The sequence below is a fragment of the Actinophytocola gossypii genome (assembly GCF_025165815.1).
GTDB classification, from domain to species: domain Bacteria; phylum Actinomycetota; class Actinomycetes; order Mycobacteriales; family Pseudonocardiaceae; genus Actinophytocola; species Actinophytocola gossypii.
Window position 1 is genome coordinate 280,823 of record NZ_JAFFZE010000015.1, and the last position, 195,375, is coordinate 476,197.

Annotated in this window: 182 protein-coding genes, 3 tRNA genes and 3 pseudogenes (1 of these 188 running past the window's edge); 92 read left to right on the top strand and 96 right to left on the bottom strand. The window is 72.2% G+C overall.

Annotation, left to right across the window (positions count from 1 at the left end; translation table 11 throughout):
* The 13 genes from JT362_RS20225 to JT362_RS20285 all read right to left on the bottom strand — a co-directional run.
* Positions 1-405 carry the 5' portion of a hypothetical protein gene (locus tag JT362_RS20225; RefSeq protein ID WP_260192981.1) on the bottom strand. Its footprint begins 207 nt before the window's first position, so the window shows 405 of its 612 coding nt (coding positions 1-405); its start codon is at positions 403-405; its stop codon lies beyond the left edge, outside the window.
* A 7-nt stretch (positions 406-412) separates the two neighbouring features.
* Positions 413-2,398: an ABC1 kinase family protein gene (locus JT362_RS20230; RefSeq protein WP_260192982.1), complete on the bottom strand. Its 1,986-nt coding sequence runs from the start codon at positions 2,396-2,398 to the stop codon at positions 413-415.
* 156 nt (positions 2,399-2,554) lie between these two features.
* Positions 2,555-2,941 (bottom strand): hypothetical protein, encoded by a 387-nt coding sequence (locus tag JT362_RS20235; RefSeq protein WP_260192983.1) that lies wholly within the window; start codon positions 2,939-2,941, stop codon positions 2,555-2,557.
* A 143-nt stretch (positions 2,942-3,084) separates the two neighbouring features.
* Positions 3,085-5,349 (bottom strand): protein translocase subunit SecD, encoded by a 2,265-nt coding sequence (gene secD, locus JT362_RS20240; protein ID WP_260192984.1) that lies wholly within the window; start codon positions 5,347-5,349, stop codon positions 3,085-3,087.
* Positions 5,350-5,389: 40 nt separating this feature from the next.
* A complete protein-coding gene (locus tag JT362_RS20245; protein ID WP_260192985.1) occupies positions 5,390-5,710 on the bottom strand; it encodes a hypothetical protein in 321 nt (106 codons plus the stop codon).
* A gap of 118 nt (positions 5,711-5,828) precedes the next feature.
* Entirely contained in the window at positions 5,829-8,507 is a 2,679-nt protein-coding gene (locus JT362_RS20250) for an ABC transporter permease (RefSeq protein WP_260192987.1), read from the bottom strand.
* Positions 8,504-9,223 carry an ABC transporter ATP-binding protein gene (locus tag JT362_RS20255; protein ID WP_260192989.1) on the bottom strand — a complete coding sequence of 240 codons (720 nt, stop codon included), beginning with the start codon at positions 9,221-9,223 and terminating at the stop codon, positions 8,504-8,506. The genes JT362_RS20250 and JT362_RS20255 overlap by 4 nt, the downstream gene beginning before the upstream one ends.
* Positions 9,220-9,792, bottom strand: coding sequence for a PadR family transcriptional regulator (locus tag JT362_RS20260; protein WP_260192991.1), 573 nt, complete (start codon positions 9,790-9,792; stop codon positions 9,220-9,222). The genes JT362_RS20255 and JT362_RS20260 overlap by 4 nt, the downstream gene beginning before the upstream one ends.
* A 40-nt stretch (positions 9,793-9,832) precedes the next feature.
* On the bottom strand, positions 9,833-10,531 hold the full coding sequence (locus tag JT362_RS20265) for a carbon-nitrogen hydrolase family protein (protein ID WP_260192993.1): 699 nt from the start codon (positions 10,529-10,531) through the stop codon (positions 9,833-9,835).
* A gap of 52 nt (positions 10,532-10,583) precedes the next feature.
* Positions 10,584-11,603, bottom strand: coding sequence for an NrfD/PsrC family molybdoenzyme membrane anchor subunit (gene nrfD, locus JT362_RS20270; protein ID WP_260192996.1), 1,020 nt, complete (start codon positions 11,601-11,603; stop codon positions 10,584-10,586).
* Positions 11,600-12,469: a 4Fe-4S dicluster domain-containing protein gene (locus JT362_RS20275; RefSeq protein WP_260192997.1), complete on the bottom strand. Its 870-nt coding sequence runs from the start codon at positions 12,467-12,469 to the stop codon at positions 11,600-11,602. Before JT362_RS20275 ends, nrfD begins: the two co-directional genes overlap by 4 nt.
* Before the next feature lie 3 nt (positions 12,470-12,472).
* Complete coding sequence (gene fdh / locus JT362_RS20280) at positions 12,473-15,706, bottom strand: formate dehydrogenase (protein ID WP_260192998.1); 3,234 nt, start codon at positions 15,704-15,706, stop codon at positions 12,473-12,475.
* 59 nt (positions 15,707-15,765) lie between these two features.
* On the bottom strand, positions 15,766-15,996 hold the full coding sequence (locus tag JT362_RS20285) for a hypothetical protein (protein WP_260193000.1): 231 nt from the start codon (positions 15,994-15,996) through the stop codon (positions 15,766-15,768).
* Positions 15,997-16,121: 125 nt separating this feature from the next.
* Between JT362_RS20285 and JT362_RS20290 the strand changes: the two genes are divergently transcribed.
* On the top strand, positions 16,122-16,979 hold the full coding sequence (locus JT362_RS20290) for an SRPBCC family protein (RefSeq protein ID WP_260193002.1): 858 nt from the start codon (positions 16,122-16,124) through the stop codon (positions 16,977-16,979).
* Between the two features lie 25 nt (positions 16,980-17,004).
* On the opposite strand, the gene JT362_RS20295 is transcribed toward JT362_RS20290, so the two are convergent.
* Positions 17,005-17,271, bottom strand: a complete 267-nt coding sequence (locus tag JT362_RS20295) for a GlsB/YeaQ/YmgE family stress response membrane protein (protein ID WP_260193003.1) — start codon at positions 17,269-17,271, stop codon at positions 17,005-17,007.
* A 169-nt stretch (positions 17,272-17,440) separates the two neighbouring features.
* Between JT362_RS20295 and JT362_RS20300 the strand changes: the two genes are divergently transcribed.
* The 3 genes from JT362_RS20300 (at position 17,441) to gnd (ending at position 20,293) form a co-directional block, all read left to right on the top strand.
* Positions 17,441-18,157, top strand: coding sequence for a lytic polysaccharide monooxygenase (locus tag JT362_RS20300; protein WP_260193004.1), 717 nt, complete (start codon positions 17,441-17,443; stop codon positions 18,155-18,157).
* Positions 18,158-18,213: 56 nt separating this feature from the next.
* Positions 18,214-18,789: a DUF305 domain-containing protein gene (locus tag JT362_RS20305; RefSeq protein WP_260193005.1), complete on the top strand. Its 576-nt coding sequence runs from the start codon at positions 18,214-18,216 to the stop codon at positions 18,787-18,789.
* Positions 18,790-18,856: 67 nt separating this feature from the next.
* Positions 18,857-20,293, top strand: a complete 1,437-nt coding sequence (gnd, locus tag JT362_RS20310; protein ID WP_260193006.1) for an NADP-dependent phosphogluconate dehydrogenase — start codon at positions 18,857-18,859, stop codon at positions 20,291-20,293.
* 1 nt (position 20,294) lies between these two features.
* On the opposite strand, the gene JT362_RS20315 is transcribed toward gnd, so the two are convergent.
* From JT362_RS20315 to JT362_RS20350, 7 genes are all read right to left on the bottom strand, one after another.
* Positions 20,295-20,489, bottom strand: coding sequence for a DUF3072 domain-containing protein (locus tag JT362_RS20315; RefSeq protein ID WP_260193007.1), 195 nt, complete (start codon positions 20,487-20,489; stop codon positions 20,295-20,297).
* 57 nt (positions 20,490-20,546) lie between these two features.
* Positions 20,547-21,512, bottom strand: a complete 966-nt coding sequence (locus JT362_RS35435) for a quinone oxidoreductase family protein (protein ID WP_311202733.1) — start codon at positions 21,510-21,512, stop codon at positions 20,547-20,549.
* A complete protein-coding gene (locus tag JT362_RS20330) occupies positions 21,512-21,871 on the bottom strand; it encodes a hypothetical protein (protein ID WP_260193009.1) in 360 nt (119 codons plus the stop codon). Before JT362_RS20330 ends, JT362_RS35435 begins: the two co-directional genes overlap by 1 nt.
* 70 nt (positions 21,872-21,941) lie before the next feature.
* Entirely contained in the window at positions 21,942-22,808 is an 867-nt protein-coding gene (locus JT362_RS20335; RefSeq protein WP_260193010.1) for a DODA-type extradiol aromatic ring-opening family dioxygenase, read from the bottom strand.
* Entirely contained in the window at positions 22,801-23,598 is a 798-nt protein-coding gene (locus JT362_RS20340; RefSeq protein ID WP_260193012.1) for a citryl-CoA lyase, read from the bottom strand. Before JT362_RS20340 ends, JT362_RS20335 begins: the two co-directional genes overlap by 8 nt.
* Complete coding sequence (locus tag JT362_RS20345; protein ID WP_260193014.1) at positions 23,591-24,715, bottom strand: CaiB/BaiF CoA transferase family protein; 1,125 nt, start codon at positions 24,713-24,715, stop codon at positions 23,591-23,593. The genes JT362_RS20340 and JT362_RS20345 overlap by 8 nt, the downstream gene beginning before the upstream one ends.
* 84 nt (positions 24,716-24,799) lie before the next feature.
* Complete coding sequence (locus JT362_RS20350; protein ID WP_260193015.1) at positions 24,800-25,603, bottom strand: IclR family transcriptional regulator domain-containing protein; 804 nt, start codon at positions 25,601-25,603, stop codon at positions 24,800-24,802.
* Positions 25,604-25,696: 93 nt separating this feature from the next.
* Between JT362_RS20350 and JT362_RS20355 the strand changes: the two genes are divergently transcribed.
* Positions 25,697-27,139 (top strand): amidohydrolase family protein, encoded by a 1,443-nt coding sequence (locus JT362_RS20355; RefSeq protein WP_260193016.1) that lies wholly within the window; start codon positions 25,697-25,699, stop codon positions 27,137-27,139.
* On the opposite strand, the gene JT362_RS20360 is transcribed toward JT362_RS20355, so the two are convergent.
* Positions 27,124-28,110, bottom strand: coding sequence for an NAD-dependent epimerase/dehydratase family protein (locus JT362_RS20360; protein ID WP_260193018.1), 987 nt, complete (start codon positions 28,108-28,110; stop codon positions 27,124-27,126). The genes JT362_RS20355 and JT362_RS20360 overlap by 16 nt on opposite strands.
* 84 nt (positions 28,111-28,194) lie before the next feature.
* Here JT362_RS20360 and JT362_RS20365 point away from each other — a divergent pair, with 84 nt between their 5' ends.
* On the top strand, positions 28,195-29,175 hold the full coding sequence (locus JT362_RS20365; RefSeq protein WP_260193019.1) for a hypothetical protein: 981 nt from the start codon (positions 28,195-28,197) through the stop codon (positions 29,173-29,175).
* 88 nt (positions 29,176-29,263) lie between these two features.
* Here JT362_RS20365 and JT362_RS20370 read toward each other — a convergent pair whose 3' ends face one another.
* Entirely contained in the window at positions 29,264-30,286 is a 1,023-nt protein-coding gene (locus JT362_RS20370; RefSeq protein ID WP_260193021.1) for a zinc-dependent alcohol dehydrogenase family protein, read from the bottom strand.
* Positions 30,287-30,426: 140 nt separating this feature from the next.
* On the opposite strand from JT362_RS20370, the gene JT362_RS20375 reads away from it, so the two are divergent.
* From JT362_RS20375 to JT362_RS20400, 6 genes are all read left to right on the top strand, one after another.
* Entirely contained in the window at positions 30,427-31,338 is a 912-nt protein-coding gene (locus JT362_RS20375) for an ABC transporter ATP-binding protein (protein WP_260193023.1), read from the top strand.
* Positions 31,335-32,084, top strand: a complete 750-nt coding sequence (locus JT362_RS20380; protein WP_260193024.1) for an ABC transporter permease — start codon at positions 31,335-31,337, stop codon at positions 32,082-32,084. Before JT362_RS20375 ends, JT362_RS20380 begins: the two co-directional genes overlap by 4 nt.
* Positions 32,084-33,034, top strand: a complete 951-nt coding sequence (locus JT362_RS20385) for a hypothetical protein (RefSeq protein WP_260193025.1) — start codon at positions 32,084-32,086, stop codon at positions 33,032-33,034. The genes JT362_RS20380 and JT362_RS20385 overlap by 1 nt, the downstream gene beginning before the upstream one ends.
* Positions 33,031-33,717 carry a response regulator transcription factor gene (locus JT362_RS20390; RefSeq protein WP_260193028.1) on the top strand — a complete coding sequence of 229 codons (687 nt, stop codon included), beginning with the start codon at positions 33,031-33,033 and terminating at the stop codon, positions 33,715-33,717. The genes JT362_RS20385 and JT362_RS20390 overlap by 4 nt, the downstream gene beginning before the upstream one ends.
* Positions 33,714-35,153: a sensor histidine kinase gene (locus tag JT362_RS20395; protein ID WP_260193030.1), complete on the top strand. Its 1,440-nt coding sequence runs from the start codon at positions 33,714-33,716 to the stop codon at positions 35,151-35,153. The genes JT362_RS20390 and JT362_RS20395 overlap by 4 nt, the downstream gene beginning before the upstream one ends.
* A gap of 106 nt (positions 35,154-35,259) precedes the next feature.
* Positions 35,260-35,421, top strand: coding sequence for a hypothetical protein (locus JT362_RS20400; RefSeq protein WP_260193031.1), 162 nt, complete (start codon positions 35,260-35,262; stop codon positions 35,419-35,421).
* Between the two features lie 8 nt (positions 35,422-35,429).
* Here JT362_RS20400 and JT362_RS20405 read toward each other — a convergent pair whose 3' ends face one another.
* The 3 genes from JT362_RS20405 to JT362_RS20415 form a co-directional block, all read right to left on the bottom strand.
* On the bottom strand, positions 35,430-38,342 hold the full coding sequence (locus JT362_RS20405) for a LuxR family transcriptional regulator (protein WP_260193032.1): 2,913 nt from the start codon (positions 38,340-38,342) through the stop codon (positions 35,430-35,432).
* 99 nt (positions 38,343-38,441) lie between these two features.
* Complete coding sequence (locus tag JT362_RS20410; RefSeq protein ID WP_260193034.1) at positions 38,442-38,663, bottom strand: hypothetical protein; 222 nt, start codon at positions 38,661-38,663, stop codon at positions 38,442-38,444.
* Between the two features lie 14 nt (positions 38,664-38,677).
* Complete coding sequence (locus JT362_RS20415) at positions 38,678-41,686, bottom strand: type 2 lanthipeptide synthetase LanM family protein (RefSeq protein WP_260193036.1); 3,009 nt, start codon at positions 41,684-41,686, stop codon at positions 38,678-38,680.
* 214 nt (positions 41,687-41,900) lie between these two features.
* On the opposite strand from JT362_RS20415, the gene JT362_RS20420 reads away from it, so the two are divergent.
* Both JT362_RS20420 and JT362_RS20425 read left to right on the top strand, forming a co-directional pair.
* A complete protein-coding gene (locus JT362_RS20420; RefSeq protein ID WP_260193038.1) occupies positions 41,901-42,494 on the top strand; it encodes a helix-turn-helix transcriptional regulator in 594 nt (197 codons plus the stop codon).
* Between the two features lie 32 nt (positions 42,495-42,526).
* On the top strand, positions 42,527-43,090 hold the full coding sequence (locus JT362_RS20425; RefSeq protein WP_260193039.1) for a helix-turn-helix transcriptional regulator: 564 nt from the start codon (positions 42,527-42,529) through the stop codon (positions 43,088-43,090).
* On the opposite strand, the gene JT362_RS20430 is transcribed toward JT362_RS20425, so the two are convergent.
* Complete coding sequence (locus JT362_RS20430) at positions 43,083-43,763, bottom strand: TauD/TfdA family dioxygenase (RefSeq protein WP_260193041.1); 681 nt, start codon at positions 43,761-43,763, stop codon at positions 43,083-43,085. The genes JT362_RS20425 and JT362_RS20430 overlap by 8 nt on opposite strands.
* A 71-nt stretch (positions 43,764-43,834) precedes the next feature.
* Between JT362_RS20430 and JT362_RS20435 the strand changes: the two genes are divergently transcribed.
* Positions 43,835-44,239, top strand: a complete 405-nt coding sequence (locus JT362_RS20435; protein WP_260193043.1) for a VOC family protein — start codon at positions 43,835-43,837, stop codon at positions 44,237-44,239.
* A 20-nt stretch (positions 44,240-44,259) separates the two neighbouring features.
* Here the strand turns inward: JT362_RS20435 and JT362_RS20440 are convergent, their stop codons facing one another.
* On the bottom strand, positions 44,260-45,987 hold the full coding sequence (locus tag JT362_RS20440) for a BCCT family transporter (protein ID WP_260193045.1): 1,728 nt from the start codon (positions 45,985-45,987) through the stop codon (positions 44,260-44,262).
* 145 nt (positions 45,988-46,132) lie between these two features.
* Between JT362_RS20440 and JT362_RS20445 the strand changes: the two genes are divergently transcribed.
* A complete protein-coding gene (locus JT362_RS20445) occupies positions 46,133-48,598 on the top strand; it encodes an NACHT domain-containing protein (RefSeq protein ID WP_260193047.1) in 2,466 nt (821 codons plus the stop codon).
* Positions 48,487-49,206 (top strand): hypothetical protein, encoded by a 720-nt coding sequence (locus JT362_RS20450; RefSeq protein ID WP_260193049.1) that lies wholly within the window; start codon positions 48,487-48,489, stop codon positions 49,204-49,206. Before JT362_RS20445 ends, JT362_RS20450 begins: the two co-directional genes overlap by 112 nt.
* Here JT362_RS20450 and JT362_RS20455 read toward each other — a convergent pair.
* Both JT362_RS20455 and JT362_RS20460 read right to left on the bottom strand, forming a co-directional pair.
* The gene (locus JT362_RS20455) at positions 49,160-49,483 is read right to left on the bottom strand and encodes an SCO6045 C-terminal-like domain-containing protein (protein WP_260193051.1); all 324 of its coding nucleotides are present in this window, start codon (positions 49,481-49,483) and stop codon (positions 49,160-49,162) included. The two genes, JT362_RS20450 and JT362_RS20455, sit on opposite strands and share 47 nt — an antisense overlap.
* On the bottom strand, positions 49,480-50,250 hold the full coding sequence (locus JT362_RS20460) for an MbnB/TglH/ChrH family RiPP precursor modification enzyme (RefSeq protein ID WP_260193053.1): 771 nt from the start codon (positions 50,248-50,250) through the stop codon (positions 49,480-49,482). Before JT362_RS20460 ends, JT362_RS20455 begins: the two co-directional genes overlap by 4 nt.
* A 98-nt stretch (positions 50,251-50,348) precedes the next feature.
* Between JT362_RS20460 and JT362_RS20465 the strand changes: the two genes are divergently transcribed.
* The 8 genes from JT362_RS20465 to JT362_RS20500 all read left to right on the top strand — a co-directional run bounded on the left by JT362_RS20465 (position 50,349) and on the right by JT362_RS20500 (position 60,118).
* Positions 50,349-51,431: an FUSC family protein gene (locus JT362_RS20465; protein WP_260193055.1), complete on the top strand. Its 1,083-nt coding sequence runs from the start codon at positions 50,349-50,351 to the stop codon at positions 51,429-51,431.
* Positions 51,432-51,576: 145 nt separating this feature from the next.
* On the top strand, positions 51,577-53,484 hold the full coding sequence (locus JT362_RS20470) for a glycoside hydrolase 5 family protein (protein WP_260193056.1): 1,908 nt from the start codon (positions 51,577-51,579) through the stop codon (positions 53,482-53,484).
* Positions 53,485-53,508: 24 nt separating this feature from the next.
* Positions 53,509-55,239: an ABC transporter substrate-binding protein gene (locus JT362_RS20475; RefSeq protein ID WP_260193058.1), complete on the top strand. Its 1,731-nt coding sequence runs from the start codon at positions 53,509-53,511 to the stop codon at positions 55,237-55,239.
* A 4-nt stretch (positions 55,240-55,243) separates the two neighbouring features.
* Complete coding sequence (locus tag JT362_RS20480) at positions 55,244-56,236, top strand: ABC transporter permease (RefSeq protein ID WP_260193060.1); 993 nt, start codon at positions 55,244-55,246, stop codon at positions 56,234-56,236.
* Positions 56,233-57,123, top strand: coding sequence for an ABC transporter permease (locus JT362_RS20485; protein WP_260193061.1), 891 nt, complete (start codon positions 56,233-56,235; stop codon positions 57,121-57,123). The genes JT362_RS20480 and JT362_RS20485 overlap by 4 nt, the downstream gene beginning before the upstream one ends.
* The gene (locus JT362_RS20490; protein ID WP_260193062.1) at positions 57,123-58,070 is read left to right on the top strand and encodes an ABC transporter ATP-binding protein; all 948 of its coding nucleotides are present in this window, start codon (positions 57,123-57,125) and stop codon (positions 58,068-58,070) included. The genes JT362_RS20485 and JT362_RS20490 overlap by 1 nt, the downstream gene beginning before the upstream one ends.
* 120 nt (positions 58,071-58,190) lie before the next feature.
* Positions 58,191-59,102: an ABC transporter ATP-binding protein gene (locus tag JT362_RS20495; protein ID WP_260193063.1), complete on the top strand. Its 912-nt coding sequence runs from the start codon at positions 58,191-58,193 to the stop codon at positions 59,100-59,102.
* The gene (locus JT362_RS20500) at positions 59,093-60,118 is read left to right on the top strand and encodes a LacI family DNA-binding transcriptional regulator (protein WP_260193064.1); all 1,026 of its coding nucleotides are present in this window, start codon (positions 59,093-59,095) and stop codon (positions 60,116-60,118) included. The genes JT362_RS20495 and JT362_RS20500 overlap by 10 nt, the downstream gene beginning before the upstream one ends.
* Here the strand turns inward: JT362_RS20500 and JT362_RS20505 are convergent.
* Entirely contained in the window at positions 60,115-61,074 is a 960-nt protein-coding gene (locus JT362_RS20505) for an alpha/beta hydrolase (protein WP_260193066.1), read from the bottom strand. The genes JT362_RS20500 and JT362_RS20505 overlap by 4 nt on opposite strands.
* Positions 61,075-61,154: 80 nt before the next feature.
* Between JT362_RS20505 and JT362_RS20510 the strand changes: the two genes are divergently transcribed.
* Both JT362_RS20510 and mctP read left to right on the top strand, forming a co-directional pair.
* Positions 61,155-61,436, top strand: a complete 282-nt coding sequence (locus tag JT362_RS20510; RefSeq protein ID WP_260193068.1) for a DUF3311 domain-containing protein — start codon at positions 61,155-61,157, stop codon at positions 61,434-61,436.
* A complete protein-coding gene (gene mctP, locus JT362_RS20515) occupies positions 61,436-63,067 on the top strand; it encodes a monocarboxylate uptake permease MctP (protein WP_260193069.1) in 1,632 nt (543 codons plus the stop codon). Before JT362_RS20510 ends, mctP begins: the two co-directional genes overlap by 1 nt.
* Here the strand turns inward: mctP and JT362_RS20520 are convergent.
* From JT362_RS20520 to JT362_RS20575, 12 genes are all read right to left on the bottom strand, one after another.
* Positions 63,064-64,083: a MerR family transcriptional regulator gene (locus JT362_RS20520; RefSeq protein ID WP_260193071.1), complete on the bottom strand. Its 1,020-nt coding sequence runs from the start codon at positions 64,081-64,083 to the stop codon at positions 63,064-63,066. The genes mctP and JT362_RS20520 overlap by 4 nt on opposite strands.
* A 34-nt stretch (positions 64,084-64,117) precedes the next feature.
* A complete protein-coding gene (locus JT362_RS20525) occupies positions 64,118-65,254 on the bottom strand; it encodes an NAD(P)/FAD-dependent oxidoreductase (protein WP_260193242.1) in 1,137 nt (378 codons plus the stop codon).
* Between the two features lie 35 nt (positions 65,255-65,289).
* Positions 65,290-66,048, bottom strand: coding sequence for an MHYT domain-containing protein (locus JT362_RS20530; RefSeq protein WP_260193244.1), 759 nt, complete (start codon positions 66,046-66,048; stop codon positions 65,290-65,292).
* Between the two features lie 8 nt (positions 66,049-66,056).
* A complete protein-coding gene (locus JT362_RS20535) occupies positions 66,057-66,698 on the bottom strand; it encodes a GTP-binding protein (protein WP_260193073.1) in 642 nt (213 codons plus the stop codon).
* Complete coding sequence (locus JT362_RS20540; RefSeq protein ID WP_260193075.1) at positions 66,676-67,044, bottom strand: DUF742 domain-containing protein; 369 nt, start codon at positions 67,042-67,044, stop codon at positions 66,676-66,678. The genes JT362_RS20535 and JT362_RS20540 overlap by 23 nt, the downstream gene beginning before the upstream one ends.
* A complete protein-coding gene (locus JT362_RS20545) occupies positions 67,041-67,466 on the bottom strand; it encodes a roadblock/LC7 domain-containing protein (RefSeq protein ID WP_260193076.1) in 426 nt (141 codons plus the stop codon). The genes JT362_RS20540 and JT362_RS20545 overlap by 4 nt, the downstream gene beginning before the upstream one ends.
* Positions 67,463-69,829 (bottom strand): ATP-binding protein, encoded by a 2,367-nt coding sequence (locus tag JT362_RS20550; protein ID WP_260193077.1) that lies wholly within the window; start codon positions 69,827-69,829, stop codon positions 67,463-67,465. The genes JT362_RS20545 and JT362_RS20550 overlap by 4 nt, the downstream gene beginning before the upstream one ends.
* Before the next feature lie 276 nt (positions 69,830-70,105).
* A complete protein-coding gene (locus JT362_RS20555; RefSeq protein WP_260193078.1) occupies positions 70,106-70,939 on the bottom strand; it encodes a patatin-like phospholipase family protein in 834 nt (277 codons plus the stop codon).
* Between the two features lie 26 nt (positions 70,940-70,965).
* Positions 70,966-73,638: a fibronectin type III domain-containing protein gene (locus JT362_RS20560; RefSeq protein WP_260193080.1), complete on the bottom strand. Its 2,673-nt coding sequence runs from the start codon at positions 73,636-73,638 to the stop codon at positions 70,966-70,968.
* A 44-nt stretch (positions 73,639-73,682) separates the two neighbouring features.
* On the bottom strand, positions 73,683-74,174 hold the full coding sequence (locus JT362_RS20565) for a DUF742 domain-containing protein (RefSeq protein WP_260193081.1): 492 nt from the start codon (positions 74,172-74,174) through the stop codon (positions 73,683-73,685).
* A 14-nt stretch (positions 74,175-74,188) separates the two neighbouring features.
* A complete protein-coding gene (locus tag JT362_RS20570; protein WP_260193082.1) occupies positions 74,189-74,605 on the bottom strand; it encodes a roadblock/LC7 domain-containing protein in 417 nt (138 codons plus the stop codon).
* Positions 74,602-76,911: a sensor histidine kinase gene (locus JT362_RS20575; RefSeq protein ID WP_260193083.1), complete on the bottom strand. Its 2,310-nt coding sequence runs from the start codon at positions 76,909-76,911 to the stop codon at positions 74,602-74,604. The genes JT362_RS20570 and JT362_RS20575 overlap by 4 nt, the downstream gene beginning before the upstream one ends.
* Positions 76,912-77,157: 246 nt before the next feature.
* Between JT362_RS20575 and JT362_RS20580 the strand changes: the two genes are divergently transcribed.
* Positions 77,158-77,517: a DUF485 domain-containing protein gene (locus tag JT362_RS20580; protein ID WP_260193084.1), complete on the top strand. Its 360-nt coding sequence runs from the start codon at positions 77,158-77,160 to the stop codon at positions 77,515-77,517.
* Positions 77,514-79,082 (top strand): monocarboxylic acid transporter, encoded by a 1,569-nt coding sequence (locus JT362_RS20585; RefSeq protein ID WP_260193085.1) that lies wholly within the window; start codon positions 77,514-77,516, stop codon positions 79,080-79,082. Before JT362_RS20580 ends, JT362_RS20585 begins: the two co-directional genes overlap by 4 nt.
* Positions 79,083-79,104: 22 nt before the next feature.
* Here JT362_RS20585 and JT362_RS20590 read toward each other — a convergent pair whose 3' ends face one another.
* Positions 79,105-79,608 (bottom strand): hypothetical protein, encoded by a 504-nt coding sequence (locus JT362_RS20590; RefSeq protein WP_260193087.1) that lies wholly within the window; start codon positions 79,606-79,608, stop codon positions 79,105-79,107.
* Between the two features lie 58 nt (positions 79,609-79,666).
* On the opposite strand from JT362_RS20590, the gene cysD reads away from it, so the two are divergent.
* The 8 genes from cysD (at position 79,667) to JT362_RS20630 (ending at position 88,156) form a co-directional block, all read left to right on the top strand.
* Positions 79,667-80,707 carry a sulfate adenylyltransferase subunit CysD gene (gene cysD, locus JT362_RS20595; RefSeq protein WP_260193089.1) on the top strand — a complete coding sequence of 347 codons (1,041 nt, stop codon included), beginning with the start codon at positions 79,667-79,669 and terminating at the stop codon, positions 80,705-80,707.
* Positions 80,707-82,533, top strand: a complete 1,827-nt coding sequence (gene cysN / locus JT362_RS20600) for a sulfate adenylyltransferase subunit CysN (protein WP_260193090.1) — start codon at positions 80,707-80,709, stop codon at positions 82,531-82,533. The genes cysD and cysN overlap by 1 nt, the downstream gene beginning before the upstream one ends.
* Positions 82,534-82,652: 119 nt before the next feature.
* The gene (locus JT362_RS20605; RefSeq protein ID WP_260193091.1) at positions 82,653-83,453 is read left to right on the top strand and encodes an alpha/beta fold hydrolase; all 801 of its coding nucleotides are present in this window, start codon (positions 82,653-82,655) and stop codon (positions 83,451-83,453) included.
* Positions 83,454-83,465: 12 nt separating this feature from the next.
* Positions 83,466-84,716 carry an esterase/lipase family protein gene (locus tag JT362_RS20610; protein ID WP_260193092.1) on the top strand — a complete coding sequence of 417 codons (1,251 nt, stop codon included), beginning with the start codon at positions 83,466-83,468 and terminating at the stop codon, positions 84,714-84,716.
* An 11-nt stretch (positions 84,717-84,727) separates the two neighbouring features.
* Entirely contained in the window at positions 84,728-85,774 is a 1,047-nt protein-coding gene (locus JT362_RS20615; protein ID WP_260193093.1) for an alpha/beta hydrolase, read from the top strand.
* Positions 85,775-85,804: 30 nt separating this feature from the next.
* Positions 85,805-86,746 carry a PfkB family carbohydrate kinase gene (locus tag JT362_RS20620; RefSeq protein ID WP_260193095.1) on the top strand — a complete coding sequence of 314 codons (942 nt, stop codon included), beginning with the start codon at positions 85,805-85,807 and terminating at the stop codon, positions 86,744-86,746.
* Positions 86,743-87,522 carry a 5'/3'-nucleotidase SurE gene (gene surE, locus JT362_RS20625; RefSeq protein WP_260193096.1) on the top strand — a complete coding sequence of 260 codons (780 nt, stop codon included), beginning with the start codon at positions 86,743-86,745 and terminating at the stop codon, positions 87,520-87,522. The genes JT362_RS20620 and surE overlap by 4 nt, the downstream gene beginning before the upstream one ends.
* 256 nt (positions 87,523-87,778) lie before the next feature.
* On the top strand, positions 87,779-88,156 hold the full coding sequence (locus JT362_RS20630) for a histone-like nucleoid-structuring protein Lsr2 (RefSeq protein ID WP_260193097.1): 378 nt from the start codon (positions 87,779-87,781) through the stop codon (positions 88,154-88,156).
* A 38-nt stretch (positions 88,157-88,194) separates the two neighbouring features.
* On the opposite strand, the gene JT362_RS20635 is transcribed toward JT362_RS20630, so the two are convergent.
* Positions 88,195-89,829: an ABC-F family ATP-binding cassette domain-containing protein gene (locus JT362_RS20635; RefSeq protein ID WP_260193098.1), complete on the bottom strand. Its 1,635-nt coding sequence runs from the start codon at positions 89,827-89,829 to the stop codon at positions 88,195-88,197.
* Between the two features lie 92 nt (positions 89,830-89,921).
* Between JT362_RS20635 and JT362_RS20640 the strand changes: the two genes are divergently transcribed.
* Positions 89,922-90,938, top strand: coding sequence for a ferric reductase-like transmembrane domain-containing protein (locus JT362_RS20640; protein ID WP_260193100.1), 1,017 nt, complete (start codon positions 89,922-89,924; stop codon positions 90,936-90,938).
* Here JT362_RS20640 and JT362_RS20645 read toward each other — a convergent pair.
* A complete protein-coding gene (locus JT362_RS20645) occupies positions 90,932-91,684 on the bottom strand; it encodes a hypothetical protein (RefSeq protein WP_260193101.1) in 753 nt (250 codons plus the stop codon). The two genes, JT362_RS20640 and JT362_RS20645, sit on opposite strands and share 7 nt — an antisense overlap.
* 142 nt (positions 91,685-91,826) lie before the next feature.
* Here JT362_RS20645 and JT362_RS20650 point away from each other — a divergent pair, with 142 nt between their 5' ends.
* The gene (locus JT362_RS20650; RefSeq protein ID WP_260193102.1) at positions 91,827-93,350 is read left to right on the top strand and encodes an outer membrane protein assembly factor BamB family protein; all 1,524 of its coding nucleotides are present in this window, start codon (positions 91,827-91,829) and stop codon (positions 93,348-93,350) included.
* Here the strand turns inward: JT362_RS20650 and JT362_RS20655 are convergent.
* The 3 genes from JT362_RS20655 to JT362_RS20665 form a co-directional block, all read right to left on the bottom strand.
* Entirely contained in the window at positions 93,338-94,864 is a 1,527-nt protein-coding gene (locus JT362_RS20655; RefSeq protein ID WP_260193103.1) for an alkaline phosphatase D family protein, read from the bottom strand. The two genes, JT362_RS20650 and JT362_RS20655, sit on opposite strands and share 13 nt — an antisense overlap.
* A 92-nt stretch (positions 94,865-94,956) precedes the next feature.
* Positions 94,957-97,482, bottom strand: a complete 2,526-nt coding sequence (hrpB, locus tag JT362_RS20660) for an ATP-dependent helicase HrpB (RefSeq protein WP_260193104.1) — start codon at positions 97,480-97,482, stop codon at positions 94,957-94,959.
* A gap of 5 nt (positions 97,483-97,487) precedes the next feature.
* On the bottom strand, positions 97,488-98,663 hold the full coding sequence (locus JT362_RS20665; RefSeq protein WP_260193105.1) for a hypothetical protein: 1,176 nt from the start codon (positions 98,661-98,663) through the stop codon (positions 97,488-97,490).
* 131 nt (positions 98,664-98,794) lie between these two features.
* Between JT362_RS20665 and JT362_RS20670 the strand changes: the two genes are divergently transcribed.
* Complete coding sequence (locus JT362_RS20670) at positions 98,795-99,517, top strand: chitinase (RefSeq protein WP_260193106.1); 723 nt, start codon at positions 98,795-98,797, stop codon at positions 99,515-99,517.
* Between the two features lie 48 nt (positions 99,518-99,565).
* On the opposite strand, the gene htpG is transcribed toward JT362_RS20670, so the two are convergent.
* Complete coding sequence (gene htpG, locus JT362_RS20675) at positions 99,566-101,473, bottom strand: molecular chaperone HtpG (protein ID WP_260193107.1); 1,908 nt, start codon at positions 101,471-101,473, stop codon at positions 99,566-99,568.
* Positions 101,474-101,572: 99 nt separating this feature from the next.
* Here htpG and JT362_RS20680 point away from each other — a divergent pair, with 99 nt between their 5' ends.
* Positions 101,573-103,297, top strand: coding sequence for a carbohydrate-binding module family 20 domain-containing protein (locus JT362_RS20680; protein WP_260193108.1), 1,725 nt, complete (start codon positions 101,573-101,575; stop codon positions 103,295-103,297).
* A 3-nt stretch (positions 103,298-103,300) separates the two neighbouring features.
* Here JT362_RS20680 and JT362_RS20685 read toward each other — a convergent pair whose 3' ends face one another.
* The 9 genes from JT362_RS20685 to JT362_RS20725 form a co-directional block, all read right to left on the bottom strand.
* Complete coding sequence (locus JT362_RS20685; protein WP_260193110.1) at positions 103,301-104,326, bottom strand: LacI family DNA-binding transcriptional regulator; 1,026 nt, start codon at positions 104,324-104,326, stop codon at positions 103,301-103,303.
* A 36-nt stretch (positions 104,327-104,362) separates the two neighbouring features.
* Positions 104,363-104,818: a DivIVA domain-containing protein gene (locus JT362_RS20690; RefSeq protein WP_260193112.1), complete on the bottom strand. Its 456-nt coding sequence runs from the start codon at positions 104,816-104,818 to the stop codon at positions 104,363-104,365.
* 128 nt (positions 104,819-104,946) lie between these two features.
* Positions 104,947-106,713 (bottom strand): WXG100 family type VII secretion target, encoded by a 1,767-nt coding sequence (locus tag JT362_RS20695; protein WP_260193113.1) that lies wholly within the window; start codon positions 106,711-106,713, stop codon positions 104,947-104,949.
* Complete coding sequence (locus tag JT362_RS20700) at positions 106,710-107,021, bottom strand: hypothetical protein (RefSeq protein WP_260193114.1); 312 nt, start codon at positions 107,019-107,021, stop codon at positions 106,710-106,712. Before JT362_RS20700 ends, JT362_RS20695 begins: the two co-directional genes overlap by 4 nt.
* 15 nt (positions 107,022-107,036) lie before the next feature.
* Complete coding sequence (locus tag JT362_RS20705) at positions 107,037-107,624, bottom strand: YbaB/EbfC family nucleoid-associated protein (RefSeq protein ID WP_260193115.1); 588 nt, start codon at positions 107,622-107,624, stop codon at positions 107,037-107,039.
* Between the two features lie 10 nt (positions 107,625-107,634).
* Complete coding sequence (locus JT362_RS20710; protein ID WP_260193116.1) at positions 107,635-108,414, bottom strand: ESX secretion-associated protein EspG; 780 nt, start codon at positions 108,412-108,414, stop codon at positions 107,635-107,637.
* The gene (locus JT362_RS20715; protein ID WP_260193118.1) at positions 108,411-110,240 is read right to left on the bottom strand and encodes a hypothetical protein; all 1,830 of its coding nucleotides are present in this window, start codon (positions 110,238-110,240) and stop codon (positions 108,411-108,413) included. The genes JT362_RS20710 and JT362_RS20715 overlap by 4 nt, the downstream gene beginning before the upstream one ends.
* Positions 110,233-110,751 carry a hypothetical protein gene (locus tag JT362_RS20720; protein WP_260193119.1) on the bottom strand — a complete coding sequence of 173 codons (519 nt, stop codon included), beginning with the start codon at positions 110,749-110,751 and terminating at the stop codon, positions 110,233-110,235. Before JT362_RS20720 ends, JT362_RS20715 begins: the two co-directional genes overlap by 8 nt.
* Before the next feature lie 80 nt (positions 110,752-110,831).
* Positions 110,832-111,758 carry an aminoglycoside phosphotransferase family protein gene (locus JT362_RS20725; RefSeq protein ID WP_260193120.1) on the bottom strand — a complete coding sequence of 309 codons (927 nt, stop codon included), beginning with the start codon at positions 111,756-111,758 and terminating at the stop codon, positions 110,832-110,834.
* 13 nt (positions 111,759-111,771) lie between these two features.
* Between JT362_RS20725 and JT362_RS20730 the strand changes: the two genes are divergently transcribed.
* Positions 111,772-112,473, top strand: coding sequence for a TioE family transcriptional regulator (locus JT362_RS20730; protein ID WP_260193121.1), 702 nt, complete (start codon positions 111,772-111,774; stop codon positions 112,471-112,473).
* On the opposite strand, the gene JT362_RS20735 is transcribed toward JT362_RS20730, so the two are convergent.
* Positions 112,466-112,942, bottom strand: a complete 477-nt coding sequence (locus JT362_RS20735) for a hypothetical protein (RefSeq protein ID WP_260193123.1) — start codon at positions 112,940-112,942, stop codon at positions 112,466-112,468. The two genes, JT362_RS20730 and JT362_RS20735, sit on opposite strands and share 8 nt — an antisense overlap.
* 92 nt (positions 112,943-113,034) lie before the next feature.
* Between JT362_RS20735 and JT362_RS20740 the strand changes: the two genes are divergently transcribed.
* The 4 genes from JT362_RS20740 to JT362_RS20755 all read left to right on the top strand — a co-directional run bounded on the left by JT362_RS20740 (position 113,035) and on the right by JT362_RS20755 (position 115,697).
* A complete protein-coding gene (locus tag JT362_RS20740) occupies positions 113,035-113,484 on the top strand; it encodes a DUF4383 domain-containing protein (RefSeq protein ID WP_260193125.1) in 450 nt (149 codons plus the stop codon).
* A gap of 10 nt (positions 113,485-113,494) precedes the next feature.
* A complete protein-coding gene (locus JT362_RS20745) occupies positions 113,495-114,466 on the top strand; it encodes a DNA polymerase domain-containing protein (RefSeq protein WP_260193126.1) in 972 nt (323 codons plus the stop codon).
* Positions 114,467-114,535: 69 nt separating this feature from the next.
* Positions 114,536-114,724: a hypothetical protein gene (locus tag JT362_RS20750; protein ID WP_260193127.1), complete on the top strand. Its 189-nt coding sequence runs from the start codon at positions 114,536-114,538 to the stop codon at positions 114,722-114,724.
* Between the two features lie 25 nt (positions 114,725-114,749).
* The gene (locus tag JT362_RS20755) at positions 114,750-115,697 is read left to right on the top strand and encodes a sporulation protein (RefSeq protein WP_260193128.1); all 948 of its coding nucleotides are present in this window, start codon (positions 114,750-114,752) and stop codon (positions 115,695-115,697) included.
* Positions 115,698-115,711: 14 nt separating this feature from the next.
* On the opposite strand, the gene JT362_RS20760 is transcribed toward JT362_RS20755, so the two are convergent.
* Positions 115,712-118,456 (bottom strand): ATP-binding protein, encoded by a 2,745-nt coding sequence (locus JT362_RS20760; RefSeq protein ID WP_260193129.1) that lies wholly within the window; start codon positions 118,454-118,456, stop codon positions 115,712-115,714.
* A 103-nt stretch (positions 118,457-118,559) separates the two neighbouring features.
* On the opposite strand from JT362_RS20760, the gene JT362_RS20765 reads away from it, so the two are divergent.
* Entirely contained in the window at positions 118,560-122,900 is a 4,341-nt protein-coding gene (locus JT362_RS20765) for a S8 family serine peptidase (RefSeq protein WP_260193130.1), read from the top strand.
* Positions 122,897-125,641 (top strand): carboxypeptidase regulatory-like domain-containing protein, encoded by a 2,745-nt coding sequence (locus JT362_RS20770; RefSeq protein WP_260193131.1) that lies wholly within the window; start codon positions 122,897-122,899, stop codon positions 125,639-125,641. The genes JT362_RS20765 and JT362_RS20770 overlap by 4 nt, the downstream gene beginning before the upstream one ends.
* Here JT362_RS20770 and JT362_RS20775 read toward each other — a convergent pair.
* Positions 125,613-125,864: a hypothetical protein gene (locus JT362_RS20775; RefSeq protein ID WP_260193133.1), complete on the bottom strand. Its 252-nt coding sequence runs from the start codon at positions 125,862-125,864 to the stop codon at positions 125,613-125,615. The genes JT362_RS20770 and JT362_RS20775 overlap by 29 nt on opposite strands.
* 319 nt (positions 125,865-126,183) lie before the next feature.
* Here JT362_RS20775 and JT362_RS20780 point away from each other — a divergent pair, with 319 nt between their 5' ends.
* Positions 126,184-127,602, top strand: a complete 1,419-nt coding sequence (locus JT362_RS20780; RefSeq protein ID WP_260193134.1) for an alpha-L-fucosidase — start codon at positions 126,184-126,186, stop codon at positions 127,600-127,602.
* 4 nt (positions 127,603-127,606) lie between these two features.
* On the opposite strand, the gene JT362_RS20785 is transcribed toward JT362_RS20780, so the two are convergent.
* Positions 127,607-128,149, bottom strand: a complete 543-nt coding sequence (locus JT362_RS20785) for a DUF1360 domain-containing protein (RefSeq protein ID WP_260193135.1) — start codon at positions 128,147-128,149, stop codon at positions 127,607-127,609.
* Between the two features lie 63 nt (positions 128,150-128,212).
* On the opposite strand from JT362_RS20785, the gene JT362_RS20790 reads away from it, so the two are divergent.
* Positions 128,213-129,220, top strand: a complete 1,008-nt coding sequence (locus JT362_RS20790) for an SDR family oxidoreductase (protein WP_260193136.1) — start codon at positions 128,213-128,215, stop codon at positions 129,218-129,220.
* On the opposite strand, the gene JT362_RS20795 is transcribed toward JT362_RS20790, so the two are convergent.
* Positions 129,204-130,142, bottom strand: coding sequence for a cutinase family protein (locus tag JT362_RS20795; RefSeq protein ID WP_260193137.1), 939 nt, complete (start codon positions 130,140-130,142; stop codon positions 129,204-129,206). The genes JT362_RS20790 and JT362_RS20795 overlap by 17 nt on opposite strands.
* 118 nt (positions 130,143-130,260) lie before the next feature.
* A complete protein-coding gene (locus tag JT362_RS20800) occupies positions 130,261-131,214 on the bottom strand; it encodes a LuxR C-terminal-related transcriptional regulator (RefSeq protein ID WP_260193138.1) in 954 nt (317 codons plus the stop codon).
* Positions 131,215-131,272: 58 nt separating this feature from the next.
* Here JT362_RS20800 and lexA point away from each other — a divergent pair, with 58 nt between their 5' ends.
* Positions 131,273-131,926, top strand: coding sequence for a transcriptional repressor LexA (gene lexA, locus JT362_RS20805; protein WP_260193139.1), 654 nt, complete (start codon positions 131,273-131,275; stop codon positions 131,924-131,926).
* On the opposite strand, the gene JT362_RS20810 is transcribed toward lexA, so the two are convergent.
* The gene (locus JT362_RS20810; RefSeq protein WP_260193140.1) at positions 131,857-132,669 is read right to left on the bottom strand and encodes an AraC family transcriptional regulator; all 813 of its coding nucleotides are present in this window, start codon (positions 132,667-132,669) and stop codon (positions 131,857-131,859) included. The two genes, lexA and JT362_RS20810, sit on opposite strands and share 70 nt — an antisense overlap.
* Positions 132,670-132,722: 53 nt before the next feature.
* Between JT362_RS20810 and JT362_RS20815 the strand changes: the two genes are divergently transcribed.
* The 4 genes from JT362_RS20815 (at position 132,723) to JT362_RS20830 (ending at position 136,202) form a co-directional block, all read left to right on the top strand.
* Positions 132,723-133,856, top strand: a complete 1,134-nt coding sequence (locus tag JT362_RS20815) for an MFS transporter (protein WP_260193141.1) — start codon at positions 132,723-132,725, stop codon at positions 133,854-133,856.
* A 210-nt stretch (positions 133,857-134,066) separates the two neighbouring features.
* A complete protein-coding gene (locus JT362_RS20820; RefSeq protein WP_260193142.1) occupies positions 134,067-134,375 on the top strand; it encodes a hypothetical protein in 309 nt (102 codons plus the stop codon).
* Positions 134,372-135,631 (top strand): nucleotide sugar dehydrogenase, encoded by a 1,260-nt coding sequence (locus JT362_RS20825; RefSeq protein WP_260193143.1) that lies wholly within the window; start codon positions 134,372-134,374, stop codon positions 135,629-135,631. Before JT362_RS20820 ends, JT362_RS20825 begins: the two co-directional genes overlap by 4 nt.
* Before the next feature lie 49 nt (positions 135,632-135,680).
* The gene (locus tag JT362_RS20830; protein WP_260193144.1) at positions 135,681-136,202 is read left to right on the top strand and encodes an EF-hand domain-containing protein; all 522 of its coding nucleotides are present in this window, start codon (positions 135,681-135,683) and stop codon (positions 136,200-136,202) included.
* On the opposite strand, the gene JT362_RS20835 is transcribed toward JT362_RS20830, so the two are convergent.
* Genes JT362_RS20835 through JT362_RS20860 form a run of 6 tightly spaced genes read right to left on the bottom strand, consistent with a single transcriptional unit; the run spans position 136,169 to position 141,705 of the window.
* A complete protein-coding gene (locus JT362_RS20835) occupies positions 136,169-136,654 on the bottom strand; it encodes a DUF6917 domain-containing protein (RefSeq protein WP_260193145.1) in 486 nt (161 codons plus the stop codon). The two genes, JT362_RS20830 and JT362_RS20835, sit on opposite strands and share 34 nt — an antisense overlap.
* Complete coding sequence (locus JT362_RS20840) at positions 136,651-137,547, bottom strand: Gfo/Idh/MocA family protein (protein WP_260193146.1); 897 nt, start codon at positions 137,545-137,547, stop codon at positions 136,651-136,653. Before JT362_RS20840 ends, JT362_RS20835 begins: the two co-directional genes overlap by 4 nt.
* Positions 137,544-138,635, bottom strand: coding sequence for an Ldh family oxidoreductase (locus JT362_RS20845; protein WP_260193147.1), 1,092 nt, complete (start codon positions 138,633-138,635; stop codon positions 137,544-137,546). Before JT362_RS20845 ends, JT362_RS20840 begins: the two co-directional genes overlap by 4 nt.
* Entirely contained in the window at positions 138,616-139,893 is a 1,278-nt protein-coding gene (locus JT362_RS20850; protein ID WP_260193149.1) for a M20/M25/M40 family metallo-hydrolase, read from the bottom strand. The genes JT362_RS20845 and JT362_RS20850 overlap by 20 nt, the downstream gene beginning before the upstream one ends.
* Positions 139,890-140,741: a sugar phosphate isomerase/epimerase family protein gene (locus JT362_RS20855; RefSeq protein ID WP_260193150.1), complete on the bottom strand. Its 852-nt coding sequence runs from the start codon at positions 140,739-140,741 to the stop codon at positions 139,890-139,892. The genes JT362_RS20850 and JT362_RS20855 overlap by 4 nt, the downstream gene beginning before the upstream one ends.
* Positions 140,731-141,705, bottom strand: coding sequence for an oxidoreductase (locus JT362_RS20860; RefSeq protein WP_260193151.1), 975 nt, complete (start codon positions 141,703-141,705; stop codon positions 140,731-140,733). Before JT362_RS20860 ends, JT362_RS20855 begins: the two co-directional genes overlap by 11 nt.
* 251 nt (positions 141,706-141,956) lie before the next feature.
* On the opposite strand from JT362_RS20860, the gene JT362_RS20865 reads away from it, so the two are divergent.
* Genes JT362_RS20865 through JT362_RS20905 form a run of 9 tightly spaced genes read left to right on the top strand, consistent with a single transcriptional unit; the run spans position 141,957 to position 152,734 of the window.
* On the top strand, positions 141,957-143,162 hold the full coding sequence (locus tag JT362_RS20865; RefSeq protein WP_260193153.1) for a DegT/DnrJ/EryC1/StrS family aminotransferase: 1,206 nt from the start codon (positions 141,957-141,959) through the stop codon (positions 143,160-143,162).
* Positions 143,159-144,298: a DegT/DnrJ/EryC1/StrS family aminotransferase gene (locus tag JT362_RS20870; RefSeq protein WP_260193154.1), complete on the top strand. Its 1,140-nt coding sequence runs from the start codon at positions 143,159-143,161 to the stop codon at positions 144,296-144,298. Before JT362_RS20865 ends, JT362_RS20870 begins: the two co-directional genes overlap by 4 nt.
* A gap of 5 nt (positions 144,299-144,303) precedes the next feature.
* Complete coding sequence (locus tag JT362_RS20875; RefSeq protein WP_260193245.1) at positions 144,304-144,963, top strand: class I SAM-dependent methyltransferase; 660 nt, start codon at positions 144,304-144,306, stop codon at positions 144,961-144,963.
* Positions 144,960-145,916, top strand: coding sequence for a UbiA family prenyltransferase (locus JT362_RS20880; RefSeq protein WP_260193155.1), 957 nt, complete (start codon positions 144,960-144,962; stop codon positions 145,914-145,916). The genes JT362_RS20875 and JT362_RS20880 overlap by 4 nt, the downstream gene beginning before the upstream one ends.
* A complete protein-coding gene (locus JT362_RS20885) occupies positions 145,913-147,259 on the top strand; it encodes a protoporphyrinogen/coproporphyrinogen oxidase (RefSeq protein ID WP_260193156.1) in 1,347 nt (448 codons plus the stop codon). Before JT362_RS20880 ends, JT362_RS20885 begins: the two co-directional genes overlap by 4 nt.
* Positions 147,260-147,270: 11 nt before the next feature.
* A complete protein-coding gene (locus tag JT362_RS20890) occupies positions 147,271-148,827 on the top strand; it encodes a class I adenylate-forming enzyme family protein (RefSeq protein ID WP_260193246.1) in 1,557 nt (518 codons plus the stop codon).
* 12 nt (positions 148,828-148,839) lie between these two features.
* Positions 148,840-149,628: a class I SAM-dependent methyltransferase gene (locus tag JT362_RS20895; RefSeq protein WP_260193157.1), complete on the top strand. Its 789-nt coding sequence runs from the start codon at positions 148,840-148,842 to the stop codon at positions 149,626-149,628.
* Positions 149,625-151,214, top strand: a complete 1,590-nt coding sequence (locus JT362_RS20900) for a CoA transferase (protein WP_260193158.1) — start codon at positions 149,625-149,627, stop codon at positions 151,212-151,214. Before JT362_RS20895 ends, JT362_RS20900 begins: the two co-directional genes overlap by 4 nt.
* Entirely contained in the window at positions 151,211-152,734 is a 1,524-nt protein-coding gene (locus tag JT362_RS20905) for a class I adenylate-forming enzyme family protein (protein ID WP_260193159.1), read from the top strand. The genes JT362_RS20900 and JT362_RS20905 overlap by 4 nt, the downstream gene beginning before the upstream one ends.
* On the opposite strand, the gene JT362_RS20910 is transcribed toward JT362_RS20905, so the two are convergent.
* Entirely contained in the window at positions 152,703-153,275 is a 573-nt protein-coding gene (locus JT362_RS20910; RefSeq protein ID WP_260193160.1) for a TetR/AcrR family transcriptional regulator, read from the bottom strand. The two genes, JT362_RS20905 and JT362_RS20910, sit on opposite strands and share 32 nt — an antisense overlap.
* Before the next feature lie 36 nt (positions 153,276-153,311).
* On the opposite strand from JT362_RS20910, the gene JT362_RS20915 reads away from it, so the two are divergent.
* Positions 153,312-153,752: an SRPBCC family protein gene (locus tag JT362_RS20915; protein ID WP_260193161.1), complete on the top strand. Its 441-nt coding sequence runs from the start codon at positions 153,312-153,314 to the stop codon at positions 153,750-153,752.
* Positions 153,753-153,910: 158 nt separating this feature from the next.
* Positions 153,911-155,941: a sulfatase gene (locus JT362_RS20920; protein ID WP_260193163.1), complete on the top strand. Its 2,031-nt coding sequence runs from the start codon at positions 153,911-153,913 to the stop codon at positions 155,939-155,941.
* On the opposite strand, the gene JT362_RS20925 is transcribed toward JT362_RS20920, so the two are convergent.
* On the bottom strand, positions 155,890-156,879 hold the full coding sequence (locus tag JT362_RS20925) for a serine/threonine protein phosphatase (protein WP_260193164.1): 990 nt from the start codon (positions 156,877-156,879) through the stop codon (positions 155,890-155,892). The genes JT362_RS20920 and JT362_RS20925 overlap by 52 nt on opposite strands.
* Before the next feature lie 162 nt (positions 156,880-157,041).
* Here JT362_RS20925 and JT362_RS20930 point away from each other — a divergent pair, with 162 nt between their 5' ends.
* Positions 157,042-158,037 carry a permease gene (locus tag JT362_RS20930; RefSeq protein WP_260193165.1) on the top strand — a complete coding sequence of 332 codons (996 nt, stop codon included), beginning with the start codon at positions 157,042-157,044 and terminating at the stop codon, positions 158,035-158,037.
* On the top strand, positions 158,034-158,741 hold the full coding sequence (locus tag JT362_RS20935; protein ID WP_260193166.1) for a TIGR03943 family putative permease subunit: 708 nt from the start codon (positions 158,034-158,036) through the stop codon (positions 158,739-158,741). Before JT362_RS20930 ends, JT362_RS20935 begins: the two co-directional genes overlap by 4 nt.
* 107 nt (positions 158,742-158,848) lie before the next feature.
* On the opposite strand, the gene rpsR is transcribed toward JT362_RS20935, so the two are convergent.
* From rpsR to rpmB, 4 genes are read right to left on the bottom strand one after another with little or no spacing between them, the layout of a single operon-like run.
* Positions 158,849-159,097: a 30S ribosomal protein S18 gene (gene rpsR / locus JT362_RS20940; protein ID WP_375546535.1), complete on the bottom strand. Its 249-nt coding sequence runs from the start codon at positions 159,095-159,097 to the stop codon at positions 158,849-158,851.
* The gene (gene rpsN, locus JT362_RS20945; RefSeq protein ID WP_260193170.1) at positions 159,094-159,399 is read right to left on the bottom strand and encodes a 30S ribosomal protein S14; all 306 of its coding nucleotides are present in this window, start codon (positions 159,397-159,399) and stop codon (positions 159,094-159,096) included. Before rpsN ends, rpsR begins: the two co-directional genes overlap by 4 nt.
* Positions 159,399-159,563 (bottom strand): 50S ribosomal protein L33, encoded by a 165-nt coding sequence (rpmG, locus tag JT362_RS20950; protein WP_260193172.1) that lies wholly within the window; start codon positions 159,561-159,563, stop codon positions 159,399-159,401. Before rpmG ends, rpsN begins: the two co-directional genes overlap by 1 nt.
* On the bottom strand, positions 159,563-159,799 hold the full coding sequence (gene rpmB, locus JT362_RS20955; protein WP_260193174.1) for a 50S ribosomal protein L28: 237 nt from the start codon (positions 159,797-159,799) through the stop codon (positions 159,563-159,565). The genes rpmG and rpmB overlap by 1 nt, the downstream gene beginning before the upstream one ends.
* Positions 159,800-159,888: 89 nt before the next feature.
* Between rpmB and mrf the strand changes: the two genes are divergently transcribed.
* A complete protein-coding gene (gene mrf / locus JT362_RS20960) occupies positions 159,889-161,094 on the top strand; it encodes a ribosome hibernation factor-recruiting GTPase MRF (protein ID WP_260193176.1) in 1,206 nt (401 codons plus the stop codon).
* Between the two features lie 54 nt (positions 161,095-161,148).
* On the opposite strand, the gene JT362_RS20965 is transcribed toward mrf, so the two are convergent.
* The 5 genes from JT362_RS20965 to JT362_RS20985 are packed head-to-tail and all read right to left on the bottom strand — an operon-like array spanning position 161,149 to position 165,383.
* Entirely contained in the window at positions 161,149-162,039 is an 891-nt protein-coding gene (locus JT362_RS20965; RefSeq protein ID WP_260193179.1) for an anchored repeat-type ABC transporter permease subunit, read from the bottom strand.
* A complete protein-coding gene (locus JT362_RS20970) occupies positions 162,039-162,782 on the bottom strand; it encodes an anchored repeat-type ABC transporter ATP-binding subunit (RefSeq protein ID WP_260193180.1) in 744 nt (247 codons plus the stop codon). Before JT362_RS20970 ends, JT362_RS20965 begins: the two co-directional genes overlap by 1 nt.
* Positions 162,779-163,675 (bottom strand): TIGR03773 family transporter-associated surface protein, encoded by an 897-nt coding sequence (locus JT362_RS20975; protein WP_260193182.1) that lies wholly within the window; start codon positions 163,673-163,675, stop codon positions 162,779-162,781. Before JT362_RS20975 ends, JT362_RS20970 begins: the two co-directional genes overlap by 4 nt.
* A 14-nt stretch (positions 163,676-163,689) precedes the next feature.
* The gene (locus tag JT362_RS20980; RefSeq protein WP_260193184.1) at positions 163,690-165,237 is read right to left on the bottom strand and encodes an anchored repeat ABC transporter, substrate-binding protein; all 1,548 of its coding nucleotides are present in this window, start codon (positions 165,235-165,237) and stop codon (positions 163,690-163,692) included.
* Complete coding sequence (locus JT362_RS20985) at positions 165,234-165,383, bottom strand: hypothetical protein (RefSeq protein ID WP_260193185.1); 150 nt, start codon at positions 165,381-165,383, stop codon at positions 165,234-165,236. The genes JT362_RS20980 and JT362_RS20985 overlap by 4 nt, the downstream gene beginning before the upstream one ends.
* 198 nt (positions 165,384-165,581) lie before the next feature.
* On the opposite strand from JT362_RS20985, the gene JT362_RS20990 reads away from it, so the two are divergent.
* The 3 genes from JT362_RS20990 to JT362_RS21000 all read left to right on the top strand — a co-directional run bounded on the left by JT362_RS20990 (position 165,582) and on the right by JT362_RS21000 (position 169,013).
* Positions 165,582-167,033: a choice-of-anchor M domain-containing protein gene (locus JT362_RS20990; protein ID WP_260193186.1), complete on the top strand. Its 1,452-nt coding sequence runs from the start codon at positions 165,582-165,584 to the stop codon at positions 167,031-167,033.
* A 79-nt stretch (positions 167,034-167,112) separates the two neighbouring features.
* Positions 167,113-168,051, top strand: a complete 939-nt coding sequence (locus JT362_RS20995) for a WxL protein peptidoglycan domain-containing protein (protein ID WP_260193187.1) — start codon at positions 167,113-167,115, stop codon at positions 168,049-168,051.
* A gap of 71 nt (positions 168,052-168,122) precedes the next feature.
* Entirely contained in the window at positions 168,123-169,013 is an 891-nt protein-coding gene (locus tag JT362_RS21000) for a glycoside hydrolase family 16 protein (RefSeq protein WP_260193188.1), read from the top strand.
* On the opposite strand, the gene JT362_RS21005 is transcribed toward JT362_RS21000, so the two are convergent.
* On the bottom strand, positions 169,014-169,445 hold the full coding sequence (locus JT362_RS21005; protein ID WP_260193189.1) for a hypothetical protein: 432 nt from the start codon (positions 169,443-169,445) through the stop codon (positions 169,014-169,016).
* Positions 169,446-169,448: 3 nt separating this feature from the next.
* On the bottom strand, positions 169,449-170,417 hold the full coding sequence (locus JT362_RS21010; RefSeq protein WP_260193190.1) for an NAD(P)-dependent alcohol dehydrogenase: 969 nt from the start codon (positions 170,415-170,417) through the stop codon (positions 169,449-169,451).
* Between the two features lie 86 nt (positions 170,418-170,503).
* On the opposite strand from JT362_RS21010, the gene JT362_RS21015 reads away from it, so the two are divergent.
* Complete coding sequence (locus JT362_RS21015; RefSeq protein WP_260193191.1) at positions 170,504-170,626, top strand: multicopper oxidase domain-containing protein; 123 nt, start codon at positions 170,504-170,506, stop codon at positions 170,624-170,626.
* On the opposite strand, the gene JT362_RS21020 is transcribed toward JT362_RS21015, so the two are convergent.
* Positions 170,613-171,392, bottom strand: a complete 780-nt coding sequence (locus JT362_RS21020) for a maleylpyruvate isomerase family mycothiol-dependent enzyme (protein WP_260193192.1) — start codon at positions 171,390-171,392, stop codon at positions 170,613-170,615. The two genes, JT362_RS21015 and JT362_RS21020, sit on opposite strands and share 14 nt — an antisense overlap.
* Before the next feature lie 126 nt (positions 171,393-171,518).
* Between JT362_RS21020 and JT362_RS21025 the strand changes: the two genes are divergently transcribed.
* Together JT362_RS21025 and JT362_RS21030 are read left to right on the top strand one after the other, a co-directional pair.
* Positions 171,519-172,133, top strand: a complete 615-nt coding sequence (locus tag JT362_RS21025) for an RNA polymerase sigma factor (RefSeq protein ID WP_260193193.1) — start codon at positions 171,519-171,521, stop codon at positions 172,131-172,133.
* The gene (locus JT362_RS21030) at positions 172,126-173,199 is read left to right on the top strand and encodes a CU044_5270 family protein (RefSeq protein WP_260193194.1); all 1,074 of its coding nucleotides are present in this window, start codon (positions 172,126-172,128) and stop codon (positions 173,197-173,199) included. The genes JT362_RS21025 and JT362_RS21030 overlap by 8 nt, the downstream gene beginning before the upstream one ends.
* A 67-nt stretch (positions 173,200-173,266) precedes the next feature.
* Here JT362_RS21030 and JT362_RS21035 read toward each other — a convergent pair whose 3' ends face one another.
* The gene (locus JT362_RS21035) at positions 173,267-174,190 is read right to left on the bottom strand and encodes an NADP-dependent oxidoreductase (protein WP_260193195.1); all 924 of its coding nucleotides are present in this window, start codon (positions 174,188-174,190) and stop codon (positions 173,267-173,269) included.
* 108 nt (positions 174,191-174,298) lie between these two features.
* On the bottom strand, positions 174,299-174,670 hold the full coding sequence (locus JT362_RS21040; RefSeq protein ID WP_260193196.1) for a MerR family transcriptional regulator: 372 nt from the start codon (positions 174,668-174,670) through the stop codon (positions 174,299-174,301).
* A gap of 283 nt (positions 174,671-174,953) precedes the next feature.
* Here JT362_RS21040 and JT362_RS21045 point away from each other — a divergent pair, with 283 nt between their 5' ends.
* Positions 174,954-175,220: a hypothetical protein gene (locus tag JT362_RS21045; RefSeq protein WP_260193197.1), complete on the top strand. Its 267-nt coding sequence runs from the start codon at positions 174,954-174,956 to the stop codon at positions 175,218-175,220.
* 25 nt (positions 175,221-175,245) lie between these two features.
* Here the strand turns inward: JT362_RS21045 and JT362_RS21050 are convergent, their stop codons facing one another.
* The gene (locus tag JT362_RS21050; RefSeq protein WP_260193198.1) at positions 175,246-176,466 is read right to left on the bottom strand and encodes a cytochrome P450; all 1,221 of its coding nucleotides are present in this window, start codon (positions 176,464-176,466) and stop codon (positions 175,246-175,248) included.
* Between the two features lie 74 nt (positions 176,467-176,540).
* On the opposite strand from JT362_RS21050, the gene JT362_RS21055 reads away from it, so the two are divergent.
* Entirely contained in the window at positions 176,541-177,116 is a 576-nt protein-coding gene (locus JT362_RS21055) for a TetR family transcriptional regulator (protein WP_260193199.1), read from the top strand.
* Positions 177,117-177,513: 397 nt separating this feature from the next.
* Entirely contained in the window at positions 177,514-177,837 is a 324-nt protein-coding gene (locus JT362_RS21060; protein WP_260193200.1) for a hypothetical protein, read from the top strand.
* 30 nt (positions 177,838-177,867) lie between these two features.
* On the opposite strand, the gene JT362_RS21065 is transcribed toward JT362_RS21060, so the two are convergent.
* Positions 177,868-178,284, bottom strand: a complete 417-nt coding sequence (locus JT362_RS21065; RefSeq protein ID WP_311202734.1) for a cold shock domain-containing protein — start codon at positions 178,282-178,284, stop codon at positions 177,868-177,870.
* Between the two features lie 412 nt (positions 178,285-178,696).
* A pseudogene (locus JT362_RS21070) lies at positions 178,697-178,909 on the bottom strand (aromatic amino acid lyase); the annotation flags it as partial.
* A 149-nt stretch (positions 178,910-179,058) separates the two neighbouring features.
* On the opposite strand from JT362_RS21070, the gene JT362_RS21075 reads away from it, so the two are divergent.
* Genes JT362_RS21075 through JT362_RS21085 form a run of 3 tightly spaced genes read left to right on the top strand, consistent with a single transcriptional unit; the run spans position 179,059 to position 181,451 of the window.
* A complete protein-coding gene (locus JT362_RS21075; protein ID WP_260193202.1) occupies positions 179,059-179,517 on the top strand; it encodes a zinc-binding dehydrogenase in 459 nt (152 codons plus the stop codon).
* A gap of 34 nt (positions 179,518-179,551) precedes the next feature.
* Positions 179,552-180,031: an amidohydrolase family protein gene (locus JT362_RS21080; protein ID WP_260193204.1), complete on the top strand. Its 480-nt coding sequence runs from the start codon at positions 179,552-179,554 to the stop codon at positions 180,029-180,031.
* A 13-nt stretch (positions 180,032-180,044) separates the two neighbouring features.
* Complete coding sequence (locus JT362_RS21085) at positions 180,045-181,451, top strand: GntP family permease (protein WP_260193205.1); 1,407 nt, start codon at positions 180,045-180,047, stop codon at positions 181,449-181,451.
* 11 nt (positions 181,452-181,462) lie between these two features.
* Here the strand turns inward: JT362_RS21085 and JT362_RS21090 are convergent, their stop codons facing one another.
* Complete coding sequence (locus JT362_RS21090; RefSeq protein WP_260193206.1) at positions 181,463-182,161, bottom strand: FadR/GntR family transcriptional regulator; 699 nt, start codon at positions 182,159-182,161, stop codon at positions 181,463-181,465.
* A 33-nt stretch (positions 182,162-182,194) separates the two neighbouring features.
* Between JT362_RS21090 and JT362_RS21095 the strand changes: the two genes are divergently transcribed.
* From JT362_RS21095 to JT362_RS21115, 5 genes are all read left to right on the top strand, one after another.
* Positions 182,195-182,713: a gluconokinase gene (locus JT362_RS21095; protein WP_260193207.1), complete on the top strand. Its 519-nt coding sequence runs from the start codon at positions 182,195-182,197 to the stop codon at positions 182,711-182,713.
* Positions 182,714-183,000: 287 nt separating this feature from the next.
* Positions 183,001-183,426 (top strand): SsgA family sporulation/cell division regulator, encoded by a 426-nt coding sequence (locus JT362_RS21100; RefSeq protein WP_075123646.1) that lies wholly within the window; start codon positions 183,001-183,003, stop codon positions 183,424-183,426.
* A 106-nt stretch (positions 183,427-183,532) separates the two neighbouring features.
* Positions 183,533-183,605, top strand: a tRNA-Gly gene (locus tag JT362_RS21105).
* A gap of 81 nt (positions 183,606-183,686) precedes the next feature.
* A tRNA-Cys gene (locus tag JT362_RS21110) sits at positions 183,687-183,758 on the top strand.
* A gap of 1 nt (position 183,759) precedes the next feature.
* Positions 183,760-183,831, top strand: a tRNA-Val gene (locus JT362_RS21115).
* Positions 183,832-183,848: 17 nt separating this feature from the next.
* Here JT362_RS21115 and JT362_RS21120 read toward each other — a convergent pair.
* The 4 genes and pseudogenes from JT362_RS21120 to JT362_RS21125 form a co-directional block, all read right to left on the bottom strand.
* The gene (locus JT362_RS21120) at positions 183,849-184,823 is read right to left on the bottom strand and encodes a tyrosine-type recombinase/integrase (protein WP_375546538.1); all 975 of its coding nucleotides are present in this window, start codon (positions 184,821-184,823) and stop codon (positions 183,849-183,851) included.
* A pseudogene (locus JT362_RS35640) lies at positions 184,727-185,053 on the bottom strand (tyrosine-type recombinase/integrase); the annotation flags it as partial. The gene JT362_RS21120 and the pseudogene JT362_RS35640, both read right to left, overlap by 97 nt.
* 93 nt (positions 185,054-185,146) lie before the next feature.
* Positions 185,147-185,548: a helix-turn-helix domain-containing protein gene (locus JT362_RS35645; RefSeq protein WP_375546536.1), complete on the bottom strand. Its 402-nt coding sequence runs from the start codon at positions 185,546-185,548 to the stop codon at positions 185,147-185,149.
* 108 nt (positions 185,549-185,656) lie between these two features.
* A complete protein-coding gene (locus tag JT362_RS21125) occupies positions 185,657-185,827 on the bottom strand; it encodes a transposase (protein ID WP_260193209.1) in 171 nt (56 codons plus the stop codon).
* Positions 185,828-185,977: 150 nt separating this feature from the next.
* On the opposite strand from JT362_RS21125, the gene JT362_RS21130 reads away from it, so the two are divergent.
* The 6 genes and pseudogenes from JT362_RS21130 (at position 185,978) to JT362_RS21155 (ending at position 195,306) form a co-directional block, all read left to right on the top strand.
* Positions 185,978-186,355: a phosphopantetheine-binding protein gene (locus tag JT362_RS21130; protein WP_260193211.1), complete on the top strand. Its 378-nt coding sequence runs from the start codon at positions 185,978-185,980 to the stop codon at positions 186,353-186,355.
* A 1,404-nt stretch (positions 186,356-187,759) separates the two neighbouring features.
* The gene (locus JT362_RS21135) at positions 187,760-189,301 is read left to right on the top strand and encodes a Dyp-type peroxidase (protein WP_260193213.1); all 1,542 of its coding nucleotides are present in this window, start codon (positions 187,760-187,762) and stop codon (positions 189,299-189,301) included.
* 61 nt (positions 189,302-189,362) lie between these two features.
* Positions 189,363-190,955 carry a Dyp-type peroxidase gene (locus JT362_RS21140; protein ID WP_260193215.1) on the top strand — a complete coding sequence of 531 codons (1,593 nt, stop codon included), beginning with the start codon at positions 189,363-189,365 and terminating at the stop codon, positions 190,953-190,955.
* Entirely contained in the window at positions 190,948-193,248 is a 2,301-nt protein-coding gene (locus JT362_RS21145; RefSeq protein ID WP_260193216.1) for a galactose oxidase-like domain-containing protein, read from the top strand. The genes JT362_RS21140 and JT362_RS21145 overlap by 8 nt, the downstream gene beginning before the upstream one ends.
* A gap of 116 nt (positions 193,249-193,364) precedes the next feature.
* Positions 193,365-193,685 (top strand): annotated as a pseudogene (locus tag JT362_RS21150) (transposase); the annotation flags it as partial.
* A complete protein-coding gene (locus tag JT362_RS21155) occupies positions 193,645-195,306 on the top strand; it encodes an RHS repeat-associated core domain-containing protein (RefSeq protein WP_511261447.1) in 1,662 nt (553 codons plus the stop codon). The pseudogene JT362_RS21150 and the gene JT362_RS21155, both read left to right, overlap by 41 nt.
* The last annotated feature ends 69 nt before the right edge of the window (positions 195,307-195,375 follow it).

The window sequence follows — 195,375 nt, forward strand, 5'->3', positions numbered from 1 at the left end:
GATCCGCTTGAACTCCCGCGCCGCGGCCGGTGTGTCGAACCGCACCCACGCCACCGCGATGGCGATCGTGTTGCCGCCCTTGTCGTCGACCGTGAACAGCACCCGGTCCATCACCCGGCACGGCACCCGGCGCAGGTACCGCCGCACCTGGCCGTAGGAGTGGGACGCGCAGTCGGTGTCCCGGCGGCTCGCGTCCTTCGCCGTGCGGGCCATGCCCAGCCGGGACCACGCCACCGTCGGCTCACCGCGCAGCATCGCCTGTCGGCTCGCGGCGAACTGGGCGGCGGAGGCGTTCCCACCGCCCGAGGCGGAACCGGTGGCGGCGCCGCCGTCGTCGTCCTCGTGGTTGGCCAGGACCAGCGCGATGACGACGGCGGCGACGACAATGCCGGTCCCCTTCGCCATGGGTCCATTATGACCCGGGCTTCCCGCGCCCCACCCCGCGTTGCGCGCGGAACACCACGAACAGCAGCCGCAGCCCCAGCAACGCGCTGATCACCAGCAGGTTGTAGCCGAACACCTGGTTCAACGTCACGTCCTCGGTCACCCTGGGCCCGCTCGTGCTGGCCAGCAGCAGCACCGCCATGATCCCGGTCGCCGTGCCGGTGAACGCCAGCAGCAACTCGTGCAACATCCCGGTGACCACCGCACGGTCCCGCTCGTCGGCGAACAGACGCACGTTCACCGACAGCCTGCCCTGTTCCAGGGCCGCGCCGACCCGGTCGATCCGCCTCGGCAGCCGGCGCAGCACCGGCAGGATCGACAGCAGCTCCTCGGTCGCCGTGCCGCGCAACGACTCCGGCCGCATCCGCTCGCCGATCAGCGCGCCCGCGAACGCCCTGGACTCGCCCAGGATGTCGAAACCGGGGGAGAGCAGCGCGAGCGTGCCCTCCATCGTCGCCAGCGCCCGGAACACCGCGGCGATCGGCGGCGGGACCGCCAGCCGGAACTCCGCCACGATCCGGAACAGGTCGGTGAACATGTCGATGTCCGGGCCCTGCCCGTGCGCCTCGGAGTGCGGCACGTGCTTGGCGACCAGGGCCCCGAGCGCGCGCTCCAGCCGCTGCTCGTCGATCTCGTCCGGCCGGTCGACGATCTCCAGCAGCCCGTCGCGCAGGCCGGCCGGGTCGCCGCGGTCCACCGCGGCCAGCACGTCCCGCAGGCCGCCGCGCAGCCCGGCGTCGAGCCGGCCGACCGAGCCGAAGTCCAGCAACCCCAGCGTTCCGTCGGCCATCAGCAGCACGTTGCCCGGGTGCGGGTCGGCGTGGAACACCCCGTGCAGCAGCACCTGCCGCAGCACGCAGTCCAGCAGCGCCCTGGCCAGGGCACCGCGCCGCTCCGGGTCGACCGACGGGATCCCGGTGCGCACCGGCGTGCCGTCCAGCCGCCGCATCACCAGCACCCGCTCGCTGGACAGCTCGGCGAACACCGCCGGCAGCACCACCGCGTCACCGGTGTAGGCGGCGCTCACCGCGGCGATGTTGCGGGCCTCCACCCGGAAGTCCAGCTCCTCGGTCAGCGCGGCGGCGAACCCGTCGGCCAGGTCGAGCACGCCGATCGACCGCGCCCACCGCGCCCGCAGGTCAAGCGACGCGGCCACCCGCAGCACGATGTCGAGGTCGCGCTCGACGACCTTCTCCACGCCCGGCCGGCGCACCTTCACCACCACGTCCTCGCCGCTGTGCAGCCGCGCCCGGTACACCTGGGCGATCGACGCCGCGGCCAGCGGCTCGCGGTCGAACTCGGCGAAGACCTCGCCGACCGGGCGGCCGTACTCCTCGGTCAGCAGCCGCTCCACCGCCTCCGGGTCGGCCGGCGCGACCTGGTCCTGCAGCAGGCTCAGCTCGTCGACGAACACCGGCGGCAGCAGGTCGGGGCGGGTCGACAGCACCTGCCCGAGCTTGACGAACGTGACCCCGCCGTCCTCCAGCGCCCGCCGCAACGACCTGGCCAGCACCGCCTGCCGCGCCCCGCCCGCGTCGGACCGGCGCCCGACCAGGTACTGCCCGATCCCGTGCCGCACGGCGATCCGGGTGACCCGCGAGTACCGGCGCGCCCTGGCGAACCGGCGGCGCAGCGACCGCACCCGCCCGAGGAGACCGAGCCCGCCGCCGCTGGGGAACGCCATCTCGGCGAGGAACAGGAACATCAGCGTGGCGAGGAACGCGCAGCCGGCCACCGGGATCAGCAGCCCGACGAACAGGCTCGGCGTGCCCTCGATGTTCGGCACCAGCGACACCATGAGCCGCCCGGCCACCGCGAACCCGACCGCCGCGCCGAGCAGCGCGCGCACGGTGCGGATCCGCACCCCGAGCACCCGCCGCGAGGCCACCACCAGCGGCCACAGCATGAGGAGGTAGACGGGCAGGCTGAGCAGCCCGAAGACCAGCGTGGCCATCGCGTCCCCCGAAATCGTCCCGACTGTCGCGGGCGATCATGTCATGCCCCAAACGCGACGACGGCCCCCTTCACCGAAGGGAGCCGTCATCGCGGTGGAGAGGTGGGCGGCGCGCCGGGACCAGGGGGAGGGGGAACCGGCGCGCCGCCCCGGCGGTCAGGCGTGCACCGCCTTGGCCGACTTGCTGTAGGCCGCGCGGATGGCGAGCGCACCCGCCACGGTCGCGGTCGTGATGCCGATCAGGCGGACCCAGCTCCCGCCCATCGCGACGATCTCGTCGCTTCGGGTGAGCCAGCTCGCCGCGTTGCTGCCGAAGAAGCCGCCCAGCTCGGCCAGCCCGGCCAGCACGGCGACGATCGTCGCCCACCGCCACTTCGGGTTGAGCATCAGGCCCGCGGCGACGACGAGGATGATCAACCCGGGCGGCACGACGGGCATCGTTATCCCGCCGAGCTTCTGCAGCACGAGCCCGACGGCGCCGACCAGCAGGCCGGCGATCGTCCAGACCCGGACCGGTGAGGTGGCCGGCGCTTGCGTACTCATGTTCACTCCCTGGCTGGTGGTGCCGTTCTCCGGTGAGTCCAAGACTCCCAGCGAACGGCGCCCAGGTCGTCGGGCGCACGAAGGCTCTTCGGCTACGCCGCCGGACGTACGCCGCCGGCTCCGACCGGTCCTCGGGAAGTAGCTCAGACCACCGCCCCGCTGTCCTCGCGGGACGGTCGCGGTGCGGGGGTGCGCCGCCGCCCGGCTCCCGGCCACTTCCGGTCCAGCAGGATCGCCACCGGGGACGCGGCGACCACGGTGGACACCGTGCCAACGAGCAGCCCGAGCAGCAGCGCCAGCGCGAAGTCGGCCAGCGAGCCGTCGCCGAGGACCAACAGCGCGCCCAGTACGAACAGCACCCCGATGCCGGTGTTCACCGTGCGCGGCAACGTCTGCAGCACCGCGGCGCCGGCCACCCGGTGGAACGGATCGCGCCGTCGTTTGCCGCGCAGCTCGCGCACCCGGTCGAACACCACCACCGAGTCGTTCACCGAGTACCCGATCACGGTCAGCAGCGCGGCCAGGAACACCCCGTCCATCGTCTTGCCGAGCCAGGTGAAGATGCCGAGCACCAGCAGCACGTCCTGCGCCAGCGCGGCCACCGTGGCGAGCCCGAGCCGCCAGTCGAACCGCACCGCCAGGTAGATCAGCTGCGCGAGCACCGCCAACCCCAGCGCCACCAGCGCCTTCGTCCGCAGCTCGGCGCCGAGGCTCGGGCCGATCTGCTCGTCCCGCACCTCCTCCGCGCCGCCGGCGACCGCCGCCACCGCGTCCCGGATCCGGTCGGTCTCCTCGTCCGACGCCGGCTCGGTGCGCACCGACACCGCGTCGTCGCCGGAGGCCTGTACCACCGCGCGCGGGAAGCCGGCGTCGGCCACCGCGTCGCGGACCTCGCCCAGGTCGGCCGGCGCGCCGGTCTCGTACTCCAGCAATCGGCCGCCGGTGAACTCCACGCCGAGGTTCGGGCCGACGAACACCAGCCCGGCCAACGCGAGCGTGACCGCCACCACCGAGCCGGCGATCCACCGGCCCGGCCTGGCCAGGAACCCGTCGTCCCGCCGCTCCACCCAGCGGCGCACCCGGCCCTGGTGCGCGAGGCCGCTCAGCGCCGGCCGGCCGAGCGGGGAACGCAGGGCGAGGTCGAGCAGCATCCTGGTCAGCACCAGGCAGGTGAACATCGACGCCAGCACACCGATCGTCAGCGTCACCCCGAACCCGCGCACCGGCCCGGACGCCAGCCAGAACAGCAGCCCGGCCGCGAGCAGCGTGGTCACGTTGGAGTCGACGATCGCCGACAGCGCGCCGCGGAACCCGCGTTCGCCCGCCTTGGGCAGCGAGCCGTCGTACTCCTCCCTGGCGCGCTCGAACGCGAGCACGGTCGCGTCGACCGCCATGCCGATCGCGAGGACGAACCCGGCGAGTCCCGGCAGGGTCAGGGTGGCCCCGATCCCGAGCAGGGCCGCGTAGGAGACGCCCGCGTAGCCGGCGAGCGCGACCACCGCGACGAACCCGGCCAGCCGGTACACCACGATCAGGAACAGCGCGATCAGGATCAGCCCGATGATCGCGGCCTCGGCGCTGGCGTCGATGGCCTCCGCGCCGAGCGTGGGTCCGACGGTCCGCTGCTCGATCACCTCGACCGGGACCGGCAGCGCGCCCGCGGTGATCAGCAGGGCCAGATCGGCCGCCTCGGCCTGGCTGAACTGGCCGGTGATCGAGGTGCCACCGCCGAGGATGCCGACGCCGCAGGACACGCTCGGGTCGACCTGCGGGGAGGAGATCACCTCGTCGTCGAGCACGATCGCGACCCGGCGGGCCGGGTCGCCGGGCGGTGCGCAGGCGGCCTCGGCGGTCAGCCCTTCCCAGGCCCGGCTGTCCCGGAACTCGACGCCGACGGTCCAGCCGGCGCCCTGCGGATCCCGGGCGGCCTGGGCGTCCTCGACGCCGTCGCCGCTGAGCGCGGCGGGGCCGAGCAGGAGCCGCTGGCCTGCCTCGTCGGCGACGATCCGTTGGCCCTCGGCCGGCTGTTGTTCCGGCCCGGCGATGCCGACCACGGGGTGGAAGCTCAGCGCGGCGGTGCGGCCGATCACCTCGACCGCCTCGGCCGGGTCGCGGACGTCCGGGAGCTCGATGATGATCCGGTTGTCGCCGCTGCGGGCCAGGGTGGGTTCGGTGACGCCGAGCGCGTCGACCCGGCGGCGCAGGACCTCGATCGCGCGGTCGGTGCTCTCGGCGTTGGCCTCGACGGTGGGGGAGTCGTGGGTCTCGAGGACGATCTGGGTGCCGCCGCGCAGGTCGAGGCCGAGGCGCGGGGCGGTGGTCAGGAGCAGGTACGTGGCGGCGGCGAGGACGGCGAGCGACAGGAGCGCGCGGGTGAGCAGACCTCGCCGCGCGGGGGTGCGCGGCACGGGGGTTCCTCCAGGGTGACGGATGGCTTCTCGGCGTCGGTCACCCTGGAGGCGCGCGGCCGGCCGCCGGCCGCTGGGCCGCGCGCGGGTGCGCGGGCTGGTGGATGTCGTCGGCGCGAACCTCGACGGTCAGGTGCTCCCGCGCCGGTGCCGGTTCGTCGTCGGCCAGCGGCAGGTCGGGCGCCCCTGGCGGCTGCGCAACACCCGGCGCGGGCGCGGCCACCGCGAGCACGACGGCCCCGTGCCCCGGCCGGTCCGGTGTCTCCACGTGCGCCGAGGTCCCGAGCCCGAACACCCCCAGCACGGCGACGAGCACCGCCACCGCCACGCCTCGGCACCACCCGGGCCCACCGACCTCCACCCCCGAACGATAACCCCCGCCGACCCGGGAACGTACGACTCACCGGACGGGAACGTACGACTCGCGGCCTTCGCGAGTCGTACGTTCCCGGTGCGCGAGTCGTACGTTCCCGGTGGGGCTAGTCGACGCGGCGGACCATGGGGAGGTTGGAGCGGGTAGAGAGCATCGACACCAGGACCGCCAGCAGGGGGACGGCCACGACGGTGACCGCGAGGCTCTCCCAGGGGACCGGGAACGCCAGGTCGCCGGAGAGGGGGACCACGACGAACCCGATGCCCGCGCCGACCACCAGGCCGAGGACCGTGCCCATGCCGCTGATCACCAGCCCCTGCGCACCGGCCAGCAGGCGTCTGCGCCGGGGTTGGGCGCCGACGGCCGCCAGCGTCGCCAGGTCCGCCCGGCTCTCGGCGGCCGACAGCGCCACCGTGATGCCGACGCCGAGCAGGGTCACCAGGCCCGCTCCCCCGGCCAGGCCAAGGCTGACCGCCTGGATCTCCGCCGACTCGTCGGTGTTCACGTACCCGTTCAGCCCGTTGTCCTCCGCGGCCGCGAGCGCCGTGTCGATGTCGTCCTGGGTCGCCGTCGGGTCGTGGGTGACCACGTACCCGCCGACCTCCGGGGTCCAGCCGTGCTCGGCCGCGGTCTCCGCCGAGACGAACACGGCGGGAAACTGGTAGTACGGGTACTCCGACTCCGGCTCCAGCAGCCGTCCCGGCAGGGTCACCCGCTCGGCCTCCTCGTCGGCCTCGGTCGACACCGCGCCGGTCGTGGCGTCGTCGGGGAACAGGCACTCGTCCAGCACCAGGACCTCGCCGCGGTCCAGGGCGGCCAGCGCGGCCGGGGACGGCGGGCTGCCGGTGGCCAGCTCGATCAGCTTCGGGGTGGCGATGCCGGCCTGCGCCCAGCTCATGTCGCACCTCGGGCTCGTGGAGTCCGGCGACCCGAACGCGACTGGGGTCGGCCCGCCATCAGGGGTCGGCGTGGATCCCGACAGCATCGTGATCTCGAGCGCCTCCCCGCCCGGCAGCTCGGCAGCCACGTCCCCGGCGCCGGTCGCGAGCTGCTCGTCGCCGTCGCTGAGCATCGGGTCGCCCTCCACGATGACCGTGTTCTCCGGCTGGCTGCGGAAGTCGGTGGACCTGCCGGCGGCCAGGCCGAACGACATGGCCACCGCGCCGGCGACCACGATCATGATGGCCGCGACCGCGGGCACCGTGCGGTGCCGGTGCCGCCCCGCGTCGCGCACCGCGAGCCGGGCGGACAGCGGCAGGCGCGCGGCGAACCGGCCGAGCGCGCCGAGCAGCCCCGAGCTCACCATGATCACCCCGACCACCATGGCGAGCCCGCCCAGCACCGCGCCCACCGTCGGCAGCATGACGTCGGGCGAGGTGTAGACGGCCCCCTCCTGCTCGAGCATCGCCTGGTAGTCGGCCATCACCTGCCTGGCCAGCAGCCCCGAGACGACCACGCCGCCGATCCCCACCCCCAGCAACACCACACCGAGGACCGGCAGGCGGGCGGTCATCGCCGTGCTCCGGAACCGCTGGGCCAGCGCGTCCACCGGCCGCATCCTGGCCACGCCGATCGCCGGCACCAGTGCCGCCCCGAGCCCGGACAGCACGCCCACCGCCGCCGCGACCACCAGCTCGATCCAGCCGAACCGCCAGCCGTCGACCAGCTCGTTGGTCAGCCGCTGCCACAGCGGCGTCCCCGCCACCAGCACCAGCCAGCCCAGCACCAGCCCGGCGAGCGCCCCGATCGTGCCGAGGAACAGGCCCTGGGCCAGGACCGTGCGCCGGACGTGCTTGGACGTGCCGCCGTTCGCGCCGATCAGGCCCAGCTCGCGGACCTGCCGCCGCGCCCCGACCGCGAACGCCGCCCCGGCGAGCAGCACCACCTCGAGCACCCCGAACAGCACCACGAGCGCGACCGGGCCCGCGGTCTCCAGGAAGTCGCCGCCGCCCGTCATCAGCGCCGGGTAGCGCTCGGGCTGGGTGTGGACCTCGCGCGGGGTGAACGTCACGCCGTGCTCGGCCAACACGGGCCACACGGAGTCGGGGTCGACGCCGTCGGGCAGGTCGACGTAGTACCCCAGCACCATCTCGGGGAACGAGACCCCGGCGTCGGCCATCGTCGAGCCCGGTCGCGTCAGCACGGCCTGCTGGTCGAGCTGCAGCGGGTTGACCGCCATCCCGCTGACCGTGGCGGTCCTTCCGTCGTCGACGGTGATCGTCGCACCGGGACGCAGGCCGTCACCGTCGTCGGTCAGCAGGCCGAGCCGGTCCGCCAGCGGCTTGGTGACGACCGCCTCCGCCGGGTCGTCCGGCGCCCGCCCGGCGACGATCCTGGCCCGGTGCTCGGTCAACGGGTCGCCCACCGCGAACACCATCAGGTCGGTGCGCACGATCCGGTCACCCTCGGTCAGCTGCACGCCGAGGAACTTCGGCTCTGGCACGGCGCGCGAGCCGGGTGGCAGCATGCCGAGCAGGTCCACCGCCGCCGGGTCGCGCTCGGTCTCGGCCGTCGGGTCGTGCATGCCGTAGGGCGACATACCCGGCCGCCAGTCCGGCAGGGCATGCTGTCCGGTGATCTGTGCCAGGCCGTCGGCGGTGCCCATCGCCTGGTAGAGGTTGTGCTCGGCGCCGCTCATCGTGCGCAGCATCCCGTCGATCACGGTCGCTCCGGCGATCGGCACCGCGATCAGTGCCGCGATCAGGATCGACCGCTTGAGGTTGCGCCGCACGGACCGCCGTGCGATCCGCAGCGCCGGCCGCCAGCCGCTCGTCCACCGGCTCACTGCGCCCCCAGCAGGCTGTCCGCGGCCGGCATCGCGCCGGTCTCGTCGACGATCCGGCCGTCGCGCAGGAACACGATCTCGTCCGCCCACGCCGCGTGCCTGGCCTCGTGGGTGACCAGCAGCCCGGCGGCGCCCGCGTCGCAGCGCGCCCGGATGGTCCGCAGCACGGCCTCGCCGGTGTGCGAGTCCAGGGCGCCGGTCGGCTCGTCGGCCAGCAGCAGCCGCCGCGGCCCGACCAGCGCGCGGGCGATCGCCACCCGCTGCTGCTGCCCGCCGGACATCTCGTCCGGGAACCGTTCGGCCAGGTTCGCCACGCCGACGTCCTCCAGCGCGGTCATCGCCTCGGCGCGGGCGACCCGCACCCGGACGCCGTCCAGCTCGCGCGGCAGCGCCACGTTCTCCACCGCGGTCAGGGCGGGGATCAGGTTGAGGTCCTGGAACACGTAGCCGATGCCGCGCCGGCGGAGTGCGGCGAGCCCGGCCCGGTTCTGCTCGTCGAGCCGGTTGCCCTCGACCTCGACCACGCCCTCGGTCGGCGTGTCGAGGCCGCCGGCCAGGTGCAGCAGCGTCGACTTGCCGGACCCGGACGGGCCCATCACCGCGACCAGCTGCCCGGCGCGCACCCGCAGGCTCACTCCGTGCAGCGCGTTGACCGCCGTCTCGCCGCTGCCGTGCACGCGCGTGACGTCCCGCAGTTCGAGCGCGTACTCGGTCATTGGACGACCTCCTGCTCATCGGACTCCACGGCGGGGGTGGCGGCCGGACGGGGTGGCCTTCTGGCCAGCCGGGTCTCGGAGTGGTCGAGCCAGCGGACCTCGGCCTCCGCGCGGAAGATCATCGAGTCGAGCACCAGCAGCCAGGCGAGGTCGGCGTCCTCGTCGGCGCGGGTCTTGAGCCGGGTCAGCTCCTGGAGGTGGCGCACGGTCGCGGTGCGCTGCGCCTGGACCACCGCCCTGGCGTCGACGCCGGGCGTGGTGACCGCGAGGGCCACCTTGATCGCCAGCTCGTCCCGCGGCCGGTCGTCGCTGGTGACCGGGGTGGCGAACCAGCCGGTCAGCTCGGCGTGCCCGCTGTCGGTGAGCCGGTAGACGACCTTGCCCTGCTCGTCGGACTCACCGGTCTCCTCGACCAGGCCGTCCCGGTGCAGGCGGGACAGGGTCGTGTAGACCTGCCCGATGTTGAGCGGCCAGGTGGCCCCGGTCGAGCGCTCGAACTCGGCACGCAGCTGGTAGCCGTACATCGGAGCGCGCTCGAGCAGGGCGAGCAGGCCGTACTTGATGGACATGGATACGGAGTATGCATACTCGGTATCTACGTGGCAAGTCTCAGAGCCGTTCGAGCGTGGCGGCCGCGACGGACGGGTCGGCACCCGCCTCCGCGAGGCGCTCGCCCTCCGGGTGCCAGATGCCGCTACCCACCGGGCCGGCCAGGACGGTGTACAGGCCGTTGTCGGCGGCGCGCTCGGTGACCAGCGAGTCGGGCGGGCCGGGCCGGTCGAGCGGGGTGCCGACGAGGTAGACCTGGCAGCCGTCCCGGGCGGCGGCGCGGGCGTGCTCCGCGTGGTGCACGTCCTCGCCGATGGCGACGCCGAGCCGCCAGGTGTCGAGGCTGACGGTGTGACCCAGGGTGCCGGCGCTGATCCCGACCGCCCGTTCGGCCGCGGTCAGGTGCTGCTTGTCGTACCGCCCGACCGGCTGCCCGCCCCGGCCGAGCACGTGCGCGGACACCAGGATCCGCCCGTCCTCCCAGACCGGCGCCCCGACCACCGCGGCTGTGCGGCTGTCGGCACACGCGTCGGCCAGCGGATCGAGCCGGCTGTCGGTCTCGCCCACCGTGTACTTGGCCGGCTCGACGACGACCGCGGTCAGCTCCGGCCCGGTGAGGAACAGCTCGGGCAGGACCACCAGCTCCGCCCCCTGGTCGGCCGCCAGCCGGACCAGCCGCGCCGCCGTCGCCACATTGGCCGCGACGTCCAACGCCACACAGCTCGCCTGCCCGGCGGCCACCGTGAGTGGTGCGTTCATGCGGCCGATTGTCTCGACCGCGCGGGTACGGAACGCGCAGGGGTGAGTACGGTCAGCCCCCGCGCCGGTCGAGTTGCTCCCGCTGGGGGACGACGGTGTACTTCGGGTCCTCGGCGGAGGCGACACCGGCGTGGAAGACGCCGAAGCGGGTGCACGCCGACCCGGCCAGCGCGGCCGCGCCGCCGAGCACCGAAGCCACCCTGGACTTCCGGCCGAGTACCCCGCCGAGCAGGGCCCCGGTCACCGTCAGCGCCTTGGCCGCGCGCATCAGCCGGCCCGCCTTCCCGGTACGCAGCGGCTCCGCGGCCAGGCCCATCCCGGCCTCCATCCGCTTCGCCGCGGCCAGTTCCAGCACGCCGCCGAGTACCGCCGCGCGCCGCGCCGGGCCCGCCTCGCCCACCGGGGCGGCGATCATGCCGAGCCCACCCGCCGCCGCGGCAGCCGAGCCGACGAACACGAACGGCAGCTCCCGGTGACCCTCGTGCCAGGACGGCACCGCGGTGTCGGCGACCAGTACCGCCGTGTACGAGGCCACCGCGGGCCCGACGACGGCCGCGCCGAGGGTGGCCGCGCGGCCGGCACGGGGGAGCAGACCGGTCAGGTCCGACACCGCGGCGGCACCCGCGGCCGGCCCGTACGCCATCAGGATCCAGGTGCCGACGCTCATCGGGGAGCTCGGCTTGACGGTGCGCAGCATGTTCAGGAACCGCGCTGGCCGGCCGAGGTCGTGGACCAGCGCGTACAGCGAGCCCGAGATCCCCACCAGCGCACCGACCCGGCAACTCCTGGCCAGTGCCCGACGCCCGGTGAGCTGCGCGCCCGCGGCCAGGATCGACGACGCGCCGGCCAGGCCACCGAGGAACAGGTACCCGGCGATGTCCCCGGCGTGCCAGGTCGGCTTGTTGAGCACCGGCCTGCCGTAGTACGAGGTGAACTCGGCGTCCGGGACCATCGGCTGCTCGCCCCGGCGGCCCCGTCGCCCGCGCTTGCGGGCGCCGACCACGGCCGTGCGCTCGGGCGGGGACGTGGCGTCGGCGCGGACGTCGGTGCCGTCGCGGACCGGGCCGGTCATCGCTTCCTCCCGAGGAACGTGGCGGCCAGGCCGGTCAGCAGCGTGGCCGCGGCGAGCCCGGCGCGGCGCCACATCGCGGGCAGGTCGCGGGTGGTGACCTTCGGCGCCGGCGGGAAGCCGTACACCTCCGGTTCGTCGAGCAGCAGGAAGAACGCGCCGTTGCCGCCGACCCCGTCGTCCGGGTCGCGGCCGTACAGGCGGGCGTCGTCGATGCCGGCGTCGTGCAGCTGGGCCAACCGCTCGTCGGCGCGCTCGCGCAGCTCGTCGAGGTCGCCGAACTGGATGGAGTCGGTGGGGCACGCCTTCGCGCACGCGGGCTCCATGCCGTCGCCGACGCGGTCGTAGCACATCGTGCACTTCCACACCCGGCCGTCGTCCTCGCGCTGGTCGATCACCCCGTACGGGCAGGCGGGAACGCAGTAACCGCACCCGTTGCAGATGTCCTCCTGCACCACGACCGTGTCGAACTCGGTGCGGAACAGCGCGCCGGTCGGGCACACGTCGAGGCACGCCGCCTCGGTGCAGTGCTTGCACACGTCCGAGGCCATCAGCCAGCGGAACTCCGAACGGTCCGCCGCACCCGGCATCGCCGGCATCCCCAGGTCTACAGTGGACGCGGCGGACGCCGTGCTCTCCTGCCCGCCAAGGGGTTTGCGCTGTTCGATGAACGCCACGTGCCGCCAGGTGTCCGCACCGAGGCCGACCGTGTTGTCGTACGACATCCCGGTGAGCTCCAGCCCGTCCTCCGGGATCAGGTTCCACTCCTTGCACGCCACCTCGCACGCCTTGCAGCCGATGCACACGCTGGTGTCGGTGAAGAAACCCTTGCGCGGCGCGGGGTTCTCGTAGCCGGTGTCGGCCGTCATGGCTCAGACCTCCGTTCCGGTGTGCTCGGTGACGCCGGCCCGGTCCCGGTACGCCCGGACGAGCGCGGGCAGCGCGGGCCCGCGCGGGCGCCGGCCCGGCCGGATGTCCGCGCTGAACGTCTTGACCTCCTGGATGTGCGAGCTGGGGTCCAGCGTGATGCCGGACAGCTCGTTGGCCGCGTCGCCGGTGCTCAACCCGTTGGGGCCCCAGTGGTACGGCAGCCCGATCTGCTCGACCGCCCGGCCCTGGACCCGGATCGGGGTCATCCGGTCGGTCACCAGCACCCGCGCCTCGATGGCGTTGCGGGCGGTGACGATCGTGGCCCAGCCGCCGTTCTCCAGGCCACGGCTGGCGGCCAGCTCGGGCGAGACCTCACAGAACGGCTCCGGTTGCAGCTCCGCCAGGTACGACGTCGAGCGGGACATGCCGCCCGCGGTGAAGTGCTCGGTGAGCCGGTAGGTGGTGATCACGTACGGATAGGTGTCGCCGCCGACCGGCTGGTAGCGGTTGTGCTCGTGCGGGTACACCAGCCGCGCCGGGTTGCGCTGCTGGCGGTACAGCGCGTTCGGGAACGGCGAGTCCTGCGGCTCGTAGTGCGCCGGCATCGGCCCGTCGAGCACCCCGGCCGGCGCGTACAGCCAACCCTTCCCGTCGGCCTGCATGATGAACGGGTCCACTCCGGACAGTGCGGCGACGCCGGAATCGTCCTTGTCCGGGCGGTAGTCCGGGGATTTGTCCCGCTCGAAGTCGGGCACGTCGTGGCCGGTCCACGCGCCCGCGTCGGCGTCCCACCAGACGAGCTTCTTGCGCTCGCTCCACGGCGTCCCGTCCGGCCTGGCCGACGCGCGGTTGTAGAGCACCCGCCGGTTCGCCGGCCACGCCCAGGCCCACTCGGCGGCGATCCAGTCCTGCTCGTCGGCCGGCTTCTTGCGGGCGGCCTGGTTCACCCCGTCGGCGTAGACGCCGCAGTAGATCCAGCAGCCGCAGCTGGTCGAGCCGTCCGCGGCGAGCTGGGTGTAGGCGGTGAGCAGGTCACCGTTCGCGTCCCGGCCGTTGATCTCCTGGAGGACCGCGTCGGCCGACGGCTCGTCGTGCGGGCCCTCGACCGGGTAGTCCCAGGTGAGGTCGAGCACGGGCCGGTCGACCGGGTCGGTGGAGCCGGCGAGCTTCGCCCGGATCCGCAGGCCGAGGTGGTACATGAACCACAGGTCGCTGCGCGCGTCGCCATCGGGTTCGACGGCCGCCTCGTGCCACTGGAGCCAGCGGTTGGTGTTGGTGAAGCTGCCGGCCTTCTCGGTGTGCGCGGCGGCCGGGAAGAAGAACACCTCGGTCGCGTTCTCCTCGGTGGACAGCTCCCCGGTCTCGATCTCCGGCCCGTTCTGCCACCAGGTGGCGCTCTCGATGAGGCTGAAGTCCCGCACCACCAGCCATTCCAGGTTGGCCATGCCGAGCCGCTGCATCTTCGCGTTGGCCGAGCCGACCGCCGGGTTCTCGCCCATCAGGAAGTAGCCCTTGCAGCGCCCGGCGAGCTGCTCCATCACGGTGTCGTAGGTGGAGTGGCTGCCGGTGAGCCGGGGCAGGTGGTCGAAGCAGAAGTCGTTGTCGCTGGTGGCCGTGTCGCCCCACCACGCCTTGAGCAGGCTGACGAAGTAGTTCTCCATGTTGGCCCAGAAGCCCTTGCGGGCGGCGTCGGCCTGGATGAAGGAGCGCAGGTTCTGCTGGTGGTGGGCGTAGGGCATCGGCAGGTAGCCGGGCAGCAGGTTGAACAGCGTGGGGATGTCGCTGGAACCCTGGATGCTGGCGTGCCCGCGCAGCGCCTGGATGCCGCCGCCCGGGCGGCCGATGTTGCCGAGCAGCAACTGCAGTACGCAGGCGGCACGGATGAACTGGGCGCCGGTGGAGTGCTGGGTCCAGCCGACGGCGTAGCAGAACTGGCTGGTGCGCTCCGGCCCGGAGTTGTCGACCAGCGCCCGGCAGACCTTCCGGAACGTCTCCTCCGGGATCCCGCACACCTCCTGCACCATGGCCGGGGTGTAGCGGGCGTAGTGCCGTTTGAGGATCTGGTAGACGCAGCGCGGGTGCTGGAGGGTCTCGTCGCGTTCCGGGCTGGTGCCCTCCAGCGCAGCGCCGCCCGAGCCGTGCTGCTCGCCCCGGCCGGCGTCGCGGATGTCCTGCTTGTCCTCGTGACGCTGCCCCGGGGTCCGGTCCCGCACGCCGCTCGCCGGGGCGGCGGGGGCGCCGACGTAGCTCCAGGTGTCGAACGAGTACGTGCGGGCCTCGGTGTCGAACCCGGAGAACAGCCCGTCGAGGTCCTCGGTGTCCTGGAAGTCCTCGGTGACGATGGTGGCCGCGTTGGTGTAGTTGACGACGAACTCGCGGAAGATCGCGTCGGTCTCCAGGACGTGGTTGATGATCCCGCCGAGGAACGCGATGTCCGTGCCGGCGCGGATCGGCACGTGCAGGTCCGACAGCGCACTCGTCCGGGTGAACCTCGGATCGACGTGGATCACCGTCGCGCCACGTGCCTTGGCCTTCATCACCCACTGGAACCCGACCGGGTGGCACTCGGCGAAGTTGGAGCCCTCGATGACGATGCAGTCGGAGTGCTGCAGGTCCTGCATGAACCCGGTGGCGCCGCCGCGCCCGAACGAGGTGCCGAGCCCGACGACGGTCGAGCTGTGGCAGACCCGGGCCTGGTTCTCGACCTGCACGACCCCGAGACTGGTGAGGAGCTTCTTGATCAGGTAGTTCTCCTCGTTGTCCAGCGTCGCGCCGCCGAGGGAGGCGATCCCCATCGTGCGGTTGACGGTGACGCCCTCGTGCTCGGCCTCCCAGGTCTCCCGCCTGGTAGCGATCACCCGGTCGGCGACCATGTCCATGGCCGTGTCGAGGTCGAGTTCCTCCCAGCCGGTGCCGTGCGGCGGCCGGTACAGCACGGTGTGCCGGCGGGTGCTGCCGGTGGTGAGCTGGAGGGTGGCGGAACCCTTGGGACACAAGCGACCCCGACTCACCGGGGAGTCGGGGTCGCCTTCGATCTGGACGACTTTCTCGTCGCGTACGTAGACGTTCTGTGCGCAGCCCACCGCGCAGTACGGGCAGATGGACTTCGCCACCCGGTCGGCCGTGGCCGTGCGCGGGGTCAGCTCCGCACTGCGCCGGGACTGAACCGCCGACGCGCGGCCGGTCCGGTCCGGACCTCGTAGTTGCCGGTACACGGGCCAGTCGCGCAGTCCCACGTCGATCCCCTTCCACGGGCGTTCTCGACGCGATACCCGGCGGATCAGCGGTTAAACGTTCACCTCGCGAGGCGGCGGGCGAGGAGCTCCTTGCCCTGCTCACCACCCTTGCGGCTCTCGTTCTGGGCACGCTTGAAGAACTCGGCGAGCTCGGTGTCGCCGGCGCGCTCGGCGTCGTGGATGTAGGTCTCCAGCCGCAGGGCGTTGCTCAGGCAGGCCTCGACGAACCAGATGATGTTGTAGTCCTTGTCCACGGTGCCGGTGACCTGGCCGGTCTCGGTAGCAGTCACGGTGTCTCCTTCGTCGGGTTCCTCTCCCTGTCGCTCGGCTACCCACTCAGCGAAGTGCTAACCGACCGACCCGTTGACAAGGAAGCGCTTGACGTTCAAAATTTCTTTGCCAAAGGAGGGTGACGATGGGTGACGTCTTCGGAATCCGGGCGCGGTTCGATCGCGAGCACGCGGCGGTGTGGCACGCGCTGACCGACCCCGCGTCGCTGCGTGCCTGGCTCGGGGCGGACCACGTGGAGGTCGCGCTCGCCGAGAACCGGTTCGCGTTCTGGGGCCGGCGGATACCCCAGGGCGCGCCCGGCCGGCAACGGCTGCTCTCCGTCTCGCCCGACCACCTGGGCTTCCAGTGGGTGCTCGACGACCGGCAGACCACGGTCGACCTCCAGCTGTCCGCGGCGGACGGCGGGACGTCGTTGGTGCTGCGCCAGGACGGCCTGCCGACGCTCGACGAGCTGATGTCCCCGGACGGGCGGCGCGACGGCCGGCACACCATGCACACGTTCTGGCCGCTGGCGATCGGCAACCTGGCCGAGCTGCTCGCCGGTCGTGACGTGCTGCCGGGCACCGACTTCGGCGAGGAACGGGCGACCGAGATCCGCGTCGTGTTGACGATCGACGCTCCCGCGAGCGAGGTGTTCGCCTCGCTGACCGAGCCGGAGCTGGTCGAGCGCTGGTGGGGGTACGCACCGGAGATCGAGCCCCGGGTGGGCGGCGCGGTGACGTTCGGCGGCCGGGGCCGGGTCACCGAGTTCGACGAGGGCCGGGTGTTCGCCTACGCCGAGGACGGCATGGTCACCCGCTGGGAGCTCGCCGAGTCCGACGGCAGGACCACGCTGACCTTCGTGCAGAGCGGTTTCGGCCCCGACGAACTCGACAACGCCGCCCAGCACGAGGCCGGGTGGCGGGGCGGTCTGCTGGAACTGCGGCGCATGCACGAACTCGGCGCCGCCTGGGAACGGGCGAGTTCGGAGCTGCCGGAGTAGGTCCGGCAGCTCCGAAACCCGGAGGTCAGCCGCGGACGGTCTTGCGGCGGTTGCCGGCGATCGCCTCGGCGCCGCCGACCAGCAGGACGGCGGCCACGACGGCCAGCACGAAGCCGAGGACGTTGAGCTCCCAGATGTCGCCCGTCCCGAGCAGCCACGCGATCGTGCCGCCGATGATCGAGCCGACCAGGCCGAGCAGGAGCGTGGCGATGATGCCGAGGTGCTGCTTTCCGGGCTTGATCAGCCGGGCGAGCGCGCCGATGATCAGTCCGGCGACGATGAAGCCGATCATTCGATCCTCCAAGATGTCGTGGTCGACCCGGAAATTCCCCCCGGGTACCCATATCAAACCACCACGTCACTCTGCGTGCTGACTTGACTACTTACGTTTCATGGTCTAGACCAGTAGATGTGGTCTGGACCACGTCCCGGAGTTTCACCCTGCCTCACGGGAGTTGATTATGAAACTGAAACGAAAGTTGGCCATCTTCACCGCCGCCGCGGCGATCGCCCCGCTCGGGCTGTTCGTCCTGCCCGCGGGCACCGCCAGCGCGCACGGATACATCTCCTCGCCGCCCAGCCGGCAGGCGCAGTGCGCGCAGGGGATGCTCTCCTGCGGTGCGATCAAGTACGAACCGCAGAGCGTCGAAGGGCCGAAGGGCCTGCGCAGCTGCAACGGCGGCGTCGGCCGGTTCGCCGAGCTCAACGACGACAGCAAGCCGTGGCGGGCCACGTCGGTCGGCCAAACCGTGAACTTCACCTGGACGTTCACCGTGCGGCACCGCACGTCGAACTTCGAGTACTACATCGGCAACACCCGAGTGGCGAACTTCGACCTGGGCAACCAGCAGCCGCCACAGGGCCTGACCCACGAGGTGAACCTGAGCGGCTTCTCCGGCCGGCAGAAGCTCCTCGCGGTCTGGAACGTCGGGGACACCGCCAACGCGTTCTACGCCTGTGTCGACCTCAACGTCGGCGGCGAGAGCCCGGCACCGACCCCGCCGCCCACGAACCCGCCGCCGGCGGAGAACCCGGGCGGTACCTGGGCGACCGGCACCGCGTACACCGCGGGCTCGGAGGTCACCTACGGCGGCACCACCTACCGGTGCCTGCAGAACCACACCGCGCTGCCGGGCTGGGAGCCGGCGAGCACCCCTGCCCTGTGGCAGGCCCTGTAGTGCGAGCCGGCCGGTCCGTGCACCCAGCGGGCCGGCCGGCACCCCGGGAGCGCCCCATGATCCGCTGCCTGCTCGTCGCCGTCGTGCTGCTGCTGGCCGGGTGCGACAGTGCCCTCACCATGCGCACCGGCGCCTCGCGATCCGCGCCGCCGCTGGACGGCTCGTTCAACGACACCGACGTGATGTTCCTGCAGATGCTCGTCCCGCACCACCGGCAGGGCGTGCGGCTGGCCGCGCTCGCCGCCGACCTGGCCACCGACCCCGAGATCCGCGACTTCGCCGCCGCGGTCGAGGCCACCCAAACCGACGAGATCGCCGACATGGAGTCCTGGCTCACCGAGTGGAACCAGCCGATCGCCGCCGATCCCGACCCGAACGCGCACCACGGCCACGGTGACGGCCTGCACTCCGCCGACCCCTCGGTGGTCACCGCGCTCGCGGAGACCCCGGCGGCCCAGTTCGACCGGGCCTTCCTCACCTCGCTCACCGGCCACCAGCACGGCGCGGTGAAGCTGGCCAGGATGGAGCTCGAGGACGGCCGGCACCCGGACGCGCTGGACCTGGCCGACCGGGTCGTGGAGTCCCGTACCGCGCAGGTCAAGCAGATGGCGACGTTCCTCGCAACACCGTGAGGCCCTGCTGACAGCCGCTCCAACCTCGGGCAGAGTGGCGTCGAGCACCTCACGGAAGGAACACCAGATGGCAGACCTGGCACAGATCGGTGTCAGCGGGCTCGCGGTCATGGGCCGCAACCTGGCCCGCAACCTCGCGCGCAACGGCTTCTCGGTCGCGCTGCACAACCGCACCTCCGCGCGCACGAAGTCGCTGGTGGCCGAGCACGGCGACGAGGGCACCTTCGTGCCGACCGAGACGCTCGAGGAGTTCGTCGCCGCCCTGGAACGGCCCCGTCGGGTCGTGATCATGGTGAAGGCGGGCGCGCCGACCGACGCCGTCATCGACGAGCTCGTCCCGCTGCTCGACGAGGGCGACATCGTGATCGACTGCGGCAACGCGCACTACGCCGACACCCGCCGCCGCGAGGCCGACCTGCGGGAACGCGGCCTGCACTTCGTCGGCGCGGGCGTGTCCGGTGGGGAGGAGGGCGCCCTGCTCGGCCCGAGCATCATGCCCGGCGGCTCGAAGGAGTCCTACGCCACGCTCGGCCCGATGTTCGAGAAGATCGCCGCGCACGTCGACGGCACCCCGTGCTGCGTGCACGTCGGCCCGGACGGCGCCGGCCACTTCGTCAAGATGGTGCACAACGGCATCGAGTACGCCGACATGCAGCTGATCGCGGAGGCCTACGACCTGCTCCGGGACGGTCTCGGCGCGTCAGCCGCCGACCTGTCGAGGATCTTCGCCGAGTGGAACACCGGCGACCTGGCGTCGTTCCTCATCGAGATCACCGCCGAGGTGCTCGGACACACCGACGCCGCCACCGGCCAGGCGTTCGTGGACGTCGTGCTGGACCAGGCCGAGCAGAAGGGCACCGGCCGCTGGACCGTGCAGACCGCGCTCGACCTGGGCGTTCCGGTCACCGGCATCGCCGAGGCCACGTTCGCCCGCGCGCTGTCCGCGCACCCCGAGCAGCGGGACGCGGCCCGCGAGGCGCTGCCCGGACCGGCACGGGGCTCGGTCCCGGTGTCCGACCGCGACGCCTTCGTGGACGACGTCCGCAAGGCCCTGTACGCGTCCAAGGTGGTGGCCTACGCGCAGGGCTACGACCAGATGGCCGCGGCGAGCGCGGAGTACGGCTGGGACATCGACCTGGGCGCGATGGCCACCATCTGGCGGGGTGGCTGCATCATCCGGGCCAGGTTCCTGGACCGGATCAAGGACGCCTACGCCGAGGAGCGCCCGGCGTCCCTGCTGGTCGCGCCGTACTTCCGGGACGCGGTCGCCGAGGGCCAGGAGGCCTGGCGCCGGATCGTCGCGCACGCGGCGAAGGCCGGCATCCCCACGCCCGGGTTCTCCTCCGCGCTCGCGTACTACGACGCCCTGCGCGCCGACCGGCTGCCCGCCGCCCTGATCCAGGGCCTGCGCGACTTCTTCGGCGCGCACACGTACAAGCGGGTCGACCGCGAGGGCACCTTCCACACCCTGTGGGGCGGCGACCGCGCCGAGGTCGAAGCCTGAGTCATCCCCGGCCGGTGCGGGCCTGGAGTTCGTCGATGAGCTCGGAGGCCCGCGCCTTGGTCAGGCCGTCGGGCACCTCGACGCCCGCTTCCTGGGCGAGGGTGTGCAGGTAGGACCCCTGAGGACCGGTCATCGGCTCGTCGCCGGTGGTCCAGTCCTCGGGGTCCTTGTCCGGCACGGGTGTCACGTCGGTCATCGTGGACTCCTTCCTCGAACGTGCGTTCGAGGTACCCGGCGCGTCGAGGACGTACACCTACGGATCTCGGACCGGTGTCAGCACGATGCGGCCACTCGTCCCACCCCCGGCCTGGCGGAGCCACGCCGCTGCCACCTCCGCCAGCGGCACCGCCTCGTACGGCACCGCCAGCCGCCCCGCCAGCGCGTGGCCGGCGACCGTGCGGATCGCCGTGGCGCGTTGCTCCGGGGTCAGCTCGTTGTTGGTGTAGCCGAGCACCCGCAGGGACCTCCCACGGATCGTCGACGAGTCGAGCGGGCTGGTCTCCGACGCCGAGCCGCCCAGGTTCACCAGCCGTCCACCCGGCCCCAGCGCCCGTGCCGCGGCCGCCGCCGGAGCGCCGAACAGCGGGTCGACCACCAGGTCCACCGACCCGTCCGCCGCCTCGGTGAAGCGGGCCGCGAGCACCGCGACATCCTCGGTGTCCAGGGCCACCACGGCGTCCGCGCCGGCGCGGAGCGCGCGTTCCTGGGCCGCCGCCGACCGGGCGGCCGCCACCACCCGCCTGGCACCGGCCGCGCGGGCCAGCTGGACGGCCGACTGGCCGACCACGCCACCCGCCCCCAGCACGATCACCTGCTCGCCGGCCTCCAGAACACCCGTCCAGGTCAGGGCCATGTGCGCGGCCACCGCCGACAGCCCGAGCGCGGCGAACGCCACCGGGTCGGTGCCCGCCGGCAGCTCCACCAGCGACGACGCCGGTACCGCGACCACGTCCGCCATGCTGCCGTCGCCCGGTGCCATGCCGGCCGACGTGGGGAACCAGACCGGGTGCCCGCCGGCCAGGCCGACGCCCTGCACACCCGGCACGTACGGGGTGCGCGGACGCCCGAAGTACGACGTGCCGCTCGCGCACAGCAGGTCCAGCGGCGTGATCGGCGCCGCCAGCACCTCGACCAGGGTCTCGTCCCGCGCCGGGGCTTGGACGGCGCGCTCGACCACGGCGGGCGGCTCGCCTGCGGTGTGGATCTCGGCCGCGCGCATCAGGTCGCGATGTCCGGGTAGGGCAGCGAGAAGTGCGCCAGGCGCCGCGCGTACTCCAGCTGGAAGCCGAGACCGTCGTGATCCCGTTCGAACATCGCGATGAACAGGGTCAGCGTCAGGAACGGGTGCGCGCCCAGCTCGAACAGCCTCGGGTAGTCGTGGGTGGCCAGGGCCTCCCGCTCGGCGTCGGCGAAGCGCAGCCAGGTCGACGACTCGCCGGTGTGGCAGTTCAGCAGCCGGTTCGCCTCCGTCGACTCCCACCACTCGACCGTCCCCTGTGGATCGTCCCGGTAGCGCTCGACGAGCGAGGGGTCGCGGTCCACGGTGAACAGGAACTTGTTCAGCAGGTATTTGCTCACGACGACTCCTCGCAGGCTCGGAGTCGCCGCTCGCGGTCGCCCTGTGTCATTGGTTCGCTCGCAAGCTCGCTCACGACGCGGCGCCCCCGTTCGGGTACCAGGTGAAGTACGCCTCCATCGTGTGGAACAGGTCGTAGGTGTCCACGTAGTCGGCCTTGCGGCCCTCGCCCGCCACGCCCATCATCAGCATGAAGTCCATGAAACCGTGGGTGGCGTTCCCCGGCAGGTGCAGGCTGTCCAGCGTCACGTCCGCGCAGCAGCCCTCGATGTCACCGGTCGAGATCCACTCCACCGCCCGGCGGTCGAACTCCGGGTCCGGGCCGTGCGGGCCGAACTGCCTTGGTCCGCCCAGCTCCAGCGACAGGTGGCCGGTGCCGATCACCGCCACCCGCTGGTCCGACGGCCAGGACTCGACCAGCTCGCGGATCGTCTGTCCCAGTTGGACGAAACGTTTCGGTCTGGGCAGCGGCGGGGCGAAGATGTTGGTGTAGATCGGCACGATCGGCAGGTCGTTCTGCGGGCGCAGGGTGATGATCGGGCAGGTGATCGAGTGGTCGATCCGCAGCTCGTTGGAGAACGCCAGGTCGAAGCCGGCGTCGATGCCCTCGCGCAGGATGTAGGACGACAGGTCCTCGCTCCCGGTCATCACCATCCGGGGCAGGCCGAACTCGCGTTCCTCGTTGTACCAGTTCGCGTCGTAGAACGGCGCCTTGCCGACCAGGAACTGCGGCATGTTGTCCAGCCACAGCTGGTGGAAGTGGTCCGAGCCGACCATGACCAGCACGTCCGGGTTCGCCCTGGTCAGGGTCTCGCGGAACGCCTCGACCTTGCGCACCCACTCGTCGGCGAACGGGGGCCGGTCCTCGCCGGTCGCGGTGCTCGCCCGGTAGTAGAAGGGGTGGTGCGTGGACGCGATCACCGCGACCAGCTCAGCCATGCGGACCTCCTTGTGCGGATGGCGGGACGGACCGGTTGTTGAGGTCGACGGACAGGAAGATGTCGTTGCCGACCGGGTGGCGCAGCTCCTCGGCGAGCTGCCCGATCAGGCCGGCGGTCCTGGCCAGCAGCGCGAACCCGCGCAGCAGTTCCAGCGGCAGCCCGAGGTCGGCGAGCGCGGCCCCGCACACCCCGGCGCCGTTGAGCGGCAGCGTCTTCCCGAGCACCCGGGGGTGCACCCGGCCGATCGCGGCGAACAGCGACAGGTGCGGGCCGACCAGCCCCTCCTCCCGCGCGATCTGGAACAGCCTCGGCGTGCGCGGGTCGCCGTCCTTGTGCACGTGGTGACCGAGGCCGGGGATGAACCGCCCGGCCGCGCGTTCGGCGGTGACGACCTCCAGCGCCAGCTCGTCCCAGCCGTCGTCGCCGGCCGGCGGCTCGCGCTCGACGAGCACCTCGTGCAGGAACCGGCCGCAGTCCTCGGTGACGCCGAGGAAGCGGGACCCGCCGCCGAGCAGCCCGGCCGCCAGCGCGCCCTGCACGGAGTCGGGCGCGGACAGGTAGGTCAGCCGGGTGACGATCGCGGTGGGGGTGAAGCCGTGGTCGGCGAGCGCGGCCAGCACCGCCTCGAACACGCGGGTCTCGCCGGGCGTCGGGCGGCGCTGGGTGGCGAGCCAGAACGCCAGCTCGCCGAAGCCGACCTCGCCCATCACGTCGGTGGCCAGGTCCTTGCCCAGCAGGGTGATCGAGTCACGGGAGGACGCGCCGAGCGCCGTCGGGTACTCAGGCATCGGGATCGGCCAGCCACTTCCGCAGTTCGGCGCCGTGCTCGTCCAGCTCAGGCGGGGGTAGCCGGTAGCTCGCCGGGGTGGCGGAGAACCGGATCGGGTGACGGGTGGTGGGCACCGCGCGGTCGCCGTCGCCTACCTCGACCACCGGCTCCAGCTCGAACCGTTCGGCCATGGCGAAGCCGCCGTCGATCGTGTTGATCGGTCCGCACGGGACGCCCGCGGCGACGAGCAGGTCGAACCACTCGTTCGCGCCCCGGGTCCGCAGCCGCTCGACCAGCAGCGGGCGCAGCTCCGCGCGGTTCTCGGTGCGGTCGGCGTTGCGGGCGAAACGGGGGTCGTCGGCCAGTTCCGGCACGCCGAGCACCTCGCACAGCTTGCGGAACTGCGGGTCGTTGGCGGCGGTGACGATCAGGTCGTTGTCGGCGGTCGGCAGCGGCTCGTACGGGAAGACGCTGGGGTGCGCGTTGCCCATCCGGTACGGCACCGTCCCACCCGCCGCGTACGCCGAGCTGTGGTTGACCAGGCCGGTCAGCGCCGAGGACAGCAGGTTGACCTCGACCAGCTGGCCCTCGCCGGTGGCGTCCCGGTGCCGCAGCGCGGCCAGGATCCCGATGACCGCGTGGTTGCCGGCCATCACGTCGAAGACCGAGATCCCGGCGCGGTAGGGCGGACCGTCCGGGTCGCCGGTGAGGCTCATCAGGCCGGAGATCGCCTGGACCATCAGGTCGTAGCCGGGCACGTGCCGGCCCGCGCCGGAGCCGAACCCGGTGATCGAGGTGTAGACCAGGCCGGGGTTGCGCTCGCGCACCGACGCGAAGTCCAGGCCGAACCGGGCCAGGCCGCCCGGCTTGAAGTTCTCGATCAGCACGTCCGCGCGGGCGGCCAGCTCGCGGGCCGCCGCCGCGTCGGCGTCCTCGCGCAGGTCGAGCGCGATCGACCGCTTGCCCCGGTTGATCCCCAGGTAGTAGGTCGACACACCGTCGCGCACCGGAGGCATCCAGGTGCGGGTGTCGTCGCCGCCCGGGCCCTCGACCTTGACCACCTCTGCGCCCAGGTCGGCGAGCAGCATGGTGGCGTACGGCCCGGCGAGGATCCGGGAGAAGTCGGCGACGAGCACGCCGTCGAGCGGTCCGATGACACACCTCCGTCCGTATGGCGGACAACCGTCCGCGACAACGCTAGGCGCGTCCCGTGAGGACCGTCAAGCGGTGCGGGTCACGTGCGGCGCGGTGGCCAGCCGGGCGAAGTCGGCGCTGATCTCCCCCGCGGTGTGCAGCAGCAGCGGCAGGTGGTGCTCGACCAGGTGCTCGAGGCTGGTCTCGGCGGCGTGGGTGTTGACGTTCAGCGCGGCGACCACCCGGCCGGTGCCGTCGCGCAGGGGAGCGGCAACCGAACGGATGCCCAGGGCCAGCTGCTCGTCGGTGAGCGCCCAGCCGCGCGCCCGGACCTCCCGCAACGCCGCCTCCCGCTCGGCCCGGTCCGGCTGCCAGCGCGGGGTGAGCCCGGACCGGGTTGGCTCGGCCAGCACCGCGTCGACCTCCTCCGGACACAGCGCCGCGAGCAGCACCTTGCCGAGCGACGTCTGCAGTGCCGGGAACCGGGTGCCGATCTGCACGGCGAGGGCCACGATCTTGGGCACCGCGACCCTGGCGACGTAGACGATGTCCGAGCCGTCGAGCTGGGCGACCGAGCACGACTCGTTCGTCCGCTCGGACAGCCGCTCCATGTGCGGGCGGGCGACGTCCCACAGGCCCTGCGACCGGACGTAGGCCACGCCGAGGTCGAGCACCCGGGGGGTGAGCGCGAACCCGCCCGCCTCCGCGCGCACGTAGCCGAGTTCCTGGAGGGTCAGCAGGATCCGCCGGGCGGTCGGCCGGGCGAGCCCGGTCGCGGACGCCACGTCGGACAGCGACATCGCCGGCCGGTTCGGGGTGAACGCCGCGATCACGTCCAGCCCCCGCGCCAGCGCCTCGATGAAATCCGGTCCGGTGCGTTCCCTCGGCATGGCGGCTCCTTGACTTCCCTCGACCCGCGGATCAGAGTAACCCCACCAGGTCGCCGCTGTACGGACATGTGTCCGATGGAGAGGGAGCGCACGATGAACGAGATCGCGGCCGGACGCCCCATCGTGTTCCGCGGTGGCACCGTGCTGCCGATGGACGACACCCGCCGGGTACTCACCGGAGCCGACGTCCTCGTCGTCGGCGACACGATCGCCGCCGTCGGTCCCGAGCTTGAGGTTCCCGACGACACCGCGGTGATCGACGCGACCGACGGCATCGTCATGCCCGGCATGATCGACACCCACCGGCACATGTGGCAGACCGCCATGCGCGGCTACGGCGCCGACTGGACGCTCACCCAGTACTTCGTCTGGTACTACCTGGAACACGGTGTCAAGTTCCGCCCCCAGGACGTGCACGCCGGCAACGTGCTCGCCGCGCTGGAGGCACTGGAGGCGGGCGTGACCACGGTCGTCGACTGGTCACACGGCCTGCGCACCGTCGACCACGCCGACGCCGCCCTCGACGCGCTGCGCTCGGTCCCCGGCCGGTACGTCCTCGCCTACGGCAACATCCAGGCCCCGCCGGCCGAGTGGACCGCCGCACCCGAGTTCCACGCCTTCGTCGACCGGCTCCCGCGCGACGACATGCTCGGCTTCCAGCTGGCCTTCGACGTCACCGGCGACCCGTCCTTCCCGGAGAAGCCGGCGTTCGAGGTGGCCCGCGAGCTCGGCGTCCCGGTCACCACGCACGCCGGCGTGTGGGGCGCGACCAGCGACGACGGCATCCGGCTGATGCACGACAACGGCTTCATGGGCCCCGAGACGATCTACGTGCACGCCGCGTCGCTGTCCGCGGACTCCTACCACCGGATCGCCGCGACCGGCGGCTCCATCTCGGTGTCCACCGAGAGCGAGCAGAGCGCGGGCCAGGGTTACCCGCCCACCTGGGCGATCCGCGCGCACGGCATCCCGGTGTCGCTGTCGATGGACACCAGCGTGTGGTGGTCGGGCGACCTGTTCTCCGCCATGCGCGCGACGCTCGGCGCCGACCGGTCACGCGACCACCTGGAGGCGCACGCCAGCGGCGAGACGGTCACCGAGTGCCGGCTGCGGGCCGACCAGGTGGTGGCCTGGGCGACCCGAGGCGGCGCGGACGCGCTCGGCCGGTCGGACATCGGCACCCTGGAAGTGGGCAGCAAGGCCGACGTGGTGCTGATCAAGAACGAGCACTCGCCGGTGTCGTTCCCGCTGCTCAACCCGTACGGGCACGTGGCGTTCCAGGCCCAGCGCGGCGACGTGCACACCGTGCTGGTCGACGGCCGCCTGGTCAAGCACGAGCACAAGCTGATCGACGTCGACCTGCGCGCCGCCCGCAGCGCGGTCGAGGAGACCGTGTCGTACCTGCGCGCCGAGCTGGGCGAGGAGGCGTGGGAGGCCGGCATGCACCCGGCGATCCCGGAGAGCAAGATCCTCGACAACCCCTACACGTACACCGACTACCAGAGCTCCGCCACGCACACTCAGCGCACGGTGTAGGGCCCCGTCGAGGTCGCGTGGTAGCCCTTGGCGCCGACCGCGCGCGCCAACGGGCTCCGGAAGTCCCGGTCGGCCGCCAGCAGGTCGAGCACGTGCCGGAAGTCGTACCGGGGCCGCCAGCCCAGGACCTCGCGGGCCCGGGTGTTGACGTACACCCGGTCGATCGCGTCGAACACCCGCCAGCCGCGCCGGGCGTACTCGGCCGGCTGGTCGGGGAACAGGCGGGCGACCACGGCCGGCGCGTTCCGGTGCAGCTCCGGCAGGTCGGTGTAGGTGAACGGGGTGGTGGCGCTGACCACGAACCGGTCGAACCCGAGCGCCGGCGCGCGCTCGGCGGCCAGCAGGTGCGCGTCCACCACGTCGGCCAGGTCGACCCGCCGGTACAGGTACTCGGTCGCCTTGACGTTGGCGTCCGCGTAGGCGGCGCGCACCTCGTCGCGGTCGTCGGCCTCCGGGAAGAACCGGGAGGTGCGCAGTACGACCACCGGTAGTCCGAGGTCGCGGTGCGCCAGCTCGCACAGGTTCTCCGCGGCCGTCTTGGTGACGCCGTAGACGTTGCGCGGCACCGGAACCACGTCCTCGGTGATCCACGCCGCCGGCTCGCCGGACCTCGGCGTGAGTGCCCGGCCGAACGTGCTCGTGGTGCTGGTGAACACGAACCGCCGCACGCCCGCCGCGGCCGACTCCTCCAGCAGGGCGAGCGTCCCGGACACGTTGGTGTCCACGAACGCCTGCCGCCCGTGCGTGCCGACGTGCGGCTTGTGCAGGGTGGCCGTGTGCAGCACGGTCGACACCCCGGCCAGGCACGCCCGCACCACGTCCCGGTCGGCCACGTCACCGACGACGGTGGTGTGCGCCGACGGCAGCACGTCCAGGCCGACGACGTCCTCGCCCCGCTCGGTCAGCACCCGGACCAGGGCCTCACCCAGGTGCCCGGAGCTGCCGGTCACCAACACTCTCCCGTTCGCCACGGCCGACACTGTACGGCTCGGGCACGCGCGGATCATGCGCTTTGTTCCCTACCTGGCCCCCGTGGGTGCGGGAAGGCTTGGCGGATGCGGCCGACCGTGCGGGGCCTGGTCTGGGACCTCGACGACACCCTGTGGCGCGGCGACACCTCGCTGCCGTCGGCCGGTGCGGTGGGCACCCTGCACGCCCTCGACCGGCGCGGCATCCTGCACGCCGCGACCGGGCGCCGCGACCACACGGTGACGTTGGCCAGGCACGGCCTGGTCGACCTGTTCAGCGTGCTCGACTTCGGCCGGGACGCCAAGTCCGGCCCGGTGCGGGTCGCAGCGTCCACACTGGACATTCCACTCGAGACGATCGCGGTGGTGTCCGGCGACCCGGTGGCCCGCGCGGAGGTGAGCGCCGCGCTGCCGGCGGTGCGCTGCTACCCGGCCGCGATGGTCGACGGCCTGCCCGAACTCGGCGAGTTCACCCCGGACGTGGTGACCACCAACAGCCGCGACCGTCGGCACATCGTGCGCGCCGAGCAACGCCGCCGGACCGCGTCGACGACCCACCCCGGCACGTCGGCGTCGTTCGTCGCCTCGCTCGGCCTCGAACTGGAGGTCCGCGCGCCCATGCCGGGGGACCTCCCGGTCGCCACCGGTTTCACCACGACGGGCCGCCGGCTCGGCCCGGCGGAGCTGACGGCACTGGTCGACGACCCGGCCCACGAGGTGCTCACGGCGACCCTGCGGGACCGGTTCGGCCCGTACGGCGTGGTCGGGTTCGCCGTGCTGGCCCCGAGAACTGCCGCGACGGCGGTGGAACTGCTGATGTGCGAGCGGGTACTGGCCCGCGGCGCGGGTGCGGCGTTCCTGGACCACATCGTGACCCGCACCCTGCTGGCGGGGCTCCCACCGGTGGCGGAGTTCGTGCCGACCCCGGCCAACCGGCAGCTGCTGGTCACGCTGCGGTTCAGCGGCTTCGAGGTCACCGCCAGCACCCGCGACCGGATGACCCTGACCCTCGACCCGCGGCGCCCACCCCCGCCCCGTCACCACCCGGTCCGCCTGGTGGACGGCTAGCCCACCGGCGGAACCCGGCCGGGCACGCGCCGGTCCGCGCCCGCGTGGGGCAGTCCCGCCTGCTCGGGCGTGACCTGCGCTCGGCGGGTCATGGCCGCAGGAGGACCTTCACGGCGCGACGCTCGTCCATCGCCCGGTAGGCGTCGGCGGCCCGGTCCAGCGGCAGGGTGAGGTCGAAGACCTTGCCCGGGTCGATCGTCCGATCCCAGATGAGCCGGATCAGCTCGGGCAGGAACCGCCGGACCGGGGCCGGTCCGCCGTGCAGGTGCACCCCGGAGAAGAACAGGTCGATGCCGGGGATCGTCACGTCGTGGTTGACGCCGACGTAGCCGACGTGCCCGCCGGGGCGGGTCGCCCGCACCGCCTGCATCGTCGACTCCTGCGTGCCGACGGCCTCGATCACCGAGTGCGCGCCGAGCCCGCCGGTGAGCTCCCTGATCCTGGCCACGCCCGCGTCACCGCGCTCCTCGACGATGTCGGTGGCGCCGTACTCGCGGGCCAGCGCCTGGCGGTCGGCGTGCCGGGACATGGCGATGATCCGCTCCGCACCCAGCTGCCGCGCCGCGAGGACCCCCATCAGGCCGACCGCGCCGTCGCCGACCACGGCGACGGTCCTGCCCGGCCCCACCTCGGCGGCGACGGCCGCGAACCAGCCGGTCCCCAGCACGTCGGACGCCGCAAGCAGCGACGGCACCAGTTCCGGGTGTGGCCGGCCGGGGGTGGCCACCAAGGTGCCGTCGGCCAGCGGGATGCGGGCCCGCTCCGCCTGCGTCCCGATCGTCTGCGCGACGAACTCCCGGCGCACGCAGTGGGACTGGTAGCCGGCCCGGCAGATCTCGCACGTGTTGTCCGAGGTGACGAACGACCCGACGACGAAGTCACCGACCTCGATGGTCCGCACGTCCGGCCCGATCTCCTCGACGACGCCGACGTACTCGTGTCCCATCGGCTGGTGGTCGGCCTGCTCCACGCCCCGGTACGGCCACAGGTCCGATCCGCACACACAGGCGGCGGTCACCCGGATCACCGCGTCCGCCGGCTCGATGATCGACGGGTCCGCCCGCTCCTCGACCCGGATGTCGCCCGGGTCGTGCAGCACCACTCCACGCATTCCACGTCCCTCCTCGTTCGTGCGTCCACCCCCGGGGAACCCCTCGGATCCTGGGAGTTCCCTGGAAATGCGGCCGCATTCGCCGAGGACACGGCGAGCGTTCCCAGGAAGCCGTGACCTGTCGCCGAGAACGTGACGGCATGACCGACACCATCGAGGCACGCGGCCTCACCAAGCGCTACGGCGACCGGCTCGCCGTCGACGACCTCGACTTCACCGTCGAGCCGGGACGCGTCACCGGTTTCCTCGGCCCGAACGGCGCCGGCAAGTCCACCACCATGCGGCTCGTCCTCGGCCTGGACGCGCCGACCGCGGGCGACGTGACCGTGCACGGCCGGCACTACCGCGACCTGACCCACCCCCTGCATACGGTCGGCGCGCTGCTCGACGCCCGCGCCTGCCACCCGGGACGGACCGCCGCCAACCACCTGCTCGCGCTGGCGCAGACCGCCGGCATCGGCCGTCGGCGGGTCGACGAGGTGCTCGCGCTCGTCGGCCTGGAGAAGGTCGCCAACCGGCGCGCCGGCACGTTCTCCCTCGGCATGAGCCAGCGGCTCGGCATCGCCGCCGCGCTGCTCGGCGACCCGCCGGTACTGATGTTCGACGAGCCGGTCAACGGGCTGGACCCCGAGGGCATCCGCTGGATCCGCGGCCTGATGCGGGACCTGGCCGCCGAGGGCCGGACGGTCCTGGTGTCCAGCCATCTGATGAGCGAGATGGCGCTCACCGCGCACCACCTGCTGGTGATCGGCCGGGGCCGGATCATCGCGGACACCGGGCTCGACGAGTTCCTCCGCGAGCACGGCACGGAGTACGTCCTGGTCCGCGCCGGCGAGCTGGACCTGCTCACCCGCGTCCTGCGCCGCGCGGGAGCCCGCCTGGAGACCGACACCGACGCCCTGCACGTGCACAACCTCACCGCGACCGAGATCGGCAAGCTCGCCGCCGGGGAGGGGATCGCGCTGGCCGAGCTGACCCCGGTACGCGGCTCGCTGGAGGACGTGTTCATGGCCCTCACCGACTCCTCGGTCGAGTACGGGGTGACCGCGTGAACCTACTCCGTTCCGAGTGGACCAAGTTCCGCAGCCTCCGCTCCACCTGGCTCACCGCGGCCATGACCGTGCTGCTCGGCGTCGGCATCGGCGCGCTCGCGTCCGGCACCGCCGCCCGCACGTACACCGGCGAGGACTGGGACCCGACCGCGAGCAGCATGACCAGTCTGGTCGTCGCGCAGCTGGCCATCGGGGTGCTCGGCGTGCTGGTGATCACCAGCGAGTACGCCACCGGCACCATGCAACCGTCGCTGACCGCGGCGCCCCGGCGCGGCCGGCTGCTCGCCGCGAAGGCCACCGTGCTGGCGGGCGCGGCCCTGGTGCTGGGGCAGCTGATCGGGTTCGCGTCGTTCTTCACCGGGCAGGCGGTGATCGCCGGCATGGACGTGCCGCACGCCACGCTCGGCGAGCCCGGCGTGCTGCGCGCCGTCGTCGGCTGCGGCCTGTACCTGGCGGCGATCGGGCTGCTCGGGCTGGGGCTCGGCGCCGCGTCGCGGTCCACGGCCGGTGCGATCGGCGCGCTGGTGTCGATCACCTGGGTGATCCGGGCGCTGTCCTCGGCGCTGCCGGAGTCCTGGTCGAACTGGATGGACCGCTACTGGCCGACCACCGCGGGCGAGCGGATCACGGCCGTGCTGCGCGCCCCTGGCGAGCTCGGGCCGTGGGCCGGCTATTCGATCCTGTGCGCGTTCGTCGCGGCGGTCGGTGCCGCCGGCTACGCGGTCCTGCGGACGAGGGACGCGTGATGGCCGCAGGCCGGGAGGCGGCCGCCGGCGTCGCCGCCGGGGTTGCCGCCGGGGCCGCTGCCGGGGTGGTCGCGTGGCTCGGTATGGCCGGGTGGGCGCTGCTCGGCGTGACGACCCTCGGGCTCGGTGCCGCCGCCACGCCGGCCGCCGTGGCGCTCGCGGTCGGCGGTTCGGTCGGCGTCACCGAGGACCTGGGACCGGCCACGCTGAGCGGCTCGGTGCACGTGCTGCCGCTCGGCGTCTCGCTGGTGGGCGCGGTGCTGCTGGCGGCCGTGCTCACCACCTGGCCGCGGCTGGCGGGTGCGTCGGCGGTGGTCGTCGCCGGGCTCGTCGCGCTGCCGTTCCTCCCGGCCGGCGACCTCGACGTGCTGCCGTGGTCGACCCAGCTCGGCGGGCTGGCCTGGCTGGTCGTGGTCGTCGGAACACGGGTGGCGATGTGGTGGTTTCCGTGGGTCCGCCGGGTGGTGACCGTGTTCCTCGGGGCCGCGGCGCTCGCCACGCTGATCGGCGTGGTGGCGTCCGTCGCGGGCGGCGCGCGGGTGCTCGGCACGATGGTGCTCGCCGCGCCGAACCTGCTGTGCGTGGCGCTGACCAGAGGGCTCGGCGTGCCGTGGGAGACGCGTGGGCCGGACCTGCCGTTGCCGACGATCGACACCGGCGGGCTCGGGCCGCTGGCCGTGCCGGTGTGGCCACTGACCGCCGTCGCCGTGGTCGTACTGGTGCTGGTGGCGGTGTTCGCCGGCCGGCACGCGCCGTGGGTGGCGGCGGTCTGCCTCGCCGGCATGGTCGTCGTCGGCGGGGCGGCGGTGCGGCTGTCGGCCGGGTTCTTCGCGGTCGAGCTCGGCGTCGCCGGGAACGCACTCGCCGCCGCCGCGGCCGGGCTCGGGGGCGGTCTGGTGGCGTGGCTGCTCGTCCAGGGCGTCCGGTACTGGCATCGTCGGCACGCATGACGCCGAACCTGCTCGTCGTGGAGGACGACCCGACGCTGCGGGAACTGCTCGCGGCCAGCCTGCGGTTCGCCGGGTTCGCGGTGTCGGCGACGGCGAGCGGGGCCGAGGCGCTGCGAATCGCCGCGGCCGGGCCGCCGGATCTGGTCGTGCTCGACGTGATGTTGCCCGACGTCGACGGGTTCGAGGTGCTGCGCCGGCTCCGGAGCGGCGCGGTGCCGGGGCGGGAGGTACCGGTGCTGTTCCTCACCGCGCGGGACGCGGGTGAGGACAAGGTCGCCGGACTGACCGCGGGCGGCGACGACTACGTCACCAAGCCGTTCCGGCTGGAGGAGCTGATCGCCAGGATCAGGGCCATCCTGCGGCGCACCAGCGGTGCACCACGCGAGGTGCTGGTCGCGGGGGACCTGGAGCTGGACCCGACCGCGCAGCTGGTCACGCGTGGCGGCGAACCCGTGTCGCTGTCGCCGACGGAGTTCACGCTGCTGCGGTTCCTGATGGAGAACGCGGGCCGGGTACTGGCCCGCGAGCAGATCCTGCGGCACGTGTGGCGCTACGACTTCGGCGGCGACGCCAGCATCGTCGAGTCCTACATCAGCTACCTGCGACGCAAGGTCGACAACCGGGACCCACGGCTGATCCACACCGTCCGCGGTGTCGGCTACGTGCTGCGCGGTCCGCGGTGAGGCGGCTGTCGCTGCGGGCGCGGGTCCTGCTGATCGCGATGACGCTGCTGGTCGTCGGCATGGTCGCGAGCGACGCGGTGGTGCTGGTCGCGCTGCGCAAACCGCTGGTGGAGCGGGTGGACTCGCAGGTGACGCTGGGGGCGACCGTGCTGGCCGCCGTTCCGGAGTCGGTACTGGGCGCGCTCTCGGCCCGTGCCGGGGAGCGGACGCCGGACGGGTTCTACGTCGCCTACCTCACCCCGGCCGGCGACCCGACGCTGGCGGTGCGCGGCCCGACGTCGCCCGAGCTGCCGGACCTGGACAGTGCGGCGGTCGCGGAGCGCGGCGGTCGGCCGTTCGAGGTGCCGGGCTGGCGGGTGCTCGCCCTGCCGGTGCACGGCGGGGACGGCAGTGTCGTCGTCGCCGGCGCGCTGACGCAGGTCGACGCGACGATGGACCGGGTGCGGGCGGTGTGCCTGCTGGTCGGTGGCGGTCTGCTCGGCACGCTCGCGGTGGTCGGCTGGTTCTGGGTGCGCGCCGGGCTGCGGCCGCTGCGCCGGATCGAGGAGACGGCGACCGCGATCGCCGGCGGTGACCTGTCGCGCCGGGTCCCGCCCAGCACCGCGCCCGGCACCGAGGTGGGCCGGCTGACCTCGGCGCTGAACGGCATGCTGGCCCAGATCGAGGCGGCGGTGGCGGCCAGGGCCAGGTCGGAGGACCGCCTGCGCCGGTTCGTCGCCGACGCGAGCCACGAGCTGCGTACCCCGCTCGCCGGCATCAGCGGCTTCGCCCAGCTGTACCGATTGGGCGGTGCCGAGATCGAGGCGACGATGGACCGCATCGAGCGCGAGTCGCTGCGGCTGACCGGCCTCGTGGACGACCTGTTGCTGCTCGCCCAGCTCGACGAGCGCGGCCTCGAGCTGCGCCGGGGGCCGATGGACCTGCGCACGCTGGCCGCGGACGCGCTGCACGACCTCCGCGCGCTCGACCCGACCCGGCCGGTCAGCCTCACCGGCCTCGGCACGTCGCCGGATCCCGCGCCGGCGCCGGTCCTGGGTGACGAGTCACGGCTGCGACAGGTGGTGAGCAACCTGATCGGCAACGCGATCGCGCACACCCCGGCGGGCTCCGCCGTGCGGATCGGCGTCGGGACATCGGACGGGCCACCGGGCGGGGCGTCGGGCGGGGCGTCGGGCGGGATGTCCGGTGCGGTGGCGGTGCTGGAGTTCGCCGACACCGGTCCCGGGCTGCCGGCGGACCAGGCGGCGCGCGTGTTCGACCGCTTCTACCGGGCGGACACCAGCCGGGCCAGGGACCACGGCGGCGGCGCCGGGCTGGGTCTGGCGATCGTGTGGTCGCTGGTCACCGCGCACGGGGGAACGGTGTCGGTGAACACCAGCCCGGGAGAGGGCGCGACCTTCCGGATCGAGCTGCCGGCAGCCCCGACCGTCACCTGATGGGGCTATTGATCACCCGTCAGGAGTGTCGCCTACCGTCGACAACGGCAGAATGTGCTAGACGTTAGGTGTCCGGTGTGCCGGGAAAGGGCGAGTCGAGGCGCGGATGAAACCCAAGAAGGTTCTGTTGCTCGTGGCGGCGGCCGTCCTGATCTACACCTTGGTCGTTCACCCCACCCAGCTGGGTGATGGCGTGCAGACGATCTTCGGCTGGGTCGGGGACGGCCTCGAGTCCATCGTCGCCTTCTTCCGGAGCGCCGTGGAGTAGGCGGCGACTCAGGCGGCGCCGTCGACGAAGTCGGCGGCGAACTCGCCCAGGGCGATCCGGTTCGGCAGGCCGGTCTTGGTCATCAGGCTGCCGACGTGCCGCTCCACCGTGCGCGGCGACAGGTGCAGGCGGTCGGCGATCTCCCGGTTGCCCAGCCGGCCGACGAGCAGCCCGAGGACCTCGAACTCCCGCGCCGTCACCCCGGCCGACCGGAGCACCGCGGGAATCTCGTCGGTGCCGCTGCGACGCTGGGTGACCTTCGCCCCGGCCCGCCGCAGCAACGCCCGGCACGCGCCGGCCACCGCGGGCACGCCGGTGCGGTGGAAGTGGTCCTCGGCGGTGCGCAGCCAGCTCACCGGGTCGCCCCAGCCGTCGGCCAGCGCCGCCTCGCCCACCAGCCGCAGCCCCAGGTGCCGGCTCGTCGCGTACGGCTCGCCGACGTCCAGCGCCTCCGCGACCGAGGCGGACGCCGCGTCGACCCGGCTCTCCCGGCCGAGCAGCACCGCCTGCGCGAACAGCGTGAACTGCCGGTCCCAGCGCAGCGCGCTCGCGGGGTTGACCGTCACCGCCTCCAGCTCCGCCCACCCAGACTGTCCATACAGGACTGTGAGCAGGACGTGCATGCCGTGCCGCCCGGACAGGAAGTACACGCTCGACCCGTTGTCCTCACTGGACACCGCACGTTCCAGTTCGGACAGCGCGCGCGGCCGGTCCTCCTCCAGTAGCGCGCAGAACGCCGCCGCCAGGCCGTGCACCCTCGGCGCGTGCAACGTCAGGTCACCCTGCCAGCGCTCGAACTCCGCCAGCGCGGCGTCCATCTCCTTGCGGTTGCCCCGGTGCCCGGCCAGCACCGCCCGCACCAGCAGCACGTACTGGGTGGTCTCCAGCAGCCGCAGCCGTGTCGTCGACACCAGCACCCGGCCGGCCAGCGACGCGGCGCGGGTGAAGTCGCCGTGCAGCACCGAGTGCAGGGCGATGCTCGCCTCCGCCTGGTACTGCGCGGTGACCGCGCCGACCCGGGTGGCGACCTCGCGGGCCCGTTCCAGCCGCGCCAGGTCGCCGTGCCGCAGCGCGTCGTCGTTGCCCAGCCGGATCAGCGCGTGGATCTCCCAGATCGGCAGCTCGTGCTGGACCGCCAGCGCCCGCGCCCGCTCCAGGAACGCGGTGGCCTCGTCCGGGTCGCGGTGCCGGGTCAGCCCGCCGAGCAGCTGCAACGCCTGGCAGGCCACCACCGGCAGCGGCACCCGCTCGGCGACCTCCGCCGCCTGCCTGGCCATCCGCTCCGCCGCCGCCAGCTGGTCCTGGCCGGCCACGTCCAGCGCCAGGTGCGCGGCGACCACGTCGACCGGGGCCAGGTCCTCGGCGGAGGCGTCCGGCCCGAGCAGCGCCCTGGCCAGCCGCACCTGCTCGTGGCCGTCGTCGCTGCGGCCGGCGACCGTCGCCGCCCAGGCCAGCCGGGTGTGCAGGGTGGCGCGGCGCCGCGCGGTGACGCCGCCGACCCGGGCCAGCTCACCGACCGACGCCAGCGCCCGCTCCACCAGGCCCGCCTCGGCGAGCGCGTGCAGCAGCAGCTCCAGCGCCTCCGCCCGCGCGGCGACGTCGTCCGGCGGCAGGTACTCCAGTGCCCGGTCCAGCAGCGCCACCGCCGAGGTGGCCGCGCCGAGGGCCAGCGCGCGGCGGCCGACCTCGGTGTAGCGCAGGCCGGCGGCGCCCCGGTCGCCCGCGTCCACCCGCAGCGCCGCCACCACCTCGCACCACTCACCGGGCAGGCCGGGATGCACCACCTCGACGGCGTCGGCCAGCGCGCCGGCCAGCCGCTCGTGTTCGTGCCGGTCGAGCTGGGCGAGCACGGCCTCGCGGCTGAGCCGGTGGTGGAAGGCGTACCAGTCTGCGGTCTGCTCGTCCGGGGCGACGAGCTGCCCGGCGAGGTCGTCCTGCAGCAGGCTCAGCAGGTCGCGGTCGGACAGGCCGGTGACCCGCTGCACCACCGCGAGCGGGAACCGGGGGCCGAACGCGGCGGCCACCGACAGCAGCTCCCGGGACCGGGGCCCGAGCTGGGCGACCCGGCGGGCCAGCGGGCGCGCCAGGCCGGTGGTGAGGACGGCACCCGCGTCGCCGGTGAGCCGCCACGAGGTGCCGTCGGCGACCAGGACGCCGTCGTCGACCATGGCGGTGACGAGTTCCTCGGCCAGGAACGGGTTGCCCGAGCTGCCGGCCCACAGCAGGTCGACGGCGGCGTCCGGGATCCCGGCCGGGTCGGCGTCCAGGCACGCGCCCGCCATTCGGCGCAGGTCGGCGCGGGGCAGCCGGTCGAGGTGGATCAGCTCGCAGCAGCCGCGGCGAGCGGCGGCGTCGGCCAGGGCGCGGGCGGCGCAGTCCTCGTCGCGGATGGCGCCGACCAGCAGCGTCGGCTGCAGCTCGACGTTGTCGACCAGGTACTCCACCACGGCGAGGGTCTCGGGGTCGGCCTCGTTGAGGTCGTCGAGGTTGACCAGGCAGCCTCGGTCGCGCCCGACGCGTCCGGTCAGCCGCAGCACCGCCTCGGCGAGCACCACGAGCGACTCGCCGTCGCGGTCCTGGCCGGGCGTGCCCCAGTCGGGCACCAGCCTGCCGAGGATCGGGCCGTACGGGCCGAGGTCGGCGGGTTCGACCGGCTCGGCGCGCAGCAGCGACAGGATCGCCTCGGTGAGCGGGCGGAACGGCGCGCTCGGGCCGATGGAGCTGGCCCGGCCGCGCATCAGGCCCATGCCGGCGGTGTAGGCGAGTTCGGTGGCGGCCGCCGCCAGCCGGGACTTGCCGATGCCACTCTCGCCGACCAGGAACACCGCGCCGCCGCGGCCCGCTCTGGCCGCGGCCAGAGCCCGCTCCAGCGTCCGCAGCTCGCTGTCCCGGCCGACCAGACTCGTCGAACGGTGCCGCACGAGCTGTGATGCTACCGAGCCGGGAAGCCGGCAAGGAATGCCCTGAACGACCCGGTCGGGACATCGCGCGTCCCGACCGGGTCGTTCAGGGCATCGCGACTAGGCGATTCCGGGTGGGCAGCAGGTGGTGTTGAACGCGGTGACGTCCTCGGCGCCGCTGGCCGGCACGCCGGCGGTCAGGCTCGCGGCGAGCATCGCCACGGGCAGCGCGACGGTGGTGAGCGCGGCGGCGCGGGCGGCGAACTCGGTGGTCGGCAGCAGGCGCATGCGGCCGGCCGGCTCGTCGAACTCCTCGGGCGAGGCGGGGATCTGGTTCGGCACGGGACGGCTCTCCTTCATCTCGGGTGCGGGACGGACAGGGGTCGGTGGGGTTCCAGGAGCAGGACGGACGGCACCCGCGCGGGTGAGGCCAGGCGGAGCAGCCCGTGGCCGATCCCGGCGAGCCCGGTGAGCAGACCGGGCGAGGAGACGCCGCCGGGCACGCCGCAGCGGGGGCCGTGCCGGCGCAGCACCTCCAGCACGAGCCCGGCGCGGCGGCGCAGTTCGCGGGCGGCGGGGGCGTCGCGGTCGGTGGCGCTCGCGAGCATGACCTCGGTGACGCCCAGTTCACCGTGGCACAGGCTCAGGTCCAGCCGGACCGGGCCCGGCGCGGTTGGCCGCCCGGCGGCGAGCGCGAGACCCGCGTCGCCGGAGCACCAGCCGGGTTCGGCGGTGGGGTCGGGGTCGGGCGTGGTGGTGGCGACGATCCGGTGGCCGGTGGTGCGGTGGATGGGGTCGGGGCCGAAGCGGGTGAGTGCCCAGCCGATGCCGGCGAGGCCGTCGGCGAAGCCAGGGGGAGCGGAGCCGGTCTCGGTCCACGTGGTCAGGTGGGTGGCGCAGGTGCGGGCGACGTCGGCCGCCGAGGGGAGGCCGAGGTCGGTGTGGATCGCGGTGGTGGCGGCGAGGCAGCCCGCGAGGCCGGTGGACCAGCCGGGGTCGGACGCCGGCGTGGCGGCCGTGCCGGCGAGGGACACCGCGCGGGCGGCCGCGTCGGTGAGGGCGCGGTCGTCCAGCAGGGTGCCGAGGCGGGCCAGGCCGTAGGCGATGCCACCAAGTCCGTGCAGACCGCCGCAGCCGATCGCGGCCACCAGGTCGGGGCGGGTGGCCAGCGCGGAGACGAACGCGGGCGCGCCACCGACCGCGGCTCTGGCCTGGTCGGCGTACCGGGCGATGCCGGTGACCTCGGCCAGGTGCGCCAGGAACACCGCGACGCCGACGTACCCGTTGCCCAGGCTCGCGCCGAGCGGCAGCAGCAGCCACTGCCGGCCCTCCACCGCCTCCAGCCCAAGCCAGTTCACCCGCCCGTCCGACACCACGCCGCGGGCCACGATCCGGTCGGCGACCGCGCACGCCGCCGCCAGTAGCTCGTCCGGGTGCGCGGTGGTGCCGGCCGGGTCGCCCGGCACCGGCGCAGCGGCCGGGTGGACGGGCGCGGGCCGGCGGGTGGCCAGCGTCGCCGAGACGACCCACTCCTGGTCGCGGCGGTCGACCTCGCCGAGCGCGGCGATGGTGTCCCGCGCGGCGGCGAGCCCGGCGACCGGCAGCGGCACCGGCAGCGGCTCACCGGTCGCGGTGCGCAGCCGCCCGTCGCCCGCGGCGGCGGTGAACATCGGCACGTCGCCCGCCCACAGGTCGGCGAGCTCGTGCCGCAGCAACTGGGCGAGCAGCGGGTCGCCCGCGCGGCCCGGGTACAGCACCGACAGCGCCCGGTCGCGGTCCACGGCGTCGCGCAGCACCTCGGGGTGGGTGGTCTCGTCGAGCAGCGTCGCGTACATCCAGGTCGGCCGGGTGACCACCCGCACCCGGAGGTCCGCGCACCCGGCCACCAGGTCGGCGAGCTCCGTGCGGTGGGCGGCGATCGCGTCGTAGGCCTGGCGGAACCCGGCGAGCAGCGCGGGTTCGTGGTCGCCGGGGTCGGTCTCGCTCGTGCCGATCCGGGGGCGGTTCGCCGCGCCGGACATCTCCGCCGGGCGTCGGGTCAGCCGCATCCGGTCGGTGCCGGCGTCCAGCCAGTCGACCACTGTGGACGGTGAGTGGCCGTGGTCGCCGCCGAGGCCGGACAGGTCGGCCACCCCGCCCTCGCCGACGAACACCAGCGGCAGCAGGGCGGTCCGGTGCACCGACGCGGCGAGCGCGTCGGCGGCCGGGTCGCCGCTGCCGCCGGGCGCGAGGCCGGGGTGGAACAGGGTCTCCAGGTCGACGAGCACCGGCTGGTCGCCGTGCGCGATCAGGTTCTCGTAGTGCACGTCGGTCGCGCGTACCGCGTGCAGCAGCGCGAGCAGCGCGCCCTGCCGGCGGTAGAACCGGTCGGCGGCGGCCCGGTCGGCCAGCGGTTCGGCGGCGACGTGCTCCACCCAGCCGTAGTCGGGGCGGGCGAGCACCCGCGCGGTCGCCGGGCAGAGCCCGGGCGGGAGGTGCGGGTCGAGGAACGCGAGCAGACCGGCGAACGCGACCTGCGGGCCGAGGTCGCGCGGTTTGTAGACCACGCGCCTGCCGTCCGCGAAATCGACGAAGGTGACCGAACGCCCGCCGGCGTGCCGGTCGCCGCGCGCCGGGACCACGCCGATCACCGGCCCGGGGTCGGTGCCGTCGAGGAGGGTGCCGACGAGCGCGTCCCGGTCGGCGCGGAGCCGGTCGAGCAGTTCGACGGTCGCGGCGGCGGTGGTCGCGGTGTCCTGGGCGAGCAGCCGGGCCAGCACCGGGTACCGCGCGAGCACCTCGCCGAGCCCGGCGGGGTCGGTGAGGCGGCGGGCGAAGTCGGCGAACCGGGCGTGCCCGTCGGCGCCGTCGAGCCGGTCGCGCCACCGGTGCAGCTCGGTGACCAGGGTGCGGGCGGCGGTGTCGACCAGGCGCGTGCCGAGCGCGTTGCCGATCCCCTCGGCCACCCTCGGCAGGTCGACGTGCTGGCCCGCGGCGGCCAGTACCCGCACCCGGGCCTCGGCGACGAACGGCTCCAGCACGCGGGCGAACGCGGCCCGCCAGTCCGCCGGCACGGTCCGCGCCGGTACGGCGGCCGCCACCGCGCGTTCGGTCAGCGCGGCCCAGGCCGGCTGGGGAACGCGCGCGGCGAGGGCGGCCGGCGACGCCGAGAGCTGCGCGTCCGTCAGGCCGAGGTCGGTCAGGCGCATGGCGAACGCGGGGTCGCCGGCCGGGTCCTCCGTCCCGCCACCGGCCGCGCCGCCGGCGGCCGGTGCGGCGCCGCGCTCGTGCGGGGCCAGGCCGGGAGCCCACCAGACGGGGTCGCCGAGGACCGTGCTGAGGGCACCGGCCTCCGGTCTCGCCTCGGTCCGCGTCGCTGGGCTCACGGTCCGTGACGTTGCCAGAACGCGGGCGCCCGGTCATGGGTGTCGCACCCCCACATTTGTTTCCGCACACCCACGCCCGATGCCCTGAAGGTGACCTTCGAGAGGCTGAGCGCCCTTCATGGCATCCGGAAATGTGGGGGACCGGACCGGATGCGGGACGGGTGGCCGGTGGCGGAGGCTGGTGCGGCAGGGGCGGAGCCGGTGAGGAGGACAGATGGGAGAGCCGGTGCGCGTGGGCGTCGTCGCGCGGGACCCGATGCTGGAGGCCGGTGCGACCAGCGCGCTGCACGGCTACCCGGACGTCGAGGTGGTGCCGGTCGGGTCCGCGCGGGTGGCGGTGGTGCTGGTGGACGACGTGGACGACGCGGCGGTCCGGCTGGTGCGCGACCTGCGGGCCGCCGGCCCAGAGGTGGTGCTGGTGGCGAACGAGCTGGTGCCGACCGCCGCCCTCGCCGCGACCGTCGCCGGCGCGCGTGGCCTGCTGCGCAGGCGGGAGGCGAGCGCGGACCGGCTGGCGCGCACGGTGCTGGCCGCCGCGGCCGGCGACTGCACGGTGCCGCCGGACCTGCTCGACCGGCTGCTCGAGCACGGCGTCGCACGGGCCGGACCGGTGGGTCCGGGACTCAGCGAACGGGAGCGGGAGGTGCTGCGCCTGGTCGCCGAGGGGCACGAGACCAGCGAGATCGCGCGCCGACTGAGCTACTCGCCGCGCACCGTGACCGGGATCGTGCACGGCATCACCACCCGGTTCCGGCTGCGTAACCGCGCGCACGCGGTGGCGTACGCGCTGCGGGCGGGGTTGCTGTGAGTACGTCGCTGGGTGCGTCGGGGAGCGCGGCTGTGGGTACGTCGGTGGGTACGGCGGTGTGTCTGCGCGGCGCGGCCGTCCCTGGGCTCGCCGAGGCGGGTTTCGTGTCGATCGCCGAGCCTGTCGACGGGGCGGTGCTGGTGGCCGCCGGCGCGACCGTCACGGAGGCGTTGGCCGCGTGCCGGCCGGGGGAGCGGCCGCTGCTCGTGCTGGCCGACACCCTCGACTCGGCCGGGGCCCTGCGTGCGTTGCGGGCAGGCGCGCTCGCCGTCCTCGAGTCCGCATCGGAGCCCGCTCGGCTGGCCGCGGCGGTGCACGCGGCGCGGCACGGCGAGGGACGGCTGCCGTACGAGGTCCTGGTCGGGCTGTTGCACGGCGGCGCCGAACCTCCCGCCAGGACGCGTTCGCCGCTGACCGCCCGGCAGACCGCCGTGCTGACGCTGATGGCCGAGGGCCACGACAACGCGGCGATCGCGCGCACGCTGTCCTGCTCCGCGCACACGGTGAAGAACGTGATCTACGACCTGATGGCCCGGCTCCAGGTGCGCAACCGCTCGCACGCCGTCGCCAGCGCGGTGCGCGCCGGCCTCATCTGACCGGCTCGGCCGCCGCCACGACGATGTCCCGCCGCCCGGTGTAGGGCTCCCGGCCGTGCGCGGCCAGCATGTTGTCGACCAGCAGCAGGTCGCCCTCGTGCCAGGCGACCCGGCGCTGCGCGGCGCGGTAGCAGTCCCGCACATGCGCCCGGACGTCGTCGGGCACCGGCTCGCCGTCGCCGTAGCGGGGTGCGGCCGGCACGTCGTTGAACCAGACCGCCTCGCCGGTCACCGGGTGCGGAAGGATCGCGCTGCGCCGGCACCCGTTCACCCGCCAGCCCCGGGCGGCGAACTCGTCGCGCACGGCCGGGTCGAGCGTGCGCAGGACCCGCCGGGTGTCGGCCAGCAGCGTCGCGCCCCGGGTGTCCGGCGGTCGCACGCAGTGGAAGACCAGGATGCGCGGCCACACGTCCCGGTCGGCGTCCGCGTGCCGGGGGAAGACCTCCACCCGCGCCGACGTCTCCGGTTCGGTGTACGGCAGCGGCGTCCCGGACAGCGCGCGCACCACCCGCGCGAACGCGTCGGCCCCCGCGACGTCGAAGCCGCGCAACAGCACCGCGCCGAACTCGCGCACCCGCGCCCGGACGGTCTCCCGCGCCACGGCGAGGAACGCGGTCGCGGTGGTCCCGGCGGTGGCCGCGGTGATCACGTGTGGCAGCCCCTGCTCGGTCACCCGGCCAGCCTGCCCGCCCGGCCACCGACGCGGGAGAGAACAACGCGCAGACCTGCGCGTAGGGTCGTCGGATGACCTCCCTGCTGAGACACATCACGGTCGACACCGCGCCCCCACACGAGCCGTACGACCTGTGCGAGTTCTGGGGCAAGGTGCTGGGTTTCCCGGTACACCCGGACGACGCTCCCGGAGACGACGAGGTGCTGCTCGACGTGCCGGAGGGCCGCCCCGCGCTGCTGTTCGTCCGCGTTCCGGAGGCGAAGACGTCGAAGAACCGCGTCCACTTCGACCTGGAACCGTCCCTGCCCCGCGACGAGGAGGTCACCCGCCTCCTCGACCTGGGCGCCACGATGGTCGACGACCGCCGGGCGGGCGGCCGCGGCTGGGCCGTCCTCGCCGACCCGGCCGGCAACGAGTTCTGCGTCGAGGTCAGCACGGCAGAGCGGGCCGTGCTCATCGCCGAGCAGTCGGTCTGACTCGGCTCCATGACCAGCGGCTACTCGCGAGACGTCGTCGGGTCCGAGATGTCGCGATCGTCGGATTTCAGCTGTCCTTGCTCGCGTAGGCGTTCGGTCAGTTCCTCGTGCTGATGCTTGAGCCGGATCGCGTGCATCAGCTGGCGTTCGGCCTTGAACTCCCTGAGGCTCGCCCAGCACATGAGCAGCATGACGATGCTGAACGGGAACGCGATGACGATCGCGGTGTAGCGCAACGCGGTCAGGCTGGACTCTCCGCCCGCGGTCAACAACGCCACCGCGACCACGCCCTCGGCCGTTCCCCAGAAGATCCTGCTCCAGACCGGTGGGTTCGGGTCGCCGCCGGATGCCAGCATGTCCACGACCAGCGAACCGGAGTCCGACGAGGTCACGAAGAACAGCACGATCGCGATGATCGCGAAGCCGGCGAGGATTGTGCCGCCGGGCAGCGTTTCCAGCAGCTGGAACAGGGAGCTGTCGTTGTCCACCGAGATGTTGACGCCGTTCGCGTCGAGGAGCGCGCCGCCGTTCGGGCCTCTGGCGACGAGACTGCCCTCGTCGGACAGTTCGTGGTTCGTCGCGGTGCCGCCGAGCACGGTGAACCACAACAGGGTCAACATGGTCGGCACGATCAGTACCGCGGCGACGAACTGGCGGATCGTGCGGCCCTTCGAGATGCGTGCGATGAACACGCCGACGAAGGAGGCCCAGGAGATCCACCACGCCCAGTAGAACGCCGTCCACCAACTCTGCCACGTGGTACCGGCGTCGCCGTGCATGGCTGTGGTGTCGAAGCTGTGCCGCAGCAGTTCCTGCAGGTACTGCCCGATGGACTGGATAAAGTGCCGGAAGAGGAACAGCGTCGGTCCGGCGAACAACACGAACAGCAACACGGCACCGGCAAGGCCTATGTTGACGTTCGAGAGCAGCTTGATGCCCTTCTTCAGACCCGTGAACACCGACGCGACAGCCAGCAGCGTGATCGCGCCGATGAGCACCACGTACAGCAGATTCCCCGGGTTCTCCCCGACGACGTCGAGAACGCTGAGCCCCGCACCGATCTGGATGACGCCGAGGCCGAGCGAGGTCGCGACGCCGAAGAGCGTGCCGACCACGGCCACGATGTCCACCAGGTCGCCCGCCCAGCCGTTGATCCGGTTGCCCAGCAACGGTTTTAGCGTCCACCGAATCGAGACCGGGTGGCCCTTGCGGTGCACGGCGTAGGCGATGGCCAAGCCGACCACGACATAGGTCGCCCACGGGTGCAGGCCCCAGTGCAGGAACGTCTGCACCAGGGCCGCCTGAGCGCCCTGCTCGTCCATAATCTCGACGCCCGACGCCCGGTTCGGAATGCCGGCCAGGTGGTTGAGCGGCTCGGCGACGCCCCAGAACACCAGGCCGATTCCCATCCCGGCGGCGAAGAGCATGGTGAACCACGACACGAGGCTGAACTCGGGTTCGTCGTCGTCCTTGCCGAGCTTGATGTCACCGTAACGGCCGAGTCCGACCCAGAGGGAGAACGCGACGAACCCCGTGACGACCACCGTGTAGTACGGGCCGAACCATCTGACGATCCATCCCTGGATCTCCATCATGGCGCGGTACATGTCCTCGGGCCAGATCATGGCCACGCCGACGAAGGCGACGATGAAACCGGCCGCTGGCCAGAACACCCGTGGCGCCACATCGGAGTTCAGCGTGCCGAGGAACCCTTTGCGCGCCCCGGGTTCGTCGGACTTTCTGGTCATGCGACGGCACCCCCCAGCCGATGACAATAGTGGTCATGGTGATCCCGGGGTTATCGATGATCGTTCTCGTGCCGGGACCGGTACCGACTTGGTAGCATAGAGTGACGTGAACTCCGCCGGGGGCATGGGGAGGCGTCGCAGTTCGATGGCAAGGAACAGGATTCTCGCGCTCGCGGTGGTACTCCTCCTGCTGCTGGTTGGTGCGGTGGTGCTGGTCGTCACCGGCCAGTGGGCCGCCGCACTGGGTGCCGCCGGGCTCGGTGCGCTGGCCATCGGCCGGGAGGTGTGGGCGCTCTGGCAGTCACGCATCGTGGGGTGGATCGACGTCGGGATGAGGCGGCTGCTCTCCCCGTTCGATCGGCGGTACCGCGAGTTCATGCTCGCCACGGCGCGTTTCGTCGACCTCAAGGGCCTGGCCACCGTCGGTGCCTACCACCCGGAGCTGGACGAGGTCTTCATCGAGCTGAGCCTGGCGCACCGCGCACCGAGCCAGGTGCCGGTGGGCGTGCTCGGGCAGCTGCCGGCGGAGGTGACCGAGCGGCACTCGGTCTGGGACAGTCTCGACACCCCGGAACCGCGGATCCTGGCCGTTCTCGGCGTGCCGGGCAGCGGCAAGACAACGTTGCTGCGCCACATCGTGCGGCGGCTGTGCCACGGCAGGCGTCCCGGAGCGCGACGAACCGTGCCGATCCTTCTGTTCCTGCGGGACCACGTCGGCAGGATCGTGTCGTCGCCGGAGGTCACGCTGCTCGACCTGGTGCGGAGCAGACTGGGCAGGCTCGTGGCCGACGAGCCGCCCGGGTGGTTCGAACAACGGCTGCGCAACGGCGACTGCGTGATCATGTTCGACGGCCTGGACGAGGTCGGGCGGCCGGCGGACCGTGCCATCGTCCACGACTGGGTCGAACAGCAGATCCAGCAGTATCCGGACAACGACTACGTGATCACCGCCCGGCCACTCGGGTACACGCACATCGAGGGCGCGCGGGTGTTGCAGGTCCGCGCGTTCACCGACGACCAGGTCGTCCGGTTCGTGCGGAGCTGGAGCCTCGTGACGGAGCGGCACGCCGCTCCCCGAGGTACCCATGAGGACATCGTTCGCCAGCAGGCCGACCGGCACGCCGACGACCTGCTCGAACGGCTGGGCGCCGTGCCGGCGCTCTACGACCTGACGGTCAACCCGTTGCTGCTCACCATGATCATCACCGTGCATCGGGAACGGGGCGCCTTGCCCGGCGACCGGACCGACCTCTACAACGAGATCTGCCAGGTCATGCTCTGGCGGCAGCAGGAGGACAGACGGATCGACGTCGGCCTGAGTGGTCGCAAGAAGGAGGTGCTGCTGCGCCGGCTCGCGTTCGGGATGATGCGACAGCGGGTCAGCGACCTTCCGCGCGACGACGTGCTGGCCGAGTTCGAGGAGGTCCGCGACCGCATGTCGATCGAGTTGACCCCGTCGGAGATCCTCGCCGACCTCCGTCCCCACGGGATCCTCGTCCAGCGCGAGAACGACCAGTACTCCTTCGCTCACCAGACCTTCCAGGAGTTTCTCGCCGCCGCGCACATCCGGGACAAGGGACTGTCCACAGTGCTGGTCGACGCCGTGGACGACGTGTGGTGGCGGGAGACGACCCTGCTGTATGTCGCCATGTCGGACGCGGATCCGATCATGTGGGCCTGCCTCGACTCCGGCGGCAACGCCGCGTTGTCGCTGGCCCTCGACTGTGCCGACCAGTGTCGTGAACTGGCTCCCGAGTTGCGGGACCGACTCACCGAGCTGTTGGCCACCCTGCGGGCGCCGGATACGGAACCGGAACAGCGCCGCGACCTGACCCGCGCGGTGGTCACCCGTCATCTCCACCAGACGATCCGGACCGCCACCGGCAGCGTGGTCTGCGCCAAACCGATCCCGCTCGCGATCTACCGGCTGTACCAACAGGACATCGGCGGTGACAGCACCGGCGCGATCGACGACGACGCCCCCGTCACCGGGGTACGGCCACGCGAGGCGGTCGCGTTTGTCCACTGGGTCAACGACATCACCCACGGGAAACCCGGCTACCGGCTGCCGACCTGTGCGGACCTGGACGACCCGGCCGTCCAGCGCGCACTGACCACGCGGAGCCTCAGCGCGTGGACCACGGCGACGAACGGTCGGCCCGAACTGTGGGCACCCGCCGATGTCGACCATCCGCACACAGTTGACGCAGCGACCCTGCGCCGGTACGTCCGCGACGATATCGAGCGGTCGGTCCCGACGGTCGCCCGGTTGCTGCTGCTCCGCGCCGTGGTCGCCGTGGCCAGGTTGAACCCGCGCGGCTGGAGACCTGGACCATCGACGAGGAGTACATCGAGGAGATGCACAAGGCGCTCGACCGCGAGCCGAGTCGGGACCGCCGCCGACTGCGGCACCTCCACCAGGAGCTCCAGGCGGCACACGCGCGCCACCACGACATCGTCACCGAGCTGGGGCGGATCCTGGCCGCGGTCCGGCGCCTCGTGCCGGCGGCACCGATCGACCACAAGCGGGCCGAGGGCCTCGCCACCTCGCTGCGCAACGACCTGGTCCGGAACTATGAAGGACTCGTCGAGGACATCGAGCGCCCGCTGACCCGCATGCTCGAAACGGCGGTCGACGCCACCGCGAACGCCGACGGCGTCCTGGACCGGATCATCCCGATCGACCGGCACCAGGCCGTCCGCGCCGCGGCCGGCGGCGACGGCTACGTCCCGGCACTGGACCAGGTGCTGGGCGTCGGACTGTCCAGGGCGCTACGCCGCGTCCTGCGGCGCACACCTGGCTCGGCCTGGGCCACCGACGTGTCCGAGGAACTCGTCGCGACCGCGGGTGCGTCGGACACCAGGTGCGTGGTCCTGGCCGACGCCCTGGCCGACCGAATCCGCGAGGGCTGCGCGGGCGTGCGGGAACTCGGCGACCCGTGGGCCGGGCGGGTCGCCGAGGCGTTCCAGGAGACGGCCACGCCGCTCACCACCTGGCACCAACCCCTCACGGCCGAGTGCGCGACCGCACTCCGGCTGACCGCGCTCTGCCTCGCCGCCGAAACCGGCGAACACGGTGCCGACCGGCTGCGCGCCACGTTCAACGAGATCGCGGCCGGCGTGACCTTCCTGCAGCAGCGCGCCGAGGACGGCGGACCCAGCACCGAGACGATCATCCTCGCCGCCGGAGCGCCGGTCGGCGGCGGCCACGCGAGCTGAGCCAGCTGGCGAAGTCGGCCAGGTCGGCCCGGAACGAGACGCCCGCGCGGCGTGGCCGGGTCGCCGCCCAGGTGTCGAACAGCGTCCCGAAGTCCTCGCCCAGGTCGTCGGCGAGGTCGGGGCGCAGGCGCTCGGCGACCGCGCGGCGCTTGGCGTGCAGCGCGGCGGCCTCGACGCGGATCCGGTCCGGATCGAAGCCCGGGGGTACCGGACCGCCCGCGAGCAGCGCCCGGACCAGTTCGGCCTGGCGGGCGGCCAACTCGTCGCGCGCGGTCATGCCTCGACGACCGCGCGGATCGCGGCCAGTTCGGCGTCCGGCGGATGGTCGTCGTCGCGTTCCAGCAGGACGCCGGGTGGGGGGACGCGGGCGCACAGCTCGGCCAGGAGGTCCAGCACCTCCGGGTGCACCGCGTGCGCGTGGGTGTCGTGGTAGAGGCCGTCGTGGTTGACTCCGCCGGCTACGTGCACGTAGGCCAGGCGTTCCAGCGGGATCTCGTCCAGGAAGCGGGCGGGGTCGGTGCCGATGTTGACCGCGTTGGCGTGCAGGTTGGCCACGTCGACCAGCAGGTGGCAGTCCGTGCGCTCGACGAGTTCGGCGAGGAACCGGCCCTCGGTCAGCTCGCCGTCCGGCCAGTCCAGCAGGGCGGCGATGTTCTCCAGGGCCAGCGGTACCGGCAGCTCCCGTTGGGCCGCGCGGACGTTGGACACCAGTACGTCCAGGGCCGCCCTCGTGCGCGGCACCGGCAGCAGGTGACCGGAGTCCAACCCACCCGCGCCGGTGAACGCCACGTGCTCGCTGACCAGCGGCGCGTCGACCGCCTCCGCCACGGCGGCGAGGTGGGCGACGCGGGTGTGGTCCAGTGCCTCCGCTCCGCCGAGCGACAGCGACACCGCGTGCGCCACCACCGGCACGCCCCGCCCGCGCAGCACCCGCAGCGACTCCGGCAGCGCGCCCGGCCGTACGTTCTCCGCCAGCACCTCGACGAGGCCGCCGGCGTACAGCCACAGGAACGCGGGGCCGGAGAGCCCCCACGGGTTGCTCATGGCACTCCCTTCTCGGGGTGTCCATCGTCACCGATCGGGAGGCCGAAGTCGGGCGGAATGATCCGGTTGAGCGCGCCGTACACGGGTACGTGCTCGACATGCGTCGGTTCCGTGACCTGCTGAATCTGACCGGTCGCGAACGCGAGGGACTCGTGCAGGCGGCCAAGATGGCGGTGGCGGCGGTCGGCGCGTGGCTGGTCGCCCGGGAGTTCTACGAGCCGCAGTCGTTCATCGCGCCCTACGCGGCCGTGTTCATGATCGGCGGCACGGTGTTCCGGTCGCTCAAGGACGCGGCGCTGCAGGTGTTCACCGTGACGCTCGGCGTCGTGCTGGCGTTCGGGGTGGTCATGCTGGTTCCGTACGGCCCGGCCGCGCTCGGCGTGGCGGTGTTCGTCGGCATGGTGATCGGCGCCTGGCACCGCCTCGGGTCGAGCGGCATCTGGGTCGGCGTCGTCGCCCTGCTGATGATCGCCTACGGCACCGCGGACGACCCCAGCTACCTGGTGTCCCGGGTCGGCGAGAGCGTGCTCGGCGCGGTGATCGGCGTCGTGGTCAACGTGCTGGTGTTTCCGCCGATGCGGCTGCGTGAAGGCGACCAGGCGGTGGAGACCGCGGCCGGTGAGATCGTCGACCTGCTCCGGCGGATCGCGAGCGGGCTGCGCGAGGAGGGCTGGGACCTGGACGGGGCCCGGGAGTGGCACCGGGAGTCCGTCGCACTCGACCGGGCCGTGCGCGAGGCCGACGACGCGATCGGCCGGGGGCGGGAGAGCACCTGGTACAACCCCCGCGTGCTCCTGCGCGGCCGCCGGCCGGAGCCGGGCAACGCTGTGCTCAACACGCTCTACGACATCGCCGAGCAGGCCCGGCACCTCACGAAGGTCCTGGTGGCCTCCGCCGACCCGGACGACACCGCGCCGCTCACCGGCCCGGCGTTCGATCGCCCCTTCGCCGACGTGCTCGACGAACTGGCGACCGAGATCGACCGGATTCGGGAGAACCCGTCGGACTGCGACGTGGACCACGACGCGCTGCGCGAGACCCTGCGCCGGGTCCGGGAGCTGCGGTCCGCGCTCGCCCGTCAGGCACCGTGGCCGGACCACCTGCCGCCCGAGGACTGGAGCGCGCACGCCGCGCTGGTCCTGGCCGCCGAACGGATCGTGTTGGCCCTCCTGAACACGTGATCACTGAACCGCTTCACTGAATTTTTCAGTTCTGCCACCGAGAAACTGACTATGGTTTTTCGGGGATTCCTCCGCGTATGGTGACGGGCATCACTCGTCGGCGCAGTTCGGTGACTGATCCGGTTCAGTTCTCGTGCGCGGAGGCATGATGCTCCTGAACGACGGCCGGCCCTGGCTGGGTGCCAACTTCTGGTCGCGGGCCGGCGGCCCGCTGATGTGGCGCCGCTACGACCCCGACCTGATCCGCCGAGAACTCGCCGTGCTGCGCGAGCACGGAATGAACCTCACCCGCTCGTTCTTCTACTGGCCCGACTTCATGCCCGAACCGGACCGGATCGACGAGGACCTGCTCGCCCGCTACGCCGACTTCCTCGACCGGCACACCGAGGCCGGCATGCGCACCGTGCCGACCTTCCTCGTCGGCCACATGTCCGGCGAGAACTGGGACCCGGCGTGGCGCGGCGACCGCGACCTCTACGCCGACGTCCGGCTGGTCGCCCGTCAGGCGTGGTACGTCCGGGAGCTGACCGCGCGGTTCCGCGGCCACGACGCCGTCGCCGGCTGGCTGATCTCCAACGAGATGCCCATCTACGGCGAACCGTCCACACGGGACACCGTGACCGCGTGGGCGGAGCTGATGGTCCAGGCCGTGCGGGCCGGCGGCGGCACCCAGCCGGTGTCCGTCGGCGACGGCGCGTGGGGCATCGAGGTCACCGGCCGGGACAACGGGTTCTCCGTCCGCGACCTCGCCGCGATCACCGACTTCGTCGGCCCGCACGTGTACCGGATGGAGAACGACGTCGTCCGCCAGCACCTCACCGCGGCCTTCGTCTGCGAGCTGGCCGGCGGCTTCGACCGGCCCGTGGTCCTGGAGGAGTTCGGCGTCACCGACAACTTCGTCTCCGCCGAGCACGCCCGGCACTACTACCGGCAGATCCTGCACAACACCCTGCTCGCCGGCGCCACCGGCTGGATCGCCTGGAACAACACCGACTTCGACGACCTGTACGACCAGGAGCCCTACCGCCACCACCCGTTCGAGATGCGGTTCGGCGTCACCGACTCGGCCGGCCGCCCCAAGCCGCAGCTCGAGGAGGTCCGCGACTTCGCCGCCGTCCTCGACCGGGTCGACCTCCCCGGCTGCACACGCCCACCCGCGCGGGCCGGGCTGGTCGTGCCCTCCTACCTGGAGCACGCGTACCCGTTCACCGAGGACTCCGACCGCACCTACCTGTTCGACGTGCTGCGGCAGAGCTACGTCGCCACCCGCGCCGCCGACCTGCCGGTCGCCCTGCTGCGCGAACGCGACGGCATCACCCCCGGCCTGGCGCTCTACCTGGTGCCGTCGGCCAAACAGCTCACCGCACCCGCCTGGCGGACCCTCGCCCGGCTCGCCGAGGACGGCGCCACGGTGTACGTCTCGTACAGCCCCGGCGGCAACGGCGTGCAGCGCGGGCCGTGGTACGCCGACCTCAACGGCATGTTCGGCGTCGAGCACGGGCTGCGCTACGGCCTGGTCGACCCGATCACCGACGACGAGGTCACCGTCGGCTTCGTCCGGTCGTTCGGCCCCCTCGCCGAGGGCACCGAGCTGCGCGTGCGGGCCGGCGGCGACGAGCACAACCGCGCCTACCTGCCGGTGCGCCCCACCGAGGCGGAGGTCGTGGCCGTCGACGCGCACGGCCGCCCGGTGCTGCTGCAACGGCGTACCGGCGCCGGCCGGGTCGTGCTGTGCACCCATCCGCTGGAGCACATGGCCGCGGCCCTGCCCCGGGTCAACCCGGAGCCCACCTACGCGATCTACGACGCGCTGGCCGACCTCGCCGGCGTCGACCGCCCGGTCACCGTCGCCGACCCGCTGGTGCACGCCGGCGGACTGTCCCACCGGGACGGCCGGCGGTTCGTGTGGCTGGTCAGCCAGTCGCCCGACGAGCTGACCGTGCGCCCGGCGGTGCGCGGCAAGCTCACCGACCTCGCCGGCGGCGCGCCGGTGGACGAGGTCACCCTGCAGCCCTACGGGGTCCGCGTGCTGCACCTGACCCCCGAGTCCTGAGTCCTTTCCCCGAAGGAGAACACCATGCGACACCGGTCGAGGTTCCTGGTCCTGCTCCTGACCGCCGGCCTGACGGCGGCCGCCTGCACGGGCGCGGACGGCCCGAACGCGGGGTCGGGTGGTGACGCCGGGGGCGGCTACCCGAGGGCGGAGACCCTGTTCACCAGCGGAACCCAGTGGGGCCCACCGTCCAACTGGAACCCGATCATGAACTGGACCTACGCCACCGGAACCGTCGGCCTGGTCTACGAGACGCTGTTCCTCTACGACCCGCTCACCGACGAGTACGAGCCGTGGCTGGCCGAGAGCGGCGACTGGACCAGCGACACCACCTACGAGGTGACCCTGCGCGAGGGCCTCACCTGGACCGACGGCGAGCCGATCACCGCCGAGGACGTCGTGTTCACCGTGGAGCTGGGCCAGATCGAGCAGGTGCCGTACCACAACCTGTGGGACTACCTGGACTCCGCGGAGGCCGTCGACGAGCGCACCGCCCGGTTCACCTTCGCCGACCCGCGCTACCAGCAGTGGGCGAACTGGGTCTACTTCAACCCGATCGTGCCCGAGCACCTGTGGGCGGACAAGTCCGACGAGGACGTCACCGCCGGCGCCAACGAGAACCCGGTCGGCTCCGGCCCGTACCTGTACGAGACGCACGACCAGGACCGCCAGGTCTGGGTCAGGAACGAGGACTGGTGGGCCATCGAGGCGCTCGACCTCGACGTCGCGCCGCGCTACGTCGTCGACCTGGTGAACACCTCGAACGAGGCCGCGCTCGGCCAGCTGCTCGAGGGCAACGTCGACCTGTCCAACAACTTCCTGCCCGGCATCGCCTCGCTGGTGGACGGCGGCTACCAGCTGCACACCTACTTCGCCGAGCCGCCGTACATGCTGTCGGCGAACACGACCTGGATGATCCCCAACACCACCAGGGCGCCGCTGAACGACCCGGCGTTCCGGCGCGCGCTCGCCAGTTCGGTGGACACCGCCACGATCGTGAACTCGGTCTACGGCAGGATCGTCTCCGCCGCCGACCCGACCGGCCTGCTGCCGATCTGGGACGAGTACATCGACCGGAACGTCGTCGGCCAACACGGCTTCTCGTTCGACACCGGGGAGGCCAAGCGGCTGCTGAACCAGGCGGGCTACCGCGACACCGACGGCGACGGTCTGGTGGAGAACAAGGACGGCTCCCCGCTGGAGCTGACGCTCGCCACCCCGTCCGGCTGGACCGACTGGAACGAGGCCGCCCGGGTGATCGCCGAGGGCGCCGAGGCGGCCGGGATCAACCTGGTCTCCGAGACCCCGGCCGACACCGTGGTGCAGGACATGCGGGAGAGCGGCGAGTTCGACATCATCCTGGACAACCAACGGCAGATGGACAACACACCGTGGCGGTACTACGAGTACGTCTTCGGTCTGCCGGTCCAGGAGCAGCAGACCACCGTCAACTACGGCCGCTACGAGAACCAGCGGGCGTGGGACCTGGTCAACCAGCTCGACGCCACGAGGATCGACGACCTGGACGGGATGAACGGAATCATCTCCCAGTTGCAGCGGATCCAGCTGACCGAGCTGCCGATCATCCCGCTCTGGTACAACGGCCTCTGGTCGCAGGCGAACGAGACCGTGTGGACCAACTGGCCGTCCGCCGAGGAGGGTTCACCCGGCTACCTGCCGTCGATGTGGCGCGGCTACCCGCAGCGCGGCGCGATCAGGATGCTGACCGAGCTGCGGCCGGCCGAGCAGCAGTAGCGGCATGGGACGGTACTTCGGCCGCAAGCTGGCGATCTACGCGCTCACGTTCTTCGTGGCCGTGACGATCAACTGGCTCATCCCGAGGTTCATGCCGGGCGACCCGGTCAGCAGGATGGTCGCCCGGGCGGGCATGCAGACCCCCGAGGGCGTCGCCGCCATGCGGGAGTACTACTCGAGCCTGTTCGGGTTCGACGTGCCGGTGTGGCAGCAGTACCTCAACTTCTGGGGTGGGCTGCTCACCGGCGACCTCGGGGTCAGCCTGTGGGCGTTCCCGCAGCCGGTGAGCTCGATCATCGTGGCCGCGGTGCCGTACACGCTCGGCCTGCTGATCCCGGCGATCCTGCTGAGCTGGTGGGCGGGCAACAAGTTCGGCGCCTACGCGGCCCGCAAGAAGGTGCTGGACAACACGGTGCTGCCGATCTGGTACGTGCTGACCGCGACGCCGTACATGTGGCTGGCGATCCTGCTCGCCTGGGCGCTGGGCAAGGTCGCCGGGCTGTTCCCGGTGGGGCGCACCTTCAGCGCGTCGCTGCGGCCGGAGTGGTCGTGGGTGTTCGTCACCGACCTGGTCAGCCACTGGTTCCTGCCGTTCCTGTCGTTGTTCCTGGTGGCTTTCGGGGGCTGGGCGATCGGGATGCGGAACATGGTGATCTACGAGCTGGAGTCGGACTACGCGCACTACCTCGGAGCGCTCGGGGCGCCGGGGAAGCTGGTGCGGCGGTACGCGTTCCGCAACGCGATGCTGCCGCAGATCACCGGGTTGGCGTTGCAGCTCGGGGTGATCGTGGGCGGGGCGGTGGTGACCGAGATCGTGTTCGACTACCGGGGGCTGGGTTACCTGGTGCTGGAGGCGATCAAGTCGAGCGACTTCTTCCTGCTGCAGGGGATCTTCCTGTTCATCGTGATCGGGGTGCTGGTGGCGAACTTCATCATCGACGTGGTGTACGTGCTGGTGGATCCGCGGACGCGGGCGGGGATGGGTGGTGGCGCGTGAGCGACGACCCGAGCGCGACGAAGGACGCCTTCACCGCATCCGGTACGGGCCGGGAGGCGTTGTTCTTCGCGCGGCGGAACCGGAAGCTCGTCGGCGGGGGCGTGGTGGTGCTGGTGTTCCTGCTGGTCGCCCTCACCGGGCCGTGGTTCACCACCGACGACCCGCTCGCCTACGTCGGGCCGCCGGGAGCGGGGCCGTCGGGGGAGTTCTGGTTCGGCACCACCACGTTCGGGCAGGACGTGCTGGCGCAGTTCGTACACGGGCTGCGCGCGACGTTCTTCGTCGGCACGGTCGCTGCGCTGATCGCCGGTGTGCTCGGCATGGTCGTCGGGTTCACCGCCGGCTACCGGGGCGGGCTGGTCGACGAGGTGCTCACGATGATCACCAACGTCGTGCTGGTGCTGCCGGTGCTCGCGGTGTTGATGATCATCGCGGCGTACCTCGAGGTGCGCAACATCGAGGTGCAGGCGCTGATCATCGGCCTGTTCTCCTGGCCGTGGGTGGCCCGCGCGGTGCGCGCGCAGACCCTTTCGCTGCGGGCGCGGGAGTTCGTCGACCTCGCCCGGCTGTCCGGCGCGCCGGTGCGGCGGATCGTGTTCCGCGAGATCGCGCCGAACATGGCCTCCTACCTGTTCATGGTGTTCATCCTGCTGTTCGGCGGCTCGGTGCTGTTCGCCGCGACGCTCGACTTCATCGGCCTCGGCCCGACCGACGGCGTCTCGCTGGGCCTGATGCTCAACCACGCCAAGCAGTGGAGCGCGATGGACCTCGGCATGTGGTGGTGGTTCGTCCCACCGGGACTCGGCATCACCTCGGTCGTCGGCGCGCTCTACATCATGAACGTCGGCCTCGACGAGGTGTTCAACCCGAAGCTGCGGGAGACCTGATGTTGCACGTGGACGACCTGCGGGTCCACTACCGGACGCTGCGCGGCGACGTGCGGGCCCTCGACGGCGTCAGCTTCTCGGTGGCGGACAGGGAGATCATGGGCCTGGTCGGCGAGTCCGGCAGCGGCAAGACCACGCTCGGCAAGAGCCTGATCCGGCTCGACGGGCGGATGCGGCACGTCGGCGGCACCGTCACCCTCGACGGCACCGAGCTGCCGATCGGCGACGACGGCCGGATGAACGCGTTCCGGTTCAACGACGTCTCGATCGTGCCGCAGTACGCGATGAGCGCGATGAACCCGACCCGCCGGATCGGCACCATGATCCGCGAACTGGTCACCTCGCGCGGCATCCGGTTCGACACCGTCCGGTCCGAACTGGACAGAAGGCTCGACCTCGTCGGCCTCGACCGGGAGGTGCTCGACCGGTACCCGATCGAGCTGTCCGGCGGCATGAAGCAGCGGATGGTCATGGTGATCTCCACCCTGCTGAACCCGAAGCTGCTGGTGGCCGACGAGGTCACGTCCGCGCTGGACGTGTCGACCCAGCGGGCGGTCGCACTGGCCCTGGCCGGCTTCCGCGACCGCGACCTCGTGCACGCGATGATCGTCATCACCCACGACGTGTCGCTGGTGTACCAGATCGCGGACACGATCCTGGTGATGTACGCCGGAAAGCTCGCCGAGAAGGCACCCACCGACGTGATCGTCGAGCGCCCGCTGCACCCCTACACCCGCGCGCTGATCGCCGCCCTGCCCGAGGTCGGCGTCCAGTACGCCGGCAAGCGACTGACCGGCATCCCCGGCGGCCCGCCGTCCCTGCGCCCGCCCCCGCCCGGCTGCCGGTTCCGTGACCGGTGCCCGGTGGCGTTCGACCGGTGTGCCGAACAGCCCCCGTTCGTCGAGGTCGAACCCGGCCACTCGGTCGCGTGCTGGAGGGCGTCGTGAGCGGGAGGGCGGGAGCGTGCGCCGGCTGGACTGAGGAGCGCGCGCAGGCGCGCCAGCGCCGAGCACGCGACGAGGGAAGACGGCGTGTAGCGACCGAGCGGAGCGAACCATGAGCACAGCATGTTGAGGCTCGACGGGGTGTCCAAGACCTACAAGGTGGGGGCGTTGGCCCGCAAGGACCTGCACGCGGTGCGGGACGTGAGCTTCGAGCTGCGGCCGGGCGAGGTCGTGTCGCTGATCGGGGAGAGCGGCAGTGGCAAGTCGACGATCGGCCGGATGATCCTGCGCCTCACCCGCGCGACCAGCGGCACGATCACCTTCGACGGCACCGACATCGCCACCCTGCGCCGCGGGTCGCTCAAGGAGTACTACCGGGCGGCGCAGGGCGTGTTCCAGGACCCGTTCAGCACGTTCAACCCGGTGTTCAAGGCCGACCGGGTGCTCACGATGATCCGGCAGGTCTACTTCCCGGGCACCGGTGACGTCGAGTGGCGCGGCCGGGTCGACGACGCCCTGAGTGCGGTCAGCCTCAACCCGGACCAGGTGCTCGACAAGTACCCGCACCAGCTCTCCGGCGGCCAGCTGCAACGGCTGCTGATCGCCCGCGCGCTGCTGCTGGACATCCGGCTGCTGGTGGCCGACGAGGTGATCAGCATGCTCGACGCCTCCACCCGGATCGACGTGCTGAACCTGCTCGCCGACCTCAAGGAGCGCGGCCTGGCGGTCCTGTTCATCACCCACGACCTGTCGCTGGGCAACTACCTCGCCGACCGCACGGTGATCCTGCGCCGCGGCTCGGTCGTCGAGTGCGGCGCCACCTCGGCGGTGTTCGGCGACCCGGTCCACCCGTACACCAGAACGCTGCTCGCGTCGGTGCCGCGGCTGGGCATCCGCTGGTCCGACGAGGACCTCGACCCCGGTCCGTGCCGCTACCACGCCGTCCACCCCGGCGGCGGACCGCCACTCGCCGAGGTGGGGGACGATCACCTCGTGGCATGCTTCGCAGGGAACGACGAGCGGGAATGCGTGTGACGAAACGGGTGACGATCGCCGACATCGCCGAGAAGGCCGGCTTGTCCAAGGGCGCGGTGTCCTACGCCCTCAACGGCCAGCCCGGCGTGTCGGAGTCGACCAGGCAGCGGGTGCTGCGGATGGCGCTGGAGCTGGGCTGGCACCCCAACAGCGCGGCGAAGGCGTTGTCGGGTGCCCGGTCCGGCGCGTTCGGCCTGGTGATGGCCCGCTCGCCGGAGACGCTGGGGATCGAGCCGTTCTTCATGAAGCTGATCTCCGGCATGGAGGCGGCGATGGCGGCGAGCCAGACCGCGCTGCTGCTCCAGGTCGTCGCCGACCACGACACGGAGATCGCCACCTACCGGCGCTGGTGGGCCGAACGCCGGGTGGACGGCGTGATCCTGATCGACCTGCGCCGCGACGACCGGCGCGTCGCGGTGCTCGAGGAGCTGCGGCTGCCGGCGATCGTCGTCGGCGGCCCCGGGCACCACGGCGGCCTGCCGGGCGTGTGGATCGACGACGCCGGTGTGATGGTCGTGGTGATCGAGTACCTGGCGGCGCTGCGGCACCGGCGGATCGCCCGGGTCGCCGGGGTGGCCGGCATGCTGCACACCGAGCTGCGCACCCAGGCGTTCGACGAGGTGTCCGCCCGGCTCGGCCTGGAGTCCACGACGGTCACCACCGACTACACCCCCGACCAGGGCGCCCAGGTCACCCGCCGGCTGCTGTCCTCGGCGAACCCGCCGACCGCGATCGTCTACGACAACGACGTGATGGCGGTGGCCGGCGTGTCGGTCGCGCACGAGATGGGCGTCGACGTGCCGGGCGAGCTGTCCATCATGGCCTGGGACGACTCGGTGCTGTGCGAGATCGTGCACCCGCCGCTGACCGCGGTGGACCGGGACATCACCGCCTACGGCCGGCACGTCGCCGAGCACCTGCTGGCCCTGCTCGACGGCCAGCAGGTGACCGACTTCGAGAGCCAGCCGCCCCGGCTGGTGGTCCGGGGCAGCACGGCCCGTCCGGTGAATCCCTAGCAGCGCCACCCGCACATGGCGTGCTCCAGCATCGGGAACGACCGGTGCAGGGCGCGCTCCCAGTACGGCCAGGCGTGCCGGCCCGGGCCGTAGAAGTCCGTCCACAGCGGAACGTGTGCCGACCGCAGCTTCGCGGCCAGCGCCACCGACTGCTCGCCCAGCAGCTCCTCCAGCCCGTCCGGCGCGGCGTCCGGCGGGTCGAGCGGTCCCGGCTGACCGTTACCGGCCGACAGGTACACCGGGGTCCCGCGCAGCCGCTTCGCCAGGTCGTACGGGTTGTGCCTGGCCCAGGTCCGCGCGTCGGCGACCGGGTCGCCCCACAGCGCGTCCCGGTCGTGCCCCGCGCCCTCGACCAGGCCCTGCACCAGCGACGTGCTCTCCGCGCCGTTGTACGTCGTGTGCACCACGCCGCTGAACGACGCCGCCGCCTCGAAGAAGCCGGGGTGCCTGGCCGCGTACGACAGCGCGCCGAACCCGCCCATCGACAGGCCGGCGACGGCCCGGTCGTCACCCGAGCGGTACCGGTGCTCCAGCAGCCGCCGCAGCTCGCGCAGGTGGAACGTCTCCCAGGCCGGGCCGTACAGCCAGTCGGAGTAGAACCCGACCGGACCGGCCTCCGGCATCACCACCAGCACGTCCTTGTCCGCGGTCAGCTGCTCGACGTCGGTTCTGTCCGTCCACGACCGGTATCCGGTGTCGCCGTCGCAGCAGCCGTGCAGCAGGTACAGCGTCGGCCACTCGCGGCGCGGGAACCGGTCCCAGTCCGCGGGCAGCAGCAGCCGCACGCCGACGTCGCGGCCGACCGCCTCGGACCGCACGGTCAGCTCGATCAGCCGGTCGCTGAGCCGTTCGGTGTGGACGACCCGCGCGCCGCCGTCGCGGGTGGCGGTCGCGGTCGGGGTGAGCAGTAAACCGAACAACAGGACGAAGGTGACCAACAGGGCTCTGGAACGCATGCCTGACCTCCGGTGGGGGTTGTGCGACGCCTTGCGTACGGCATTATCTTCTCCGTAGCCGATCACCTCGAGGTGCGCCGATGACGTCGGACAAGTCGGGGAGCCGGGTCACGGGTCTGGTGTTCAACCCGTGGAACCTGCTGTTGCTCCTTCCGTTCATCGCTCTGTTCACGCCGCTGTACAACCAGACCGAGCCCGAGCTGATCGGGCTGCCGTTCTTCTACTGGTTCCAGTTCGTGATCATCCTGCTCGGTGTGCTGTCGACGCTGCTCGTCTACCGCATGACGCGCTCCGCCAGGACGGTGCCGCCGCCCGACGACGGCCCGGACGTCGACGAGCTCGACGAGGGGAGCGTGCGCTGATGCAGTGGGTGGAGCTGATCGTCTTCTCGCTGCTGTTCCTGCTGGTCACGGTGTTGGGCTTCGTGGCGTCCCGCTGGCGCGCGGCGGCCTCGCTGGACCACCTCGACGAGTGGGGTCTCGGCGGCCGCAAGTTCGGGTCGTGGATCACCTGGTTCCTGATCGGCGGCGACCTCTACACCGCGTACACGTTCGTCGCGGTGCCCGCGCTGCTGTTCGGCGCGGGTGCGATGGGCTTCTTCGCGCTGCCGTACACGATCATCGCCTACCCGCTGGTGTTCCTGCCGGTGCTGCGGATGTGGTCGGTGTCGCGGGCACGCGGCTACGTCACCCCGGCCGACTTCGTGCGCGGCCGCTACGGCTCGTCGCTGCTGGCGCTGCTGGTCGCGATCACCGGGATCGTCGCCACGATGCCCTACATCGCGCTGCAGCTGGTCGGTCTGGAGGCGGTGCTGCGGTCGATGGGCTTCAACGGCGCCGGGTTCCTCGGCCACCTGCCGCTGCTGATCGCGTTCGTCATCCTGGCGCTCTACACCTACCAGTCCGGCCTGCGCGCACCCGCCCTGATCGCGTTCGTCAAGGACATCCTGATCTACGTGGTGATCCTGGTCGCGGTGATCTACCTGCCGGCCAAGCTGGGCGGTTGGGGCAGCATCTTCGACGCGGCGGGGGAGAAGTTCGCCGAGACCCCGTCGCCGGCCGACGGCGTCCTGCTCGGTCCGACCAACCAGCTGCAGTACGCCACGCTGGCGTTCGGCTCGGCGCTGGCGTTGTTCCTGTATCCGCACTCGGTCACCGGAATCCTGGCCTCACGCGGACGGGACGTGTTGAAGCGCAACATGTCCGCGCTGCCGGCGTACTCGTTCCTGCTCGGGATGCTGGCACTGCTCGGCTTCGCCGCGATCGCGGCCGGCACGACACCGATCGTCAACAACGCGACCGGCCGGCCCGACTCGAACACGATCATCCCGGAGCTGTTCAACACCGAGTTCCCGTCCTGGTTCGCCGGCATCGCGTTCGCCGCGATCGGCATCGGCGCACTGGTGCCGGCCGCGATCATGTCGATCGCGGCGGCGAACCTGTGGACGCGCAACGTCTACAAGGAGTACGTGCACCGGGACGCGACACCCGCGCAGGAGGCGAAGCAGGCCAAGCTGGCGTCGCTGGTGGTGAAGTTCGGCGCGGTCGCGTTCATCGTGTTCATCGACCCGCAGTACGCCATCGACCTGCAGCTGATCGGCGGCGTGATCATCCTGCAGACGCTGCCGGCGGTGGCGATCGCGCTCTACACGCGCTGGCTGCACCGGTGGGCGCTGGTCGCCGGCTGGGTCGTGGGGTTGGGCTGGGGCATGATCCTGCTCTACGACATCCCGAACCCGGCGTCCGGGCGCGCGCACTTCGGCGGGTCCGCGCTGGCACTGGACAAGCTGAACCTGTTCGGCTGGCAGCCGTTCGCGGGTTCGCAGGTGCAGATCTACGTCGGCTTCGTCGCCCTGGTGGCGAACCTGTTGGTGGCGGTGGTCGTCACCCTGGTGATCCGCCGGACGAAGGTCTCCAACGGCGTGGACGCCACCGTGGACGCCGACTACCACGTCGACGAGCACGACAAGGAGCTGCGCGCGATCGGGTCCTAGTCACCGCCGCCCGGCGCGGCGAGTGCGGCGGCGAGCCATTCCTCGCTCACCCCCGTATCCATCTGGTCCTGGTCCGGTGTGCCGGTGATGGTGGCCGTCAGCGACAGGTAGGTGCCGAGCACCCCGGTGAACGCGGACACAGCCCGGTCGGCGTGCTGGTGAGCGGTGCTGGTCGGGTCGGGGTCGGTCATGGTCCGCCGCAGCTCGTCCCGGGCGTGTTCGTCGAGCGGCTCCCCGAGGTAGTCGGCGGCGAGGTCGGCGACCGAGGCCAGCAGGCGTTCGGCGATCTCGCGGGCCCGAGGGGAGTCCGGGGACAGGCCGGACCGCTGGGCCTCCGATGCCTCCGCCTCGATCCGCTGGTGTTCGGCCAGCCGCGCCAGCCTCGACGGCGAGGTCAGGTCGACGGCCCTGGGGGAGGCGAAGGAGTCGTGGAAGAACCGGCGGACCGCGTCGCGGAAGGCGGGGTCGCGCACCAGGCCGGCCAGCTCGATCCAGGCCTGGAGCTGTTCGGTGGTGGGATCCTCGGGCAGGGCGGGCCGCATGCCGCGCAGGTGCTCGGTGAAGGCCGGGTGGACGGTGAGGTCGTCGGTGACCTCGTCCCAGAACTGGTCGAGCAGCCGCTCGCGGTCGTCGTCCGACATGGACACGAGGTCGTGCATGAGGGTCACCTGTTCGGTCGCGGTGGGTTGGTTCACGATGGTGCGCAGCACGGCGCGCCGGGCACGCAGCTGACGCAGCTGGCTCTCGACGATCGCCAGGTGGGTCGTGGCCAGGTCGTGCAGGGGCGTCTCGTCGGCGAGCAGCCCTCGGATGTCGTCCAGGCTCGCGCCCAGCTCACGCAGAGTGCGGACCAGCTCCAGCCGGGCGATCGCGTGCACGTCGTACCGCCGGTAGCCGCCCTCGCTGTGGCCGGTGGGTTCGACGACGCCGGCGTCGGCGTAGAACCGGATGGCGCTCACGCTCAGCCCGGTGCGCCGCGCCACGTCCCCGATCGGGTACAGCTGGTTGTCGTTCACGACCCCCACTCTGGCGTCTCAAGTGGGTTGAGAGTCAACCAGTGCCGATCAGGCGGCGGGTCTTCGCCAGCGGCCCCGGCATGCCCATGGCGGCCGCGCCGGTGAGGACGCCGTCGCGGCGGTAGTGGGCCAGGAACTTCCCGTCCTCGACGGCGCCCTGGACCACCTCGAACTCGTCGGCCGGGTCCGGGAGGCCGATGGCCTGCAGGCGCAGGCCGTACTGGTCGGTCCAGAAGTACGGGACCGCGGCCAGCGGCTTCGGTTCGTCGGCGAGCAGGTTCGCCGCGACGAGCCCGGCCGTGTCGACCGCGCCCGTCCAGTGTTCGAACCGGACGGTGCCGGCCCGCCACGGGTGCGGCATCCGGGCCACGTCGCCGGCCGCCCACACGTCGGGCCGGGCGGTGCGGCCGGTCCGGTCACACAGCACGCCGTCGTCGACCGGGACGTCCGATCCGGACAGCCACTCGGTGTTCGGCGTGGACCCGACGGCGACCACCACCACGTCGGCGGGCAGCACGGTGCCGTCGGCCAGCTCGACGCCCGCCACCCGGCCGTCGCCCTTGAGCCCGGTGACCTCCGCGCCGCAGCGCAGCGTCACCCCGTTGGCCCGGTGCAGGGCGGCCAGGTGCGCGCCGACCGCGGGGCCGAGCGGCAGCGGGTGGGCCAGCCGCTCCACCACCGAGACGTCCAGCCCGAGGCCGCGGGCGGTCGCGGCGACCTCGCAGCCCAGCACCCCGGCGCCGACCACCACCAGCGACCGGCCCGCCGCCAGCGCGGTACGCAGACCGACGCAGTCGGCCCAGTCGCGCAGCACGTGCACGCCCGACCAGCCGTCGAACACCGCCGGACGCCTCGGCCGCACCCCTGTGGCCACCACCAGCCGGTCGAACTCCACCTCGCCGGAGGACAGCAGCAGGCGGTGGCCGTCCACCCCGGTCGCGTGCGTCCCGAGCCGCAGGTCGACGTCCAGGGCCGCGTAGTCCTCCTCGCGCAGGGGAGGCCGCGCGGCCTCCGGTGACGCCAGCACGGCCTTGGACAGCGGCGGCCGGTCGTAGGGCGGATGCTCCTCGGCGCCGACGAGCGTGACCGGCCCGGCGTGCCCGAGCCGGCGCAGGCGCTCGACGGTCCGCAGCCCCGCCAACCCGGCACCCACCACGGCGATCCGTCCCATGCTCACGCCGCCATCGTGCCAGGGGCCGGCTCAGGTCAGGTCGAAGACGTCTGGAGCGCCGGGAGCGGCGCCCGCGCCCGGCGGGTCGGGGCCATCAGGACCGCGCTGATCGGTACCGCCAGCGCCGCCGCGGCGAGCACGAACACCGGGAACAGGAAGCTGAACACCTCCACGCCGGCCGGGTCGGGCGCGGCCTGGTCCATCGTCACCCGGACCGCGGCCATGCCGGTGTAGTGCATGCCGGTGACCGCGACGCCCATCACCAGCCCGGCCGCCACGCGCAGCGCGAGCCGGTCGACCACCACGGTGAACAGCAGCGCCGCCGTCGCCGCCACCACCGCGATCACGACCGACAGCAGCACCAGACCACCGTCGTAGCCGATGGTGCCCTTGATCCGGACCGCCCACATGCCGGTGTAGTGCATGAGGTTCACCGCGAGCCCCATGATCAGCCCGCCGACCAGCAGCCGCCACCGGGAGAACCCGGCACGCACCCCGAACACCACCAGCCCGCCGAACACCGCGCTGATCGACAGCACCGCGGACAGCACCGTCCGGGCGATGTCGTACCGCACCGGCATCCCCGGCGTGGCGAAGCCGAGCATGGCGATGAAGTGCATCAGCCAGATGCCGACGCCGCCGATCGACACCGCGGCGAGCACCAGCCAGCCCAGGCGCGCCCGCCCGGACGCGTGCCGCGCCTGCAGCGTGCAGGCCAGCCCGACGGTCGACCCGACCACCGAGGTGGCGTAGGCGAAGAACAGCAACCAGGAACCCATGGCGAAGTGCTGCATGTCGTGGTTCACCGCACGGTCCTCTCCACGGGACGACGGACGGGACGCTTGGGCAGGCCGTGCGCCGGTTTCGGCGGTGCCAGCCGGGACAGCGCGTGCTCACTCGCGGCGATCAGGACCTCCCGCGCGGAGTCCGGTGAGCGGGCGTCGCACGGCATGATCGCCACGTGCTCGGGCAGCGCGAGCGCCTCCCGGACGTCGGCCACGGCGTGGTCGAGCCGACCGTCGAACCGGTTGAGCGCCACCAGGAACGGGATGTCGCGCGACTCCAGGTAGTCGATGGAGCCGAAGCAGTCGGCGAGCCGGCGGGTGTCCACCAGCACCACGGCGGCGATCGCGCCGCGCACGATGTCGTCCCACATGAACCAGAACCGGTGCTGGCCCGGAGTGCCGAACACGTACAGCACCAGGTCCTCGGCGAGGGTGATCCGGCCGAAGTCCATCGCGACGGTGGTGGCGACCTTGCCGCTGACGAACGCCAGCTCGTCCACGCCGACGCTGGCGCTGGTCATCAGCGCCTCGGTGCGCAGCGGCACGATCTCGGACATGGCGCCGACGAACGTCGTCTTGCCGGCGCCGAACCCGCCGGCGACGACGATCTTGGCCGAGGTGATCCGCGGGGCGGGGTCAGCGAGCGGTTCGAAGTCCACTGAGGACCCTCTCGATCAGGTCGCGGCGCTCGTCGGCGTCCGCGTCGTGGGTGAGTGTGGCCTGGACCGTCACCAGGTCGTCGGCGAGCAGGTCGGCCACCAGCACCCTGGCGACGCCGAGCGGCACGCCGAGGTGCGCGGCGAGCTCGGCCACCGACCGGGGCCGCAGGCACAGCTGGGTGACCGTCCACTGTGCACTCGCGCGGCGCTGCGGCAGGGCGGCGCCCCTGGCCGTGGTCCGCACCCTGGCCTCGACCGCCAGCTCGACGGCCGGCTCGGTGCGTCCCCCGGTCCACGAGTACGGCCGGGCGAGCGCCGGCCCGTCCCCGTTCACGGCAGTGTTCACGGCAGTGAACGAGTGGGTGACGGCTTGCGGGCCGGGGTCTCGACCATCCGCCCGACGCGGTCGACGAGCAGGGTCATCTCGTAGCCGACCAGCCCGATGTCGCAGCGGGGCGAGGCGAGCACGGCGAGGTGCGAGCCGTCGCCGACGCTCATCAGCAGCAGGAACCCGCCCTCCAGCTCGATCACCGACTGCACCACCCGGCCGGCGGCGAACAGGTCGGCCGCGCCGACGGTGAGGCTGGACAGCCCGGCGGTCAGCGCGGACATCTGGTCGGCGGTGTCGCGTGGCAGCCCCTCGCTCGCGGCGACCAGCAGGCCGTCGGCGGACACCAGCACGGCGTGCGTCACCCCGGGAACCTCCTGGGTGAACGCGGACACCAGCCAGCCGAGCGACGGCTCGGACGCGGTGCTCTCGGTGGTCATGAGCCCCTCCCCTCGGTCTCCTGCCTGGCGCGCCGGGCGGCCTGCATGCCGCTGTAGTGCCGGGACAGGTTGTTGCGGATCGTCTCGGGGTCGCGGAAGTCGACCCCGCGCTCGTCGGGCCGCCCGGCCTGCCGCGCCGGCACCGCCTGCCCGCCGGGCCGGCGCATCGGCAGCCCGGCGGCGGTGGTGCCCACCGGATCGCCGGAGGTCGGTGGCGGGGTGCCGAACGTGCCGGTCGACTCGGCCCGTGTGGCGGGCCTCGGCGGTCCGGTGGCGGTGCTGCCCATTGGTTCGGCGGATGTCGGTGGTGGTGTGCCGAGCGTTTCGGTGGTGGTGGCGCCCATCGGCTCGGCGGATGTCGGTGGTGGGGTGGCGAAGGCGCCGGTGACCGATTCGGCCGGGCGGGGCTCGGGCGGGTGCGGGGCCGGCTCGGCGGGTGGCCAGGCCACGGGTTCGTCGGTCGCCTCGAGTGTTGGGGTGAACCAGTCGACGGTGTGCCCGTTGGCGGCGGGCTGGGGGAGTGGGAGCTCGGCGTCGCCGAGCCCGGCGCCGATGGTCGCCATCGCCGGTACGGGTGCCGGGTCGGGGGTGCCGTCGGCGATGACGAGCGCGGCCGGCACGTGGACGCTCGCGGTCACGCCTGCCCGGTTCGCCGACTCGTGGGTGGTCCGCAGCCGGACGGTGACGCCGTGCCGCGCGGCGAGCTGGCCGACCACGAACAGGCCCATCCGGCGGGTGGTCTCCGGGCCGACCGCGTCGGACGTGGCGAGCCGTTCGTTGGCGGCGGCGAGGTCGTCCGGCGCCATGCCGAGTCCGCCGTCGACGACCTCGAACAGCAGGCCGCCGCGCGCGCCCCGGTCGGCGGTGAGCACGACCTTGCGGTCCGGCGGGGAGAACCGGGTCGCGTTCTCCAGCAGCTCGGCCAGGATGTGCACCAGGTCGGCCGCGCCGGTCGCGCGCACCGAGGCGTTCGGCGCGTTGCCCAGGGTGACCCGCTGGTAGTCGGTGACCTCCGAGGTCGCCGCGCGCAGCAGCTCGACCACGCCGACCGGCCGGTTGCCGCGCCGAGGCGGCGTGCCGCCGGCGAGCACCTGGAGGTTCTCGCCGTTGCGGCGCAGGCGGGTGGCGAGGTGGTCCAGGCGGAACAGCCCGGCGAGCCGCCGCGGGTCCTGCTCGTCGGCCTCCAGCTCCTCGATCACGCCGAGCTGCAGCTCCACCAGCGACTGGCTGCGCCGGGACAGCGTCATGAACATCTCGCTGACCTGCAGCCGCAGCTCGGCCTGCTCGCCGGCCAGCCGCACGGCCTGCCGGTGCATGTCGTCGAACGCGCGGGCGAGCTGGCCGATCTCCTCCCGCGTGTGCACCGGCACGGGGGCCACCGACCGGTAGTCCACACGCTCCCCGGCACGCACCCGCTCGACCGTCGCCGGCAGCTGCTCGTGGGCGGCGGTCAGCGCCGCGGTGCGCAGCCGGTGCAGCGGCGCGAGCAGCGACCGGGCCACGGTGAGCGCGACCGCCAGGGCGGCGAGCAGCGCGCCGAGCACGACCGCCGCGTCGCGCAGCGCGTCGGAGCGGGCCTCGTTGGTGCGGGTGCTGACGGTGTCGGACAGGTCGCCGAACACCTCCAGCAGCAGCCCGTGCACGGCGGCGGACGCGGTGTCCAGCCCGGGCACCAGACCGGCCAGCGCGGCGCCCCGGCCACCGGCTGACCGGAGCGTGGCCCGCCGGTCCGCCGCTCCCCTGGTCGCGTTCTCGACGGCGGCGGCGTCCTCGGTCGGCAGGTCGACGGCGAGTTGTCGACTCAGTACCGCCTCCTCGGCGGCGGCGTCCTGCGCGGCGGCCACGACCTCGGCCCGGCCCGGGCCGTCCACACCGGACCCGACGAGCGCGGTCCCGGCGGCGAGCGCCGCCCGCAACAGCAGCAGCGACCGCACCGAGACGGCCCGGTCGTCGAGGTCCTCGTCGCGGGCCAGGGACACCACACCCGGCACCAGCTCGGCCAGCGAGGCGAGCACCGCGCGGTAGCCGGACGCCAGCGCGACCGGATCGCCGGTCTGTTCGCGCAGTGCGTCCAGGCGCCCGAGCGCGTCGCCGAGGTCGCGGTCGACGGACGCCGGCAGCCCGGCGAAGTCGGCGGCGTCCCGAACGGCGTTGACCTGCCGGTCGACGGCCGCGCGCCCCCGGCCGTCGGTGGCGGTCACCGCGCTCACCAGCTCGTCGGCGACCAGGTCGGACAGGGTGACCGCCTCGGTGAGCACGGCGAGCTGGTCACGGACCGTGCTCAGCCGGTTGGCGTCGTCGAGTTGGCCCCGCACCCGGACGCCGCCGAGCACGAGGGCGACCACCGCGGGCACCACGAGCACGACGGCCACTTTCGACCGCAAGCTCCAGCCGGCGACGTGCCAGGTGGCAGCAGTGTCTCCTACAACGGGATCCGGCACCGCAAGTTCCCCATTTCGCGCATGCTCGAACGCGCTGTTTCACCCCGATGCGCGGATTCATTTGCGATGAAAGTCCAGGCGATCGCGAAAGTCAAGAGAACTCATGACGAAGTTTCACATGTGCACACGTCAAACAATGGTGGGAAAGTAACCGCCCGCCATTTTTGCAAATTGCAGAGTGATTAGTGGTGTCGCGGTTCATTCATTCCATACGGAGCGAATTCGCGCGAGTACGGAATCGGCCTGAGCGAGACCGGCACGCGCCGCCGCCGCCCGTTTCGCCGGATCGAGCACGTTCCGTCCGATCGCCGCGAGCGCGGCCCGGTCCGGGCTGACCAGCTCGACCCGCGACCGCGCGGCGAGCGCCTCCACCTGGGTCGCGGCCGGCGTCATGTGCCCGATGCCGCGCGGCAGCGGCGAGAGCACCACGACGCGGTCGTACCCGGCGGCGAGGTCGGCGTTGGAGCCGGAGCGCATCCCGCCGTCGACGTACCGCCGCCCGTCGATCGTCACCGGCGGCCAGACCCCGGGCACCGCGCAACTCGCCGCGACCGCCCGGACCAGCGGCGCACCGGAGTCCCGGTCGAACGCCCGGAACTCGCCGGACTCCGCGTCCACCGCGGTGATCAGCAGCGCCCGCTCCGGCCAGTCCCGCACCGGCAGCCGCGACTCGATCACCGCGACCCGCTCCGCCTCCGGCACCGTGTTCGCACGCAGCGCCATCCGCCCGATCCGCGCCCGGACGGCCTTCGGCGTCCTCGGCCCGGCCATCGCGAGCCCGTACCGCAGCAGCACCGCCGGCCCCATCGCCGCGGCGACCTCCCCGTCCGGCGGCTCGAGCTGCGCGGCGTACCGCTCGTCGGCGTCCAACCCGGCCGCGACCTGCGCCCCGACCACCGACCCCGCCGACGTGCCGACCACCAGATCCGCCGACCCCAGGTCGACGCCCGCCCGCGCGAGCCCCGCCAGAATCCCCCATTCCCAGGCGATCCCGGTGATCCCACCGCCGCCGAGCACCAGTGCGCGTGTCATTCGCCCATGATGCCTCGCGCCGCGGGTCAGCGCGGTTCAGACGTGGCCGACGGCAGCTCCGGCAGCGAGATCAGGTACTCGCCGATCGGCTCGCACGACTCGCCCCAGAAGCAGCCCTCCTGCAGCACCGCCAAGCCGCCGTCCGAGCTGATCACCGGTGCGCGCACGTAGGCGTCCGACCGCGGCGCCGGCATCAGGATCTCCCGCCCGGTGGCCTGGTCGAACAGGAACCCGGGTGCCGCGCCGTACCACTGTCCGCCCTCCCCGGTCTGCCGGAGGAAACCGATCAGCGAGCCGTCGTGGCTGACGCTGCTCGGGGCCACACTCCACAACGTCGGGCTCGTCCAGGTCCGCAGCGTCACCGGAGTCGAGCCGGGCGACGTGCTGACCTTCTTCAGCGCGAAGCCGCCGTCGCCACAGCTCGGACAGCCGGATCCGACCGCGTAGAACACCCACCGGCCGTCACCGCTGAGGGTGTACCCGAGGCCGTACCCGTCGGCGGGCAGCGCTCGCAGGGCACCGGTGTCCGCGTCCACCAGCGTTGGCTGGAAGCCGGAACCTCCCGCCGGCCGGTAGTCGATCAGGAAGGTTCGTCCGTCCAGGGCGGTGTCCTCGCTGAACAGGCCGCACGTCGAGTCGGGGCAGGCGAGCACCGTCTCCGTGCGCCCGGCGAGCAGGTCGTGCCGGTAGACGGCCTGTTCGCCGGACTGGGGCCTCGACACCCAGGAGAACCAACGTGCGTCCCTGGACAGGGTGAGGTCGGCCGGGATCGTGTCCGCAGGCGCGGTGGCGATCACGCGAACGGTCCTGGCGACGAGATCGTGCACGTAGAGCGTGCTCGGCGGGGAGCCGATGTCGTAGCTGTTGCTGGCGTAGGCGACCGTCTGGCCGTCCCAGCTGATCGCCATCTGCCGGTTCGCGTGCAGCGCGCTGCCGTCCGGTCGCGCGCCGGCCAGCACGATCTCGCCGGTCTGCAGGTCCTTGCGGAGCAGGTACTCCTCGTCGGTGAACTTCCGGTGCGGCTGCGGCACCAGGTAGCTGTCGCTGCGCGACCACAGCACCGCGTACCGCCCGTTGCCGGACAGTTGCTCGAACGACGCGTGCGCGGCCTGGTCCGGGAAGCCCGTCTCGTCGGTGTCGATCCGGGTCATCGCCGACGGCGACACAAGGGCGGACTCCGCCGACGGCGGGCTCGTGCCGGCGTGGTTCGTCGCGGTCACGGTGATCCGGTAGTCGACGTCCGGGTGCAGGCCGGCGAGCTCGATCCGCCGCCGGTCGCCGTCCAGGGCGACGTCCAGGCCGCCGGGCCGCGCGGTGACCGTGAAGCCGGTGATCGGCAGCCCGCCGTCGTCCGCCGGCGCGGTCCACTCGACGCCGACCCGGTCGCCCGCGTCGTACACCCGGGTCACCGCGGGCGCACCCGGCGCGGTCGGGTTGGACGAACTCGGCGTGTAGAAGTAGCCGGCCACGTCGACCAGGACGTCGGTGCGGCCGTAGTTGTTGAACACGGACAGCTCGGGGGTGGCGCTGATCGCGGCGTTGGCCACGGTCTCGCCCGCGCCCAGGTTCACGTTCGACGCGTTCGGCCTGGCCCGGCCGCTCGGCCACGCGGTCAGGTAGGTGTCGTTGCTCGCACGCACCCCGGTGAGCCCGAACAGCACCGCGACCCGGTCGTCGGCGGGCACGCCGGCGTCGGCGAACGAGACGGTCCTGGTGGTGCGGCCGTCGAGCGGGCCGCCGTCCTGCCGGGTGTCGAGCACGCGTTCCGGCGCGGGCAGCGCGACGTACCGGCCGCCGGAGCCGGGCGCGAACCAGCCCTGCACATCCGCCAGCACGTGTACGTGACCGGCCGAGTTCCTGATCCGGATGGCCCCGTCGCCGCCGATGCCGACCACCGCGAGGTTGGCCCTGGTCTCGCCCCGGGTCAGGTTCAGCGCGGAGGTGCCCGTCCGCCCGTCGGGGGTAACCACGAGGTGGGAGTTCGTCGTCGGCCCGACGCCGGTCAGGTTGACCACGACCGCCGTCGCGTTCGCCGGGACCCCGCCCGCGCCACGGACCCGCAGGGTCAGCTGCTCGTTCGGACCGACCGACCCGCGATGCCCGCCGACCGTGGTGCGGGTGTCGAGCACACGGGTCGGCGAGGTGGCCGAGGTGAACGTGGCGCCGGTGCTGGTGGCGAGGTAGCCGACGAGGTCCGCGACGACGTCGACCGTGCCGTTCCGGTTGAGGATCCTGATGGTGTTGTCCGGGCCGAGCGTGACGAACGCCGAGGCGGCCGCGGTCTGGCCGGCGCCCAGGTTCAGCGTCGAGGTGCCGGCGAACTGGTTCGGGAACGCGCTCAGGTACGTCGACGCGGTGCCGTTCGTGCCGGTCAGGTTGACCACCACCGCGGTCGCGTCGGCGGGCAGCCCCGGCACGTCGACGGTGATCGTCTCCCCGGCGCCGAGCGGTCGCGGATGCCCACCGAGCGCCGTGCGCGTGTCGAGGACGCGGGTCGGTGACGCCAGCGGCGTGTAGGCGGCGCCGGGCAGGTCGGCCGCCTGCTCCGCCGCCGCGCCGGGCACCGTGTTCGGTAGGACCGCCGAGACGAGAACAGCGACCAGGACAGCGACAAGGACACCGAGAACGACGCGCACGAGCCCCCCATGGAAACCGATCTGCCGGTACGGCTCGGTCCCCGCGGCGAGCGGCAAGATCATGGCACGCCGGTGACGGTGTGCCTAGCCGCCGTTCGGTGCAGTGGTCACGTCCGCAGGTTCGTCAGGCCGCGCAGGACGCGGTGCAGCAACTCGACGTCCGGCCGGTCGTCCGGGCCGGTGCTGGTCTCGTGCACGGTCACCAGGCCGGCCGCGGCCATGTCCTCCAGCAGCACCCGCACCACGCCGATCGGCAGGGACAGCAGCGCGCCGATCTCGGCCACCGACTTCGACCGCCGGCACAGCTGGGCCACCGCCTGGTGCTCGCTGCGCAGGCCGTCCAGTACCGCCTCCGCGCGCCGGGTGGTGGAGATCAGGGTCTCGATGGCCAGCTGGGCGGTCGAGCGGGTGCGGCCGCCGGTCCAGGCGTAGGCACGCACGATCGCCGCCGCGTCCACCGTGACCTCGACCGGGTCGGCCCGCCGGCGGGCCGGGGCCGGCGCGGGCGCCCGGGTCTCCTCGTGTGTCCTGGGGCTCCTGGACAGCCCGTTGAGGACGTCGGCGAAGGTCAGCTCCTCAGGCTCGTCGGTGGTGCCCACGTCAGCAGCCCACGTCAGCCGGCGACCAGCGCCGCCCGCAGCTGCGGCGTCAGGATCTGCCCGACCTGGTCCACCAGCACCGTCATCTCGTAGGCCACCTGTGAGATGTCGCAGTCCCGCACCGCGAGCACCGCCAGGCACGAGCCGTCCTTGATCGAGGTCAGCAGCAGCGCGCCGTGGTCCATCTCGACCACCGACCGCACCACCCGCTCGGCCCCGAGGCACTTGGCCGCGCCCAGGTTCAGGCTCACCATCCCGGCCGCGATCGCGGACATCTGCTGTGCGCGGTCCGTCGGCAGCCGGGCGGACGCGGCCAGCAGCAGCCCGTCGACCGAGACGACCACGGCGTGCGCCACCCCTGGCGTGTTCTCGGCGAAGTTGTCGACCAACCACCCGAACTGTCCGAGATGCGACTCATCGGTCACGGTCACGCCTCCTCCTTCCGGTTCCTGCTGTCACGGACTCCCGCCTGGAAACCGTTGAGGAAGCCGCGGGCTCGCGCGGCGTCCCGTTTCGCCGGTGCGCCCGGCGGCGGCCCACCCGTTCTCGGCACGAGCAGTTGGCCCTTCGGGACCCGTTTCGGCAGGCCGTCCGCGCCGGCCGTCGGCTGGGCCGGCGGCGTGGGCGGCGGTCCCGGTGCCGGTCCGCGCAGTGGGCGACGCAGCCAGGTGAACTCGTCCGCGGCCGGAGGCGCGGGGGACGCGGGCAGGGCGTCCACCGGGGTGTGCGCGGTGAACAGGATCGACGCCGGGGTGCGGGCCGACGGGAACTCGGGCACGCGCACGTGGATCCCGGCCAGCTCCAGCCGGCCGGCCACGTTGCCGGACCGCTCCTGTTCCGGGGCGGGGCCGGGCGCGGGGATCGGCACCGGCGCCGGGCCGGCCACCAGCCCGGCCGGCACGTGCACCGACGCGCACAGGCCCTGGTCCTCGCGCCGGCGCAGGCTCGCCGACACGCCGTGCTTGGCGGTCAGCCGACCGACCACGAACAGGCCCATCTGCCGCGAGATCGGCACGTCGACCCCGCCGCCCGCGGCGACCCGCTCGTTGGCCTCACGCAGCTCCGCGTCGGCCATCCCGACGCCCTGGTCCAGGATCTCCACCCGCAGCGAGCCGTCCGCGTCCAGCCTGCTCTCCACGACGACCTGGCTGTCCGGCGGGGAGAACGTGGTGGCGTTCTCGATCAGCTCGGCCACCGAGCGGATCAGGTCGCCCGCCGCGTAGCCGACGATCCGCACGCCGGGCGCGGACCGAACCAGCGCCCGCTGGTAGTGCTCCACCTCGGACACCGCGGCGCGCAGCACGTCCGACAACGGGACGGGCTCGGTGAACCGCCTGCCAAGCACCGCGCCGGAGAGCACCATCAGGTTCTCGTTGTTGCGGCGCATCCGGGTGGCGAGGTGGTCGATCCGGAACAGGTTCGCCAGCTGCTCCGGGTCGTCGGCCTTCTGCTCCAGCTGTTCGAGCTGCTTGAGCTGGCGCTCCACCAGGCCCTGGCTGCGCCGGGACAGGTTCAGGAAGATGTTGGACAGGTCGCTGCGCAGCTCCGCCTCGTCGCCCGCCGACCGCACCGCCTGCTCGTGCACCATGTCGAACGCCCGCGCGAGCTGGCCGAACTCCTCGGTGGTGCGCAGCGGCACCGGGTCGATGTGCACGCCGTCGGACTCGCCCGACCGGATGGCCGTGACCGCCGCCGGCAGCCGGTTGGACGCCACGTCGAGCACCGTGCGGCGCAGCGTGCCGAGCGAGCGCAGCAGGTACCGGCCGAGACCGCCGCCGATGCCGGCCGCCAGCAGCACCAGCGTCAGCAGCAGCACCGACTCCGCGCCGGCCCGGTCGCTGACGCTGTCGGCGAGCCGCCGCGACTCGGCGCGCAGGTCGGCCGCGGCGCCCTCGCTGACCCGGTTCATCAGCCCGGCGGTGGCGGTGGACACCGCGTCCCACTCGGTCAGGGTGAACCGGGGCGCGGCCGAGTCGGCGGCGCCGACCAGCAGCTTCCGGTCGGCCACCGCGCTGCCGGCCACCGTGGACTCGTACAGCGCGCGCAGCGGTTCCGGGGCCACCGCCCGGAAGTCGCGCAGGTTCTCCTCCAGCCGGATGTCCGCCTCGACGATCAGCTCGCGTTCGCCGGGGGAGAGCCGGCCGTCGCGCATGCCGAGCAGCCCGGCCGCGTGCTGCACGCCGACCTGCTCGCGCACCGCCTGCAGCTCGTTGAGCGCGATCGACGTGCTGGCCAGCCGCTCGTCCGGGAAACGGCCGACGAGCGCGCGGTCGAACTCCAGCACCGCGTTGGTGACCGCGTTGTAGGAGCTCAGGATCACCGCCGGGTCGCCGCCCTCGGCCACCCGGTCGCGGACGTAGGGGAGCAGGGCGAGTGCGCCGAGCACGTTGGCGTGCCGCGCGGTCGCGTTCCGGCCGAGGTCGGGCGCTCGGTGCAGGGCGGCCTGGGCGAGGTCGACCGACGAGTCGGTGAGGTTCGCGAACCTGGTCAGGTCCTCGCCGCCGCGGGCGGCCTCGTTGCGCTCGTCCTGCATCGCCTCGAGAGCCCGGCCGAGCTCGACCCGCAGCGCGGCCACCCGCTCGATCTCGTCGTAGGACTCGGCGAGCTCGACGTCCGCGTTCACCCGCAGCACACCGAGCACCAGCGCGCCGACGACCGGAACCACCAGCACCGCCGCCAACTTGACCAGCAGCGGCCAGTTCCGCCACTGGGCGACCGCTGCCCACGCCCGGTTCACGAGTGCTACCTCCTGGCGCGACGGCCCGGATCGATGATTTTCACAAACTTAGGGAGACGGTGACAATCAGTACAAGAGCTGATTACGCCACCGGACGTACACGCTCCGTGGTACACCGATGGGAAAGAAGGTTCCGGTATACCGGCGGATTCGGTTACCTTTCCGCCGAAACGTGCGGCCGCGATCACCTCTTGACGCGCTGGCTACGCTTTCGGGCATCTCGCGAAAGGGCTCCGCATGACTCGAATGTCCTCCTTTACGCGCGCGCCGGAAAGCGATTACCTCGTCGATCCGACCGGCGCACCGGACTTCGCGGCCCTGCGTGCCCAGCCGGAGTTCGTGGCGCTGCGCCGCCGGATCGTGCGGTTCGTGTTCCCCGCCTCGGCGCTGTTCCTGTGCTGGTACCTGACCTACGTGCTGCTCGCCGCGTACGCGCCGGACCTGATGGCCGTGCGGGTGTTCGGCTCGGTGAACGTCGGGATGCTGCTCGGGCTGTCCCAGTTCGCCAGCACCGTGCTGATCATGGTGCTGTACTCGCGGTTCGCCCGCCGTCGAATGGATCCGGCGGTCGAGGCGCTGAAGGAGCGGGCGGGGGCGCGCCGATGACCGGCGACCCCATCCTGAACATCACCATCTTCCTCGTCATCGTCGTCGTCACCCTGCTGGTCGTGTACCGGGTCAGCAGTCGCAACACCACGACCGCCGACTACTACGCCGCGGGCGGCGCGTTCAGCGGAATGCAGAACGGCGTCGCGCTCTCCGGCGACTACCTGTCGGCCGCGTCGTTCCTCGGGGTCGCCGGATTCATCGCCGCGCACGGCTACGACGGGTTCCTCTACTCGATCGGCTTCCTCGTCGCCTGGCTGATCCCGCTGCTGCTGCTCGCCGAACGGGTCCGCAACGTCGGCCGGTTCACCATGGGCGACGTGCTCAGCTTCCGCATGCGGCAACGGCCGGTGCGCGCGGCGGCCGCCTACTCGACCCTGGTGATCTCCTCGTTCTACCTGCTCGCGCAGATGTCCGGGGCCGGCGTGCTGGTCGCGTTGCTGCTCGACGTGCGGTCCACCGGCGGGCAGGCGCTGGTGATCGTCGGCGTGGGCGCCATCATGATCTTCTACGTGCTGGTCGGCGGCATGAAGGGCACCACCTGGGTGCAGATCATCAAGGCCAGCCTGCTGCTGCTGTGCGTGCTGATGCTCAGCGTGTTCATCCTGGGCAAGTTCGGGTTCAGCCTGTCGAACCTGCTCGACCGTGCCGCCGCCAACAACGCGCACGGCGAGGCGGTGTTCGCGCCGGGCACGGAGTACGGGGAGAGCGGGACGACCAAGCTCGACTTCGTGTCGCTGTCGCTCGCGCTGGTGCTCGGCGCCGGCGCGCTGCCGCACGTGCTGATGCGGTTCTACACCGTGCCGGACGCGTTCCAGGCCCGCCGCTCGGTGATCGCGGCCATCTGGGCGATGGTGCTGTTCTACCTGGCCACGCTGGTCATCGGCTACGGGGCCAGTGCGATCGTCGGGTCGGCGGCGATCGAGGCGGCGCCCGGCGGGGAGAACTCGGCGGTGCCGCTGCTGGCGTTCGAGGTCGGCGGCGCGGTGCTGCTGGCGATCGTGGCGGCGGTGGCGTTCACGACGATCCTCGCGGTGGTCGCCGGGCTGACGCTGACCGCGTCGGCGTCGTTCGCGCACGACGTGTACGCCAACGTGCTCAAACACGGCAGGCCCAAGCCGGGAGCGGAGCTGCGGGTCGCGCGGATCACCGCGGTGGTGATCGGCTGCCTGTCGATCGCCGGCGGGATCCTCGCCCTCGGGCAGAACGTCGCGTCCCTGGTGGCGCTGGCGTTCGCGATCGCCGCGTCGGCGAACCTGCCGACGATCCTCTACACCCTGTTCTGGCGGCGGTTCAACACCACCGGTTCGCTGTTCTCGATGTACGGCGGGCTCGGCTCGTGCCTGGTGCTGATCGTGTTCTCGCCGGTGTTCTCCGGGACCAGCACCTCGATCTTCGAGGACGTGGACTTCCACCTGTTCCCGCTGAGCAACCCGGGCATCGTGTCCATCCCGTTGTCGTTCCTGCTCGGCTACCTCGGCACGGTGCTCAGCGCCGAACGTGCCGATGCCGGTCGGTCGGACCAGTTGGAGGTCCGCTCGGTGACCGGCATCGGCGCGCGGTGAGGGGCTACCTCAGCACGTCAGGTCAGCACATCGTGGTGGCCATGACGGCCTCCGGACTGGCCCACGAGGCGCAGCCCTCGTAGGAGTGGCCGTACCAGTTGTGGCCGAACTCGTGCGCGGCGAGCAGCGCGGGGTCGTTCACCGCGCCCGGGAACAGCTTGATCAGCTGTCCCATGCCGTAGTTGCACCCGACGACGATCAACTGTCCGTCCACGAGCACCTCGACCGGCTCGAACCCGCAGTCGGTGATCGCCGAGTTCTGGCACTCGACCGGGGTGCCGCCACCCTCGGTGACGTCGCCCCAGTAGTTCGCGCCCTGGCGGATCGGGCTCTCCCAACCGCCGCAGGACGGCATGATCGTGTACGACCAGGCCATCGGGGCCGACTCCTGCACGGGCGCGCCGTGGTCGGAATGTCCCGCCGCGTGATCGTCCGTGGTCGCGGCCCCGGTCGCCGGCGCACCGAGCACACCGAGAGCGACCGCCGCGGAGAACGCCAGAACCAGCTTCGTTGCCAGCTTCAGCATCGCATCTCCTGTCGTGATAAATTGACAGCAATTCAGTAGCAGGGTTTAACTGATTAAAATGCGATGGGTATTTTATGCCCAAGCGAAGTCAAAAGTACCGGCCCGCGAAAAGCGGGCACAACCTACGAAAGTAGGGCCGGTGCGAGGTGGTCGGGGCAGGTCCGTACACTGTCGAGCCGACCAGTATTGGAGGCGTGGTCAGGTGTGGTCCCACCTGGATTGGCTTGAGGCCGAGAGCATCGACATCATGCGCGAGGCGGTCGCGGAGAGCGAGCGTCCGGTGCTGCTGTACTCGATCGGGAAGGACTCCTCGGTCCTGCTCCATCTGGCGAGAAAGGCGTTCTATCCGTCCAAGCCGCCGTTCCCGTTGCTGCACGTAGACACCACCTGGAAGTTCCGGGAGATGATCGAGTTCCGGGACCGCACGGCGGCCGAGCACGGGCTCGAGTTGATCGTGCACCAGAACCCGGAGTGCATCGCTCTCGGTATCAACCCCTTCGAGCACGGCTCGGCGACGCACACCGACATGTGGAAGACCCAGGGGCTGCGCCAGGCGCTGGACAAGCACCGCTTCGACCTGGCCTTCGGCGGCGCCCGCCGCGACGAGGAGGCGTCCAGGGCCAAGGAGCGGGTGTTCTCGTTCCGCACCGCGGACCACCGCTGGGAGCCGCGCGCCCAGCGCCCCGAGCTGTGGCGGCTCTACAACGCGCGCAAGGCACCGGGCGAGAGCATCCGGGTGTTCCCGCTGTCCAACTGGACCGAGCTCGACGTGTGGCAGTACATCGAGCGCGAGGAGATCCCCGTCGTCCCGCTGTACCTGGCCGCCCGCCGGCCCGTGGTCGAGCGCGACGGCACGCTGATCATGGTCGACGACGACCGGATGCCGCTGGCCGAGGGCGAGACCCCGCGCGAGGAGCTGGTGCGCTTCCGTACGCTCGGCTGCTACCCGCTGACCGGCGCGGTCCCCAGCACGGCGACCACGCTGCGTGAGGTCATCGAGGAGACCGTCGGCGCCACCACCTCGGAGCGCCAGGGCCGGGTGATCGACCGCGACCAGTCGGGATCGATGGAGCGCAAGAAGCGGGAGGGGTACTTCTGATGGGGCTTCTTCGGTTCATCACCTGCGGCAGCGTCGACGACGGCAAGAGCACGCTGATCGGCCGGCTGCTGTACGACACCCGCCAGCTGCACGCCGACCAGCTCGCCACCCTCACCGCCGACTCCAAGCGGCGCGGCTCCGACCTGGACCTGTCGCTGCTGGTCGACGGCCTGCTCGCCGAGCGTGAGCAGGGCATCACGATCGACGTGGCGTACCGGTACTTCGCCACCGAGAACCGCACGTTCATCGTCGCCGACACCCCCGGCCACGAGCAGTACACCCGCAACATGGTCACCGGCGCCTCCACCGCCGACGCCGCGGTGATCCTGCTCGACGCGCGCAAGGGCGTGCTGCGCCAGACCCGCCGGCACAGCCACATCGTGTCGCTGCTCGGCATCCGCCGGGTCGCGCTCGCCGTGAACAAGATCGACCTCGTCGGCTACGACCAGCAGACGTTCGACCGGATCGCCGAGGAGTACCGCGAGTTCGCGACGAGCATCGGCATCGACGAGGTCGCCTGCATCCCGGTGTCCGCGCTGGAGGGCGCCGGCGTCGCCACCCAGGCGGAGCGGGAGATGCCCTGGTACGACGGCCCGACGCTGCTCGGCTGGCTGGAGAACGTGGCCGTCGAGGACGAGCGCCGGTCCGACCCGTTCCGGATGATCGTGCAGTGGGTGAACCGCCCGGACTCCGAGTTCCGCGGCGTCTCCGGCGCGATCCTCGGCGGCACCGTCCGCCCGGGCGACACGGTCAGCGTGTTCCCCGGCGAGCACAAGACGACCGTCTCCCGCGTGGTCACCTTCGACGGCGACCTGGACGAGGCCGTGGCCGGCCAGTCGGTCACCGTGGTCCTGGCAGACGACCTCGACGTCAGCCGCGGCTCCGTGCTGGCCGCCGGCGACCCGCCCGCGGTGGCCGACGCGGCCCAGGCCGACCTGATCTGGATGGGCGAGCAGGAGATGCTCCCCGGCCGGCGGTACCTGGCCAAGATCGGCGCCACGACCGTCGGGCTCACCATCGAGCAGCCCAAGCACCGGCTCGACGTCGACACCGGCGCCCGCCTCGCGGCGAAGACCCTGCACCTGAACGAGATCGGGCTGGGCAACGTCCACTTCGACCAGCCGGTCGCGCTCGACCCGTACCGGGCCAACCGCGACCTCGGCGGGTTCATCGTCATCGACCGCCTCTCCAACGCCACGGTCGGCGCCGGCCTGGTGCGCTACCCGCTGCGCCGCTCGACCAACGTGCAGTGGCAGGAGATGTCGGTCGACAAGGACAAGCGCGCCGAGCTGAACGGCCACCGCGGGTGTGTCGTCTGGTTCACCGGCCTGTCCGGCGCTGGCAAGTCGACGATCGCGAACCTGGTCGAGCAGCGGCTGTACGCGCAGGGCCGGCACACGTTCACCCTCGACGGCGACAACGTGCGGCACGGCCTGAACAAGGACCTCGGCTTCACCGACGCCGACCGGGTGGAGAACGTGCGCCGGGTCGGCGAGGTCGCCGGGCTGATGGTGCAGGCCGGGCTGATCGTGCTGGTGTCGTTCATCTCGCCGTTCCGCGCCGAGCGCAACCTCGCCCGCGGCATCGTCGAGGACGGCGAGTTCTGCGAGGTCCACGTGGACACCCCGCTGGAGCTCGCCGAGAGCCGCGACCCGAAGGGCCTCTACGCCAAGGCACGCCGGGGGGAGCTGCCGAACTTCACCGGCATCGACTCCCCGTACGAGGCCCCGGAGCACCCGGAGGTCCGGGTCGACACGAGCGCCCTGTCCGCCGAGGAGGCCGCCGACGCGGTCCTGGCCAGGCTGCACGAGCTCGGCGTCTGCTGACCTGTGTCGACCTGACACACACCCGGCCCGGTGTCGGTGGTGGTCGGCCACCTTGTCCGCGAGCGCGGCACGGGGGACGGTAGGGCGTCCCCGGTGTCGTGGTTCGCGGAGGTGGACGTATGCCCGGTCCGGTCGGTCGTGCGGTGCCCGTCACCGGCGGGGAGCTGTGGGTCCACGTCTGGGGCGAGCCCGACGCTGAGCCGGTGCTCGCGGTGCACGGGATCACCGCCTCCGGGATGGCCTGGAACGCGGTCGCCGACCGGCTGAGCACGCCGATGGTCGCGCCCGACCTGCGCGGACGCGGTCGCAGTGTGGCCGCCGGTCCGTACGGCATGGCCGGGCACGCCGAGGACTGCGTGCGGGTGCTCGACGCGCTCGGGATCGAGCGGGCCCGCGTCGTGGGGCACTCGATGGGCGGGTTCGTCGCCGCCGTGTTCGCCCACCGGCACCCCGACCGGGTCGCCCGGCTCGTGCTCGTGGACGGGGGAGCGCCGCTCGCCGCCCCGGACGGTGACCCGGACGCCCTCCTCGGACCCGCCGCCGAGCGACTGCGGATGACGTTCCCCAGCCGCGACGCCTACCGGGACTTCTGGCGCGCGCACCCCGCCTTCCGGGACTGGTCGCCGGCCGTCGAGGCGTACGTGGACCACGACCTCGGCCCGGACGGGCGCAGCCGGGTCGCCGAGGAGGCCATGCGCGCCGATTTCGTCGACCTGCACCACGGCGCCGCCGGCCGGGACGCCTTCGCCGCGCTGCCGGAGGGCACGCCGTTCCTGCGGGCCGAGCGCGGCCTGCTCGACGAGGTTCCGCCGCTCTACCCCGACCCGCCGCCCGGCCTCGACGTCCGCAGCGTGCCGGACAGCAACCACTACTCGATCCTGTTCGCCCACGCCGGTGTCGTCGCCGCCGCGCTGGACTGAGACGGAGCCCCGATGCGCAGAATCCTGGCCGTCGTGACGCTGGCCGCCGCGTTGCTCGTACCCACCTCCGTGCCCACCACCGCGTCCGCCGACCCCGCGCACCTCACGCTCGAGGCCACCTTCACCGACGTCGCCAACGGGTGGGCGAAGGTCGACCGGTACCGCGACACCACGCCCGGCTTCCGCGACGAGCAGTACCCGCCGGACGGCCGGGGCGACCAGGACGGCCAGCGGCGCACGTTCTTCGGCTCCGCCCGGCCGTCCTCCGCCGAGTTCCTGCTGTATTCCGCGCCAGGCTGGAACACCGGCACCAGGACCACCCCGGTGCTGCTCGTGCACGGCGCCAACGACAACCCGGACCGCGCCTGGGCCAACCCGAACGAGTCCGGCGGCTTCGGCTGCGGCTCGGCCACCTGTCCGTCCACCGGTCTCATGCAGTACCTCGCCGCCCGCGGCCACCGCGTGTTCGCCATCGGGTTCGCGCACAAGCAGGGCGACAACCTCCAGCAGGCCCAGCAGGTCGGCGACGCCGTCGCGGTCATCCGCGCCCGGCCCGGCGTCGCGAAGGTCGACGTGGTCGGCTGGAGCAAGGGGATGATGTCCGCCAGGATGTACGTCGCCTCGGTGAAGCCGGCCTGGGGCCGGAACTACGCGGGCGACGTCCGCCGGCTGGTCACCCTCGGCGGCCCGAACGGCGGCTACGACTACCCGTTCGCGCACGGCTGGGCGCACGACTTCTCCGTCTGGCCCGAGTGCGGCGGCGCGATCAACGCCCCCAGCCCGCACACCCACATGACCTGTTACGGGCGGTACACCCACCACCCGGAGCTGTCCATCACCCCGGCCGGCGGTCACGACGCCTACCCCGGTCAGCGGCAGATGCTGGCCCGCTGGGACGGCGTGTACGGCATCAACACGTCCACACAGGACTGGTACACCACCTACCACGGCGGCCAGGGCTTCTACACCGCGGGCCCCGGCATCCAGGCCGCCATCGACGCCGGCTCGCTGATCGACGAGATCCAGTCCACGCCGACCCCCGCCGGCGTGCCGGTGTACCTGCTCGCCGGCGGCGCCCCCACGATCGTGGGCGTCTGGAACGAGACCCGAGGCCCCAGCGACGGCGTCGTGTTCGTCGCCAGCGCGCTGGACACCACCGGCGTCGCCACCGTCGGCGCCACCAAGCTCGTCGCCTCGGCCAACCACCTCCAGCTCGGCTGGGCCACCTCGGTCATGTCGACCGTCGCCGGCTGGCTCGCGTGAAAGGGAACCCCATGCCGCTCCCCGGGATCACCGCCCGCCGCGTGCCGACCGACCGGTTGCGCGTCAACGTCCTGGAGGTCGACGGCCGGGCCGGCACCCCCGTGGTCTTCGTACACGGCAACGTGTCCTCCAGCCTGTTCTGGCAGCGGGCCATGCTCGACCTGCCGGCGGAGTACCGGCCGGTCGCGGTCGACCTGCGCGGCTTCGGCGACACCGAGCCGCTGCCGGTCGACGCCACCCGGGGCGTGCGGGACTACGCCGACGACGTCGCCGCGCTCGTGGCCGCCCTCGACCTCGGCCCGGTGCACCTGGTCGGCTGGAGCATGGGCGGCGGCGTCGTGCTCCAGCTGCTGCGCGACCGGCCGACCGGCGTGCGCACCGTGACCCTGGTGAACCCGGTGTCGCCCTACGGGTTCGGTGGCACCCGAGGCGCCGACGGCGAGCCCTACGACGACGCGGGCACCGGCGCGGGCGGCGGCGCGGCCAACCCGGACTTCGTGCGGCTGCTGGCCGAGGGCGACCGCAGCGACGGCTCACCGCTCTCGCCCCGCCAGGTGCTGCTGACCTACTACGTCAAGCCGCCGTTCCACCCTGAGCACACCGACACGTTCGTCGAGTCGATGCTCTCCACCCGCACCGGCGACGCGCACTACCCGGGCGACGCGGTGCCCTCGGACGCCTGGCCCGGGGTCGCCGCCGGCCGCTCCGGCGTGCTGAACACCATGTCCCCCAACCACTTCCGCCTCGACGACCTGCACACCGTCGACCCCAAGCCGCCGATCCGCTGGATCAGGGGCGCCGACGACCAGATCGTGTCCGACACCTCCGTGTTCGACCTCGCGTTCCTCGGGTCGGCCGGTGCGCTGCCGGACTGGCCGGGCGCCGGCACCCGGCCGCCGCAGCCGATGGTCACCCAGACCCGCGCCGTCCTCGACCGCTACGCCGAGGCCGGCGGGACCTACGACGAGGTCGTGTTCACCGACTGCGGCCACAGCCCGCACGTCGAGCGGCCCGCCGAGTTCGACGCGGCGCTGCGGGAGATCCTCGCGAAGGACTGAAACCGGACGCTGCTGGGTACACCGGACGGCGTGAGTGACCGTGTGGTGGTGTTCGCGCCCTCGCCGCAGCTGACGGTGACCGTCGAGCAGGTGGAGGGCAGTCCCGACGTCCATGTGCACGCCGGCGGGCAGGGGTTCTGGCAGTCGCGGATGATCACCGCGCTCGGTTCGCCGGTGACCCTGTGCTGCGCGCTCGGCGGGGAGTCCGGCACGGTGCTCCGGCACCTGATGGCCGGCCCGAACATCGAGGTCCGCGCCCGCGAGGTGTCCGCCCGCAACGGCGCCTACGTGCACGACCGGCGCGAGGGCGACCGGGAGCCGCTGGTGGAGATGGCGCCGGACAAGCTCAGCCGGCACGAGCTCGACGACCTGTACGAGCTGACCGTGGTGGCCGCGATCGAGTCCGGCACCGCCGTGCTGAGCGGGTCGGCCGACACCGCGACCGAGGAGGTCGTGCCGGTGTCGGTGTACGAGCGGCTCACCGCCGACCTCGTCCGCAACGGCTGCCGGGTCGTCGTCGACCTCGCCGGTGCGCGGCTGGCCTCGGCGCTGAAGGCCACCCCGACCGTGGTCAAGATCGCCCACGACGAGTGTCAGGAGGACGGTCGGGCCGAGTCCGCGGAGCTGCCGGACCTGCTGGCCGCGGCGAAGGACATCGCCAGGGGTGGGGTGGACCTGGTCGTGGTCTCCCGCGCCGCCGACCCGACGATCGCGGTGTACGGCGGGAACGCGGTGACCGTGACCGCGCCGGCGCTGGACCCGGTCGACACCCGGGGCGGCGGCGACTCGATGACCGCCGGCATCGCGGCCGCCTTCGCGCAGGGCGCGGACATCGACACGGCCCTGCGGCTCGGCGCGGCCGCCGGCGCGCTCAACATCACCCGCCACGGCCTGGGCACCGGCGGCGGCGAGGCGGTCCGCGTGCTGGCGGACCGGGTGCGGATCGAGCCCATCGGGGAGAAGGATTCATGACGCCGAAGGTGCTGGTGACCAACGACGACGGCATCGACTCGCCCGGTCTGCACGCGTTGGTCCGGTGCGCGTTGGACCTCGGCTGGTCGCCGGTGGTCGCCGCGCCGACCACGGAGTCGAGTGGTACCAGCGCCGGGCTGACCGCGGCCAAGGACGCCCGCCAGGTCGCGATCGACCGCCGCCGACGGCTGCCCGGCCTGGAGGACGTGCCCGCGTACGCGGTCGCCGCGCACCCCGGCCTGATCGCGTTGATCGCCTGCCACGACGGGTTCGGCGAGCGGCCGGACCTGTTGCTGTCCGGGGTGAACCGGGGTGCCAACGTCGGGCGCGCGATCCTGCATTCCGGCACGGTCGGCGCCGCGCTCACCGCGGGCGTCAACGGCGTTCGCGCGGTCGCCGTCTCGCTCGACACCGAGATGGAGGACGAGCCGGAGCGGCACCACTGGCTCACCGCGAGCTCGGTCGCCACCGGCCTGCTGCCGATGGTCGCCGAGCTGCCGAAGGGCACGGTGATCAACGTGAACGTGCCCGACCGCCCGGCCGGCGAGATCGGCGAGCTGCGCTGGGGGCCGCTGGCCAGCTACGGCCGGGTGCAGAGCAAGGTGACCCAGCTGCGCGACGAGCTGATCGAGGTCGGCAGCGTGGTGGTCGAGGGTGAGCTGGAGGCGGGCACCGACGCGGCCATGCTGGCCGACGGCCACGCCACCGCCACTCCACTGAGCCCGGTCATGGAGCACGACATGCTGCTGCGACAACTCGGCGCGTCTCGGCTGTGAGACATGTAACGGGCCCGTGGTCCACGGCGATGTCCCGGTTGCCCCCGCGGTGCTGGCGGACCCCCGACCTGGCAGCACCGCGGGGGTTCGCCGTGTCCGGCCCCAGCAAGCTGCCGACCGCAACTTGCTCCCCAAGGATTCTTCACAATTAGGGGTGGGTCGATCGTCGCCGAGTCGGCTTGGAATACTTCCCGGTGCTTGCTAATCTTCGCATCTGATAGTCGCATTCGCGGCATCTTCTCGGAAGGGCTCCTCGATGGCACAAAAAGTTCTGGTCCAACTGGTAGACGATCTGACCGGTGAGGCCTCGGACGACATCTCCACCGTCCTGTTCGGACTGGACGGTGCCAACTATGAGATCGACCTCACCGAGGAGAACGCCGAGCGGTTGCGTGCCACCCTCGCCGAGTACGTCGGGTCCGCGCGGCGCACCGGCGGCCGGGTGAAGCGCGGAACCCGCCCCAGCACCGGCGGCGGCGCCAACGGCGAGGCCGGCCAGGTCCGCGAGTGGGCGGCGGAGAACGGCTTCGAACTGTCCGCCCGCGGTCGCATTCCCGGCCACGTCCTGGACGCCTACAAAGAGGCCCAGAGCGCCGAGAAGCCCGCGAAGCGCCGCTCCCGCAAGAAGGCCTGACCGGCATTCCGGGCCGAATTCGGCTCGGAACGCCACAATTAGCCGTCGAGGACCGTGCCGTCCACGACCCGGAGATGCCGGGTCGTGTGCACGGCCTCGAGCATGCGGCGGTCGTGCGTGACCAGCAGAAGTGTGCCGGGATAGCTCGCCAGCGCCGACTCCAGCTGTTCGATGGCCGGCAGGTCCAGGTGGTTCGTCGGCTCGTCCAGCACGAGCAGGTTCACCCCGCGCGCCTGCAGCAGCGCCAGCGCGGCCCTGGTGCGCTCGCCGGGGGAGAGGCTGTCGGCCGCGCGCAGCACGTGCGCGGCGGTCAGACCGAACTTCGCCAGCAGCGTGCGCAGCTCGCTCGGCGCCTGGTCCGGCAGCTCGGCCTCGAACGCCGCCAGCAGGGTCCGGCCCCCGGTGAACAGCGCGCGGGCCTGGTCGACCTCGCCGACCCGCACGCCGGGTCCGAGTGAGGCGTGCCCCTCGGCCGGCTCGACCCGGCCGAGCAGCACCGCGAGCAGGGTCGACTTCCCGGCGCCGTTCGCGCCGGTGATGGCGACCTTGTCCGCCCAGTCGATCTGCAGGTCGACCGGGCCGAGGGTGAAGGAACCGCGCCGCACGACCGCGCCCCGCAGCGCCGCGACCACCGCACCGGCGCGCGGGGCCGCGGCGATCTCCATCCGCAGCTCCCACTCCTTGCGCGGCTCCTCGACGACCTCCAGCCGCTCGATGAGCCGGTCGGTCTGCCTGGCCTTCGCGGCCTGCTTCTCGGTCGCCTCGATCCGGCCCTTGCGTGCGATCTTGTCGTTGTCGGGTGCCTTGCGGCGCGCGTTGCGCACGCCCTTGTCCATCCACGCGCGCTGGGTGCGGGCCCGCAGTTCCAGGCTCGCCCTGGTCTCGGCGTACTCCGCGTAGCGCTCGCGGGCGTGCCGCCTGGCCACCTCGCGCTCGGCCAGGTACGAGTCGTAGCCGCCGCCGTAGGTGTTCACCCGCTGCTGGTGCAGGTCCAACTCGACCACGCCGGTCACCGTGCGGGCCAGGAACTCCCGGTCGTGGCTGACCAGCACGGTCGCCGCGCGCAGGCCGGCGACGAACGTCTCCAGCCGGGCGAGACCGTCCAGGTCCAGGTCGTTGGTCGGCTCGTCGAGCAGGAACACGTCGTACCGGGACAGCAGCAGTGACGCCATCCCCGCGCGGGCGGCCTGCCCGCCGGACAGCGACGGCATCGGCGCGTCCAGCCCGACGGTGAGCCCCAGGTCCGCCGCCACCTCGGCCATCCGCTCGTCGAGGTCGGCGCCGCCGAGCGCGAGCCACCGCTCCAGCGCCTCCGCGTACGCCTCGTCCGCGCCGGGCCGCTCCGCCGACAGTGCCTCGGTTGCGGTGTCCAGCGCGGCCTGGGCGGCGGTGACGCCGGTGCGCCGTCCGAGGAACGCGCGCACGGTCTCCGCCGGCCTGCGGTCCGGCTCCTGCGGCAGGTAGCCGACGGTCGCGGTCGACGGGCTCAGCGACACCGAGCCCTCCTCGGCCGGCAACAGCCCGGCCAGCGTGCGCAGCAGCGTCGACTTCCCGGCCCCGTTCACGCCGACGAGCCCGAGCACGTCCCCCGGCGCGACGACGAGGTCGAGCCCGGAGAACAGCACCCGGTCCCCGTGCCCCGCCGCCAGGCCCTTGGCCACCAGAGTTCCCACCCCGTCATTGTCACGGCTCGTGCCTGCGGCCGATCAGCGGAGGGTCCGATCGGAGGTTCCGGGCCGCGATCCGGTGTGGTTCACTCTGAATCGTGACAGAACAGCGCCGTTCCGGTCTGCGAGCGGACCTGCGTGCCGCCGTGCCGGACGCGAGCGCGGCACTCGTCGTCACGCTGGCGATCTTCGTGTGGCTCTACATCCGGGTACGTCAGGGCACCTCGGCGACCGTCGCGGTGATGCCGATGATGGCCGACGCCAACCGGTTCTGGGTGTACTTCCTGTCCCAGGCGTTCGGCTGGTCCGCGCTGCTGTGGGCATGGCTGACCACCATGCTGGGACTGGTCAGGGCCTCGGCCCGGCCGGCGTGGTCGCTGCCGGGCCGGTACTCCGCGGCCCGGGTCGAGCGCCTGCACCGGGCCACGAGCCTGACCACGATCGGGCTGATGTTCGCGCACGCGTTCCTGTTCTTCGTCGAGCTGGTGTGGTCCAACGACCACGGGCTCGGCTGGCTCGGCCGGGTCGGCAGCGCGTTCGCCGAGGCGTTCGTGCCGGGCGTGTACCCGTCGGGCACCGGTGTCGTGGCGATCCTGCTCGGCCTGCTCGCGTTCTACCTGGCGATCCCGCTGGGCCTGGCGTACTACCTGCGGAACCGGACCGGCGCGCGGGCCTGGCGGGTGCTGCACCGGTTCGTCATCGTGGTGTACGTGCTGAGCGTCTGGCACACCCTGCTCTACGGCACGAACGTGTGGTTCGACGGCTGGCCGAGGACCACGCTGTGGCTGTTGCAGGTCCCGGTCGCGGTGCTGCTGCTGGCCCGCCTGCTCGCCCCGGCCCGCCCGGCCGAGCGGTCCGGCCGCGCCATCGGGCCGCTGGAGGTCGCCCGGCGGGTGACCGCCCTGCTCGCGGTGGTGGCGACCACGGTCGTGCTCGTGCTGGTCGCGGTGTCCGGTGTGGACGGCGGGCGGACGCCGGGGGCGGAGAGCGCGCCGCTGAACGTCGAGCAGTGGATGCTCTGGGCCGGCACGGCGGTGCTGCTGGTCGCGATCGCGGTGGCGCTGCGGCTGGCGCGGCCGAGGGCCAGGGTGCCGGACCCGGTACGGAATCAGTGACGGGTCAGGTCGTCGAGCGCGGCTTGCGCGGACTTGCCGGTGAGGTCCCAGTCGACGGCGCCGAGCAGGAACGCGATGATCGCGTCGGCGAGGATGTTGGCGTTCTTCCAGCGGTAGGTGGCCTGGTCGTCCGGGTGCACGCGTTGACGCAGCAGGAAGCCGTCGAGCATGGCCTGCAGCACCGAGGAAGTCCGCTTGAACGTCCACTCCGGACGCATCACCAGGTCGAGGCCGTGCGCGAGCCGTCGGTAGATCTCCAGCCACACCCCGGTCGCCGCCCGGGAGGTGGGCAGCAGCGACCCGGCGAGCTGCGGGTGCCGGGGCAGCAGCGGCCCGAGGTGCAGGACCAGGTAGCTGCGCGGATGCCTGGACAGCTCGGCGAGCAGGTCGTCCGCCGCGGCGGAGATCAGCCGGGAGACCGACGCCGCGGGCGCGGGAACGAGCGGGTCCTGTTCCCGCAGCAGGGTGTAGACCACCGCGTCCGGCAGGAACTCCGCCCTGGTCGGCCACCGGTTGAAGAACGCGCGCCGGCTCGCGCGCTCGCCGGTCCAGGTCTGCGCCAGCCGGATGACGTCCTCGGCGCGCAGCCAGTCCAGGGCGGCGGGGAAACGGACGTGCCGCAGCCGCCGCGACTGGTGCGCGTCGACGGGCTCGGCCTGCAGGTACGTGTCGATCAGCTCGGCCGCCACGGCCAGGAACTGTTGTGCCGCGGCATCGTGGCGCGAGGGGCGTGTGCGCGGACCCACGCCGACCAGTGTGCGGGTCACGCGAGATCGAACACAGTCCGGCATCAGGGTGACGCACCTCTTACGGAACGTGCTTGCCGGAACTTCCACGCCGAGGTGTTCGTCTCGAAGGTGGATCACGCCGAGGCGGAGGAGTGGGCGCATGGTGCGACTGGTCGCGATGGTCGGTGCGGTGGGTGGCGTGGTCGCGGTCCTGTTGCCCGGCGGCGCGGCCCGGCCGGACCGGCCGGACACCGGCGTGCTCCTCGGCGCGGCGGCGCTCGTCGTGGTGGCCGTGCTCGGTTTTCTCCGGCGTACCAGGGCCGTTCGGTCGACGGCGGGGCTGCTCGCCGCCGGTGCCGCCGGGTGGGCGGTGTACTGCCTGTACCGCGACCTGACCGGCGGCCTGCCCGGTTCCGGGACGGCGGTGCTCGCGGTGTGCGCGGTCGGGGTGCTGGTCGCCCTCGTCGCCGCGGCGGTGCGCCCGCTCGGGGTTCCGGTGGCGGCGGGGCTGGTCGTGGTGCTCGCCGCGGCCGCGGTCGCCGGCGGGCTGCTGGCGCCGCGGGTGCCGTTGCGGGCGAGCACCGCCGGTGTCGCCGAGCCCGCCGCGATGGCCGGGCAACCGGGGGAACGCCGGTGGACGTGGCGTACCGAGGACCCGGTGCTCGGCGTCGTGGCCGCGGGGGCCGGAGTGGTGGTGGCGGTCGAGGGCGGGCAGCTCGCCGCGCTGGACGGCCCGACCGGGGCGGTGCGGTGGCGCTACGCGCACCAGGGCGCGCACGTTCGCGCGCTCGCGGTGACACCGGACCGGGAGCTGGTGCTGGCCGCGTTCGCGCCGGGCGGTGACCGGGAGACCGGCGCGGAGCTGCTCGTCGTGCTGGACGCGGTGACCGGCGAGGTGCACTGGAAGTCCACAGTGGACGAGTGGGTGGCCGACCAGGACTTCCTGGTGCCGACGAACAGCGTGCTGCCGGTCCGCGACCTGGTGGGGGAGAACGACCACACCGTTCGCGCGCTGGAGCTGCGCACCGGCGAGGAACTGTGGCGGTGGCGGCCGCCGAGCGGGTGCACGTCCCCGTTCCTGTTACCCCGCAGCGGCGCCGACGTGGTGCTCACCTCGATCCACTGCGACGACCGCGCCGGCGTGCTCGCCCTGGACGACCGCACCGGCGAGCGCCGCTGGTCCCACGAGTCCACAGTGGACTCGCCGGTCGACCACCACCTGTCCACCAACCCGGCCGGCGACCTGGTCTCGGTGGACCTGGCCGGTGAGCGTGCCGTCCTGCGCACCGCCGACGGCACGCCGCTGTCCACGCCGGACGCCCGGGTCGACGCCGGCCTCCGACCGCTGCTCCCCGACGAACCGGACGACACCCTCGGTCCCCGGGTCGTCGACCCGGCCACCGGCGACACCAGGGAACTCCCGGTCACCACCTGCGACAGCCCCCGTGCCCACACCACCACCGAGACCGCCTACCTCCGGATCTGCGGCCCGGACACCGAGGCGTCCCTGGTCTGGCAGACGATCGCCGACCGCCGCGTCGCCCGCACCCCGATCACCTGGGGCACCCCGGAGATTCTGTCGAGGATGCTCGGGACCGACGCCCGGGCGGTCGTCGTGCCGGCCCCGGGCGCCATCGTGGTCGCGAAGGCCACGGACACCACGGTCAGCGGCTACCCGGCCTGATCGACCCCCTGGATGCCCGGGTTCCCGGCCTCGAGGTGGACGGTGGCGCGGGTGCCGACGGGCGCGCCGGGGCGGTCGACGTAGGGGACGACGCGGTAGTCGGTGCGCCAGTGCGTGTCGGTCAGGTGGCAGCGGGCGTAGCCGCGTTGGGAGTTGTGGAACTTCATGTGCGGGTTCTCCGCGAGCCAGGTCCGGCCCCAGTCGTCCTGGTCCTGCCCGTTGCCGCCGGAGCTGACCGACGTGCCGAGGAACTCGGCGCCGACGGTGGCCGAGTCCGGGTCGTCGAAGTCCGCCTTCAGGTCCGCGGCCACGCTGCGGTGCGCGTCGCCGGTGATGACGACGAAGTTGTCGACGTCGCGACTACGGATCCCGTCGAACAGGCGCTGCCGCGCGGCGGCGTAGCCGTCCCAGGTGTCCATGCCGAACGCCTGCTCCGGGCCGGCGGCCGAGTCGCCCTGCATCACGAAGATCTGGTTCGCCAGCACGTTCCACGTGGCCGTGGACCGCCCGAGCCCGTCGAGGAGCCAGCGCTCCTGCTCGGCGCCGAGCATCGTGCGGTCCGGGTCCCACCGCTCCGCGCAGCCGGACACGTTGCCGTCGCCGCAGGCCTGGTTGTCCCGGTGCTGCCGGGTGTCCACCACGTTGAACCGGGCGAGCCGCCCGTAGCCGAGTCGCCGGTACAGCCGCATGTCCGGCCCGCGCGGCATGGCGGCGCGACGCAGCGGCATGTGCTCGTAGTAGGCGCGGAAGGCGGCGGCCCGGCGGGCGAGCACGTCGTTGTCGTGGCCGTCGAGCTCGTCGGCCCAGTTGTTGTCCACCTCGTGGTCGTCGAGCACCACCACCCACGGAGCGGCGGCGTGCGCGGCGCGCAGGTCCGGGTCGCTCTTGTACTGCCCGTACCGGATCCGGTAGTCGGCGAGTGAGAACACCTCCGCCTCCGGCAGGTGCCCGCGTCCGATCGAGCCCTGGCCGCCGCCCTCGTAGATGTAGTCCCCCAGGTGGACGACGAGGTCGAGGTCCTCCTCGGCCAGGTGCCGGAACGCCGTGTAGTACCCGTCCGCGTAGTTCTGGCAGCTGACGAACCCGAAGTCCACCGAGGACGGGTTGGCCCCGTGCGCCGGGGCCGTCCTGGTGTGTCCGGTCTCGCTGACCTCGTGGCCTGTCCGGAACCGGTACCAGTAGTCCCGGCCCGGCCGCAGCCAGGACACCTCGGCGTGCACCGAGTGCCCGAGCTCCGGGGAAGCCCAGGCCAGGCCGCTGCGCACCACCCGCTGGAAGCGGGGGTCCTCGGCGACCTGCCAGAGCACCGGGACGGTCCGGTCCGGCATGCCGCCGCGGCCGTCCGCCGCCAGCGGGTCCGGCGCGAGCCGGGTCCACAGCACGACTCCGTCCGGTGTCGGGTCGCCCGAGGCCACCCCGAGCGTGAACGGGTCGTCCGGGAAGCGGGGGTTGTTCCAGGCCGAGGCGGTCGAGGCGGTGGTGAGCGGGATCGCCAGCGCACCGGCGCCGGCCATCCCGAGAAAGCCACGACGGCTGATTCCCCGTGACAAGGGCTCCTCCAGGCTCGTGAACTATCAACAGGCAACGCGAGTTTGCCGGCACAGTTTCACCCACGCGGCCCGGGATGTCCACGGTTGGTGCGGGCCGTCGGGGTGGCGAGGGCCGGGTCGGCCGGCCAGGGGTGCTTCGGGTAGCGCCCGCGCAGCTCGGCGCGGACCTGGTGGTACCCGTTGCGCCAGAAGGACTCCAGGTCGCGGGTGACGGCCACCGGGCGGCCGGCGGGGGAGAGCAGGTGCAGCACCACGGCGACCCGGCCGTCGGCGATCGTGGGGGTCTCGGTCCAGCCGAAGGTCTCCTGCAGCTTGACCGGGAGCACGGGTTCCTCGGCGCCGTAGTCGACCCTCGGCCGCGCGCCGGACGGGACGCGGAGGCGGTCCGGGGCCAGTTCGTCGAGCCGCGCGGCCTCGGGCCAGGGGAGCAACCGGGACAGCGCGGCGTGGGTGTCCACCCGGGACAGATCGGCGCGGCGGCGTGCGGTGGTCAGCTCCGGGCCGAGCCAGGTGTCGGCGGCGGCGAGCAGGGCGTCGTCGGACACCGGCGGCCACGGGTCGCCCATGGCCCGGTGCAGCAACGCCATCCTGGCGCGGAGCCTGCTCGCCCGCTCCGGCCACGGGAGGAGCCGGAGCCCTTCCGCACGGAGCCCGTCGGCGACGGCGGCGCGGACCGCGGCGGGGTCGGGGTTGGCCAGCGGCCGTTCGCGCAGGACGATCGCGCCGAGACGGACGGTGTGGTTGGCGGTGACGTCACCGCCGGACCAGGTCACCTCGTCCGCTTCGGACAGGAGGGTGGGGGCGGCCCGGCGGGCCAGTGCCTCGTCGGCGGGGGCGGCCAGCCGGATCGTGCCGTGCGCCTGCCCTGGCCGCCGATCGGCACTCGCGACGGCGAGCCACTCGGCGTGGGCCGGCCCGGGCAGGTCGACCGCGGTGCCGTTGGCCATCAGGTATGTGCGCGAGCCCGACCCACGGCGGCGGGCGAGTCGTTCGGGGTACGCGAGGGCGACCACCAGGGCCGGATCACCCGCGTCGGCGGGATCGACGGTGGCTGGGTCGGTGGTGGTCCGGTCACCCGGAGCCGGCTCGGCGGCGTCGACGGTGGCTGGGTCGGTGGTGGTCCGGTCACCCGGTGCCGGCTCGGCGGCGTCCTGGTCGGTGGAAACCAGGCGGGAGAGGCGCTTCACCTCGCGTCGCCAGCGGGTGGCGGTGGGGCCTGTGTCGGTGCGGAGGCGGCGGAGCGTGTCCGCGACGTCGGTGCCGGTGGCCAGGGTGTCGTCGTCGAGGAGGGCGACGACCTCGGCGGCCAGGGTGCTTCCCGCGTCGAGCAGGGCTCGGGCCAGCCGGGGGTGCAGGCCGATTTCGGCGATGCGCCGCCCGCGCGGGGTCACGGCGCCCGCGGGGTCCAACGCGCCCAGCGCGGTCAGCACCTCGCGCCCGGCCGCGAGCGGTCCCGGCGGGGGCGGGTCCCACCAGTCCAGGCCACCGCCGTCGGGCGTACCCCAGCACGCCAGTTCCAAGGCCAGCCTGGTCAGGTCGGTGGTGCGGATCTCGGGTTCCGGCTGGGCGGGCAGCGTCCCGTGCTCGTGCTCCGGCCAGCAGCGGTACACCCGCCCGGGCGCCTCCCGGCCCGCGCGGCCGGCGCGCTGCTCCGCCACCGACGCGGACACCCGGGTGGTGACCAGACCGGCCAGGCCCCGCCGGTGGTCCGTCCGGGGCACCCTGGCCAGACCCGAGTCCACCACCGCCCGCACCCCCGGCACGGTCAGGCTGGACTCGGCCACCGCGGTCGCCAGCACCACCCGCCGGTCCGTCCCCGGCCGCAGCGCGGCGTCCTGCCTGGCCGGGGGCAGCCTGCCGTGCAGGGGCGCCACCGGAACGTCGTCCAGCAGCGCGGCGGTGCGGGCGATCTCCCCGGCACCGGGCAGGAACGCGAGCACGTCACCGTCCCCTTCGGACAGCGCGCGGCGCGCCGCCCGCGCCACACAGGACTCCACCCGTTCGCCGCGGGTCGGCGGGGTGTGGGTCACCGTGACGGGGAACGTCCTGGCCTCCGCGCGGACCACCGGGCCGAGCAGGGCGGCCACCCGGTCGGTCGCGACGGTGGCCGACGTGGCCAGCAGTTTGAGGTCGTCGCGCAGGCCGGCGCGGGCGTCCAGCAGGAGCGTCAGCAGCAGGTCGGCGTCGAGGTGGCGTTCGTGGCACTCGTCGAGGAGCACGGCGTCTACGCCGGGTAGGTCGGGGTCGCGCTGGAGCCGCCGGACCAGCAGGCCGGTGGTGACGACCTCGATCCGCGTCTCCCGCGACACCTTGCGGTCGCCGCGGATGGCGTAGCCGACCGTCCCGCCCACCGGCTCGCCGAGCAGGGCGGCCATCCGGCCGGCGGCGGCGCGGGCGGCGAGCCGGCGTGGCTCGGCGACCACCACGCGGCCGAACTCGGCCAGCGCCAGCGGGACGATCGTGGTCTTGCCGGTGCCGGGCGGCGCGACCAGGACCGCGGCGCCGCGCTCGCGCAGCACGCCGAGCACGTCGTCGAGGACGGCGCGGACCGGGAGGTCGGGCAGGTCGGCGGGGACGAGCACCCGGGCTAGCGGCCGTTGCGGATGGCGCGTACCGCCGCCTTGGCGTTGCGGTAGCCGCGCAGCATCCAGCGCATCCGGGGGTCGCCCTCGTACCGTTCGAGCAGGACGCCGCGCACGCTCGCCGGCGGGGGCGGCTTCCGCGCGGCCGCCCGCCTGCGCTCCGTCTGCACCAGCCGCAGCGTCGAGGCCAGCGCGTACACCGCCGCGTCGAGCAGTTCGGCGTCGGTGGCGCTGTCGGGGTGACCGGTGTCGTGGTCCACCCGCCACGTCGGCAGCAGGTCGCCGAGGTCGCCGACGACGTGGTACCCGGCCGCGCGGATCGCCTCCACCGTGTCCTTGCACCACTGCTCGACCCACGGGCGGTCCTCGACCGGCAGCGTCAGCGGCACCGAGCCCGGCCGGCCGGCGAGCACCTCCAGCGCGAGGAACTCCTTCACCAGGTTCTCGTACCCCGGCCAGCCGAGGTCCTCGCGCACCCCCGCGCGGTTCAGCAGCCGCAGCAGGTTCGTCTCCACCACGCCGGTGGACGGGTTCCGCACGTCCACCTCGACCGGGCGCACCGGGTCGACGCCGACGACCTCGGCGAACCGCCGCCACAGCGTGTCGCGGGCCGCCCCGCGCGGCAGGGTGATCACGTGCACCCGCTCCGGCGGCAGGTCGGCGGCCCAGGTGCGCAGGAACGCCGGGATGTCCTGGTAGCCCCAGAACGTGTTCGCGAAGTACGGGTTGACCGTGGTGTCCCCGCGCAGCGAGCGGCTGAACTCGTCGAACGTGAGCTGGCCGGAGTTCTTGACGTCCTCCTGCCACACCGCCGGCAGCTGCCTGGCCAGGTCCCGGGCGGTGCAGACCACGTGCACCTCCGCGTTCCCGAACGAGTTCATCGCCCGCCGCACCATCTCCGGGGTGGCCGGTGCCAGCATCTCGTGCGAGATCACCGAGGTGCCGTGCCAGGCGCGGGCCTCGGTGGAGATCCGCTCCCACGCGTCCCGGACCGCCGGGTCGGACACCCCGTGGAAGTCACGTTCGAGCAGATCGAGGGTGGCGAGGAACTGCTCGTCCGGCCGCGCACCGGGGTACCGGACGCCGTCCGCGCGCAGGCTGTCCCGGTTGCGCCACAGGACCTCCTGGAGGTAGGTGGTCCCGCTCTTCGGCGTGCCGACGTGGAGGAAGACGCGGTGCATGCTGCGTCACAATAGGCGACCACGGACAGTGACCACTTCGCCGCCCTACGAAGGTAGGTTGTGTGGTTTAGACCAATCATGGTCTAGTGGCCGCGTAACGCTCCGCAGAGCACTCGGCACGAGGAGTGATGATGTCCCTACGTCGCATCGGCGCGGCCCTGACCGTGCTCGCCTTCGCCGTCGTCGCGGCGCCGTCGGTCTCGGCCGCACCGGCCGCCCCGGCTCCGGAACCGGCCGCCTTCGTGGTGTCCGAGGCCCAGTTCAACCAGATGTTCCCCAACCGGAACGCCTTCTACACCTACAGCGGGCTGACCACGGCCCTGTCCGCCTACCCCGCGTTCGCCAACACCGGCTCGGACACCGTGCGCCGGCAGGAGGCCGCCGCGTTCCTGGCCAACGTGTCGCACGAGACCGGCGGTCTGGTGCACATCGTCGAGCAGAACGAGGCCAACTACCCGCACTACTGCGACACCAGCCAGCCCTACGGCTGCCCAGCGGGCAACGACGCGTACTACGGCCGCGGCCCGATCCAGCTGAGCTGGAACTTCAACTACAAGTCGGCCGGCGACGCGCTCGGCCTTGACCTGCTCAACGACCCGTGGCTGGTGCAGAACGACGCGGCGGTGGCGTGGCAGACCGCGCTCTGGTACTGGATGACCCAGAGCGGCCCCGGCACGATGACCGGCCACGACGCGATGGTCGGCGGGCACGGCTTCGGCCACACCATCCGCAGCATCAACGGCGCCATCGAGTGCGACGGCGGCAACCCCGGCCAGGTCCAGTCCAGGGTGGACAAGTACACCCAGTTCACCCAGCTGCTGGGCGTCCCCACCGGCGAGAACCTGTACTGCTGACCCGCGAACCCGGCCCGGCGGCCCGCACCGCCGGGCCGGGTTCCGGCGTCAGAGCGCCTGCTCCAGGCGGCTCGCCAGGACCTTGACGAACTTCGCCGGGTCCGGCAGGTCGCCGCCCTCGGCGAGCAGCGCCATGTCGTGCATCAGCTGGGCGGTCTCGGTCAGCCGGGGGTCGTCGGCGCCGCGCTCGGTGTGCGCGGTGCGCAGGCCGGCGACCAGCGGGTGCGTCGGGTTCAGCTCGAGGATCCGCTTGACCGGCGGCAGTTCCTGGCCCATCGCCCGGTACATCTTCTCCAGGGTCGGCGTCAGGTCGTGCTCGTCACCGACGATGCAGGCGGGCGAGGTGGTCAGCCGGGAGGACAGCCGGACCTCCTTGACCGTGTCGCCGAGCGCCGTGGTCATCCAGTCGAGCAGCGGCTTGAACTCCTCGGTGTGCTCGGACTCCTGCTCGTCCAGGTCGAGCTGACCCTTCGCGACCGACTGGAACTGCTTGCCCTCGAAGCCCTCGACCGCGTCGACCCACATCTCGTCGATCGGGTCGGTCAGCACCAGGACCTCGTAGTCCTTGGCGCGGAACGCCTCCAGGTGCGGCGAGTTCTCGATGGCCTGCCGCGACTCGCCGGTCAGGTAGTAGATGTGCTCCTGGCCGTCCTTCATCCGCGCCACGTAGTCGGCCAGCCTGGTCGGCTCGTCGGCGGAGTGCGTCGAGGGGAACGAGCAGATCTCCAGGATCGAGTCCCGGTTGCCGGCGTCGGAGACCAGACCCTCCTTGACCGCCTTGCCGAACTCGGTCCAGAACGTCCGGTACTTCTCCGGCTCCAACGCCTTGACCGTGGACAGCACCTTGCGCACCAGCCTGCGGCGGATCAGCTCGATCTGCCGGTCCTGCTGCAGGATCTCCCTGGACACGTTCAGCGACAGGTCCTGCGCGTCCACCACGCCCTTGACGAAGCGCAGGTACTCCGGGACCAGCGCCTCGCAGTCGTCCATGATGAACACGCGCTTGACGTAGAGCTGCACGCCGCGCCGCGCGTCCCGCATGAACAGGTCGAACGGCGCCCGCGACGGCAGGAACAGCAGCGCCTGGTACTCGAACGTGCCCTCGGCCTGGAGGCGGATCGTCTCCAGCGGCGGGCTCCAGTCGTGGCTGACGTGCCGGTAGAACTCGGTCAGCTCGTCCTCGGTGACCTCGCTCGCCGACCGCGCCCACAGCGCCTTCATCGAGTTGACGGTCTCCAGCTCGCCGTCCGTCGACTCGTCCGACTCCTCGGCGGGGGCGGCCTTGGCCATCCGGATCGGCCAGGTGATGAAGTCGGAGTACCGCTTGACGACCTCCCGGACCTTCGCCGGCGAGGCGTAGTCGTACAGCTTGTCCTCGGTGTCCTCCGGCTTGAGGTGCAGGACGACCGAGGTGCCCTGCGGCGCGTCCTCGGCCGGCTCGATCGTGTACGTGCCCTCGCCGGCCGACTCCCAGCGCACGCCCTCGTCCGCGCCGGCGCGCCTGGTCACCAGCGTGACCTTGTCGGCCACCATGAAGCTGGAGTAGAAGCCGACGCCGAACTGGCCGATCAGGTCCGCCGACGCGGCGGAGTCCTTGGTCTCGCGCAGCTTCGCCAGCAGCTCGGCGGTGCCGGACTTGGCGATCGTGCCGATCAGGCTCACGACCTCGTCGCGGGTCATGCCGATCCCGTTGTCCCGCACGGTGAGCGTACGCGCGACCGGGTCGGTCTCCAGCTCGATGTGCAGGTCGGAGGTGTCGGCCTCCAGGTCCTTGTCGCGGTAGGTCTCCAGCCTCAGCTTGTCCAGCGCGTCGGAGGCGTTGGACACCAGTTCCCGGAGGAACACGTCCTTGTTCGAGTAGATGGAGTGGATCATCAGCTGCAGCAGCTGACGTGCCTCGGACTGGAACTCGAGGGTCTCGGTCACGGGGATTTCCTTCTGGGTCGAGAAAGTCATGCCGATGGTAGCCAGCCGTTTACAGCGGCAGGCGCCGGACGCTAGTCTGCAAGATGTTGCAGTCCCTTGCGCAAGACTCTCAACGAGGAGAGAACGGCAATGCGACGAACCCTGCGCTTCGCCCTGCCCACGATCGTCCTCGCCGCCATGGTCACCGCCCCCTCGGCAACCGCCGACGTCCGGGTCGCCGACACCGGCGTGCCCAACGGCGACGTGATCGCCAACCTGTGGTCGTGGAACTGGCCCTCGGTGGCCCGCGAGTGCGTCGACCACCTCGACCCGGCCGGCTACGGCGCGGTCTGGGTCGCCCCGCCCGCGGAGTCGCTGCGGCACCCCAGTGGCGTGTGGTGGGACGTCTACCAGCCCTACAGCTACCGCCTGGACAGCCGCTTCGGCAGCGCGGCCGAGTTCGCCGCGATGGTCGACGCCTGTCACGGCGCCGGCATCGAGGTCTACACCGACGCCGTGGTCAACCACACCGGCGCGCAGACCGGCACCGGCTACGACGGCACCGTGGTCACCGACAAGTACGACCCGCCGATGTACGACCGGGGCGACTACAACGTCGACGTCTGCGACCGGGACATCAGCGACTGGACGAACCAGTGGGAGGTCCAGCACTGCGAACTGCTCGACCTGCCCGACCTCAAGACCTCCGACCCCGGGGTGCGCGCGGAGCTGGCGGGCTACCTGAACTCCCAGCTCGCCCTCGGCGTCGACGGTTTCCGGGTCGACGCGGCCAAGCACATGCCGGCCGGTGAGCTGGCCGCGATCGTCGACCTGCTCGACGACACGACCGCGGGGGACCGCCCGTTCGTGTTCCACGAGGTGTTCCCCGGCGAGCCGCCCGCGCCCGGCGACTACTACGGCAGCGGCGACGTGCTCGACTTCTTCTACGCCGACCGGATGAGGAGCGCGTTCACCGGTGACATCGCCAGCCTGGCCGGCTTCGGCCCGGGCCAGGGGATCCTGCCGGCGGAGAACTCGGTCTCGTTCGTCACCAACCACGACACCGAGCGCAACGGCAGCCATCTGTCCTACAAGGACGGTCGGACAGCGGTGCTGGCCAACGTCTTCCAGCTGGCGTGGGAGCACACCAGGCCGACCGTGTACGCCGGGTTCGAGTTCACCGACCCCGAGGGCGCGCCGCCGAACGCGAACGGCTTCGTCACCGACACGGACTGCGGCTCCGGCTGGTACTGCCTGAACCGCGATCCGCTGGTGGCCGGCATGGTCGGCTGGCACAACGCGGTCGGCGACGCGGACGTGGCGAACTGGCGGTCCCCGGCGTCGAACGTGATCGGCTTCGGCCGGGGGAGCACCGGCTACGTCGTGATCAACAACTCCGGCGCCGCGCACACCGCCCAGTACCCGACCGGCCTGCCGGACGGCTCCTACTGCGACGTGCTGAACGACTGCGCGACCAGCGTGACCGTCACCGGCGGGCAGGCCACCGTCACCGTGCCGGCCAAGGGCGCCGTCGCCTTCCACACCGGCCGCCCCGGCGAGCCGAACCCCGACCAGGTCACCGCGTCCTACACCGTCGAGGCCACCACGAACTGGGGCCAGAACGTGTACGTCGTCGGCAACGTGCCGGAACTCGGCGGCTGGGATCCCGCCGCCGCGGCCCCGCTCACCACCGGCACCGGCACCTACCCGCGGTGGCACGGCGCCGGCGTACTGCCAGCGAACACCGACGTGGAGTACAAGTTCGTGATCCGCCAGGACGGTCAGCCGGTGATCTGGGAGACCGGAGCCAACCGCACCCTGCGCACGCCCGCCTCCGGTCAGGTCACCGTGGACGGCGGCACGTTCCGTCGGTGACGTTCAGGGCATCCGGGGCCGGGCGGCGGTGGAGCCGCGCACGACCAGCTCCGGCAGGAACACGAACTCCGCGTGCGGGGCCGGGGTGCCGGCGATCTCCTCGAGCAGGGCGTTGACGGCGGCCTGGCCCATCGCCTCGACCGGCTGGCGCAGGGTGGTCAGCGGGGGGTCGGCGAACACGATCAGCGGCGAGTCGTCGAACCCGACGACCGAGACGTCGGCCGGCACCGAGAGCCCGCGCTGCCGGGCCGCCCGGATCGCGCCGAAGGCCATCAGATCGCTGCCGCACACGATCGCCGTGCAGTCCTCGTCCAGCAGGGCGTTCGCCGCGGCCTGGCCGCCCTCGACGGTGAACAGCGAGTGTGCGACCAGCCCCTCGGCCTGCTCGGCGGTGAGCGGCAGCAGCGTGCGCACGGACTGCACGAAGCCCTCGATCTTGCGCAGTACCGGGACGAACCGGCGCGGGCCGACCGCGAGCCCGATCCGCTCGTGGCCCAGCTCCACCAGGTGCGAGACGGCCAGCCGCACCGCGGCGCGGTCGTCGGTGGACACGAACGGCGCCGACACCGCCTCGGTGTACCCGTTGATCATCACGAACGGCACGCCCCGCCCGGCGAGCTTGACGTACCGGTTCGGGTCGGCGGTGGAGTCGGCGTGCAGGCCCGACACGAAGACGATCCCGGCGACACCGCGGTCCACCAGCAGGTCGGTCAGCTGGTCCTCGGTCGACCCACCGGGGGTCTGCGTGCACAGCACCGGGGTGTAGCCGCGGCTGGTCAGCACCTGCTCGATGACCTGGGCCAGCGCCGGGAAGATCGGGTTGGACAGCTCGGGGGTGATCAGGCCGATCAGCCCGGCACTGCGCTCCCGCAACCGGGACGGGCGCTCGTAGCCGAGCACGTCCATGGCCGCCACCACGGCCTGCCTGGTCGGCGCGGACACCCCCGCCTTGCCGTTGATCACCCGGCTGACCGTGGCCTCACTGACCCCGGCCTGCGCGGCGATGTCGCTCAGACGCCCGACGCTCACCGCACAATGAAAGCCCTTGCGGCTACTTTCAGCAAGTCAGTGCTGGCCGGCGGCGAGCGCGTCCTCCAGCCTGCCCAGCTCGGCGGTGATCCCGTCGCGCAGCATGTGCAGCCGATCGACGACCTCGACGACGGTGGCGAGGTGGTCGGTGTGCACGATGTGCTGCGCGTTGCTCACCGCGAGCCGACGGATCTCCTCGGCGGAGACCCGGGCGGCCGCGATGATGTTGTCCGCGCGTGCCCTGGCCTCCTGCTCCAGGGTGTCCGCGGCCGTGCGCTCCATCGGGCCGGTGGTCTGGCGCCAGTGCTTGAGCCGGTCGATCTCCTGCCGCTGCTGGTCGAGGGTGGCGGTCAGCACGCGGATCGTGTGCACGACGACGTCGAGGAAGTCGTCGACCTGGTCCTCGTTGTACCCGCGCGACGGAAACCGCGCCGGGTCGAACCGCGCGTTCTCGACGGCGTCGGCCGTCAACAGCGGCGAATCGTTACCCATCAGTGCGACTCCTAGGTGACCGGTCGACAACCGTGGGCGCCGCCGACGTTGCCGCCGACGCCCACGCCATCCCGCACCTAACTATCGACTGTAGTCACATGTCCAGACCAGTGTCGGCGCGTGTCGGCTCAGTTCGTGCCGGCGGCCTCCCGCGCGTCGTCCTTGTTGTCGTCCTCCTTGGTGGCCTCGTTACCCACCTGGCTGGCCATCGCACCGAACATGCCGAGGGGCATCTCCACGCCACCGACGTTCACGGTCCACTTCGGGTCGCGAACGCTGTTCAGCGTGTCCAGCGCGTCCATGAAGCTGTTGGCCTGCTTGTTGCCGAACAGCCGCTGGGCCGCCGCCCGGATGACGTTCTGCGGCAGCCGGTTGAGCTGGTTGATCGGACGCATCAGCTGCGCGTGGTTGCGGTAGCCGTCCTTCGACCAGCCCGTCCACGGACTGTCCTGCTTGCCCGGCGGTGGCGGCGGCGTGTTCGGCGCGGTGTCCGCCCTCGGCGGCGGCGCGGGCGGTCCGTCCGGCTTGGGCGGGGCGCCCGACGGCGTCGTGGTCCCCGGCGGTGCCGTGTCCACCCGCTGGGGCGGTGGCGGCGAGCCGGACGGCGTGGTCGGCGGTGGCTCGACCGATCCGCCGGGTGGGGCGGAGTCGGTGCGTGGGGGTGGCTTCGGTGGGCCGTCGGCGGGCTTCGGTGGCGGCGCCACTGATCCGCCGGGTGGGGCGGAGTCGGTGCGTGGGGGTGGCTTCGGTGGGCCGTCGGCGGGCTTCGGTGGCGGCGCCACTGATCCGCCGGGTGGGGCGGAGTCGGTGCGTGGGGGTGGCTTCGGTGGGCCGTCGGCGGGCTTCGGTGGCGGCGCCACTGATCCGCCGGGTGGGGCGGAGTCGGTGCGTGGGGGTGGCTTCGGTGGGCCGTCGGCCGGCTTCGGCGGCGGCTCGACCGATCCGCCGGGCGGGGCGGACTGGGTGCGTGGCGGCGGCTTCGGCGCGTCGCCCTCGGCGGGCTTCGGCGGCGCCCACTGGTCCAGGTTGTCCGACGGCCGGTCCCAGCTGCCGCCCGGCCGCCACGGGTTGAGCTTCGCCGCGACCGCGCGGTCCTCCATGCGCTTGGCGATGTCGGCCATGTGCTTGGAGACCTCGGCCAGCCGGCTGGACTGCCGGCCGAGCAGGCCGGTCAGCTTCGAGATCAGCCGGGCGATCTTGGCGGCGGTGGAGCAGGCCACGCCGATCGCGGTGGCGACGAACCCGGCGATCGACGCGCCGAACGTGAAGAACGCCGCCGCGGCGGCCACCAGCGCGCCGGCGATGAGGCCGCCGATCACCGCGGCGATGATGTCGCGGACCACGGCCCGGCCGGCGGCGATGCCGACCCCGGCCTGCACGGTGAGGTCCGAGGTGCCGGACACGGCCACGCCGAGGGACCGGATCTCCTCGGTCAGCTTGTTCATGCTGGCGCGCCAGTTGTCGGCCGCCTCGCCCTGCCACGCCTTGACCGCGTTGAGCGCGGTCTCGTGCTCGTCCGCGCAGGCGTTGATCTTGGCGACCTCCATCTGCAGCAGGGCGGCGTTGGCCTTGATCGCCTCCGGGTCGCCCATCAGCAGGTCCAGCGGCTCGCGCAGGAAGCCGATGTGCTCGATCAGCCAGCCGACGCCCGCCGCGAACACGGACCCGAGCGGGTCGAGCACCATGCCGAGGGTGTCGAGGCCGACGGTGACCGAGGCGACCGCGATCTGCGCGGCGTCCTTCTCGCCCTCCTCAGTCGCCGCGCCGATCAGCTCCGAGTAGGACTCGAAGATGCCGGCACCGGCGAACTTGTTCTCGTCGTCGAGGCGGAAGTTGTCGTACCCGTAGGCTTCCCGGACCTCTTCCTCGGTCTTCGGGCCCTCTTCTTCGCTCACTTGTCGCCTCCGAACCTGCCGGCGATGTCTTCCTCGACGTTCAGGTAGGTCTGGATCGTGTTGTCGACGCCCTTGGACGTGTCGCGCAGGGAACTGGAGCAGGCCTCCAGGTCGTCCCCGGCACTGTTGGTCGCGTCCCGCACGTTCTTGACGGCGAACATCTCGCCGACGATGCCCCAGGTCGTGATCCCGTAGCTGACGCCGCGCACCGCGCCGGCGCACGCGGTCAACGTGTCCGCGGTGCTGTTCAGGTCCTTCGCGAACGTGCGCAGCTCGTTCTCCGCGACGGTGTATCCGTCATCGGCCACTGTGTCCTCCCCTGGTCACCACGGCTGTTCGAAGTCGTCGTCGTCGTTGGTCGGACGACGGGGTGGGCGCGCCGGTGGCTGCGGCGGGGCAGGCGGCGGTTGCTGTTGCTGTGGCGGCGCTGGTGGCGGCGACTGCGCCGGCGGCGCCTGCTGGTCGAGCTCGTCGACACCGGCCAGGCCGTCCTCCGGCGCGTCGGAGGCCTCCTCGGGCGGCGCGGGCAGGAACGACCGGAGCATCCCCATCGCGTCGGTGCCCTCGGCGATCGGGGCGAACGCGGCGGCGACCTGGTGGGCCGCGACGCGCTGCGCCTGCGCGGCGGTGCGGTTGATGATCCCCGCCAGCTCCGCCGGTGCGAACCGGGTGACCGACGGGGCCAGCTGCACGTCCTGCAGCGCGCCGGTCGGCCCGACGGTCACCCGCACACCGCCGTCCGGGGAGGCCGCGGTGGCGCCGGAGTCGGCGAAGTTCTGGGTCAGCTGCTCCGACTTCTCCCGCATCTCGGCGATGCGGTTCTCGAAGCCCGTCAGCCACGTGTTCAGGCGATCGGCGGGGTCGTTCCCCGGGTTCTTCGCGCCGTTCGCCGGGTCGTTCGCTGGGTCCATCGTCTCGCTTTCAGGCAGTCTGGAGCAGTACGTCGATGCGGTTGGCGATCCGGCCGCCGTCGGCGGGAGCGACGCTGACCCAGGCACCGTCGTGCACCATCAGGTAGCGGCCCTCGTTGGTGTCGAACCAGGTCACCATGGTCGTGGCGCGGACGCGGGAGCCAGGCCCGATCCGGCTCGCGCGGCCGGTGGTGGTGATGCCGAACTGCCCGCCGCCGACGCGGCGCTCGGCCAGCTCGATCACGGTGGACGCGTCGTCCTCGCTGACCCCGTTGGCCACCAGGACGTCCCGTTCCTCGCCACCGCCGAACGGGTCGTCGTCGTCACCGTCGACCGCGCGCCGCATCGCCTGGTGCGGCAGCGAGATCGCGAGCCCCGGCCCGGCCTCGCCCGCGGGCAGCACCTCGACGATCGACGCGGCGAGCGCGGTCGGCCGGATCGCGGCGAACGACAGCCGGTCGTCGGCGAGCGCGACCAGGACGCCCTGGGTCCGGTCGGCGGCGGCGATGCCCCGGATCGGACGCTCCAGGAACCCGACCGTGTCCACCGAGACGGTCGGCGCGGCCAGCACGAACAGCAGATCGGCGAGCGCGGGCTGGACCCGCTCGTCGTGCAGCACTCCCTTGTCGCGCAACACGTCGAAGGTCTCGTCCCGCAGCCGGGCGCGGTCCTCCTTGGTCTCGCCGTTGCTCGGCACGTCGACCGGGTACGGCATCGGGCCGAGCCCGAGGTGCGCCCAGACGAAGTCGAACTCGCGCTGGGTCAGCTCGAAGTCGGGTTCGACGGTCATTCCGGCGACCGCTCCTCGCGCAGCTGGCGGGCGGACTTCTCGCCGATCACCTGCGGCACCATCCGGCCCGGCTCCTCGACGATCTTCTCGCCGGTGGCGTACTTGTTGCGGTGCTCCTTGTCGTCGTCACCGCCGCGGCCTCCCGCGCCCGCGCCCATGCCGCCGGCACCCATGCCACTCGCGCCCGGGGTGCCCGGCATGCCCGGGCGACCGGCGCCGAGGTGCCCGCCGCGGGCGGCGTTCTCGGCCGGGACGGCGCCGATGGCCGTGCCGGGCCGCGCGCCCGTGGGCTCGCCGAAGCCGCCACCGGGGACGGTGCCGCGCGGACCGAAGCCGCCCGCGCCACCGGGACCGCCGCCGGGGACGCCGCCGGGACCCCCGCCCGGGATGCCGGGGAAACCGCCCGGTCCCCGGCCGCCGGGGCCGCCACCCGGACTCCCCGGGCCGCCGATGACCGGCATGGTGGGCGGGGTGACCTTCGGTGGCACGTAGTTGGGGACGTTGCGCTGGGAGTCGCCGCCGGTGCGGGGCAGCCCGCCGGGCAGGTAGGGGTTGCCCGGTTGGTACTGGCCGGGGTTTCCCGGGATGTTGACGTTCGGCGGCGTGTACGGCGTGCCGCCCGGCTGGTTCCCGATCTGCGGGGGCGTGTAGCCGGAGACGTTCGTGTCGCCGGTGATGTGCGGCATGTTCGGCACCTGGACGTTCGGCGGAACGTACGACTGCGGCCGGAACGCGGACTGGTCGCCGGGCAGCTCCGGAACGGGCGGCATGGCCGCCGGCTGGTACCCGCCGCCGGGGATCTGGTTCGGCAGCTGGCCGGGGCCACCCGGCACTCCGCCCGGCGCGTACCCACCGCCCGGGAACCCGCCGGGAACGCTCCCCGGCCCGCCGGGAACACTGCCCGGCCCGCCGGGGCCGCCGGGAACGGCGTTGACCCCGCCGGGGGCGTTGAACGCCGCCAGGGGTGCGTCGCCGGCGGTGACGTGCTCGCCTGCGACGTTGGCCAGCGGTTCGGCGAGGGACCGCGCCGCGTTGGGCGCCACCGGCTCACTCAACCGCATCATGGTCAGCGGGGTGGCCTCGTTGGTCGGGTCCGGCGGGCGCACGAACCGCGGGGTGCTCTCGTCGACCGTGCGCGACTCCGTCTCCATCGTCGCCATCACCTGCGCGGCGTGTGCGTGCGCGGAGTTGGCGCGCTCGCTGGCCACGTGCACGTCGTTCAGGGCCATCATGAACCCGGGAAGCCCGCCCCGGGTGAACCCGTCGCGCAGCATCGCGTTGTAGTCGAACTCCACCGGCTCGGGCATCGCGGCCTTGGCGCGTTCGGCGGTCAGCCCCTGCTCGGCGATCCGGGTGCCCATGTACTGGGAGGTCTGGGCCGCGTCCCCGCCCCAGGTGGCGAGCTTGAGCGTCGCCGTGCGGGCGGCCTGCGCGGCGGTGCCCTGCCAGCCGGACTCGGTCTCGCGGATCGCCGCGTCCATCTCCCGGGAGTTCTCGGCCATCATGTTGCCGAGGTCGGTCCACTCCCTGGCCAGCGCGTAGGCCGCGGCCGGGTCGTTGTTGGTGTGTACCGACTCGTAGAGCTGACGGTGCGGCACCGCGGCCCAGTTTCCGGTCTGGGTGAGCGCGCGGTCCTGGCCGATGGAGACGTTCTCGTCGAGCTTCTCGGCGGCGAGGTCGATCTTGATCTGGTCGATCAGCCGCCCGATCGCGCCACCGAGGCCGGTCCGGTTCGGGTCGACTTCGTCGCCGATCGTGTCCTCGAACGTGTCGTAGCGGTCGAACTCGTCCTCGTCGAGCGCGCTGTTCCGGCCGTCCTCAGCCATTCTGGTCCCCTGTCACTCCCTGGTAGAGCCGGCTGTCGAGGCGGCGCATCAACGTCTCGTTGCCGTCCTCGGTCTCCTGGTAGCGGCGCATCGCCTCCCGCACCGCGTCCAGCGCCTGGAGCAGCATCCGGTGGTACTGGTCGAGTACGGACGTGAACGAGACGTCCTCGCCCGCGGCGCGGCCCTGGAACTTGCCGGACATGGCCTCGCCCACCCAGTTGCTGCCGAGCGGGACCGGGCGGGACATGCCGCGCAGCCGCTGCAGCCAGTCGGCGGCGGCATCGGCCTGGCGGCGCAGGGTGGTGACCAGCTTGTCCCCGGCCTCCGGCTCGAGCACGACGTCGCCGGACCGGACCGCCGAGTTGAGCGCCGCGACGTCGGCCATCCGCTCCCCTAACGTGGTGGCGGCCTGGTCGAGCCGCCGCATACCTCGTTGCTGGTGGGTTGGCGCCGCGTTCTCGTCGACGTACACGGTTGTCCCTTCCGTGTCGATCCCCAAATGCGTGGGCAAGGTACCAAACGTAACCAACCCAACACCACGGAGACGGTGTTTCGATCTCGACGACCCGTGAGCAAACGATTACCAGATGGTTACGCCGGTAGTCGCGGAAGGAGTAGCCGGGCGATGTCGGTGGCGCGGCTGAGCGGGGACCGGTCGCCCGGCCGCCAGTCCTCCGCGTTCCACACGTCCGACAGCACGCATGCCACGAACCCCCACGCCACCACCCGCTCCACCGGCACCGCCACCGCGTCGGCGAGCTGTTCGACCCGCGCCGGCACGAGCGCGGTCAACGCCGGGTCCCGGACGTCCGGCTCCGGGTTGTAGAGCAGCGGTCCCAGCTCGTAGCCGGGGTCGCCGACGAGCCCGTGCGGGTCGATCGCCAGCCAGGGCTCCCTGGTGCCGCGCAGGATGTTGTCGTGGTGCAGGTCCCCGTGCAGCACCACCCGCTCGCCCGACGCGCACAGCTCCCGCATCAGCCCGGCCGCGCGCGCCACGAGGTCCCTCGGCAGCGGCCCCCGGTCACCGTGCTCGGCGAGATAGCGGTCGAAGCCGAGGGCGTGGGACGTCAGGTCGGTCAGCCGGTCCGGCGGCTCCGGCACGGGCGCGGCGTGCAGGCGGCGCATCAGCTCCGCCGCCACCGCGGTCGCCGCCGCGTCGTCGTGCGGGACGAGGTCGCGCAGCCGGTCGCCGGGGGTCGCCCGCTCCAGCAGCAGCGCCCCGCGGTCCAGGTCGGCACGGAGCAGCCGGACCGCGCCGCGCCCACCGAACGCCGCCAGCGCGGGTGCCTCCGTGCGCAGCGAGTCCCCGCTCGGCACACCCAGCTTGAGCACGGCCGGCGCACCGTCCGCGCGGGTCACCTCGGTGACGTAGTGGAACGACAGGTCGAACGGCTCGCCGACGGTGAGGTCCCAGTCCGCCGCCACCTCGTCGAGCACCGCCGGCAGACCGGCCAGCCAGCGGGTCCCGGCCCGCCCCCACACCTGGCGGACGTTCCGCGCCAGCGCGCTCTGTTCCATAAGCTGCGACCATATGCGTGACAAGCCACTCCGCCCCGTCGACCTGGCCAGGGACGCCGGGCTGTCGGTCCAGCAGGTGCGCAACTACGAGGCGGCCGGGATCCTGCCGGCCGCTCCGCGCAGCCCGGCCGGGTACCGGGGGTACGGCGAGCGCCACCTGGCCGCCCTGCACACCTACCGGGCGCTGGCCGCCGCGCACGGAACCGGAACCGCCCGGGACATCATGCGCGCGGCCAACGCGGGGGACACCCCGCGCGCGCTGCGCCTGGTCGACGCGAGCCACGCCGTCCTGCACGACCAGCGCCTGGCCACCGACGCCGCGAGCGAGGCACTGGAGTCGATCGCCGGCACGGTTGCCGTGGAGCCGGGCCCGCCCCTGCTCGTCGGCGAGCTCGCCCACCGCCTCGGCATCCGCCCGTCCGCCCTGCGCGTGTGGGAACAGGCCGGCCTGCTCGCCCCGGACCGCGAACCAGGGACCGGTCACCGCCGCTACGGCCCCACGCAGGTCCGCGACGCCCGGATCGTCCACCTGCTCCGCCAGGGCGGGTACCTGTTCGCCCGCATCCGTCCCGTCCTCGACGGCCTCCACCGCACCGGCAGCCCGGACGCCCTCCGCGCCGTCGTCGCCGAACGGCGCGCCGCCCAGGACACCCGCACCCTCGCCATGCTCGAGGCCGCCCCCCTCCTGCACGCCTACCTCATGGCGGTCAGGTGAAGGCCTCGGTGCCGGCCAGGACGCGGAAGGGCTCCAGTTGGGCCCGCTGGTCCTCGGCGCGGCGGATCAGGGCGTCGAAGTCGATGTCGGGGAGGCGGATGGACAGGCCGGCGAGGTCGCGGAGGGTGGTCCAGAGCTGCTTCTTGCCGTCGATGCCCATGGTGAGGATCTCCAGCTCCTCGAAGCGGCTCAGCGGCGAGTAGCCGCTCAGCTGCCCGTTGAACTTGAACCGGCCGAGCCACTCGGCCGCCATCGCCAGTCCCGGCTTGATCGGGTCCCTCCGCACCCCGAGCCGGGACATGATGTCGCGGAACGTGTCCACGTCCTCCGCGATCGCGGAGGCGACGGCGCGCAGGGCCGTTCCGGCGTCGCCGTCCGGGTTGTTTCGGGCCGACCGGCGGGCCAGCTCCCGCCACGCCACGCCCATGGCCAGCTGGTCGTTGAGGTAGATGTCCAGAAACTTTGCCATGCGGAGCGTTTACCCCTGCCGTGGTCACTCCATGTGTGTACGTCCGATCCGCGGGTATTTCCCTGTTCTCCCACTACACGAGGAGCGAGATCATGGCCACGACTACACAACGGACCCATCCGGTTCGCACGGCCGCCACAGTGGTGTCGGCGGTGTTCCTGCTGGTGGGGATCGCCGGCTTCATCCCCGGGGTCACGACCGACTACGACGGCATGACCTTCGCCGGCCACGAGTCCACGGCGATGCTGCTCGGGATCTTCCACGTGTCGATCCTGCACAACATCGTGCACCTGCTGTTCGGCATCGTCGGCCTCGCGATGGCCCGCACGGTTCCCGGCGCGTCCGCGTACCTGATCGGCGGCGGCGTCGTCTACGCGCTGCTGTGGATCTACGGGCTGGTCATCGACCACGACAGCGCCGCGAACTTCGTACCGCTCAACGGGGCCGACAACTGGCTGCACCTCATCCTGGCGATCGGCATGATCGGTCTCGGCGTCGCACTGCGCCGCGCCGGCACCGCCGGCCGGACGGCCAGGGCCTAGGCAGGCGACCATGAGCAGGTCCACCACCCTCCGGCGCCTCGCGGCCGCGCCGGGCGACGACGAACTCGCCGCGCTCGACGACCTCGGCCGCGAGGGTCGCTGGGCGGTGGACCACCACGTGGTGCGGGTGACCAACCTGGACAAGGTGCTGTTCCCCGGCGACCCGCCGGTGACCAAGCGGGAGCTGATCGGCTACTACGCGCGGATCGCCCCGTTCCTGTTGCCCTACCTCGCCGACCGGCCGGTGAACGCGCACCGCTACCCGGACGGCGTGCACCGGCCCGGCTTCTGGCACAAGGAGGTTCCCGACCACGCGCCCGACTGGCTCACCCGGTGGCACAACCCGGACGCCGACCCGGACGAGACCCAGTGCTACGCCGTGCTCGACAGCGTCCCGGCTCTCGTGTGGATGGCGAACTTCGCCGGCGTCGAGCTGCACCCGTGGACCTCCGCGCTGCCGGACACCCACCAACCGACCTGGGCCCTGGTCGACATCGACCCCGGCGCGAAGACCACCTTCGACGAGGTGCTCGTGCTCGCCCGCCTCTTCCGCACCGCGCTCGCCCACCTCGGCGTCGGCGGGATGCCGAAGGTCACCGGTCAGCGCGGCATCCAGATCTGGATCCCGATCCGCCCCGGCTACACCTTCGACCAGACCCGCCGCTGGGTGGAGATCGTCTCCCGCACCGTCGGCCGCACCGTGCCGGACCTGGTCAGCTGGGAGTGGTACCGCGACCGCCGCGGCGGCCTCGCCCGGCTCGACTACACGCAGAACGCGATCAACAAGACCCTGGTGGCCCCGTTCAGCGTCCGCCCGAAGCCGAACGCGCCGGTGTCGGTCCCGATCACCTGGGACGAGCTCGACGACCCGGACCTGCGCCCGGACCGCTGGACCATCCGCACCGTGCTCGACCGGGTGTGCGCGGTCGGCGATCCGTTGGCCGAGCTGATCGGCTGCCCGCAGGACCTGCCCGAGCTGTAGGCGCGCGGCGGCCCCGAACCTGAGGTAGTTTCGGAGTCGACGGGGGGTTTCCGGCGCAGGGAGGCTCTCGTGTTCGCCATCGTCGCCGCGGTCGTCTTCGGCCTCGCCCTCATCCTCGACCTGGCCGACGCCAGCATCGGCACCACGATCGACGGCGCGACGCTGCTGGTCGCCGGCCTGCTGTGCGTCGCGCTGCACCTGGCCGGCGTCGGCACCTCCGTGCGCGGCCGCGCGACGGCTTGGCGCCGCCGCCGCTGATCCGACATTCCGGTACGATCCCGGCGTGTTCAAACGGATGCTCTCTGCTTTCGGTGTCGGCGGTCCCTCGGTCGACACGGTCCTCGACAACGCCGACGTCACCCCCGGCCAGATCGTCACGGGGCGGGTGAGCATCCAGGGCGGCAGCAACGAGGCCGTGATCGACGAGGTCGCCCTGTCGCTGGTCACCCGTGTCGAGGTCGAGCACGGCGACCGCGAGGCCCGGGGCAACGCCGAGTTCCACAAGGTCGTCGTGCGCCGCGACGTGCGGGTGCCCGCCGGCGAGCAGGTCGACGTTCCGTTCGAGCTGGCGCTGCCGTGGGAGACCCCGATCACCGCCGTCGGCCCCACCCAGCTGCCCGGCGTGGCGGTGGGCGTGCGCACCGAGCTGGTCATCAAGGGCGCCCCGGACAAGGGCGACCTGGACCCGCTGCTGGTGCGGCCGCTGCCGTCCCAGGACCGCGTGCTGGAGGCCTTCGGCGAGCTGGGCGCGACGTTCCGCGCCACCGACGTCGAGGTGGGCCGGCTGCACGGCGTGCCACAGGAGTTCGCGTTCTACCAGGAGCTGGAGTTCTTCCCGCCGCAGCGGCACGCCGGTCGGCTCACCCAGGTCGAGCTGACCTTCGTGGCGAACGCCAGCGACCTGTGGGTGATCCTGGAGGCCGACAAGCGCGGCGGCCTGTTCCGCCAGGGCGGCGACACCTTCGGCCGCTTCCACCACACCCACGCCGACGCCGAGCAGGCCGACTGGGCGCCGCTGATCGACGACTGGCTCACCCAGGCCGCGAACCGCGCCCCCCAGGGCAACCCCGCGTTCGGCGGGCACGGCCACGGACACGGTCGTCGCGGCCCCGGTATGGGCGCGATGCTCGGCGGCGCCGCGGCCGGCATCGCCGGCGGCATGCTCCTCGGCGACATGATGGACGGCGGCCTCATCGACGGCGAGGACGGCGGCGACTTCGCCGAGGAGTGACGCCATCGGCCGACCTACCCGTCCGGGTCGAGCAGGTCGGCCAGGTCGCGGCGGGAGCGGCCGCCGAGCTTGCGGAGCACCCGCGCGACGTGGCTCTCCACCGTGCGCTGCGACAGGTACAGCCTGGCCGCGATCTCCCGGTTGGAGCGGCCCTCGGCGGCCAGTGCGGCGACCTCGTACTCGCGCGGTGACAGCGACGACCCGTACGAGCGCCGCCCGCCGCGCCACGGGTACGGGATCGGGAGGCCGAGGTCGCGCAGAACCCGGCACACCCGGGACACGTCGAGGGTCGCGCCGAGGTCGGCATAACGGCGCAGGGCGCGCTCCAGCGGGTCGGCGGATCCGCGCCACGTACCCAGCCGCACCCACACGCCTGCCTCGTCGTAGGCGAAGCCGAGGCGGCCCAGCTCGTCGGCCACCGCCGCGGCGGTGGCCTCGTCGCGGTCGAGCACGGCGCGGCACAGTCTGCCGATGGCCTGGGGTCTCGGGGCGTCCGCGGTGCCGAGACCGGCCAGCAGCTCGTCGACGACCCCTCGGGCGTCCGCGCCGACGGCGTCGACCAGGCACAGGGCCGCCTCCGCACCCCACACCCAGGTGCCCTTCGCCCGGACCTCGGCCAGGCACGCCTCGGCCTCCCGGACGGCCGACGGAACGTCGCCGAGGGTGAGCAGCAGGCGGGCCAGCGCGGCGCGGGCCGGCACCAGCGGGCGGACCGCGCCCACCTCGTCGGCGGTGGCGACCACCTCGCGCAGGCACGTGAGCGCCTCCTCGGCGTCGCCCTGGACGGCGAGTACCGAGCCGAGCAGGAACCTCGTGTCCAGTTCGGCGGCGGCGAAGTCGTTCGGTTCGCGCACCAGCGCCCTGGCCCTGGTCGCCAGGTCCGTCCACCTCCCGGCCTCGCGGTCGATCGACACCGCGACCAGCTCCACCACCCGCGCCACCCGCAGGTAGCCGGCGTCCTCGGCCACCTGCCTGCCCTCGGTGAACAGCGCCTCCGCCCGGGCCAGGTAGCCGACGTACAGCGCGCTCTGCGCCCAGTTCAGGCACGCCCGCGCGTGCTCGCGCGGCTCCGCGCGCAGCGCCGGGTCACCACGCAGCTCGTCCACGAGGCGCCAGCCGTCCGGGGCGCCGACCGCCACCCGCAGCGACGCCACCGCGATCCGGTGCGCCAGCCGCACTCCGACCGCACCGCTCGCGGCCGCCGCCTCGCCCGCCGCGGCACCGCGCGCCAGGTGTTCGGCGACCGTCCGGCCGGTGACCACGTCCGGCACGGCGAGGATCGCGAGTGCCCGCCCCAGCAGGTCCGGCCGGTCGGCGACGTCGGCCACCGCGCGCTCGATCTCCTCGTACCCGCGCCTGGCCTCGCCCTGCTGGCGCAACAGCCGGCCGAGCAGGAACCGCAGCTCACCTCGGACCGGGCGGGGGAGCCGTTCGTCGGCGAGCAGCCGGCCCAGGATCGGCATGGCCGCGGAGTGCGCGAGCCCGTCGACGGCGGCGCGCGCCATCGTGCGGACCAGCCGCACGCGGTGTTCCAGCGCGAGCCCCGGCGCGTCCAGGGCGTCCAGCAGGAACCGGGCCGCGGTGGCGTCGTCGCCGTGGGACAGCGCCAGGTCGGCGGCGGCCTCGGCGTAGCGCACCGACTCGGCCGCGCGCCCGGCGCCCCGGTAGTGGTGCGCGAGCCGCGCCACCGGGTGCGGGCCGGGACCGGCCGCGAGGGTCTCGGCGGCCCGCAGGTGCAGCAGCCGGCGCGCCGGTGACGGCAGCGCCTCGTACACCACCTGCCTGGCCAGCGCGTGCCGGAACCGGGCACGGCCGCCGTCGTCGTGCATCAGGCCGACGGCGAGCGCCTGCCCCAGCGCGTGGGCCACCGCGGCCGCGCCGACCCCCGCCACGGCGACCAGCGTGTCGTCGTCGGGAGCCGGTCCGAGCACGGCCGCGGCGCCGAGCACGTCGCGGGCCCGCTCGTCCAGCGCCCGCCAGCGGTGCAGCAGCACGTCCCGCAGCGCGGTCGGCACCGCGAGCCCGTCGAGTCCGCCCGCGCCGCCGGTGGACGCGCACGCGACCAGGACCTCCTCGACCATGAACGGGATCCCCGCGGTCAGGTCCACCAGGCCGTCGACGAACCGGTCCGGCACCTCGTCGAGCGCGTCCTCGGCGAGCGCGCGGACCTCCGGCGCCGCCAGCGGGCGCAGGGTGATCCTGGTCGTGCCGCCGGCCAGCGCCTCCCACACCGGGAGCCGGCCGTGGTCCTCACTGCGCAGCGTCAGCACCACCCGCAGCTCCGCCGGCATCCGGGCGGCGAGGAACGCGACGAACTCGGCGGTGCTCGCGTCGGCCCAGTGCACGTCCTCCACGACCAGCACCGCCGGCCCCAGCTCGGCGAGCAGGGCGGTGGTGGCGCGGAACAGCCGGTGCCGCTCGGCGGCCTGGTCGGCCAGCGGCGGCGGCGCGGGCGGCAGCCGGTCGGCCAGCTCGGGCAGGTAGGGCGCCAGCGCGCCGAGCACCGGGTTGAGCCGCCCTGGTGCCCGCAGCCGGCCGGCCACCCTGGTGACCGCGTCGAGCACCGGCCCCAGCGGGAACGGCTCCTGGACCGGCTCGCACTGCCCGAGCAGCAGCGGCCGGTCGTCGCCGGTGAGGGCCTCGCGCACCAGCCGGCTCTTGCCGACCCCGGCCTCGCCGTCGACCAGCACCATCGCGGGTGCGGTCGCGACGGCCTCGCGCAGCGCGCCGAGTTCGGTCACCCGCCCAACGAACTGCATGCCCACCCGCGGTTTTCCCAAAGTTCAGTAGCCCGTACGGATGATGGCACCCGCGGCCACGTGGTTTCTATACCGGAGATCCGCTGTGGACGGAGGTTCCGGTATGACGGTCGGCACATCCCGGCTGCTCGGCGTCGCCCTGACCGCGATCGTCGGGGTCGGCCTGATCGCCACCCCGGCGCAGGCCGCGCCCGCGCCCCCACCGGCGCCGTCGGCGCCGTCGGCGAAGGTCGACCGGGACCTGCGCGCCGCGCTCGACACCGGCCGGCAGGACTTCCTCGTGTCGTTCACCGCGCGGGCCGACCTGTCGGCCGCCGCCGCGACCGACGACTGGACCGCCCGGGGCGAGGCCGTGGTCGACGCGCTGGACCGCACCGCCGAGCGCAGCCAGCGGGCCGTGCGCCAGCGGCTCGACGCGGCGGGCGTGCAGTACCGCGCCTTCCACGCCTCGAACACCATCTACGTCTTCGACGGCACCGAGCAGCTCGCCGGCACCCTCGCCGCCAGCACCGAGGTGTCCAGCCTGTACCCGGCCCGCACCTACGCCCTGCCGCACCCCGAGCCCGAGCCGGCGCCCGCCTCGGCCGCCGGGGTCGAGTGGGGCGTGGCGGACATCGGCGCCGACGACGTCTGGCGGGACTTCGAGGCCGACGGCACCGGCATCGTGGTCGCCAACATCGACTCCGGCGTGCAGTACGACCACCCCGCGCTGGTCGGGAGCTACCGGGGCAGCAACGGCGACGGCACCTTCGACCACGACTACAACTGGTACGACCCGGCCGGGGTGTGCTCGTCGTCGACGCCGACGCCGTGCGACAACTCCGGGCACGGCACGCACACAATGGGCACCATGACCGGCGGCGGCCCCGGTGGTGGGATCGGCGTCGCCCCCGGCGCGACCTGGATCGCCGCGAAGGGCTGCGAGGCCGACTTCTGCTCCAGCTTCGCGCTGCTCGCCTCGGGGGAGTGGCTGCTCGCGCCCACCGACGCGGACGGGCGGAACCCGCGGCCGGGCCTGCGCCCGCACATCGTCAACAACTCCTGGGGCGCGTCCAACGGCCCGATCGTCGACCCCTGGTACGACGACGTCGTCGCCGCCTGGCTCGCCGCTGGCATCTTCCCATCGTTCTCCAACGGCAACTCCGGCCCCGGCTGCGACACCGCCGGCACCCCCGGCGACGCGGCCGCCACCTACAGCGCCGGCATGTACGACGCCGACGGCGTGATCGCCCCCGGCTCCAGCCGTGGCCCCGGCGCGAACGGCCAGGTCAAGCCGAACATCTCCGCGCCGGGCGTCAACGTCCGCTCCGCCTACCCCGGCGACGCCTACGCCGCGCTCACCGGCACCTCGATGGCCGCGCCGCACGTGTCCGGCACCGTGGCCCTGCTGTGGTCGGCCGCCCCGGCGGTCATCGGGGACATCGCCGAGACCCGCCAGCTGCTCGACACCACCGCGATCGACGTCGGCGACACCAGCTGCGGCGGCACGCCGGCGAACAACAACGTCTACGGCCAGGGCAGGCTCGACGCCCACCGCGCGGTCGAGTCCGCGCCGCGTGACGTCGCCGCGGGCCGGCTCACCGGCACCATCACCGACGCGGCCACCGGCGACCCGGTCGACGGCGCCGAGGTCGCGGTCGGCGACCGCACCCTGACCACCGGCCAGGACGGCACCTACTCGCTCGTGCTGCCCGCCGGCGACCACACCGTCACCGCCACCCGGTTCGGCTACCGCACGGGCACCGCCGAGGTCACCGTCACCCGCGACGGCACCACCACCGGCGACCTCGCGCTCACCGCCCTGCCCACGGTCGTCGTCAGCGGCACCGTCCGCGCGGGCTCGGCGCACGGCTGGCCGCTGGCCGCCACCGTCGAGGTCGAGGACGTGCCCGGCGGCACCGTGCACACCGACCCGGAGACCGGTCGCTACACCATCGAGCTGCCTGCGGACGCCGAGTACGCCCTCACCACCAGCGCCACCTACCCCGGCTACACCCCGCACACCGAGCGGCTCACCGTCGCCGGCGACGACGTGACCCGCGACGTCGAGCTGCCCGCCGACCGCTACACCTGCACCGCCCCCGGCTACCGAGCCGGCGAGACCGACGTGGCCCTCACCCAGACCTTCGACGAGCCGGCGGTCCCGGCCGGCTGGTCGGTCGTGGACGACGCCGGCACCGGCGAGGTGTGGCGGTTCGACGACCACCGGAACTTCGGCAACCGCACCGGCGGCGACGGGCTCTACGGCTGGGTGTTCAGCTCCGGCTTCGGCCAGGACGGCCGCCAGGACACCTCGCTGGTCTCGCCCCCGGTCGACCTGTCCGCCGCCGAGCTGCCCGCGGTCTGGTTCGACAACGACTTCAGCACGTCCGGCCGGGCCACGGCGTATGTCGACGTGTCCACCGACGGCGGCGCCACCTGGACGACCGCGTGGCAGCGCCGGGACACCGACCTGCGCCGCCAGCCCGTGATGGTCCCGCTCCCGACCGCCGCCGGCGCCGCCGACACCCGCGTCCGGTTCCGCTACGCCGGCGGGTTCGACGGGTGGTGGCAGGTCGACACCGTCCGCGTCGGCGACCGGGTCTGCGAGGTCGTGCCGGGTGGCCTGGTCACCGGGCACGTGCGCGACGCCAACACCGGCGAACCACTGGCCGGCGCCACCGTCCGCCACCCCGGCGGCACCGTCACCACCGCCGAGGACGGCTCCTACTGGCTGTTCACCGGCCCGGGCGAGGGGGAGGTGACCGCGACCAAGGAGCGCTACCACCCGCACACCGAGCGGATCGCGGTCACGGCCGACGCGGTGACCGGCGCCGACCTGGCGCCCCGCGCTGGCGTGGTCACCGTGCTGGACACCGAGGTGGAGGCCACCACCACGCTCGGCGGCGCCGCCACCGGCCGGGTGACCGTCCGCAACGACGGCACGGCGCCGGTGCGCGTCGACGTCACCGAACGGCACGGCGACATCCAGGTCGCCGGGGAGTCCGCCACCCTCGCCGCGACCGCGCCGGGCGCCCCCGTGCAGCGGGTGCGCGGCCGGTTCTCCCCGGAGCCGACGGCGGTCCAACGGGCGACCGCGCCCACCGCGACAACGGCCCCGTGGACCTCGGTGGCCGACTACCCGATCGCCGTCATGGACAACGCGGTCGGCTACCACGACGGCGAGCTGTACTCCGCCGGCGGCCGCTCCTGGTCCGGTGTCGTGCGCGACGCCTACGTCTTCGACCCGGAGACCGCCGGCTGGACCAGGATCGCCGACGCACCACGGGTCAGGCAGGCGCCGGCCGCGGGGTTCATCGGCGGCCGGTTCTACCTGGCCGGCGGCTGGGCCGACGGCGGCGCCGAGCGGTTCGACGTGGACGTCTACGACCCGCACACCGACACCTGGACCTCGGGTCCGGCGGCGCCGGTGGCGCGGGCGGGCGCGGGCAACGCGGTCCTCGGCGACCGGCTGTACGTGGTCGGTGGCTGCGGCACCGGTTGCGGCACCCAGGAGGTGCACCGGTTCGACCCGGCCGACGGCACCTGGACCCGGCTCGCCGACTACCCCGAGGACGCCGCCTGGCTGTCCTGCGGCGGCATCGGCACCGCGCTCTACTGCACCGGCGGCATGGCCGACGAGGAGCCGTCGAGCCGCGCCACCTACCGCTACGACCCGGCCGGTGACCGCTGGAGCCGGCTGGCCGACCTGCCCATCGACCTGTGGGGCGCCGGCTCCGCCGTGGCCGACGGCCGCCTGCTGGTCTCCGGCGGCGTCACCGACAACGGCCGCGCGATCACCAACCAGGGCTTCGCCTACGACCCGGTGACCGACACCTGGTCGGCGCTGCCGAACGCGGCCACCGCGCTCTACCGGGGCGGCAGCGGCTGCGGCTTCTACCGGATCGGCGGCGCGAACGCCTCCGGCACGGCCGCCGCGACCGCGGAGCTGCTGCCCGGCTTCACCCGGTGCGACGACCGCGACCCCGTGTCCTGGCTGTCGGTCCGGCCCGGCACCACGACGCTGGCGCCGGGGGAGAGCGTCACGGTGACCGTGTCGATGAGCGGCGCCGTCGCCCAGCCCGGCCGTTACACCGCCGCCGTACAGCTCCGCGACGACGGTCCCTACGACACCCACACGGTGCCGGTGACGCTGACCGTGGACCCGCCGAGGAGCTGGGGCGTACTCACCGGCACCGTCACCGGGGTCGCCTGCGACGGCACCGAGACCCCGCTGCCCGGCGCCACCGTCCGGATCACCGAGGGCGGCACCGGCCACACCCTGCGCACCGACGCGCACGGCACCTACCGCATCTGGCTCGACCGCCGGGCGGACATCCAGCTGGTCGTCGCCAAGAGCGGCTACCTCGCCACCGTCGAGACGGCCCGCGTCCGTGCCGGCCGGACCACGGTCACCGACGTCGCCCTCACCCAGGCCGCCTGCTCCCCGAGGAGAACCGCATGACTCCGCTGTCCAGGGCCGGCACACTGGCCGGGCTGACCGTGCTCGGCCTGCTCGCCGGCGTCACCCCCGCGCTCGCCGGCGCCGAGGTCGAGGTCACCGTCACCGGCGTCGTCCGCGACGACTCCGGCCAGGGCTGGCCGCTGTGGGCGGACGTCGCGGTGACTGGCGAGGACGGGCGGCCGCTTGCCACCACCACCAGCGACCCGTGGACCGGCCGGTACCGGGTGACCGTGCCCGCCGACGAGGCGGCGACCGTGCGGGCGACCGCGCGCTACGCCGGCTACCGGGAGACCACCGCGCCGGTGACCGGCCGGGTCAGCGATGTCGCGGTGCCGGTCGACACCGACACCTGCGTGGCGCTCGGCTACCGGCACGTCTCCGCCGGGCTGTTGGAGTCCTTCGACGGCGTGCCGGCCGAGTGGACGGTCACCGACGCCATCGGCGCGGGCCAGGGCTGGCGGTTCGACGACCCGGACGGGCACGGCAACCGCACCGGCGGCACCGGCGGGTTCGCCATCGTCGACAGCGCGTACTACGGCTACATCAACCGGCAGGACACCGCGCTGGTGTCACCTCCGGTCGACCTGACCGACGTCCCCGACCCCAGCATCGGGTTCGCCAGCGACTTCCCGATGTTCGACTACGGCCCTGGCCGGTCCGGCATCGGCGAGGTCGACCTGTCCCTCGACGACGGCGCCACCTGGCGGAACGTGTGGCGCGTCGACGACAACGCCCCCGGCCCGGAACGCGTCGTGGTGCCGGTGCCGGACGCGGCGGGCGAGCCGGACGTGCGGGTCCGGTTCCGCTACTCCGAGGGCGACCTGACCGCGGGCCGCTGGTGGCAGGTCGACGACGTGTTCGTCGGCGACCGGTCCTGCGACCCGCTGCCGGGCGGTCTGGTCGCCGGCGTCGTGTCCGACCGCAACACCGGTACCCCGCTGACCGGCGCCACCGTCCGCGGCGGCGACACGGCCACCACCACGGTCGACGACGGCTTCTACTGGACGTTCTCGCCGGCCACCGGCGGGCGTTCGTTCACCGCGTCGAGCCTGCTGTACCGGACCGGCACCGAGCCGGTGCGGGTGGCGCCGAACCAGGTCAACCGCCTGGACTTCGCGCTCGCCGCCGGCCGGATCGAGGCCGCCGTCGACGAGGCGACCACGGACGTCGCACTCGGTGGACGCGGCAACACCCGGCTGCGCCTGGCGAACACCGGCACCGCGCCGGCGACGGTGACCGTGGTCGAGCGACCCGGCGAGTTCACCCTCCAGGACATCTCCTCGCCGGTCCGCACGGCGTCGGCGGCGGGCGCGGAGCCCAGGCTCGTGCACGGCGACTTCACCCCCGGCCGCCTCGACCCCGGCACCTCCTCCCCGGCACCCGCGGCGACCCGGGCCGGCACCGAGTGGGTGCCCCAGGGCGACCTGCCGATCCCGGTGGTCGACAACGCCGCCGCCGCGCACGACGGGATCGTGTACTCGCTGGGCGGCCGATCGGGCATCCGCCAGGCGATTCAGGACGTGTACGCCTACGACGCCGGGGTGTGGACGCGGCTCGCCGACCTGCCACACGGCCGGGAGAAGCCGGCGGCCGGTTTCGTCGACGGCAGGCTGTACGTCGTCGGCGGCTGGGGCACCGGCATTCCGACCGACCTCGTGGAACAGCTGGACATCTACGACCCGGCGACCGGCACCTGGTCGGCCGGCGCGCCGATGCCCGATCCGGTGGCCGGTGCCGGCACCGCCGTGCTCGACGGCGCGCTGTACGTCATCGGCGGCTGCCCCGCCGACGCCGACTGCGGCACGACGGCCGTGCACCGCTACGACGCCGCGTCGAACACGTGGGACCGGGTCGCCGACTACCCGGAGCCGGTCGCCTGGTCGTCCTGCGGTGGCCTGGAAGCGGCGGTGTACTGCGCCGGCGGGATCGGGAACGACACCAGCAGCCGCGCCGGCTACGCCTACGACCCCGGCCTCGACCGCTGGACCCCGCGCGCCGACCTGCCGATCGACCTGTGGGGCGCGGCGACGACCGTGGCGAACGGCAGGCTGCTGGTCTCCGGCGGCGTGACCGACGGCCGCGCGACGATCACCAACCAGGGCTTCGCCTACGACCCGGCGGCCGACACGTGGTCCGCGCTGCCGAACGCGAACAGCAGCGTGTACCGAGGCGCTGGGGCGTGCGGCTTCCTCAAGTTCGGCGGCCGGCAGGGCGGTGGATCCCCCACCCCGTTCGTGGAACTGCTGCCCGGCCACACCGCGTGCGGCCCCGACCGCGACGCCGACTGGCTGGCGGTGAGCCCCCGGTCGGTGACCCTGGCACCCGGTGAGCGGGTGACCCTCACCGTCCGCTTCGACGCGCGGCGGGCCGACCAGCCCGGCGAGTTCGCCGCGGACCTGTTGGTGCGCACCGACACCCCGTACCGGACCAGCGAGGTGCCAGCGGCCATGACGGTCGCGGCACCGCGCGGCTGGGGCCTGCTGACCGGGGCGGTGACGGGTCTGACGTGCGCGGGCGTCACCTCCCCGGTCCGCGGGGCCACGGTCACGCTCACCGACCGCACCGGCTCCCGGGCGCTCGGGACGGGGCCGGACGGCGAGTTCGCGCGCTGGCTCCCGGCCAGGAGGTACTCGCTGATCGCGTCGGCGGACGGCTACCTCCCGGCCGTCGCCGAGTCCCGGGTCCGCCGGGGGCAGGAGACGACCGTGGACCTCACGCTGGATCGTCTGGACTGCGCCTGAGCCACAGCGGGTCGCCGGGTGCCCTGGAGGGCGCCCGGCGTTCCTGCTGAACCCGGACCTCCTGCTGCGGCTCGTACGCCGCGGGGTGCCAGATCTCGTCGAACACGCTCACCGCGGAACTGGCGATCCCGCGCCGCCGGGCCCGCTTCGCCAGCCGCATGAGCACGGCCATCACCAACCCGTAGGCGACCGCGACCCCGAGGAACGCCAGGACGACACCCATGCGTCCAGGCTAGCCACTTCCGAGTACCCCGGGGTTTGACGCCGCCAGCCGGAGGTAGTCGGCGAGGTGAGCCAGGGGAGGTACCTGATGCGGAAGCTCATGGTTCTGGCGTTGGTGATCCTCGCGATCGGTGGCGGTGGAATGGCCACGCACTGGTTGTGGACGCGGGTCGTGCTCCTGTTCGCGTGCTGTGCCCTCGGACTGTTCTGGATCTCGGGTCGGCGCAAATCATCCGACGACTCTTGATAATTCGGCCGCGTAGACCCACTATGAAAAGGCATTGGTGGTTGATACGTCGGACGAGTGATCGGAGTTGCTCGTGTTCGGAAATCGGATCACTCGTCGGACCCTCCTCGCCGGTTCGGCCGCCGCGGCGGGAATCGGCACGCTGTCGCCGACCATCGCGACGGCGGCCACGGCACCGCGCAGGTGGTACGAGCCGACCTGGGAGTCGCTGGACACCCACCCGCTGCCGTCCTGGTTCGACGACGCGAAGCTGGGGATCTTCATCCACTGGGGTGTCTTCTCCGTGCCGGCGTGGGCACCACGCGGCGAGTACGCCGAGTGGTACCCGAGCGCGATGCGGAACCCGAACAACCCCACCCACGCCTACCACCGCCGCACCTACGGCGCCGACTTCGCCTACCGCGACTTCATCCCGATGTTCCGCGCGGAGCGCTGGGACCCGGCGGAGTGGGTCGACCTGTTCGCCGCCGCCGGCGCCCGCTACGTCGTGCCGGTCGGCACCCACCACGACGGCTTTCCCCTGTGGCGCACCAGGACCACCGACTGGAACAGCACGACCATGGGCCCCCGCCGGGACATCCTGCGTGAACTCGGCGACGCCGCCCGCGCCCGCCGGATGCACTACGCGCCCTCCTACCACCAGTTGCTCAACTACTACGCGCCCGAGTTCGACGCGCCGCATCCCGACTACCTCAGCGAGAAGTACCTGCGGGAGTGGATGCACCCGCAGATGCGCGAGCTGGTCGAGGACATCGGCAGCGAGATGCTCTGGCTCGACGGCGACTGGAACGACCCGGCGGAGTCCTTCGGCACCAAGGAGTTCGTCGCCTGGTACTACAACCGCGCTGCCGCCCACCGCGAGCAGGTCCTGGTCAACGACCGGCTCGGCATGGTCCGCAGCGAGCACGGCGACTTCTACACCCAGGAATACGACTACGACACCGGCCAGGGCCCACAGCACAAGTGGGAGAACACCCGCGGTTGCGGCCTGTCCTTCGGCTACAACCGCAACGAGCCGCTCGAGGACTACCTGACGATCGACCAGCTCGTCACCATGTTCGTCGACAACGTCGCGCACTGGGGCAACCTGCTGCTCAACGTCGGCCCGCGCGCGGACGGCACGATCGACGACGTCCAGGTCGACCTGCTGCGCGGACTCGGGCGCTGGCTGGAGGTCAACGGCGAGGGGATCTACGGCAGTCGCGTGTGGACGGTGCAGCGCGGAACCACCGCCGAGGGCCTCGAGACCAGGTACACCACCAGGGACGGCGGGGACCGGGTGTACGCGTTCCTGCTCGGCCGCCCTGGCCGCACGGTGACCATCCCGGCCGCCGACCTGCCGCCGCTGCGCCGGGGCGACCAGGTCCGCCTGCTCGGCCGGCCCCGCCCGCTGCGCTGGACGCGCCGGGGCGACCAGGTGCTCGTCGACCTCCCGGACGCCCCGCCCGACCAGCCCGTGCACACCCTCCGGTTCCGGCGCGAGCGGCGCTGACGGGTCAGGAGCTCGGCTTCGCCCGGTCGTAGAGGAGCTGGATCGCGTCCGAGCCGGCGACCGCGGTCAGCCCGGTCAGCACGACCCGGGTGGCGCGCGGGGCGAGGACCAGGCCGGCGGTGAACCCGCCCGAGATCCAGACCCCGAGACAGAACGGGCAGCTGACCAGCTCACCGACCGCGTGCCGCGCCCCGGTACCGCGGACCGACTCGTTGACCTCGCCCTCCCCGGCCGGCTCCTCGTACCGGGTGAACGGCGCCCGCAGCGGGCTGGTCACCGCGTCCTTGGACAGCAGCCGGCTCGCCTTGTGCGTGGCCAGGCACAGCAGCACGGTGTCCTGCACGCCGATCCGCTGGGGCAGCCGGACGCCGAACGCCCGTCCGGCCGCGGTCAGCAGGCCGAGGACGGCGGCGTAGACGCCCATGACCGCGGCATATCCGCCGAGCGGCCGGTCCTTGTCCCCGGCGTAGTCCCGCTGGATCCGGCGCGCGGCCCGGAACAGCGCTGTGCGTGGTTTCGTCTTCGGTTCCGTCTTCGTCGTGGTCACCTGCGTGAGCTACCCGCGTTCGCGCCGGGTATGCCTGCGCGGTCGGCTGGGTACACGGGCGGGATGAGCGATCGACGAGTGGTGGTGGTGACGGGAGCCAGCGGCGGGGTCGGTCGCGCGGTGGCCAGGGGGTTCGGCGCGTGCGGTGACCGGGTCGCGCTGCTCGCCCGAGGCGACGACGGGCTGGCCGCGGCCGCCCGCGACGTCCGGCACGCCGGCGGCGAGGCCGTGCCGCTGACCGTCGACGTGGCGGACCCGGACGCCGTGGAGCGGGCCGCCGACGAGATCGAGGAGCGCCTCGGCCCGGTGGACGTGTGGGTCAACAACGCGTTCGTCGGGGCGCTGGCGCCGGTCGCCGAGATGGACGCCGCCGAGTTCCGGCGGATCGTCGAGGTCACCTACCTGGGCTACGTGCACGGTACCCTCGCCGCCCTGCGCCGGATGCGGCCAAGGGACCGCGGCACGATCGTCCACATCGGATCGGCGCTGGCCTACCGGGCGATCCCGCTGCAGTCGGCGTACTGCGCGGCCAAGCACGCGATCAAGGGCTTCCACGAGTCGCTGCGCTGCGAGCTGCTGCACGCCGGCTCGAACGTGCACACCACGATGGTCCAGCTGCCCGCGATGAACACGCCGCAGTTCGACTGGGTGCGCTCCACGATGCCGCGCCGTCCGCAACCGGTGCCGCCGATCTACCAGCCCGAACTCGCCGCCGAGGCCGTGCGCCACGCCGTCGAGCACCCGGGGCGGCGCGAGTTCTGGGTCGGCGGCTCCACCGTCGGGACCATCCTCGGCAACCGGATCGCGCCCGGCCTGCTGGACCGGTACCTGGCCAGGACCGGCTTCGGCGCGCAGCAGACCGACGAGCCGCACGACCCCGACGCCGGCAACCTCTGGCGGCCCGGCGACGAGGCCCCCGGTACCGACCACGGCGCCCACGGCCGGTTCGACGACCGCGCTCACGCCGGCAGCCCGCAGCTGTGGGCGTCCCGCCATCGCGGCGGGCTCGCGGCCGTGGCCGGCGGCGCGCTGGCCGCCGGCCTGCTCGGCCTGGTCAGGCGGCGTCGATGATCTTGTACCAGGGGGAGGTCGCGGTCAGCCGGTCGATCAGGTCCTGACCGACGAGCGCGGCGAGCCCGTTCCGCGCGGCGACCAGTTCGGCCCGGCCGGCGTCGCCGCCGAGCAGCTGCTGGATCTGCCACGGGGTGCCGATCGGCAGCGGCAGCGGCGCACCGTGCGGCACCCGCTGCGGCTGGCGGTGCAGGACCAGCCCGCGGCCGAGGTCGCGCGCCGGGTCCAGGACGTAGCCGTGGTCACCGCTCGCGTAGCCCACCAACCCGTTCGCGAACGCGGCCAGGTTGGTGATCATGTTGGTGGAGTTGCAGATGCCGTCGTTCTCGTTGCACACGTTGCGCACCGCGAGGTCGCCGTAGTCCTGGCCGCCGTACATCGTCACGCCGGGCAGGATCGTCGGCACGTTGGTCTCGATGCCGCCCGCGACACCACCGGCCCCGCCGTCGCCGAACGGCCGGCGCGGGTTGCCGTACAGCACGCCGTGCAGCAGGTGGTGCGGGACCGTCGCCTCGTGCGCGAACTTCTCCAGCACGTCACCCGCGACGACCGCGCCCTCGGAGTACCCGGCGAGCACCAGGCGCGCGCCGGGGCAGGCGGCGTGGAGGTCCCGCACCGCGCGCTCCAGCTTGGCGGTGCCCTCGGCCACCGACGCGTCCAGCGCCTTGCGGTCCACCACCGGGAACACGCCCGCGTAGTACGGCACCTGGACGATCTGCCAGCCGGCAGGCGAGTTCGCGTTGAACCCGGACGCGTTCCAGTTGGTCAGCGTCTCGCCGTGCCCGTAGCCGTCGGTCTCGAACACCGCCGTGCCAGGACAGGCCGCGCTGCTCGTGGCCTGTGCCGCCGGCACCGTGAACACCGCCGCGGCCACCGCGACCACCGCGGCGGCGACGAGCCCCCGCTTCCCGAACCAGCGCATTCCCTGCCTCCGTGTGCCTGCTCGACTCCACTCCGCGATCATCCTGCCCGGCTGGGACGCCGCCGGACCAGCGAACGCCGTGGCGCACCTGCGCCATCACCCACATGCGCCACCGCGATCAGAGCCAGCCCCGGTGGGCCGCCTGCACCCCGGCCTGGAACCGCGTGGTCGCGCCGAGCCGGTCGAGCAGCGCGGCGACGCGGCGGACGACCGTGCGCCGGGACAGCCGCAGCCGCCGCGCGATGACGTCGTCGGTGACCCCGGCCGCCAGCAGCGTGACGATCGCCCGGTCCGGTTCGGACAGCGGCTCGTCCGCGCCACCGGACGTGAGCGGGACCCCGAGCGTCCAGAGCGTCTCGAACACGCCGGCCAGCGCGGTCACCAGCCCCGGCGTGCGCACCGCCAGCGCGCCGGACAGCCCGGTCCCGTCGGGGTCGGGCACGAGCAGGGCGGTGTCGTCGTCGCCGATGGTCAGCTTCACCGGCAGGTCGGCGAGCACCCGGGCGTCCTCGCCCAGCCCGACCATCCTGGTCATGCTGGCGAACAGGTCCGGATCGGAGTAGACGGCCTGGTGGTACACCGCGCGGTACCGCAGCCCGGCCGCCATCCGCCGGGTCTGCAACTCCTCCTGAGCCAGGAAGTCCTCCTGGCGGCTGCGGTAGGGCGGCCGGTCCAGCCACCGGATCCGGTCGGTCGCCCGCTCCTGCAGGTCCCGGGTCAGCGCGATCAGCTCCAGCGGGTCCGGCACGGCCAGCACCCCGTCCCCGGCATCCCGTCTGGCGTGGTGGTAGAGCCGATCCAGCTCGGCCCCCGCGCGCCAGAGCCGTTCGCGCCGGGCCTCCTCCGCCCGCAGCAGCTCGGCCAGCACGAGCCCGGGGGACCGCGCCGCCCAGGTGTCGCCGTCGACGCGGACCACCACGTCCAGGTCGGCCAGCTCGGTGAGTGCCCGGCCGACGTCGGCCGCCGGCAGCCCGGTGTGCCCGGCGAGCCGCTCGGCCCCGCACCGTCCGTGCCGCGTCAGCGCGCGGTACACCCGGCCGAGGTCGGTGTCCGGGTCGAGGACGTCGAGCACGGGCCTCTCCTCGTGTCGGTCCGGCCGGCCGGGAGCGCCGACCTCTATCATTCCGGCGGTGTACGACGATCTTGATGTCTTCGACCACCTGGACGCCTCGAGCCTGCCGCCGCGGCAGCAGCGGATCCTGGCCGCGATCCGGGACTGGGTGGTCCGGCACGGCTACTCGCCGAGCACCCGGCAGATCGGCGACGCGGTCGGCCTGCGGTCGTCGTCCTCGGTGTCGAGGCATCTGACGAGCCTGGAGGAGAAGGGGTTCCTCCGGCGCAGCACGAGTGTGTCCCGCCCGATCGACGTGCGGATGTTCCTGCGCTCCGCCGCACCGGAGCCGGCCGCCGACTCGGTGACCGTGCCGGTGGTCGGCGACATCGCCGCCGGCGTCCCGATCGCGGCCGAGGAGCACGTCGACGACCTGCTCACCCTGCCGCGCGGGATCACCGGCCGCGGCACCGTCTTCGGCCTCCGGGTACGCGGCGACTCGATGGTCGACGCCGCGATCTGCGACGGCGACATCGTGGTGGTGCGCCAGCAGCACGAGGCCCACTCCGGCCAGATCGTCGCCGCGATGATCGACGGCGAGGCGACGGTCAAGGTGTACCGCCGCCGCAACGGCCACGTCTTCCTCGAGCCGCGCAACCCCGCCTACGACGTGATCGACGGCGACGAGGCGGTCGTGCTCGGCGTGGTCGCCTCGGTGCTGCGCAGCGTCTGAGCCGCCCGCTGGTGCGTGCCTGGGGTGTGCCCGAACGCGCGGCGGAACACGTCGATGAACGCGCTGGTGGACGACCAGCCGCAGGCGTGCGCCACGGTGGTCACCGGCGTGCCGTCGGCGAGCAGGGTCAGCGCGTGGTAGAGCCGTAGCTGGGTGCGCCACTGCGGGAACGTCATCCCGAGGTCGGACCGGAACAGCCGGGCCAGCGTGCGCGCGCTCGCGCCGACCACGGTGCCGAGAGCGGTCAGGGTGCGGTCGTCGGCCGGGTCGGCACGCAGGATCGCGCACAGCGCCCGCAGCCGCGGGTCGGCCGGGGTGGGCAGGTGCACCGGCTGCTGCGGGGACGCGCGCAGCTGGTCGAGCAGGACCGCGCGCAGCCGTCGCCGCTGCGGGGTGTGCGCGTGCGGGGTGCGGGTGTAGGTGAGGATCAGCTCCCGCAGCAGCGGGCCGACGGCCAGCACGCTCGGCTCGGTCAGGCCGAGCGGGTTCTCGGTCGCGGGCAGCCCGACCAGGTGCAACTCGAGCTCGCCGTGCGCGCGGTGCGCGTGCACGGTTCCGGCCGGCACCCAGATCGCGCGGGTGGCGGGCGCGACCCAGGACCCCCGGTCGGTGGTGATCGCCAGCACGCCTCGGGCGGCGTAGACGATCTGGTGCTCGTCGTGGTGGTGCGCGTCGATGCCGGTGCCCGAGGCGAGCGTTTGCGCCAGGGTCGGGGCGACCGGGGTGTGGCGGATCTCCGTCATCGGTTGGCACATTATCGGAAGTGCGACACGCCGCCGGCCGCGAGCATGGTGCGGTGTCGTGGACCAAGCCGATCGTCCTGCTGGCCGTCGGTCACTCCTGTGTGGACGTCTACCAGGGCGCGGTGGCCGCGCTGGTGCCGTTCTTCGTCGCCGAGCGCGACTACGGCTACGCCGCCGCGTCCGGCATCGTGCTCGCCGCGTCGCTGCTGTCGTCGGTGGCGCAGCCGGTGTTCGGGGCGCTGACCGACCGGTGGGCGATGCCCTGGCTGCTGCCGGTGAGCACGGTCCTCGGCGGGGTCGGCGTCGCGCTGTCCGGCGTCACGGGCTCCTACGCGCTGACATTGGCCTTCGTCGCGGTGTCCGGGCTCGGGGTGGCCGCCTACCACCCGGAGTCGGCGCGGGTCGCCCGGCTCGTCAGCGGGCCCGGGCACACCGGGATGAGTTGGTTCTCCCTCGGCGGCAACGTCGGGTTCGCGCTCGCGCCCGTGCTGGTGGCCGCGGCCCTGGCGGCCGGCGGGCTCCGGTTCACCCCGCTGCTCGTCCTGCCGGCGATCGTCGGCAGCGTGCTGTGCCTGCCCGTCCTGCGCGCGCTCGGCTCGCGCGCCCCCGCGAGGTCCGGCCGGGCGGACGCGGCCGGGACCGACGACATCGCCTCGTTCCTGCGGCTGTCGGCGGCGGTGGTGTTCCGGTCGATCGTGTTCGTCGGCCTGAGCGCGTTCGTCTCGCTGTACGCCCAGGAACGCACCGGGGGCGGCGTCGCGGCCGGCGGGGCCGCGCTGTTCCTGCTCTACCTCGGCGGGGCGGTCGGCACGGTGCTGGGCGGCCGGTTGGCGAACCGGTGGGACCGGGTCACCGTCGTGCGCCGGTCGTACCTGCTCACCGTCGGCGCGGTCGCCGGAGTCGTGTTCGTGCCCGGCCCGGCCGTGTACGTGTTCGTCGCGCTGACCTCCGCCGGCCTGTACGTGCCGTTCTCCCTGCAGATCACGCTCGGCCAGGACTACCTGCCCACCCGAGTGGGCACCGCGAGCGGCGTCACCCTCGGGCTGACCGTCAGCGTCGGCGGCCTCGCCAGCCCGCTCGTCGGTACGCTGGCCGACCACACGTCCCTGCGGACCGCCCTCGCCCCGCTGATCGCCATGCCCGTACTGAGTTGGCTGGCGATCCGCACCCTGCGCGAACCCGGGTGACCCTCCGCGACCGGACGTCGCACGCCCGGTGAAGAACGGTGCGGAACAATGGTGCGCGCGACGACTCAGGGTGGTCGCGTTCTCGGGACGATCACTCCGGACCGAATCCCAGTCCACCCTTTACGGGCAATTCCTTCTGCCCTCCCTGACATGCCCGGAAACCATTGCTAGCTTCGAACGCGGACGTTCCCGACCAATCGGAGAGGAACCATGCGCAAATTCGTCGTTGCGGGTCTGGCGACATTTCTTGTCGTGGCTGGATCGCCGGCTTCCGCGGACACCGCCGAAGCCCAGGGAGAAGTCACGGTTTTCTCCACGGAATTTCAGGAGCTGAGCGTGTACGAGAACCCGAGTGGTTGCCAGGTGCTTCCGCTTGGCGCACACGTGCTCGTCAACCGGACCGACCAGCCGGTGCGCATCCACGCCGACCCGTTCTGCGCGACCCCGAGCCTGGTGGTGCCCCCCGCGTACGGCTCGCACGTTCCCCCCGACTCCGGATCCTTCTCGGTCGACGCGTGACGACCGGCCGCGACCTGGTCGTGGTCGGTCTCGGTTACGCCGGCATGCCGCTCGTGCGGCAGGCGTGCCGGGCCGGCCTGCGCACCGCCGGCGTCGACGTCGACCCGCACGTCGTCGCCGAGCTGACCGCCCGCCGCTCGCACGTCTCCGGCATCTCCGCCGCCGACGTCGCGGCCATGGCCGACGCCGGGTTCACCGCGGGCACCGACCCGGCCGTCGTCGCCGGCGCGGACACCGTCGTGATCTGCGTGCCCACCGGCCTCGCGCCGGACCGGACCCCGGACCTGGACCCGTTGCGGGCCGCGACCACGAGCGTCGGGCGGCACCTGCGCCCCGGCGCCCTGGTGGTGGTCGAGTCCACCAGCTTCCCCGGCACCACCGACGACGTGGTGCTGCCGATCCTGGAACGGCACAGCGGACTCCGCGCCGGCGAGGACTTCTACCTGGCCTTCGCGCCGGAGCGGATCGACCCGGGCAACACCCGGTACGGCCTGGTCGACACGCCGAAGGTGGTCGGCGGGCACACACCGCTGTGCGCCAAGTACTGCGCCACCTTCTACAGCCGCCTGGTGGACACCGTCGTGGTCGCCAGGGGCACCCGGGAGGCCGAGCTCGCCAAGCTGCTGGAGAACACCTACCGGTTCGTGAACATCGCCCTGGTCAACGAGTTCGCCCGGTACTGCGACGCGGTCGGCATCGACGTCTGGGACGTGCTGCACTGCGCGGGAACCAAGCCGTTCGGGTTCGCCCGGTTCGAGCCCGGCCCGGGCGTCGGCGGCCACTGCATCCCGGTCGACCCGCTGTACCTGACCGGCCGGGCCGTCGAGGAGGGCTTCACGTTCTCCCTCGTCGAGGCCGCGCGCACGGTCAACGACGCGATGCCGGCACACGTCGTGCGCCGGGCCGCCGCACTGCTCGGCGACCGCGGCCCGGCCGGCGCGTCGGTGCTGCTGCTCGGCGTGACCTACAAGGCCGACGTCCCGGACACCCGGGAGTCGCCCGCCGTGCCGATCGCGGCCGGCCTGGCCGAACTCGGCGCGCACGTCGCCTACCACGACCCGCACGTACCGAGCCTACGAGCGGACGGTGTCGAGCTGCGCCGCGAAACCGACCTCCGCGCGGCCGTCGCCCGTGCCGACCTGAGCATTCTCCTGCAGAACCACACCGGTTACGACCCCATTCTGCTGGCCACGGCCCCCCGGCTCCTCCTGGACACCAGGGGCAGGATTTCCGGATGCCGCGTCCAGTATTTGTGAAACAAGGGCAAATTCAACGGAAGGGATCCCCGAAGCCATGACCACGTCGATGGCCAGTGACCGACTCAGGCAGCGTTTCGCCAAATGGGACACCAACGGCAACGGTTCGCTGGAACGTACGGACTTCGAGCAGGAGGCCGAGCGCATCTGCGCCGCGTTCGGCGCCCAGCCCCAGTCCAAACAGGCGAAGAACCTTCGGGCCGCCTTCGGCAATCTCTTCGACTTCCACGCCCGCGAGGCCGGGGTGGGACCGAACGGTTCGGTGAGCGAGGACGACTTCGTCCGCGTCAACGACAAGCTGATGTTCACCGACGGCGAGGCGAGCTTCAACCGCGTGCTCCGCCCGGTGATGCAGGCGCTGGTCGGGCTGTGCGACCGGAACGCCGACGGCATGATCAACCAGCAGGAGTTCAGCGCCTGGCTCGACGGTGTCGGCGTCGGCGAGACGCAGGCCCGCGAGGCCTTCCGGCAGATCGACACCGACAACGACGGCGAGCTGTCCGTCGAGGAACTGCTCGGCGCCGTGCGCGCCTTCCACTACGGCAAGCTGGACGTGCCGCTGCTCGGCTGAGCCGGCCGGCGCCCGGGGCGGTTCCGTCGGGAGCCGCCCCGTGCGCCTTTCCAGGTCGCGGCCCGGAACGTCACCGGCAGCTCCGGGGCCAGCTCCAGGTCCGCGCCCGACACCGGCACCGGGGCCGCGACCAGGATGTTGTAGTGGTTCGGGAAGTGGCACGCGTCGAATCCGTGCACGGTGCCGACCAGCCGGTCGCCGATCCACAGCTCGTCGCCCCGGTCGATCACGCCGGCGTTGTGCAGCTCGGCGAACCCGAGGAACCCGACCCGGTCGATCCGCGTCCCCGGCGCGGTCTCGGCATGGTCGGTGGTGACCAGCTCGTGCACCTCACCCGCCCGCACGCACCGGCTGGCGTGCGGCTCCAGGGTCATCCCACGCTCGTCCCGCCGGTGCAGCAGCACCTTCACCAGCGCGCCGCGCACCACCCGCTTCTCGCCGTTCTCCCTCACGCCGTACCCACCATGCCTTCCGTCCGATAACAGGACTCGACCAGCGCCAGCGCCGCCAACCCGTCCTCCGCCGCGGACCGCCCGGCCTCGACCAGCCCGGCGAACTCCGCCACCACACCCCGGTACTCGTGCCGCAACGACTCCTTGAACCCCGGGTGCCCGGCCAGCAGGTCCGCGTGCCGCCGAGTGCCGTCGGCCAGCTCCACCACCACGTCCTTCACCTCGCCGGGGTACGACCAGTCCAGCTCCACCCGTGCCGTCGCTCCGTCCCCGGCGCGCAGGTCGACCGTCGCCCGCCGGTCGACCCCCGCCTCGCGGACGACCGACACGTCGGTGACCTCGACGTCCCCGAGCACCCGGCGGACCAGGTCGAAGGCGTTCGGCCCGTTGTCGGCGACGCACCCGCCGCCGCACCGCCGAGGATCCAGGTACCAGGCGTCCACCCCGACGTGCTCCTCGATCCGTTCCAGGTACCGCACCGCCACGTGCGTCGGCCGCGTGTCCACAGCGGACAGCAGCGCGCGGAAGTTGTCGTTGTAGCGCCGGTGGAACGCGGTGAACAGCGGCACCCCCGCCGCCCGCGCCCGCCGGTCCAGGTCGGTCGCGTCCGCCATCGTCGTGGCCAACGGCTTCTCCACGCACACCGCCACCCGTTCGGCCAGTGCGTCCGCGCACACCGCGTGGTGCGCGTCGTTCGGCACCGTGACCACCACGGCGTCCAGCCCGGCCTCGGCGAGCATCCGCCGGTGCTCGGTGAACCGCGCCGCCGGCCCGTCGAGCAGCTCCGCCCGGACGTCGCAGACCGCCGCGAGCGTCAGCCCGGGGTGGTCGCGCACGGCGTCCAGGTACAGCCGCCCGATCACGCCGAGCCCGACAACGCCGACCCGGGTCACCGGGAGAACCCCGCCGCCACCAGGTCCCGGTACACGTCCGGCGCGAGCGGCACCCCCGTCTCCCGGTGCCGCTCGGCGCGCTCGGCCTCCAACCAGCCGGGGTATCGCACCGGCCCCGACCCGGGCGTCGTCGGGCAGTCCAGCAGCGTCCCGAACAGCGACCACGCGTCGGCGGCGAACCCGCCATCGGGCCGCACGGTTCCCGGCGCGATCGCGAGCACCAGGTAGCCGATGTCGTCGTCGGTACCGTGCGGGCGGCCGTCGCCGGTCAGCGCGGCGGGGGAGGGGCCGAGCGCGGCGCCGGGCAGCGCCGCGGCGAGCAGCTCGACCGCGACCGCGAGCCCGAACCCCTTGTACGCGCCGGTCTCCGGGCTGCCGCCGAGCCACCGCAGGTGCGCCTCGCCCCGGTCGAACGCCGCCGGATCGGTGACCGGCTCGCCGTCCTCGCCGGCCAGCCAGCCCTCGGGCACCGGCTCGCCCGCGCGGGCCGCGGCCCGCACCCGGCCGGTCGGCACCACCGTCGTGCTCATGTCCAGCACGAACGGCCGGCCCGGCAGCGCGGGCGCGGCGACGCTGAGCGGGTTCGTGCCGAGCATGGCGACCGCGCCGCCGGGGGGCCGCGCGATCCGCTGGTCGCCGCAGTTGCTGGCCACCACGCCGATCATGCCCCGGTCGGCCGCCACCCCCGCGTGGTGCCCGGCGCAGCCGAAGTGCGTGCCGCCACGGACCGAGACCAGGCCGATCCCGTGCGCGTGCGCCCGGTCCGCCGCCACGTGCACCGCCTCGGTGGCCGCCCACAGGCCCAGCGCCTGCCGCGCGTCGAGCAGCACCGCGGGCCCGGTGTCGCGGACCGCGAGCGGCTCGGCGGCCGGGTCGCAGCGGCCGGAGTCGAGCAGCGGCAGGTACAGCCGGCACAGATTGGCCAGCCCGTGTGAGCCGAGCCCGTGCAGGTCGCCGTACAGCAGCGCGTCGGCGGCCGTCGCGGCGCGCTCCGCCGGCACGCCGCGCTCGCGGAACACCTCCGCGGTGAACGAACGCAGCTCCTCGTACGGCACGCGGACGCGGGTGTCATGAAGCGTCAGGGACATGGTCCTCCTCCGGCCGGCACCGCGCCGCGAACTCGGTGAGCACGCGGGTCACGGTGCCGGCGAACGTGTCCAGTTGGGTCAGTTCGGCGAACTCGCCGCCGGCGTGGGCGTTGTTGTCGGCCAGGCACCCGGGGCCGAGTACGACGGTCGCGGCGTCCGGCACGCCGGCCAGCCAGATGGCGTCGCAGGTGAACGCCGGCTCGCCGGCGGGCCACGGGGCGACCCCGGCGTCGTCGAGCAGCGCGGTGGCCCAGGTGTCCCGGCAGTCCAGGGCGGGCAGCCCGCGCTTGGCCCAGCGCAACGACACGACCCGGGCGGCGTCCTCGGCGGTGCGACGCAGCTCCCGCGTGCCGGCGAACCGCCGGCGGAACTCGGCCACCCCGGACCACACGGCCTCGGTGACGCGCCGTTCCAGCCGCCGGCCGGCGTCGCGGGTCGGGTAGGACAGGTTGAACAGCAGCCGCCCCGACCCGTACACCCGGTTGTGCGCGTCCCCGGTGTGCAGCCCGGCGACGCACACCCGGCCGCCCGGCTCGGCGCCGTCCAGCTCGGCGGCCAGGTGCTGGGCCAGGAACCCGAGCAGCACCGTCGCGTTGTGCCCGGCGTCCGGCCGGTCGTCGATGCTGCCCGTCCCGTCGGCCTCGACGCACGCGGTCATCGCGGCCGTCGACCTGGTGGCGTAACGCAGCCCGGTCGGCTCGCAGAACACGTTGAGCCGCCCGGTGAACCCGGCCTCGACGAGTGGCCGCGTGCCGTAGGTGCCCATCGCGCCGCCCTCCTCGCCGGCCACCGCCTGCACCAGCACCCCGACCGAGTCGAGCACCGGCCGGGCGGCCCGCACCCCGGCGAGCAGGGCGACGGCCGGGCCCTTGGCGTCGATGGCGCCCCGCCCGGTGAACCGGGCACCGTCGAACCCGACCGGCTCCTGTCCGGCGACGGTGTCCAGGTGCACGTTGAACATCACCGTGGGCAGGCCGGGCGGCCCGAGGCGCAGCACCAGGCTCGGCTGCGCGGCGAGGAACCCCGGCTCGGCGGCCCGCTCCCGCACGACCAGCGGCACGTCGTCCCGGTCGAGCACCGCCGGATCGGGGGCGGCGTGGAGGACCGTGCGGAACCCGGCCTCGGCCGCCGCGGCCGCGTACAGCCGCTGGGCGCCGGGAAGGTCGTTGTCCGCGCGCTCGGACTCCAGCGGGTTCTCGGTGGGGATCCGGAGCAGGCGCAGCAGCAGCTCGTGGTCCGCCGTGGAGAGTGCGGTCATTCGGTACCGCGGACCAGCTCGGCCAGGCGGCGTCCCGCTGCGACGAACGCCGCCGCGCCGCCCGCGTCCGCCCACCGGCCCTCGTGCGGACGGGTCGCGAGGTGCGGCTCGATCGACAGCGCGCCGGCGTATCCGTTGGCGCGCAAACGCTTCAGACAGTCCACGACCCCGGCCTGGCCGTCGCCCGGCAGCGTGTACGCGGTGTCCTCCCCGCCGCCGACGGCGTCCTTGACGTGCACGTGCGCGACGAACGGCACCAGGTCGGCGAGCAGCCCGGCGGCGTCGTAGCCGTGCGCGATCCCGTTGCCGACGTCGAACAGCAGCCGCAGCGCCGGGCTGCCGACCGCGTCCAGCAGCTCGATCGCCCGCTCGGCGCTGGTGCCCGCCCAGCCGGCGCAGTTCTCGTGCAGCAGGGTGATCCCGGCACGCTCCGCCACCTCGGTGAGCCGGCGCACCCGGTCGAGCACCGTCGCCCGCCAGTCCCGTTCGGGCAGCCCGGCGTTCGGGTAGGACATGATCCGCACGTACGAGGTGTCCAGGTCGGCACACAGCTCGGCGAGGGTGGCCAGCTCGGCCAGGTCGCGGTCGAACGGTTCGGCGACCGACCCGGACCAGGACCCGATCCGCGAGTCCAGGCAGGGCACTCGCAGCCCGGCGCGGGCGACCGCGAGCACCAGCTGGTCGCGTGCCGACCGGTCCAGGTCAGCGAGCGCCCGCCCGTCGACCGTGCGCAGCTCCACGCCCGGCCAGCCGAGCGCGCCGATCGCGCGGAGCTGCCCGGCCAGGTCCGGGGCCGCCTCGTCGCCGATCCCGGCCAGCCCGCCGGGCGGCCAGTACTCAGCCGGCACAGGCGTCCTCGTGGTGGTCCGCCACCCGCCGTGCCTCGGCCAGCAGCCGGACCACGTCGGCGTGCACGGCGAACGAACCGGGTGGCGCCGGTTCCACACCCGCGAAGTACCGGTACGCGGCGAGCAGGAACGCGCCGAGCGCCTCGTCCTCGAACACCTCGCGGCGGGTGGCGCCCACCCGCAGCTGAGCGTGGTGGTCGTCGGCGGACACCGGGTAGTGGCCGACCGCCACCGCGTCGCGCAGGCGCAGCGTGATCTTTCTGCGGCGCACCGGCGAGGTCAGGTCGGACCGGATGGTCGTGCGCACCCCGCCGGCGTGCCGCATGGTCAGCCACGCGCCGGCGAGCGGACCGGTGGCCGCGTCGGTCCAGCCGGCCGCGGTCAGCTCGGCCGGCCCGGCCAGGGTCAGCGCCACGGCCAGCGCGTGCGGAATCTCGACGACGAACGCGTCGGTGTGCGACCGGCTGTGCGCCGAGCGAGTGAATCTCGGCTTCTCCTGGTGCACGGTGATCAGCTCGAGCGGCCCGGCGTCGCCGGAACGCACCAGCGCGTCGAGCCGACGGGTCAGGGTCGCGGCGAGCCAGTGGGTGACGACCACGATGTCCAGCCCGTGCCAGGCACGCAGGTGTTCCACCTCGGCCAGCGACGCGAGGTCCTCGACGAGCGGCTTCTCCACGACCACTCGCCGGAAGCCGAGGCGGGCCAGCCGGTCGAGCACGTGTACGCGGACGTCCGGCGGAGTGCAGACGTGCGCGACGGTGTCGGCGGGCGGAAGGAGCACGGCCGCGTGGTCCAGGGAGTCGACGGTGATGCCGTCACCGAGAGTCAACCCGGGCCGGGGGTCGAACCCAACGATCGGATGAGCGGGAAACAACTCGGGATGCGCGTGGCGCAGCCGGCCGAGCACCGGGACGTGCAAGTCGCCGCCCGATCGGCCCAGCCCGACGACCAACGTGTGCGGCATCGACATCCTTCGTTCGAGGTGGGGAACACCTGTGTGCCGACAGGACATGACCGACCGTAGCACCGGGACGCACCCAACTGGACTGTCCACAGTGGTGCAACTGCGGCCGATCCGTAGCGCTGTGTCGCAACCGCGCGCCGATCGTGTCACGAGGTCCGCGCGACCGGATGATTCCCGTTCCGTCACCTCCCGCCGGGTCGTGTCGCGCGGTTAGTTTGAGACCGAGTCGATCCGCGACGGACGAGGGGCCGATGTCCGTAATATCTCTGCCGCACAGGAAAAACCTCGATATCGACGGTTCGCCGGCGATCCCGTTCTTCACCCAGGCGGCGACGTTCGCCCAGCTGTGGCCGCTGGTCGAGTCCGGCGTGCACCGGGTGGCCGACAACGGGAAGTTCTCGCACGGCGCGCAGGTCGCCGCGCTCGAACGGCTGCTGTCCGACTACACCGGCGCCGCGCACGTCGTCGGCGTGAACAGCGGCACCGACGCGCTGATCCTGCTGCTCCGCGCCTGCGGCCTCGGCCAGGGCGACGGTGTGGTGGTGCCCGCGTTCACGTTCGTGGCCACCGCGACCTCGGTGGTGCACGCCGGCGGCCGGCCCGAGTTCGCCGACATCGACCCGGACACCTACCAGCTGTGCCCCGAGTCGGCGGAACGCGCGATCACGCGCGACACCAGGGCGGTCATGCCGGTGCACCTGTTCGACCGGATGGCCCCGATGGCGTCCTTCGCGGCGCTCGCCGACAGCCACGGGCTCACCCTGGTCGAGGACAGCGCGGAGGCCATCGGCATGTGGCAGGACGGTCGGCACGCCGGCCTGCACGGCACCGGCGGGGTGCTCTCGTTCTTCCCCAGCAAGACCCTCGGCGCGATCGGCGACGCGGGCGCGGTGCTCACCGACGACCCGGACGTCGCCGCCAGGGTCGCCGCGCTGCGCCACCACGGCCGCCCCGGCCCGACCATGGACGACTTCCCGATGATCCGCACCGGCAGCGCGTTGGCCGGGATCAACAGCAAGATGGACGACATCCAGGCCGCGATCCTGGCCGCCAAGCTGACCGTGCTGGAGCCCGACATCACCAGACGCGCCGTGCTCGCCGACGCCTACACCGAGCGCCTGTTCGGGGTGCCGGGCATCCGCCGGCTCCCCGGCCCGGCCGGCACCGGACCGGGTGACCGGAACGTCTGCTACGTCTACGTGATCGAGGTCGACGACCGCGACCGGCTCGCCGCCGCGCTCACCGCCGCCGGCATCGGTACCGAGGTCTACTACCCGGTCCCGCTGCACCTGCAGCCCTGCTTCGCCGGCCTCGGCCACCGCCCCGGCGACTTCCCGCACGCCGAGGCGGCCTGCCGGCACACGATCGCGCTGCCGCTCTACCCCGACCTCGACCCAGCCCGCGTCGACCGGGTGTGCGCCGAGATCACCCGCTTCTACACGGGCGCCGCGTCGTGACGGCGACGCTGCCGTTCTTCCCGCCCGACCTGTTCGAACACGACCGCGCGGCCCTGCTGGACATCGTGCACACCCTCGGCACCGGCACCGAACAGCGGTTCATCCTCGGCCAGCACACCGCCCGGTTCGAGAACGCCCTCCGCGACACCGTGGACGGCGCCGAGGTGGTCGCCTGCGGCAGCGGCACGTCCGCGCTGACCCTGGTCCTCGCCGCGCTCGGCGTCGGACCGGGCGACGAGGTCGTGGTCCCCGCGTTCGGCTGCGCGCCGATCGCCGCGACCGTCGTCAACGCCGGCGCCACCCCGGTGTTCGCCGACGTCCACCCGGACACGATGACGCTCGACCCCGCGCTCGCCGAGGCCGCGATCACCCCGCGCACGAAGGCCGTCCTGCCGGCACACCAGTTCTCGATCATGGCCGACATGCCCGCGTTCGAGGCGCTCGCCGCCCGGCACGGGCTGCGCCTGGTCGAGGACTCGGCGGTCGCCCAGGGCGCGGTCCTCGCCGGCCGGCCAGCCGGGACCTGGGGCGACGCCGGCGTGTTCTCCTTCGTCCAGGTGAAGTCGTTCGGCATGCCGGGCGAGGGCGGCGCCGTCGTCACCCGCGACGCCGACCTCGCCACCACCGTGCGGATGCTGCGCAACCACGGCCAGGACGGCCACCGCCGGTTCGTGCACCACCTGGTCGGCCACAACAGCCGGTTCGACGAGCTACAGGCCGCGTTCCAGCTGCACCGCCTGCCCGGTCTCGCCGCACGTCTCGAACGCCGCGCCCAGATCGCCGCCTACTACGACGCCCGGTTCACGCCCCTGGCCGACCGGGGCGTCCGCCCACCGCCCCCGCTCGCCGACGGCCGCTGCCACTACGTCTACTGCCTGCGTGCCGAACGCCGTGACGCGCTCGCCGAGTACCTGGCCGCGCGGGGCGTCGGCACCCACGTGTACTACCCGGCGCCGCTGCCGGCCCAGCCCGCGTTCGCCCGGTACGCGCCGCCGTACGCCGCCTGGCCGAACGCGGTCGCCGCCAGCGCCACCATCCTCGCCCTGCCCGTCTACCCGCACCTGAGCGACGCCCAGGTGGAGCACATCGCCGACGCCGTGTGCGCGTTCGCCGACCGGAAGGACCCCCATCCGTGAGCACCATGACCGGCGGGCCCGACACCGTCACCGACGAGGACGTCGCCGTGGAGTGGGTGCGGCGGGCCAGCCGCCCCGGCCTGCGCCCGGTGATGCGCGCCTCCCAGCCGGACTCCCTCGACGCCGGCGTGACCGAGCTGACCCGCACCGTGGTCGGTACCCAGCTCGGCCTCGTCGCCGACCGGCTCGGTCACCGCCCCCGGCGCACCCTGGAGATCGGGTGCGGCATCGGCCGGCTCACCCCGACCCTCGCCCAGCACAGCGACCGGGTGCACGCGATCGACATGACCCCGGCGATGCTCGACCGGGCCAGGACGGCCTGCCGCCACCTGTCCACCGTGGACTTCGCACAGGCCAGGCTGGACCGGTTGCCGCCGCCGGGGGAGCGGTTCGACGCCGCGGTGTGCGTGTGGGTGCTCATGCACGTGCTCGACGAGGACCAGCTCGCCGAGAGCTGCCGGCGCGTCGCCGCGTCCACCCGGTACCTCACGCTGGTCGAGTACGACCACGCGCACATCCCGGTCAGCCGCTGGTCCCGGCTCCGCCCGCTCGAGCACTACCTCCGGCTGCTGCCCGGCGCCGAGGTCGTCGACGAGCGGACGGTGGAGTACGGCGGCGACCACTCGTTCGCCGCGCTGATCGCGTTCCCGGAGGCCACGCGATGACCGACCTCGCGGCTCCCGCCACCCGGACGTCCGCCGAGCCGAAGCTGGTCAGCTACGCCCGGCTGGCCAAACTGGACGTGTACGACTACTACCTGAGCCTGCTCGTCGTGCTGTCCGCGGTCCTGCTGCCGCTGGCCGACTTCGACCCGGCGGTGCTCGTGACGCTCGCGGTGTTCGGCGTCGGCTCGGTGTTCATGACCGCCTCGATGGTCGCCTTCGACGACCTCACCGGCTACCGCGACGGCAGCGACACCGCGAACTACACCGCCAACCCGACCCTGCGCCGCGCCAGGCGCAAACCCCTGGTGGCCGGCAACCTGACCGAGCGCGAGGTCGTGCGGTTCGGCTGGGTCACGGGCGTGATCGGCGCCGCGATCCTCGCCGCGGCGGTGCTCACCGCGCCCTTCGCTCCACAGTGGGCAATCTGGGTGACGGTGGCGATGTTCGTGCTCGCCATCCAGTACTCCTACGGCCTCAAGATCAGCTACCACGGGTTCCAGGAGGCCTTCATCGCCGGCCTCGGCTGGGCGATGGTGCTCGCGCCGTACGGGCTGGTCACCGGTCGGTTCGACGGCTTCGTGCTGGTACAGGCCCTGCTGTTCGGGCTGGGCCCGCTGCTGTTCGGCGTCTACTCCAACACCAACGACATCGAGGGCGACCGCGCCGTCGGCCGGCCGACGGTGGCCGCGCTGACCACACCACGCGGCAACCGGCGGTTCGTGGTGGCGCTGTCGGTGGGGGAGTTCCTGCTCGGCGCCGTCGCGTCGCTGACCGGGATCGCGCCGTGGTGGTTCGTGCTGCTGATGCTCCCGGTCACGGTCCTGCGCGTCCGCCAGCTCGGCATCGGGTTCGGCCCGCGCGGCGACATCCTGCTCGCCCGCTCGATCGGCTTCACCGCCCACCGCCTCGGCGCCGTACTCCTGATCGCCGCCAACCTCGTCCACACCTCGTGAGTACGGACCTGGACGTCGCGGTCGTCGGCGCCGGGATCGCCGGGCTCACCGCCGCGCACGAACTCACCAGGGCGGGCCTGGCGGTGCGGGTGTTCGAGGCCCGCGACCGGGTCGGCGGCCGGATGGCCAGCCACCGGCGCGCCGGCTACACCATGGACGAGGGCGCCGAGCAGCTCCCGGCGTACGGCTACCGTGCCACCTGGGAGCTGGTGCGGCGCACCGGACTCACCGACGACGAGGTGCCCCGCATCGGCGCCCCGCTCGCCATGTGGCGGGACGGCGCCGCCCACCCTGGCGTGTCCGACCCGCGCGCCCTGCTGACCGGAGCCGGCCTCTCCCCGGCGGCCCGGCTCGACCTGGCCCGATTCCTGGCCTCGGCCGCCCGGCACCGGCACCGGTTCGACCCGGACCGCCCAGAGCGGACACCGCTGGGCACCGCGACCGTCGCCGAGCTGGCCCGCCGCTACCACCCGGACCTGCACGACTACCTGTTCCAGCCGGTCGTCGGCAGCTTCTTCGGCTGGCACCCCGAACGTTCCGCCGCGGCGCCGTTCGTGAGCCTGCTCCTCGCCGTCGGCCCGCCGTCGACCTGGCGCACCTACCGGGACGGCATGGACACCCTCGCCCGCCGCCTCGCCGACGACCTGGACGTCGCCACCGCCACCGTTGTGTCCGAAGTGGACACCGCGGGCGACATCGCCGTGCTGACCACCGACCGCGGTCCGGTCACCGCCCGGGTCGCGCTGCTGTGCGTGCCGGCACCGGTCGCCGCCCGGCTGCACCGCGACCCCGCCGAGCCGGTGCGCGAGTTCCTCGACGCGTGCACGTTCACCCCCACGCTCAAGGTGTCCTGCCTGCTGAACCGCCCGCTGGCGCCACCGTCCCCGCGTCCGCTCTACACGCTGCTCACCCCACGCACCGAGGAACCCGTGCTGGCCGGGATCATCGTCGACCACGTCAAGCACCCCTGGCGCGCCCCCGCCGGCCGGGGCCTGCTGACCCTGATGACCACGCCCACGGCGATCCCCGCGCTGCTCGACGTGCCCGACCACGAGGCCGCCGCCACCCTGCTCACCCCGGCCGCCCGGCACGTGCCAGGACTGGACACCGCCGTCACCGCCACCGTCGTGCACCGGTTCCGGCATGGCCTGCCCGAGGCCACCCCGGCCGCGCTCCGGCTGCGCGCCGGGTTCGCCGCCCGGCCGCCGGGACCCGTCGACTACGCCGGGGACTGGGAGTACCTGCGGCCGAGCAGCGAGGGCGCGGTCCGTTCGGCCGCCCGCGCCGCGTCCCGCGCGCTCGCGCACCTGCGCGCCACGACCCGAACCAGGGAGCCGGTGTGAGACTCCACGACATGGGCGTGCTGTTCGACGAGTGCGCCGACCGCGACCAGGCGACGACGATCCACCTGGACCGGCCGTTCGACATCGCCCCCGAGTCCGGCGTGGACCACGACCTGCCCGGCCTGGCCCGGCTGGTGTGGACCACCGCCGGCTGGCTGGCCGCGGCCGGCGTCCGGCGCGGCGACCGGGTGGCCATCGTCAAGGACAACCACTGGGACTACGACCTGCTCGCCTGCGCCGCCGTGCGGATCGGCGCGGTGCCCGCGAAGCTGTCCGGCCACCTACCGCCGGAGTCGCTCGCCGTGCTGCTGCGCCGGGTCGGCCCGGCGGTGCTCGTCACCACCGCGGGCGTGCTGACCGCCGGCCGGGACGCCGGCGTCGACCTGACCACGCTCGCCCGCACCACGGTCGACCTGAACGGCACCGACCCCAGCGCACTGAGCGTCCCCGACCTCCTCGGCCACGGCACCCCGCCCCCGGTCCGACCCCGCGACGACGACCCCCTGGTGGTCATGCACACCTCGGGCACCACCGGCCTGCCCAAGCTCGTGGTGCACTCCACGGCCACCATCATCGGCGCGCTCGCCCAGCTGGAGGCACGCCGGATCCCGGTCATCGGCGTGCGCGGCACCGACACCCTGGCCAACGCCAGCGCCTACTCCCACGGCCGCACGTTCTGCTGGACCGCGAGCGCCCTGGCCCTGGCCCCCAGCCGGATCGTCGTCCTGACCCGGGACGACCCCGACCTCGCCGACCCCGTGCTGCGCAACCACCCGCCGACCGTCGTCGAGGCGCTGCCCGCGACCTACGTGCGGCTCCGCCCGCTGACCACCCGCCTGGACAACGCGTTCCGCGCGGTCCGGCTGTTCATGAGCACCTACGACGCCATCCACCCGCCGGTCGTCCGCGCCTACCTCGACGCATCCGCCCGCCGGCGTCCACTGTGGATGCAGGGCTGGGGCCAGAGCGAGACCGGGCCGATCACGTTCCGGTTCCTCGACAGGCGCGTCACCGCCCCACGCGACCTCGGCCGACCGATCCCGCTACGCACCCGGCTGCGTGTGGTCGACCCCGCCACCCTGACCCCGGTCGGTCGTGGCGAACCGGGTCTGGTCCAGGTCCGCACCCCCGCTCGCTGCCTCGGCTACCTCGGCGAGGACGAGCGCTTCGCCGCCAAGTCCGACGGCGGCTGGTGGAACACCGGCGACCTTGCCGTGCGCGGCCGGACCGGGCGGGTGCGGCTGCTCGACCGCGAGGTCGACCTGGCCCCCGGCATGAGCTGCCTCGCCGCCGAGGACACCATCGAGGACCGGCTCGACGCGGTCGTCGAGTGCGTGCTGCTCGGCGTGTCCGGGCGCCCGCCGGTGCCGGTGGTCGTCACCGCCGACGGCACCCTCGACCAGCGCGCCTGGACCAGGGCCGTCGCGGACCTCCCCCCGCTGGCCGACCCGGTGGTGCGCACCTGGGACCAACTGCCGCGCACCGGAACCGGCAAGGTCCGCCGCCACGACCTGCTCACCGCGCTCGCCGCCGACGCCACCCCCGCCGGCTCCGGCCGCTGGACCTGACCGGGAGAACCGTTGACCTCGCTCGCCGGGCACCGCTACGTCTTCGACAACGACAGCACGCACAGCGACGAGCAGCACCGCTGCCTCGCCGCCGCCTACGACCCGCCCACCACCGCCGCGCTCGCCGCCACCGGCGTCGGCCCCGGCTGGCGCTGCCTGGAGGTCGGCGCGGGCGGCGGCAGCGTCGCGCACTGGCTCGCCGACCGGGTCGCGCCGACCGGCGCCGTGCTGGCCACCGACCTCAACCCCCGGCACGTCCGCGCCGCCCCCGGCCTGACCGTCGCCCGCCACGACGTCACGCGCGACCCCCTGCCCGAGGCCGAGTTCGACCTGATCCACGCCCGGCTCGTGCTCCTGCACCTGCCCGACCGCCTCGCCGTCCTGGACCGGCTCGTCCGCGCGCTGAAACCGGGCGGTTGGCTGCAACTCGACGAGTTCGACATCTCCTACGGCCCCGCCCTCGCCGGCCCGGACCTCCCGCTGTACGAACGTTTCCTGACCGCCAAGGCCGAGCTGATGGAAGCCGCCGGCGCACTCGGCACCTGGGGCCGGTCGGCCGGCGCCGCCATGACCGCGGCCGGGCTCGAGGCGGTCGAGGCAAGCCCGCACGTGTGGACCTGGGACCGGAACTCCCCGGGCCTGCACCTGCTGGTGCACCACACCCACCACCTGCGCGACAAGTTCCTCGCGTTCGGGTTCACCGACGACGACCTGACCCGCGTGCGCGCCGTCATGGCGGATCCGGCGTTCCGCGCCTGCTCCTGCGTCTTCTACACCGTGCGGGGCCGGCGTCCGGCATGACCACCGCACTGCGCACCGTCCATCCGGCCGCCGCTCTCGCCCGCGAGCACCTGCGCGGGCTCGGATCCGGCATCGACCTGACCGTCGACTGGGCCGGCCCGGTCGAGTCGCCCCTGGTCGACGAGTACCTGGTGCAGGCGGCCTGCGGGATCATGCACGTACACGGCCGGGCGCGCGGAGAGCCCGTGCCGCTCGCCGTCGACTACGCCACCGCGGTGGCCGGCGTGCTCGCCGCACAGGGCGTGCTCGCCGCGGTGTTCGGCGGAGCGCGGGCGGTCCGCACGTCGGTGGCCCAGGCCGCCCTGCTGTCCGTCGGCCAGTACGTCGTGTCGGAGCAGCCTCCCGAGATCGACGGCGACCCCCCGCCGTTCGTGTCCGCCGACGGCGTCCGGTTCGAGCTGGAAACCCTCCGAGCCGAGGACTGGCAACGGTTCTGGCGCCACGTGGGCGCCCCCGAGCCGGCGTTGCGCCGCGGCTGGGACCCGTTCGTCCGGCGGTTCGCCACCGCGGTCTGCCCCCTGCCCGCCGCCCTGCACGACACGCTCTCCCGGCAACCGTTCGCGGCCGCCGTCGCCGCGGGTCGGGCCGGCGGTGTCAGCGTCGTACCGATGGCGAACGTACCCGCGGGTCCACTGTGGGCACTGCGACCCCTGCCCGGCTCGTCCGCCCGCTGCGTGTCCCCGGACGTATCGGCGCCGCTGCGTGGACTACGGGTCGTCGAGGCCACCCGACGCGTGCAGGGACCACTCGCCGGCCACGTGCTTCGGATGCTCGGCGCGGACGTGCTGCGGATCGAACCACCAGGCGGCGACCCGGCCCGGGGGACCGCACGCTTCGCCGCCCTGAACGCGGGCAAGGCAGTCGTGGAACTCGACCTCGCCACCACCGGCGGCCGAGCGGCGGCCCGCGAGCTGGTCGCGAACGCCGACGTGTTCGTGCACAACTGGGCACCCGGCCGCGCGGAGTCGTGGCGCCTGGACGCCACCGACCTCGCCGCCGTGCGCCCCGGCCTGGTGTACGCGGCCGCCTCCGGCTGGGGCTCGGCGATGGGGGAGGACCCGCCACTGGGTACCGACTACGTGGTTCAGGCGCACAGCGGACTGGCCGCCGCCGTACGGCCACCGGGCGAGCCACCGGCACCGTCCCTGATGACCATCACCGACGTACTGGGCGGCCTGGTCTGCGCGCTCGGCGTGCTCACCGGCCTCACCCGCCGAACCGGCACCAGAGTGGACAGCTCGCTCCTGTCCGCCACCGGCGCGATCTCCGGACGGCGAAGGGACTTCCGTCGTCCACTCAGGACCGCCGACGGGTACGTGGCGATTCCTCGCGCCGCCACCGGACCGGCACTCGGCGGCACCACGGCGAGTTGCCGCGAGTCCACGGAAGCAGTCGTCGGCCACTGTGTGGCGTTCTACCACATCGGCGAACACTCGCCATCCGCCGCCGAGTCGACCGACGACGTCCTGGCCCGCCTCGCCGAAGCCGGTGTGCCGGCCGTCGCCGTGACCACCGATCTCGGCATCCTCGCCACCGATCCGCGCTTCGCCGCCGCCCACCACCGGCCCCCGTGGGAGTTCTCGTGACCCGTCCCTGGACCTCCACCGCCGGCGTCGAGATCCCCGACCTCGTCCCCGCCCGGCTGCGTCGCGAGTGGGCCGCCGCCGGCCGGTACCCCGACAAGGACCTGTACCGCCTGTTCACCGAGCACGCCGACACCCACCCCGACCGCGCCGCCGTCATCGACGAGACCGGCACGGTCACCTACGCCGAACTCGACCGCCTCGTCATCGCCGCCGCCGAGACCATGGCGGGCGCGAACCTCGGCCCCCGCGACATCATCGGCATCCGCGTCCGCAACGGCCGGCTCGGCGCCGTCGCCGAACTCGCCGCCGCCGCGCTCGGTGCCGTCTCCATGCCCTTCCCGCCGGGTCACGGCTCCCGCGACGCCCGCAGCCTCCTGCGCCGCTCCCGCGCCACCGCCCTCGTCGGCGACCCCGGCGCCCACCCGCGAACCATCACCCTCACCCCCCACCACCCCTCCGGCGCCCGCCCCCGTCCGACGATCGACCCCGACTCCCCGGCCAGGATCCTGGTCTCCTCCGGCTCCGAGACCGAGCCGAAGATGGTCGCCTACTCGCACAACGCCTTCGCCGGCGGCCGCGCCGCCTACGTCCGCGCCCTGCACCACGACGACACGCCGATGCGCAACCTCGTGCTGGTACCCCTGTCGTCGTCGTTCGGCTCGTGCGGTGTGCCCGTGACCGTCGCGGCGCTCGGCGCGACGCTGATCACCCAACCCCGCTTCGACCCCGCCGACGCCCTCCGCCTGATCCACGAACACCGGCCGACCCACGTCTTCGGCGTGCCGACCATGCTCGACCGCCTGGCCGCCCGGACCACCGCCCGCCCACCCGGCCTGCGTGCCCTGGTCGCCAGCGGCGCCGCCCTGCCGCCCGCCACCCGCCGCCGCTGCGCCGCCGCCTTCGGTGTCCCGGTGATCTCCGTCTACGGCTCCACCGACGGCGTCAACTGCCACGACGCCACCACCGCCCGCCCCGACCCGGCCGTGGCGACGATCGTCGTCACCGACGCCGACGGCACCCCGCTCCCACCCGGCACTCCTGGGGAGATCCGCGCCCTCGGCCCGATGACCCCCCTGTCCTACGTGGCGGACCCCGCCCTGAACACCCGGCACCGCACCCCCGACGGCTGGGTCCGCACCGGCGACCAGGGCATCCTCGACGAGCGAGGCGTCCTGCACGTCACCGGTCGCCTGCGCCCGACCGTCATCCGCGGCGGCCGGACCATCAGCCCCGCCGAGGTCGAGCTTGTCCTTGCGGACCACCCGGCCGTCCAGGAGGCCACCTGCGTGGCCGTCCCCGACCTCGAACTGGGGGAGCGGCTGTGTGCCTGCGTGGTGCCCCGTCCCGGCCGGCCGCACCCGACGCTGACCGATCTGACCACCTACCTCCGCCTCCGTCACGACCTGGAGCCGGCCAAACTCCCCGAACGCCTCCTGGTCCTGGACGCCCTCCCGCTCGGCCCGACCGGAAAGGTCTGCCGCACCACCCTCACCGAGCTGGCGACCGAGGCGCCGGTGTGAGGACGAGGTCGATCCAGGCGTCCATCGCGGCGTCGGCGGCCTCGCGGTCGCCGGTCAGGAGCAGGTCGTGCAGCAGCCCGCGCGCGACGGCGAGCCCCAACCTGGCGTGCGTCGCCGCCGTGTCGCGATCCTGCCCGGCCCGGGTCAGCAGGTCGGTCAGTGGCTCCAGCCACGGCTCGACCAGGCTCGTGCGCAGCGGCGTCGCGTGCGGCTGGCCCTGCATCGCGTGCGCGGACAGTTCGAAGAACAACGGCCCGTAACGCAGCGCCGGTCCCACCACCAGCGACCAGAACCGCCGGGCCGCCGTCCGCGGATCGGCGTCCTCGGTGGCGGTGAGGGCGGCGAAGGTGTCCCGCTGGTGGCCCTCCACGACCCGGACGACCTCGGCGAGCAGGCCCTCCCGCGTGCCGAAGTGGTAGATGAGCATGCGGTGGCTGGTGCCCACGGCCGCCGCCAGCCCGCGCAGGCTGTGGTCGCTCACCCCGTGCCGGGCGAAGTACCCGATGACCTCTCCCAGCAGACGTTCCCGCGCACTCGACATGTACCATATGGTACAACTCAGGCCGAGGAGGAAACGATGACCGGTGTGACCGTCGTGGTCGATGTCGACGCCCCACCCGCGACGCTCTGGACGATCCTGACGCAGCCGTCCACCTGGCCGGCGTGGACCGAGTCGATGGACACGGTCGACCTGCTCGACGGCGACCTGCGGCTCGGCGCGCGGGCGCGGATCGTCCAGCCCGGCCTGCGACCGATGGTGTGGACGGTGACGGCCTTCGAGCCGGGTCGCGCGTTCACCTGGACGGCGGAGGCCGCCGGCGTGCGCACGGCCGGCACCCACGAGGTCGAGGCACTCGACGGGGGAGCCCGCTCCCGCCTCACGCTCGGGCTGACGCAGCGCGGTGCGCTCGCGCCCCTGATCCGGCTCCTGCTCGGCCGCCGGTCCCGGCGCTACGTCGGGCTGGAGGCCGCCGGACTGAAGGCCGCGGCCGAGGACCGCGCCAGAACGTCCGTGTGATCCCGTTCCACACCCACCCAGCTGAGTGCTTCTGTTTGCTGCCACCGGTTTTGTTCGCTTTTCGAGTGACACAGATGGCCGATTGACGGAGAAGAACTGGGACCATAGCGTCGTTTCGCGGGTGACGAAGTCGGCTATGGACACCGGAGGTCGTCGGCATGACGTCAGGTAGTTTGGGTCGGCGTACCGTCCTCCGCGGCGGACTCGCGACCGTCGGGCTCGGAACCATGGCCGGCACCGCGACGGCCGAGCCGAGGCCAAGGACCAACGTCATCGTCATCCTCATCGACGACCTCGCCCGCCGGGAACTCGGCTGTTACGGCAACACGTTCAACGAGACCCCGAACATGGACCGCCTCGCCGCTGACGGCATCCGGTTCGACACCGGCTACGCCGCCGCCCCGGTCTGCTCCCCGACCAGGGCGAGCATCATGACCGGCCAGTACCCGGCGCGCGTGGGCATCACCGAGTACCTCGAGTCCACCGGCGACGACTTCCTGCCCACCAGCCATCGGGTCCTGCCCGAGACGCTCCGCGACGCCGGCTACCGCACCGGCCTGATCGGCAAGTGGCACCTCAGCGAGACCTACACCGGACCGCCGCGCGAACGTCCGGGAAACCCGTGGTCGCACGGTTTCACCGAGGTCATCGCGTCGGAGCAGAAGTACATCGCCAACGGCGACTACTTCCACCCGTACTTCATGCTCCCGGGCCTGCCCGCCCGGATGGAGAACGAGTACCTCACCGACCGGCTCAACCTGGAGGCCACGGACTTCATCACCCGCGCCCACCGGGACCGGACACCGTTCTTCCTCTACCTGTCGCACTACGCCACCCACACCGCGCTCGCCGCGCCGCAACCACTGATCGACAAGTACGTGGCCAAGCCCGGCGCCGGGCAACCGGGCCGGAACCCCGTCCTCGCCGCCATGCTGGAGGTCATCGACAACGGCGTCCGCGCGGTCCGGGACACCCTGCGCCGGCTCGACATCGCCGACGACACCGTCATCCTGTTGCTGTCCGACAACGGCGGCGACAACGCGGTCGCGACCAGCGATCCCCTGCGCGGCAGCAAGGCGACCCTGTACGAGGGCGGCGTCCGGGTACCGATGATCGCCTACCACCCGAGGGGACGCGGCGGCCGGACCGTCCAGACCCCGTTCAGCACCGTCGACTTCCTGCCCACCCTGCTCGACACCGTCGGCGTCCGCCGACCGCCGGGGCAGCACCTCGACGGCGTCAGCTTCGCCGGCCTGCTCGCCGGCGGCGCGGCACCACGACGGCGCTCGCTGTTCTGGGTGTACCCGCACTGGCACAACCCCGGCCGCCCCAGCGCGTCCGTCCGCAGCGGCCGGTACAAACTCCTGCGCTACCTGCACGACGGCCGGTCCGAACTGTACGACCTGCATACGGACCCCGGCGAGTCAACGGATCTGACCGACCGCCTGCCCGGCACCACCCGCCGGCTCCGGGCCGCGCTCGACGCACACCTGCGCGACGTCGACGTCCTGCCGCCACACCCGACGCTCCAGAACTTCCCGAAACCGGTACTGGAGCACGAGTTCGACGACGATCTTGCCGACTTCACCGTGCTGGCACCGAATCCGGAAGGCGATGCCGGTACCGTGCGGGCCGCAGGCGGCGCGCTCACCGTGACCGCCGCCGGAGCGCCGGCCTTCGCGCTGCTGCGCTCGAACCGGCCCGTCGAGGACTCACCGGTGGCGATCGTCGTCACCCAACGCTCCTACGCCGGAGCCCCGAACCAGGACACGTTGTTCACCGGCCTGATCGAGGACGAGCGGAACTACTTGATGGTCTGGTACAACCACCGCCGTCAGCGCACCGGCTGGGACGTCGTGACCGACGGCAGGTTGACGGGCCGCCGCATCAGCCAACTCGACGGCAAGATCAGCTATCCCGGCCCGAACGCCCGGCTCGCGTGCGTCCTGCACCGCGACGAGCTGACGGCCTACGCGGTCGCCGCCGGCGGCCGGTGGCAGTACCTGTTCACCATCGACGTCGGCCAGTGGGCACGCCTCGACGACCCGGCCGTCCGCGCGAGGTACCGCTACGGCTTCGGCGTCCGCGTCGACGCCGGCACCCTCACCGTGGACCGTTTCGCTGTCCGCCGCGGCCGTCAGTCCACATCGTACTCGGCGAACACGTCTCCGCCGAACAGTTTCCAGTAGAACGCGTTCATCCGCGCCGCGGCCGGCGCGTGCCTGGCGATGATCGCGGCGACGGTGGGCGGCACACTGTTCGGAACACCCTCAGCCGCGCACCGGCGTACGTACTCGTTACGGACAGCCGGCTCGGTCGCCACCCCGCACGCCGTGGTCACCAGCCAGTTGACCAAGCGCATGGCGGCATAGCCCGCGTCATGGCCGACGTGCCGCTGAGCGAAGTCTCGCTCAGCGTCCGACAGGTCGAATCGCGGCGACGTGGCCAGTCCGAAGTCGGTGAGGTAGATCCGCTCTCCGTCGGTGCGCATGTTGCCGAAGTGCCCGTCCATGTGCAGCAGGCTCCGGCGACGCAGGAACGCCACGATCTCCGTCAACTGCCGCTCGACCGTGCTGGCCCTCCCCACCGGGTCTTCGTGCAGCCAACCATCCAGCGGATACGGAATGTACTCCCAGAACAGCACGAGGCTGGCGGTCGCGCCGGCCAACGCCTCGAGACGGTCGCGCACGGCGGGATGGCCGCCGAGCGCGCCCACCGTCGCGTCGAGGTCGGCGAACTCCTCCGCGATCGGCGGACGTCCGGGCAACACCCGCCAGTGGTGCAGCAGCGGGAACGACACCGTCTCACCCGTCAGCACGCCGCGGGAGGCGATCACGTTCGCCGCCAGCTCCCGCCACGCGGTGAACCCCGGGCTGCCGATCCCGTACTGGCAGAACAGCGGTAGGCCGAACAGGTTCGCCGTGCCGCGCGGGCGGGACAACTCCCGATCGGTCAACGGAACCCGCTTGACGAACACCGTCGCACCGTCGGCGTCGGCGACCACGGAGCCGCCGCCCACCCCCACGCCGACCATTCGTCCGGCATCCACCAGGGAGGCGAGCTCGCCGTCACCCAGTGAGTCGAGAAGGGCCGAGACCCGCTCGTGTCGGGCACGCCTCGCGGTCACCGCCGAAGCGTATTCGCGTCCTCTGCGGCCGTGGCCGGTTCCAGTGGGTTGGCTGACCGTTGACCCGTCCCGCATCTAGGCTTGCGGCATGGACATCCCGCTCGGCAGGCGTTCGTCGGGGAACGGGCGTGGCCTGCCCGTCGAGGGAAGCGCCTCCGCGCCGTGACCAGTGACGTCCTGCCGCGTCGGCGGATCACGTCGCTCGAAGTGCTGTGCGTACTGCTGGTGCTCGCGCTGGTCGGGCAGAACTGGTTGACCGGCGTGCTGGACGTCCCGGCCGTCCGCACCGGCGCCACGGTGTTCGTCGCGGTGTGTGTGCAGGCGTTGCCGTTCCTGGTGCTCGGGGTGCTCGTCAGCGGTGCCATCGCGGCCTTCGTGTCGGCGGACGCCCTGCGGCGGCTGCTGCCCCGCCGCCCGGCACTCGCGGTGCCGGTGGCCGGGATCGCGGGTGTCGCGTTGCCCAACTGCGAATGTGCGGCCGTTCCGGTGGCCCGGCGGCTCATTCAGCAGGAGGTGCCGCCCGCGGTGGCGGTGACCTTTCTCCTGGCCGCACCCGCGGTGAACCCGATCGTGCTGGTCGCCACGGTGGTGGCGTTCCCCGGCGAACCGGCCATGGTGCTCGCCCGGTTCGCCGGCTCGCTGGCCACCGCGCTGGTGATGGGGTCCCTGTGGGCCCGCTGGGGGCGGATGGAGTGGTTCGCCGAGCGGGCGTTGCGCCGCCTACCCCCACCGGGTGACACCCGGTCGCGGTGGGTGACCTTCGCCGAGACGGCACGGCAGGACCTCGTCGACGCGGGCGGGTTCCTGGTCATCGGCGGGCTCACCGCGGCGGTGCTCAACGTCGTGGTGCCGCGTTCCTGGATCGACACCCTCGGCGACCAGATCCTGCTCGGCATCCTGGTCATGGCCGTGCTCGCGGTGCTGCTGTCGCTGTGCAGCGAGGCCGACGCGTTCGTCGCCGCCTCGCTGTCGGCGCTGCCGCTGCTGCCCCGGCTGGTCTTCCTGGTGGTCGGGCCGGCGATCGACCTCAAGCTGTTCACCCTGCAGGCCGGCACCCTCGGTCGCCGCTTCGCCGTGCGGTTCGCGCCGCTGACGTTCGTGGTGGCGGTCCTGTGCGCGATCATCGCTGGCGGCCTCGTGCTCGGGGGACCGCGATGAGGCGCGAGACGCAGAACATCCTGCTGGTCCTGCTCGGCGGCGCGTTGCTGAAGATCTCGTTCACCGGCACCTACCTGCGCTACGTCAAGCCGGCACACCTCTGGCTCCTGGTCCTGGCCGGGGTCGTGATGATCGCGCTGGCCGCCGTCTCGATCGGACGGGAGCTGGCCGGCCGCCGGACGAGCACCGGCGACGACCACCACCACCCGGGACGCAGCGCGTGGCTGCTGGTGCTGCCGGTGCTCGCGGTGTTCCTCGTCGCGCCGCCCGCGCTCGGCTCGGACAGCGTCGAGCGCGCCGGTGACAGCCCACCGCGCGGCTCGCAGCGGGAATCCGTGTCGTATCCACCGCTGCCGGCCGGCGACGTGCTGCCACTGAGCATGTCCGAGTTCGTCGAGCGCGCCGCCTGGGACGCGACGGGCTCGCTCGACGGCCGGACCGTCCGGCTCAAGGGCTTCGTCGTGCACGAGGGCGACACGGCGTACCTGGCCCGGCTCAGGATCTTCTGCTGCGCCGCGGACGCCTTCCCGGTCAAGGTCGAGCTCGTCGGCGACGCGGCGTCCCGCTTCGCCGACGACAGCTGGGTCGAGGTGGTCGCCGAACTCGTGCCCGGCTCGTCCACCGAGGCCAACCACCGCGTCCCGTCCGTCACGGTCGAGTCGATCTCACCGATTCCCGAGCCGGCCGACCCCTACGACCACTAGCGACCGGCGCCGGTCCATCGTTTGCGATCAACACAGCGCGGTTCCGCACGGCGACCACGTCGACTACGTCCACGACGGACGCGACGACAACCACGGACCGCCCGTCGTCAGCTCCTGGCCCGGCCGGGGTAGGGGAGCAAGGCCATCTCGCGCGCGTTCTTGATCGCCGTCGCGACCTGCTTCTGCTGCTGGGGCGTGAGTCCGGTGACGCGCCGAGCGCGGATCTTGCCTCGGTCGGAGATGAACTTGCGCAGCAGCGCGGTGTTCTTCCAGTCCACTGTCGACACGCCTTCGCGGTGCAGCATGTTCTGCTTGCGGCGGGCCTGCCCGCCTCGTGGTTTCGGCACGGTCCTCACCAACTCGACTTGTGCACGCCGGGCAGCTCGCCGCGGTGGGCCATCTCCCGCAGCCGGATCCGGGACAGGCCGAACGCGCGGTGGTAGGCGCGCGGCCGGCCGTCGACGGCGTCGCGGTTGCGGATGCGGGTGGCGCTCGCGTCCCGGGGCTGCCGGCGCAGTTCGGCTCCGGCGGCGGCGCGCTGGGCCTCGGTGGACTTCGGGGAGCGGATGATCTCCTTGAGCTCGGCCCGCCGCTCGGCGTACCGGGCCACGACCTCCCGCCGCCGCGCGTTCTTGGCGATCTTGGACTTCTTGGCCATCAGCGCTCCTCGCGGAAATCGACGTGGCGGCGGGCGATCGGGTCGAACTTGCGCAGTACGAGCCGGTCCGGGTCGTTGCGGCGGTTCTTGCGGGTCACGTAGGTGTACCCGGTGCCGGCGGTGGACCGGAGCTTGACGATCGGGCGGATGTCGTTGCGTGCCATCAGATCCGCTCTCCCCGCGCGCGGATCTCGGCGACCACCGACTCGATACCGCGCCGGTCGATGGTCTTCATGCCCTTGGTGGACAGCCGCAGCCGGATCCACCGGTTCTCGCTCGGCAACCAGTAGCGCTTGTACTGCAGGTTCGGGTTCCAGCGGCGCGAGGTGCGCCGATGCGAGTGCGATACCTGCTTGCCGAAGGACGGTTTCCGTCCGGTCACCTGGCACACGGCCGACATGCGTACAACTCCCGGTTAATGAGATCGGTTTTCAACTACGGTAGTCTCCACGAGAGGAAACGACAACCGTTGTCGCTAAGGAGGTCGTCGTGGGTGAGCGTGTCCGTCTCGTCGTGGTCGCGGGGCTGGCCAGGGACGCGACCGGTGCGGTCTGCGACCAGCTGCTGCACGCCGCTCCCGGTGTCGAGGTCGTGCACCACGACCTGCGGGGACTCCGCGATGGTGTGGTGCACAGGCGAACGCGCACCACCACGGACGAGTCGGCGAAAACCCTCGAACTGGCCCACGGGTGCGTGTCCTGCACCCTGCGCGAGGACGTGCTCCCGCTGCTCGCCCGGCTGGCCCGGCGTGCCGGAACCCGGCGGATCGTGCTGCACCTGGACCCGGCGGTGGAGCCGGAGCCGGTCTGCGCCGAACTCGCCACCCTCGCCGACCTCGTGCGGGTGGAGGCGGTGCTGGCGGTCGTCGACGAAGGCACCTGGCTCGCCGACGCGACCAGCGAGCTGTGCATGGACGAGCTGGCGCACCGAGGCCTGGACGTGCTCCCCGACGACGACCGCGGCCTCGCCCAGGTGGCCGTCAACCAGGTCGCGTTCGCCGACGCGGTCGTGCTCACCGGCCGGGCCGAGGACCGGTGGACGGCCGCGCGGACGGCCGCGGTGCTCGACCGCCTCGTGCCCGCCGCTCCCCGCGCCCGGCCGGACACCGGCCACGCCGTGCTCGCCCTGCTCGCCGACCTCCCACCGACCGCGCTCCGCGGCCGCGTCGAGGGCGCGCACGCCCCGCTGCTGCGCGGCGCTCCGCCGCTCGAGCCCGACTGCGGTGTCGTCCTCACGCTGTTCACCGACCGGCGGCCGTTCCACCCACGACGGCTGTACGAGGCGATCGACGTCCTGCTCGACGGCGTCGTGCACACCAGGGGCCGTGCGTGGGTGGCGAGCCAGCCGGACGTGGCGCTGTGGCTGGAGTCGGCGGGCGGCGGGCTGCGGGTCGGCCACGCCGGCACCTGGCTCGCCACCGCCGGCGACGAGACCTGGGAACAGGCCGGCGCCGAACGGCGAACCAAGGCGGCGCTCGACTGGCACCCACGCTTCGGCGACCGCACGCAGGAACTGGTGATCCTCTCCCACGACGCGTCCCCGGCCGCGATCAGCGCGGCGCTGCGGGACGCCCTGCTCACCGACGAGGAACTGGCCGCGGGCGAGGCCACCTGGCGCACGTTCTCCGACCCGTTCGACGACTGGCGCGCCGACGCCGGCACACCTGTCACCGACAGTAGGAAGGACACCGCGTGAAACGGGTGCCGCGAAGGCGGCCCGCCGAGGCCTGATCCAAGCAGGAGGACCAGCTCACACCGCGCCGTCGGCCGGGGCCGTGGGCCACACCCGGCCCCGGCGCAGGCGGCGGGCGAGCAGCCCGTGCCGGGGAGCGAGCAGCCAGGCGGCGAGGAACGCGGCGGTGAGGACGAGCACGACCGTGCCACCCGTTGGGAAGTCCCACGACCACGACACGTACAGCCCCACCAGCGCCGACAGCCCACCGATCGCGGGAGCGAGCAGCATCATCACGCCCAGTCGGTCGGTGAGCAGCCGCGCGGTCGCGGCGGGCGTGACGAGCAGCGCCAGCACCAGGATGTTCCCGATCGTCTGCACCGAGATCACCACCGCGAGCGTGACCAGCACGTAGAGCACGATGTCCAACCAGAACACCCGCAGCCCCATCGCCCTGGCCATCTCGCGATCGAGGGTGATCGCGACGAACTCCTTGTGCAGCAGGAACACCACGCCGAGCACGAGCACACCGGCACCGCCGGCGACGTACAGATCCTCGTCCGGGATGCCGGTGATGGACCCGAACAGGAACTGCTGCAACGAACCCGCGTACCCGGGCGCCCGCGAGATGATCACGATGCCGAGGGCGAACGCGGCGACGAAGAACACGCCGATGACCGAGTCCTCCCGCAGACGCCGGTTCTGCGAGAACACCGCCACCAGGACCGCGGTGACGACCCCGGCGACGGTGCCGCCGAGGATCAGGTTGCCGGACAGGACGAACGCCACCGCCAGGCCGGGGAACACGGCGTGCGCGACGGCGTCGCCGATGAACGCCATGCCGCGCAGCACGACGTGACAGCCGACCACCCCGCACACGATCGACGACATGACGGCGACCAGCAACGCCTTCGGCAGGAACGCGAGGTCGGGGTTGAACAGGTCGGTGAGGAACTCGATCGGGGACATCAGCTCGCCTTGAGGATCTTCAGCAGTGGGTTGTTCTCGCCGACGCCGAACGTGTCCATCCACAGCCGCTCGTCGCGGAGCTGATCCGGCGTGCCCGCCGCGATCACGGAGCGGTTGAGCAGCGCCAGCCGGTCGCAGGTGTACAGCGCGCCGGGCAGGTCGTGCGTGGTCATCAGCACCGCGTGGGCCTCCCTGGCCAGGGTGCGCAACAGGTCGGACAGCAGCTCCTGGGTGGGCATGTCCAGGCCGGTGAACGGTTCGTCGAGCAGCAGCACGGACGGCCGCAGTGCCAGTGCCCTGGCGAGGAGTACCCGCTGCCGCTGGCCACCGGACAGCTCGCCGACCGGGCGGGCACGCAGCTCGGTCATCCGCACCCGCTCCAGCGCCTCGCCGACGGCCCGCCAGTCGGCGACCCCCGGCCTGCGGAACGGACCGAGCAGCCCGGTCCGCCCGGTCATCACCACGTTCTCCACCGAGATCGGGAAGTCCCAGGCGAACTCGTGGCGCTGCGGCACGTACCCGAGCCCGGTCGAGCCCCGCCGCACCACCCGGTCGTCGACCACCACCTCACCCGCCCGGGGACGCAGCAGGCCCATCAGGGTCCGCAGCAGCGTGGTCTTCCCGGCCCCGTTCGGCCCGACCAGTCCGACCAGCTCACCCTTGTCCACGGTGAGGTCCACGTCGGTCAGCACCGTCCGGCCGCCGAGGTCCACCGACAGCCCGTTCACGCCCAGCGCGCTCATTCCGCGCCGCCGGTCCGCGCCCGGCGCTTCGCCGCCCGGCCGCGTACGACGACGATGACGGCCCCGACCACCAGGGCCAGCGCGACCGCGCCGATCCCGAGCGCGACGACCGGCGTCCCGGAATCGGAGTCGCCGGCGTCCTCGACCACCGCGGCCTCCGCCGGGGCCGACGTGGCGGCCGGCGGCTCGGCGGCGAACGCGGCTTCCGTGTCGGTGGCGTCGCCGATCGCGAACCGGATCGTCGCCGGGTCGCCGACCGTGCGTCCGTCGACCAGGTCGGCCGCGACCTCGACCTGGACCAGGTACACCCCGGGCTCGGTGAACACCCAGTTCGCGTGCGTGTGGGTGTTCACCTCCACCCAGATGTCCTGCCGCTCGGCCCGCCCGGAGTCCCACAGCACGTCCGCGGCCCCGAAGTTGCCCGCCTGCAGGTACACGAACAACTCGCCCGGGCCGTCGACGCCGGTGAGCGTCAGGGTGACGCCGCCGTCGATGGTGTCCAGCACCTCGGGGTCCTGGGTGTTCCAGCCGACCCAGGCCACGTCCGGGTTCTGCACCTGCGGCACGACGTACACCGGCGTCCCCGGCTCGCCGATGAACGAGTACGCGGGATCCTCCGGCACCGGTAGCACCGCCTGGTCGGACACCTCGAACACCGTCCGGTCGAGCGAGCGCCAGACCGACGGGTCGGCCGAGTCGTCGTGCACCATCAGCGTCCAGTCGCCGTCGACGTACCGGGGACCGAGGTCGACGTGCCCCCGCGAGAGCACGGCCCGCTCGGTGGCGACCGGCTGGTCGGCGTCGATCGTCTGGTCGGGTGGTTGCGCGTGTGCCGCGGCCGGCGCCAGCAGTGACACCGCCAGCAGAGCAGCCGTGGGCAGGGCACGTCTCATCGTCTGTTTTCCTTTCACCCCAGGCATTCGAGCAGCGAGTCGGCGTTGAACCGCATCAGCCGCACGTAGCTGGTGACCTGGTCGTCGAACGTGTCGCCGTAGATCGGGCAGATCCGGACCCCCTGCTCCTCGGCGACCTCGGTGAGCGTGGCGGACCGGGCGGCGAGGTTCGGTTCGAGGAACACCGCCGGCACCCGCAGGTTGCGGATCGTGTCGGAGAGCTTGCGCCGGTCCGCGAGCGAGGGTTCGGCGGCCGGGTTGGGGGTGACGAACCCGGCTACCGTGAGGTCGTAGGCCTTGGCGAGGTAGGCGAACGCGTCGTGCGTGGTGACGAGGTAGCGCCGCGACTCCGGGATCCGCGCGAGGCGGTCACGCACGTACCGGTCGAGCGCGTCCAGCTTGGCCAGGTACGCGGTGGTGTTGCGGCGGTACTCCCGCGCGCCACGCGGATCCCGGTCGACCAGCGTGTCCCGGATGACCTCCACATAGGACATCGCGTTGCGGACGTCGTGCCACAGGTGCGGGTCGATCTCGCCGTGCACGTGCTTGCCGAGCACCGCCTGCGCCAGCTGGTACACCCGGTCGCCGGGTCGCCCGAGGAACCCGAACTCCGGCCCGGCCGGGACCTCGCTCAGCGCCTTGTTCGGCACCTCGACCACCGCGCTGTCCGCCGGCACGACCTCCTGGCTGAACTCCCCGCCGCCCTCCGGGTCGTACAGCGCGTACAGCTCCTCCCGGTCCAGGTCGACGGTGAGGTCGGCGTGCCCTCGGTTCACCACGGTCGGATCGTCCACACCGGACTCCTCCGGCGGCACCCCGACCACGACGGTGAACGTCGACCCACCCAGCGACACCGGCTTCGACCGCTGGTCCACCCGCAGCCGGGCCGACAGGGTCAGCTCGTACACGCCCGGTTCGGTGAACGCCCACGACATGTGCGTGTGCGCGTCCGCGGGCAGGGTCGCCGTGTCCGCGCGGTACCCGTCGCCGGCGTCGAACCCGTCGGACGAGTCGAAGTAGACCTCGGTGTCGCCGAACGACCCGGTGAGGTACCCGAACACGTCGCCCGGTCCGCGCGCCGCGGTCATGCTCAACAGCACGTCCGACGACCGGTTCGCGCCGAACCGTTCGCCGTCGCCGCGAGCACGCAGGCCCAGCCAGATCGTGTCCAGCGACACGTCCTCGACCAGCGGAATGATCTCCGCGGCGTACTTCACCGCCTCCTCGGCCAGCGACACGTTCGCCGCGTCCTCGTCCAGGTTGGCGTCCAGCGTCTTGATGATGTTGTGCTGCTCCAGCATCACGTAGTTGCTGAACGCGACGTCCGCGTACACCACGTTCCGCACGTCCCGCAGGCTCGGCTCGTAGGCGTGCGGATCGGCGCCGTCCGGCACCAGCGAGGTGACGTGCACCCGGTCACCCCCCACCCGCTGCACCAGGTCCCGCAACAGACCGGTCGTGGTCACCACCTGCAGCCGCTCGTCCCGGTCGCTCAGCGCGGGCGGCGCCGCGCACCCTGACACGGCGACCAGCGCAGCGACCAGGCACGCACCACGTCTCACGACTCCGCCACGGTCACTGTGACCGGCGCCGACGGGCCGTAGGCGACGTCGCCGTTCGGCGAGACCAGTGTCGAGACCGCGGTCGCGAGGACCGTGAGGACCGGTAATGCCGCCAACCGGCGACGGGACGGGGCAGCTGTGGCCATCAACGCGTTCCTTAACCGCTAGCGATAACGATTGTCATTGTGCAGAGTACGGAAGGCGTGTCCGCCTGCCAAGACTGGCCACCGCGCTATTGATAACGATAGTCATTTAAAGTTACGGTGGCGCGGCGCCGGTGGCCCCGGCGTTCGGAGCCCGCGCAGGTCGATCTTGGAGAGGAACGGATGTTACGAATCGAACGGGTGAGACCATGGCTGGTCACCGCGGTGACGGTCGGGCTGCTCACCGTCGGCACGGCCACCGCCGCCGCCGCGGAGGACCAGCTGGTCCTCGACCACGGCCACATCGACGCCTTCGCGGTGAGCTGGGACGGCAGCGCGCTGGACCTCCAGCTGCGCGAGGACGTCACCGGTGACCACGTCCCGCACGCGCCGGAGGACGTGCTGTTGCAAGTCAGGTCCGAGTCGGCGCTCGAACTGCCCGACCCGGTGCCGCCGTCGTTGGAGTTCCTCGGGCAGCCGGGGGACACCGTCTACTACCTGCCGCAGACCCAGGACCCGAACCTGATCTGGCCCGGCTGGAGCACCGAGGGGATCCCGGGGGGCGTTTTCACCAATCCACTGCGGATCCAGGTGACCGACGTGACCGGGCCCGGCGACGTGTTCCTGTGGCAGACCGGGTCGTTCGGCGAGTCGATCTCGGTGCTGGGCGGCGGTTTCCAGTTGCCGGGGACGCTCTCCCCGAACGTCGGCGTGCACGCGCACGCCAACTGGGCGTTCAGCGAGCAGGGCACCTACTCGTTCACCGTCCAGGCGAGCGGTGACCTGGCCGGCGGCGGCACGGCGACCTCCACCGCCCGGACCTACGCGTTCCAGGTCGGCGAGGCGGCCGAGCCGGCTCCCGCGACGACGTTGAGCGTGACCGGGTTGGCGGATCACTACCACTCCGGTGACGTCGCCACGCTGACCGCCGTGCAGGACCCGGTGACGGAACTGGACCACTACCACTGGTTCACCCGGGCGCCCGGGTCGGACGAGTGGGTGATCGTGCCCGACGTCGGCGGTGACGAGTACAGCTTCACCGCGACCGCGCGGCACAACGGGTTGGCGATCATCGCCCGGCTGTACGACCACGACCACAACGTGGTGGCCGAGTCCGAGCCGGTGACCGTGGTCGTCGACGACCACGGCGAGCCGGAACCACCGGAACCGGCCACCCAGGACATCGAGGTGACGCTGCCAGCGGACACCGGCGCGCTCGTGGTCGCCGTCGACCCGGCCGACCGGCGGGTCACGATGAGCGACCTGGAGCTCAGCGCGACCGGCGACCGGTTGGTGTCCACAGGGGACCTCCGGACGGTGACGGTGACCGACACCCGTTCCACCGCGCCGGGTTGGGTGGTCTCGGCGCAGGTCGGCGACTTCGCCGGCGAGGCGGAGACACTGCGCGGCGGCAGCCTCGGCTGGACCCCGGTCGTCGCCGAGCAGCCGGCCGGAGCCGGTGTCACCGCGGGACAGGCCGTCGCGTCCGGCTTCACCGGCGGTGACGGTATCGCGGCGGCCAGCACCCTGGCCTCGGCCGCACCGGGCAGTGGCATCGGCACCAGCCGCCTCGGCGCGGGGCTCGTCATCGAGGCGCCGACCTCGCTGACGCCCGGCACCTACACCGGAACGATCACGTTCACGGTGATCTGAGTCGGTCCACAGTGGACGGGGTGCCGGGCGTCCGGCACCCCGTCCGCGTTCGTCCCGCATCCGTCGAAACGGAGGCCACGTGCCCACCCTCCTGCGAGCCGCGACGCTCGCCGTCCTGACCGTCGTCCTCGTCTCGGGCCTCCCCGCCACCGCCGCTCCGCTGACCTGGGGTGTGGTCCCGTCGGGCGGTCGCGGCGCGTTCACCTACGCGCTCGACCCCGGCAGCGAGGTCGCCGACGCGGTCGGCATCGTCAACTACACGGGAGCCCCGCTGACCCTGCGCGTGTACGCGAGCGACGCCGTGCACGGCACCGACGGCGGTTTCGACCTCCTGCCAGCGTCCGGTCAGTCCACCGACGTCGGTGCCTGGGCGAAGCTGAACGCGGAGCGGGTGACCGTCCCGCCCCGGTCCAGAGTGGACGTCCCGTTCCGCGTCGTGGTGCCGCACAACGCCACTCCCGGCGACCACGCGGGCGGGATCGTCGCGAGCCTGCACACCGAAGGCGACGACGGCACCGTCTCGGTCGACCGGCGGGTCGGAGCGCGGATCTACCTGCGGGTCACCGGAACCCTGAACCCCTCGCTCACCGTCACCGACCTAGGGGCGTCGTTCGACGGCTCTCCGCTCGGGTCGCCGGGGGAGGTGCGGGTCGGCTACGTCGTCCGCAACACCGGGAACCTCCGCCTCGTCGGACGACCGTCGGTCACCGTGCGCGGCCCGTTCGGCCTGGGGGAGCGGCGGCTGTCCGGTGAACGCCTACCCGAGCTGAAACCCGGCGACACGCTCCGGGTGTCCACAGTGGTGCCCGCGGTGTGGCAACTCGGCAGGCTGACCGTCGAGGTCGCCGTCACCCCGGAAGCCTCCGGGGACCAGCGGCTCCAGCCCCGACCCGCCGCGGACTCCGCGTCGACCCGCCTGTGGGCAGTGCCCTGGATCCCGCTCGCCGTGCTCGTCCTGGCCGTGGCCGGCCTCGTGTGGTGGTGGCGCCGCGGGCGGGCCGGACGCGGGTCGGCTTGACGCGCCGGATTGGTCTATGCCAATTTGGGTTATCGCATCCCGGTACGCACCCCGCACGTACAGGAGGAGCAATGCCCAGCCGAACCCTGGCCGTCGCCACCGTCGCCACCGTCGCCGCCGTCGCCGCCGCGCTCACCGCGTCCCTCCAGCCGGCGGACGCCGCCACCGCGGGCGAGGTGCTGTTCGACGACTTCGCCTACACCTCGTCGAGCGATCCTCGGCTCGCGCAGCGCGGCTGGACCGTGCGCTCCGGCGGTGGTGGCCCTGGCGTGCCGGGTGCGGTCTGGGACCCGTCGCTGGTCACCTTCCCGACCGTGGACGGCGACCAGGTGCTGCGACTCGAGTCGTCGAACGACGGGACGAGCGCACGACAGACCGAGCTGTACCACCAGCGCAAGTTCCACGAGGGCACCTACGGCGCCCGGGTCCACTTCACCGACGTTCCGGTCCGCGGTATCGACGGCGACCACGTGGTGCAGACGTTCTTCACCATCACGCCGCTGGACGCCCCGATGGACCCGGACTACGGCGAACTGGACTTCGAGTACCTGCCCAACGGCGGCTGGGGCGTGCCGACGAACGTCCTGTTCACCACGACGTGGGAGACCTACCAGAACGAGCCCTGGGTGGCGGACAACATCCACACCGAACAACGCGCCGGCTTCGCCGGCTGGCACGACCTGGTGATCCAGGTGGCGTCCGGACGCGTGAAGTACTATGTGGACGGTGTGCTGTTCGCCGACCACGGCGACCGGTACTACCCGGAGACGCCGATGTCGATCAACTTCAACCTGTGGTTCATCGCCGGCGGTCTGGTCGGCCAGCCCGGTGACCGCGCCTACCAGGAACACGTCGACTGGGTCTACTTCGCCGAGAGCGAGGTGGTGAGCCCGGCCGAGGTCACCACCAGGGTGAACGACTACCGCACGTCCGGTGTGTCCCATGTGGACACGGTACGGTGATCACGGCGTTCTCACCCGAATGGTTCGCACCGCGCCCGGCCACCCGAAGTACCACTGGTGCCCCGGTGGCGGCGCCGGGTACTCGCCGCGGCCCGTGGCGAGGATCTCCCTGCCCAACGTGACGACCGGCGCGGTGGACAGGACCTCGTCGCCGCGCCAGATGACCGGCTCGCCGTCGAGCACGATCCATTCGGCGGCCTCCGCCGCCGTGATCCGCCCGCGCTCGTCGAGCCGGTCGGTCGACCGCTCGACCAGGGCGAGGAACTCCGCCTCGTGCCCGGCTGACCACTCGTCCAGCGCGAGCCACTCGCCGTGGTCCGCCACCGGTGTCTCGTCGGTGACGGCGATCATCTCGGCCAACAGGAGGGACTTGGCGACGTCGTGGATCCAGAAGTCCATCCCGCGGAAGGTCGCCGACGCGGTCTTGCTCACGGCTCAGCCGTCGCCGGCGATGTCGACGACGACCTTGCCGCGCGTCTGTCCGGAGCCGAGGCGCGCGAACGCCGCCGGGGCCTCGTCCAGCGGCACCACCGAGTCCACCACGGGCGCGACGGCACCCTCCGTCACGAGCGCGGTGACCTGCTCCAACGTCGCCCGTGACTGCGGCACGACGAGCACCCCGACCCGCCGCCTGCCGAACAGCCGGAGCACCGGCCCGGCGGCGAGCGTCGCGAGCAGCACCCGGGTGTGTCCGCCGATCAGCCGGTACGCCCCGCCCGGCGCCAGCGCCGCGTTGACCCGGAACGGCGACCGGTATCCCACCAGGTCGACGACCAGGTCGTACCGGCCGCGGTGCGTGGTCCATTCCTCCGCCTCGTACGCGACCGTCTCGTCCGCGCCGAGCGCGCGCAGGAACTCCGCCTTCGAACCGTGGTCCACGGCGGTCACGTGCGCCCCACGGTGCTTGGCCAGCCCGACGACGAAGCCGCCGCCCGAGCCGCCTGCCCCGTTGACCAGCACCCGATCCCCGGCGCCGACCCCGTCGACCGCACGCAGGCCGATGCACCCCGCCTGCGGGATCGCCGCCGCCTCGACCGCCGACAGGCCGGCCGGCCGCCGCGCCAGCAGGTCCGGTGGTGTCGCGACGAGCTCCGCGAGCCCGCCCCGGTAGCCGCGCAACTCGCCGAACACCTCGTCGCCCGGCGCGAACTCGGTCACCTCGGCACCGACGGTGACCACGACGCCCGCGACGTCGGACCCCGGCACGGGATCGCGCGGCCGGCGGAGCCCGTTCGTAGAGCGGGCGTAGAACGGCGTTCCGGCCAGGTTCTCGCGATCGGAGCCGTTGAGGGATGTCGCCAGGACCCGGAGCAGCACGTCGCCCTGGCCGGGAACCGGGTCGGGAACCTCGGCGACCCGCAGCCGGTCGGTTCCCCCGTAGCCGGACTGGACGATCGCTCGCATGCGGGCCTCCTGCGTCGCACCGACGACGCACATGCTAGCGATCGCAGCTACGTATTTCCGAGCCGCCGGAGCCGTACCGGCCGGCGATGCGGTTCGGCGACCACACCGACCCGAACACGCCCTACATGTACCACTGCCACATGCTCCAGCACGAGGACGACGGGATGATGGGCCAGCTCGTCGTCCTATGGCGGATCAGTCGTCGGTGACCCAGTCCATGTGTTCGATCCAGTGGTCGAGCAGTGCCCGGTCCCCCTGTAGTTCCAGCGTGGACGCGGCGGCCAGCGGCCGGCGCCTGCTGATCACCAGCAGTAGTTCGGCGCCCGCGCCCCGCAGCGCGACGTCCGCCTTGGTGTGCGCGTGTTCCAGGACGACCCGGTCCGGTTCCCGGCGTACCACCCACTCCCCGGGAGCGTCGGTCGTGTGGAAGTGCAGCGTCTGGCCGTCGCCGCGCATCGCGTCGGCGAAGGCCGGTCGGTTCTCCCAGTAGCCGCGGGAGGTCATCGTGTCCAGCCAGTCCTCGATGGCGGCGACGGCCACCTCCGGCGCCAGGTCATAACGGGTGCCGACCGCCGCGGCCGCGTCCGCGCTGTGCACACAGGCCTCGCCCAACAGCCGGCGTGACCAGAACGGCACACCCGCGTCGGCGCCGGACGGATCCCACACCGGCGTGTCGTCGGCGACCGAGTCGAACGCCCGCTTCGCCTCGGCCGCGCCGTCGGTCAACCAGGTACGCCACTCGGCCGAATCGGTCGGCCCCGGAACATAACCGGCGAACGCCTCGCTCGGCTCCGTCATCCGCCCACCCACCAGCATGGCGACCATCCGCTGGGTCGCACCGACGTGGTCGACCAGGTCAGCCAGTGTCCACTTCGGACATGTCGGCACCGGGGCGGTCGCGTCCCCACCGTGTACCCAGTCGGCGAACGTCCTCGTCCGTTCGACAACGGCGTCCAAGTACGCGGACGTGTCCATCGCGGTACCTCCCAATGCTCGGTCCGGTGCCCGCTGAAGATACCCGTCCTACTTCTAGGGTTGCCGCCATGGACCCGAGATCATTCGCCCCGTGAAGGGCTTGACGGGCCGCGGGCAAGTAGAGGCGTGACAAAAACAACCGCCAACTCAGTGCGCCCCGGTGAGCCGCCGCCGCTCGGGGACGGCCCGGATCTGTCGGAACCGGATCCGAGATCGGTTTTCGGGCGGCTCTTCGACGAGCACGCGGAGTCACTGCACGGCTACCTGGCGCGTCGGGTCGGTGACCAGGCCGCCGACGACCTGGTCTCGGAGACGTTCCTGGTGGCGCTGCAGCAGCGACACACCTACGACCCGGCTCGGGCCGGAGTGCGGCCCTGGTTGTACGGGATCGCCACCAATCTGCTGCGGCGGCACGTGCGGCAGGAGGTACGGGGCTGGCGGGCCAGAGCCCGGGTGATGGGGACCGACCGGCTCCAGGCGGATTCCCACGAGGCCCGCACGACGGAGCAGGTCGCCGCGCAGCAACAGGTCCGGCAGTTGGCCGGTGCGTTGGCGGCCTTGCAGCCCGGAGATCGGGACGTGCTGCTGCTGATCTCGTGGGGTCAGCTGAAGCCCGCCGAGGTGTCCGAGGCGCTGGGCATCCCGGTGGGCACGGTCCATTCCCGCCTGCACAGGGTGCGTCGGTGGTTGCGGTCACATGGTCCTGTCACGACCCAGGAAACGGAGGACGGCGATGCGTGAAGGGGATCGGACCGGAGAACGGCAGGTGTGGACCGACGACGAGCTCGACCGCGCGTTGGACGGGCTGTATTCGGAGATCAAGCCGCGGCGACCGGAGCTGGTAGGGATGCGGGAGAAACTGATGGCGGACATGAACGGCGAGGCCCGGCCGCGGCTGACCGCGGTCGAGGCCGGGAAGAACGTGCGCCGGCGGCAGCCGGTGCGACGCTGGTTGGCCGCCGCGGCCGCGGTCGTGTTGCTCGTGACCGGGGTCCTGACGGCTCAGACGGTGTGGTTCTCCAACGCCACCGCCGCGGCGCAGGAGGCGTTGACCAGTGCCGCCGATGTCGCGGCCCGGGCCGAGGACCCGGTGTTGGCGGACGGCCAGTACCGCTATGTGGCCACCCACGCCTGGTGGGTGCGTACGACGGGAACGGAGGACCAGAGTTTCTCCTACCTGAACGAGAACCTCATGGAGGTGTGGATCCCCGCGGATCCCGACGGCGAGTGGCTGCTGCGGCGCCGGGAGACCGGCGACCGTGAATGGATCGTCGGCACCGAGGCCGAAGCCCGCGCGGCCGGCGTACAGATCGAGGAGACGCCGTGGCCGGATCAGCGGGCCATGGGCGGCGACTTCGTCGAGAACGCTCCCGAACACGGTAACTGGCAGTTCCCCGAGCCGGAGTTCCTGGCCGGCCTGCCCACCGACCCCGAGCAGTTGTACGACCGGCTGCGCGCGGACAGCGGCGGCGGCATGCAGGCCCTGGTCTACGCCGCGGACGCGTTGCGCACCGGCATGATGCCGGCGGCGATCCGGGCGAACCTGCTGCGGGCGTTGACCTACCTGCCGGGACTGGACGTCACCGAGGACGTCGCCGATCTGGACGGCCGCAAGGGTGTGGCGTTGGGCATCTCCGAGGACGGCGAGCGCCAGGAGATCATCCTCGACCCCGACACCGGCGAGGTCATCGGCGAACGCAAGGTGTCGGACTCGATGTTCGCCGGCATCCCGAAGGGCACCGTCACCAGCTACTCCTCCGTCACCACCGCGATCGTCGACCGGATCGGCGCCGAACCCACCCGCTGATCCCGACCGACCCGATGGCGGGCGCGACGAACGCGCCCGCCATCGGGGCATGCGGCGAGACCGGGCATCACGCCACCTTGATGACGACCTTGCCCGAAGCGTGACCGTTCTCGACGGTGGCGAGGGCGGCCGGGGCGTCGGCGAGCGGGTGGACCGAGGTGATCACCGGTGCGAGCGCTCCGTCGAGAGCCAGCTGCGCGGCCCGCTCCAGGTTCTCGCGGTCGAGGCGGCGCTCGACGACCCGCCCACCGAGCTCGGGCACGGAGGAATCACCCACGGCGATGACGTCGCGGGGATCCCGAGCCAGCGGAGCGACCGCACGCAGTGACGTGCCTCCAACCAGATCGACGATCCCGTCGAAGCCGTCCGCGACCAGCTCGCGTGCCGTGGCGACGACGTTCCCGGCGGCGTAGTCGACGAACCGCACCCCGATGGCCTCGGCGTGCTCGCGCTTCGCGGCACTCCCGGTTCCGGTCACCCGCAGCCCACGCCGGACGGCCAGCCGGGCGACGGCGAGGCCGACCCCGCCACCGACCCCGTTGACCAGGATCGTGGCACCAGCCGGGAGCCCGAGTTGGTCGAGCGCATCGACCGCTGTCGTCCCGGCCACCGGCAGCGTCGCCGCCACGGTCGCGGAGAGCCCCGCCGGGGTACGCGCGGTGTTCGGCGCGGACAGCACCGTCGTCTCGGCGTAGGTGCCGCCACCGGTGAGTGCGAAGCCGAAGACCCGGTCACCCACCTCGAGCCCGTCGACGTCCTCGCCCCGGGCGAGAACGGTTCCCGCCGCCTCCATGCCCAGCACACGGGGAAACGGACGCCCGCCGTCGAGCCCGGAGACCAGACCCGAGCGCAGCAGGTGGTCGAGGGGATTCACGCCGGCGACCTCCACCCGGATCAGCACCTCCCCGCGACCGGGGACGGGATCGGGACGATCGAAGAACTCCTGCACCTCGGGCCCGCCATGTCTGCCGAAACCCCACGCCGACACCATCTTCCGCTGCCTCTCGTGCGACCGGCCCCGGTGGTTCCGGAGCCCCGCCGCCATCCTCGGCGTTCACATGGATGTGAGGGGCAACCCGCTGAGGTGCGGGTCACAGCATCAGGCGGTGGACAGCTCCGCCCGGTGCCGGCTGTTGACCGTGATCAACCCGTCGAGGGCGTCCCGGGTCTCGACCAGGTGCGCGATGTCGGCGTCGATCCGGTCACGCAGGCGCGTCATCGTCACGAACGCCAGCTCCACGACGCCCGGGTCGTCGGGGGTCTCCACGCACGGCAGCACGGCCGCGATCACCCGGCTGGACATCCCCGCGTCGAACAGCTGTCGGATGAGCGACACGCGCTGGACCTCGGCTTCGGAATAGTGGCGCTGGCCGGCCGCGGAGCGTGCGCTGTTCAGCAGGCCCTGCTCTTCGTAGTACCGCAGCGAGCGCGGACTCACGCCCGTGCGCTTGGACAGCTCGCCGATCCGCATACCTGAGAACCTACGCCCGCACGCTCCGGTTCAGGGCGGCTACCGGGCGGGCAGCCGGGCCAGTTCGGCGAGTACCACGGGAGAGGTCTCCGACGTGACCGACATGAGGCATCCGGGGCGACATCGGGTGGCCGATCGGTCATGCTCGGTCCGGCACGGACCGTCGGATCGCTCGCCCGTGCTTGCATCGACGGATGCGCCTACGGGCCTGGCGGCGGCGATCGTCGACCTGCTGCCTCCCGACCGTTCCGTCGGTGCTCCGCTTCGGCGAGGAAGCGGTCCGATGGCTGGGTTGTCGCAGGTGACCGGATCGGCCGCCCGGATCACGGCCGGGACCGGTCCGTCGGGTAACGCCACCGGCCGGTTCGCGTTCTCGACCGACACCGGCCGGTACCTGCTTCTGGAGCAGGAATCGCGGTGGTGCGTGGTCGCTTCCGGGCGCGCCGACCTCGAGCAACGGATCGCGGCCGTCCTGTGTGCCGTGGACGAGGGAAGTGCGCGGGAACGCGCGCACCTGATGGACCGCGCGCTGATGTCCGCGGGACTCTAGTGGACGTTCCCGGCAACCCGCCCTCTCAGCTCCGGTCCCAGGTGACGGGGAGCCGCCAGGTCCCGTAAACGATGGCCGTCTCGCGCATCGGAACGTCCTCGACCGGGACCGCCAGGCGCAGCGTCGGGAAGCGGTCGAACAGCGCGCGGTAGGCGATGCGCATCTCGATCCGGGCGAGTTGCTGGCCGAGGCACTGGTGGACGCCGTGCCCGAAACCCAGGTGGTGCCTGGCATCGGCGCGGTCGAGCCGCAGGGTGTCGGGGTCGGTGAACCGCTCGGGGTCACGGTTGATCGCGGGTAACCCCAGGACCACGGTCTCGCCTTCGCGGATGAGCCGGCCCGCGATCTCGACGTCCTCCAGCGCGGCGCGGTTCGGTCCTCCCAGATGGACGATGGTCAGATAGCGCAGCAACTCCTCGACCGCCGTTTCGTCCAGTGCGGAGGCGGCGAGCTGCTCTGGGTGTCGCAGTAGTGCGAAGGTGCCCAGGGCGAGCATGTGCGCGGTGGTCTCGTGTCCGGCGACCAACAGCAGCAAGCCGATGTTGGCCAGTTCCTCGTCGGTCAGGTCGGTCTCGGTGATCAAGTCGCTCAGCAGATCGTCGGCGGGCCTGGTTCGCTTGTGCCGTACCAGGTCGCCCAGGTAGCGAGCGAGGCTGCCGATGGCGGCCATGGCCTGTTCCGAAGTGTTGTCCAGGTTGACGGCCACGGTGGTCTGCTCCTCGAAGAACGCGTGGTCGTCGTACGGGACACCCAGCAGTTCGCAGATCACCAGCGAGGGGATCGGGAGCGCGAACGCCGGCACGAGGTCGACCGGCGGTCCGGCGTCGGCCATGGCGTCCAGGTGATCGGCGGTGATCCGCGCGACGCGCGGTTCGAGGAGCTTCATGCGGCGAAACGTGAACCGGCCGGTGAGCAGGCGCCGGTACCGGGCGTGCTCGGGCCGGTCCATGTTGGCGAACCAGCCGGGCGCGGGCGGTTTGTCATGGCCGCCGGGGCGGACGTTCGGCCGGGACAGTGGGGAGTGCCGGAGCTCGGGCCGGACGGTGAAGCGGGGGTCCGACAGCACGGTGCGCGCGGCGTCGTAGCCGGTCACCAGCCAACCCACGTGTCCGTCGGGGAAGGCGAGGCGGGTGAGCGGCTCGCCGCGCCGTGCCAGCGCTGTCAGCTCCGGAGGTGGGTCGAACGGGCAGCCGGGAGCGCGCGAGGAGGGCAGGGTGACCGGGCCGTCAAGGTTCTGGTCGTTCAACGGGTAACTCCATTTCGAGAGTGGACTATTTTATGAGACTACAGTATCAGTTGCGTCTTCGGTATGATCAATGGATGAGCGGCCTGCGTGAACGTAAGAAGGTCAAGACCAGGGAGGCGATCCTTCGAGAGGCGTTCCGGCTCTTCCGCGAGCACGGCTACAGCGCCACCACGGTCGAGCAGATCGCCGAGGCCGCCGAGGTCTCGCGCGCCACGTTCTTCCGCTACTTCCCGACGAAGGAAGACCTGGTCACGCTCGACCGCTTCCTGCCGCTCGTCGAAGCACTGAAAGCTCAGCCGCCTGGTGCGGCACCGGTCAGTGCGCTGCGTGGTGCGTTCCGCACGGCGTTCGCGGGCCTCTCCGCCGAAGAGATCACCGCCGGGCACGCGCGCGAGGTGTTCGCGGCGACCGTTCCCGAACTGGTGGCGGCCAACCTGCGCAAGAGCCCCGGCTTGATCCGGGAGGTCGCCGAGATCCTGGCGGACCGGACGGGGTGCCCGCCCGACGATTCCCGGATACAGAACGTCATCGGCGCGAGTTTCGGGGTTGTGGCAATGGCTTGGCTCCGCTGGGCCCGGGACTCCGCCGTCGACGGCCCCGCCGAGATCGACAGGTCACTGGCACACCTGGAGTCCGGACTGACCCTCTAGACCTGTCGGACTGGCCACACAGGACGGTGAGCGCGGGCGGGCTCTGGTTCGCCGAGCGAGCCCGGTGCGCATGGCGTGGACGTACGTGCGCGCAGGGTATCCAGGCCGATACGAACGGAGCAGGCGTCGGCAACTGGCCCACCAGGTCGACGCGCGACGTAGCAAAGTGCCTTCCGGTAGGCAATGCTCCATGCGGGTGGAGGCGACTGGTCGTGGGTGAGGCGGGCGAGTCGGCGGCGGGCTTGTCGTTCGGGGGTTTGTTGTTGCGGTATCGGCGGTCCGCGGGACTGTCGCAGGAGGCTTTGGCGCGGGCTTCCGGGATGAGTGTGCGGGCGTCGCGGGAGCTGGAGCGCGGTCGACAGGTCGGTTCGCGGACGCGCTGAGCGAGCTCCGCGGTGTGCTCACCGAGCTGGACCGGCGCGACGACCAGAGCACGCCGACGCGGCGGTGGCTGAGGGCGATGGTGCTCGACGAGATCGGCCCGTGTCATGCCGGGCTGGAACAGTGGCGGGAGGCCGCCGAGGCTCATGCCGAGGCACGACTGACGTTCGCCATGCTCGGCGCCGCCTACCGCCAGGCCCGTTCCGCGTTGCTCGAAGGAGTCGCGTGGCGGGAGGCCGGCCGGCGCGAGTACTCGCGAAAATGGCTACTTCGTCGGTCCACATCACCAGGCCGACCGGGAGATCGTCCTCAAAGAACTCGCGGTCGACGCGCCCTGTGACAGATCCGTGTGACGGCCGCGCCGCGGAGCTCAGTCCTCGACCCACCCGTGTTTGGTGGCGATGGCGAGCACGCTTCGTCGCACGAGCACGATCTGCTCGGCGGTGAGGGTCGGTACCGCGGCGAGGAGGGATTCGGTGATCTCGGTGGTGAGTTCGGTGGTCGACATGATGTCGCACATGCCGTCGTCACCGGCGTCACCGGCGGGAACGTTCTGCCCTACGGCTGCGGTGCTCGGACCGTCCACGATCTGGACGCGGGACGCCTTCAGCCCACGGTGACCTTCCTCGGCGACGAACCGAACGCGGGTACCGGGCGTGAGCAGCTTCTTGTCGAAGCCGAGGTCGTTCACGTGGAGGAAGACGTCCTCGTCGCCGTCGTCCGGGGCGACGAACCCGTAACCGCGGACCTCGTCGAAGCGGATCACCTTGCCGGTCAGCACTGCCATTCCCATCACCAACTACCCAATCCAGTCTCTGATCGTCGCCGGATCCCTCGACGACCCTGCCCTGAACGGTACCGGCGCGGTTCCCGGACGAGGTCAGGCCGCGTCGAGCCGCTGCTCCGGGACCACGGCGCGCAGGGCGCGCAGGGCGTTGTGCAACCGGCTCTTCACCGTGCCCGCCGGCACACGAGGGTGTCCCGGTGTACGCGGGACATCCGGTCGTGGATCGCGCCGACCACGACCCGGGTCTCGACCTCGTCGCTGGCCGGAGGCAGCACCCTTGTCGTGCCGGCGCGCTACGACCAGTCTGGGAGAGTGCGACGCCTCGTCCGAACGTTCCGCCGGTTCGGTACCCCGCTGGGGACAGCATCGGTGGCAGGCCGCTGCTGCGCACGGGATCGACGAGCAGGTCCAACTGCCGCTCCGCGAGATTGCCGAGCTGGGTCGCGACGATGGACAACAGGTCCGGGGCGAAGGCCGCCGGCTGGCCGAAGAAGTTCCCGCCGTGGCCGACGAGGTCCTCATCGGGGAAGAACAACGGGTTGTCGCTCACACCGTTGAGGTCGCGCGAAACGACCCGCTCGGCCCAGTCGAGCGCGGACCGCGCGGCGCCCGCCAGTTGTGGCACGCAACGGACGGAGTAGGGCTCTGGAGCGGGCGGTCGCCCGAGGGCCGTGCGCCGCCCAGCCAGCCGTTCTCACGCTGGCCGACGTCATGGCGACCGGGCACCACACGATCCACGCGTCCGGAAGGCCGGTCCCGTCGACCGTCGCGGTTGTGGGCGACGGCGCGGTCGGCCTGTGCGCCGTGCTCGCCGCGCACCGGGCGGGAGTGGAACGGGTGTTGCTGCTCGGGCACCACGAGAGGCGGTTGGAGATCGGCAGGAACTTCGGCGCCACCGACCTCGTCGTCGCGCGGGGGCCGGAGGCTCACGACCAGATCATCGACATCACCGGCGGTGTCGGCGCCGACCTCGTCGTGGAGGCGGTCGGCGAGCAGGACGCCATCACCACCGCCGCCGCGGTGTGCGCCCCTGGTGGGGTCGTCAGCATGGTCGGTGGACCGCACGGCGAGCTCGACCTTTTCGGCTGCTTCCTGCGCAACGTGACGCTCACCGGTGGCCTCGCCCCCGTACGCCGCTACCTGCCCGAGTCGACCCTCCCGCTGCCCGACATCGACCGCGGCTACCGGGCGGTGCTCGATCGGCGGGCGACCAAGGTCCTGGTCACGGCGTGAACGGGGTCCTTCCTCGCCCGTCGAACGACCGAGGTTGATCGACGACGTGCCGGGTATCCGGGCGCGATGTACGCGGACGACGTCCTCCGGCCCTGGTTCGACGCGCTGGTCACCCGGTACCCCGGCGTCGACCCGTTCGACGTGCACACCCACCTCGGCCGGCTTCCCGCCGAGCGAACCGGACGGCTACCGGGCGCCCAACGACACGGTGCTCGACGCGGCGGCGCACGACCACGCACTGGTCCCGTTCTGCCGCCTCGCGCCCGGCGACCACCCGGACAAGGAGCTGGCGCGCTGCCTGGACGGCGGCGCGGCCGGCGTCAAGCTGCACCCCGCCAGCGACGACTTCATCCTCGACGACGACGAGCTCACCGACGTGTCCCAGCCGGTACGCGCCGGGCTGGGACCTGGCCGCCACGGCCGCGGTGATCGCGCGCACCTCGTCACTCTTGTCAAAGGTACTACCTTTGCGGCAGGGTGTGCGCGCAGAATGCCCGAGAGCGGGCGCGGGTGACGAAGGAGTTGCCGTGGAAGCGATCGAACCCCAGTTCGGCACGGTCACGCTGCTGTTGATGGCGGCCGGTGCCGTGGCCGTGTTGTTGTTCCTGATCATGAAGGTCAAGCTGCACGCCTTCATCGCGCTGGTCCTGGTCAGCGTGCTGACGGCGGTGGTCGTCGGCTTCGAACCAGGCGACATCCCCGACGTGTTGATGTTCGGGTTCGCCGACACCATCGGCGGAGTCGCGCTACTGGTGGCGTTCGGCGTGATGCTCGGCCGGCTGCTCGAGGTCACCGGCGGTGCGCAAACGCTCGCGGACACCCTCATCAACCGGTTCGGCGAGAAACGCGCCCCGTTGGCGCTGGGGATCGCGTCCCTGCTGTTCGGGTTCCCGATCTTCTTCGACGCCGGCCTCGTCGTCTTCGTCCCGATCATCCTCACCGTGGCGCGACGCTTCGGCGGCAACGTGCTCCTCTACGCGCTGCCGGCGGCCGGCGCGTTCGCCGCGATGCACGCGATCGTCCCGCCCCACCCCGGGCCCGTGGCCGCGGCCAACCTGATCGGCGCGAACGTCGGGATCACGCTGCTCGTCGGCATCCCGATCGCGGTGGTGGCCTGGTACGTCGGCGTCATGCTGGTCACCCGCTTCCTCAGCGCCAGGGTCGTGGTGCCGGTCCCGGACGTGATCTTCGGCGAGGTGGAGGACGGCCGCGACGCCGACGGCGACGACGAGGACAAGCTCACCCGCCGGCCGCCGTCGTTCGGCACCGTCCTCATGCTGCTGATCATCCCGCTGGTGCTGATCTCGTTCAACACCGTGCTCTCGACGCTCGTCGACACCGGCGTGCTCGCCGAGGGGCAGGCCTGGGTCGGCTTCCTGAGCCTGCTCGGCGTCACGCCGGTGGCCCTGCTGATCACGGTCATCGTCGCGATCTTCGTCCTCGGCCGCCCGAACGCGTCGATGGCGACCGTCACCAAGATCGTCGACAAGGCGCTCGGGCCGGTGTGCGCGATCATCCTGATCACCGGCGCCGGCGGGATGTTCGGTGGTGTGCTCGAGCTCAGCGGCATCGGCGACGCGCTGAGCAACAGCCTGTCCGATCTCGGCATCTCGCTGATCCTGCAGGCGTTCATCATCGCGACCCTGCTGCGCGTCGCCCAGGGCTCGGCCACCGTCGCGCTGACCACGACCGGTGGGCTGATCGCCGGCGCGGTCGCCGACGCCAACCTGAGCGACTTCAAGCTGACCCTGATCGTGGTCGCCATCGCGGCGGGCGCCACCGTGCTCTCGCACGTGAACGACTCCGGCTTCTGGCTGGTCAGCAGGCTGTTCGGAATGGACGAGAAGACCACGCTGAAGACCTGGACGGTGATGGAGACCACGCTCGGCCTGTCGGCGTTCGTGATCGCCTTCGGTCTGTGGCTGGTGACCTGATCCGGTCGCGGTCAGGTGTCCTGCCCGGACACCTGACCCATCTCGCTGGCCACCTCGACGCAGATCGCCGTCATCGCGGCCCTGGCCACCTCGGCCTCACCGCCCGCGACGGCCTCGGCGACCACCAGGTGCAGCCGGCGGGCCTCTGGCTTGGGCCGGGTCGGCATCAGGTGGTGCAGCGTGCGCCCGCGCAGCACCTCCTCCACGACGTGCGCGAGGCCGGCGAACATCGCGTTCCCCGAGGCCTCGAGCAGCAGCCGGTGGTAGGCGATGTCGTGCTCGAGGAACGTGGTCAGGTCCCCGGCCGCACCGGCGGACTCCATGGCCGCGCCGAGTTCGAGGATCCGGTCCCGCTGCCGGGCGTCGGAGTGCCGGGCGGCCAGCGCCGCGGCGGGCGGCTCGATCGCGGTGCGCAGCTGGGAGAGCTGGTGCAGCTGCCGCCCGCGCTCCGGCCCGGCCAGCCGCCACCGGATGACCGCGCGGTCGTAGTTGTCCCACTGTTCCTCTGGCAGCACGGTGACGCCGGTGCGGCGACGGCTGGCGACCAGGCGCATCGAGGCGAGCACTTGGACGACCTCCCTGGCGACCGTGCGGGAGACGTTGAACTCCTGCTGCACCCACTCCAGGTTGACCGTCGCGCCCGGGGGGAGGGACCCCGAGATGATCAGCGGTCCGAGCCTGGCGAGGACCTCCTCGTGCAGCGTCGCCATGTTCCTCAGCGTACCGACGAACGGAGCAGCTCCTTGACCACCAGTTTCCATCTCGTGGTGATGGGCGTTGCCGGCTCCGGCAAGACGACCGTGGCCCGCCACCTCGCCGACGAGCTGGACCTGCGCTTCGCCGAGGCCGACGACTTCCACCCGCCGGCGAACATCGCGAAGATGAGCGGCGGTGCTCCGTTGACCGACGACGACCGCTGGCCGTGGCTGACGGCGCTCGCCGACTGGATGGCCGACCAGCGCGCCGCCGAAAGGTCGACGGTCGTGACCTGTTCGGCCCTCAAGCGCTCCTACCGGGACGTGCTGCGTCGCCCGGTGCCCGAGACGTACTTCCTGCACCTGCACGGCGACGAGGAGTTGCTGGACGCGCGGATGCGCGCACGCGAGCACTTCATGCCACCCGCGCTGCTCCGTTCCCAGTTCGACACCCTCGAGCCGCTGGGCCGGGACGAACACGGCAGCACCCTGGACGTGAGCCCGCCACGCGACGAACTGCTCGGCGCAGCGACGGGCGTTGTTCGCGGCCTGGTTTCGTCTTCGTGACGAACGCCACTCGAGGAGGCTTGTCCGGAGTTGGTCCTGCGGTAAGTTGCCCTGGTGGCACGAGCGACGTTCGGGCCGGAGGCTGCCGAAACGCGACTGGCTCTTGCCAGGATGGGAGGAGCCAGGAGTACCTTCACGGAGTGTCGTCTACCGCGCGCAAAGAGCTGAACTAGTTGACCCGTACGGGTGAACTATGGCGCACAAGTGACGGAAAGACGTGCCCCGCCCGTCACATAGAAGGTACTCAGTCGTTCAAGTGGCTGGGAAGGGAGAGAAGGGTAGCGACGATGCGCAACGACCACGTCACGCTCCGCTCGACGGCGGTGTTCGACCTTCTGGCGCCGCGGACGCCCGCGGTCCCGGTGAAGGTCGAGCTGCGCTACGACACGCGCGACCCGTACGCGGTCGTGGCCGCGTTCCGCACCGGCCGTGCGGGCTGGGTGGAGTGGGTGTTCGCCCGCGACCTCCTGGCCGACGGCCTGATAGCCGAAGCGGGCAATGGGGATGTGCGAATCCGCCCGGCGGTCGACGACCCGGAGGTCGTCGTGATCGAGCTGAGCAGCCCCTCCGGCCACGCCGTGTTCGAGGCGTCAGCGCAAGAGCTGGCAGACTTCCTCGACCGGACGTACGACGTAGTGGTGCCCGGCAACGAGCACCTGTGGGTGGATGTCGACGAGGCTCTCACCCACTTGATCTCCACCGACCTGACCTGAGCGTTCGCCGAAAGGCAACCCCCGGTTGGAGCGCGGTTCGGCGGGTCGGATAGAGTTTCGCTCGCACCTCGGGGAACGGAAAGTGCCTCGGGGGTGTGGGTTGTCTGCGGACGTAGCGCAGCTGGTAGCGCATCACCTTGCCAAGGTGAGGGTCGCGGGTTCGAGTCCCGTCGTCCGCTCGAAGAGGGGTCGGTCTCCCCAGGACCGAATCCTGGCCCCTCGGTCCGAGCCTGGCCCGCCCGGGATACGCTCGGGCAGCCGGCGGAGTGGCCGAGTGGCTTAGGCAAGGGCCTGCAAAGCCCTGTACGCGGGTTCGATTCCCGCCTCCGCCTCGGGCGATTAGCTCAGTGGGAGAGCACTACCTTGACACGGTAGGGGTCACTGGTTCAATCCCAGTATCGCCCACCCAGAATATACGCAGGTCAGACGGCCCGCTGGTGATCATCACCGGTGGGCTGTTTGGCGTCTGTGGGAGCATTTTGGGAGCAACTGATCTTGACTACCTTTGTTGTTTGGTAGGGGTCACCCGTATTCCTGCTCCCAATTTGCTCCCACCGCGTCTGGAGTCCGGTGAGCATGGCGTCGACCATCGCCGGCGTGACGTGGGAGTAGACGCCGCGGATCCCGTCGAGCCGGTGGCCGAGCCGCTGGTGTTGGAGCACCTCGGGTACGCCGTCTTCGATGAGCCAGGTTTTGTGGGTGTGGCGGAGGTCGTGGAAGTGCAGTCCGGGTGCGAGGGGCGTCCAGCCGCGCGCCTGGTTGCCGTTGACGGCGGGTAGCCAGACTCGTCTGCGGAAGTTGGAGCGTCGGTGCCAGCCCCCGTCCGCCGCGGCGAACACCGCCTGAGCTTTCCCGCTGTCTTGCCGGTGGGTGTGGAGTCGGTCGACCAGGAATCGCGGGAGGTGGATGGTGCGACGCTGGCGGGTGTCTTCGGCCTTCCCAGGGTGTGGTGTCCGTTGATCTCGTGCAGCGCCCCGTCGACCCGGCTGATGTGGATCTTCCCGGTGTCGAGGTCGACACGCGACCACTGCAGTCCGACGAGTTCGCCCCACCGCATCCCGGTGTAGGCGGCGGTGAGCACGAGGAGTGCGTCGCTGGGGTTCATCCGGTGGGTGAGGTCGCGTATCTGTTGTGGGGTGGCGTGGGGGCGTTCGGTGCGGTCGCCGGTGTTGAGCCGCAGTCGTCGGCAGGAGTTGGCGCCGATCAGTCCTTCGTCGACCGCCTCGGACAGGATCGTGGACAGCAGCGACACCACGTCGATCACGGTGGGTTCGGCCAGCGATCGCCGCAGGGTCTTGACCCAGGCTTTGATCGTCATCCGGTTGATCTCCCCGAGGCTCATCGCCCCGAACCGGGGGAGGATGTGGTTGCGCAGGTGCGAGTCGTACTTGCCCCACGTCCCCGCACCCACGTCATGCGCCTCGGACCACAGCCGGATCCACTCGCTCACGCTGGTCTGCGCCAGCCGCGGGTCCACAAAGGTCCCGATCCGTTGCTCGGCCTCCACATCACCCGCACGCGCGGCCGCCTCGCTGCGGGTCGCGAACCCGGTCTCGGAGGTCAACGTCCCGTCCGGGAGCCGGTACCGGATCCGGTATCCCGATCCGTGTTTCTCCACCCAAGCCATCAGTTTCTCCCTGTGTCGCTAGGTCGCCCGCCGGCCGGCGGGCACAGGACATGGACGCTTCCTTGCCGTTAAAGGGCAATGGGTATGTGGTCATCACCGCCGAACGGATGACCCCAGAACGCCACCAGCGGCCACCGAACCGCCACCAACCCGAGGCGCCCGCCGCGGGGTCCGGGACGGGCGCGCGCTGTCCGCGACGATCATGTCGAGATCCGCGCGGGAGAACCTCAGATGCTTGCCCAGCATCGTGCACGGCACCCGACGCTCCGCGGCCCGACGCCGCAGCCACGACTCCCGAACCTGCAACACCGCCGCCGCCTGCGCCGGAGTGAACACCGCCACGCCCAAATCCGCGCCACAACCCTCAGCACGGTCCTCGGAGTGGTCCGTGTCGTGGTCCGTGTCGTGGTCCATGGCACGGTCGCGGTCGGTTTCGGCGATCCCGAACGCCGCACTGGCTGACGGCAGGTTCCGGTCGACAGGAAGTGAAGACATCAGGGTTGCTCCCGGGCGAGTAGAGGTCAGGACACCTCTGAACTCCGAAAAACCCGCCCTCAGGGGACAACACCCACCAGACCATTCGACGAACGGTCACCCGCTCACCTACCCGAGCGCCAGCTTCAACCACGTCCGCAACGCCTCCGGATGCACACCGAGCTGGTCGGCGATCCGCTTGATCGCCCCACCAGCCGACGCAGGGTCACGCCTGGCCTCGACCGCCAAACGCGTCGCCCGCTCACGCAACTCGTCCGGGTACTTCCGTCGTGCCGCCATGACAGTGACTCCTCCGGGTGTTCGATGTCTCCATCAAACCCGGGGCGGGGCATAGTTCAGTGACACGGTCGGGTGAACCTTGGTGGTGCGTGTTTACCTAGTCGCTTTCGGCCAACCCTTGCTCGGTCCAATCGAATGTTGGAGGTACCCATGTCTACCTGGCCGTATAAAGTTGTGAGCGCGCTGATTGTTGCCATGGCCGCAGTGTCGATGCTTGCCGCAACAGGCTCGGCCAGCGCTAGCTCCGATCACGGAGTTGTCCTCATTGCCGAGCAAGCACAGCAGGACACACCAGCCCAGATATTGCGCACTGTGTGTAGTGCGTTGATGGAGGTCCACGACATTAGTGGCCTTGAGTGCCGACCCAACGCATATTTTGCGGATGACCTGGGACTGGACGATCTTGACCAGGTCCGATTGATTCAGCATCTGGAATCATATTACGAAATGAAAATTCAGTACGAAATCGGCGAATTGTTGACAGTCGGTGAATTGGTTAACTACATCTATGAGCACCAGCCGCAGTAATATTTGATGTAATCGCACATTGCCAAGTTTTGATTAACATTGTTGGCCGCTGCAAGCGCGGTGCACGAGCGGTTGTCGACGCCGGCCCCAAGCTCGGCCACATGCAGCGGCTCATCGCCCACCCGATTCGGTCACTGACCACCCGTACACAATGCTGGACCAGACCGAATACCGCGAGCAGGGTCGTCCCCACGCGAGCGGGGCTGATCCTCGTGGCATGAACTCATCGCACTGTTTCACCAACTCGCCGTGATCGATCGCGACCGGATTCCCCTTCTTGTCGGCGAACGAAGCGCGCCGTCGTCGTCGGCTGGGTGACAGCAGCGAGGTACTCTTTCACCGTCCCGTTGATACTCGCCTGGGTCGTGGCCACGACGAAGTCATAGCCATAGTGAGCGTCGGAAAGACGGGATTGCTTCGAACTCATGAGATGTCCTTCTTCGCATACCGAGAATGGAGTCCGCGTCGGTAAGGGGTATGCGAGGCGCCCGACTCGACCCTAGAACAGCGCGCCCACGTGCGACCATCGCTCGTTGGCTGCCAGCTTGTGTGACCGTGCGTGAACCCGCTGTGCCGGAACCGGGCCGACATCCTCGTCATGCGGCTGGTGTCAGCAGCACGGCGTCGCGCTGGGCGTGTTTGTCCGAGGCGCTGTCGCGCTTCGCTGACCCTGGCCTCGACCGACGCCACCACATGTGGGCCAATGTCTTGGCCTCGTTCGGCCAGTTCCACCGCGACATCCCGTACGGAGCCCTCCATGACGGCCTGCCGCCTGGGCCGCCGGTTCCCATTCCGGGCGCCGGCCGTAGACCGCGCAGAGTCAACGAGGTGCGCCCCAGCGCTCGGTACCGGCGCGAGCATCGACGCCCTGGCCTGCGAACAGCGCCTCGAGCTGCGTGGCGATCTGTACTGCGGTCGCCGATCCGCTGGCGGGCGCCCGCAGTGCGAGCCGGTGGCCGCCGTCGCGGTGGTCGCGCTGGAACTGCTACGCGTGGAGATCCTGGGCAAGATCGCTACACACCTGCACGAGCTCGCTGAAGCACTCGGCCGAGTGTCATTCGGGCTGGAGGTTCACCGTGGGCAAGTGATCGTCGGGTCGTGGGAGTGATCCTCGACCTCGGAGTGGGGATCGGTCGCACGCCTTCTGGTGGAGACCGTCGACCCGTGGCAGGGTTTTGACGTACACGCGGACACAGATTGCCGGTTGACGCCGGGACGGCGCAGTTTGCGCGAGACAGACCGGGCTCTGCCGTGAAACTGGTTCGTGCAATCGTCGTCTGGGGAGGACGTCAATGGCACAACGGGTGAGGAGCATGCTCGTGCCCGGTCAATGTTCTCCGATCGCATCGTAGATGTGGAATTCCTGATTTTCTTCGGAATACCGGAGCGCGGAAAGGATACAGCATGACCGATCTGAGCGCGGAACTCCTGCTGGCCGAGGCCGAGGTGCCGCAGCCGCGGACGGTTAGTGACGTCGAGAAGCGCCCTCTGCGGTACTCGCGGGAGGTGCAGGGCAACGTCCTGGCGGCGTTCAACAAGGACCACGAAACGTACCGCCTGGTGTGGTTCGCTGACGCGGAACGCGGTCGCCGCTGGTTGCTGGCGATGTTGGGGCACATCTCCGTGACCGCCGACGTCGAGCAGTTCAACGAGCAGTTCTCGTTGCGCCGCCGCGTCGAGAAGGCCGACCCGAAGGACATGAAGGCGGTCTGGGTCTCGCTGTCGCTCACCTACCGGGGACTCGAGTTGCTCGCCGGCAAGACGAAGTGGGAGGAGGCCATCAAGAAGCCCGGGGTCGAGGATCTGGGTTTCGGTGCCGAGCACATGAACGCCTTCCACCGTGCCGATGCCCTGCACGATGTCGGTGAGTCGGGTCCCCGGTACTGGCAGTTCGGCTCCGACGAGCAACACACTCCGCACGCGCTTGTCGTCGTGTCCGCCGACGACGTGGAGCACCTGGTGGAACGCGAGGGTCTGCTGGACCTCGTGGACGCGTCGACCGGAGCGAGAACGGAAGGCATCCTGGGTGGCACGTTGCCGGGCGAGCGCCGCGGTCACGAGCATTTCGGGTTCAAGGACGGCGTGTCACAGCCGGGCGTGCGGCAGTTCCACCGCGAGGACTTGAAGCGGCACGGAGAGCGAGAAGGACACCCCGGGACCGAGTTGATCGAGCCGGGTGAGTTCGTGTTGGGCTGGCCGAAGGAACCGGGTGGCAAGACGGCTCCCGCGGTGCCCGAGTGGGCTCGTAACGGGTCCTTCCACGTCCTGCGCAAACTCCGCCAGGACGTGCAACGGTTCAAGGCCGCCGCCGCGGCACTGGCCAAGGCGGTCGGCGTCGACCAGGAGGATGCCGCCGCACTGATGGTGGGACGGCATCCGGACGGCCGGCCGTTGGCGCGTCCGATCAACGAGTTCAAGGGCTGGGGGTCGGACCAGAACGACTTCGACTACCACGCCGACGGCACGGGCGACCGAACGCCCTGCTACTCGCACGTCCGCAAGACCAACCCTCGAGCCTGGCACAACGACACCGCAGAGGAGGCGAAGCTCGTGCCGGACGGCGCGGCTTTCAAACAGCTCAAGCGCCACCGCATCATCCGTCGCGGTATCCCCTACGGGCTTCCCTACCAGACCGGTGAGATGCCGGACGTTGTCGACAGAGGACTGTTGTTCGTCGCCTACTGCGCATCCTTGACAGAGCAGTTCGAATTCCAACAAAAGGCGTGGGCGAACAACGAGATGTTCAACCCTGGTCAGAGGAGCGCACCGACCGGCACGGATCCGCTGATCGGTGCGATGAACGACGGTAAGCGAGGACAGGTCACCGTGAAGGGCACTACCTGCCCGCTCACCTTCGACCGTCCCGTGCTCACCTGCGGCGCGGTGTACGCGTTCGCCCCGTCGATGAGCACGTTGCGCAAGCTGGCCGCGGGACAGCCACTGTGACCGGAGTCCGCGAGAGCAGGGCTACGGCTGCTTGCTCTCCCATCTCAGCGAAGGAACCTTCATGACCACGGCGACAACGATCAACTACAGGGAACTGCTGACCCGTGAGAACGAGGCGGGAATCGAGCCGGGCACCAACAGCAGTGTCGACAGGTTGCTGCGCGAGGTCCAGGGGAACGTTCTCAAGAGCCACGGCCGGGATCACACCACGCACCTGTTCGTCCAGTTCAACGACGACGTGGCAGCGGGCAGGCAGTTCCTGGCACGGCTGGCCGACTGGGTGACCTGCGCCCACAAGCAGTGGGAGGACTCCCGCGCGAGGGCGGAGGGCATGGCCGCGGCCGAACGGAAGAAAACCTTGTGGGAGGTCACCGAGGCGAAGGCCGCCGTGCGCGGCAGAAGTCCCGTTTTTGTGAACCTGCTGCTGTCGAAGTGCGGATACGACAAGCTCAAGCTGAGGAAGCCGGACGACGAGTACTTCATGGCAGGCGCCAAGAAGAAGGCGGGAGACCTGAACGACCCGCCTTGCAAGAGTTGGGAGGACGGGTTCCAAAAGGAGGTCCACGCCGTCGTGATGGTGGCGGAGGACGATCCCCGGAAGGTCGACGAGCAGGTGAGGAAGGTGCTCGACCTCCTGGCGAAGACCGGTGCCGGCACCCGGCTGTTCGAGGAGAAGGGACAGGCCCTCCGCATCGACGACGAGGGCCAGCGGTCGTTGGACGAACCACCACGAGAGCACTTCGGGTTCCTCGACGGCATCACCGACCCGCTGTTCTTCAAGAAGGACATCGAGAAGGCACGTCCCGCATCGGGCTTTGCCCATAACGATCCGAGCGCCCCACTGGGTCTGGTGCTGGTCGAGGAACCGAAGGATCCGGCGAATCCCGAGGCTCAGTCCTGCGGGTCCTACGTCGTCTACCGCAAGCTCCGCCAGCACGTCGACCGCTTCACAAAGGCCAGGAACGAACTGGCCAAGCAGCTCAAGAAGCAGGACGGGACCCACGAGGGCAAGTACTACACAGAACTGGCCAACGCATACATCATGGGCCGCTTCCGGGACGGTACGCCCGTCGTCACGCAGAGCACGCCCGGAGGCGGTCGTGTCGACGACTTCGACTACACCGCCGACACGAAAGGCGTGAGGTGCCCATTCCAGGCACACGTGCGCAAGACCAACCCACGCGGGGACACCCGGGACCGGCGTGCGGAGCGGACACACCGCATCGCTCGCCGAGGCATGACCTACGAGTCCGGCACGGATGTCGGCCTGCTGTTCCTGTGCGCGCAGTCCTCCATCGTGAACCAGTTCGCGTTCATGCAGAAGAGCTGGGCCAACTGGCTCGGTTTCCCCAAAGCCAACACCGGCTTGGATCCGGTCATCGGTCAGGGAAAGGGCGAACCGAAAAAGCCGAACGACAAGGACAAGGTAAACCACGCAGGCAAGGTGGATAAAAGGGTACAGCAATGGCCCAACAAGTACGGCGGCGAGGGCAAGTTCAAGCTTCAGGTCGGGGGTAACTGGCGGGAGGACCCAAAGGAGTGCAACTGGGTCGAACTTCGAGGTGCTGAGTACTTCTTCGCCCCGAGCCTTCCGTTCCTGCGTTCCTGCCCACAACAGCCAATGATCGTATCCCCAGGGAGGGGACATGCCTGAATTCATTGACGCACAAGCTGGTGTGCCGACAGCAGAAGAACACAACAGGTCGTTGACCCGCCGAGCTATGGTGGTGAACGGTGCCGTGGTCGCGGGTGCCGGCCTGCTCGCTTCGCAGGCCGTCGCCACCGCTGATCACCGGCGGCGTGACCACGATGACCACGATGACCGCGGTCGGCCCTCGGTGAGCGTCCGGCCCGAGCGGCTGTCGTTGAGGATCGACAACTCGGCCGTCCAGCAGGTGCCCGGTGAACCAGTGCCCCTGCTCATTAGCACGACGTCGGCCGAGACGAGGACCCTGCGGGTCTCGAGCGAGACCGCGTACACCACGGTGGGGCTGGACCGGCTGGACGGCGGCGGACTAGCCAGCGTGGACGTGCAGGTGACAAAGGACGCGCCCGTCACCGTGTGGGTGGTGCCGCACAAGGTCGGTCCGCACTCTCAACCCGCTGACTGGATCACCGTCAGTGACGGTCACGGCCGCCTGCGGGTAGAGGCGTGGATTGAGCCCACCGCCGGACAATGGGTGCACGAGAGCCCGAACAAAACACCGCTGGGCCTAGACATCGTCGCCGTCCACGCGGCGCTGATGCGCGGTCCCGACGGGCCCGAGGTGGTGATGTACTCACCACCCAGGAAACGCGACGAGGACGGGAATCTCAAGCTCAACCCGAAGTGGGATGGAACCAACGACAGGTGGTGCTGGGACGTCAACGCCATGACGAATCCGGAATCCAGGACGCTGGACCTGACGAAGTGGACCACCCGAGACGTCAACCCCGGAAAGACCACCAAACCCCTGACGAGCAACATCTTCTGCAGCGGGGCCAGCCATCTACCGGACGGCCGTCTGCTGGTCGCCGGCGGGCATGTGCACGCCGCCGACGAACTTGAGGACAACGGCAATCTCCTGCACTGCTACGACCCGAAGGCGTCGCCCCGATGGACGCCGCTCAAGGAGAGCATGGAGGAGGTCCGGTGGTACCCCACAGTGACACCGTTGCCGGACGGCCGGATGCTGATTTCCTGCGGTAGCCGAGAAGGGTTGTGGTTCGACGACTCGGACTACTTCGGGAACATCCACAACACCTACGTCGTGTACGACGGTAAGAAGGTCAGCGAAGCCCGGATGCTGGTCGACTTGCCCAAGGATGCTCCGCCGCTGGCGACCTACCCTGGTGTGTTCGTCCTACCCGTCGGCAAGAGCGGCACCATGATCGCGGTCGTGGAAACCAACCGGGCCTGGCTGCACACCTACCAGACCGGCGGAGTGATCAAGCGCGGCAAGAAGCCCCTCTACATGACCAGGCCAGGATCCCGCAGCTACCCCTGGTACGGCTCGATGGTGATGCTGCCACTGCACCCCCGCGATAGGAACATGGCCATCCTCGCCGTCGGCGGCACGAAGGAGGGAAGCACCAACTACACGAACGTGATATCCCAGTACAATGCCCTGCCGCAGGACGACTCAGCGAAGCCGGAAGTAGCGATTCAGGGAACCGCGACCCATGCTCAGTTGCTGGAACTGGCCCTGGACGATCAAGGTAACCACACAGGACAGTGGCGCTCGGTGAAAGCTGAGCGGGCCCGGGTGCTGTGCGACGCCACACTGCTGGCCGACGGCACGATCCTGGTCACCGGCGGCGCGCAGAAAGGATGGGCCAACGACAACTCGGAACCGGTCAAGGCGGCCGAGATCTTCGATCCGAACAGTAAGACGTTCCGTCTCGCCGCCACCGCCACCACCGAGCGGCGCTACCACTCGGTGGCTCTCCTGCTGCCCGACGGCACCGTGCTCAAGGCGGGCAGTAACGGCGGCTTCGGCGGACCATCGAAGGACGATACGCAGAAGTGGTTCCGGAGCCGCGACGACGCCGAGATCTACCAACCGCCCTACCTGTGGCGCGGACCGCGACCGTCGATCGACAAGGTCATTGCTCCCTCCCCTGGAAACATCATCACCGTGGATCACGGTGCGACGTTCACCGTGCTCGCGCAAGGACCGAGCCTGGACGCGCACTCGAAGGTCGCCCTCATCCGTCTCGGAGCCACGACCCACGGCAACAACATGGAGCAGCGGTACGTGTGGCTCACGGTCTCCCAGCCCTACCAGACCGGCGGCAAATGGTCGATCCGCGCAACAGCCCCGGACAACAAGGCCGCAGCACCGCCCGGTGACTACATGCTCGTAGTCGTCGACAGCAAAGGCGTCCCCTCGAAGGCGCAACTGGTACGCATGTCCAACAGACGTCAGCACAGTAGGCCCCACCACCAGCCGACAGACAGAAAATAGGACCCGTGCAGCTCCCTCAGTTGACGCGGAGGTCGACGCCCTGGGGACTGTTCCAAGATCGGTGTGTCCGGCCCGACACGCCGGCGGAAGGTCCGGCGGGATGGGCACTGTGAGTGATGACATCGGACCTTGTGAGTCCACGCAAGAGTGAGAAGCCGGCGCGAGAGTTGTCGCCGGAGCAGGCCGCTGCGGCGGCGATGGTGGCCGTGGCCAAGGCGCGGGGGTTGGCGTTGACCGGCCCGGACGGCCTGTTGAAGCTGTTTACCAAGAACGTGCTGGAGACCGCGCTCAACGAAGAGATGACCGAGCATCTCGGGCATGAGAAGAACTGGGCCGAGTCCGAGCGCGAGTCGGCGAATGTGCGAAACGGTAGCCGGTCGAAGACTGTCATTTCGGATGCCGCAGGCGAGGTCGAGATCAGTCAACAACACGACCGCCGAGTACGACGAACGCAACCGCCTACTCACCGACGGCACCAGCGCCTACAGCTACACCCCACGAGGCACCCTGGCCTCGAAGACCACCGGCACCGACACCGAGTCGTTCAGCTTCGACGCCTTCGACCGCCTGACCAGCCAAGGCGCGACGAACTACACCTACGACGCACTGGACCGAGTCGCCACCCGCAACGGGCAGACCTTCACCTACACCGGCGCCAGCAACGAACTCGCCACCGACGGCACCACCACCTTCAGCCGCGGCCCTTCCGGCGAACTCCTCGCCCTGCACGCCGACGGCGACACCCGCCTGACGATGTCCGACCAACACGGCGACGTCATCGCCGGGTTCGACCCCACAACACCCCTGACCCAGGTCGCCGACAGCACCGCCTACGACCCGTTCGGCACCCCCATCGCCACCACCGGCGACCAGCGCCCGATCGGCTACCAAGGCGACTACACCGACCCCGACACCGGGCAGGTCAACATGACCGCCCGCTGGTACGACCCCTCAACCGGCGCCTTCACCAGCCGGGACAGCGTCACCCTGCCCGCGAGCCCGTCCGGGCTCGCCAACCGCTACGCCTACGGCCTCGGCTCGCCCACCAACTACACCGACCCCACCGGCCACGCACCGATCTACTGCGTCCCCGGCCCTCCGCCCCACCACACACCGCTGTGCTACCCCTACCAACCAGGCGGTGCCGCCGGCAGCGGAATCAACCTACCCCCGCCTCCGTCCGGTGGCGGCGGTGCGGGCTGCGGTGGCGGACTCTCGCCCGAAGCGAAAGCCATGGGCTGCTGCACCTCGATCCTCACGTTCGCCTCGTGCGGGTCCCGCGCCGGCTCAGTCGGTCTCCACGGCGACTGGACCGGATCCGGCGGCGGCTCCTTCACCACCGGCGGCGGCGGAAGCAACGGCCGCGGCGGCGGAGCTGGTGGCGGCAGCGCACCTCGCCCCGACCCCGCGATCGCCGCTCGCAAAGCAAACCGACACGCCGCCTTCACCAACCCCGCACCCATCCCGCACGCCATGTACGTCCCGCTGTACGGCGGCTCGACAACCGCACCCGTATCCACCGACCCCGACCTACCCTCCCGTCGCGCATCCGACTACCGCGACCCCATCAACGACGTCAACCAAAGCTACAAACGCCTCCAAGAATCCCTCACCACCGACGCCCAAACCCTCCTCGGCCAAGTCAAAAACACCACCGCCGCACCCAGCGAGCTCGTCCAGGCCAGCCACCCGCTGCAGTCACCGCGCAACGCCACTCCCGCCTACCCCATACCAGTACCCGACGACGTCAACGCAATGGACGACAAGCAGCGGCAAACCTGGCTACAACAGCGATACGGCGACTTGCGCGACGCCCCCGACATGACCAACCAAGCCCTCCAGTTCCGAGACGCATACTGCGCCGAATACACCGACGAAGACATATGCGCAGACCTCCCCGTCTCCGTACGCGGCGCAACCCTCGGCGAACTCGCCGCCATAGGAAGTATATTCTTCCCGTGGGCGCGGATAGCCAAAGGTCTGGGTCTATCCCATAATCGGTTTCCGGCGTTGTTGATCAATAGGTGTCAGCTCCCGGCCAGCGGTCACCGAACGTGATGGCGAAGGCGTTGAGAACGGGTTTCCAGCGCATCGTCCATCGGGCGCGGCCTGTGCCGGTGGGGTCTA

Bases quoted from the DNA above. Each gene is read 5' to 3' on its own strand.
- JT362_RS20230 (WP_260192982.1), bottom strand. From the start codon at position 2,398: ATGGCCACGCTGGTCTTCGGGCTGCTCAGCCTGCCCGTCTACCTCCTC.
- JT362_RS20235 (WP_260192983.1), bottom strand. From the start codon at position 2,941: ATGAGTACGCAAGCGCCGGCCACCTCACCGGTCCGGGTCTGGACGATC.
- JT362_RS20255 (WP_260192989.1), bottom strand. From the start codon at position 9,223: ATGACCGAGTACGCGCTCGAACTGCGGGACGTCACGCGCGTGCACGGC.
- JT362_RS20260 (WP_260192991.1), bottom strand. From the start codon at position 9,792: ATGTCCATCAAGTACGGCCTGCTCGCCCTGCTCGAGCGCGCTCCGATG.
- JT362_RS20265 (WP_260192993.1), bottom strand. From the start codon at position 10,531: ATGAACGCACCACTCACGGTGGCCGCCGGGCAGGCGAGCTGTGTGGCG.
- nrfD (WP_260192996.1), bottom strand. From the start codon at position 11,603: ATGACCGGCCCGGTCCGCGACGGCACCGACGTCCGCGCCGACGCCACG.
- JT362_RS20275 (WP_260192997.1), bottom strand. From the start codon at position 12,469: ATGACGGCCGACACCGGCTACGAGAACCCCGCGCCGCGCAAGGGTTTC.
- JT362_RS20290 (WP_260193002.1), top strand. From the start codon at position 16,122: ATGGGTGACGTCTTCGGAATCCGGGCGCGGTTCGATCGCGAGCACGCG.
- JT362_RS20295 (WP_260193003.1), bottom strand. From the start codon at position 17,271: ATGATCGGCTTCATCGTCGCCGGACTGATCATCGGCGCGCTCGCCCGG.
- JT362_RS20300 (WP_260193004.1), top strand. From the start codon at position 17,441: ATGAAACTGAAACGAAAGTTGGCCATCTTCACCGCCGCCGCGGCGATC.
- JT362_RS20305 (WP_260193005.1), top strand. From the start codon at position 18,214: ATGATCCGCTGCCTGCTCGTCGCCGTCGTGCTGCTGCTGGCCGGGTGC.
- gnd (WP_260193006.1), top strand. From the start codon at position 18,857: ATGGCAGACCTGGCACAGATCGGTGTCAGCGGGCTCGCGGTCATGGGC.
- JT362_RS20315 (WP_260193007.1), bottom strand. From the start codon at position 20,489: ATGACCGACGTGACACCCGTGCCGGACAAGGACCCCGAGGACTGGACC.
- JT362_RS35435 (WP_311202733.1), bottom strand. From the start codon at position 21,512: ATGCGCGCGGCCGAGATCCACACCGCAGGCGAGCCGCCCGCCGTGGTC.
- JT362_RS20335 (WP_260193010.1), bottom strand. From the start codon at position 22,808: ATGGCTGAGCTGGTCGCGGTGATCGCGTCCACGCACCACCCCTTCTAC.
- JT362_RS20340 (WP_260193012.1), bottom strand. From the start codon at position 23,598: ATGCCTGAGTACCCGACGGCGCTCGGCGCGTCCTCCCGTGACTCGATC.
- JT362_RS20350 (WP_260193015.1), bottom strand. From the start codon at position 25,603: ATGCCGAGGGAACGCACCGGACCGGATTTCATCGAGGCGCTGGCGCGG.
- JT362_RS20355 (WP_260193016.1), top strand. From the start codon at position 25,697: ATGAACGAGATCGCGGCCGGACGCCCCATCGTGTTCCGCGGTGGCACC.
- JT362_RS20365 (WP_260193019.1), top strand. From the start codon at position 28,195: ATGCGGCCGACCGTGCGGGGCCTGGTCTGGGACCTCGACGACACCCTG.
- JT362_RS20370 (WP_260193021.1), bottom strand. From the start codon at position 30,286: ATGCGTGGAGTGGTGCTGCACGACCCGGGCGACATCCGGGTCGAGGAG.
- JT362_RS20375 (WP_260193023.1), top strand. From the start codon at position 30,427: ATGACCGACACCATCGAGGCACGCGGCCTCACCAAGCGCTACGGCGAC.
- JT362_RS20385 (WP_260193025.1), top strand. From the start codon at position 32,084: ATGGCCGCAGGCCGGGAGGCGGCCGCCGGCGTCGCCGCCGGGGTTGCC.
- JT362_RS20390 (WP_260193028.1), top strand. From the start codon at position 33,031: ATGACGCCGAACCTGCTCGTCGTGGAGGACGACCCGACGCTGCGGGAA.
- JT362_RS20400 (WP_260193031.1), top strand. From the start codon at position 35,260: ATGAAACCCAAGAAGGTTCTGTTGCTCGTGGCGGCGGCCGTCCTGATC.
- JT362_RS20420 (WP_260193038.1), top strand. From the start codon at position 41,901: ATGGGAGAGCCGGTGCGCGTGGGCGTCGTCGCGCGGGACCCGATGCTG.
- JT362_RS20435 (WP_260193043.1), top strand. From the start codon at position 43,835: ATGACCTCCCTGCTGAGACACATCACGGTCGACACCGCGCCCCCACAC.
- JT362_RS20440 (WP_260193045.1), bottom strand. From the start codon at position 45,987: ATGACCAGAAAGTCCGACGAACCCGGGGCGCGCAAAGGGTTCCTCGGC.
- JT362_RS20445 (WP_260193047.1), top strand. From the start codon at position 46,133: ATGGCAAGGAACAGGATTCTCGCGCTCGCGGTGGTACTCCTCCTGCTG.
- JT362_RS20455 (WP_260193051.1), bottom strand. From the start codon at position 49,483: ATGACCGCGCGCGACGAGTTGGCCGCCCGCCAGGCCGAACTGGTCCGG.
- JT362_RS20460 (WP_260193053.1), bottom strand. From the start codon at position 50,250: ATGAGCAACCCGTGGGGGCTCTCCGGCCCCGCGTTCCTGTGGCTGTAC.
- JT362_RS20465 (WP_260193055.1), top strand. From the start codon at position 50,349: ATGCGTCGGTTCCGTGACCTGCTGAATCTGACCGGTCGCGAACGCGAG.
- JT362_RS20470 (WP_260193056.1), top strand. From the start codon at position 51,577: ATGATGCTCCTGAACGACGGCCGGCCCTGGCTGGGTGCCAACTTCTGG.
- JT362_RS20475 (WP_260193058.1), top strand. From the start codon at position 53,509: ATGCGACACCGGTCGAGGTTCCTGGTCCTGCTCCTGACCGCCGGCCTG.
- JT362_RS20480 (WP_260193060.1), top strand. From the start codon at position 55,244: ATGGGACGGTACTTCGGCCGCAAGCTGGCGATCTACGCGCTCACGTTC.
- JT362_RS20490 (WP_260193062.1), top strand. From the start codon at position 57,123: ATGTTGCACGTGGACGACCTGCGGGTCCACTACCGGACGCTGCGCGGC.
- JT362_RS20495 (WP_260193063.1), top strand. From the start codon at position 58,191: ATGTTGAGGCTCGACGGGGTGTCCAAGACCTACAAGGTGGGGGCGTTG.
- JT362_RS20500 (WP_260193064.1), top strand. From the start codon at position 59,093: ATGCGTGTGACGAAACGGGTGACGATCGCCGACATCGCCGAGAAGGCC.
- JT362_RS20505 (WP_260193066.1), bottom strand. From the start codon at position 61,074: ATGCGTTCCAGAGCCCTGTTGGTCACCTTCGTCCTGTTGTTCGGTTTA.
- JT362_RS20510 (WP_260193068.1), top strand. From the start codon at position 61,155: ATGACGTCGGACAAGTCGGGGAGCCGGGTCACGGGTCTGGTGTTCAAC.
- mctP (WP_260193069.1), top strand. From the start codon at position 61,436: ATGCAGTGGGTGGAGCTGATCGTCTTCTCGCTGCTGTTCCTGCTGGTC.
- JT362_RS20525 (WP_260193242.1), bottom strand. From the start codon at position 65,254: ATGGGACGGATCGCCGTGGTGGGTGCCGGGTTGGCGGGGCTGCGGACC.
- JT362_RS20530 (WP_260193244.1), bottom strand. From the start codon at position 66,048: ATGCAGCACTTCGCCATGGGTTCCTGGTTGCTGTTCTTCGCCTACGCC.
- JT362_RS20545 (WP_260193076.1), bottom strand. From the start codon at position 67,466: ATGACCACCGAGAGCACCGCGTCCGAGCCGTCGCTCGGCTGGCTGGTG.
- JT362_RS20555 (WP_260193078.1), bottom strand. From the start codon at position 70,939: ATGACACGCGCACTGGTGCTCGGCGGCGGTGGGATCACCGGGATCGCC.
- JT362_RS20560 (WP_260193080.1), bottom strand. From the start codon at position 73,638: ATGATCTTGCCGCTCGCCGCGGGGACCGAGCCGTACCGGCAGATCGGT.
- JT362_RS20580 (WP_260193084.1), top strand. From the start codon at position 77,158: ATGTCCTCCTTTACGCGCGCGCCGGAAAGCGATTACCTCGTCGATCCG.
- JT362_RS20585 (WP_260193085.1), top strand. From the start codon at position 77,514: ATGACCGGCGACCCCATCCTGAACATCACCATCTTCCTCGTCATCGTC.
- JT362_RS20590 (WP_260193087.1), bottom strand. From the start codon at position 79,608: ATGCTGAAGCTGGCAACGAAGCTGGTTCTGGCGTTCTCCGCGGCGGTC.
- cysD (WP_260193089.1), top strand. From the start codon at position 79,667: ATGCGATGGGTATTTTATGCCCAAGCGAAGTCAAAAGTACCGGCCCGC.
- cysN (WP_260193090.1), top strand. From the start codon at position 80,707: ATGGGGCTTCTTCGGTTCATCACCTGCGGCAGCGTCGACGACGGCAAG.
- JT362_RS20605 (WP_260193091.1), top strand. From the start codon at position 82,653: ATGCCCGGTCCGGTCGGTCGTGCGGTGCCCGTCACCGGCGGGGAGCTG.
- JT362_RS20610 (WP_260193092.1), top strand. From the start codon at position 83,466: ATGCGCAGAATCCTGGCCGTCGTGACGCTGGCCGCCGCGTTGCTCGTA.
- JT362_RS20615 (WP_260193093.1), top strand. From the start codon at position 84,728: ATGCCGCTCCCCGGGATCACCGCCCGCCGCGTGCCGACCGACCGGTTG.
- surE (WP_260193096.1), top strand. From the start codon at position 86,743: ATGACGCCGAAGGTGCTGGTGACCAACGACGACGGCATCGACTCGCCC.
- JT362_RS20630 (WP_260193097.1), top strand. From the start codon at position 87,779: ATGGCACAAAAAGTTCTGGTCCAACTGGTAGACGATCTGACCGGTGAG.
- JT362_RS20650 (WP_260193102.1), top strand. From the start codon at position 91,827: ATGGTGCGACTGGTCGCGATGGTCGGTGCGGTGGGTGGCGTGGTCGCG.
- JT362_RS20655 (WP_260193103.1), bottom strand. From the start codon at position 94,864: ATGGCCGGCGCCGGTGCGCTGGCGATCCCGCTCACCACCGCCTCGACC.
- JT362_RS20665 (WP_260193105.1), bottom strand. From the start codon at position 98,663: ATGCACCGCGTCTTCCTCCACGTCGGCACGCCGAAGAGCGGGACCACC.
- JT362_RS20670 (WP_260193106.1), top strand. From the start codon at position 98,795: ATGTCCCTACGTCGCATCGGCGCGGCCCTGACCGTGCTCGCCTTCGCC.
- htpG (WP_260193107.1), bottom strand. From the start codon at position 101,473: ATGACTTTCTCGACCCAGAAGGAAATCCCCGTGACCGAGACCCTCGAG.
- JT362_RS20680 (WP_260193108.1), top strand. From the start codon at position 101,573: ATGCGACGAACCCTGCGCTTCGCCCTGCCCACGATCGTCCTCGCCGCC.
- JT362_RS20690 (WP_260193112.1), bottom strand. From the start codon at position 104,818: ATGGGTAACGATTCGCCGCTGTTGACGGCCGACGCCGTCGAGAACGCG.
- JT362_RS20705 (WP_260193115.1), bottom strand. From the start codon at position 107,624: ATGGACCCAGCGAACGACCCGGCGAACGGCGCGAAGAACCCGGGGAAC.
- JT362_RS20710 (WP_260193116.1), bottom strand. From the start codon at position 108,414: ATGACCGTCGAACCCGACTTCGAGCTGACCCAGCGCGAGTTCGACTTC.
- JT362_RS20715 (WP_260193118.1), bottom strand. From the start codon at position 110,240: ATGGCTGAGGACGGCCGGAACAGCGCGCTCGACGAGGACGAGTTCGAC.
- JT362_RS20725 (WP_260193120.1), bottom strand. From the start codon at position 111,758: ATGGAACAGAGCGCGCTGGCGCGGAACGTCCGCCAGGTGTGGGGGCGG.
- JT362_RS20730 (WP_260193121.1), top strand. From the start codon at position 111,772: ATGCGTGACAAGCCACTCCGCCCCGTCGACCTGGCCAGGGACGCCGGG.
- JT362_RS20735 (WP_260193123.1), bottom strand. From the start codon at position 112,942: ATGGCAAAGTTTCTGGACATCTACCTCAACGACCAGCTGGCCATGGGC.
- JT362_RS20740 (WP_260193125.1), top strand. From the start codon at position 113,035: ATGGCCACGACTACACAACGGACCCATCCGGTTCGCACGGCCGCCACA.
- JT362_RS20745 (WP_260193126.1), top strand. From the start codon at position 113,495: ATGAGCAGGTCCACCACCCTCCGGCGCCTCGCGGCCGCGCCGGGCGAC.
- JT362_RS20760 (WP_260193129.1), bottom strand. From the start codon at position 118,456: ATGCAGTTCGTTGGGCGGGTGACCGAACTCGGCGCGCTGCGCGAGGCC.
- JT362_RS20765 (WP_260193130.1), top strand. From the start codon at position 118,560: ATGACGGTCGGCACATCCCGGCTGCTCGGCGTCGCCCTGACCGCGATC.
- JT362_RS20770 (WP_260193131.1), top strand. From the start codon at position 122,897: ATGACTCCGCTGTCCAGGGCCGGCACACTGGCCGGGCTGACCGTGCTC.
- JT362_RS20775 (WP_260193133.1), bottom strand. From the start codon at position 125,864: ATGGGTGTCGTCCTGGCGTTCCTCGGGGTCGCGGTCGCCTACGGGTTG.
- JT362_RS20790 (WP_260193136.1), top strand. From the start codon at position 128,213: ATGAGCGATCGACGAGTGGTGGTGGTGACGGGAGCCAGCGGCGGGGTC.
- JT362_RS20795 (WP_260193137.1), bottom strand. From the start codon at position 130,142: ATGCGCTGGTTCGGGAAGCGGGGGCTCGTCGCCGCCGCGGTGGTCGCG.
- JT362_RS20810 (WP_260193140.1), bottom strand. From the start codon at position 132,669: ATGACGGAGATCCGCCACACCCCGGTCGCCCCGACCCTGGCGCAAACG.
- JT362_RS20820 (WP_260193142.1), top strand. From the start codon at position 134,067: ATGCGCAAATTCGTCGTTGCGGGTCTGGCGACATTTCTTGTCGTGGCT.
- JT362_RS20830 (WP_260193144.1), top strand. From the start codon at position 135,681: ATGGCCAGTGACCGACTCAGGCAGCGTTTCGCCAAATGGGACACCAAC.
- JT362_RS20845 (WP_260193147.1), bottom strand. From the start codon at position 138,635: ATGTCCCTGACGCTTCATGACACCCGCGTCCGCGTGCCGTACGAGGAG.
- JT362_RS20850 (WP_260193149.1), bottom strand. From the start codon at position 139,893: ATGACCGCACTCTCCACGGCGGACCACGAGCTGCTGCTGCGCCTGCTC.
- JT362_RS20860 (WP_260193151.1), bottom strand. From the start codon at position 141,705: ATGCCGCACACGTTGGTCGTCGGGCTGGGCCGATCGGGCGGCGACTTG.
- JT362_RS20865 (WP_260193153.1), top strand. From the start codon at position 141,957: ATGTCCGTAATATCTCTGCCGCACAGGAAAAACCTCGATATCGACGGT.
- JT362_RS20875 (WP_260193245.1), top strand. From the start codon at position 144,304: ATGACCGGCGGGCCCGACACCGTCACCGACGAGGACGTCGCCGTGGAG.
- JT362_RS20880 (WP_260193155.1), top strand. From the start codon at position 144,960: ATGACCGACCTCGCGGCTCCCGCCACCCGGACGTCCGCCGAGCCGAAG.
- JT362_RS20890 (WP_260193246.1), top strand. From the start codon at position 147,271: ATGGGCGTGCTGTTCGACGAGTGCGCCGACCGCGACCAGGCGACGACG.
- JT362_RS20900 (WP_260193158.1), top strand. From the start codon at position 149,625: ATGACCACCGCACTGCGCACCGTCCATCCGGCCGCCGCTCTCGCCCGC.
- JT362_RS20910 (WP_260193160.1), bottom strand. From the start codon at position 153,275: ATGTCGAGTGCGCGGGAACGTCTGCTGGGAGAGGTCATCGGGTACTTC.
- JT362_RS20915 (WP_260193161.1), top strand. From the start codon at position 153,312: ATGACCGGTGTGACCGTCGTGGTCGATGTCGACGCCCCACCCGCGACG.
- JT362_RS20920 (WP_260193163.1), top strand. From the start codon at position 153,911: ATGACGTCAGGTAGTTTGGGTCGGCGTACCGTCCTCCGCGGCGGACTC.
- JT362_RS20935 (WP_260193166.1), top strand. From the start codon at position 158,034: ATGAGGCGCGAGACGCAGAACATCCTGCTGGTCCTGCTCGGCGGCGCG.
- rpsN (WP_260193170.1), bottom strand. From the start codon at position 159,399: ATGGCCAAGAAGTCCAAGATCGCCAAGAACGCGCGGCGGCGGGAGGTC.
- rpmG (WP_260193172.1), bottom strand. From the start codon at position 159,563: ATGGCACGCAACGACATCCGCCCGATCGTCAAGCTCCGGTCCACCGCC.
- rpmB (WP_260193174.1), bottom strand. From the start codon at position 159,799: ATGTCGGCCGTGTGCCAGGTGACCGGACGGAAACCGTCCTTCGGCAAG.
- JT362_RS20965 (WP_260193179.1), bottom strand. From the start codon at position 162,039: ATGTCCCCGATCGAGTTCCTCACCGACCTGTTCAACCCCGACCTCGCG.
- JT362_RS20970 (WP_260193180.1), bottom strand. From the start codon at position 162,782: ATGAGCGCGCTGGGCGTGAACGGGCTGTCGGTGGACCTCGGCGGCCGG.
- JT362_RS20975 (WP_260193182.1), bottom strand. From the start codon at position 163,675: ATGAGACGTGCCCTGCCCACGGCTGCTCTGCTGGCGGTGTCACTGCTG.
- JT362_RS20985 (WP_260193185.1), bottom strand. From the start codon at position 165,383: ATGGCCACAGCTGCCCCGTCCCGTCGCCGGTTGGCGGCATTACCGGTC.
- JT362_RS21000 (WP_260193188.1), top strand. From the start codon at position 168,123: ATGCCCAGCCGAACCCTGGCCGTCGCCACCGTCGCCACCGTCGCCGCC.
- JT362_RS21010 (WP_260193190.1), bottom strand. From the start codon at position 170,417: ATGCGAGCGATCGTCCAGTCCGGCTACGGGGGAACCGACCGGCTGCGG.
- JT362_RS21015 (WP_260193191.1), top strand. From the start codon at position 170,504: ATGCGGTTCGGCGACCACACCGACCCGAACACGCCCTACATGTACCAC.
- JT362_RS21020 (WP_260193192.1), bottom strand. From the start codon at position 171,392: ATGGACACGTCCGCGTACTTGGACGCCGTTGTCGAACGGACGAGGACG.
- JT362_RS21030 (WP_260193194.1), top strand. From the start codon at position 172,126: ATGCGTGAAGGGGATCGGACCGGAGAACGGCAGGTGTGGACCGACGAC.
- JT362_RS21035 (WP_260193195.1), bottom strand. From the start codon at position 174,190: ATGGTGTCGGCGTGGGGTTTCGGCAGACATGGCGGGCCCGAGGTGCAG.
- JT362_RS21040 (WP_260193196.1), bottom strand. From the start codon at position 174,670: ATGCGGATCGGCGAGCTGTCCAAGCGCACGGGCGTGAGTCCGCGCTCG.
- JT362_RS21045 (WP_260193197.1), top strand. From the start codon at position 174,954: ATGGCTGGGTTGTCGCAGGTGACCGGATCGGCCGCCCGGATCACGGCC.
- JT362_RS21055 (WP_260193199.1), top strand. From the start codon at position 176,541: ATGAGCGGCCTGCGTGAACGTAAGAAGGTCAAGACCAGGGAGGCGATC.
- JT362_RS21065 (WP_311202734.1), bottom strand. From the start codon at position 178,284: ATGGCAGTGCTGACCGGCAAGGTGATCCGCTTCGACGAGGTCCGCGGT.
- JT362_RS21090 (WP_260193206.1), bottom strand. From the start codon at position 182,161: ATGGCGACGCTGCACGAGGAGGTCCTCGCCAGGCTCGGACCGCTGATC.
- JT362_RS21100 (WP_075123646.1), top strand. From the start codon at position 183,001: ATGCGCAACGACCACGTCACGCTCCGCTCGACGGCGGTGTTCGACCTT.
- JT362_RS35645 (WP_375546536.1), bottom strand. From the start codon at position 185,548: ATGTCTTCACTTCCTGTCGACCGGAACCTGCCGTCAGCCAGTGCGGCG.
- JT362_RS21125 (WP_260193209.1), bottom strand. From the start codon at position 185,827: ATGGCGGCACGACGGAAGTACCCGGACGAGTTGCGTGAGCGGGCGACG.
- JT362_RS21130 (WP_260193211.1), top strand. From the start codon at position 185,978: ATGTCTACCTGGCCGTATAAAGTTGTGAGCGCGCTGATTGTTGCCATG.
- JT362_RS21135 (WP_260193213.1), top strand. From the start codon at position 187,760: ATGACCGATCTGAGCGCGGAACTCCTGCTGGCCGAGGCCGAGGTGCCG.
- JT362_RS21140 (WP_260193215.1), top strand. From the start codon at position 189,363: ATGACCACGGCGACAACGATCAACTACAGGGAACTGCTGACCCGTGAG.
- JT362_RS21145 (WP_260193216.1), top strand. From the start codon at position 190,948: ATGCCTGAATTCATTGACGCACAAGCTGGTGTGCCGACAGCAGAAGAA.
- JT362_RS21155 (WP_511261447.1), top strand. From the start codon at position 193,645: ATGCCGCAGGCGAGGTCGAGATCAGTCAACAACACGACCGCCGAGTAC.